The organism is Gordonia westfalica (assembly GCF_900105725.1).
In the GTDB taxonomy this organism is placed as follows: Bacteria; Actinomycetota; Actinomycetes; order Mycobacteriales; family Mycobacteriaceae; genus Gordonia; species Gordonia westfalica.
Genome location: NZ_FNLM01000034.1, coordinates 1,553,309 through 1,783,994, shown reverse-complemented (window position 1 = coordinate 1,783,994; position 230,686 = coordinate 1,553,309). Strand labels below are relative to the sequence as shown.

Annotated in this window: 172 protein-coding genes, 3 tRNA genes, 2 rRNA genes, 5 pseudogenes and 1 other annotated feature (2 of these 183 cut by a window edge); of the genes and pseudogenes, 121 read left to right on the top strand and 61 right to left on the bottom strand. The window is 68.1% G+C overall.

What is annotated here, in order from left to right:
- On the top strand, positions 1 to 703 hold the 3' portion of the coding sequence (locus BLU62_RS13515; RefSeq protein WP_074850040.1) for an IS256 family transposase. It extends 686 nt beyond the left edge of the window; only the last 703 of its 1,389 coding nucleotides appear in the window; its start codon lies beyond the left edge, outside the window; it ends in the stop codon at positions 701 to 703.
- Between the two features lie 604 nt (positions 704 to 1,307).
- Here BLU62_RS13515 and BLU62_RS13510 read toward each other — a convergent pair.
- The 3 genes from BLU62_RS13510 to BLU62_RS13500 form a co-directional block, all read right to left on the bottom strand.
- Positions 1,308 to 2,696 (bottom strand): IS1380 family transposase, encoded by a 1,389-nt coding sequence (locus tag BLU62_RS13510; protein ID WP_084811800.1) that lies wholly within the window; start codon positions 2,694 to 2,696, stop codon positions 1,308 to 1,310.
- Positions 2,697 to 2,937: 241 nt separating this feature from the next.
- Positions 2,938 to 3,288 carry a DUF3817 domain-containing protein gene (locus BLU62_RS13505; RefSeq protein WP_074850038.1) on the bottom strand — a complete coding sequence of 117 codons (351 nt, stop codon included), beginning with the start codon at positions 3,286 to 3,288 and terminating at the stop codon, positions 2,938 to 2,940.
- Positions 3,285 to 3,713 (bottom strand): transcriptional regulator, encoded by a 429-nt coding sequence (locus BLU62_RS13500; RefSeq protein WP_074850037.1) that lies wholly within the window; start codon positions 3,711 to 3,713, stop codon positions 3,285 to 3,287. The genes BLU62_RS13505 and BLU62_RS13500 overlap by 4 nt, the downstream gene beginning before the upstream one ends.
- Before the next feature lie 97 nt (positions 3,714 to 3,810).
- Between BLU62_RS13500 and BLU62_RS13495 the strand changes: the two genes are divergently transcribed.
- A tRNA-Leu gene (locus tag BLU62_RS13495) sits at positions 3,811 to 3,895 on the top strand.
- 59 nt (positions 3,896 to 3,954) lie between these two features.
- Here BLU62_RS13495 and BLU62_RS31880 read toward each other — a convergent pair.
- Both BLU62_RS31880 and BLU62_RS13485 read right to left on the bottom strand, forming a co-directional pair.
- On the bottom strand, positions 3,955 to 4,497 hold the full coding sequence (locus BLU62_RS31880) for a hypothetical protein (protein ID WP_099047852.1): 543 nt from the start codon (positions 4,495 to 4,497) through the stop codon (positions 3,955 to 3,957).
- Between the two features lie 146 nt (positions 4,498 to 4,643).
- The gene (locus BLU62_RS13485) at positions 4,644 to 6,350 is read right to left on the bottom strand and encodes a hypothetical protein (RefSeq protein WP_244278168.1); all 1,707 of its coding nucleotides are present in this window, start codon (positions 6,348 to 6,350) and stop codon (positions 4,644 to 4,646) included.
- A 171-nt stretch (positions 6,351 to 6,521) separates the two neighbouring features.
- On the opposite strand from BLU62_RS13485, the gene BLU62_RS13480 reads away from it, so the two are divergent.
- Together BLU62_RS13480 and BLU62_RS13475 are read left to right on the top strand one after the other, a co-directional pair.
- Entirely contained in the window at positions 6,522 to 7,271 is a 750-nt protein-coding gene (locus BLU62_RS13480; protein ID WP_167544019.1) for an HNH endonuclease family protein, read from the top strand.
- A gap of 69 nt (positions 7,272 to 7,340) precedes the next feature.
- Positions 7,341 to 8,854, top strand: a pseudogene (locus BLU62_RS13475) (DUF7782 domain-containing protein).
- 16 nt (positions 8,855 to 8,870) lie between these two features.
- Here BLU62_RS13475 and BLU62_RS13470 read toward each other — a convergent pair.
- The 4 genes from BLU62_RS13470 to BLU62_RS13455 form a co-directional block, all read right to left on the bottom strand.
- Entirely contained in the window at positions 8,871 to 9,689 is an 819-nt protein-coding gene (locus BLU62_RS13470; RefSeq protein ID WP_074852889.1) for a DUF1206 domain-containing protein, read from the bottom strand.
- A gap of 54 nt (positions 9,690 to 9,743) precedes the next feature.
- Entirely contained in the window at positions 9,744 to 10,907 is a 1,164-nt protein-coding gene (locus tag BLU62_RS13465; RefSeq protein WP_425284560.1) for a trans-sulfuration enzyme family protein, read from the bottom strand.
- 53 nt (positions 10,908 to 10,960) lie between these two features.
- Entirely contained in the window at positions 10,961 to 12,172 is a 1,212-nt protein-coding gene (gene opgC / locus BLU62_RS13460; protein WP_074850034.1) for an OpgC domain-containing protein, read from the bottom strand.
- Positions 12,173 to 12,278: 106 nt separating this feature from the next.
- Positions 12,279 to 14,066: an AMP-dependent synthetase/ligase gene (locus BLU62_RS13455; protein ID WP_074850033.1), complete on the bottom strand. Its 1,788-nt coding sequence runs from the start codon at positions 14,064 to 14,066 to the stop codon at positions 12,279 to 12,281.
- Between the two features lie 231 nt (positions 14,067 to 14,297).
- On the opposite strand from BLU62_RS13455, the gene BLU62_RS13450 reads away from it, so the two are divergent.
- The 3 genes from BLU62_RS13450 (at position 14,298) to BLU62_RS13440 (ending at position 20,846) form a co-directional block, all read left to right on the top strand.
- Positions 14,298 to 16,073, top strand: coding sequence for a DEAD/DEAH box helicase (locus tag BLU62_RS13450; RefSeq protein WP_074850032.1), 1,776 nt, complete (start codon positions 14,298 to 14,300; stop codon positions 16,071 to 16,073).
- A gap of 152 nt (positions 16,074 to 16,225) precedes the next feature.
- Entirely contained in the window at positions 16,226 to 16,582 is a 357-nt protein-coding gene (locus BLU62_RS13445) for a rhodanese-like domain-containing protein (RefSeq protein ID WP_074850031.1), read from the top strand.
- Between the two features lie 109 nt (positions 16,583 to 16,691).
- Positions 16,692 to 20,846 carry an AAA domain-containing protein gene (locus tag BLU62_RS13440; RefSeq protein ID WP_074850030.1) on the top strand — a complete coding sequence of 1,385 codons (4,155 nt, stop codon included), beginning with the start codon at positions 16,692 to 16,694 and terminating at the stop codon, positions 20,844 to 20,846.
- A 13-nt stretch (positions 20,847 to 20,859) separates the two neighbouring features.
- Here the strand turns inward: BLU62_RS13440 and BLU62_RS13435 are convergent, their stop codons facing one another.
- Entirely contained in the window at positions 20,860 to 21,636 is a 777-nt protein-coding gene (locus BLU62_RS13435) for an SIR2 family NAD-dependent protein deacylase (protein WP_074850029.1), read from the bottom strand.
- Positions 21,633 to 22,058, bottom strand: coding sequence for an HIT family protein (locus tag BLU62_RS13430; RefSeq protein ID WP_074850028.1), 426 nt, complete (start codon positions 22,056 to 22,058; stop codon positions 21,633 to 21,635). Before BLU62_RS13430 ends, BLU62_RS13435 begins: the two co-directional genes overlap by 4 nt.
- Positions 22,059 to 22,624: 566 nt before the next feature.
- Here BLU62_RS13430 and BLU62_RS13425 point away from each other — a divergent pair.
- Both BLU62_RS13425 and acpS read left to right on the top strand, forming a co-directional pair.
- The gene (locus BLU62_RS13425; protein WP_074850027.1) at positions 22,625 to 31,870 is read left to right on the top strand and encodes a type I polyketide synthase; all 9,246 of its coding nucleotides are present in this window, start codon (positions 22,625 to 22,627) and stop codon (positions 31,868 to 31,870) included.
- A 38-nt stretch (positions 31,871 to 31,908) separates the two neighbouring features.
- Entirely contained in the window at positions 31,909 to 32,301 is a 393-nt protein-coding gene (gene acpS, locus BLU62_RS13420) for a holo-ACP synthase AcpS (RefSeq protein ID WP_006868104.1), read from the top strand.
- A 19-nt stretch (positions 32,302 to 32,320) separates the two neighbouring features.
- Here the strand turns inward: acpS and BLU62_RS13415 are convergent, their stop codons facing one another.
- Both BLU62_RS13415 and bcp read right to left on the bottom strand, forming a co-directional pair.
- Complete coding sequence (locus BLU62_RS13415) at positions 32,321 to 32,947, bottom strand: TetR/AcrR family transcriptional regulator (RefSeq protein WP_074850026.1); 627 nt, start codon at positions 32,945 to 32,947, stop codon at positions 32,321 to 32,323.
- 11 nt (positions 32,948 to 32,958) lie between these two features.
- Positions 32,959 to 33,450: a thioredoxin-dependent thiol peroxidase gene (bcp, locus tag BLU62_RS13410; RefSeq protein ID WP_074850025.1), complete on the bottom strand. Its 492-nt coding sequence runs from the start codon at positions 33,448 to 33,450 to the stop codon at positions 32,959 to 32,961.
- 150 nt (positions 33,451 to 33,600) lie between these two features.
- Here bcp and BLU62_RS13405 point away from each other — a divergent pair, with 150 nt between their 5' ends.
- Both BLU62_RS13405 and BLU62_RS13400 read left to right on the top strand, forming a co-directional pair.
- Positions 33,601 to 33,822, top strand: coding sequence for a DUF3618 domain-containing protein (locus BLU62_RS13405; RefSeq protein WP_006357349.1), 222 nt, complete (start codon positions 33,601 to 33,603; stop codon positions 33,820 to 33,822).
- Between the two features lie 139 nt (positions 33,823 to 33,961).
- Positions 33,962 to 34,034 (top strand) — tRNA-Lys (locus BLU62_RS13400).
- On the opposite strand, the gene BLU62_RS34930 is transcribed toward BLU62_RS13400, so the two are convergent.
- Together BLU62_RS34930 and BLU62_RS13390 are read right to left on the bottom strand one after the other, a co-directional pair.
- Positions 33,996 to 34,244 (bottom strand): helix-turn-helix domain-containing protein, encoded by a 249-nt coding sequence (locus BLU62_RS34930; RefSeq protein ID WP_425284603.1) that lies wholly within the window; start codon positions 34,242 to 34,244, stop codon positions 33,996 to 33,998. The two genes, BLU62_RS13400 and BLU62_RS34930, sit on opposite strands and share 39 nt — an antisense overlap.
- A gap of 53 nt (positions 34,245 to 34,297) precedes the next feature.
- Positions 34,298 to 34,510 carry a hypothetical protein gene (locus tag BLU62_RS13390; protein WP_074850024.1) on the bottom strand — a complete coding sequence of 71 codons (213 nt, stop codon included), beginning with the start codon at positions 34,508 to 34,510 and terminating at the stop codon, positions 34,298 to 34,300.
- A 106-nt stretch (positions 34,511 to 34,616) separates the two neighbouring features.
- Between BLU62_RS13390 and BLU62_RS13385 the strand changes: the two genes are divergently transcribed.
- From BLU62_RS13385 to BLU62_RS34375, 21 genes are all read left to right on the top strand, one after another.
- On the top strand, positions 34,617 to 34,814 hold the full coding sequence (locus tag BLU62_RS13385) for a helix-turn-helix domain-containing protein (RefSeq protein WP_159441558.1): 198 nt from the start codon (positions 34,617 to 34,619) through the stop codon (positions 34,812 to 34,814).
- Positions 34,811 to 35,089 carry a hypothetical protein gene (locus BLU62_RS13380; protein WP_074850022.1) on the top strand — a complete coding sequence of 93 codons (279 nt, stop codon included), beginning with the start codon at positions 34,811 to 34,813 and terminating at the stop codon, positions 35,087 to 35,089. The genes BLU62_RS13385 and BLU62_RS13380 overlap by 4 nt, the downstream gene beginning before the upstream one ends.
- Positions 35,089 to 35,415 (top strand): hypothetical protein, encoded by a 327-nt coding sequence (locus tag BLU62_RS13375; RefSeq protein ID WP_074850021.1) that lies wholly within the window; start codon positions 35,089 to 35,091, stop codon positions 35,413 to 35,415. The genes BLU62_RS13380 and BLU62_RS13375 overlap by 1 nt, the downstream gene beginning before the upstream one ends.
- Positions 35,416 to 35,701: 286 nt before the next feature.
- Positions 35,702 to 36,154, top strand: a complete 453-nt coding sequence (locus BLU62_RS13370) for an HNH endonuclease (protein ID WP_342028629.1) — start codon at positions 35,702 to 35,704, stop codon at positions 36,152 to 36,154.
- Positions 36,141 to 36,533: a hypothetical protein gene (locus BLU62_RS13365; protein WP_084811799.1), complete on the top strand. Its 393-nt coding sequence runs from the start codon at positions 36,141 to 36,143 to the stop codon at positions 36,531 to 36,533. The genes BLU62_RS13370 and BLU62_RS13365 overlap by 14 nt, the downstream gene beginning before the upstream one ends.
- Before the next feature lie 669 nt (positions 36,534 to 37,202).
- On the top strand, positions 37,203 to 37,919 hold the full coding sequence (locus BLU62_RS31620; protein ID WP_084811797.1) for a hypothetical protein: 717 nt from the start codon (positions 37,203 to 37,205) through the stop codon (positions 37,917 to 37,919).
- On the top strand, positions 37,916 to 38,194 hold the full coding sequence (locus tag BLU62_RS13355; RefSeq protein ID WP_074850019.1) for a hypothetical protein: 279 nt from the start codon (positions 37,916 to 37,918) through the stop codon (positions 38,192 to 38,194). The genes BLU62_RS31620 and BLU62_RS13355 overlap by 4 nt, the downstream gene beginning before the upstream one ends.
- 13 nt (positions 38,195 to 38,207) lie before the next feature.
- On the top strand, positions 38,208 to 39,050 hold the full coding sequence (locus tag BLU62_RS13350; RefSeq protein WP_074850018.1) for a PE-PPE domain-containing protein: 843 nt from the start codon (positions 38,208 to 38,210) through the stop codon (positions 39,048 to 39,050).
- A 304-nt stretch (positions 39,051 to 39,354) separates the two neighbouring features.
- The gene (locus BLU62_RS13345; protein ID WP_074850017.1) at positions 39,355 to 40,476 is read left to right on the top strand and encodes a phage portal protein; all 1,122 of its coding nucleotides are present in this window, start codon (positions 39,355 to 39,357) and stop codon (positions 40,474 to 40,476) included.
- Positions 40,473 to 40,943, top strand: coding sequence for a peptidoglycan recognition protein family protein (locus BLU62_RS33835; RefSeq protein WP_074850016.1), 471 nt, complete (start codon positions 40,473 to 40,475; stop codon positions 40,941 to 40,943). The genes BLU62_RS13345 and BLU62_RS33835 overlap by 4 nt, the downstream gene beginning before the upstream one ends.
- 15 nt (positions 40,944 to 40,958) lie before the next feature.
- On the top strand, positions 40,959 to 41,477 hold the full coding sequence (locus BLU62_RS33830) for a hypothetical protein (RefSeq protein ID WP_244278166.1): 519 nt from the start codon (positions 40,959 to 40,961) through the stop codon (positions 41,475 to 41,477).
- Entirely contained in the window at positions 41,474 to 41,632 is a 159-nt protein-coding gene (locus BLU62_RS32885; protein ID WP_159441557.1) for a hypothetical protein, read from the top strand. Before BLU62_RS33830 ends, BLU62_RS32885 begins: the two co-directional genes overlap by 4 nt.
- A complete protein-coding gene (locus BLU62_RS13330; protein ID WP_074850014.1) occupies positions 41,619 to 43,478 on the top strand; it encodes a phage major capsid protein in 1,860 nt (619 codons plus the stop codon). The genes BLU62_RS32885 and BLU62_RS13330 overlap by 14 nt, the downstream gene beginning before the upstream one ends.
- Positions 43,475 to 43,804 (top strand): hypothetical protein, encoded by a 330-nt coding sequence (locus BLU62_RS13325; protein ID WP_074850013.1) that lies wholly within the window; start codon positions 43,475 to 43,477, stop codon positions 43,802 to 43,804. Before BLU62_RS13330 ends, BLU62_RS13325 begins: the two co-directional genes overlap by 4 nt.
- A gap of 11 nt (positions 43,805 to 43,815) precedes the next feature.
- Complete coding sequence (locus BLU62_RS13320) at positions 43,816 to 44,163, top strand: hypothetical protein (protein WP_084811796.1); 348 nt, start codon at positions 43,816 to 43,818, stop codon at positions 44,161 to 44,163.
- 9 nt (positions 44,164 to 44,172) lie between these two features.
- Entirely contained in the window at positions 44,173 to 44,613 is a 441-nt protein-coding gene (locus BLU62_RS13315; protein ID WP_074850012.1) for a hypothetical protein, read from the top strand.
- Positions 44,613 to 45,002, top strand: a complete 390-nt coding sequence (locus BLU62_RS13310; RefSeq protein ID WP_074850011.1) for a hypothetical protein — start codon at positions 44,613 to 44,615, stop codon at positions 45,000 to 45,002. The genes BLU62_RS13315 and BLU62_RS13310 overlap by 1 nt, the downstream gene beginning before the upstream one ends.
- Positions 44,999 to 45,289 carry a hypothetical protein gene (locus BLU62_RS13305; RefSeq protein ID WP_074850010.1) on the top strand — a complete coding sequence of 97 codons (291 nt, stop codon included), beginning with the start codon at positions 44,999 to 45,001 and terminating at the stop codon, positions 45,287 to 45,289. Before BLU62_RS13310 ends, BLU62_RS13305 begins: the two co-directional genes overlap by 4 nt.
- Positions 45,290 to 45,417: 128 nt before the next feature.
- Positions 45,418 to 47,001, top strand: coding sequence for a phage tail family protein (locus tag BLU62_RS13300; protein WP_074850009.1), 1,584 nt, complete (start codon positions 45,418 to 45,420; stop codon positions 46,999 to 47,001).
- On the top strand, positions 46,998 to 48,449 hold the full coding sequence (locus BLU62_RS13295) for a hypothetical protein (protein ID WP_074850008.1): 1,452 nt from the start codon (positions 46,998 to 47,000) through the stop codon (positions 48,447 to 48,449). The genes BLU62_RS13300 and BLU62_RS13295 overlap by 4 nt, the downstream gene beginning before the upstream one ends.
- Positions 48,450 to 48,456: 7 nt before the next feature.
- A complete protein-coding gene (locus tag BLU62_RS34375) occupies positions 48,457 to 49,572 on the top strand; it encodes a collagen-like domain-containing protein (protein WP_074850007.1) in 1,116 nt (371 codons plus the stop codon).
- Here BLU62_RS34375 and BLU62_RS13285 read toward each other — a convergent pair.
- Positions 49,569 to 50,369: a tyrosine-type recombinase/integrase gene (locus tag BLU62_RS13285; RefSeq protein WP_074850006.1), complete on the bottom strand. Its 801-nt coding sequence runs from the start codon at positions 50,367 to 50,369 to the stop codon at positions 49,569 to 49,571. The two genes, BLU62_RS34375 and BLU62_RS13285, sit on opposite strands and share 4 nt — an antisense overlap.
- Before the next feature lie 519 nt (positions 50,370 to 50,888).
- Between BLU62_RS13285 and BLU62_RS13280 the strand changes: the two genes are divergently transcribed.
- Together BLU62_RS13280 and BLU62_RS13275 are read left to right on the top strand one after the other, a co-directional pair.
- Complete coding sequence (locus tag BLU62_RS13280) at positions 50,889 to 52,106, top strand: L,D-transpeptidase (protein ID WP_074850005.1); 1,218 nt, start codon at positions 50,889 to 50,891, stop codon at positions 52,104 to 52,106.
- A gap of 42 nt (positions 52,107 to 52,148) precedes the next feature.
- Positions 52,149 to 53,663 (top strand): DUF4185 domain-containing protein, encoded by a 1,515-nt coding sequence (locus tag BLU62_RS13275; protein ID WP_074850004.1) that lies wholly within the window; start codon positions 52,149 to 52,151, stop codon positions 53,661 to 53,663.
- 259 nt (positions 53,664 to 53,922) lie between these two features.
- On the opposite strand, the gene BLU62_RS13270 is transcribed toward BLU62_RS13275, so the two are convergent.
- The 5 genes and pseudogenes from BLU62_RS13270 to BLU62_RS13250 all read right to left on the bottom strand — a co-directional run bounded on the left by BLU62_RS13270 (position 53,923) and on the right by BLU62_RS13250 (position 60,590).
- A complete protein-coding gene (locus tag BLU62_RS13270; protein ID WP_074850003.1) occupies positions 53,923 to 55,962 on the bottom strand; it encodes a neutral/alkaline ceramidase in 2,040 nt (679 codons plus the stop codon).
- Positions 55,963 to 55,976: 14 nt separating this feature from the next.
- On the bottom strand, positions 55,977 to 56,627 hold the full coding sequence (locus tag BLU62_RS13265; RefSeq protein WP_074850002.1) for a TetR/AcrR family transcriptional regulator: 651 nt from the start codon (positions 56,625 to 56,627) through the stop codon (positions 55,977 to 55,979).
- 23 nt (positions 56,628 to 56,650) lie between these two features.
- Entirely contained in the window at positions 56,651 to 58,126 is a 1,476-nt protein-coding gene (locus BLU62_RS13260; RefSeq protein ID WP_074850001.1) for a flavin monoamine oxidase family protein, read from the bottom strand.
- 488 nt (positions 58,127 to 58,614) lie between these two features.
- A pseudogene (locus tag BLU62_RS13255) lies at positions 58,615 to 59,911 on the bottom strand (dicarboxylate/amino acid:cation symporter).
- Between the two features lie 223 nt (positions 59,912 to 60,134).
- Positions 60,135 to 60,590: a hemerythrin domain-containing protein gene (locus BLU62_RS13250; protein ID WP_074850000.1), complete on the bottom strand. Its 456-nt coding sequence runs from the start codon at positions 60,588 to 60,590 to the stop codon at positions 60,135 to 60,137.
- A gap of 237 nt (positions 60,591 to 60,827) precedes the next feature.
- Between BLU62_RS13250 and hisD the strand changes: the two genes are divergently transcribed.
- From hisD to BLU62_RS13125, 25 genes are all read left to right on the top strand, one after another.
- Positions 60,828 to 62,171 (top strand): histidinol dehydrogenase, encoded by a 1,344-nt coding sequence (gene hisD / locus BLU62_RS13245; RefSeq protein WP_074849999.1) that lies wholly within the window; start codon positions 60,828 to 60,830, stop codon positions 62,169 to 62,171.
- The gene (locus BLU62_RS13240; protein ID WP_074849998.1) at positions 62,168 to 63,316 is read left to right on the top strand and encodes a histidinol-phosphate transaminase; all 1,149 of its coding nucleotides are present in this window, start codon (positions 62,168 to 62,170) and stop codon (positions 63,314 to 63,316) included. Before hisD ends, BLU62_RS13240 begins: the two co-directional genes overlap by 4 nt.
- Positions 63,313 to 63,936 carry an imidazoleglycerol-phosphate dehydratase HisB gene (gene hisB / locus BLU62_RS13235; protein WP_074849997.1) on the top strand — a complete coding sequence of 208 codons (624 nt, stop codon included), beginning with the start codon at positions 63,313 to 63,315 and terminating at the stop codon, positions 63,934 to 63,936. The genes BLU62_RS13240 and hisB overlap by 4 nt, the downstream gene beginning before the upstream one ends.
- The gene (gene hisH, locus BLU62_RS13230) at positions 63,933 to 64,574 is read left to right on the top strand and encodes an imidazole glycerol phosphate synthase subunit HisH (RefSeq protein ID WP_074849996.1); all 642 of its coding nucleotides are present in this window, start codon (positions 63,933 to 63,935) and stop codon (positions 64,572 to 64,574) included. Before hisB ends, hisH begins: the two co-directional genes overlap by 4 nt.
- The gene (locus BLU62_RS13225) at positions 64,571 to 64,870 is read left to right on the top strand and encodes a hypothetical protein (protein WP_074849995.1); all 300 of its coding nucleotides are present in this window, start codon (positions 64,571 to 64,573) and stop codon (positions 64,868 to 64,870) included. The genes hisH and BLU62_RS13225 overlap by 4 nt, the downstream gene beginning before the upstream one ends.
- 58 nt (positions 64,871 to 64,928) lie before the next feature.
- Entirely contained in the window at positions 64,929 to 65,672 is a 744-nt protein-coding gene (gene priA, locus BLU62_RS13220) for a bifunctional 1-(5-phosphoribosyl)-5-((5-phosphoribosylamino)methylideneamino)imidazole-4-carboxamide isomerase/phosphoribosylanthranilate isomerase PriA (RefSeq protein ID WP_074849994.1), read from the top strand.
- On the top strand, positions 65,672 to 66,493 hold the full coding sequence (locus BLU62_RS13215) for an inositol monophosphatase family protein (protein ID WP_074849993.1): 822 nt from the start codon (positions 65,672 to 65,674) through the stop codon (positions 66,491 to 66,493). The genes priA and BLU62_RS13215 overlap by 1 nt, the downstream gene beginning before the upstream one ends.
- A 68-nt stretch (positions 66,494 to 66,561) precedes the next feature.
- Complete coding sequence (gene hisF, locus BLU62_RS13210) at positions 66,562 to 67,335, top strand: imidazole glycerol phosphate synthase subunit HisF (RefSeq protein ID WP_074852884.1); 774 nt, start codon at positions 66,562 to 66,564, stop codon at positions 67,333 to 67,335.
- Positions 67,336 to 67,354: 19 nt separating this feature from the next.
- Complete coding sequence (hisI, locus tag BLU62_RS13205) at positions 67,355 to 67,726, top strand: phosphoribosyl-AMP cyclohydrolase (protein WP_074849992.1); 372 nt, start codon at positions 67,355 to 67,357, stop codon at positions 67,724 to 67,726.
- A 39-nt stretch (positions 67,727 to 67,765) separates the two neighbouring features.
- Positions 67,766 to 67,945: a tautomerase family protein gene (locus BLU62_RS13200; RefSeq protein WP_005196179.1), complete on the top strand. Its 180-nt coding sequence runs from the start codon at positions 67,766 to 67,768 to the stop codon at positions 67,943 to 67,945.
- Positions 67,942 to 69,519, top strand: a complete 1,578-nt coding sequence (locus tag BLU62_RS13195; RefSeq protein ID WP_074849991.1) for an anthranilate synthase component I — start codon at positions 67,942 to 67,944, stop codon at positions 69,517 to 69,519. The genes BLU62_RS13200 and BLU62_RS13195 overlap by 4 nt, the downstream gene beginning before the upstream one ends.
- Positions 69,516 to 70,289, top strand: coding sequence for a Trp biosynthesis-associated membrane protein (locus tag BLU62_RS13190; protein ID WP_074849990.1), 774 nt, complete (start codon positions 69,516 to 69,518; stop codon positions 70,287 to 70,289). Before BLU62_RS13195 ends, BLU62_RS13190 begins: the two co-directional genes overlap by 4 nt.
- A 182-nt stretch (positions 70,290 to 70,471) precedes the next feature.
- Entirely contained in the window at positions 70,472 to 71,290 is an 819-nt protein-coding gene (trpC, locus tag BLU62_RS13185; RefSeq protein WP_074849989.1) for an indole-3-glycerol phosphate synthase TrpC, read from the top strand.
- A gap of 61 nt (positions 71,291 to 71,351) precedes the next feature.
- The gene (trpB, locus tag BLU62_RS13180; RefSeq protein WP_074849988.1) at positions 71,352 to 72,686 is read left to right on the top strand and encodes a tryptophan synthase subunit beta; all 1,335 of its coding nucleotides are present in this window, start codon (positions 71,352 to 71,354) and stop codon (positions 72,684 to 72,686) included.
- Entirely contained in the window at positions 72,683 to 73,492 is an 810-nt protein-coding gene (gene trpA / locus BLU62_RS13175; RefSeq protein WP_074849987.1) for a tryptophan synthase subunit alpha, read from the top strand. The genes trpB and trpA overlap by 4 nt, the downstream gene beginning before the upstream one ends.
- 151 nt (positions 73,493 to 73,643) lie before the next feature.
- Entirely contained in the window at positions 73,644 to 75,074 is a 1,431-nt protein-coding gene (gene lgt, locus BLU62_RS13170; protein WP_084811793.1) for a prolipoprotein diacylglyceryl transferase, read from the top strand.
- Positions 75,075 to 75,550: 476 nt separating this feature from the next.
- Complete coding sequence (gltB, locus tag BLU62_RS13165; RefSeq protein WP_074849986.1) at positions 75,551 to 80,122, top strand: glutamate synthase large subunit; 4,572 nt, start codon at positions 75,551 to 75,553, stop codon at positions 80,120 to 80,122.
- A complete protein-coding gene (locus tag BLU62_RS13160; RefSeq protein WP_074849985.1) occupies positions 80,115 to 81,620 on the top strand; it encodes a glutamate synthase subunit beta in 1,506 nt (501 codons plus the stop codon). Before gltB ends, BLU62_RS13160 begins: the two co-directional genes overlap by 8 nt.
- A 199-nt stretch (positions 81,621 to 81,819) precedes the next feature.
- Positions 81,820 to 83,244, top strand: a complete 1,425-nt coding sequence (pyk, locus tag BLU62_RS13155) for a pyruvate kinase (RefSeq protein ID WP_074849984.1) — start codon at positions 81,820 to 81,822, stop codon at positions 83,242 to 83,244.
- 68 nt (positions 83,245 to 83,312) lie between these two features.
- Positions 83,313 to 84,191: an acyl-CoA thioesterase gene (locus BLU62_RS13150; RefSeq protein WP_074852883.1), complete on the top strand. Its 879-nt coding sequence runs from the start codon at positions 83,313 to 83,315 to the stop codon at positions 84,189 to 84,191.
- Positions 84,192 to 84,201: 10 nt separating this feature from the next.
- A complete protein-coding gene (locus BLU62_RS13145; protein WP_074849983.1) occupies positions 84,202 to 84,666 on the top strand; it encodes a hypothetical protein in 465 nt (154 codons plus the stop codon).
- Between the two features lie 199 nt (positions 84,667 to 84,865).
- Positions 84,866 to 86,848: an ABC transporter ATP-binding protein/permease gene (locus tag BLU62_RS13140; protein WP_074849982.1), complete on the top strand. Its 1,983-nt coding sequence runs from the start codon at positions 84,866 to 84,868 to the stop codon at positions 86,846 to 86,848.
- 110 nt (positions 86,849 to 86,958) lie between these two features.
- Positions 86,959 to 88,797 (top strand): AMP-dependent synthetase/ligase, encoded by a 1,839-nt coding sequence (locus tag BLU62_RS13135; protein WP_074849981.1) that lies wholly within the window; start codon positions 86,959 to 86,961, stop codon positions 88,795 to 88,797.
- The gene (locus BLU62_RS13130; protein WP_074849980.1) at positions 88,794 to 89,255 is read left to right on the top strand and encodes a DUF6325 family protein; all 462 of its coding nucleotides are present in this window, start codon (positions 88,794 to 88,796) and stop codon (positions 89,253 to 89,255) included. The genes BLU62_RS13135 and BLU62_RS13130 overlap by 4 nt, the downstream gene beginning before the upstream one ends.
- Before the next feature lie 13 nt (positions 89,256 to 89,268).
- Positions 89,269 to 89,583 carry an SHOCT domain-containing protein gene (locus tag BLU62_RS13125; protein WP_074849979.1) on the top strand — a complete coding sequence of 105 codons (315 nt, stop codon included), beginning with the start codon at positions 89,269 to 89,271 and terminating at the stop codon, positions 89,581 to 89,583.
- Between the two features lie 7 nt (positions 89,584 to 89,590).
- On the opposite strand, the gene eutC is transcribed toward BLU62_RS13125, so the two are convergent.
- Positions 89,591 to 90,388, bottom strand: a complete 798-nt coding sequence (gene eutC / locus BLU62_RS13120; protein WP_074849978.1) for an ethanolamine ammonia-lyase subunit EutC — start codon at positions 90,386 to 90,388, stop codon at positions 89,591 to 89,593.
- Positions 90,385 to 91,794: an ethanolamine ammonia-lyase subunit EutB gene (locus BLU62_RS13115; protein WP_074849977.1), complete on the bottom strand. Its 1,410-nt coding sequence runs from the start codon at positions 91,792 to 91,794 to the stop codon at positions 90,385 to 90,387. The genes eutC and BLU62_RS13115 overlap by 4 nt, the downstream gene beginning before the upstream one ends.
- 235 nt (positions 91,795 to 92,029) lie before the next feature.
- Here BLU62_RS13115 and BLU62_RS13110 point away from each other — a divergent pair, with 235 nt between their 5' ends.
- The 5 genes from BLU62_RS13110 (at position 92,030) to BLU62_RS13090 (ending at position 97,269) form a co-directional block, all read left to right on the top strand.
- On the top strand, positions 92,030 to 92,824 hold the full coding sequence (locus tag BLU62_RS13110; protein WP_074849976.1) for an enoyl-CoA hydratase-related protein: 795 nt from the start codon (positions 92,030 to 92,032) through the stop codon (positions 92,822 to 92,824).
- Positions 92,825 to 92,849: 25 nt separating this feature from the next.
- Entirely contained in the window at positions 92,850 to 93,599 is a 750-nt protein-coding gene (locus tag BLU62_RS13105; RefSeq protein ID WP_074849975.1) for an SDR family NAD(P)-dependent oxidoreductase, read from the top strand.
- Positions 93,600 to 93,648: 49 nt separating this feature from the next.
- A complete protein-coding gene (locus BLU62_RS13100) occupies positions 93,649 to 95,334 on the top strand; it encodes a class I adenylate-forming enzyme family protein (RefSeq protein ID WP_074849974.1) in 1,686 nt (561 codons plus the stop codon).
- 21 nt (positions 95,335 to 95,355) lie between these two features.
- Complete coding sequence (locus tag BLU62_RS13095; protein WP_074849973.1) at positions 95,356 to 96,501, top strand: acyl-CoA dehydrogenase family protein; 1,146 nt, start codon at positions 95,356 to 95,358, stop codon at positions 96,499 to 96,501.
- Positions 96,502 to 96,594: 93 nt separating this feature from the next.
- Positions 96,595 to 97,269: a TetR/AcrR family transcriptional regulator gene (locus BLU62_RS13090; protein ID WP_074849972.1), complete on the top strand. Its 675-nt coding sequence runs from the start codon at positions 96,595 to 96,597 to the stop codon at positions 97,267 to 97,269.
- Here the strand turns inward: BLU62_RS13090 and BLU62_RS13085 are convergent.
- Complete coding sequence (locus BLU62_RS13085; protein ID WP_074849971.1) at positions 97,243 to 97,863, bottom strand: TetR/AcrR family transcriptional regulator; 621 nt, start codon at positions 97,861 to 97,863, stop codon at positions 97,243 to 97,245. The two genes, BLU62_RS13090 and BLU62_RS13085, sit on opposite strands and share 27 nt — an antisense overlap.
- A 72-nt stretch (positions 97,864 to 97,935) precedes the next feature.
- Here BLU62_RS13085 and BLU62_RS13080 point away from each other — a divergent pair, with 72 nt between their 5' ends.
- Positions 97,936 to 98,823 (top strand): alpha/beta fold hydrolase, encoded by an 888-nt coding sequence (locus BLU62_RS13080; protein ID WP_074849970.1) that lies wholly within the window; start codon positions 97,936 to 97,938, stop codon positions 98,821 to 98,823.
- Between the two features lie 19 nt (positions 98,824 to 98,842).
- On the opposite strand, the gene BLU62_RS13075 is transcribed toward BLU62_RS13080, so the two are convergent.
- Positions 98,843 to 99,055: a dodecin gene (locus BLU62_RS13075; RefSeq protein ID WP_074852882.1), complete on the bottom strand. Its 213-nt coding sequence runs from the start codon at positions 99,053 to 99,055 to the stop codon at positions 98,843 to 98,845.
- A 96-nt stretch (positions 99,056 to 99,151) separates the two neighbouring features.
- Here BLU62_RS13075 and BLU62_RS13070 point away from each other — a divergent pair, with 96 nt between their 5' ends.
- The gene (locus tag BLU62_RS13070) at positions 99,152 to 99,559 is read left to right on the top strand and encodes a YchJ family protein (protein ID WP_074849969.1); all 408 of its coding nucleotides are present in this window, start codon (positions 99,152 to 99,154) and stop codon (positions 99,557 to 99,559) included.
- Positions 99,560 to 99,587: 28 nt separating this feature from the next.
- On the opposite strand, the gene BLU62_RS13065 is transcribed toward BLU62_RS13070, so the two are convergent.
- The 6 genes and pseudogenes from BLU62_RS13065 to BLU62_RS13040 form a co-directional block, all read right to left on the bottom strand.
- A complete protein-coding gene (locus BLU62_RS13065; protein ID WP_208863631.1) occupies positions 99,588 to 100,532 on the bottom strand; it encodes a putative antibiotic biosynthesis monooxygenase in 945 nt (314 codons plus the stop codon).
- A 30-nt stretch (positions 100,533 to 100,562) separates the two neighbouring features.
- On the bottom strand, positions 100,563 to 101,960 hold the full coding sequence (locus BLU62_RS13060) for an amidohydrolase family protein (RefSeq protein WP_074849968.1): 1,398 nt from the start codon (positions 101,958 to 101,960) through the stop codon (positions 100,563 to 100,565).
- 35 nt (positions 101,961 to 101,995) lie between these two features.
- Positions 101,996 to 102,673: pseudogene (locus BLU62_RS13055) on the bottom strand (FAD-binding protein); the annotation flags it as partial.
- Positions 102,674 to 102,820: 147 nt separating this feature from the next.
- Positions 102,821 to 103,453 carry a DUF2461 domain-containing protein gene (locus BLU62_RS13050; protein ID WP_074852880.1) on the bottom strand — a complete coding sequence of 211 codons (633 nt, stop codon included), beginning with the start codon at positions 103,451 to 103,453 and terminating at the stop codon, positions 102,821 to 102,823.
- 20 nt (positions 103,454 to 103,473) lie between these two features.
- On the bottom strand, positions 103,474 to 103,767 hold the full coding sequence (locus BLU62_RS33815) for a hypothetical protein (protein ID WP_244278162.1): 294 nt from the start codon (positions 103,765 to 103,767) through the stop codon (positions 103,474 to 103,476).
- A 618-nt stretch (positions 103,768 to 104,385) separates the two neighbouring features.
- A complete protein-coding gene (locus tag BLU62_RS13040) occupies positions 104,386 to 105,027 on the bottom strand; it encodes a CHAP domain-containing protein (RefSeq protein ID WP_074849966.1) in 642 nt (213 codons plus the stop codon).
- 104 nt (positions 105,028 to 105,131) lie between these two features.
- Between BLU62_RS13040 and BLU62_RS13035 the strand changes: the two genes are divergently transcribed.
- The gene (locus BLU62_RS13035) at positions 105,132 to 106,619 is read left to right on the top strand and encodes a phospholipase D-like domain-containing protein (protein ID WP_074852879.1); all 1,488 of its coding nucleotides are present in this window, start codon (positions 105,132 to 105,134) and stop codon (positions 106,617 to 106,619) included.
- Between the two features lie 9 nt (positions 106,620 to 106,628).
- On the opposite strand, the gene BLU62_RS13030 is transcribed toward BLU62_RS13035, so the two are convergent.
- The 6 genes from BLU62_RS13030 to BLU62_RS13005 form a co-directional block, all read right to left on the bottom strand.
- Positions 106,629 to 107,231 carry a TetR/AcrR family transcriptional regulator gene (locus tag BLU62_RS13030; RefSeq protein ID WP_074849965.1) on the bottom strand — a complete coding sequence of 201 codons (603 nt, stop codon included), beginning with the start codon at positions 107,229 to 107,231 and terminating at the stop codon, positions 106,629 to 106,631.
- Entirely contained in the window at positions 107,228 to 108,472 is a 1,245-nt protein-coding gene (locus BLU62_RS13025; RefSeq protein ID WP_074849964.1) for an NAD(P)/FAD-dependent oxidoreductase, read from the bottom strand. The genes BLU62_RS13030 and BLU62_RS13025 overlap by 4 nt, the downstream gene beginning before the upstream one ends.
- Complete coding sequence (locus tag BLU62_RS13020; protein ID WP_010842361.1) at positions 108,469 to 108,648, bottom strand: rubredoxin; 180 nt, start codon at positions 108,646 to 108,648, stop codon at positions 108,469 to 108,471. Before BLU62_RS13020 ends, BLU62_RS13025 begins: the two co-directional genes overlap by 4 nt.
- A 4-nt stretch (positions 108,649 to 108,652) precedes the next feature.
- On the bottom strand, positions 108,653 to 108,853 hold the full coding sequence (locus tag BLU62_RS13015; protein WP_074849963.1) for a rubredoxin: 201 nt from the start codon (positions 108,851 to 108,853) through the stop codon (positions 108,653 to 108,655).
- Positions 108,850 to 110,097, bottom strand: a complete 1,248-nt coding sequence (locus BLU62_RS13010; RefSeq protein ID WP_074849962.1) for a fatty acid desaturase — start codon at positions 110,095 to 110,097, stop codon at positions 108,850 to 108,852. Before BLU62_RS13010 ends, BLU62_RS13015 begins: the two co-directional genes overlap by 4 nt.
- 218 nt (positions 110,098 to 110,315) lie before the next feature.
- A complete protein-coding gene (locus BLU62_RS13005) occupies positions 110,316 to 110,915 on the bottom strand; it encodes a DUF8020 domain-containing protein (protein ID WP_074849961.1) in 600 nt (199 codons plus the stop codon).
- Between the two features lie 287 nt (positions 110,916 to 111,202).
- Between BLU62_RS13005 and BLU62_RS13000 the strand changes: the two are divergent.
- Positions 111,203 to 111,948: pseudogene (locus BLU62_RS13000) on the top strand (class I SAM-dependent methyltransferase).
- A 13-nt stretch (positions 111,949 to 111,961) separates the two neighbouring features.
- On the opposite strand, the gene BLU62_RS12995 reads toward BLU62_RS13000, so the two are convergent.
- Positions 111,962 to 112,516 carry a TetR/AcrR family transcriptional regulator gene (locus BLU62_RS12995; RefSeq protein ID WP_074852878.1) on the bottom strand — a complete coding sequence of 185 codons (555 nt, stop codon included), beginning with the start codon at positions 112,514 to 112,516 and terminating at the stop codon, positions 111,962 to 111,964.
- Positions 112,517 to 112,869: 353 nt separating this feature from the next.
- Here BLU62_RS12995 and BLU62_RS12990 point away from each other — a divergent pair, with 353 nt between their 5' ends.
- The 3 genes from BLU62_RS12990 to BLU62_RS12980 all read left to right on the top strand — a co-directional run bounded on the left by BLU62_RS12990 (position 112,870) and on the right by BLU62_RS12980 (position 115,707).
- Positions 112,870 to 113,499: a hypothetical protein gene (locus BLU62_RS12990; protein ID WP_244278160.1), complete on the top strand. Its 630-nt coding sequence runs from the start codon at positions 112,870 to 112,872 to the stop codon at positions 113,497 to 113,499.
- Between the two features lie 66 nt (positions 113,500 to 113,565).
- Positions 113,566 to 114,522 carry a DUF1214 domain-containing protein gene (locus BLU62_RS12985; RefSeq protein ID WP_074849960.1) on the top strand — a complete coding sequence of 319 codons (957 nt, stop codon included), beginning with the start codon at positions 113,566 to 113,568 and terminating at the stop codon, positions 114,520 to 114,522.
- 207 nt (positions 114,523 to 114,729) lie between these two features.
- Complete coding sequence (locus BLU62_RS12980) at positions 114,730 to 115,707, top strand: glycoside hydrolase family protein (RefSeq protein ID WP_074849959.1); 978 nt, start codon at positions 114,730 to 114,732, stop codon at positions 115,705 to 115,707.
- On the opposite strand, the gene BLU62_RS12975 is transcribed toward BLU62_RS12980, so the two are convergent.
- The 4 genes from BLU62_RS12975 to BLU62_RS12960 all read right to left on the bottom strand — a co-directional run bounded on the left by BLU62_RS12975 (position 115,704) and on the right by BLU62_RS12960 (position 120,023).
- The gene (locus BLU62_RS12975; RefSeq protein WP_074849958.1) at positions 115,704 to 116,384 is read right to left on the bottom strand and encodes a hypothetical protein; all 681 of its coding nucleotides are present in this window, start codon (positions 116,382 to 116,384) and stop codon (positions 115,704 to 115,706) included. The genes BLU62_RS12980 and BLU62_RS12975 overlap by 4 nt on opposite strands.
- A 96-nt stretch (positions 116,385 to 116,480) precedes the next feature.
- Positions 116,481 to 118,034 carry an AMP-binding protein gene (locus BLU62_RS12970; RefSeq protein ID WP_074849957.1) on the bottom strand — a complete coding sequence of 518 codons (1,554 nt, stop codon included), beginning with the start codon at positions 118,032 to 118,034 and terminating at the stop codon, positions 116,481 to 116,483.
- Between the two features lie 15 nt (positions 118,035 to 118,049).
- A complete protein-coding gene (locus tag BLU62_RS12965; RefSeq protein WP_074849956.1) occupies positions 118,050 to 119,177 on the bottom strand; it encodes a DUF5938 domain-containing protein in 1,128 nt (375 codons plus the stop codon).
- A gap of 54 nt (positions 119,178 to 119,231) precedes the next feature.
- Positions 119,232 to 120,023, bottom strand: a complete 792-nt coding sequence (locus BLU62_RS12960) for an SDR family NAD(P)-dependent oxidoreductase (protein WP_074849955.1) — start codon at positions 120,021 to 120,023, stop codon at positions 119,232 to 119,234.
- A 176-nt stretch (positions 120,024 to 120,199) separates the two neighbouring features.
- Here BLU62_RS12960 and BLU62_RS12955 point away from each other — a divergent pair, with 176 nt between their 5' ends.
- From BLU62_RS12955 to BLU62_RS12920, 8 genes are all read left to right on the top strand, one after another.
- On the top strand, positions 120,200 to 120,853 hold the full coding sequence (locus BLU62_RS12955) for a TetR/AcrR family transcriptional regulator (RefSeq protein ID WP_074852877.1): 654 nt from the start codon (positions 120,200 to 120,202) through the stop codon (positions 120,851 to 120,853).
- Between the two features lie 113 nt (positions 120,854 to 120,966).
- Positions 120,967 to 121,260: a hypothetical protein gene (locus BLU62_RS12950; RefSeq protein ID WP_074852876.1), complete on the top strand. Its 294-nt coding sequence runs from the start codon at positions 120,967 to 120,969 to the stop codon at positions 121,258 to 121,260.
- On the top strand, positions 121,257 to 122,081 hold the full coding sequence (locus BLU62_RS12945; protein WP_074849954.1) for a hypothetical protein: 825 nt from the start codon (positions 121,257 to 121,259) through the stop codon (positions 122,079 to 122,081). Before BLU62_RS12950 ends, BLU62_RS12945 begins: the two co-directional genes overlap by 4 nt.
- A 58-nt stretch (positions 122,082 to 122,139) precedes the next feature.
- Positions 122,140 to 124,083: a fumarate reductase/succinate dehydrogenase flavoprotein subunit gene (locus tag BLU62_RS12940; RefSeq protein WP_074849953.1), complete on the top strand. Its 1,944-nt coding sequence runs from the start codon at positions 122,140 to 122,142 to the stop codon at positions 124,081 to 124,083.
- A gap of 1 nt (position 124,084) precedes the next feature.
- Complete coding sequence (locus BLU62_RS12935; RefSeq protein WP_074849952.1) at positions 124,085 to 124,831, top strand: succinate dehydrogenase/fumarate reductase iron-sulfur subunit; 747 nt, start codon at positions 124,085 to 124,087, stop codon at positions 124,829 to 124,831.
- Positions 124,832 to 125,083: 252 nt separating this feature from the next.
- Positions 125,084 to 126,028, top strand: coding sequence for a WcbI family polysaccharide biosynthesis putative acetyltransferase (locus tag BLU62_RS12930; RefSeq protein WP_074849951.1), 945 nt, complete (start codon positions 125,084 to 125,086; stop codon positions 126,026 to 126,028).
- Positions 126,025 to 127,035: a glycosyltransferase family protein gene (locus tag BLU62_RS12925; RefSeq protein WP_074849950.1), complete on the top strand. Its 1,011-nt coding sequence runs from the start codon at positions 126,025 to 126,027 to the stop codon at positions 127,033 to 127,035. The genes BLU62_RS12930 and BLU62_RS12925 overlap by 4 nt, the downstream gene beginning before the upstream one ends.
- On the top strand, positions 127,032 to 128,405 hold the full coding sequence (locus BLU62_RS12920) for a glycosyltransferase (RefSeq protein WP_074849949.1): 1,374 nt from the start codon (positions 127,032 to 127,034) through the stop codon (positions 128,403 to 128,405). Before BLU62_RS12925 ends, BLU62_RS12920 begins: the two co-directional genes overlap by 4 nt.
- A gap of 125 nt (positions 128,406 to 128,530) precedes the next feature.
- Here the strand turns inward: BLU62_RS12920 and BLU62_RS12915 are convergent.
- Positions 128,531 to 128,607: transfer RNA gene (locus tag BLU62_RS12915), tRNA-Leu, on the bottom strand.
- Between the two features lie 99 nt (positions 128,608 to 128,706).
- Here BLU62_RS12915 and BLU62_RS12910 point away from each other — a divergent pair.
- A complete protein-coding gene (locus BLU62_RS12910; RefSeq protein ID WP_006360000.1) occupies positions 128,707 to 129,330 on the top strand; it encodes an ANTAR domain-containing response regulator in 624 nt (207 codons plus the stop codon).
- Between the two features lie 168 nt (positions 129,331 to 129,498).
- A complete protein-coding gene (locus tag BLU62_RS12905; RefSeq protein ID WP_035755383.1) occupies positions 129,499 to 130,863 on the top strand; it encodes an ABC transporter substrate-binding protein in 1,365 nt (454 codons plus the stop codon).
- 116 nt (positions 130,864 to 130,979) lie between these two features.
- On the opposite strand, the gene BLU62_RS12900 is transcribed toward BLU62_RS12905, so the two are convergent.
- From BLU62_RS12900 to BLU62_RS12885, 4 genes are read right to left on the bottom strand one after another with little or no spacing between them, the layout of a single operon-like run.
- Entirely contained in the window at positions 130,980 to 131,795 is an 816-nt protein-coding gene (locus BLU62_RS12900) for an ABC transporter ATP-binding protein (protein ID WP_006359997.1), read from the bottom strand.
- A complete protein-coding gene (locus BLU62_RS12895) occupies positions 131,792 to 132,928 on the bottom strand; it encodes an ABC transporter ATP-binding protein (protein WP_074849948.1) in 1,137 nt (378 codons plus the stop codon). Before BLU62_RS12895 ends, BLU62_RS12900 begins: the two co-directional genes overlap by 4 nt.
- Positions 132,921 to 133,910, bottom strand: coding sequence for a branched-chain amino acid ABC transporter permease (locus BLU62_RS12890; RefSeq protein ID WP_074849947.1), 990 nt, complete (start codon positions 133,908 to 133,910; stop codon positions 132,921 to 132,923). The genes BLU62_RS12895 and BLU62_RS12890 overlap by 8 nt, the downstream gene beginning before the upstream one ends.
- A gap of 3 nt (positions 133,911 to 133,913) precedes the next feature.
- Positions 133,914 to 135,329, bottom strand: a complete 1,416-nt coding sequence (locus BLU62_RS12885; protein ID WP_006359995.1) for an ABC transporter permease subunit — start codon at positions 135,327 to 135,329, stop codon at positions 133,914 to 133,916.
- 222 nt (positions 135,330 to 135,551) lie between these two features.
- Here BLU62_RS12885 and BLU62_RS12880 point away from each other — a divergent pair, with 222 nt between their 5' ends.
- The 6 genes from BLU62_RS12880 (at position 135,552) to BLU62_RS12855 (ending at position 142,834) form a co-directional block, all read left to right on the top strand.
- Positions 135,552 to 136,121 (top strand): GNAT family N-acetyltransferase, encoded by a 570-nt coding sequence (locus BLU62_RS12880; protein WP_006359994.1) that lies wholly within the window; start codon positions 135,552 to 135,554, stop codon positions 136,119 to 136,121.
- A gap of 78 nt (positions 136,122 to 136,199) precedes the next feature.
- Positions 136,200 to 138,947 (top strand): DNA polymerase I, encoded by a 2,748-nt coding sequence (gene polA, locus BLU62_RS12875; RefSeq protein ID WP_006359993.1) that lies wholly within the window; start codon positions 136,200 to 136,202, stop codon positions 138,945 to 138,947.
- Positions 138,947 to 140,035: an isocitrate/isopropylmalate dehydrogenase family protein gene (locus tag BLU62_RS12870; RefSeq protein ID WP_074849946.1), complete on the top strand. Its 1,089-nt coding sequence runs from the start codon at positions 138,947 to 138,949 to the stop codon at positions 140,033 to 140,035. The genes polA and BLU62_RS12870 overlap by 1 nt, the downstream gene beginning before the upstream one ends.
- Positions 140,036 to 140,143: 108 nt before the next feature.
- Positions 140,144 to 141,082, top strand: a complete 939-nt coding sequence (locus BLU62_RS12865) for an ABC transporter substrate-binding protein (RefSeq protein ID WP_035755388.1) — start codon at positions 140,144 to 140,146, stop codon at positions 141,080 to 141,082.
- Position 141,083: 1 nt separating this feature from the next.
- Entirely contained in the window at positions 141,084 to 142,064 is a 981-nt protein-coding gene (locus BLU62_RS12860) for an amino acid ABC transporter permease (RefSeq protein WP_035755389.1), read from the top strand.
- Entirely contained in the window at positions 142,061 to 142,834 is a 774-nt protein-coding gene (locus tag BLU62_RS12855) for an amino acid ABC transporter ATP-binding protein (RefSeq protein ID WP_280141531.1), read from the top strand. The genes BLU62_RS12860 and BLU62_RS12855 overlap by 4 nt, the downstream gene beginning before the upstream one ends.
- A gap of 20 nt (positions 142,835 to 142,854) precedes the next feature.
- On the opposite strand, the gene BLU62_RS12850 is transcribed toward BLU62_RS12855, so the two are convergent.
- The 3 genes from BLU62_RS12850 to BLU62_RS12840 all read right to left on the bottom strand — a co-directional run bounded on the left by BLU62_RS12850 (position 142,855) and on the right by BLU62_RS12840 (position 145,540).
- Positions 142,855 to 143,721 carry a class I SAM-dependent methyltransferase gene (locus BLU62_RS12850; RefSeq protein ID WP_074849945.1) on the bottom strand — a complete coding sequence of 289 codons (867 nt, stop codon included), beginning with the start codon at positions 143,719 to 143,721 and terminating at the stop codon, positions 142,855 to 142,857.
- Positions 143,722 to 143,755: 34 nt separating this feature from the next.
- Positions 143,756 to 144,889 (bottom strand): class I SAM-dependent methyltransferase, encoded by a 1,134-nt coding sequence (locus BLU62_RS12845; protein WP_074849944.1) that lies wholly within the window; start codon positions 144,887 to 144,889, stop codon positions 143,756 to 143,758.
- A gap of 75 nt (positions 144,890 to 144,964) precedes the next feature.
- A complete protein-coding gene (locus BLU62_RS12840) occupies positions 144,965 to 145,540 on the bottom strand; it encodes a 2'-5' RNA ligase family protein (RefSeq protein WP_006359827.1) in 576 nt (191 codons plus the stop codon).
- 522 nt (positions 145,541 to 146,062) lie between these two features.
- Between BLU62_RS12840 and rpsA the strand changes: the two genes are divergently transcribed.
- The 5 genes from rpsA (at position 146,063) to BLU62_RS12815 (ending at position 151,288) form a co-directional block, all read left to right on the top strand.
- Positions 146,063 to 147,532 (top strand): 30S ribosomal protein S1, encoded by a 1,470-nt coding sequence (rpsA, locus tag BLU62_RS12835; RefSeq protein ID WP_006359828.1) that lies wholly within the window; start codon positions 146,063 to 146,065, stop codon positions 147,530 to 147,532.
- A gap of 148 nt (positions 147,533 to 147,680) precedes the next feature.
- A complete protein-coding gene (locus BLU62_RS12830) occupies positions 147,681 to 148,430 on the top strand; it encodes a TetR/AcrR family transcriptional regulator (RefSeq protein WP_006359829.1) in 750 nt (249 codons plus the stop codon).
- A 67-nt stretch (positions 148,431 to 148,497) separates the two neighbouring features.
- Positions 148,498 to 149,727 carry a zinc metallochaperone AztD gene (gene aztD / locus BLU62_RS12825; protein ID WP_074849943.1) on the top strand — a complete coding sequence of 410 codons (1,230 nt, stop codon included), beginning with the start codon at positions 148,498 to 148,500 and terminating at the stop codon, positions 149,725 to 149,727.
- Between the two features lie 63 nt (positions 149,728 to 149,790).
- The gene (gene coaE, locus BLU62_RS12820) at positions 149,791 to 150,687 is read left to right on the top strand and encodes a dephospho-CoA kinase (protein ID WP_074849942.1); all 897 of its coding nucleotides are present in this window, start codon (positions 149,791 to 149,793) and stop codon (positions 150,685 to 150,687) included.
- 130 nt (positions 150,688 to 150,817) lie between these two features.
- Complete coding sequence (locus tag BLU62_RS12815; RefSeq protein WP_040004262.1) at positions 150,818 to 151,288, top strand: hypothetical protein; 471 nt, start codon at positions 150,818 to 150,820, stop codon at positions 151,286 to 151,288.
- A gap of 46 nt (positions 151,289 to 151,334) precedes the next feature.
- Here the strand turns inward: BLU62_RS12815 and BLU62_RS12810 are convergent, their stop codons facing one another.
- Complete coding sequence (locus BLU62_RS12810) at positions 151,335 to 151,919, bottom strand: ribonuclease FAU-1 family protein (protein ID WP_040004263.1); 585 nt, start codon at positions 151,917 to 151,919, stop codon at positions 151,335 to 151,337.
- 148 nt (positions 151,920 to 152,067) lie between these two features.
- On the opposite strand from BLU62_RS12810, the gene uvrB reads away from it, so the two are divergent.
- Together uvrB and BLU62_RS12800 are read left to right on the top strand one after the other, a co-directional pair.
- Positions 152,068 to 154,224, top strand: coding sequence for an excinuclease ABC subunit UvrB (gene uvrB / locus BLU62_RS12805; protein ID WP_074849941.1), 2,157 nt, complete (start codon positions 152,068 to 152,070; stop codon positions 154,222 to 154,224).
- Positions 154,225 to 154,401: 177 nt separating this feature from the next.
- Positions 154,402 to 154,848 (top strand): universal stress protein, encoded by a 447-nt coding sequence (locus BLU62_RS12800; protein ID WP_006358695.1) that lies wholly within the window; start codon positions 154,402 to 154,404, stop codon positions 154,846 to 154,848.
- 34 nt (positions 154,849 to 154,882) lie between these two features.
- On the opposite strand, the gene BLU62_RS12795 is transcribed toward BLU62_RS12800, so the two are convergent.
- Positions 154,883 to 155,785 carry a hydroxymethylglutaryl-CoA lyase gene (locus tag BLU62_RS12795; protein WP_074849940.1) on the bottom strand — a complete coding sequence of 301 codons (903 nt, stop codon included), beginning with the start codon at positions 155,783 to 155,785 and terminating at the stop codon, positions 154,883 to 154,885.
- Between the two features lie 456 nt (positions 155,786 to 156,241).
- Between BLU62_RS12795 and BLU62_RS12790 the strand changes: the two genes are divergently transcribed.
- The 3 genes from BLU62_RS12790 (at position 156,242) to BLU62_RS12765 (ending at position 180,311) form a co-directional block, all read left to right on the top strand.
- Positions 156,242 to 164,278, top strand: coding sequence for an amino acid adenylation domain-containing protein (locus tag BLU62_RS12790; RefSeq protein WP_244278158.1), 8,037 nt, complete (start codon positions 156,242 to 156,244; stop codon positions 164,276 to 164,278).
- Entirely contained in the window at positions 164,275 to 177,063 is a 12,789-nt protein-coding gene (locus BLU62_RS31610; protein WP_084811792.1) for a non-ribosomal peptide synthetase, read from the top strand. Before BLU62_RS12790 ends, BLU62_RS31610 begins: the two co-directional genes overlap by 4 nt.
- Positions 177,064 to 177,185: 122 nt before the next feature.
- The gene (locus tag BLU62_RS12765) at positions 177,186 to 180,311 is read left to right on the top strand and encodes a condensation domain-containing protein (protein ID WP_159441556.1); all 3,126 of its coding nucleotides are present in this window, start codon (positions 177,186 to 177,188) and stop codon (positions 180,309 to 180,311) included.
- Here the strand turns inward: BLU62_RS12765 and BLU62_RS12760 are convergent.
- A protein-coding gene (locus tag BLU62_RS12760) for an IS3 family transposase (protein ID WP_099047828.1) occupies positions 180,251 to 181,551 on the bottom strand; the annotation gives its coding sequence in 2 pieces (ribosomal slippage) (positions 180,251 to 181,278 and positions 181,278 to 181,551; 1,302 coding nt in all). The genes BLU62_RS12765 and BLU62_RS12760 overlap by 61 nt on opposite strands.
- Positions 181,148 to 181,279, bottom strand: a sequence feature (AL1L pseudoknot). (Overlaps the previous gene by 132 nt.)
- 55 nt (positions 181,552 to 181,606) lie before the next feature.
- Between BLU62_RS12760 and BLU62_RS12750 the strand changes: the two are divergent.
- Positions 181,607 to 191,743 (top strand): annotated as a pseudogene (locus tag BLU62_RS12750) (amino acid adenylation domain-containing protein); the annotation flags it as partial.
- Here BLU62_RS12750 and BLU62_RS12745 read toward each other — a convergent pair.
- From BLU62_RS12745 to BLU62_RS12730, 4 genes are all read right to left on the bottom strand, one after another.
- Positions 191,715 to 194,087 (bottom strand): HelD family protein, encoded by a 2,373-nt coding sequence (locus tag BLU62_RS12745; RefSeq protein ID WP_074849937.1) that lies wholly within the window; start codon positions 194,085 to 194,087, stop codon positions 191,715 to 191,717. The pseudogene BLU62_RS12750 and the gene BLU62_RS12745 sit on opposite strands and share 29 nt — an antisense overlap.
- A complete protein-coding gene (locus BLU62_RS12740) occupies positions 194,084 to 194,740 on the bottom strand; it encodes a hypothetical protein (RefSeq protein ID WP_074849936.1) in 657 nt (218 codons plus the stop codon). Before BLU62_RS12740 ends, BLU62_RS12745 begins: the two co-directional genes overlap by 4 nt.
- 98 nt (positions 194,741 to 194,838) lie before the next feature.
- Positions 194,839 to 195,957 (bottom strand): DoxX family protein, encoded by a 1,119-nt coding sequence (locus BLU62_RS12735; protein ID WP_074849935.1) that lies wholly within the window; start codon positions 195,955 to 195,957, stop codon positions 194,839 to 194,841.
- Positions 195,958 to 196,242: 285 nt separating this feature from the next.
- On the bottom strand, positions 196,243 to 196,923 hold the full coding sequence (locus BLU62_RS12730) for an MBL fold metallo-hydrolase (RefSeq protein ID WP_074849934.1): 681 nt from the start codon (positions 196,921 to 196,923) through the stop codon (positions 196,243 to 196,245).
- Positions 196,924 to 197,205: 282 nt separating this feature from the next.
- On the opposite strand from BLU62_RS12730, the gene uvrA reads away from it, so the two are divergent.
- On the top strand, positions 197,206 to 200,088 hold the full coding sequence (gene uvrA / locus BLU62_RS12725) for an excinuclease ABC subunit UvrA (RefSeq protein ID WP_074849933.1): 2,883 nt from the start codon (positions 197,206 to 197,208) through the stop codon (positions 200,086 to 200,088).
- Positions 200,089 to 200,165: 77 nt separating this feature from the next.
- Here the strand turns inward: uvrA and BLU62_RS12720 are convergent, their stop codons facing one another.
- Positions 200,166 to 200,870: a hypothetical protein gene (locus BLU62_RS12720; RefSeq protein ID WP_074849932.1), complete on the bottom strand. Its 705-nt coding sequence runs from the start codon at positions 200,868 to 200,870 to the stop codon at positions 200,166 to 200,168.
- A gap of 74 nt (positions 200,871 to 200,944) precedes the next feature.
- On the opposite strand from BLU62_RS12720, the gene BLU62_RS12715 reads away from it, so the two are divergent.
- On the top strand, positions 200,945 to 201,586 hold the full coding sequence (locus tag BLU62_RS12715) for a TetR/AcrR family transcriptional regulator (RefSeq protein WP_074849931.1): 642 nt from the start codon (positions 200,945 to 200,947) through the stop codon (positions 201,584 to 201,586).
- Positions 201,587 to 201,670: 84 nt separating this feature from the next.
- Here the strand turns inward: BLU62_RS12715 and BLU62_RS12710 are convergent, their stop codons facing one another.
- Both BLU62_RS12710 and BLU62_RS12705 read right to left on the bottom strand, forming a co-directional pair.
- Positions 201,671 to 201,958 (bottom strand): PspA domain-containing protein, encoded by a 288-nt coding sequence (locus BLU62_RS12710; RefSeq protein ID WP_074849930.1) that lies wholly within the window; start codon positions 201,956 to 201,958, stop codon positions 201,671 to 201,673.
- Between the two features lie 158 nt (positions 201,959 to 202,116).
- Positions 202,117 to 202,542 (bottom strand): DUF1844 domain-containing protein, encoded by a 426-nt coding sequence (locus BLU62_RS12705; RefSeq protein ID WP_074849929.1) that lies wholly within the window; start codon positions 202,540 to 202,542, stop codon positions 202,117 to 202,119.
- Between the two features lie 314 nt (positions 202,543 to 202,856).
- On the opposite strand from BLU62_RS12705, the gene infC reads away from it, so the two are divergent.
- The 5 genes from infC (at position 202,857) to BLU62_RS12680 (ending at position 207,586) form a co-directional block, all read left to right on the top strand.
- Positions 202,857 to 203,459 (top strand): translation initiation factor IF-3, encoded by a 603-nt coding sequence (gene infC, locus BLU62_RS12700; protein WP_085950459.1) that lies wholly within the window; start codon positions 202,857 to 202,859, stop codon positions 203,457 to 203,459.
- Between the two features lie 118 nt (positions 203,460 to 203,577).
- The gene (gene rpmI / locus BLU62_RS12695) at positions 203,578 to 203,772 is read left to right on the top strand and encodes a 50S ribosomal protein L35 (RefSeq protein ID WP_006360758.1); all 195 of its coding nucleotides are present in this window, start codon (positions 203,578 to 203,580) and stop codon (positions 203,770 to 203,772) included.
- A 43-nt stretch (positions 203,773 to 203,815) separates the two neighbouring features.
- A complete protein-coding gene (gene rplT, locus BLU62_RS12690) occupies positions 203,816 to 204,196 on the top strand; it encodes a 50S ribosomal protein L20 (RefSeq protein ID WP_005178731.1) in 381 nt (126 codons plus the stop codon).
- A gap of 47 nt (positions 204,197 to 204,243) precedes the next feature.
- On the top strand, positions 204,244 to 205,053 hold the full coding sequence (locus BLU62_RS12685; protein ID WP_074849928.1) for a TrmH family RNA methyltransferase: 810 nt from the start codon (positions 204,244 to 204,246) through the stop codon (positions 205,051 to 205,053).
- Positions 205,054 to 205,099: 46 nt separating this feature from the next.
- Positions 205,100 to 207,586 (top strand): Tex family protein, encoded by a 2,487-nt coding sequence (locus BLU62_RS12680; RefSeq protein WP_074849927.1) that lies wholly within the window; start codon positions 205,100 to 205,102, stop codon positions 207,584 to 207,586.
- A gap of 49 nt (positions 207,587 to 207,635) precedes the next feature.
- Here BLU62_RS12680 and BLU62_RS12675 read toward each other — a convergent pair whose 3' ends face one another.
- Positions 207,636 to 208,526 (bottom strand): alpha/beta fold hydrolase, encoded by an 891-nt coding sequence (locus BLU62_RS12675; protein ID WP_074849926.1) that lies wholly within the window; start codon positions 208,524 to 208,526, stop codon positions 207,636 to 207,638.
- Positions 208,527 to 208,651: 125 nt separating this feature from the next.
- Here BLU62_RS12675 and BLU62_RS12670 point away from each other — a divergent pair, with 125 nt between their 5' ends.
- The 16 genes from BLU62_RS12670 to BLU62_RS12595 all read left to right on the top strand — a co-directional run.
- A complete protein-coding gene (locus tag BLU62_RS12670) occupies positions 208,652 to 210,136 on the top strand; it encodes an acyltransferase family protein (RefSeq protein WP_074849925.1) in 1,485 nt (494 codons plus the stop codon).
- 48 nt (positions 210,137 to 210,184) lie between these two features.
- Positions 210,185 to 211,237 (top strand): phenylalanine--tRNA ligase subunit alpha, encoded by a 1,053-nt coding sequence (gene pheS / locus BLU62_RS12665; RefSeq protein ID WP_074849924.1) that lies wholly within the window; start codon positions 210,185 to 210,187, stop codon positions 211,235 to 211,237.
- A 55-nt stretch (positions 211,238 to 211,292) separates the two neighbouring features.
- Positions 211,293 to 213,764: a phenylalanine--tRNA ligase subunit beta gene (gene pheT / locus BLU62_RS12660; protein ID WP_074849923.1), complete on the top strand. Its 2,472-nt coding sequence runs from the start codon at positions 211,293 to 211,295 to the stop codon at positions 213,762 to 213,764.
- Positions 213,765 to 213,836: 72 nt separating this feature from the next.
- Positions 213,837 to 214,895 carry an N-acetyl-gamma-glutamyl-phosphate reductase gene (gene argC / locus BLU62_RS12655; protein ID WP_074849922.1) on the top strand — a complete coding sequence of 353 codons (1,059 nt, stop codon included), beginning with the start codon at positions 213,837 to 213,839 and terminating at the stop codon, positions 214,893 to 214,895.
- Positions 214,892 to 216,166, top strand: a complete 1,275-nt coding sequence (gene argJ / locus BLU62_RS12650) for a bifunctional glutamate N-acetyltransferase/amino-acid acetyltransferase ArgJ (protein WP_074849921.1) — start codon at positions 214,892 to 214,894, stop codon at positions 216,164 to 216,166. Before argC ends, argJ begins: the two co-directional genes overlap by 4 nt.
- On the top strand, positions 216,163 to 217,086 hold the full coding sequence (gene argB / locus BLU62_RS12645) for an acetylglutamate kinase (protein WP_074849920.1): 924 nt from the start codon (positions 216,163 to 216,165) through the stop codon (positions 217,084 to 217,086). The genes argJ and argB overlap by 4 nt, the downstream gene beginning before the upstream one ends.
- Positions 217,083 to 218,285 (top strand): acetylornithine transaminase, encoded by a 1,203-nt coding sequence (locus BLU62_RS12640; protein WP_074849919.1) that lies wholly within the window; start codon positions 217,083 to 217,085, stop codon positions 218,283 to 218,285. Before argB ends, BLU62_RS12640 begins: the two co-directional genes overlap by 4 nt.
- The gene (gene argF / locus BLU62_RS12635; RefSeq protein WP_074849918.1) at positions 218,282 to 219,205 is read left to right on the top strand and encodes an ornithine carbamoyltransferase; all 924 of its coding nucleotides are present in this window, start codon (positions 218,282 to 218,284) and stop codon (positions 219,203 to 219,205) included. The genes BLU62_RS12640 and argF overlap by 4 nt, the downstream gene beginning before the upstream one ends.
- A gap of 44 nt (positions 219,206 to 219,249) precedes the next feature.
- A complete protein-coding gene (locus BLU62_RS12630; RefSeq protein ID WP_074849917.1) occupies positions 219,250 to 219,756 on the top strand; it encodes an arginine repressor in 507 nt (168 codons plus the stop codon).
- Between the two features lie 160 nt (positions 219,757 to 219,916).
- The gene (locus BLU62_RS12625; RefSeq protein WP_074849916.1) at positions 219,917 to 221,116 is read left to right on the top strand and encodes an argininosuccinate synthase; all 1,200 of its coding nucleotides are present in this window, start codon (positions 219,917 to 219,919) and stop codon (positions 221,114 to 221,116) included.
- Complete coding sequence (gene argH, locus BLU62_RS12620; RefSeq protein WP_074849915.1) at positions 221,113 to 222,564, top strand: argininosuccinate lyase; 1,452 nt, start codon at positions 221,113 to 221,115, stop codon at positions 222,562 to 222,564. Before BLU62_RS12625 ends, argH begins: the two co-directional genes overlap by 4 nt.
- Positions 222,565 to 222,646: 82 nt before the next feature.
- Entirely contained in the window at positions 222,647 to 225,643 is a 2,997-nt protein-coding gene (locus tag BLU62_RS12615) for an AMP-binding protein (RefSeq protein WP_074849914.1), read from the top strand.
- Between the two features lie 5 nt (positions 225,644 to 225,648).
- Entirely contained in the window at positions 225,649 to 225,864 is a 216-nt protein-coding gene (locus tag BLU62_RS12610; protein WP_074849913.1) for a Trm112 family protein, read from the top strand.
- Between the two features lie 74 nt (positions 225,865 to 225,938).
- A complete protein-coding gene (tyrS, locus tag BLU62_RS12605; protein ID WP_074849912.1) occupies positions 225,939 to 227,285 on the top strand; it encodes a tyrosine--tRNA ligase in 1,347 nt (448 codons plus the stop codon).
- Between the two features lie 437 nt (positions 227,286 to 227,722).
- Positions 227,723 to 229,245: ribosomal RNA gene (locus BLU62_RS12600) — 16S ribosomal RNA — on the top strand.
- A gap of 490 nt (positions 229,246 to 229,735) precedes the next feature.
- A 23S ribosomal RNA gene (locus tag BLU62_RS12595) occupies positions 229,736 to 230,686 on the top strand; it runs 2,184 nt beyond the window's last position.
- Together the 16S and 23S rRNA genes form the textbook arrangement of a ribosomal RNA operon.

Genomic DNA, 230,686 nt, shown 5'->3' with positions numbered 1-230,686 from the left:
CAAGCATGTGCTGGGAATCTGGATACAGGCCGAAGAAGGCGCCAAGTTCTGGGCCGGGGTGTGTGCGAATCTGGCCAATCGCGGCGTCAAGGACGTGCTGATCGTGTGCTGTGACGGGCTCACCGGATTCCCCGAAGCGATCGAGGCGACCTGGCCGCTGGCCACCGTGCAAACCTGCGTGGTGCATCTGATCCGTAACTCGATGCGGTTCGTGAACTACAAAGACCGCAAGGACGTCGCCCGGGCGATCAAACCGATCTACACCGCCCCCGACGCCGAGACCGCGCGCCGCGAGTGGGAAGCCTTCCGCGACTCGGAACTAGGGGTCAAATATCCGAGTGCGGCCTTGGCTTTCGACCGCGCGTGGGATCGGTTCATCCCGTTCCTGGCGTTCCCGCCCGAGCTGCGCAAAGTCATCTACACCACCAACTCGATCGAGTCGCTGAACTACCAGCTGCGCAAGGTCATCAAGAACCGCGGGCATTTCCCCAACGACGTCGCGGTCCGCAAACTGCTGTGGCTGGCGATCTGCGACATCGAGGACAAACGAGCCAGACAACGTGAGAAGGAACGCGGCAAGCCAGCCGCTACGCGCAGAGCACCGGGACGGCTCGTCGAGGGACAGGTCGTCACCAACTGGAAGCAAGCCCTCGGCCAACTCGCCCTGGCATACCCCGACCGGATAGAACCCCACCTCGGCTAAACCCACGGACCACAAGAAAATCAGGAGTCACGTTCTTACACAGACATCTTGACAAGCTCGCGCAGCGGGGATGGAGGATGTCCATCGCCAACTCCTCTCAGCGATCGGAGTGGGGTGCGGACGGGGCTGGACCGCTCTCAGAGTCTGATCCGCGTGCTCGCAGCAACAATCCACGATTCCCGTGGCAGGCCCCGCGCCTCACACTGAGGTACTGGCTCACCGGCACAAAGGAGTATCCGAGGTCACCGCACTCCACCCCTCCACTATCACCCCAGCCCACCCGTGGTGACCAGCACGAACCTTCCTCAACCACGACGGCCGGCCCGCCGGCCGCGGGTACTGAGGTGCGAGGAGCGGCACGATTCCCGCTCCCTGAGGTGCGAGGAGCGTTAGCGACGAGCCACGAAGGGCTGGTGAGCCGACGTCGCCAGCCCTTCGTGGCTCGCTTCGCTCGCACCTCAGCCTGGATCCGTGGACGGGTTGTCGGGAGGTGTAGTTTGGGCTGCTTCTGTGGTTGATCAGGTTGTGGGCGTGGGGTATTCGCTGATCTTTGTCAGCTTTTTCACTGGGGTTCCTGGTGGTGGGTGGATGTGTTGGGGTGGGGTCAGGGGGTGTTCACCGCGGTCCACAGGGTGGTGAATGCGTGGTGCCAGGGCCAGTGTCGGGGTAGGTGCAGGATGGGTGTTCGTGCTGGTCGGGCCAGTCGGGCGGGTACGGCGACCAGGGTGCGTCGTAGTGTCGCTCCGCGCGCGGCGCGCAGTCTGGCCGAGCTGGTGAGCGCGGCGAGGGTGCGCATGAGGTTGTGGCTGATGGCGGTCAGGGCCAGCCAGGCGGCGTTGGCGCCGAAGACGCCGGAGGGTAGATGGGCCAGTGGTCCGTCGATGAGGTCGGCGAACACGGTCTCGATGACGGCGTGGGCGCGGTGATTGATGTCGGCGGTGATGGTGTCGTCGGTGGTGTTGGTGAAAAACGAGTGATACCGCCATGCCGGCATCAGGGTGTCGGTGTCGGCAGGGTGGTGTGCTTTGACTCGCCGCACGATGAGTCGGGCGGTGATCGGGTGTGACGAGAGTGGTCTGACCGTGTAGGTGGTTTCGGCGACTTCGGCATCAGAGATCAACGCGCCGGTGTCGGGGTCGGTGACCGCCCCGGGATAGACCACTGGGGTCCAGGCATCCTCGCCGATGGCTGAGATCGCGCGGGTGATCGCGGTGTTGGTCCGTAGGACCAGCGAGAACGTGGCTCCCAGGCGTTGGCAGGTAGCCATCACCTCAGCTGATCCGTAGGCCGCATCAGCGCGCACGGTGATCTCACCGGCGGCCCCGCAACGCCGGGCGGTGGCGATGGTTTGCGCGATCATCGTTGCGGCCCCGGCACCGGAGGCGGCGCGGCCGGCGCGCAGCCAGGCGTTAGCGATCACCGGTGGGTACTCGGGTGCGCTGAGGGTGGCGATCAGCGGCGACAGACCCCGACGCAGCAGTTCACGTCCGGCGATCTTGGCGTGTCCGTAGGAGGCGCCGGTCTTCTGATAGCCATAGACCGGACGCAGCAGGGAATCGATATCGACGAACACTCGGGCACCGTTAGTGGGCAACAACCCTGCCCGGGCGCACATCGCCGGCAGGGAGCGGGTCATCACGGCGTTGAGTTGTCGGGCATGCCCGGGAGTGAACTCACGAAGGGTTTGTCCGATCGTGGCCGGGGCGTACACGCGGTCGAACAAGCGTCGGTGCCCGCCGCTGCGGACGATGCCGAGGTCGTCGATACTGTCCGCGCCGCAACATAACCCGGCGATCACGGTCAGCAGTTTCGCTTCCAAGTTGGCTCCGGCTGAGGCGACCCGGGTGGTGCCCAGATCGACCCGTTTGGCCAGCAGCGCGGCCACCCCGGTCGAGCGCGCCAATTCCATCACCGGTACCAGCCCGGCATGCGACACGAGATTGTCGTCGTCAAAGAGTGCGGACGTGGCCGAGAAGCTGTGTGATACTTTCACTGAAAGTGCCTTCTGAGCTGGGATGTTTTGTGTCTCAACACCACCAATCATCCCAGCTCAGAGGGCACTTTTATGTCACCGACACCCCACACCCCTCCACGGATCCAGGCTCAGGGAGCGGGGGTGGGTCGGCCCGGGCGGGTGGACTCGTGAGGGAGCGAGGGGGTCGGCCCGGGCGGGTGGACTCGTCAGCGAGTGGTGGGTCGGCCAGGGCGGGTGGACTCGTCAGCGAGCGGGTGGCTCAGAGGTTGAACTGGGTCTTCACTTCCTGGGTGCGCTTGTGCTCGAACCAGAACGACAGGAACGGGATGGTGCCGGCGATCGCGGTGATGATCGTCTTGCCCGCGGGCCAGCGCACCTTGATGGCCAGGTCGACCGCCATGATCAGGTAGACGAAGTAGACCCAGCCGTGGACGATCGGCACGAAGTCGAGTGCCTTGTTGTCGAAGCCGTACGCCAGGATCAACTCGGCCACGAGCAGCAACAGCCAGACACCCGTGATCCAGGCCAGGACGCGGTACCTCAACAGGGCCCCACGGACCTTCTCCACCGGAGCGGTGGGAGCTGAAGCGGTGGATGCGGTGTCGGTCACTGCGGGCCTTTCGATGACGGGGCGTCGGGGGTGTCGGCCGACCTGAGCTCGGCCAGATAGCGGTTGTACTCGATGAGTGCGGCGTCCTTGACGGGATCAGGGTCGGTGACCAGAGACGAGGCACTCGGCGTCGTCGGACGCTCCGGGAGGATTCCCTCGGGTATCTGGGCCGCGGCGCGGGCGTCCGCGGCGGCCTGTCGGGCTTCTTCGGGTTCGCTCTCGAGGACCACGAAGCGGCGATAGGCGTAGATCACTGCCGCGGCGAAGGCGGGCCACTGCAGCGCGTAACCGAGGTTCTGGCCGGAGCCGGAGGACGACTCGAAACGCGACCACTGCCACCAGGCGAGGGCCAGACACGCCACCGCGGTGATCACGGTCAGCACCACGAGCGCCGGCCGATGCGTGCGACGAGAGGACGAGGACATACTTTTCAAGGTACCTGGCCTGGGATGATCAAAACGCGGCCGGTAGGGTGGTCGCGGTTACAGTGCGAAGCCCGGATTCACGCCGGGGACGCACCGGGCGCGAGTGGCGGAATTGGCAGACGCGCTGGATTTAGGTTCCAGTGTCTACGGACGTGGGGGTTCAAGTCCCCCCTCGCGCACCACAATTCGTAGAAATCGTGCGCACATGGCGCACATTTCGTCTATGAAATCCGGGGTCGGGTCAGACCGAGATCAGTTCGACGGCGTCGTCGTCGGCGAAGACGATGTCGTGGTCGTCGGTCGAGATCGCCCAGCGTCGCAGCCGAGCGATGTGATCATCGTCAATCCGCGCCTCGACGGTCTGGTCGCCCGGAGCGAGGTCGGCGAAGTCGTCGACGATCTCACCCTCACGGGTCGTGCCGTCCTCCAGCGTGACCCGCACGCGCGACGAGACGTGCAGACCCTCCAGGTCCGCGGCGTCGGCGATCTCTTCCTCTGCGGACTCCTCGGCGGTTGCCTCTTCGGCCGTAGCTTCTTCGGTTGCCGGGGCTTCCTCGACCGGAGCAGCCTCGTCTTCGGCGACGGCTTCCTCGGGAGCAACGTCTTCGACGTCGATCTCGGCGCTGGTCTCCCCGGGGGCGATCTCCACGGTTGCGTCCTCCTCCGTGGCCTCGACCTCGACCGTGACGTCCTCTTCGGCGGCCTGCAGATCTGCCTCGACGGCATCCTTCTCCAGGTCCACGGCGTCGCTGTCGCGATCGCCGCTGGTTTCCGGTGCGCTCATGGCGTTGCGGTCCTTCCGGTCAGGGAGAGTGCTCTCCGGGGCCGGACGTGCCGAAGTGGCACGTTTGACCCGGTCGTAGGGGTGATCATACTGAATTGAGGGGTTGTCATCCCGAACGGGACCGAATCGTTGTCAGATCTGAGTTGCTATCCCGGCAGTCCCGGAAGGGACAGGACGGGGAGGCCCGGGATCAGCGGGGCGGGCGGCGGCTTCGGAATCGCCCGTGACGTGCGCGGAACCGTCGGTGTCCGGTTGGTCGTCGGAGACGACGGTGTCCGGGTGGTCGTCGGGGTCGCTGCCGGTAGGCGATTCGCCTCCGCTCCCAGGCCGGTTCCGCTGGTGTCGTCGGCTCGGAGACACATCGAGCGGATGACGTGATGGGCGGTGATCAAGCCGTACGCCAGCGGGAGATCAAGGGTCGAGACCATCAGCCGCGTGAAGCTGAAGGGGCTGTCGCCGAGGAACGCAGGCTCGAACTGGCTGCCGACCAGCCCGGTGAAGTGCAGCGCCAGTTTGCTCGCGTAATACACGGCGGTGATCGGCTTGCTGACGGTCAGCTCGTCCGCCGACACGGTCTCCCAGGGATCGGCGCCGTGGCCCAGGTTGTGGGAGATGCCGAGCATGATGTCGAGAGGTGTTCCGCCGAAGATCGGGATCGCCGTGCCCATACGCGACATCACGCGCTCACCGACCGAGCGCTCTTCGTCGGGGTCGAGCGGGATCAGGTTGTGGTGGATGCGGATCCCGCGCATGGCACCGAGGAGCCGGGTGGTCTCCGCCTGAATCCTCCCGGCGCCGCGCGGATTCTGGGCCTGAGCCTGCTCGGAGACATATGTCACCAGACGACGGAGGGTGAGTTGCCCGATGGGAGTGCAGGTCTCGGTGTCGGCGAGCGCGAGGTGCCCGGCGACCTCGCGCACGATCGGGGCGATGGGGATGTCGAAGCGGACGGTCTCGCTCGGCGCGCCGGCCTGCGCGCGCTGCTCGTCGGTCACCCGTGCCACGCACTGGTGGAGCAATGCGCCGGCCGTGCGGTGGTAGAGCTCGTCCAGGCCGCGCTCGGTGTATCTCAGGGCGTACGACAGCAGTCCGTTGTAGGTGACGTACGGCGCGAAGGCGTCTGCGTTCGTCCCGGTCAGCGGACTACCCAGCGGGGGTACGTTGCCGATGACGAAGCGGGTCGGGATGAGAACCGTGGCGAAGAGGTAGAGCCACACCGTCTCGACGGCCTGCAGGACGGTGATGTTCCCGAGCGGGATCGCCTCCGACTCACGGCCGTCGCGGATCTTGAGGAGCCCGGACACGAGCAGCTGAGACAGGGGAGACCGGTACCGCAGCGCGGGGTCGTCGAACTCGGCTCCCAGCGTGAGCGGATTCTCCGAGACGGCCAGGGTCGAGATGTGCAACATCTGCATGTCGCGGTGCGCGGCGGCCTGCTGTGCAAGTGCAGGTCCCTGCAAGGCCGGCGGCAGGATCTCGTGGACAGATTCGAACAACGCGTCATAGACCACCGACAGTGTCGTGAAATCTCCACTGGCGCAACTGGTCTCCTCGTCGACGAGGGCCTTCGGGGTCGGTAGCCGCGGACGCTGGAGCTGCCCGACGAGCTCGAGGCGCTCGGGATACGTCTCCGTCGTCGGTTCGGCGGTGGGATTCACCTCGTGGACCGGTGTCGGTGCGGGAGCGAACGGGGCGGTCCGGCCGATCATCGCAGCCGACCCGTTCGATGTGGCGACGCTCGGAAGCAGCATCGTGAGGGTCAGGATCGCGGTGATCCGGATCATGTTGCCGCCGCGTGAGGATGCGCCCGTCCCCGAGGCGTGCAGCGATGACCTGTCCCCACCTGAACCCATGTCCCCACCATCTGACGAGCCGACGTGTCCGGCACGACGACGTGTCCGGTTGACACCCGCGGCGCCGGGCCAGGGGCCTGCCGAGGATTTCGGTTACCCTACCCTAAGTTTCCGCTCTGTCGGATTTCTGGGTGCGCGCCCGGTGTCGGGTACGCGTGCAACGATGCCGGGATGAGACGACGGACGGCGGTGTTGCCGGGAATCGGAGTGGTCTGCCTCGTCGCCGTGCTCGGTGGATTCGGCTTGCTGTCGTCCCCTGAGTCGTCCCCGGACACCGCATCGGTCCCGGATGCCGCGCCGGTCCCGTCTCGCTCGGTTCCGCTGCCGCCACCCACTCCGTCGTCCGTCACGCCGTCGGCGGTCGGCGCCCTGGCCGACCTCGACGCGCTGCCGGTCAAGGGCCGGGCACCCAAGACCGGATACTCACGCCCGCGATTCGGTGCGGCCTGGGACGACGCGGTCGACGTGCAGTACGGCCGCAACGGATGTCGGACCCGCGAGGACATCCTGCGCCGCGACCTCGTCGACATCACCGTGCACGCCGACGGCTGCCGCGTGCTGTCGGGGACCCTCGTCGACGCCTACTCGGGAAAGGCCCTGCCGTTCACCCGTGGCCAGGACACGTCGGCGCTCGTTCAGATCGACCATGTAGTCGCCCTCTCGGACGCCTGGCAGAAGGGCGCGGCCCAGTGGGACGCGGGTCGTCGTCTCGCGTTCGCCAACGACCCGCGGAACCTCCAGGCCGTGTCGGGAACGGTCAACCAGAGCAAGGGGGCCGGCGATGCCGCCACCTGGCTGCCCCCGAACAAGGCGTATCGATGCACCTACGTCAGCCGTCAGATCGAGGTGAAGAAGTCCTACGGCCTGTGGGTCACCGCGGCCGAGCGTCAGGCGATGAGCCGCGTGCTGTCCGGCTGCTGACGAGAAGGGTCTCCCGCGATTCGACCGTTGTGCGATGAGTAGCCTCAACGGGGTGACGGCGCGACATCCATCCCCCATCCGCTCGCCGACGACACGGTCGTCGACGCTCTGGGAGCCGACCTCCGCGCTGCGGGCTACACGACCGACGGCGTCACCGAACTCCTCGGTGAGGACGTCCACGCCGCGCTGCTCCGTGGCGTGTGGTGGCCTGCCCTCGCGACGACCGCCGAGACATCTGTCGACGACGACGAGGTGCCGCTCGCGACCGTCGTCCGGCTGTTCCTGCTCGGCTCGGACGAACCGGAAATCCGTGTCGCCCGGGCGTTCCCGTCCACCGGCGTCGACGCACTCGTCGCCCAGGGCGTCCTGACCCGGATCGACGACGGGATGCTGCGCGCGACCCTCGACATCCGCCCGCACGGCGACGAGACGCACGACTTCCTCGTCGTCGCCGATCAAGACGCCGCCATGCGACCCGGCCCCGTCGCCCGCGATCACGTGCTCGGCATCGGTGGGGCCTCGATGTCCTTGGCGCGGGCGATCATTCGTGAGCCGGCACGGCGCGCCCTCGACATCGGTACCGGCTGCGGTATCCAGGCGCTGCACCTGAACTCGCACTGCGAGGAGATCGTCGCCACCGACACCAACGAACGGGCACTCGCGCTGGCGCGGGCGACGGCCCGACTCAACGGCATGTCGTGGGATCTGCGCGCGGGCAGCATGTTCGAGCCGGTGAAGGGGGAGCGGTTCGACCTGATCGTCTCCAACCCGCCGTTCGTCGTCGGGACCGGAAACCAGGACTACATCTACCGCGACTCCGGCGTCGTCGGAGATGCGCTGTGCGAGCAGCTCATCCGCGAGTTGCCCGCGCACCTGAACCCGGGCGGCACCGCCCAGATCCTGGCCAACTGGATCATCCGCGACGGCGCGGACTGGCGCGAGCGGGTCGGCGGCTGGCTCGAGGGAACCGGCCTCGACGCCTGGGTCGTGCAACGCGAGGCCGCGGACCCGATCAGTTATGTGTCCCTGTGGCTCTCCGACGCCGGCGAGGACGACCAGGCCGCCGCCCGACGCGGGGAGCAGTGGCTGGACTGGTTCGACGACAACGACATCGTCGCGATCGGCATGGGCTCCATCACCGTTCGCGCGCCGGAAGCGGGGAGGACCGGGAACCCGACATTGTGATCGAGGAGATCACCGGCGCAGGCGAAGAGATCACCGGTCCGGAGGCGCAGGCCTTCCTGACCCGCCGACGCTACCTGCGGGAGACGTCCGACGCGGAACTCCTGGACAAGCGCCTGTCGGTGGCGCCGGTGATGCTCGAGGAACATTCGCTGCCCGGCGAGGAGGGATGGCAACAGGTCGGTTCCGCCGTGCGTCGCCCCGGCGGTCCCGCCGCTGTTCTCGGCGTCGACGAGGTGTCGCGCGCACTGCTCGCGGGATGTCGCGGACAGGTTCCCCTGCAGACGCTCATCGAGTTGCTCGCCGGGTTCCACGGCGTCGACCCCGACGCGTTGGCCACCGCGGCTCTGCCGGTGGTCCGCGAGGCGATCGGACGCGGCATTCTGTACGAGGCGAACTGAGAACGGTCGGCGTCGGTCACATCCGGGCGAACCGGGTGAGCCAGTAGCAGTACACGCCGTAGCTCGCGATACCCAGCGCGGCCAGGAGCATCAGGACCTGACCGGCGGGCAGGCCGGCGAGCGACTTGACCGTCCCGTCGATCCCGCTCGCCTTCGACGGGTCGGCGGTGGCCACCGCGACGAGCACGAGGATGCCGGTACCGACCAGCACCAGACCCTTCCCGCAGTAACCGGCCACCCCGGCGATCGTGGCCGCTCGGTCGTCGTGGATCTTGAGGTCGTCGAGGAACGAGCGGCTCGCGCCCTTGTACACGTGGTAGACACCGACGCCGATGATGACGAGCCCGGCGACCACCACGACGAACTTGCCGCCGCCGGACTGCATCAGGCGTGCGGTGAGCCCGGCGTTCTCCTTGCCGCTCGACTGGCCGCTGCCCATCGCGAATCGCACGGCCGTCCACGCGAACCCGACGTAGACAACGGCCAGCGACAGGGCCTTTCCACGGTCCAGCCAGTCCTGCGCGCCGTCGTTGTCCCGGCCGGGTTCGGTCGCATGCGGGCCGACGATGGCCTCGGCGAGACGCCACAGGGCGAGCGCGGCGAACGCGACGGCGGCAACCCAGAGAACCAGCCGGCCGCCGGCGTTGCCGGCGAAAATGCTCAGGGCCCCGGACTGGTCGGCGTTTCCGCTGTCGCCGAATGCGAGTCGCACGATGATGTAGGCGATGAGCAGGTGGAGGAGCCCGCTGACGGCATGCCCGGCGCGTGCCACACGCTCGAACCACGGGCTGTCGGTGGCGCGATCGACCGCGCCGGTCACCGGATTGCCTGACATCTTCGCCACCTTCCGCCGGCGATGAGGCACCGGCCGCTCGAACGATACGCGCGCTCAGCCGCCGTGCGGGAAGGTTGCGTCCAGCGCCCGGGAGATGTCTGCGATCAGGTCGTCGGCATCTTCCAGGCCGACGGAGAAGCGGAGGTGACCCCACTCGCGGAACGGCTCGGGGTAGGCGGCGACACGAGGCCCGTCGGGGCCGACGTGGACGATCAGCGACTCGTCGTGGCCGAGTGACACCGCGGAGGTGATCACCGTCAGGGCCCCGACGAAACGGTTCTGCGTCGCCGAGTCCCCGCGGACGGCGAACGCCATCATCGCGCCGAACCCACGTCCGCCGAACTGGCGCGCCGCGAGCTCGTGTTCGGGGTGCGAGGCGAGGCCGGGGTAGCGGACGTAGGCGATGCGCGGGTCGGCGTCGAGGAAGGCCGCGACGCGTTCGGCGGTGCGCTGGTGCTGGGCGAGCCGCAGCGGGAGGGTGATGGCACCGCGGGCGATCAGCCATGCGTTGAACGGCGAGATCACGCCGCCGACGTCGACCATCGCCTCCTCTTTGATCCGGCCGATCAGCTCGGACCGCCCCAGGACGGCACCGCCCATCGCGTCACCGTGGCCGTTGATGTACTTGGTCAGCGAGTGCACGACCAGGTCGGCGCCGTCGGCGAGCGGCCGGTACAGCGGCGGCGGCGTGAAGGTCGAGTCGACGAGCAGCAGAGCGTCGCCGGAATGCGCGATGTCGGCGAGCGCCTCGATGTCCCCGACCTTGGTCGTCGGGTTCGCGATCGTCTCGACCGCCACCAGTCGCGTGTCGGGGCGCAGCGCCGCCCGCACGTTCTCGGGGTCGGTGATGTCGACGAAGGTCGCCTCGATGCCGTACTTGTTCGGCAGCAGCTCCGCCCACAGCTTCCACGTCGCCTCGTAGGTCGTGTCCGAGACGACGACGTGGTCGCCCGTCGACAGGAAGGTGAAGAACACCGCGTGCAGTGCGGCGACGCCGGAGGCCAGGACGACCGCGTCCTCGGCTTCCTCGACTGCGGCGAGTTTGTCCTGGAGCGCGACCTGATTCGCGCCGGTGTTACGCGTGTAGAACAGCTGGTCGGTACCCGACCAGCTCATCCGTTCCGGTTCGGGCGGCAGGTGATACGAATTGGCCATCGTGATGGGCGTGCGGACCGACGGACCCGACGAGTCGTTCCCGGCGTGCACACTCCGTGTCATCGCTCCGGGTGTCATCGCTCCGGTTGTCATGGCTCCGGGTGTCGTGTCACCGGTCATGCATGGGCTCCCGTCGGTTGCGGCTGTTCGGGGGTCAGCACCCCGGGCTCCGGGCCCGGCGGCACGGACGCGACGACGCGGTCCGGCAGGATGCGCTGCGCCATCCGTCCCGGGACCTTGTGCAGCTTGTCGATGTGCGTGAAGTACCGGAACTCGGCCCAGGCCCAGCAGACGGCGAAGACCAGCAGGGCGACGGCCTGCATGGTGAGCGTGTCCCACGGCCGGTGCGCGATGTGGATCGGCACGACGACCAGGGCGATCGCCTGGATGACGTAGGAGTCGAGGCTCCGGGTGCCGGTCATCACCAGCGGACGCAGCCAGTCGTGATGCCACCACCGCAGCAGCAACCGGAACACCCCGTAGAGGGCGGGGATCACCAGGTAGGCGCCGATGGCGCGGGCCGGGCGGAAGTCCAGCTTGTCGGCGATGGCGGGCTCGAGGTGCGCCCACGGGCCCGCGTCGACTCCGAAATGGAAGAACAGTGCGACCGTCACCGCCACCGCGACGATGACGATGAGCCAGCGGTCGATGAACTCGGGGACACTCCACCGGGTCCAGTTCCAGCCGATGACCACCGACGGGATGAACATGATCTGCCAGCCGGCCACGTTCTGGATGTGCGGTGCCGCCTGGTAGGCGCTGAGGTAGAACCAGTCCGGGGACCAGACCAGCGACACCGCGTACAACGCGAGGGATGCAGCGACAATCCACGCCCACCAGCCCCGTTGCAGCAGCGGGAAGAGTGCGAACGCCGAGATCATCAACACCATGTAGAGCAGGAGGATGTTCCCGCCGCTCGGCAGGTACTGCATCGTCACCGACAGCCAGATGCCGTCGGCCCAGCCGTCGACGGGCAGCAGCAGCGTCAGCCAGCGGTGTCCCTCGAGTGCCGCCGCGACGGCCACCAATGCGATCAGCAGCTGACACAGGTAGAGGACCGCGATCCGTTTGGCCAGCCGCACGTAGGCGAATCGGAGGCCGTAACGGTTGACCCAGCGCTGGTATACGAGACCCAGCACGATGCCCGAGAGCATGACGAACGCCGACATGCCGTCGACGTAGGGAAAAGCGTGGGTGGGCGACGCCAGCGGGGCGTCGGTGGCGAAGTGTGCGGTGACCATGCTCCAGATCGCCACACCGCGGGTGGCGTCGATGGCGAGATCCCGGTTTCCGGTTCCCCGCTTCACAGACCCTCGGTTCGCAGACATTGATCTGAAGATAGAGCTCACCGCGGCCCGGAGTCATCCCGGGCCGCGGTGAGTCGTGATGGAAATCGCTCTCGCGCGGTCGCCAGTGTGTATCTGGCGCGGTCGCCTAGGTGTAGAGGTCCGCGATCGCCTGCTTGTGCGCGTCGTGGATGACGTTGCGCTTGAGCTTCAGCGTCGGCGTCAGCTCACCGGTCTCGATCGAGAAGTCGGTGTCGAGGATGGTGAACTTCTTGATCGCCTCTGCGTTGGAGACCTTGGAGTTGGCCTCCTTGACCGCCGCGTCGATCTCGGCCTTCAGATCCTCGTTCTCGATCAGCGTCGAGATCGGGGTGTCGGCGGGGAGGTTGTGGCGCTCGAGCCAGCCGGGGACGGCCTCCGGGTCGATGGTGATCAGGGCGGCGATGAACGGCTTGTTGTCGCCGACCACCAGGCACTGGCTGACCATCGGATGGGCCCGGATGGTGTCCTCGAGCTGTGCGGGGGAGACGTTCTTGCCGCCGGCGGTGACGATCAGTTCCTTCTTGCGGCCGGTGATGAAGAGGTAGCCGTCGTCGAGGGTGCCGATGTCACCGGTGTGGAACCAGCCGTCGCGGATCGCATCGGCTGTCGCGGCCTCGTTCTGCCAGTACCCGCCGAACACGACCGGCCCCTTGAGCAGGATCTCGCCGTCGTCGGCGATCGCGATCGTCACGCCGGGCACGGGACGGCCGACCGAACCGACCTTCTGGTGTTCTTCGTTGTTGGCCGTGACCGCGGCCGTGGTCTCCGACAGGCCGTAGCCCTCGTAGACGGGGATGCCGACGCCGCGGAAGAAGTGGCCGAGGCGGGCGCCGAGCGGGGCGCCGCCGGAGATCGCGCCCTCACACTGGCCGCCGAGGGCGGCGCGGAGCTTGCCGTAGACGAGCTTGTCGAAAAGCGCGTGGCGGAGCTTCAGGCCGAGGCCGACCTTGCCCTGCTCCATGGCCTTGCTGTACTCGATGGCGGTTTCGGTGGCCTTCTCGAAGATCGAGCCCTTGCCGCCGTCGTAGGCCTTCTGCTTGGCCGAGTTGTACACCTTCTCGAACACGCGCGGCACCGACAGCACGTAGTGCGGCTTGAAGACGGCGAAGTCGTTGACGAGGTTCGTGATGTCGTTGGTGTGGCCGAGGATGACCCCGTTCTCCACGCTGGCCACCGCGATGATGCGTGCGAAGACATGGGCGAGCGGCAGGAACAGAAGGGTGGTCTTGCCCTCGGCCAGGCCGGCGCCGACGGCGTCACGGGTCGCGGCACATTCGGCGATGAAGTTGGCGTGGGTGAGCAGGACACCCTTCGGGCGGCCGGTGGTGCCCGAGGTGTAGATCAGGGTCGCGGCATCCGTGGACAGCGAATTCGCATGGCGACGGTCGAGTTCGTCGTCGGCGACGGTCGCGCCGCGCTTGCTCAGCGTCGGGAGTGCGTGGTCGTCGATGACCAGGGTCTCCTTGAGCGTCGGCGTCTCGTCGATCACCCGGATGTGCTTGGTGTAGTGCTCGTGGTTCTCGACGACGAGGAGCTTGGCCGCCGAATCCTCGAGGATCCACTGCACCTGATCGGGCGCCGAGGTCTCGTAGATGGCGACGGTGCACGCCCCGGCGCGCCAGATTGCGTAGTCGAGGACGGTCCACTCGTATCGCGTCGACGACAGGATCGCCACGCGGTCGCCGGGCTCGACACCCGACGCGACGAGTCCCTTGGCAACCGCGTCGACCTCGTCCGCGAAGTGCTTCGCGGTGACGTTGATCCACTGGTTGTGGGAGCGCTTGCGGAAGAGCGGCATCGTGGGCCGCTCGGTCCGGTAACGGAGGATCGAGTCGACGAGATTCGCCTTGTCGTCGATCGTCAGATCGGACGGGGTGGCGTACTGCTGCTGCATGGCACTCCTGTGACGGGCATTATCTGGACATTTCCGACGTCAGCGCCCCGGTGACCGGGGACTACGCCGTTTGAGTGGCACTGACAGTACCAGTATCCGTGTGATGCATCACACGTGCTCGCCGTAGTGGGATATTCGGTGTTCATCCGCCGGATGTGACGAGGTCGTGGCACGATGCCGACATTCTGGGGTGGGGCGATTACAGTTGAGTGCGATGAATGAGACCCGCGCATGAGTACCTCCGAACAAGGCGAGCGCAGCGCACCGGCTGACACCTCCGTGAACGACGCCCCCGGCGGTTCGTTCGACGACCTCGACATCGAACCGCGGGTCCGCGCCGCGATCACCGATGTCGGCTACGAGACCCCCTCGCCGATCCAGGCGGCCACGATCCCGCCGCTGATGAGCGGCCGCGACGTCGTCGGTCTGGCGCAGACCGGCACCGGCAAGACCGCCGCCTTCGCGATCCCGATCCTGTCGCGACTCGACACCTCGGCCCGCACGCCCCAGGCGCTGATCCTCGCGCCGACCCGTGAGCTGGCCCTGCAGGTGTCCGAGGCGTTCGGCCGCTACTCCGCGCACATGCCCGAGGTGAAGGTCCTGCCGATCTACGGCGGACAGTCCTACGGTGTGCAGCTCGCGGGTCTGCGCCGCGGCGCCCAGGTGATCGTCGGCACGCCGGGTCGCGTGATCGATCACCTCGACAAGAAGACCCTCGACATCTCCGGACTCGAGTTCCTCGTGCTCGACGAGGCCGACGAGATGCTCACGATGGGCTTCGCCGAGGACGTCGAACGCATCCTCGCCGAGACCCCGGACACCAAGCAGGTCGCCCTGTTCTCGGCGACCATGCCCAGCGCCATTCGCCGGCTCGCCCAGCGCTACCTCAAGTCGCCGGAAGAGATCACGGTCAAGTCCAAGACGGCGACCGCGCAGAACATCACGCAGCGCTATCTGCAGGTGTCCCATCAGCGCAAACTCGACGCGCTGACCCGATTCCTCGAGGTCGAGGAATTCGACGCGATGATCGTGTTCGTCCGCACCAAGCAGGCGACCGAGGAACTGGCGGAGAAGCTCCGTTCGCGCGGGCTGTCCGCGGTGGCGATCAACGGCGACCTCGCACAGGCACAGCGTGAGCGCACGATCAACCAGCTCAAGAACGGTTCGATCGACATCCTCGTGGCCACCGATGTGGCCGCGCGCGGACTCGACGTCGACCGCATCTCGCACGTCGTGAACTACGACGTCCCGCACGACACCGAGTCGTACGTGCACCGGATCGGCCGCACCGGTCGCGCCGGGCGTTCGGGCAACGCGCTGCTGTTCGTCTCGCCGCGTGAGCGTCATCTGCTCCGTGCGATCGAGCGGGCCACGCGTCAGGAGCTGACCGAGATCGGCCTGCCCAGCGTCGACGACGTGAACGCCCAGCGCGTCACGAAGTTCGCCGAGTCGATCACCCAGAACCTGTCCTCGGACAACCTGGACCTGTTCCGCGGGCTCATCGAGAACTACGCCCGTGACAACGACGTGGCGATGGCCGACATCGCTGCCGCGCTCGCGCTCGAAACCCGCGACGGGGGTTTCCTGATGTCCCCCGATCCGCCGGAATCGGAGAAGCGTGGGAACCGAGACCGCGATCGTGAGCGCACGCCGCGGCGGCCCGGGTCGAGCTTCGCGACCTACCGGATCGCGGTCGGACGCAAGCACAAGGTGTCCCCGGGCGCGATCGTCGGCGCGATCGCGAACGAGGGCGGCCTGACTCGCGGAGACTTCGGCAACATCAGCATCCGCGACGACTTCAGCCTCGTCGAGCTGCCCGACGACCTCGACAACGAGACGCTGTCGTCGCTCCGCCACACCAAGATCGGCAAGAACCCGATCGACATCCGGAAGGACCTCGGTTCCCCGCGTGCCCGCGGCGGCAAGCGCGGCGGTCCGCAGGGCGGTCGCGACAACTGGGGCAAGCGGCCGTCGCCGCGGGTCGCGGGACGCGGACGCCGCTCCTGATCGCACCCGCCGCGACCTGGGGAGCTTGTCAATCCGAGATCATTCCGTAACCTTGTGGTCGGGGGTCTTCAGGGATGGTCTTCACGATCGTGCGAACACACAGGTCGCGTCGGCCACACAACAGTCGATGAAACAGGATTGGTGAGTCACCAGTGTCAGTGGTGAGTGCGATTTCAGCAGCAGAAGCAATGGACCACAGCATGGCGGGGAACGCGGTCATGGTGGATGCGCGCCCGCAGGTGGTCAGGCACCAGGGCAGCCTGCCCGGTGCCTGGGTGGTCGATCCCAGCGAGCTCTCCGGACGTCTGCGTCCGACTCCGACGGGGACCTTTCCGGTCATCCGCGACGCCGGCGCAAGCGCGCGCCGGGAGATCGCCAGCGACACCGAGATCGCCGTGGTGTCGGTGAGTTCGGAGGCGCCGCGCATCGCCGAGCAGATCGCCGACCTGGGATACACCAACGTCCGCTACGTCGCGGGTGGCTACCGCGCGCTTCGCTCCACGACCTGAACAGCCGCATCCCGACGCGGTCTTCGGCGACACCCGGCGCGGCCGTCCGCGTTCCTCTGACCAGCACCTTGGTAGCGTAGGAACGCCGGCGACGAGAGGAAACCATCGGATGCAGGATGACACTCGCGAGACACTGCGAGACCAGGTCACCCGGCTGATGGCGTTCCTGCGGGACGTGGTCCGGTCGCGATCCGGGGACGTTCGGGACATCGACGAACACGTGGGTCACGTGTGGGTGGGGGCGTCGACGCAGATCTCCGTCCGGTCCTCGGCCGCACCGGGACAGGTCGTCGTCGAGATCGATCCCGCCGACGCCGTCCACGCGGATGTCGCACGCCTCGTCGACGAACTGACCGAGAGTCCCGAGACCCTCGAACTCGTCCTGGCGAACGCCCTCGTCACCGTCCACGAGGACGCCGGCTCCGAACCTGTCGTCCGCGAGCATCTCCTCACCCAGGCGCTCGTCGCCGACCGTGACGAGTCGGGGACGATCCGCCTGTCCCTCGGTACGGGTTCCGCGCCGACCATGCACGACACGCATCTCCTCGCCGCGGTCGACGGCCTCGAACTCGCGGGTGCGGTCAAGACCCGGACCAGACTCGCCGAGCAGCCGTCGGTCGTCGCGAACAAGGTCACCGATCTCGTGGGTGAGTGGCTGGGCGAGATCGAGATCGACGCCGAACGCGCCACCCTCGCGCTCGACATGCGACCGGCGGTCGTCCTGCGGCGCCGCGGCGTCGAGAACTCGCTGGCCTTCTACGACGCGATCATCGACGACCTGCGCGACGAGGACTCGACCGTGCCCGTCGGGTTGGCTCAGCTCGTCAAGCCGATCGACGCCGCCGACCGGCTCGCCGCGCTGGACGCCCCCGACGTGCTCTCGCCGGACCAGCTCATCGCCGACGCTCTCTTCCCGCTGCCCTCGAACGTCGACCAGCGCGACGTGTTGGTGCGGCTGGGCAACGACAGCGGCGTCGTGGTCGAGGGACCGCCCGGGACGGGCAAGACACACACCATCGCCAATGTGGCCTCGGCGCTGCTGGCCAAGGGCCAGCGTGTGCTGGTGGTCAGCGAGAAGGCGCACGCGCTGCACGTGCTGCGGGACATGCTCCCGCCCGCGCTGCGCGAACTGACGGTGTCGATCGCCGACATCACCCAGGACCATGCCGAGACCATCGTGTCGGTGGTCGAGAATCTCGCGGCACGCAGAGCGGCGTTCTCCGCGTCCGTTGCCGACGCCGAGATCGCCGACCTCGAGTCCCGCCGCGACCACGCCCTGAGCCGGCGCGACCAGATCATGCGTGAGCTGTGGGATCTCCGGGCCGGTGAGACCGAGGTCCACGAGTGGGTGGCCGGCGACTACCGCGGCACCCCCGCGGAGATCGTGCGGCAGGTCAAGCGGGACGCCGAGCGCTACGACTGGATGCCGACCGGTCTCGAGGGGGCGGTCCCGCCGCTCGACTCCGCCGAGTTCGCGCGTCTCGTCGAACTGTTGCAGGTGACCGGCGGCGACACGGGCCGGCTCACCCAGCGGTTCCCCGACCTCGCCGACCACCTGCCCGAGCCCGGCGAGGTGGACGCGGTGTGCGCGCGGATCGCCGCACGCCCCCACGAGCCTCTGAGCGGTGCCGGGTCGTTGCTCCCGGCGCTGGACGGCGTCGACAGCGAACGACTCCTCGCCATCAAGGACCTCTGCGAACAGCTGGGTGTGTCCGCCGCCGAGGTGTCGTCGTTCCCCGCACCGATGGTCGACATGGCCGATCGGCTGCTGGCCGGAGATGCATCCCATCTGTGGTCACGGGTGACCACCCTGTCCCCGGTGATCGCCGAGGCCGCCCGCCGCGACCGCGACCTGGGCGCCCACACGGTCCTCGTCGAGGGCGACCGTCCGGGCGATGCGGCGTTGTTCGACGCGGCCGCGGACCACCTGGCGGACGGCGGTCAGTGGCGCGGACGCCTGCGCCGATCCGCTCAGCAGCGCGCGGTCGAGGAATCGCCGGTGCGGGCGACCGTCGACGGTCGGATCCCGGCCGACGAGGCGTCGCTGCGACGCGTGGCCGACCACCTGACGGTCGTCGACGCGGTACAGCAGGTCCACACCATCCTGGCCGATCTCCATGTGCCGGTCGACGCCTCCGGGCCCCGGTCCGCGCAGGTCGATCAGCTCGTCCGTCTCGACTCGCAGCTCGCCTGGATCTCGCGGTTGATCACCGGACGTGACCGTCTCGTCCACGAGCTCGAGGCCATCGGTCCCGGCGGTGCGCGACCCCGCAGCGTCGCCGAGATCGCGGAGGTCGCGAAACAGGCGGGGTCGATCGCCGCTGCCAACGACGCCGCCCTGGCCGAACGCGAGCTGGCCGACTGGACCTATGGACTGGCCGCCGAACTGGAGAAGGGCCCCTCGCCCGAGGGCGACGCCCTGCTCGCGGCGCTCGGCACCGCCGATGCCGCCGGGATCCGCTCGGCGCGCCGGGCTTTCGTCAAGGCCCGGGAACAGGCCCACGCCGAGACCTCGCTCGATCTCCTCGAACTGCGTCTGAAGAGCCGCGCCCCGGAGTTGGCCAGGACGATCTGGGCGACACCGTCCGATCCGGTCTGGTCCGACCGTGCACGCGAGATGAGTGCCGCCTGGGCGTGGCGGTACGCCCACACCTGGGTGTCCGAACGCAGCGACCCGCATTCCGAAGCCCGGATCCAGGCCGACCTCGACGCCCTCGAGGTCGACATCGCCCAGCTGACCACCCGCCTCGCCTCGGCACGTGCCTGGCGGGAGCTGCTGGTGCGCACCACGACCGGCGAGATACAGGCGCTGCAGTCCTACCGCGACCACATGATCAATCTCGGCAAGGGATCAGGTAAGCACGCCAACCGGTTCCGTCGTGCCGCACGCGAGGCGATGGCGGTGGCGCAGAACGCGATCCCGGCCTGGATCATGTCGATCAACCAGGTGGCGGAGACGCTTCCGCCACGGCGGCACTCCTTCGACGTCGTCATCGTCGACGAGGCGTCACAGGCCGACATCACCAGTTCCTTCCTGCTGTGGCTCGCCCCGCGGATCATCGTCGTCGGCGACGACAAGCAGTGTGCCCCGGTGGGACTCGCGGGTACCACGCTCGACGACGCCTTCGCCGAACTGGATGCGGCGCTCCCGGATCTGCCGACCTACCTCCGGGACGGGCTGACGCCGCGGTCGAGCCTGTTCTCGTTGCTCCGCAGCCGGTTCGGCAACGTCGTCGGGCTGCGGGAGCACTTCCGGTCGATGCCGGAGATCATCGAGTTCTCGTCGCAGCAGTTCTACGGTAAGGCGCCGCTGATCCCGGTGCGGCAGTACGGCTCCGACCGGCTCGAACCGTTGCGGACGGTCGCCGTCGACGGCGAGGCCACCGGCAGCGGATCGGGCCTCGTCAACGACGCCGAGGTCGAGGCGATCGTGAGTTCGCTGCGCACCTGCCTGGCCGATCCCGCCTACGACGGCCGGGATTTCGGCGTGATCGCGTTGCAGGGCACCAAACAGGCGGAGGCCCTCGAGCGAGCCCTGCGGAACGGACTCGACGCCGAGGCGTGGCGCACCCGCCGAATCCGGGTGGGGACACCGCCGGACTTCCAGGGCGATGAGCGTCGCGTCATCTTCCTGTCGATGGTGGTCTCCGACCCGACAGCCATCTCGGCCCTGACCCGCGCGGAGTCGCAGCGTCGGATCAACGTCGCGGCCACCCGTGCGATGGATCAGGTCTGGCTGTTTCACTCGATCGGTGTGGATGACCTGCGGCACAACGATCTCCGATACTCGTTGCTGTCCTACTTCACCGCCAACGAGGGGCTCACGATCAGTCCGATGCCGACCGACGTGCCCGACGACCGCCGCGTCGAGCCGTTCGACAACCTGCTCGAACAGCGGGTGTTCAACCGCCTCGCGGCACTCGGCTATCACGTCACCCCGAAGGTGACCGTGAACAACCGGGTCATCGACCTGGTGGTTCTCGGGGCCGACGCGCGGATGGCCGTCGAATGTGATCCCGATGCGTTCCCGGGGACCGGGCGCCAGGCCCGCTCGGATCTGGAGCGCGAGCGTGAATTGCGGCGCTGCGGCTGGGAATTCGCCCGGGTTCGGGAGTCGGAGTTCGAATTCGATCCGGATCGGGTGATCGACGCGGTCGCCGCGGCCCTCGAGGCGCGCGGGTGTAAGCCCGGGTCGCTCACCGCACGGCCGGCGGCCGAGGGCGCGCCCGCGTGGACCCCGATCGATCTGACCGCGGGGGAGTGACGCGCAGGGGCCCTCAGCCCAGCGCGCGTACCAGAGCCGGTAGCCCCTCGGCGGCCGGGACTCGCAGACTGTGGGTGGCGAACTCCGTCACCGACGACTCGGCGGGGTTGAACTCGATGACCGGGATGCCTTCGCGGACAGCACGTTCGGGCAGCGAGGCGGCCGGGTACACGATACCGCTGGTGCCGACGACGATGACCACCTCACCCGCCCGGAACGCCTGATCGGCGCGCTGCCAGTCGTCGGCCGGCAGCGCTTCACCGAACCAGACGACCCCCGGGCGGACATCGCCGCCGCAGTGCGGACAGATCGGCGGTGTCACCCGGGTTTCGGTGTGCTCGGTGTCGGGGTCGGTCGCGGAGGGATGCGCGTCCGGGCCGTCGTAGGGAGTGCCGCACACCGAGCAGCGCGGCGCGAAGAGGCTGCCGTGGAGGTGGCTCACCACATCGCTTCCGGCACGCTCGTGCAGGTCGTCGACGTTCTGGGTCACCACCATGACGGTGCGGGAGGCGCCGAGTTCGGCGAGCGCCCGGTGTCCCGCGTTCGGTTCGGCGGCGAGGACTTCGCGGGCGCGCCACCGGTACCAGCCCCAGACGAGGGCGGGGTCGCGTTCCCACGCCTCCGGGGTCGCGAGCTCGGCCGGATCGAAGGTCTCCCACAGTCCGGTCCGGGCGTCGCGGAAGGTCGCGATGCCGCTCTCGGCCGACATCCCGGCCCCGCTGAAAACGGTGATCCAGTCGGCGTCGCGGACGAGCTCGATCACGGCCTCGGGGATGGCCGCCCCCGTCACCCCGCGGCCTCGAGCGACGCGCGGACGAGGTCGGCCGTTTCGTCGGGGTTCGGGTCGCGGCGGACGACCAGGCCCTTCGCGAAGCTGAGCTTGTCGCCCTCGTGGCGGGGCACGACGTGGAGGTGGGTGTGGAAGACGGTCTGGAACGCGGCCCGGCCGTCGTTGAGGGCCAGGTTCACCCCGTCCGCGGCCATCGGCCCGGCCTTCAGCGCCGATGCGACCCGGTGGCCGGCGGCGAACAGCGCCGCCCCGACGGCCGGGTCGAGGTCGTCGAGGCCCGCCGAGTGGATGCGGGGGACGAGCAGGGTGTGCCCGCGGGTGACCGGTCGGATGTCGAGGAAACCGACGACGTCGTCGTCGGAGTAGACGATCCGGCCCGGAGCCGTGCCCGCGACGACGGCGCAGAAGATGCAACTGCTCATGGCCCGACTCTAGGGCACGGCCTCGGCGGCTCGGGGCAGCCGCCGGAGCCGGTGGACCCGCCGACCGGCAGGAGCGTGGTCCGGATCACATCACGGTTTCATAACGGTTGACCGAGCGCGCGCTCGGCGTCCTGCATACCCTCGGGTATGTTGCCTGGCCTGGCGGTTTCTCGACCCTTCGTACGGTCGTTGACATGGTGCTCCAAGTTACCCGCGGGGTTACTCATGGGTATACCGACAGGTCACCCGGAAACATGAGGAATCCCTCACTTTCGTGTGTCATCATGGGTGTCACGTTCACGTCGTAGACGACTTCTCCGCGAGCTGGGGATCGTCAATGTCCTTGTATGGCAGGCGTGTTCACCAGTTGTACCAGTTTGCACGTATCAGGCAGGGCCGCCCCGGTCGTTCACGCCTGCGATGCCGCCGGTGTCGTGGACGACCCTCCGTTCTCATCGACGAGGATTCGCCGGGCTCCCACCTGCACCCAGACACATCGCCGGCGCTCGCGCCGGCACATAGACACTCCGCCGACCACCGAGACCGACCACCACAGAGGAGTACTCGTGACCGTCGACCAGTTCCGCACCGGCTCGCAGGGCGCCGCCAACGCCGACCGCCCCACCACCACGCTCATCGACCGGCTGGCCCACGGGGAGCCCTACGCGATCAGTTTCGGCGGTCAGGGCGGTGCGTGGTTGCCGACGCTGGCCGAACTGGTCGTCGACGCCGATCTCGAACACCGGATCGCCGACATCGTGGAGGCCGCCGAGCGGCTCGTCGGGCCCGTCGCCGACGACCTCGTCGTCGCGCGCGCCGACGGCTTCCACCCGCTCGCATGGGTCCATGCGCACGACGCCGGTGAAGAGGTGCCGTCCGAGGCCGCGCTCGCCGACTTCACCCTCTCGGGTCCCGGTGTGCTGCTGACCCAGCTGGCCGCCGTCGAGGCGCTCCGCAAGCAGGGACTCGACACCGCCGCTCTTGCGCCCAACGCCGTCATCGGACACTCACAGGGCTCGCTGGCCACCGACGCCGTCGGAGCCGACGGGAGCGCCGCGGAGGCCGGGCAGGGCCTGCTGCTCGCCGTCGCCCATCTCATCGGTGCCGCCGGCTCGCTGATCGCACGCCGTCGCGGACTCGGTGTCACCACCGACGGCACCCCCATGCTCGCGGTCAACAACGTCACCCCGGCGCGCGTCGACGAGATCCTGGCCCGGTACCGCGCCGGCCTGCCCGAGAGCGACCTGGCCACCGCGCCCGTGGTGTCGATCAAGAACAGCCGCAACGCCCTCGTGCTCTCCGGCGCACCGCGCCACCTCGCCGGCTTCGTCGCCCTCTGCGAGCGCATCGCCGCCGAAGAGGCCGACGAGCGCAAGCGCAAGCTGACCGGCGGCGCTCCGTTCGCCCCGAAGTTCGACCAGCTGCAGGTGTCGGTCGCCTTCCATCACCCGAACATGGCCGAGGCCGTCGAACTCGTCGGTGAGTGGGCCGACCGCTGCGGCATCGACCGCGAGCTCGCCACCCGTCACGCCCACGACATCCTCGTCGCGCACGTCGACTGGGTCTCCTCGGTCGACGAGGTCGTCGCGGGCGGCGCCAAGTGGATCCTCGACTTCGGTCCCGGCGACATCGCGACCCGTCTCACCGCCTCGCTCGTCCGCGGCCAGGGCGTCGGACTCGTCCCCGCGGCCCTGCGCGTCGGCCAGCGCAACCTCTTCAGCCCGGGCGGCGTCCCCGAGGTCGCCGCACCGTGGTCGCAGTTCGCCCCGACCCTCGCCGAGCTGCCCGACGGCCGGACCGTCGTCGAGACCGCGTTCACCCGCCTCACCGGCCGGTCGCCGATGCTGCTCGCGGGCATGACCCCGACCACCGTCGACCCGGCGATCGTCGCCGCCGCCGCCAACGCCGGCCACTGGGCCGAGCTCGCCGGCGGTGGTCAGGTCACCGAGGAGATCTTCGCCCGCAACATCGCCACCCTCACCGACCTGCTCGAGCCGGGCCGTGAGGCGCAGTTCAACGCGCTGTTCCTCGACCCCTACCTGTGGAAGCTGCAGCTGGGCGGCAAGCGCATCGTGCAGAAGGCCCGCGCCCAGGGTGCGCCGCTCGACGGCGTGATCGTCTCGGCAGGCATCCCGGAACTCGAGGACGCGGTCGCACTGGTCGACGAGTTCGTCGAGGCTGGACTCCGTTTCGTCGCCTTCAAGCCGGGCACCGTCGAGCAGATCCGCTCGGTCGTGCGGATCGCCAACGAGGTTCCGCAGCACCCGATCATCGTGCAGATCGAGGGCGGCCGCGCCGGCGGCCACCACTCGTGGGAGGACCTCGACGACCTGCTGCTGGCCACCTACGGCGAGCTCCGTGCCCGCCCCAACGTCGTCATCTGCGTCGGCGGTGGCGTCGGCACCCCGGAGCGGGCGAGCGAATACCTGACCGGTGTCTGGTCGACCGCGTACGGCTACCCGCAGATGCCGCTCGACGGCATCCTCATCGGCACCGCGGCGATGGCCACCAAGGAGGCCACCACGACGCCCGAGGTCAAGCAGCTCCTCGTCGACACCGCCGGAATCGATGAGTGGATCGGGGCAGGCCACGCGACCGCCGGAATGGCCTCCGGCCGTTCGCAGCTCGGCGCCGACATCCACGAGGTCGACAACACCGCGTCCCGTTGCGGCCGTCTGCTCGACGAGGTCGCCGGTGACGCCGACGCCGTCGCCGCCCGCCGCGACGAGATCATCGCGGCGATGGCGAACACCGCCAAGCCGTACTTCGGCGACGTCGCCACGATGACCTACCGCGAATGGCTCGACCGTTACGCCACCCTCGCGGTCGGCGACGCCAACGGCGATCAGCACCCGTGGGCCGACATCACCTGGCAGCAGCGCTTCGTCGAGATGCTGCAGCGCACCGAGGCCCGCATGCACCCGCAGGACTCGGGACCCATCCCGACCATGTTCGCCGAGCTGTCCGCCACCGACGATCCGCATGCCGCGATCGACGCGCTGGGCAGCGTCTACCGCGAGATCGACACCGACATCCTGCATCCCGCGGATGTCGCGTTCTTCCTCGAGCTCTGCCGCACCCCGGGCAAGCCGGTCAACTTCGTGCCGGTCATCGACAAGGACGTGCGCCGCTGGTGGCGCAGTGACTCCCTGTGGCAGGCACACGACGCCCGCTACGGCGCCGACGCCGTGTGCGTCATCCCGGGCCCGGTGGCCGTCGCCGGCATCACGCGCGTCGACGAGCCGGTCGGCGAGCTGCTGGACCGCTTCGAGGCGCAGGTCGTCACCGATCTGCTGACCGCCGGTGTGCGTTCGGCGCAGGTCGCCTCGCGTCACCACGCGGGACTGGTCCCCGACGCCGGTGTCCTGACCGCCGTCCTCGAATCCGACGACGTGAGCTGGGCGGGGCGGATCGTCCCGAACCCGGTCGCACTTCTCGGTGAGCGCGAAGCCTGGTCGGTCGTCGCTCCCGAGCGCGCCGAGCACGAGCCCACGGGTGCCGTGATCGAGCAGGCCGATTCGGTGAACGGCGTCGTCCGTTTCGATCTCGTCGTCCCGATCTCCGGTGCCGCCGTGCGTATCCCGTTGCTCGCCGGTCACGGCCTGCGGGACGGCGGAGCGCCGGTCGTCGGACTCGACGAGGCGGCCGGTGCGATGACGGAGATCCTCACGGTCGCCGCGGGCGGCGACCTCGCCGAGGTGACCGACGGGACCGCATCCACGACCATCACCTGGCAGCCGGACTCGGTGGCCGACCACGCGTCGGTGACCGGCTTCTCCCTGCCCGCGCACCTGCGCCCGACCACCCCGACCGAACCCTTCGGCTTCGCCGTCCCCGACACCCTGGTCGGCGCCTGCTGGCCCAGCGTGTTCAGCGTCATCGGTGCCGCCCGTACCGAGACCGGTGCGCCGGTCGTCGAAGGTCTGCTCGACCTGGTCCACCTCGACCATGCGATCGAACTGACCGGCCAGATCCCCACGGAGACCGCCGAACTGACGGTGATCGCACGCACCGGAGCCGTCCGCGACTCCGACGTCGGACGCGTCGTCGAGGTCTCGGTCGAGATCTCGGGACCCGCCGGACCGATCGCCACGCTCGAGGAGCGATTCGCGATCCGCGGTCGCCTCGGCGCCGCCGAGCTCACCGACCCGCTGCGGGCCGGTGGTGCCGCGCGGACCGAACAGTCGGCCACCCGCAAGCTGCTCCGCTCGGCCACCATCACCGCGCCGAACCGCATGCACGGCTTCGCCGTCGTCTCCGGTGACCGCAACCCGATCCACACCGACGCCTCGGCCGCCAAGCTGGCCGGACTCGGTGACCCGATCGTGCACGGCATGTGGCTGTCGGCCGCCGCGCAGCAGGTCGTCACCGCGACCGACTCCAAGAATCCGACCCCGTCGGCCCGTCCGCTGATCGGCTGGACGGCACGCTATCTCGGCATGGTCCGCCTCGGCGACACCATCACCGTGCGCGTCGACCGCGTCGGCCTCGACAACGGCCGCGAGGTCGTGGAGGTCAGCGCGAAGGTCGGTGACAACCTCGTCATGAGCGCCACCGGTCTGCTGGCCGCGCCGCGCACCGTCTACGCGTTCCCGGGCCAGGGCATCCAGAGCAAGGGCATGGGCCTCGACGCGCGCTCGCGATCGAAGGCCGCGCGCAAGATCTGGGACCGCGCCGACAAGCACACCCGCAAGGCACTCGGGTTCTCGATCCTGGCCGTCGTGCGGGACAACCCGACGACCCTCGTCGCCAACGGCACCACCTACAACCACCCCGACGGCGTGCTGTACCTGACGCAGTTCACCCAGGTCGCCATGGCGACCCTCGGTGTCGCGCAGATCGCCGAACTCAAGGAGGCCGGCGGCTTCGTCGAGGGTGCCATCACCTGCGGCCATTCGGTCGGCGAGTACAACGCCCTCGCGGCCTGCGCCGGCGTCCTGCCGCTCGAGGCCGTCCTCGAGGTCGTGTTCCAGCGCGGCGAGGCCATGCACCACCTCGTCCCGCGAGATGAGCAGGGCCGCAGCGATTACCGCATGGCCGCGATCCGTCCGAGCCAGTTCGGGCTGGCCGACGCCGATGTGACCGGCTTCGTCTCCGGGCTCGGTGAACAGGTCGGGGAGTTCCTCGAGGTCGTCAATCTCAACCTGCTCGGCTCGCAGTACGCGATCGCCGGCACGGTCCGCGGCCTGGAGCACCTAGAAGCCGAGATCGACCGTCGCCGTGCCGAATTCGGTGGCAAGCGCGCCTTCATCCTGATCCCGGGTATCGACGTCCCGTTCCACTCGACCGTCCTGCGGGCCGGTGTGCCGGAGTTCCGCGGCAAGCTCGCCGAGCTGCTCCCGCAGGACATCGACATCGACATCCTGATCGGTCGCTACATCCCGAACCTGGTGCCGCGCCTGTTCAACCTCGGACGCGACTTCGTCGAGGAGATCGCGGCCCTCGTGCCGTCCGATCCGCTGAACGAGGTCCTGGCCGACTGGGACACCTGGTCCGCCAAGCCCACCGAGCTGGCCCGCGTCATCCTGATCGAGCTGCTCGCATGGCAGTTCGCGAGCCCGGTGCGCTGGATCGAAACCCAGGACCTGCTGTTCAGCGGTCCGGAGCGCAACGGTCTCGGTGTGCAGCGCTTCGTCGAGATCGGCCTGAAGGGTGCTCCGACCCTGACCGGTCTGGCGAACAACACCCTCAAGCTCGACGACTACGCCGCGGCCACCACCGAGGTCGTCAACGTCGAACGGGACTCCGACGTGATCCTGGCCAAGGACGCCGGTCACGAGCCCGACGACGACGAGATCGAGGCTCCGGCAGCGGCTCCCGCCGCCGAGACCGCTGCGGCACCGGCACCGGCCGCTCCCGCGGCTCCGGCAGCCCCCGCCGGCGGCCCGCGTCCCGACGACATCGCGTTCACCCCGTCTGATGCGGTGAAGTCCGTGATCGCGCTGTGGACCAAGATGCGCGTCGACCAGATCGGTGCGGCCGACACCATCGAGGCGCTGTGCGACGGTGTGTCCTCACGTCGCAACCAGCTGCTGCTCGACATCGGCGGCGAGCTCGGGCTCGGCGCGATCGACGGTGCGGCCGAGGCGGACATGGTGGCGCTGGCGTCGACCGTCGAGACGCTCGCCCGCGGCTACCGGCCGCTGGGTGCGGTCCTGACCGACGCCGTCAGCGACCAGATCCGCAAGGTCCTCGGCCCGGTGGGCAAGCGCCAGAACTACATCACCGACCGGGTCGCCAACGTGTGGCAGCTCGGACCGGGCTGGGGCCTGCACACGACCGTCGCACTCGCCCTGGGCACCCGGGACGGTGCCTCGGTCCGCGGTGAGGCGCTGGGCAACCTGCTCGACGGCCCGGTGGCCAACGCCGATGCCCTCGACGCGCTGATCGACAAGGCCGTCGCCGCCGTGGGTGCCGAGAAGGGCATCGCGGTGAGCAAGCCCGCCGGCGAATCCGCAGGTGGCGCAACGGTCGACGCGGCGGCTCTCGGTGAGTTCACCGAGCAGATCACCGGTCGTTCGGGTGCGCTCGCCTCGGCGGCGTACACGGTGCTGGAGAAGCTGGGACTCGCCGAGGTCGCCGACCTCGCCGAGGCCGCGGCCGACCCCAACGCCGAGCTCGCCGAGCTCGTCAGCGCCGAACTCGGATCGGACTGGGCGCGTACCGTCGCACCGGCGTTCGACGCCGCGAAGGTCGTCCTGATCGACGATCGGTGGGCGACCGCCCGTGAGGATCTCGTCCGTCTCTGGCTCACCGACGAGCACGACCTCGACGCCGACTTCGAGGAGGTCGTCGGCGGGTTCGCGGGAGCCGGTGACACCGTCGCCGAGCACGCGACCTGGTGGCAGGGCAAGGCCCTGGCGAACGGAAACGCCGTGCACGCCCGCGTCTTCGGTGCGATCGCACACGCCGCCGAGAACCCCGAGAAGGGGATCCACAGCCGCGAGATCGCCGTCGTCACCGGCGCCAGCAAGGGATCGATCGCCGCAGGCGTGGTGGCCGGTCTGCTCGCGGGTGGCGCGACCGTCATCGCGACGACGTCGCGACTGAACTCCGATCGCCTCGCCTTCTACAAGAAGCTCTACCGCGAGAACGCCCGCGCCGGCGCGGCGCTGTGGATCGCCCCGGCGAACATGGCCTCGTACAACGACGTCGACGACCTGGTCGAGTGGGTCGCCGCGGAACAGACCGAGAATCTCGGCGGCACGACCGCCGTGGTGAAGCCGGCCATGAAGCCGACGATGCTGTTCCCGTTCGCCGCCCCGCGGGTGGCCGGTGATCTCACCGACGCCGGCGCTCGCGCCGAACTCGAGATGAAGGTCCTGCTCTGGTCGGTCGAGCGGCTCATCGCCGGTCTGGCGGAGGTCCACTCCGACCACGACATCGCGGCCCGCCTCCACGTCGTCCTGCCGGGTTCCCCGAACCGCGGCATGTTCGGTGGCGACGGCGCCTACGGCGAGAGCAAGGCCGCCCTCGACGCGCTCGTCACCCGCTGGTCGGCGGAGGAGTCGTGGGGATCGAAGACCACCCTGGCGCACGCCCTCATCGGCTGGGTGCGGGGCACCGGTCTGATGGGCCACAACGACGGCATGGTCGACGCGGTCGAGGCCGCCGGAGTGCGCACCTGGAGCACCGACGAGATGGCCGCCAACCTGCTGACGCTGTGCACGCCCGAACAGCGTGCGTCCGCGGTGACCGCGCCGGTCCTGGCCGACTTCACCGGCGGGCTCGACGCCTCGACCGACCTCAAGGCGCTCGCGGCCACCGCCGCAGCGGCTGCCGAGGCCGACGAGGATGCCGACTCGGCACCGGCCAAGACCACCGTCGCAGCACTCCCGGCACCCGCCCGCGCACCGCGCAGCATGCGTCCGGAGTGGCCGTCGATCGACGCGCGTCCCGAGGACCTGGTTGTCATCGTGGGTGCCGGCGAGCTCGGCCCGTACGGTTCGGCGCGCACCCGTTTCGAGATGGAGGTCGACGAGAAGCTCTCGGCGGCAGGCGTTCTCGAGCTCGCGTGGAACACCGGTCTGATCCACTGGGATTCGGCTCCCAAGCCGGGCTGGTACGACACCGAGTCCGGTGATCCGGTGCCGGAGAGCGAGATCGCCGAGCGCTACCACGACGAGGTCGTGTCGCGGTGCGGTATCCGCCGCTACGCCGACGACGGCGCGATGGTCGACAACACCTCGCCGCTGCTGACCTCGGTGTTCATCGACGAGGACCTGACCTTCACGGTCAACTCCGAGGCCGAGGCCCGCGCGTTCGCGAGTGCCAACCCCGACAAGACGCGCGTCACGCAGAACCCCGACGGCGACTGGCAGGTCACCCGACTGGCCGGCACGGAGATCCGGGTGCCGCGCAGGTTCGCGCTGACCCGCACGGTCGGCGGTCAGATCCCGACCGGATTCGACCCGACCCGCTGGGGCGTCAGCCCGGACATGGTCGAGTCGATCGACCGGGTCGCGCTGTGGAACCTGGTCGCCACGGTCGACGCATTCCTCTCGTCCGGCTTCACGCCGAGCGAGCTGATGCGGTGGGTGCACCCCGGCCTCGTGGCCAACACCCAGGGCACCGGCATGGGCGGCATGGCCTCGATGCGAGACCTGTACGTCAACACGCTGCTCGGTGAGGCGAACGCCAACGACATCCTGCAGGAGGCGCTGCCGAACATCGTTGCCGCACACGTCGTCCAGTCGTACGTGGGCAGCTACGGCGCGATGATCCACCCGGTCGCGGCCTGCGCCACGGCGGCGGTGTCGGTCGAGGAGGGCGTCGACAAGATCCGCCTCGGCAAGGCGCTCTTCGCGGTGGCCGGCGGCTTCGACGACCTCGGCATCGAGGGCATCGTCGGCTTCGGTGCGATGTCGGCGACCGCCGATTCGGCGAAGATGACCGCTCGCGGCATCGACGACCGCCGGTTCTCGCGGGCCAACGACCGCCGACGCGGCGGGTTCGTCGAGTCGGCCGGCGGCGGCACGATCCTGCTCGCCCGCGGCGATGTCGCGGCGCAGATGGGTCTGCCCGTCCTCGGTGTGGTGGCCTGGGCGCAGAGCTTCGGCGACGGCGTTCACACCTCGATCCCGGCGCCGGGCCTCGGTGCACTGGGCGCAGCTCGCGGGGCGCTGTCCTCGCCGCTGGCCAACGCACTGAACGCGCTCGGGGTCACCGCCGACGACGTCGCGCTGGTCTCCAAGCACGACACGTCGACGAACGCCAACGATCCCAACGAGTCCGAGCTGCACGAGCGGCTCGCGTCGGCGATCGGACGCGGCACGGGTGCTCCGTTGTTCGTGGTGTCGCAGAAGTCGCTCACCGGCCATGCCAAGGGCGGTGCCGCCGCCTTCCAGCTGATCGGTCTGTGCCAGATGCTCCGCGACGGCGTCATCCCGCCGAACCGCAGCCTGGACTGCGTCGACGAGAAGATGAAGGAGTACCCGCACCTGGTCTGGCCGCGTGAGACCCTGCAGCTCGGCGAGCGGTTCCCGCTCAAGGCCGGTCTGCTGACCAGCCTCGGCTTCGGTCACGTGTCCGGGCTCATCGCGGTCGTCCATCCGGAGGCCTTCATCGCCTCACTGGCACCCGAGGAGCGGGAGATCTACCGTCAGCGCGCCGACGAGCGCGCGCGTCTGGGCAGCCAGCGCTTCCTGCAGTCGATCTGCGGTGGCGAGCCGGCCTACCAGCGCCCGCCGAACCGTCGCTTCGACGAGGCGGTCGACGAGCATGACGCCGAGGCCGGTATGCTCCTCGATCCGTCGGTGCGTCTCGACTCCGCGGATGTGTACGGCAGCGGTCCGGTCGCGGAAAGCCGGTGACGGCAAGGGATTCGGGCAGTGAGGCGAAGCCGGAAGAGATGAGCGTTCTCGGAGTGGGTATCGACATCGTGTCGATCCCGGAGTTCGCCGAGCAACTCCGGCAGCCGGGTACGACGTTCGCCGACCGGTTCACGGTCGGCGAGCGCCGGGACTCGGCTGCCGGCACCGGCGACGATGCACGGCATCTGGCCGCGCGCTGGGCGGCGAAGGAAGCGGTCGTGAAAGCGTGGTCGGTGAGCCGGTTCTCGCGTTCCCCGCTGCTGCCGCTGATCCGGCACAGCGACATCGAGGTGGTCACCGACAACTGGGGCCGGCCGGCCATCCGGCTGTCCGGCGAGATCGGCAATCACCTGCGCGACACCGTCGTCCATGTGTCCCTGACCCACGACGGGGACACCGCGGCCGCGGTCGCGATCCTCGAGGGCCGCTAGCGCCCCGGGAACCAGGCGCTCAGACCGTCGTCGACTCCTCGAGCAGCAGATAGCCCGCGAGCATGCGCTTGAGTTCGACGACGGTCTCGTCGTGGTCGTGCCCGTCCTGCACCGAGAAGCTCAGCAACGAGTACGCCGTGTGCACCAGCACCTGCGACATCATCTCGCGCCGTTCACGCTGAGAAGGCGTGAGCGGCGCGATCATTCGTGCGACCTGCTCGGCGAGGACCCGTTCGTTCTCCGACGCCGTCGCGCGCGTCGCCGGCGTCGACTGGACCGCCAGCCACACCGCACGCCGCGACGGATCGGTGCGCCACAGTGCCGCGAGGTGGTCGAGGAACTTCTCCAGCAGTTTGGGCCAGTCGAGCGACGGCACCTCGGTGGCGAACGCGGTCAGCTCCTCGCGCACGTCGACGGTGTCCTGACGGTCGAGCTCGCAGACGATGACGTACTTGTTCGCGAAGTACTGGTAGAGCGTCCCGATCGGGACCTCGGCGCGGGTCGCGATCTCCTCGCACGTCAGCGATTCGAAACCGACGTCGATCAGCAGTTCGCGCGCCGCATCGAGCATCGCCTGGAACTTGCGCTTGCTGCGTTCCTGCGTGGGCCGCTTGCGCGGCATCAGCGGTTCGGCGGACTCGGTCATCGGGCGAGGTCTCAGACAGACAGATCGCGGCGCAGCTTGGCCACGTGCCCGGTGGCCCGGACGTTGTACTGCGCGAGGGCGATGGTCCCGTCGGGGTCGACGACGAACGTGGAGCGGATGACGCCGGTGACGGTCTTGCCGTACATCTTCTTCTCGCCGAAAGCGCCCCACTCGGCGAGCACCTTCTTCTCGGGGTCGCTCAGCAGCGGGAAGGTCAGGCCCTCCGCCTCGACGAACTTGGCCAGTTTGGCCGGCTTGTCAGGGGAGATGCCGAGGACCGTGAGGCCGGCATCGTTCAGCTCGGCGAGATTGTCGCGAAAATCACACGCCTGCTTGGTGCAGCCGGGCGTCGACGCGGCCGGGTAGAAGTACACGATGACCTTCTGCCCGGCGTAATCCGACAACGACACGGGCTTCTCGTTCGCGTCGGGCAGGGTGAACGCGGGAGCGCGATCACCGACGGACAAACGCTGTGCCTCCGCTGGGGGAGTGACCTCTGCCATGAGAGCCAGGCTAGTGCATGGTCACATGGCACGGCGTGAGGATGTCGTAGCATCGAATCGCCGCCGTCCGGCGGCGATCTGGACAGTCAATGACAACGCGTGAGCAGTGACGACGCGTAACTACAGCGAGAAGCGCCGGAAGGATGCAACGTGGCCGGAGACACCGAACGTATCGAGCAGGAGATCGCCAAGGCCCGTGAGGACCTTGCCAGCACGCTCGACGCGCTCGCCGAACGTGCCAACCCGCAGCGCCTGGCCGACGACGCCAAGTCCAAGGCGCTGGCGACGCTGCAGAAGCCTGCGGTCATGTACTCGATCGCCGGTGTGGGTGCGCTGGTGCTCGTGCTCGTGGTCCGCAAGATCACGAGCTGATCCACGCGGCACCACCGGGGAACCGTGGGTCGGAGAACACGCGCAAACCCGCTCCGACCAGGCGATTTCACATCCGGGGATGGTGTCCTGTAATGTTCCTACTCGCCGCCGGGAGGTGCTCCGGAGGCGATAAAGACAAGCGCCATTAGCTCAATTGGCAGAGCAGCTGACTCTTAATCAGCGGGTTCGGGGTTCGAGTCCCTGATGGCGCACAACTCGCACGCCCCGTCACCGTCAGGTGGCGGGGCGTGACCCTTTTCCAGCCAATGCAGATCGACGCCGGTGGCCATCGACCACGCCATGTAAGTCGTTCGGCGAGGCTTGGTCTGTCCGCTCTCGGCGCGCTGCACGGTGGCTGTGGTGACCCCCAGGGCGTCGGCTAATTCGCCCTGGGTCAGGCCGACGTACTGCCGCGCGACCATGAGGCGCTGCCCGTCGTTCAACGACGGAATGACGCCCCGCGCTGCCATCCTGGTCATTGCTGCTCCCCATCCTCGACGATGAACCGCCGGCCCTTGGCGACAAGGCCCAGGCGTTGCCGGAACAACTCATCGCGACCCATATCGGTCTTGCCGGCGTACTTCTTGCTGGCCGCCATCCGCCGCGAGTAGCGCGCGCTGGTCGACTTCGCCGCGCCAACGGGGCCGTGATTCAAGAGATGGTCAGTCCCTCGGTTCTTATCGCTCATGAAAGCGCACTCTACCGGCGGAATGTCGTAACTACAACGCCCTGGACGCAATCCCGACGTGCGGCGGTGGTTGACGAAAGTGTGGAATTACTACATTATGGTTCGCATGACCGCAGAGGTTGCAATACCGCCCCTGTCTACAGCCGAGGTCGCCGCGCGCCTCGGTGTGACAACTGTCACCGTCATTCGCTGGGCGAGGGCCGGCACGCTGCCGGCGATGAAGATGCCCGGCCGCACCGGCGCCTACCTGTTCGACGCCGACACCGTCGCAAGGTTCGCCGCGAAACGTGAGGCGACCGCGTGAGCGCCCCAGCGTTCGACAACCTGGGGGAGTATGCCGCCGGCTGGGACGCGGCGGTGTGGAATGCCTCGGAGTTCGAGGGCCTGACCCTCGATCAGTTGGCCGGCGTATTCGCCGACCGCGCCGGCGAGTTCGAGCGCCTGGCCGCCGATGACGAGCTGCACTATCCCGAGTCCGCCGCCTACAAGGCCGGCGCCGCCTATGCGTACCGCATGGCCCACGCGGCCACCCTCGAAGTGATCGCCACGCGGCCGGTTCCGAGGTCGAGGCCGCAGTGATGGCCGGCGACGTGATCCGAGGCCCCTGGCCCGGTAGCGGCGAGCAACGCCCCGCTGGAAGTGAGAACCACCCGGCGGGGCGTAAACGTGCCCGCAGCGTCGCCCCTGGGGCCCGCCAGCGCGATATCGAGTTCCGTTGGCGGTCGGAGTTCCCCAGCACCACCGAGGAGCGCCGCGCGACCGTGCTGGCCGGCAAACCGCGCTGTCTGGACTGTGACCGCCCGTTCAACACCCGCCAGCGGCCACCGGCCGATCTGATCTGTCGCGACTGTCGCGAGACCCGCGAGCACGTCGCCGCCGAGTCGCAGGAGCCGCCCCTGTTCTAGCTGTCCTGCTCGACGTCGCTATGTGGGTGAGTCCGACGCTAACCGACCGCCAGGGGACTGGGATTCCTTACGAAGCCACGGCACACCCCACCGTGGGCACCGCCACCGACTGATCATCGGTGATCGGTGCTATACCGAAAAGCCTTGCGCCCCAACGGACGCGAGGCCATCGGCGTTGGTGTGACACGCGGGAATCGGAAATCTGGGAGGTCGCCCTGGGAGGTCACCAAGGCAAGGGCACACCTGTAGGTGTTCCGCTCGCAACCACCCACCCGACCGAATAGTTATGCAGCACTGGACGATCCACGATTGGAGGTATCCCACAATGACCGCACTGCCGGCCTGGGCTGGTGACTACTCCCGTCGTCTGACCGCACTGTGTCTGGCCACCTACGGCGACACCTGCCATCTGTGTGGTCGACCCGGTGCCACCACCGCCGATCACCTGATCCCTCGATCAGTCAGCTACGACGACAGCCTGGCCAACCTGCGCCCGGCCCACCAGCGATGCAACTCTGCGCGCGGCGCCATGCCCATCGAGACGTGGCGGGCCCGATTCACTGCGTCGACCGCGCCGCGATCGTCGCGATGGTCTCGGCCGTCGAGTTCTTTGACACCGCAGGTCAGCGCAGCCCTGCGCCCTGCTGCTTTTTTCTCCCCAAACGCCCAGAACAAGGGGTCGGTACACACCGAAAAGCCAAGCGAGACAACGAAAGGGCCCGACAATGCCACGACCTGATCCGCGCGCACCCGGCGAGGGCCAGGGCGCCATGTTCGACGCCGGCGATCCAGCACCAACACCGCGACACGGCCGGCACTCGGCGGCGACCGAGCGCGCACTGACCGCCGCCAAGGCCGCCGACCTGATCACCGACGTCGATGAGGCCCTGGCCGCCGTCGTGCGCGCCTCGGCCTGGGCCCTGGATCGCTTCGAGGCCGAGAACAAGCCCTACGGCCCGGCCAAGCTGATCGGCCCGACCGTCGAGGCGCTGCGCGAGCTGCACCTGACCCCGGACAGCCGCGTGGGCGGAAACGACGACGAGATCAGGAGCCTGCTCGATGCCCTCGGCACCCCCGCCGATGCCGAGACCTCGGTATCTGACACCCCGCAACCCTGACCGGCGCAGCTTCGGCCCGAACATCGCGCGGACCTCGGCGCTGCTGGGCCGGCCGTTCATGCCCTGGCAGCACGCCGCCGCCGGCGTGATCGGCGAGGTCGACGCCGAGGGCCGGTTCGCCTACCCGCTGGTGATCATGACCGTGCAGCGCCAGGCCGGTAAGACGGCGATGAACCTGGCCACCGCCGTCCAACGCTGCACCATGCCGCGCCGGCGCGTCTGGTACACCGCCCAGACCGGCACCGACGCCCGCGACAAGTTCCTCGAAATGGTCGACGAGGCCGAGGCCGCCCACGGCGGCATCCCGTCGCCGCTGTCCAAGCTCTGGGAATCCAAACGCGGTGCCGGCAATACGCGCATGGCCTTTCGCACCGGGAGCGAATTCCGGCCGCACCCACCGACCGTCGACAGCCTGCACGGCAAACAGTCCGACCTCAACATGATCGACGAGGCGTGGTCATTCACCGAGGCCGAGGGCGACGCGCTGTTACAGGCGATCGTCCCGACCCAGGCGACCCGGCCCGGCGCCCAGGTCATCATCCTCTCGACCGCCGGCGACGCCACCAGCACGTGGTTTCACAACCTGATCGACACCGCACCCGAGCGCCCCGGCGTCGCGCTGATCGACTTCGGTATCGGCCCCGACGTCGACCCACCGACCTCGACGCGGTGGCCGCTGCGCACCCGGCCTACGGCCACACCATCGACCACGCCGCACTCGAGGCCGCCCTGGCCCAGCTCGGCCCCGGCGGATTCGCCCGCGCCTACGGCAACCGCCGAACCTCGAGTCGAGAGCGCGTCATCCCGGCCGAGTGTGAGACCGCCGCCGAGACCACCATCGAGATCCCCGCCGGCGTCCCGGTCGGGTTCGGTGTCGCGGTCGCCGTCGACCGTTCGGCCACCGCCATCGCGGCCACCGCCATCATCGACGGCGTGCCGGTCGCCGAAATCGTCGAGCACCGCCCCGGCACAGCATGGGCCGCGCCCTACGTCGCCGATCTGGCCGGCACCAATCCCCACCACGGCGTGGCCATCGACCGATTCGGGCCCAGCTCGACGGTGGCCGACGAGTTGGACCTGGCCGGCGTCGAGCTGCTGCCGATCGGCACCCGCGACGTCACCACCGCCTCGGCCGACATCTACGACCGCATCACCCACCGCGACGAGGCCGGCGAGCTGGCTCCGCGCATCCTGCTCCGCCGCGACCCGGCCCTGGCCGCCGCGATCGCCGCCGCCGCCTGGCGCCAGGTCGGCGACGCACGCACCTGGGGCCGGCGCACCTCGGCCGGCTCGATCGCCCCGCTGGAAGCGGTCACGCTGTCGACCTATGCCGCCACCCACCTGCCGGCACCCGAGCCGGCCCCGATGATCTGGACGGGACAATGACCGAAATCGGAATCGACGCAACGCAATACAGCTATCTGGTGACCTGCTCGGACTGCGCCCATTGGCGGTCGCTGCGCTCGACGCGGGGCGGCGCCTGGCGAGTGGCCGCCGATCATCTGCGCCACGTGCACGCCGAGCTGGAAGCCGCCAAGGCCGCCGCGCGCGCAGCACGAAATTGCGAGCATCGCCAGCGGATCACCCGGCCCGACAATCAGCGGCGTCCGGCCAGCCGGTCGGATCAACGCCGCCCGCCGGCGCGACCTCGACACAAGTGAGTGATGACCCCTTATGGCCAAGAAAACGATCTACGCCGTCCCCGGTACCTGGGAAATCGGCCCCGGCAACTACCCGTCGACCCCGGTCGGAATGATCAAGGGCGTGACCGATCGACTCGATCGCAACATCTTCGACGTGCAGCACGTCAACTACCCGGCCCGGTTCGGCCCCATCGCCAACAACGGCGAGCCGCCGCTGTCCCAGCTCGGATCGCCCAGCTACGACGAGTCGGTGCAGATGGGCGTCGACGAGGTCGTGCGCCTGATCCTGGCCAAGCCGGGCAAGTTCGGCGTGATCGGCTATAGCCAGGGTGGCGCCATCGCTGCGCGCGTCGGCCGCGAGGTCATCCACGGCCGGCTCAAGTCCCGCCGCCAGGATGCCCTCTGGATTCACACATTCGGCGCGCCCCATCGGCGTCCCGGTTCGACGTTCCACCAGGGCAACAACCTGCCGTGGGGCGGCATCGTCAAGTCCGACCCGATCGGCGGATTCACCGCGCCGGGCATCGACCCGATCGACTGGTTCGACTACGCGCTGCCCAACGACATCTACGCCAACGCCAACCCCGACAGCTACCTCGAATCCGGCTACGACGCAGTCAAGGACATGAGCCTGGTCGACCCGCTCGGCTGGGGCGCGTCGGTCATCCAGTCGGTTATCGACGGCGCCCTGGCCGAGGTCGTCGCCGACTTCACCAACCCGCAGGCCCTGGCGCGCAAGACAGCCAACACCGTCGAGGCCGTGCAGCGATTCGGCGACAGCCACACCCGCTACGGCATCGACCAGATCAAGCCGGGTTGGACCGCGATCACCCACTCGGCCAACCACCTCAACTACTGGGGTTCGCGCCGCTGACCGGCCACAACACAAAAGGGCGGCCCCGCACATCCAAACGGTGTGCGGGGCCGCCCTTTACGTGTGTCGGGTGTGTCTTATCCGCCGATCGAGCGGAGGAACGCCACGAAGGCGTCGACGATCGGGGCCACGCCAGGGGACTGCAACCATAGCGAGAACTGAGCGATGGGATCGAGCATGTAAACCAACCTCCAACTTGTTCGCGAAACGAAACACCGTACTGATCGAACTTATCGCGCACGGATCACCCGGCGTTACGTTCCCCGCCGTGAGATTCGTGGATCAACTGAGGTCGGTGGCCTCAATGCCGTCTCGGCTGTCGGGCGTGTCGCTGGCCTCACCATTCGCCCCGCACCCGTCGCACCTGGCCACCGTCGCCTACGCCGACATCTTCGGCGGCCGGCCGCCGGCGGCGCTGACCCGCGCCGAGGCCATGAGCGTGCCGGCGGTGGCCCGCTCTCGCCACCTGATCGCCGGCACCATCGGGCGTCTGCCGCTGCGCGTGCTGCGCGGAGACACCGTCATCGAGACCCCGTCGTGGGTCGACCGCACCGACTCGGAGCTGTCGCCATTTCACCGCCTGCTCTGGACCGTTGACGACCTGATGTTCTACGGCTGGTCGCTGTGGCGTGTACGTCGCGGCGCCGAGGGTGCGGTGACCCACGCCGACCGCGTGCCGTTCGACGGCTGGGCGTTCGACACCAGCGCCGAGGGCGCCACGATCATCACCGTGGACGGCGACCCGGTGCCCGCCAACTCGGTGGCCCTGATCCCCGGCGCCCACGAGGGTCTGCTGGAATTCGCCGCCCGCGCCGTACGCCACGCCTCGATGCTGGTCGACGCCGCCGACCGCGCGGCCGAAACCCCCACGCCCAACGTCGAGCTGCACCAGACCACCGACGCCCCGCTGACCAAAACCGAGATCAGTGACCTGGTCGCCGAGTGGGCCAAGGCCCGGCGCGGGGTCAACGGCGGCGTGGCCTACACGAACAAGGCGATCGAGGCCAAGTTCCACGGCGAGGTCTCGGCGCAACTGCTGATCGAGGGCCGCAACGCCGCCGCCGTCGACATCGCCCGCGTGGTCGGCATCCCGGCCAGCATGATCGACGCCACCGGGCCCTCGGCGTCGCTGACCTACGAGACCAGCCAGGGCCGTAATGCCGAGTTCGTCGACTACGGTCTGGCGCCCTACATGGCCGCGATCACCGCGCGCCTGGGCATGGACGACCTGCTGCCGCGCGGCCAGCGCATCGAGTTCGACCTGGAACGCTTCACCAACGCCGCGCTGACCAGCCTGGGCACCCAGGACGACGACGCCGGCAACGGCCCCGAGACCGCCGGCGTTGAGTCCCCAGCGCCGGCCACCGAACCGGCCGGCGCGTCTTCCACCGCGCCGGCCGGCTCGACCCCGAGGGCCGTCGCATGAGCGCCCTGGGCGTGCCGTTCGGCAAGTACCGCGGATGGGTCGGCGACCCGATCTGGCTGGCCGAGGTCATCACCGCCGCCGGCCTACCGCTGATCGAGCACGAAGGTTGGCGCAACAACGGGCACGGCGACTTTCTGCGCCTGCTCGGCGTGCTGTGCCACCACACCGCCGGCGGTGGCTCGAACGATTGGCGCATCGTCGCCAACGGTCGACCCGACCTGGACGGCCCGCTGGCCCAGATCGTGCTCGAACGCGACGGCACCGTACGCCTGATCGCCGTCGGCGTCTGCTGGCACGCCGGCCGAGGCGACTGGCCCGGCTGGCCCACCAACAACGCCAACTATCACACCATCGGCATCGAGGCCGTCAGTCGCGGCGACGGCTCGGACTGGACGCCAATCCAGTTGCGCAACTACCGAATTCTGTGCGCCGCGATCCTCAACGCCCTCGGGCTGAGCGGAGTCTGACACATGCGAAATGTGGTGGGACACAAAGAATATTCGTCCGAGGGCAAGATCGACCCGGCCGGCATCGACATGGTCGCATTCGGCCGTGACGTGCAGGCATACATCAACGGAGACAAGGGGATCGAGGACATGGCACTGTCCAAGCTGCAAGACACCCGCCTGTATCAGGTGTGGGTGCAGACCGCCGAACACCACCCAGTGCGCCAGGTGTTTCAAAAGGTGTTCTACAACGTCAAAGACGGGAAGATGTTCACCCGCGCCGGCCTGGCCGACGTGTGGAACGAGACCGTGTGGGACGGGTTCGTCAACCCCGTCGACCTGATCGATGGCAAGGCCGACCCCGACGTGACCCCCAGCGCACCGACCCGCGCCCGACGCGGATCGCTGCTGTCCTACGTGCTGGCCACCTACCGAGAGGCCACCCTGGCCAACCGGCGCACCGCCGCGATCGTCTACGCCCTCGAACGCCAGGGCGTGTCGATCGACCGCACCGGCCTGCACCTGCCCACCGACGTCCCCGACGCCGCCCGATGATCGTCGCCGCGCTCATCGTCGCCGCGATCGCGCTGGCCGTGGCCACCGCCGCGCTGATCCTGGCCGGCCTGGCCATCGCCGCCGCCGCCGCGCTCGATGACCTGATCCCCAACCCCCTCGATGCCCAGGAAAGCACCGACCATGACCGAACGTAACCGCACCATCGCCCTGATCGGCGGGCTGGCCCTGATCCTGCTGATCGTGGCCGCCATCCTCTACGGCGTCGTGGCCCGCCGCCCGCTCGATTCGTTCGTGCCCACGCTGCTCGGGTTCGCCACCCCGACCATCGTCGCGCTGCTCACCGCCGCCGGCGTGCGCACCGAACTGGGCCAGGTCAAACAGACCGTCGCCCAGGTACACGAGCAAGTCAACGGCAACTATTCGTCGGTGGTCACCGAAAACCGCCGCCTGCACTCGGTGATCGAGGACCTAGCCGGCGACGCCGGCGCCACCGCCGCGATCGCCCCCGAAACCCCAGCCAAACACCGAAAGGACCCCACCATGCCCGCCACCCCGACCAGTGCCGATCTGCACGCCGCCGACACCACCGCCGTCGAGCTGATCGCCCAAAGCGCCCCCACCCAGGTCGGCGCCGACACCACCAGCCGCACGATCACCGGCCTGGCCGTGCCCTACAACGTGGCCGGCACCCCGTCGAGCGGACCGGCGACCATCGCCGCCGGCGCCATCGGCGTGCCCTCGGAGTTGAAGCGGGTCAAGCTGTTTCGCGATCACCGTCGACCCGACGGGTCGGGCCAGCCGGTCGGCTGGCTGACCGGCATCGAGAACACCGACGCCGGCCTGCGCTGCACCTTCAAGGTCGCCGACGGCCCCGAGGGCGACCAAGCCCTGGCCGACGCCGCCGGCGTGCGCGACGGGCTGTCGGTCGAACTGACCGACGTCACCCGCGACGGCATCACCGTCACCGCCGCCAGCCTGGCCGCCGTCGCCCTGGTGCCCACGCCGGCGTTCGCCGATGCCCGCGTGGAAACCATCAGCGCCTCGGCCGCACCCGGCCAGCCCATCCCGCCGGCCCCAGCCATCTCGCCGATGGTCATTCCGCCGGCCCCGGCGCCGGCGGCGACCGCGCCGGCCGGGCTGATCTACGCCACCGCGCGCCCGGCGCCGCTGACCTTCGAGCGCGTCGCCGAGGTCGTGACCGCCATCGCCCAGGGCCGCACCGACGCCGACCTGCACGCCGCGCTGGCCGACATCAAGCGATCCGAACACGCCTGGGTCAGTCAAGAGGGCTGGCTGGGCGAGCTGTGGTCGGGCGTGGACTACCAGCGCACCATCGTGCCGCTGCTGGGCACCAAGCCGCTGACGCACTGGCGCATCAACGGGTGGCGCTGGATCACCAAGCCCAAGGTGGCCGACTACGCCGGCGACAAGACCGAGATTCCGACCAACACCGTCGAGACCGAGACTGTCGACGCCGAGGCCAAGCGGATCGCCGGCGGGCACGACCTCGATCGCAAGTTCTTCGACTTCGGCGACACCGAGTTCGTGGCGTCCTACTTCCGCGCGATGGCCGAAAGCTATGCGTTGCAGACCGATCAGAAGGCCGCCAACGCCATCGTGGCCGCCGCGTTCGACGGTGGCAGCGCGCCCGATCTGCTGCGCGCGGTCGCCAAGGCCCGGTTCATCGTCAAGCGCGGCGCCCGGACCAATCCGACGTTCGTACTCATGGGCGACGACACGCTGCAAGGTCTGTTGGACTACGGCCAGTTCGACGTGCCGGCGTTCCTCACCCAGCTCGGCATCGAGCCGCGCAACTTCACCAGCTCGGAGATCATCCCCGAGGGCGCGGTCTACGTCGGCGCCAAACAGGCGCTCGACTTCTACGAGCTGCCCGGTAGCCCCATCCGCGTGCAGGCCGAGCACGTGGCCCACGGTGGCCGCGACGCGGCGCTGTTCGGCTACTGGGGCACGCTGCTGCACTCGACGGCCGGTGTCGTCAAGGTCAGCATCACCCCGCCGGCCGCCGGCGGTGGCGCGTGACCCAGCCGGCGCCGGCCACGCCGACCACCGAGCCCCAGGTGCGCGAGTACCTGGGCCTCGGTGAGCACGCCAACGACGGGCTGGGCGACGTCGTCGGGGCCGTCAACGCGCTGGTGGCGCGGTGGCGGCCCACCACGACCGGCACCTGGCCGGCCGACGTGACCACCGGCGCGACGATGCTGGCCGCGCGCGTGTGGCGCCGGCGCAACTCACCGGCCGGCGTCGAGACCTTCGGCGAGCTGGGCCCGCTCTATGTCCAGCGCAACGATCCCGATATCGCCATGCTGCTGGGCCTGGGCAACTACCTGGCGCCCCGAGTGGGATAGGAGCGCCGCCGGTGAACATCAACGACGCGGTGGCCGAGGTCGAGACCGCGCTACGCGGTGCCGGCCTGGCCGCCTCGGCCGATCCGCGCCAGCTCAACCCGCCGTGCGCCTGGGTCTCGGCCACCGGCCTGACCCACGAACTACTCAGCGGCGGCGGCACCGTTCGACTCGACGTCTATCTCATCGCCCCGGACCACGGCGTCACCGCCGCACTCGACGTGCTGTCGACGCTGCTCGACAAGGCCCTCGACGCCCTCGATCCGGCCACCGAAACCTCACTCAATGAGGCCGTAACCCTGCCCGCCGGCGGCGGCCCGCTACCCGCGTTCCGCCTCACTGTCGAGCGCGAAATCTGTTAGGAGACAACGATGCCCGCGAAAACCTACAAGCTCGGCCCCGGTGAGCTGATCCTAGGCGAGACCGGCGGCCAGCTCGATCTGTCGTGCCAGCTCACCAAGGCACAAGTGACCTGGGACAAAGACGCCGAGGACCCCAGTCACGTGCTGTGTGGCGACACCGTGCCCGGTGACGTGACCTACACCGCCAAGCTAGCCGGCACCGTGCTGCAAGACCTCTCGGCCGACGGCGTGGTCGACTTCACCTGGACGAACAAGGGCGAGGCCGTGGCGTTCCGATTCGTGCCCTCGACCACGGCCGGGCGCACAATCAGCGGCCTGGTGGTCATCGACCCGATCGACGTCGGCGGCGACGTCAAGACCAAACCCACCAGCGAATTCGAGTGGGACGTGGTCGGCGAGCCCACCCTGTCGGCGGCCGGTGAGGCCCGCCAGGCCAGCCTCACCACCTGATGGCTGACGCCCAGGTCCGCGTCGAGGGCGCCCGCGAGCTACGCCGCTCCATGCGCCAGGCCGAGATCGACCTGACCGAGATGAAAGAGACCCACGCGCGGGTGGCGTCTCTGGTGGCCGGCCGGGGCCGATCCGCGGCCCCGGTCGCCTCGGGCCGGCTGGCCGGCACCGTGCGCGCCGGCGCCACCCGCACCGCCGCCGTCGTGCGCGCCGGCCGCAAATCGGTGCCCTACGCCGGCCCCATTCACTGGGGCTGGCCGGCGCGCGGGATCACCGCCAACCCCTGGCTGGCCGGCGCCGCCGCCGAGAGCGAACCGGCCTGGCTGGCCCTCTACACCGACGCCGTCGATCAGATCATCGACCGCATAGAAGGGACACACACACCATGAAAATCACTGTCACACTGAGCAATTCCGAGCCGATCGAGGTCGAGACCACCAACCCCGACCGTGTGCGCTGGGACATGACCGCCGCCAAACACAATTGGCCCAAGTTCACCGACGCCCCGTTTCTGGGCCTGACGTTTCTGGCCTGGGCCGCCCTGCGCCGCACCGGCGGCTACGACGGCACCTGGGAACAATTCTCCGAGACCGACTGTCTCGACATCGAGGCCGACGACCCCGAGGCCGGTGAGGTCGAACCGGACCCTACCCAGTCGGGTCTACGGCTCGACTGATCGTCGGGCTGTCGATCGCCACGCACATCCCGTTCCACATCCTGGCCGAGTACGACGATACGACCATCGCCACCTACGTCGACATACTCAACGAGGCCGCCGAGCAAGCCGAAAGGTGAACCGCCGCAATGGCAAACCGTAGCGCCATCCTGGCCATTCGCATCATCGCCGACGCGGCCGGCGCCTCACGCGGGTTCGATCAGGCCCAGGGCCGCATGGCCCGATTCGAGGCCGGCGCCCGCCGCGCCGGCGTCGCGGCCACCGCCGTCGTCGGTGGCATGGCCGCGATCGGCGCCGCTGCGGTGTCCTCGGCCAGCCGCGCCCAGCAAGCCGCCGGCGCCGTCGAGTCGGTGTTCGGGCGCCAGGCCGCCGCCGTGCAAGGGCTGGCCGCCTCGGCCGCGACGTCGGTGGGCCTGGCCACCTCGGAGTATTCCGAGCTGGCCAGCGTGCTCGGCGCCCAGCTCAACAACCTCGGCGTGGCCCAATCACAGTTGGTGCCCACCACCGACAGTCTGATTAAGAAGGGCGCCGACCTGGCCGCGACGTTCGGCGGCACCACCGCCGAGGCCGTCGAGGCACTGTCGAGTCTGTTCCGTGGCGAAACCGACCCGATCGAGCGTTACGGCGTCTCGATCAAACAATCCGACATCAACGCCCGGCTGGCCGCCCAAGGCATGTCGGGGCTGACCGGGGAAGCGTTGCGCCAGGCCGAAACTCAGGCGCGACTCGCGATCCTGACCGAGCAAACCGCCAAGGCCACCGGACAGTTCGCGCGCGAGTCCGACACCACCGCCGGCGCCCAGCAACGCATGGCCGCCCAGTTCGAGAACGCCAAGGCGTCGCTGGGGGAGAGCCTGCTACCGATCGTGTCGCAGTTCGCCGAGAAGCTGGCCGGCGCCGCCGAGTGGGCCCAACGCAACACCACCACCGTGGGCATCCTGGCCGGCATCATCGGCGGGCTGGCCGTCGCGGTCCTGGCCGTCAACGCCGCACTGACCCTCTACCGCACGGCGGCGACGGTGGCCACCGCCGTGCAATGGGCGCTGAATTCGGCGTTTCTGGCCAACCCGCTGACCTGGATCGTCATAGCGATCATCGCCGTGATCGCCGCCGTCGTGCTGCTCTACACCAAGTGCGAGTGGTTCCGTAACGCCGTGCACGCGGTGATCCGCTGGGTCGCCTCGGCCTGGTCGTGGATCACCGACGCGGTCAGCACCGTGGCCGGCGCGATCGGCCGTATCCTCGGCGGCGCCCTCGACCGCATCCGATCAGTGTTCGATCGCGCATTCGGGTTCGCGCGCAGCATCATTCGCGCCGTGGGCGACGCCATCGACTGGGTCGTGGGTCTGGTCCGCGGACTCATCGACTGGATCGGCCGCCTGCGCTGGCCGTCACCGCCGAGCTGGCTGACGTCGATCTTCGGCGGCGGGCCGGCCGAGTTCATGGCCGTACCGACGATGGCCGCCGCGCCGTGGGAGAACTTCGCCGCCGCCGGCCCCGAGCTGAGCGCCGCGCGTGCGGATCCGCTCTCGATGCTCGCACGCATCGCCGCCCCGACGCGCGCCGGCGCGGCGACGATCATCAACGTGCGGGTGGACGGTTCCGGCATCGTCGATCCCGCGCGGGTGGCCGACGCGGTCACCTCGGCGCTGCGCTCGACCGCCGTCGCGCGCGGCACCAGCCCGGCCGGGCTGATCGGCGGCCGGCGGTGAGCACGACCGCCGCCGGCACCGTCCGCCCGCGTCCCCGGCTCTACATCGACGGCGTCGAGCTCGAATGTGGCCTCGACGCCGAGGACCCCACCGTGCCGGTGATCCTCGACGGCCTGGCCATCAACTGGGGCCGCGACGACATCTGGGACGAACCGAACACCACGACCCTGACGGTGGCCCTCTACGACCGCGCCGGCGCCTGGGCCCAGCGCATCGCCGCCGCCCAGGCCGTCGGCGCCCAGGTGATGCTCTACGCCACCGAGGCCGCCACATCGTTCTCGCACTTGGTGTTTCGCGGTCAGGTGTCAGCGGTCAAGGCGCGCCCACGCCGCCGCGATCGGCCCGACGGTGAATGGATGGTCACCCTGACCGTGGCCGACCCCACCGCCGGGCTGGGCAACGCCACCGTGCAGGCTGCCATCGGCAACACCAACACCTGGCCGCACGAAACCCTACGGGCGCGCGCGGTGCGCACCGCCGTGCAGGTGGCCGCCGCCTCGGGCATCCCCGACGCCTATTTCGACCCGGCGATGGTCAACTACCGGGTGGCGCCCTGGGAGGTCGAGGGCAACGTCCGCGACCTGGTCACCCGGCTCTACCAGTCCACCGGCGCGTCGTGGACCTACGTCCAGCACGAGAACGTGATCCGCTCGGTCGATCGCATCGTGCCACGCGCGCGGGGCCTGCTCACCCTGCGCCGCGTGCCGGCCGTCGGCGACGCCGGCCACATCGTCACCGTGGCTACCGCGCCCGGCCCGTATGACCCCGGTTCCTCGACGGCGCCCTGGCCCTCGGCGACCGTGCCGGCGTGCTGGGCTGTCGCCGAGGACGACGACATGGAACAAACCAAGACCCAGGCGATCACGCGCGTGGTGGTCAAGTGGCACAACTGGGCCAACGACACCGGCCGCGAGATTCACACCGTGCTCGACGACCCCACGCCGCCGATCGCCGGCCGCAACGAGCTGGTGCACGAGAGCTGGCTATCTGACGGCCTCGACGTCGACCCGATGATCTACCGACTACTGGCCCGCGCCACCGCCGAGGGCCGCCGACCGCTGCACCCGGTGATCACCTACGACACCGACCGCACCGCCGGCGGATTCCTCGACGCCACCGCCGCCCGCCGGCACCTGACGCCGGCCGAGACCAACGGGCTGGTGTCAGTGCCCGGTTCGCCATTCGCCGATTGGCTGGTCTACGTGCCCATCTTCCGGCCCTCGGGTGGGCGCATCGAGTACCGGCGCGGCCGCTGGCACATCACCTACACCCTGCAATGGCTCGACCTCGATTTCGACGGCGTGCCCGACATGTTCGGGTGGGGCCAGCTCGGCCACACCGACCGACTCACCTGGGCCGGGCCCGACACCGTACTCGATGAGTCGATCAGCTACGCATCCCTGGAAAACGTCGAGCTGCCCGCCACCTGGGCCTCGGACTGGACGTGAGGACACCATGACCGCGACCACCCCGAAACACGCCCTGCCGTACCCGACCGCCACCGACCCGGTCGCCAAGGGCCACGAGCAGATTCGCGACCTGGCGATGGCCGTCGATGCCAAGCTGGGCGCCGGCGGTGGCGCCGGCACCCAGGGCCCAAAGGGCGACCCCGGCCCCGCCGGCCCGGCCGGCCCCATCGGCCCCACCGGGCCCAAGGGCGACACCGGGGCCACCGGCCCCGCCGGCCCGAAAGGTGACACCGGCACCGCCGGCGCCGAGGGACCGGAGGGCCCGCGCGGCCCGGCCGGCGCCGCCGGTGAGCGCGGCCCGGCCGGCCCGAAAGGCGACAAGGGCGATCCCGGCGAGCGCGGCCCCCAGGGCCCACCCGGCCCCGCCGGCACCGGCGAGGGCGGCGAACCGATCCCCGGCCCCGAGGGCCCCGCCGGCCCGAAAGGCGACAAGGGCGATCCCGGCGAGACCGGACCCGCCGGCCCCACCGGACCCGAGGGCCCACGAGGCCCGGCCGGCGCCCAGGGCCCCAAGGGCGACACCGGCGCCACCGGGCCCGCCGGCCCGAAAGGCGACAAGGGCGACACCGGACCCGCCGGCGCCCAGGGCCCCAAGGGCGACACCGGCGCGGCCGGCGCCAAAGGCGACAAGGGCGACACCGGCCCCGCCGGGCCCGCCGGCGCGAGCGGCCTGGCGATCTTCTCCGCTGCCAGCGCCCAGAACGTCACCCACGACACCCAGACAGTCATCGCCCTGGGGACCACCGTCGTCGACACCCTGGGCCTGACCCGCCAGGGTGGCGCGTTTCGTATCGCGACCTCGGGCTACTACCGCCTGACCGGACAAATGTCGTTCGTCTGGAAGAACTCGACCGCCGAGAAGCGCCTGACCATCGTCATCACACGCGGCGGCATCGGCGGGATCACCCAGGAAGCCGCGACCCAGGCGAACATGGTCACCAACGGACTCAACAACGCCTCGACGGTGGTCTACCTCGGTGCCGGCGACCTGGTGCACCTGCAAGGGTTCCAATTCACCGGCGGGACGCTGGCCACCCTGTACTCGGTCAACAATCCGGTGCACCTGTCCCAACTAGCCATCGAGCGGATCGCCGCGGCCTAGGCCGCCCAGGTCGCTTCGGCGACCGCGCGTAGCCGATCGGGCTGAATCATCGTGTAGATCGCGGTGGTCTCGGGTTTGGCGTGGCCGAGTAGTTCCTGGACCGCGCGCAGGTCGTGGCTGACCGAGTAGGCCCGCGTGGCGAACCGATGCCGCAACGTGTGCGCCGTCCACCCGTCGGGCAACGCCTCGGCGACCAGCTCACCGACCCGGCGCGGGGACAGGTGGCCCTCGATCGCACCGGGGAACACCCACCCGGCCGCGTCGATGATCTGCCGGGCCAGGCGCGCCGGCACCGGCACAATGCGCACGTTGCCACCCTTGCCCTGGATACGCAGCGAGTAGCCGACCAGGTCGGGCACCACGTCGCGGCTGTGGATACGACACACCTCACCCCGGCGCAGCCCGCACGCGTCGATCAGTTCGAGCATCAACCGCACCCGCTCATCGGCGCCGGCCAGCCCGGCCGCGAGCACCACATCGGGCGTGGGACGCGGCAACGCGCGCGGTGGCCGGATCGCCGGCAACGTCGCGGCGGGATCGACAGCCACACGCCCACACGCGTGCGCCCAGGCAAAGAACCGGCGCAGCGAGGCCCGGTAGGACCGGCGCGTCTCGGCCGACCAGTCGTGGGCGGCCAGCCAGGCGATCAGATCGGTGCGCGTGATGGTGCCCAGCGGGCTCAACGGGTGGTCGGCGGCGAACCGGCGCAGGTGATACACCCGCAAGGCGCGCGTCTGCGCCGTGAGATTGCCCGCGATCAACTCCGATTCGTAATCCTGAATATCTGCCGACCACATGCGGGGCAACACTAGAACCTGTTGCACGACCGTGCCAAACCACCGTTCCTACGCTGCGCGTTTGCATCCCGTAGATCGAGCGCAGCGCACACCAGCGAACCGAACGCCCGACCCGCGATCGCGCCGGCCACTATGGCCAACATCACAATGAGTGCCATGCTCACGCCGCCACCGGGCGCAGCGGCACGAGATCGCACTGATACGATCCACGCGTCTGAGAGCTGGACTCCAAATCAGCGGGTTCGGGGTTCGAGTCCCTGATGGCGCACAGAGTCCCACAAGACGCCTCGCAGAAATCGCGGGGCGTCTTCTGGCATCTCGGGGTTGTGACTTGTCGGGTCTCGTGACGTCTGGGGATTCCCGGGGCAGCGTCGTCCGGGCCGGTGCGCAGGACACGCCGCCCCCGTTCGGATGACACACACGGAGCTCATAGACCGGGTTCTCGTACACTGGTGCGAGATTCGGGGATGCATTCGGCCGACTCGTCATCGGAGTCGGTCGGGAAGAGGCGGGAGAGACATGGGGACCGTTCGTTCTTCTCGACGGACACCGCTGATCATCAGCGGTGTTCTTCTTGCGATCATCGCGCTTGTCACGTCGTGCTCACAGGAGCCGTCGTACTCCGACAACGTGACGAGCTCGAGCCTGTTCGACGATCTGCTCAAGCCCGCCGTCGACATCACCGAGCTGAACGATCAGCCGCTGAGCGACAACACGGTCGGCGTGCAGCCGGGTGCCCCCATCAAGGTCACCACGAGCGAGGGCACGCTCAGCCGGGTCCTCATCACCAAGTCGGACGGGACCCCGCTGAAGGGCACCTTCACCGACAACGACACCGTCTGGGTCAGCAACGAGGCGCTCGGCTACAACCGCACCTACACGCTGGAGACCGACGCGGTCGGCATCGGCGGCGCGGTCACCAAGAAAGTCACCTTCACCACAAGCAGCCCCAACAACCTGACGCAGGCCTACCTGACCCCGAGCCCGGGTGAGACCGTCGGCGTCGGCCAGCCGGTCGCGGTGAAGTTCGACGAGCCGATCCCGAACCGTCGCGCCGCGCAGAAGGCCATCAAGGTCACCACCGACCCGCCGGTCGAGGGCGCGTTCTACTGGATCAGCGACAGCGAGGTCCGGTGGCGCCCGAAGGAGTACTGGAAGCCCGGCACCAAGGTGCGGGTCGCCGTCAACACCTACGGCATCGACCTCGGTGACGGTCTGTACGGCCAGGAGAACGTCCGCACCAACTTCACCGTCGGGCGCCGGATGGTCATCACCGCCGACGACAACACCAAGCAGGTGGTCTTCGAGCGTGACGGCAAGGTCATCAAGAGCATGCCGACGTCGATGGGCAAGCCCGGCGACGAGACCGACAACGGCATCTACCTGATCGCCGACAAGCACGACCACATCATCATGGACTCGTCGACCTACGGCGTGCCGGTCAACTCGTCCAACGGGTATCGCACTCCTGTCGACTACGCGACGCGGATGTCCTACAGCGGCATCTTCTTCCATTCGGCGCCGTGGTCGGTGTGGGCCCAGGGCAACACCAACACGAGCCACGGGTGCCTCAACCTGAGCCCGGAGAACGCGCTCTGGGTCATGAACAACACGCTGCGCGGCGACCCGGTGGTCGTCAAGAACACCACCGGCGGAACCCTCTCCGGCACCGACGGCCTCGGGGACTGGAACATCCCGTGGTCGGAGTGGCGCAAGGGCAACGCGGGCAACTCCTGACCCATGACTCGTCCGCACGGGACCCGCTCGGCGGGACCTCGTATGGACAGGCTGCACCGGAGCGAACTCCGGTGGATCATCCCGGCCTGCGCGGTCGTGGTCGCCGGCACCGCTATCGGCGGCCCGGCCGCGGTGGTGCACGCAGCACCGTCGATCGTCTTGCCGAGTTCGGGGTGTGCGGCGGATCTGCCACCGAAACCCGAGGAACGTCCCGCCGACCCGCGTGACCTGATCCCGCGTCTTCCCGACCGGTTCAGCATCCCGCTGCCGTATCCGAGGATCCTGCCGGTCCCCGAACCGGCACCGGAGAAGCCGGTGGTGCGCATCCCGTCGGAGCAGCCGCCGAAGGACCCGTGCTCCGATCCGTGCCCGGACATCACGGACCCGCCGAAGCCGAGGCCCGACGCCGGCGGGCCCGCGCTGAGCATCGAGTTCCCGAAGATCACCTTCGATCCGGCGCCCCGGAACATCCCGGTCCCGGTGCCCAACCCGAACCCGCCGCCGCTTCCGCCGCCACCTGCAGCTGTCGCCCCCGGCGTCGACGCCGGACCGGTGGCAGCCAGGCCGGCCCGCCCGCGGGTGTCGGACGTCGATCTCGTCAGCACGCTCACCGGCAAGGGCTCGACGAGCCGCACCGACAAGCGCTGGCAGATCAACGGCACCGACCTCGGGATCATGTGGGAGTCCGAACCGGGCAAGGTCGCGGTCGTCTTCGGCGACACCTTCGGCAAGGGCTTCCGCCCACCGGGAGCCAACGGTCGCGACTGGCGCTCCAACGTGCTCGGGTTCTCCGGCGACCGGAAACTGTCCGACGGGATGAGCATCGACACGATGATCCAGGACAGCCGATGCCACGCCGCCGAACTGCTCAGCGCGCGACGCATCGACCACTACGAGATGACCGTCATCCCGACCTCCGGTTTCGCAATCGGGGAGCGGCAGTTCATGACCTACATGTCGGTGCGCACCTGGGGCAGGATCCCCGGGACGTGGCTGACCAACCACGGTGGGCTGGCGTACTCCGACGACGGCGGGTCGACGTGGACGAAGGACCCGTACGCGCGGTGGGACAACATCTTCGGCGTCAGCCAGTTCCAGGTGTCGTCGATGGTGCCGCAGGGCGAATACGTGTACATGTTCGGCACGCCCAACTCGCGGATCGGTTCGGTGGGCCTCGCCCGGGTCCACCGCGACCACGTGCTGAACAAGACCGCCTACCAGTACTGGCGCAACGGCCGATGGGTCCCGGCGCGCGACGGCAACGTCGCATCGGTGATCTTCGCCGGACCGGCCGGTGAGGTGTCGGCCCGGTACGACGAGAAGTCGAAGCGCTGGCAGCTGACCTACCTCGACGCATTCCGCGGCGCGATCATGCTGCGCAAAGCCCGCGAGCCGCAAGGACTCTGGTCCGAACCCGCCGAGCTCGTCCACTCGTCGAAGTACGACCAGCTCTACGGCGGTTTCATGCACCCGTGGTCGAGCGGAGAGGACCTGTACTTCACCATGTCGACCTGGACCGACTACAACGTCTCACTGATGCGGGCGCGCGTTCGCTGAGGCTGCACCCCCTGCTGCCTGAGGTGCGTTGAGCTGGGCGGCTTTGCCCCTCCTGCTGCCTGAGGTGCGTTGAGCTGGGCGGCTTTGCCCCCTGCTGCTGCCTGAGGTGCGTTGAGCTGGGCGGCTTTGCCCCTCCTGCTGCCTGAGGTGCGAGGAGCGCAAGCGACGAGCCACGAAGGCCTCGTAACCGTCGGTCGCCACGCACCTCAGGGAGCGAAGGGTGGCTCGCTGCGCTCGCGCCTCAGGGTCAGTGGTGGCGTCATCTCACCTCGAACGTCCTCGACGTCCCGCTGATCGGACGGATGCGTCCGCTGCCGTCGCGGCTGTTCCCGAGGTACCTCACCCGGTATGTTCCCGACGTCCCCGCGCCAGGACGCCAACTGATCGTGATGCGGGAGGTGTCGAGGCTGCCCGGGGGACGCGCCCACCGGAACTCGGTGGACCAGTCGTTGTCGTCGGCGACCGTCCGCCACGTGCCTCCTTCTCGTCGCTGGACCTCCAGATATGTTCCGCCGTGACGGAAGTCGTTGTTGGGGTGGGCGCCGACGAACTCGACCCTCACGGCCTGCCCGACACCGTAGGAGTCGCGCGGCTGCCGGAGGACGTCTCCGTACGTGTGCCCGGCGACGGGGCGGTCGGCGGGCACCGGCGGGAGCAGATCGGGCTGTAGTCCGGATTTGTCGACCGGAGCCGGACCGCGACCCAGGCTGCGCCCGGAAGCCATCGCGCCGGCGAGCTTCGCGAACTCCTGCATGTACGCGGGCAGTGTGTAACGGCCGTACTGGGTTTCGCCGCCCTCGTACTGCTGCAGGTCGTATTCCTCCGGGGTGGTGACGTACTGGGTGTAACTGTTCGAATAGCCCTGCACCAGTACGTTGTCGATGTCGACGCGCAATTCGTCGGCGACCACCCGACGAAGTCGGAGTCCCGCGACGACGGTCACCTCGGCCGGTACCGCGACGAGCACGAGCTCGCCGATCCGCATGATCTGCAGCGGGACCATCGACGGAATCCACCCCGACGGCGGCAGGAGCCCGAGCGGGAAGAGGATCAGCTTGGGCGCCTGCATGTCCCGCATCCACGGGGCGATCGGCGGCTTCTTGTCGCCGCCGAGGGCGGCGAACAGCGGGTTGGTCATACCCTCGACGAGGAGGGGGAGCGGCTGTTCGTAGTTGTCCTCACTGCTGGTCGCCGCAGCGGCGGCACCCATCATCGCCGGCGTCGTCGACGCGGGTTTCCCATCGGGCGTGAAGGTTCCGGCCACCCGCACCGCGGACATGTCCACGTACCGCGTGACGGAGTCGACGCCACCGCGCGTCATCGGACGGGTGGCGTCGAAGGCGCGTCGCCCGGCGACATACTGGCGCTCACCGATGAGTTCACAGTTGCGCTTGTTGTCGGTGGTCGGACCACTCGGCTCGAACCACTTGAGGGAGAGGTTGGGGGTCATGTCGCCGGCGTTGGTCTGCGGGAAGGCGGCGACGAAGCCCGGTTGGGTGCGCTCCCAGAGATAGCTGGCGTACCCCTTGTTGTCACCGGCGATCAGCACGTTGTGGTCGGCGAGTGACGTCCCGTGGGTCGAGAACCAGGTGATGGCCCCGACATCCTTGCCGCCGGCGTGCCGTAGGCGGAGGACGGTGACCTGCGGATCGATCGCGTTGGGGAACAGCTTCTTCTCCGACGACGGGTTGGCGTCGAAGGCGACCCTGGAGCGGTTCGCGCTGGCGTTGTGCAGTTCCTCGCGGCCGATGGTGATCGTGCCGGGTGCCAGGTTCTCGTGCGCCCGCACGATGGCGGCGAACATGCCGTCGACCTCGGCGTCGTAGGAATTCTTCTTGAAGCCGAACGCGGCGAGCGAATACGCGTAGTCCCAGGCGGTTCCGCCGCAGGACGCGTGCGAGTGCTGCGCATTGAGGTTGACGTTCGACTCCGTGTACAGCGAGCCGAAACGCCTGCGCAGCTTCTCCATCAGCCCCATGTGGTGCGAGGAGAACAGGCACGCGATGTCGGCCGTCAAGAAGACCACGCGCTTGCCGGTCGCCCGGTCGACGATGATGTAGGCACGCGCCCAGCATCGTTGCAGCAATCCGGCCGCGACCTGCTCGGGGTTGGAGTAGCCCATCATGCCCTGTCCGGCAACGGCTCCCGTGACATCACCGATGCCGCAACCGACGAGGTAGTCGGTCGAGTCGCCGGGGGCGGCCGATGCCCGGCCGGCCTGGCTCGTGCCGAGCGCCAGCCCGGCACCTGCCGCGGTCACCGCCGCACCGGCGATCAGTTGTCTCCGTGTCACGTCCACGTGGTGTGTCCCTTTCAGGCTTTCTCTGGGGTGTTCTCGGGGCGATCGGTGTCCTCGGCGTCGATGATGTGCGTCGACAGGGTGGTCACCACGGCGTCGGCGATGAGGTCGCAGACGGCGCGGTCCCCGATGTTGAGGTACGACAGGGTGATTCCGTCGGTGGCCGCGAGGACGAGCGGTGCCAGTTCGGTGGTCGGTCGGTTCCAGCCGGTGCCGGTGGCCGCGGCGACACCGTCGAGCGCTTCGGCGATCGCCGCGTAGTAGCGGAGGTACATATGGGCGCCGAGGTCGCTGAGTCCGTCCGTCTGCCTTGCGTATTGGTTGAGCGAGATCATCGCCTGCTCGCGGTCGGGGTCGGCCTCGACCCCGTCGATGTAGGCGGAGAGCGCGGTCTGCAGGATCGTCACCACACCGGTTCGCCCGTGCGAGATGTTCTGGGTGCCCTCGCCGAGCGCGGCTCCCACCGCGGTCAGTTCCTTCTCGGTTCCGCGTTCGACGAGTGCGGCGAGGAGTTCGTCGCGGGTGGCGAACACGTAATGGAAGGTCGACAGGGTCACCCCGGCCTCCGCGCAGATCGCGCGCGTGGTCGCGCCGTCGACCCCGTGTCGGGCTATCACCCGAAATGCGGACTCCAACAACAGTTCTCGACGTTCTTCGACGGGCATCCTGGATCTCATGGTCGTGCCGCTCACCTCAGATCGCCGAGGATCTCGCCCGCGGCACGACGACCCGAGCGCACCGCGCCGTCCATGTAGCCGGTCCAGTGGTCCGAGGTCTCCGTGCCGGCCCAGTGGATGGGGCCGACGGGCTCGCGAAGGGCGGTGCCGTACCTGGTGAGAGTTCCCGGCCTGCTGACGGCGACGGGACCGCCGCGCGACCACGGTTCGAGGTCCCACTTGAACACGCCGTGGTCGACGAAGTCCCGCGCCTCGGGTCCGAAGTACTCGACGAAGTTGGCGATGCACTCCTTGACCAGCGTCGACTCGGGGGCGTGGTCGAGGCGGCGCATGGCGTCGGCGGAGATGAAGCCCATCAGGATGTGGTTGCCTTCCGCATAGCTCTCGAAGGTGACGTCGATGGGTCGTCCGGCGCCGTACACCTGCCCGGACAGACCCTTGTCGCGCCAGAACGGCCGCTTGTAGAGCGCTGCGAACTTGCTGACCGCACCCATGCGGTAGCCGCGATGGATGCCGGTGCGCGCGGCGGGAAGCCCTGGCCGGTAGTCGATCTGGCCGGCGATGGCGGGGGACATGGCGACGATGACGCGGCGTGCGCGGTGGGTCCCGGCGTCGCTGGTGACGGTGGCGATGCCGTCGGCGTACGAGATCGACCGGACAGGCGCGTTGTAGACCATGTCGGCGGAGAGCTCACGCGCCATCCGGAGTGGGATGAGTGCGGCGCCGCCCTCGAAGAGCCGCTCCTGCGCCCCGTCGTCGGTGCTCAGGAGGCGGATGAGGGTTCCGGGGTTCTGTTCGTCGCCCGACGCCGCGATGTAGTTGAGGTAGTAGAGGGCGGACACCTCGTCGGGGCGGACGGACAGCGGCGCCGACATCGCTATCTGGACGAGGTCGCGCGCAGTCGGGGAGTCGGCGATCTGGTGGGTGTACTGCCCCCACGTGATCGAGTCCAGGTAGGCGGCGTTGGGATGCTTCCACGGCTCGCCGACGGGGAAGCCCGCCAGGGCATCGGCTTGGGCACGTACCAGCGCGGCACCCGCCTGCCCGAGGTCGGCGACGGCGGGTATCGGCAGGGCCGCGGGTACGCGAGTGGTGCCGGTCCGGCCGACGAAGATGCTGTCGCCGGCGTTGTAGGTGCGCAGCGTCCGTACGTCGTACTCGCGGGCGAGCCCGGCGATGTGACCCTGTGTGGGACCGATGAATTCGGCTCCGGCGTCGAGTGTCGCGCCCAGCTTGGGCGAGGTGATGTTGTGGACGCGGCCACCCGCGCGCTCGCGGGCTTCGAGCACCGTCACCGATGCGCCCGCCGCCTTGAGTGCCTTCGCCGCCGCCAGCCCGGACAGTCCTCCGCCGACGATCACGACATCGACGATCCCCGACGGTGCGGCCGACGCCCGTCCTGCACCGATGAGCGAAGCCCCTGCAGCGGCTCCCGCCGCGGCAAGTGTCCCGCCCAGGAAATGCCTGCGTGAAAGGTGTGTGCCCATGTGATCCCCCGTTCTCGTGGTGACGCGAGGCTATCGACCACATGTTCAGGTCAGATGACCTGAAGTATCGAGAGAGTAACAGGGGAGTGTGAGGCGCAACACCCCCTCCGACGACGCGGATCGCCACCCGGGTACTCAAACGCCGGCTGGAAGTGGCGCTCGAGTGCCCGGGTGGCGATCCTGAGGAAGCTGGGAGCGCGGTAGAGAATCGCGGCTCGCACTCGGTGCGGCCGCGGTGGGTGGGACCGGAGATCAGTCCTTGTTGCCGGGGATACCGACGATGAACCCGATCCCGATGATGATGCACGAGATCAGCGCGACGACGAACATGACCCAATAGGCTGGCATGGGTGTCACGTTACTGCGGGAACCATACGCCCGCAGCCACTTCGGGATCATTGAGGTCCTTGGACCCGCAGGGCTTGAGGCCCAAGGAATTAGGCGCGGTGGGCGGTGGTTCCCGGGCCCACGCGGCGTCGGGAAACAGATCAGTCCGCGGCGTCGGCCTTGGCCATGGCGCCGGCGAATTCGGAGACGTCGATCTCCTCGGACATGACGGTCTTGGTGCCGTTGTAGACGTCGCGGTCGATGTCGTCGTCGGCGTTGGCGACGAGCATGGCGACGAAGGTGTCGCCGTTGACGTTCAGGAACGTGCGGAAGATGCCGGCGAACCAGTCGACGGCGATGAGCAGGCCGACGGCCTCGAGGGGGAGGTCGAGCGAGGTGGCGAGGAAGGTCGCGACCACCGGGAAGCCTCCGGGCACGGTGATGGTGCCCATGTTCAGCAGGATCGCGAGGGCCATGCCGAGTGCGATGTCGCCGAGTGTGAGATCCACTCCGCCCGCCTGGGCCAGGAACATCACGACGATCATGTAGTTGAGGACGGCCCCGTACGACCCCATCGTGAGGCCGATCGACAGCGTGAAGTTCGCGACTTTCTGACTGACGCCCACCTTCTCGACGGTGTTCTTGAGGACGGTGGGGAAGGTGACCGCGGAACTGGTGGTGGTGATCGCGATGGCGGTCTGTTCGACGAGTTTGCCGGGCAGCTTCCACGGGTTCAGGCGGGTGCGTGCCGTGACCACGACGACGAAGAGCGCGAACAGGATCGCGACACCGAGCGCCGTGGTGCCCAGATACTTCAGTGCGGTGGTGATGACGGAGAACCCGACGTCGCCGGCCAGCGGGGCCAGCAGGCAGAAGACGCCGATCGGCGCGATGTACATGACCAGCCGGATCATGGTGAGCACGATCTGCTGGATCTGATCGATAAAGGTGAGGACCCGGTCGTCGCCGGTCTTGTTGATCTGCATCCGCAGTGCGACGCGAACAGCAGGGCGAAGATGATGATCGGCACCATCGTGGCCGTCGACATCGCTTCGAAGACGTTCTTGGACACGAAGTTCAGGAGTGTGTTCTGCCAGCCGGTCGTGTCGGCGGCCTCCTCCTCGAGAGTGGGGTCGACGGCGCCGTCGAAGACCATTCCGTTGCCCGGTCCGATCAGCACGCTGAGTCCCCACGCGAGGACCGCGGCCACCACGGAGAACCCGATCATCCACTTGAACGTGCGGAACGCGATCTGCCGGTCCCGGCTCCCGACATCGACGCCGTCGCCACGATCACCGACGCGAGAACCAAAGGCACGATGGACATCTGGATGAGGCGGATGAACATGTCGCCGATGAACTTCAGGTTCGCGGACCATTCGCCGACGATGAGACCGAAGACCAGTCCGGCGATCGCGCCGATGCCGATCTGCAGTGCGGGATGCTTCAGCGCCTTCAAGGCATCCTCCTGGGGTCGGATACGCCGCGACCCTAGGCGGCGCGGACTACCCGCAGATGTCACAGATTTGACGTTGAGATTTCGTCGCAGGTGGCGCTGTCGATCCGTATGACGTGGTGCCCGGAATCCGGGCACAACGTCATACGCTCTCCTGCGCGTGGGTATGCCGCGGCGAGGACCATCGAGGCGGACACCCGAAGGCGGACGTCACCGACCGGCGAGGTCAGACCCCGGTTTCCAGCATCCGTTGACCGGGGTGGGTGCGTTGCCATGCGGCGATCGCGGCGTCCCACTGGTCGCCGTCGAGGGTGGTCACCGACGCCGGGAACAGGGCGTCCTCTTCCTTCGAGATGTGGCGGTGCAGGGCGAACACCTCGCGTCGAAAGCGGTCCTGGTCTTCCGGGGCCGACAGATCCATCGAATCCAGGAAGGCGCCGAGTACGAGATGCTCGTCGACGAGTGGGTCGATGTACTCGGCGAAGAGGTCGTGGTCGCAGTCGAGCAGTTGAGCGAACAGACCGTCCTCTTCGCCATGCCAGTGCGACCGTAGTTCGACGGTGAGTCGGCCGGCGAGATCACGGGCTCGGTCCACGTCACCCGCATCCAGCGCGCGGACCGCGTCGCCGCCCAGGTTCACGACCCGTTCGTGCTCGGCGGTGTAATCCCGTAGGAGGGGCATGTCGCGGCAACCGCAGTACTGACACACTCTGTCTGTCCACCCGCCCTCCGTCCCACGGTAGGAGGAATGACGGGGTCCTGCACCCGAGTCCGTCCACGGTGTCTCCTCACAGCCCGGGAAGGTCGGGAACGACGCGTACGCGGGACGTCGACACACCCTCACCACCCGCACCAGAAACCCGCTGGCCACCGACCCGTATCCTGGATGGGTAAATTCCCGCACCGACCAGGAGAGATCATGCTCGCCCGAATTGACCTGCGCGGTAGCACGCCGACGCTCGCCGAATTGCGTCGCGCGCTGCCCCGCGGGGGCACCGACGTCAATGCCGTACTCGACACGGTGACGCCGGTGGTGCATGCGGTGGCCGAGACCGGCACGCCCGCGGCGCTGGAATTCGGGGAGAAGTTCGACGGTGTGCGGCCGGCCTCGGTGCGGGTCCCCGCGCAGGTCATCGCCGACGCGCTCGCCGGTCTGGACGATCAGGTCGCCGATGCGCTGCGCGAGTCGATCGACCGCGCGCGCAAGGTCCACTCCGATCAGCGTCGCGAGACCACCCGCACCCAGGTCGTCGACGGTGGCATCGTCAGCGAGAAGTGGATCCCGGTCCGTCGCGTGGGCCTCTATGTGCCGGGTGGCAACGCGGTCTACCCGTCGTCGGTGATCATGAACGTCGTCCCCGCCCAGGAAGCCGGCGTCGGTTCGCTCGTCGTCGCGTCGCCTCCGCAGAAGGACTTCGGCGGCTGGCCGCACCCGACCATCCTCGCCGCCTGCGCGCTCCTAGGCGTCGACGAGGTGTGGGCCGTCGGCGGTGCGCAGGGCGTCGCGCTGCTGGCCTACGGCGGTACCGATACGGATGCGGCCGACGAGCCGAACGCGGTCCTCGATCCCGTCGACCTCATCACCGGCCCGGGCAACATCTACGTCACCGCCGCCAAGCGGCTGTGCCGCAGCGTCGTCGGGATCGACTCCGAGGCCGGTCCCACCGAGATCGCCATCCTCGCCGACGACTCGGCCGACGCGGGCATCCTCGCGTCCGACCTCATCAGCCAGGCCGAACACGACGTCCTCGCCGCGTCGGTGCTCGTCACCGACAGCGCCGAACTCGCCGACGCCGTCGACGCAGCACTCGAGCAGCAGGTCGCCGCGACCAAGCACCGCGAGCGCGTGACCACCGCGCTGTCGGGGCAGCAGTCCGGCGTCGTCCTCGTCGACGACGTCGAAGCCGGGCTTGCCGTGGTCGATGCCTATGCCGCCGAACACCTCGAGATCCAGACCTGCGACGCCGCCGCGGTCGCCGACCGCGTGCACAACGCGGGCGCGATCTTCGTCGGCCCGTACGCCCCGGTCAGCCTCGGCGACTACTGCGCCGGCTCCAATCACGTTCTGCCGACGTCGGGTTCGGCGCGCTTCGCGTCGGGCCTGTCGGTGCAGACCTTCCTGAAGGGCGTCCACGTCATCGATTACGACGAGGCCGCGCTGCGTGAGGTCGCCGACAAGGTCGTCACCCTCGCCGACGCCGAGGACCTGCCCGGTCACGGCGACGCGGTCAAGCAGCGTTTCGCCGGAAGCGCGCGCTCGTGACGGCGTCGGACGCGGCAACCAGCAATGTCCCGGGCTCGCGGATCACCGTCGACGACCTGCCGCTGCGCGAGAACCTGCGCGGCAAGTCCGCCTATGGCGCACCGCAACTCAAGGTGCCGGTGATCCTCAACACCAACGAGAACCCGCACCCGCCGTCGCAGGCCCTGATCGACGACGTCGCGGCGTCGGCGCGTGAGGCCGCCACGGAACTGCACCGATACCCGGATCGGGACGCGGTCGCGTTGCGCACCGACCTGGCCGCCTACCTGAGCCGCGCCACCGGCGTGCAGCTCGGTGCCGAGAACCTCTGGGCGGCAAACGGTTCCAACGAGATCCTGCAGCAGCTGCTGCAGGCCTTCGGCGGCCCCGGGCGGTCTGCGCTCGGCTTCGTGCCGTCGTACTCGATGCACCCGATCATCTCCGACGGCACGGACACCACCTGGCTGGTGGCGGCACGGTCGCCCGACTTCGGCCTCGACACCGACTACGCGGTCGCCGAGGTGACCAACCGCGAACCCGACGTGGTCTTCGTGACCTCACCCAACAACCCGACCGGCGGCTCGCTCCCGCTCGCCGATCTGCGGCGCATCATCGAGGCGGCACCCGGCATCGTGATCGTCGACGAGGCCTACGCCGAGTTCTCGGCCGCACCGAGTGCGACCGAGCTCATCGACGAGTTCCCGACCAAGGTCGTCGTCAGCCGCACCATGTCCAAGGCGTTCGCCTTCGCGGGCGGACGTCTGGGCTACCTCGCCGCCGCACCCGCCGTCGTCGATGCCATCGCGCTGGTCCGCCTGCCATACCACCTGTCGGTGCTGACGCAGGCCGCCGCGCGCGCCGCCCTGCGCCACAGTGACGACACCCTCGCCGGCGTCGCCGCGATCATCGCCGAACGCGAACGCGTGGAGGCCGCGCTCACCGGGTTCGGCTACCGAGTCGTCGACTCCGACGCCAACTTCGTGCTGTTCGGCGGTTTCCGGGATGCCCCGGCGTCGTGGCAGCGTTACCTCGATGCCGGTGTCCTCATCCGGGACGTCGGGATCACCGGCCACCTGCGGGTGACCATCGGACTCGCCCACGAGAACGATGCGTTCCTCGACGTCAGCCGCACGCTCGCAACAACAGATCTGGAGAACTCTCAGTGAGCACCCCCGCGCCTCGCATCGCGAAGGTCGAACGCACCACCAGGGAATCGTCGATCTCGGTCGAGCTCAACCTCGACGGGACCGGTATCACCGACATCTCCACCGGTATCGCGTTCTACGACCACATGCTGACGGCATTCGGTCAGCACGGCAGCTTCGACCTCACGGTCAAGGCCGAGGGCGACATCGAGGTCGAGGGGCACCACACCATCGAGGACACCGCCATCGTCCTCGGCCAGGCACTGGGCCGGGCCCTCGGCGACAAGAAGGGCATCCGCCGCTTCGGCGACGCCTGGATCCCGATGGACGAGACCCTCGCCCAGGCCGTCGTCGACGTGTCCGGCCGTCCGTACTGCGTGCACACCGGAGAACCCGAACACCTGCTCACCGCGGTGATCGGCGGATACCCGGGCGTGCCGTATTCGACGGTCATCAACCGGCACGTCTTCGAGTCGATCGCCCTCAACGCCCGCATCGCCCTGCACGTGCGGGTGCTCTACGGCCGCGACCAGCACCACATCACCGAGGCCGAGTTCAAGGCCGTCGCACGCGCCCTGCGCACCGCGACCGAGTACGACGCCCGTGTCACCGGTGTGCCGTCGACGAAGGGTGCCCTGTGAGCGCGGCCGACGTCACCATCCTCGACTACGGCTCGGGGAACCTGCGTTCGGCGCAGCGTGCGCTCGAACGCACGGGTGCCCAGGTGACCGTGACCTCCGATTTCAACACCGCACTCGAGGCGACCGGCCTGGTCGTGCCCGGTGTCGGGGCATTCGCCGCGTGCATGGAAGGTCTGCGCGCGGTGAAGGGCGACCGGATCATCGGCCGACGCCTCGCCGGCGGACGTCCGGTCCTGGGCATCTGCGTCGGCATGCAGATCCTCTTCGAACACGGCGTGGAGTTCGGGGTCGAGGCCGACGGCTGCGGTGAATGGCCCGGCAGCGTCACCCAGCTGCCCGCCCCGGTCCTGCCGCACATGGGCTGGAACACCGTGGAGGCCCCCGAGGACTCGGTGCTGTTCGCCGGCCTCGACCCCGACACCCGCTTCTACTTCGTGCACTCCTACGCCGCGCAGACCTGGGAGATGGACAACGTCGGTTCACCGCTCACGGCTCCGAAGCTGACCTGGGCCGAACACGGCGGACGCTTCCTCGCCGCGGTCGAGAACGGGCCGTTGTCGGCGACGCAGTTCCACCCGGAGAAGTCCGGGGACGCCGGCGCCCACCTCCTGGAGAACTGGGTGAAGGGCCTCTCATGACCGACGGCACGCCGGCCGGCGAAGCAGGCGGGAATGTCCCCGACACCCCGCAACCGGGGAGCGGTTTCTCGATCGCCAAGCTCGCGTTCTACGCTCTCGGCGCCGGCGTGCTGGTCCTGGCGATCTCCGTACCGATCATCGTCCTGCTGGCGAACTGGTCACCGATCGCCGGTCTCATCGCCGCACTGGCCGCGGTGGTCGCGATGATCGCGGCCATCGGTACCGTGGCAAACCGCATGGTCAACCGCGCGCGGGCCGACCTGCTCGCCGCTCGCGACGGTCATCCGTCGGCCTGACCGCCACCGCTCGAAGACACCACAGCCCGACCCGAGAACAGACAGGAAAACTCCACCCATGGGTAGCACCCTCGAACTCCTTCCCGCCGTCGACGTCGCCGACGGGCAGGCGGTCCGCCTCGTCCAGGGCGCGGCCGGTACCGAGACCTCCTACGGCTCGCCGCGCGACGCGGCGCTGGCGTGGCAGAACGACGGTGCGGAGTGGATTCACCTCGTCGACCTGGACGCCGCGTTCGGTCGCGGTGACAACCGCGACCTCCTCGCCGGTGTCGTCGGTGAACTGAACGTGAAGGTCGAGTTGTCCGGCGGCATCCGCGACGACGAGTCGCTCGCCGCCGCGCTGGCCACCGGATGCACGCGCGTCAACCTGGGCACGGCTGCTCTCGAGAACCCGGAATGGTGTGCCCGCGCGATCGCCGAACACGGCGACCGCATCGCCGTCGGCCTCGACGTCATCCGCGACGGTGAGTCCTACCGCCTGCGCGGCCGCGGCTGGGTCACCGACGGCGGCGACCTGTGGGAGGTCCTCGAGCGCCTCAACCGCGACGGCTGCTCGCGCTACGTCGTGACCGACGTGTCCAAGGACGGCACCCTCCAGGGCCCGAACCTCGAACTGCTCGCCCAGGTCGCCGCGGCCACCGACGCCCCGATCGTCGCCTCCGGCGGTGTCTCGGCCATCGACGACCTCGTCGCGATCGCCGGTCTCGTCGACCAGGGCGTCGAGGGCGCGATCGTCGGCAAGGCGCTCTACGCCGGCCGCTTCACCCTGCCCGAGGCGCTCACGGCCGTCGCCGGGGTCTGATGAGCGCAACCGAGAGCTCGCTCGACCTCCCGCGGTTGCTCGACACCGCGGGGTCCGTTCTCGACGCCGTCGTGGAGCCCTTCGTCGAAGGGCTGGGTGCGCCGAGCGCCGTGCACAAGGGCGGGACGGACTTCGCCACCCAGGTCGATCTCGACCTGGAACGGCGGATCTCGGCCGAACTCGCCGACCGCACCCAGATCCCGGTGCACGGGGAGGAGTTCGGCGGCGCCGACCCGATCGAGGGCCCGGTGTGGGTTCTCGACCCGATCGACGGCACGTTCAACTACTCCGCGGGCATGCCGCTCACCGGCATCCTCCTCGGTCTCGTCGTCGACGGCGAGGCGACTCTCGGTCTGACGTGGCTGCCGCTGCTGAACCGGAAGTACGCCGCCCACGCGGGTGGACCGCTGATGGTGAACGGTGTGGTCGCCGAACCGTTGCCGGACATGCCGCTGGAGGAGGCCGCGATCGCCTTCGGGCCCTTCAACGCCGCCGGGCGTGGCCGCTATGCGGGTGATCGTCGGGCAGACCTGTTGCGCGCGTTGAGTTCCCGCGTCGCCCGTATCCGGATGACGGGCAGTACCGGCGTCGACATGGCGTTCACCGCCTCGGGCGTGTTCAGCGGAGCCGTCGCGTTCGGCCGGCATCCGTGGGACAACGCGGCGGGCGCCGCGCTGGTCCGGGCCGCCGGCGGGGTCGCCTCCGACATCGCGGGTGAGCGCTGGACGGTCGCCTCCCCGTCACTGGTCGCGGGTACGCCGACCGTGCATGCGGGTCTGATGGAAGTGATCGAGGAAACGGTCGGGGAGTGGTCGGAATGAGCGCCCCGGCAACCGATGAGACAGGCACGAGAGCATCCCATGAAGAACGTGCACGCGAAGGAGACATGATGACGCTGGCGACCCGGGTCATCCCGTGCCTCGACGTCGACGACGGGCGAGTGGTCAAGGGCGTCAATTTCGAGAATCTCCGCGACGCCGGGGACCCCGTCGAGTTGGCCGAACGCTACGACCGCGAGGGCGCCGACGAACTGACCTTCCTCGACGTCACCGCGTCGAGCTCGGGACGTTCGACGATGATCGACGTCGTCAAGCGAACCGCCGACCAGGTGTTCATCCCGCTCACCGTCGGCGGCGGCATCCGCACGGTCGACGACGTCGACATCATGCTGCGCGCGGGCGCCGACAAGGTCAGCGTGAACACCGCCGCCATCGCCCGTCCCGAGGTGCTCGGCGAGATGAGCCGGCGTTTCGGCTCACAGTGCATCGTCCTGTCGGTCGACGCGCGGACCGTGCCGGAGGGTTCGGAGCCGACGCCGTCCGGCTGGGAGGTCACCACGCACGGCGGCCGCAAGGGCACCGGGATCGACGCGATCGAGTGGGCCCGTCGCGGCCAGGATCTGGGCGTCGGCGAGATCCTGCTCAACTCGATGGACGCCGACGGAACCAAGCAGGGATTCGATCTGCGCATGCTGAAGGCCGTCCGTGAGGCCGTGCAGGTTCCGGTCATCGCCAGCGGCGGTGCCGGACGGGTCGAGGACTTCGCGCCCGCCGTCCAGGCCGGTGCGGACGCGGTGCTGGCCGCCTCGGTCTTCCACTTCGGCGAACTCACCATCCACGAGGTGAAGGCGGCGATGGCCGACGCCGGGATCACCGTCCGATGACACCGGCAGGAGAACGCTGATGGCACTCGACCCTGCGCTCGCCGCACGTCTCAAGCGCAACTCCGACGGGCTGTTCAGCGCGGTCGCGCAGGAACGCTCCACCGGTGACGTCCTGATGGTCGCGTGGATGGACGACGCCGCCCTCGAGCGCACCCTCGCGACGCGCAAGGCGACCTACTACTCGCGCTCGCGCCAGGAATACTGGGTCAAGGGCGAGACCAGCGGCCACACCCAGTACGTGCACGACGCACGCCTCGACTGCGACGGCGACACCGTCCTGCTCGTCGTCGAACAGGTCGGGGCGGCCTGCCACACCGGCAACCACAGCTGTTTCGACACCGACTCGCTGCCGTTCGGAGCAGAAGCCCGTCCGGTCGATTCCGCACCGTAGATTTCCATCGTGATCACACCCGAAAGGCGGTGACGCTGCATGCCCCTCATCCAGATCTCGCAGACCCCCGGACTCTCCGACCGCGTCAAGCGCGAGACCATCGCGGCGGTGACCGAGGCGTACGCCAAGGCGACCGGCAAGAACCCGGACTCCGTCTGGGTGACGATCACCGAGGTACCGCGCACCCAGTGGGGCGTCGGCGGCGAGCCCCTCGGATGAGCGGCGTGAAATCCGCGGCCGAGGCCCACACGACGACCCTCGCGGACTTCCTCGACCTCGCCCGTGACCATCGCGTGGTGCCGGTGACCCGCAAGGTGCTCGCCGATTCCGAGACCCCGCTGTCGGCGTACCGCAAGCTCGCCGGCGACCGTCCCGGCACCTTCCTGCTGGAGTCGGCGGAGAACGGCCGATCCTGGTCGCGCTGGTCCTTCATCGGAGCCGGCGCACCGTCGGCGCTGACCGTCGTCGACGGCCAGGCGCACTGGTGGGGTTCGGTGCCGGTGGACGCCCCCGAGGGCGGCGACGCCCTCGAGGTGCTGGCCGAGTCGTTGCGCGTGCTCAAGACCGACCCGCTCCCGGGGATGCCGCCGCTGACCGGCGGCTTCGTCGGGTTCATGGCCTACGACATGGTCCGGCGCCTCGAACGCCTCCCGGAGACCACCGTCGACGACCTCGGTCTGCCGGACATGATGATGGTGCTGGCCACCGATCTCGCCGCCGTCGACCATCACGAGGGCACCATCACCCTGATCGCCAACGCGGTCAACTGGGACGGCTCCGACGAGCGCGTCGAGGAGGCCTACGCCGACGCCGTCGCGCGTCTGGACCGGATGACCGAGGCCCTCGCCGCGCCGGCGTCGTCGACCGTCTCCACCTTCGACCGGCCCAAGCCGGACTTCACCGCGCAGCGCTCCCTGGAGGAGTACAGCGAGATCGTCACGAGCCTCGTCGGCGAGATCGAGGCCGGCGAGGCCTTCCAGGTCGTGCCGTCGATGCGTTTCGAGATGGACACCGAGGCCGATCCGCTCGACGTCTATCGCGTCCTGCGCGCCTCCAACCCCAGCCCCTACATGTATCTGCTGCGGATGCCGGGTACCGAGGCGAACAGTGACACCGCCGCCCCCGACGCGATCGCCCGCAAGCCCTTCACGATCGTCGGCAGCAGCCCCGAGGCCCTGGTGACGGTCACCGATCGCATCGCGACCACGCACCCCATCGCGGGAACGCGCTGGCGCGGCGCCACCGAGGAAGAGGATCAACTGCTCGGCAAGGGCCTTCTCGAGGACGAGAAGGAGAACGCCGAACACCTCATGCTCGTCGATCTCGGCCGCAACGATCTCGGCCGCGTGTGCGTGCCCGGGACCGTGAAGGTCAGCGACTACCGCCACATCGAGCGGTACAGCCACGTCATGCACCTGGTGTCGACGGTGTCGGGAACCCTGCGGGAGGACAAGCACGCGCTCGACGCGGTCACCGCCTGCTTCCCGGCCGGCACGCTCACCGGTGCGCCCAAGGTGCGTGCGATGGAGCTCATCGACGAACACGAGAAGACGCGTCGCGGCCTCTACGGCGGCATCGTCGGCTACCTCGACTTCGCAGGCAACGCCGACACCGCGATCGCCATCCGTACCGCGCTCCTCGCGCGCGGACAGGCCTACGTGCAGGCCGGTGGCGGAGTGGTCGCCGACAGCGAGCCCGAGTACGAGTACAACGAGGCACGCAACAAGGCGACCGCCGTGCTCAACGCCGTCGCCGCCGCCTCGACCATGAGCAGGGTCGGGGAGACGCCGTGACCTCAGCAGAACAGCCGACGCCGGCACAGCCGAAGCCGTCCCGTCCGAAGTCCTCGCGCCGTCCGCAGATCCTCGCGGCGATCCTGATGCTGGCCACCGCGACCGCGTTCTGGGGTGCGAGCCGGCTGACGTGGGCGACCGTCGCCGCCGAGGACGGCCTCTCGCCCCAGCGGGCGTTCGACATCAAGGGATCGGACTGGAGCCCGTGGCTCACGCCGCTCGCCCTGGTCTACCTCGCCGGCATCGCCGCGGTGCTGTCGGTGCGGGGCTGGGGCCTGCGACTCGTCGCGCTGCTCGTCGCCGCAGGTGGCGTGCTCGCTGCCTTCCCGGCGATCTCCCTGATCACCGGCGGCGCCGACTCCGAGTACGCCGCCGACGCCGGCGATCTCCCCGACCGGTACGTCGTGCTCTTCACCGACACCAAGTGGCTACCGGCCGCACTGGTCCTGGTCGGCACGGTGTGTGCGGTCGCCGCCGCGATTGTGCTGCTGCGGGTCGCCAAAGGTGCGACGATGTCGTCCAAGTACAAGACTCCCGCCGCCCGGCGCGAGGAGCTCGAGACCGAGATCTTCGCCGACTACGAGCGACGGAAGAAGGCGGCCGCGGCCGACGCCACGAACACCGGGGACACCCCGGCCACCGGCGAGACCGAGACCGGCGGAAAGGGCGGGCGGGCCGGCGACGACCCCGACGCGAACGAGCGCATGATGTGGGACGCGCTCGACACGGGCATCGACCCGACTGATTCGTCCGACACGGACGAGCGCTGACCCTCCGGGCGAGCAGTGACCCGGGCCACGAGTCTCCGTGAGACGCGCACGACAGGCTGAGATGTGCGCAACAGTCCAGGAACGCTCCCGAAATGTGGGGAGTCTGCCAACCCGGCGACAGGCCGCCCGGGCGTCCGGTCTACCCTGAGACCACACGACGAGCGGAAGGGAGCGGAGTCGCTGTGAGCATGCCCAACGTTCTCGAGTCGATCATCGAGGGAGTCAAGGCCGACGTCGCCGCACGTGAAGCGGTGACCGACTTCTCAGCAGTCAAGGCAGCATCGGCGAAGGCTCCCGCTCCCCGGGACGTCATGGCCGCACTCCGGCAGCCCGGCATCGGGGTGATCGCCGAGGTGAAGCGCGCCAGCCCGTCCAAGGGTGAGCTCGCCTCGATCGGCGATCCGGCCGATCTGGCCAGGGCCTACGAGGACGGCGGCGCCCGCATCATCAGCGTGCTGACCGAGGAGCGTCGCTTCCACGGGTCGCTCGCCGACCTCGACGCCGTCCGCGCAGCAGTCGACATTCCCGTCCTGCGCAAGGACTTCATCGTCGGGCCGTATCAGATCCACGAGGCCCGCGCTCACGGCGCCGACGTCATCCTGCTGATCGTCGCCGCCCTCGAACAGAACGTCCTCGCCTCGCTGCTCGACCGCACCGAGAGCCTCGGCATGACCGCTCTCGTGGAGGTCCACACCGAGGAAGAGGCCGATCGCGCCCTCGAGGCCGGCGCATCGGTCGTCGGCGTGAACGCCCGCAACCTCAAGACCCTCCAGGTCGAGCGGGACACCTTCTCGCGGATCGCTCCCGGCCTGCCGACCGAGACCATCCGCATCGCGGAGTCGGGCGTGCGCGGAACCGCCGACCTGCTGGCCTATGCCGGCGCGGGCGCCGACGCCGTCCTGGTGGGTGAGGGACTCGTGACAAGCGGTGACCCCCGCGCCGCCGTGCGTGAGCTGGTCACCGCGGGTACCCACCCGTCGTGCCCGAAACCAGTTCGCTGACATACGTCTTCGGGCCGTGTTCGGCCCATGTCGTCGTCGGCCCGATCGACTGTGAGATGTAGTGACCGCCCATCCTGATTCGGCCCGTCCCGATTCTTCGGAATCCCTCGTGCTTCCTCCGGCCAGCGCCGGATTGACCACCCGTACGTCGATCGAGCCCGACGAGGGTGGCCACTTCGGCGTCTACGGCGGACGGCATGTGCCGGAAGCGTTGATGGCCGTCATCGACGAGGTCACCACGACCTTCTACAAGTTGCGCACCGACGACGACTTCCTCGCCGAACTCGACCGCTTGCAGCGCGATTACGCCGGACGCCCGTCGCCGCTGTACGAAGCGAAGCGCCTCGCCGAGTATGCCGGTGGAGCGCGTATCTTCCTCAAGCGCGAGGACCTCAACCACACCGGCTCGCACAAGATCAACAACGTTCTGGGACAAGCGCTTCTGGCTCAGCGGATGGGCAAGAACCGCATCATTGCCGAGACCGGTGCCGGCCAGCACGGCGTGGCCACCGCCACCGCGTGCGCGCTGCTCGGACTCGAGTGCGTGATCTACATGGGTCGCGTCGACACCGACCGCCAGGCGCTCAACGTCGCCCGGATGCGTCTGCTCGGCGCCGAGGTCATCGCCGTCGACAACGGTTCGGCGACCCTGAAGGACGCGATCAACGAGGCGATGCGCGACTGGGTCACCAACGCGCACAACACCTATTACTGCTTCGGCACCGCCGCGGGCCCGCACCCCTTCCCGGTCATGGTCCGCGACCTGCAGCGCGTCGTCGGACTCGAGGCGCGTGCCCAGATCCTGGCCAAGGCGGGACGCCTGCCCGACGCGGTGACCGCCTGTGTCGGTGGCGGTTCCAATGCCATCGGCATCTTCCATCCCTTCATCGACGACTCCGCCGTTCGTCTGGTCGGGTTCGAGGCGGCCGGTGACGGCGTCGAAACGGGCCGTCACGCAGCGACTTTCACCGGCGGCACGCCGGGTGCGTTCCAGGGCGCGTACTCGTACCTGCTGCAGGACGAGGACGGGCAGACGATCGAATCGCATTCGATCTCCGCGGGTCTCGACTATCCGGGTGTCGGCCCCGAGCACGCCTACCTCAAGGACACCGGCCGGGCCGAGTACCGCCCGATCACCGACACCGAGGCGATGGAGGCGCTGGCGCTGTTGAGTCGCCGCGAGGGGATCATCCCCGCCATCGAGTCCGCCCATGCGGTCGCCGGTGCGCTCGAGCTGGGCAAGGAACTCGGGGAGGGCGCGATCATCGTCGTGAGCCTGTCCGGTCGAGGTGACAAGGACGTCGACACCGCCGCGCGCTGGTTCGGGCTCTTCGATCCGCCACCGTCGCAGGACGAGGCGAACGCCACCAGTGGACAGCCGGGGGAAAAGGCATGAGCGCAGACACGATCTCGTCGAAGACCGGACCCGTCTTCGCCAAGTGCCGCGAGGAGAACCGAAGCGCACTCATCGGCTACCTTCCCGTCGGATATCCGACGGTGGAGGACTCCCTGACCTCGTTCCGGACGATGGTCGACGCCGGCTGCGACATCATCGAGGTGGGCGTGCCCTACTCGGATCCGGTGATGGACGGCCCGACGATCCAGGAGGCCGCCGACCTCGCCCTCACCAACGGGGTGCGGGTGCGCGACGTGTTCACCGCGGTCGAGGCGATCAGCGCGGCGGGCGGCAACGCGGTCGTGATGAGTTACTGGAACCCGGTGCTGCAGTACGGCGTCGAGAACTTCGCGCAGGACCTCGCGAACGCGGGTGGCTCCGGACTCATCACGCCGAACCTGATCCCCGAAGAAGGGGCCGAGTGGCACGCGGCGTCCGACAAGCACGGTCTCGACCGCATCTACCTGGTCGCGCCGTCGTCGACCACCGAACGCATCGCCCTGACCGTCGACGCATCTCGTGGATTCGTGTATGCCGCGTCCACGATGGGTGTCACCGGTGCGCGTGACGCGGTGTCGGACATGGCTCCCGATCTGTGCGCTCGCGTCCGCGAGTACTCCGACATCCCGATCGGCGTCGGCCTCGGTGTCCGCAACCGTGAACAGGCCGCGCAGATCGCGTCGTACTCCGACGGCGTCATCGTCGGCTCGGCTCTGGTGACCGCCGCCAAGGCCGGCCAGGATCGCCTGGCCTCGCTGGTGGGCGAGCTCGCCGAGGGTGTGCGGTCGCGGCACGCCGCCGTCTGACGCGGTTCTCCGACTGGTCGAGTAGCGCTGCTGCGGGTCGGGTAATGCTTTTGCTGGTCGAGTAGGGCCGAGGGGCTACCCGAGGGCCGTATCGAGACCGCGCGCGACCGGACCGCGCAGGCGCCACCATCCGGTCGGTTAGGGTTGCACCGTGAACGCGCCGACCACGACGATGCTCGCCTACATCCCCAGTCCGCCCCAGGGCGTCTGGGAACTCGGACCGTTCCCGCTGCGCGCGTATGCGCTGTGCATCATCGCGGGGATCGTCGTCGCGGTCTGGTGGGGCAACCGCCGGTGGATCGCGCGCGGCGGCCAGGACGGCGAGGTCCTCGACGTCGCGATCTGGGCGGTGCCGTTCGGTCTCCTGGGCGGTCGCGTCTATCACGTGATCACCGACTGGAAGACCTATTTCGGCGCCGACGCCCCCAAGGAGCCGCTAGATGCCCTGCGAATCTGGGACGGTGGTCTCGGAATCTGGGGCGCGGTCGCGCTCGGTGCGGTCGGCGCATGGATCGGCGCACGACGCCGCGGTATCAGGCTGCCCGCCTTCGGCGACGCGATCGCCCCGCCGATCCTGTTGGCCCAGGCCATCGGCCGACTCGGCAACTACTTCAACCAGGAACTGTACGGCCGCGAGACGACGCTGCCCTGGGGCCTGAAGATCTACGAGCGCGCCAACGAGGCCGGATACGCCGACCCCGGCCTGATCGACGGCAAGTCCAACGGCGTCGTCGTCGCCATCGTCCAGCCCACGTTCCTCTACGAACTCCTGTGGAACGTCCTCATCGTGGTGCTGCTCGTGGTCGTCGACCGCAGGTTCCGCATCGGCCATGGTCGCCTGTTCGCGCTGTACATCGCCGGCTACTGCCTCGGCCGGTTCTTCATCGAGATGCTGCGCGACGACCGTGCCGCCGTCGCCAACGACATCGCCGGCATCCGCCCGAACCTCTTCACCGCCGCGCTCGTGTTCGCGTGCGCCATCGTCTACTTCGTGACCGCGCCCAAGGGCCGCGAACAGGGGCTGGAGATGTACCACCCCGAACGTGCCGCCGAACTCGAGGAACAGGGCGTCGCCGGATACGTCGACGACTGGTACGACGAGGACTTCGAGGACGCGGATGCCGCCCAACGAGACACCGAACCGGTGGCCGACGCGGATACGCTCGACGCCCTCGACGCCGAGGCAGACGCGATGGCGACCCCGGAGTCGGACGCTGAGTCCGAACCGGGAGCCGAGGGCCAGACCGTCGTGGAGTCCGTCGACGAAGCCGCAGTCGAGGACACCGAGTCGAGCCCGGCGGGCGACTCGCAGGCTGAGTCCGCCGACGCCGACGACACCGAGGCTGTCGACGCCGAGGCTGTCGAGACCGAAGCATCCGAGCCGGAGGTCGAGGAAAGCGCTGCTGTCGAGACCGAGGCTGACGAGACCGAGACCGACGAGCCAGTTGTCGAGAGCGCCGCGGTCAACGAGCCGGAGGCGGAGGCGGCTGATGCCGAGCCCACCGACGTCGAGCCCGCCGACGTCGAGCCCACCGACGTCGAGCCCACCGACGCTGAAAACACCCCTGAAAAACGCCGCTGAAAAACACCCCTGATAAGGACCCTCCAGAAGGCAACCGGCGACACTCTCTATATGTCGCCGGCTCACCAGCTGAAGGTCCTTATCAGGGGCGATTTTCAGCCGCGGACGGCTGGCTGCCGACCATGCGGGTACAACGGCATCAAGACTCACGGCACCAAGGCTTTTCGCGACTCGGGTCTCGCCACCCGTTCTTCACGGCAGCCCCGGCGCCGACGTGAGTCACGTCTCCGGTCGCGAGGATCACAGCCTTTGAGCACACGCGTGCTCCGTGGTGTTCGGATACGATCGAACTTCACGACGCGCGATCTCCGACCGCCCGGCACCGACCACCACGACCCACCGGTCGCGACGGTTTCGACTCAGCCCGGTTCCGATCTCGGCACGGTCATTCGCTCGCCGCGCAATACTCCTCGGGCCAGTGCTGTCCCAGTGGACACTCAGCAGCGATCCGTGTGACGGATCGAGTGGAGGTAGTGATGCTGTTTTCTGCGCTCCCGGCCAAGCAGGGCCTGTACGACCCGGAGGCCGAGGTCGACTCGTGTGGCGTCGCGATGGTCACCGACATCCATGGCCGTCGTTCGCATTCGATCGTCGCCGACGGGCTCCTGGCACTCGAGAATCTCGAGCACCGCGGGGCCGCCGGAGCCGAGACCAACAGCGGCGACGGCGCAGGCATCCTGATCCAGCTGCCCGACGAATTGCTGCGCGCGACCGTCGACTTCGACCTTCCCGAACCGGCCGCGGATGGCTCCCACACCTATGCCGCGGGTACCTGCTTTCTGCCGATGGACCCGGAGCTGCGACGGCAGGCCATCGACCGGGTGAGCGCGCTCGCCGCCGACGAGGGCGTCACGATCCTCGGCTGGCGCGACGTACCCGTCGATCACGAACACGCCGACATCGGCGGGACAGCCGTCGCGTGCATGCCGTACATGATGCAGCTGTTCGTCACCGTCGATCCGGAACCCGGCGCCGAGCGCATCGGCGGACTCGCCCTCGACCGCCACATCTTCCCGTTCCGCAAGCAGGCCGAGCGGGTCACGCCGGAGATCGAGGAAGCGGGCACCGGCCTGTACTTCCCGTCGCTGTCGAGCCGCACCATGGTCTACAAGGGCATGCTCACCACGATGCAGTTGCCGCTGTACTACGCGGACCTGCGCGACGACCGGTGCCAGAGCGCCATCGCGATCGTCCATTCGCGGTTCTCCACCAACACCTTCCCGTCGTGGCCCCTCGCACACCCGTTCCGGTTCGTCGCGCACAACGGCGAGATCAACACGGTTCGCGGCAACCGCAATCGCATGCGCGCCCGCGAGGCCCTGCTCGAGACCGACCTCATCCCCGGCGACCTCAAGCGCGCGTTCCCGATCTGCACCCCCGAGGCCTCGGACTCCGCATCGCTCGACGAGGTGCTCGAACTGCTGCATCTGGGCGGACGCAGCGTGCCCCACGCGGTCATGATGATGGTTCCCGAGGCGTGGGAGAACGTTCCCGACATGGACCCCAGGCGTCGCGCGTTCCTGCAGTTCAACGCCTCGCTGATGGAGGCCTGGGACGGGCCGGCGTGTGTCACCTTCACCGACGGCACCGTCGTCGGCGCGGTCCTCGACCGCAACGGCCTGCGTCCCGGACGCTGGTGGCAGACCCGCGACGGCCGGATCATCCTCGCCTCGGAGGCGGGCGTCCTCGACGTCCCGGTCGACGACATCATCAGCAAGGGCCGCCTCGAGCCGGGCCGCATGTTCCTCGTCGACACGGTCCAGGGCCGCATCATCCCGGACGAGGAGATCAAGGGCGAGCTGATGACCGCCGAGGCGTACGACGAGTGGCTGCACGCCGGGCTCCTCGACATCGCCACGCTGCCCGAACGCCCGGTCTTCCAGCCGAACCACGACACCGTGGTCCGCCGGCAGCTGTCCTTCGGCTACACCGAGGAGGACCTGCGGGTGCTGCTCACCCCGATGGCGGCGTCGGGATACGAGCCCCTGGGCTCGATGGGCACCGACACCCCCGTCGCGGTCCTGTCGAAGCGTTCCCGGCTGCTGTACGACTACTTCGTCGAACTGTTCGCGCAGGTCACCAACCCGCCGCTGGACGCGATCCGCGAGGAGATCGTCACCTCGATGGGACGCGTGATGGGTCCCGAGCAGAACCTGCTGAATCCCACCGCCGCGTCGTGCCGCCAGATCATGCTGCACTGGCCGGTCCTCGACAACGCCGACCTCGCCAAGCTGGTCCACATCAACGACGACGGCGATCACCCCGGGTCGTCGGCCAAGGTGCTCCGCGCCCTGTACGAGGTGAACGAGGGCGGCGAAGGACTCCGCGTCGCCCTGGAGGACCTGCGCCGGCGGGCGAGCCAGGCGATCGCCGAGGGACACTCCACCCTCGTCATCTCGGACCGGCTCACCGACTCCGATCACGCACCGATCCCGTCGCTGCTGGCCACCTCGGCCGTTCACCACCACCTGGTGCGCACCAAGGAGCGCACGCGGGTCGCGCTGGTCGTCGAATCCGGCGACGCCCGCGAGGTCCACCACATCGCGACGCTCATCGGTTTCGGTGCGGCAGCGGTCAATCCGTATCTGGCACTGGAGACGATCGAGGATCTCATCGCCGAGGGCGAGCTGACCGGTGTCACCCCGTCGAAGGCGATCCGCAACTACCTGGAGGCGCTCGGCAAGGGGGTGCTCAAGGTGATGAGCAAGATGGGTATCTCCACCATCAGCTCCTACACCGCCGCACAGGCTTTCGAGGCTGTGGGCTTGTCCTCGGAGGTCGTGCGCGAGTACTTCACCCGAACGGTGTCGCGCATCGAGGGCGTCGGCCTCGACGAGCTGGCCGAGGAAGTGCGCATCCGGCATCACCGCGCGTTCCCCGAGAACCCGACCGAGCAGGTCTACCGGCGTCTCGAGGTCGGCGGCGAGTACCAGTACCGCCGGGAGGGCGAGCTGCACCTGTTCACGCCGGAGACGATCTTCCTGCTGCAGCACGCCACCAAGACCGGGCAGGCCGAGATCTTCCAGAAGTACTCCGACGAGGTCGACCGGCTGTCGCGCAAGGGCGGGACGCTGCGCGGCCTCTTCGACTTCGATCTCGAAGCGCGCGAACCGATCCCGCTCGAGGAGGTGGAACCGGTCGAGGAGATCATGAAGCGCTTCAACACCGGTGCCATGAGCTACGGCTCGATCTCCGCCGAGGCCCACGAAACCATCGCGATGGCGATGAACAAGATCGGCGGTCGGTCGAACTCGGGGGAGGGCGGCGAGGACGTCGACCGTCTCTACGACCCGGAACGACGCAGCGCCGTCAAGCAGGTCGCGTCCGGGCGGTTCGGTGTGACCAGCGACTACCTGATCAACGCCACCGACATCCAGATCAAGATGGCGCAGGGAGCGAAACCCGGTGAGGGAGGACAGCTTCCGGCGTACAAGGTGTATCCGTGGATCGCCAAGACCCGGCACTCGACGCCGGGCGTCGCGCTGATCTCGCCGCCGCCGCACCACGACATCTACTCGATCGAGGACCTCGCGCAGCTGATCCACGACCTGAAGAACGCCAACTCGGAGGCCCGCATCCATGTGAAGCTGGTCAGTGCGGTCGGCGTGGGCACGGTCGCGACCGGCGTCTCCAAGGCGCACGCCGACGTCGTGCTCATCTCCGGGCACGACGGCGGAACCGGTGCGTCGCCGCTGACCTCGCTGAAACACGCGGGCACACCGTGGGAGATCGGGCTGGCCGACGCCCAGCAGACCCTCATGCTCAACGGTCTGCGCGACCGCATCACCGTGCAGTGCGACGGGGCGCTGCGCACCGCCCGTGACGTCATCATGGCCGCCCTGCTCGGTGCCGAGGAGTACGGCTTCTCCACCGCACCGCTCATCGTGGCCGGCTGCATCATGATGCGCGTGTGTCACCTCGACACCTGCCCGGTCGGCGTCGCGACGCAGAACCCGCAGCTGCGTTCACGTTTCACCGGTCAGGTCGACCACATCGTCAACTTCTTCCGGTTCATCGCCGAGGACGTGCGGAAGTACCTCGCACAGTTGGGGTATCGCACCCTCGACGAGGCGATCGGACAGTCGCAGCGCCTGCACACCGACACCGCTGTCGCGCACTGGAAGTCGAAGGGACTCGATCTGTCGCCGATCTTCCGCAAGGTAGAGGGCAAGGGACCGAGCCGGCGCGTGCGCGGGCAGGAGCACGGTCTCGACCGTGCGCTCGACCAGACGCTCATCCAGCTCGCCGAGGGGGCCCTGGAGGACGCACATCCGGTCACTCTCGAACTGCCGGTGCGCAACGTCAACCGGACCGTCGGCACCCTGCTCGGGGCCGAGGTGACGCGTCGATACGGCGCCGAGGGCCTGGCCGAGGACACGATCGTGGTGAAGCTGGAGGGTTCGGCCGGTCAGTCGCTCGGCGCGTTCCTGCCGCCGGGCGTGACGATCCGGCTCAGCGGCGACACCAACGACTATGTCGGCAAGGGGCTGTGCGGCGGCAAGATCATCGTCGCCCCGCATCCCGACTCGTGGTTCGTCGCCGAGGACCAGGTCATCGCGGGCAACACCATCCTCTACGGGGCCACCTCCGGTGAGGTGTACCTGCGGGGTCGCGTCGGCGAACGCTTCTCGGTGCGCAACTCGGGTGCGACCGCGGTCGTCGAAGGCGTCGGCGACCATGCCTGCGAGTACATGACCGGCGGGCGCGTGGTGGTCCTCGGACCGACCGGACGCAACCTCGCGGCCGGCATGTCGGGTGGCATCGCCTTCGTGCACGACCTCGACCGGGACAAGGTGAACATGGCCATGGTCAAACTCATGCGCCCTGACCCCGACGACCTGGCCTGGCTCAAACAGACCATCGTCAATCACACCGAACTGACCGGTTCGGCGATCGGTGCGTCGATCCTCGCGGACTGGCCCCGACGCTGCCTGGCGTTCACGAAGGTCATGCCGACCGATTACAAGCGTGTCCTCGACGCGGCCCGGATGGCCGAGGCCGAGGGACGCGACGTCGATTCTGCGATCATGGAGGCGGCACGTGGCTGATCCGCGCGGGTTCCTGGAAGTCCCGAAGAAAGAAGCGAAGTACCGTCCGATCGCCGAGCGCGTCCAGGACTGGGACGACGTCTACGTGCACGCCGACAACCCGGTGAAGGTGCTCGAGGAGGTCAGTACCCAGGCTCGCCGCTGTATGGACTGCGGTATCCCGTTCTGTCACTCCGGAACCGCCGGCTGCCCCCTGGGCAACCTGATCCCGGAGTGGAACGACCTGGTCCGCCGCGGCCGCTGGGATGCGGCGAGTGCCCGGCTGCACGCCACCAACAATTTCCCGGAGTTCACCGGGATGGTGTGCCCGGCGCCGTGTGAGGCCGCCTGCGTCCTGTCCATCTCCGAACGCGCCACCGGTGGAAGCGTCACCATCAAACGCATCGAGAAGACCATCGCCTACGAGTCGTGGGCCGAGGGTGTGATCGGGCCGGAGCCGCCGGCGTCCAAGACCGGTAAGTCGGTGGGCGTGGTCGGTTCCGGGCCGGCCGGACTCGCTGCGGCACAACAGCTCACGCGTGCCGGTCACGACGTGACCGTCTACGAGCGCGACGACCGGCTCGGCGGCCTGCTGCGTTACGGCATCCCCGAGTACAAGCTGCAGAAGTCCGATATCGATCGCCGCATCGCCCAGATGCGCGCCGAGGGAACGGAGTTCGTCACCAGCTGCGACGTCGGCACCGACCTCTCGGTGGCCGACCTGCGGGCGCGGCACGACGCCGTCGTCCTGGCCATCGGCGCGATGGAGGCCCGGGACAACCCGGTGCCCGGGCGCGAGCTCAACGGTGTCCATCTGGCGATGGAGCATCTCGTGCCCGCCAACCGGGAGTGCGAGGGTGACGGCCCGTCGCCGATCACCGCGGCCGGCAAGCACGTCGTGATCATCGGCGGTGGCGACACCGGCGCGGACTGCCTGGGCACGGCTCATCGGCAGGGCGCGGCGTCGGTGGTCCAGCTCGACTACAACCCGGAACTGCCCGACGAACGCGACGACAACCGCTCGCCGTGGCCGACCTGGCCGCTGGTGATGCGGACGTCGAGCGCACACGCCGAGGGCGGTGAGCGCAGGTACCAGGTGGCCGTGCAGCGTTTCCTCGGCGACGACGAGGGCAACGTCACCACCATGATCCTCGCCGAGGTCGAGGTGCGCCGTGACGCCGACGGCCGACGCGAGATCACGCCCGTCGGGGAGGAGTTCGAGATCCCTTGCGAATTGGCACTTTTCGCGATCGGCTTCGCCGGCGTCGAGCGCGGCGACCTGCTGTCGGGACTGGCGATCGAACCCAACAAGCGCGGCGCCATCTCCTGCGGAAGTGACTGGCAGACCGACGCTCCGGGTGTCTTCGTGTGTGGTGACGCCCATCGCGGTGCGTCGCTGGTGGTGTGGGCGATCGCCGAGGGCCGGTCGACGGCGCGGGCCGTCGACGAGTTCCTCGTCGGCGAATCCGATCTGCCCTCACCGGTTCGCCCGGCCACCCTGCCGCTCTCCGTGCGCTGACGCCGCGCGCGGTCGCCCAGCCGCGGTCAGGGTGGCGAGGTCAGGCGTCGGGGACGGCAAACACGCGCGGGCGTCCTGTGTGACATGAAATCCGTACCGGAAAGTAGTGCGCTGTCACCAGCGCCAACACCGCGTGACCACTGGATGACGTCTCCGACGGCGCGTGGAGATGCTCCACCGACGGGACTAAGGTGATGTTGTGACTCGGCGAACCAAGATTGTCTGCACCATGGGTCCGGCCACTTCCAGCGACGAACGCCTCAAGGAACTCGTCGCCAGCGGTATGGATGTGGCCCGGATGAACTTCAGCCACGGCAAGCACGAGGACCATGCTGCCGTCTATGCGCGCGTCCGCAAGGCCTCCGATGCGGCGGAGAAGGCCGTCGGCATCCTGGCCGACCTGCAGGGACCCAAGATCCGGCTGGGTCGTTTCGACGGCTGCGACGGCGCCACCGTCTGGGAGACCGGTGAAGAGGTCCGGATCACGGTCGAGGATGTCGAGGGCACCCACGACCGCGTCTCCACCACCTACAAACAGCTGTCCGAGGATGCGAGCCCGGGCGACCGGCTCCTCGTCGACGACGGCAAGGTCGGACTCACCGTCGCGTCGATCGACGGCACCGACGTGGTCTGCACCGTCACCGAGGGCGGCCCGGTCAGCAACAACAAGGGTCTGTCGCTGCCCGGTATGAGTGTCTCGGTGCCCGCATTGTCCGAGAAGGACATCGCCGACCTCGAGTTCGCACTCAACCTGGGCGTCGACCTGGTCGCGCTGTCGTTCGTGCGCAGCCCGTCCGACATCGAACTCGTCCACGAGGTCATGGACCGGGTGGGCCGCCGGGTGCCGGTCATCGCGAAGCTGGAGAAGCCGGAGGCGATCGAGAACCTCGAGGCCATCGTCCTCGCCTTCGACGCGATCATGGTCGCCCGCGGCGACCTGGGTGTCGAGTTGCCGCTGGAGCAGGTGCCGCTGGTGCAGAAGCGGGCCATCCAGATGGCCCGCGAGAACGCCAAGCCGGTGATCGTCGCGACCCAGATGCTCGATTCGATGATCGAGAACTCGCGTCCCACCCGCGCCGAGGCGTCCGACGTCGCGAATGCCGTCCTCGACGGCGCGGACGCGGTCATGCTCTCCGGCGAGACGTCGGTCGGCAAGTTCCCGCTCGAGACCGTCCGCACGATGGACCGCATCTGCCGGGCCGTCGAGACCGGTCCGCGTGACGTGCCGCCGCTGTCGCACGTGCCCCGCACCAAGCGTGGCGTCATCTCGTACGCCGCCCGCGACATCGGCGAGCGGCTGGAGGTGAAGGCCCTCGTGGCGTTCACCCAGTCCGGCGACACCGTCCGACGCCTCGCCCGGCTGCATTCGCGTCTGCCGCTGCTGGCCTTCACGCCGACGCAGGAGGTGCGCAGCCAGCTCGCGCTGAGCTGGGGTACGGAGACCTTCATCGTCGATCACGTCGACACCACCGACCACATGATCGACCAGGTCGACCACCAGTTGCTGCGCATCGGCCGTCTGTCCGAAGGCGACGTGGTGGTCATCGTGGCCGGCGCCCCGCCCGGCACGGTCGGCTCGACCAACCTCATCCACGTCCACCGCATCGGTGAACAGGACCACTGACGCGTAGGACGCCTGACGAGTAGGACCACCGGCACCGGGATCCCCGGCCTGTCACTAGGGTGAAGGCCATGACCGTGGAACAGACCGGGGATCTCGGCAAGCTGCTCGCACTGCTCGACGTCGAACGCCGCGACGAGGACGTCTTCATCGGGCAGCACCCCGAGCAGGTCACCGCCCGCACCTTCGGCGGTCAGCTCCTCGGGCAGGGTGTGGTGGCGGCATCGCGCAGCCTCACCCGCGGCAACCCGCCGATCCACGCGCTGCACGCGCACTTCATCCGCGGTGGTGACGTCACCAAGCCGATGGAGTACCACGTCGACCGGTTCCGCGACGGCAAGTCCTTCGCGAACCGTCAGGTCACCGCGATGCAGGACGGCGAAGAGATCTTCACGATGCTGGTGGCGTTCCAGGACAACACGGCAGGCCTCGAGCATGCGGTGGAGATCCCGCAGGTGCCCTACCCGGAGGAGTTGCCCACTCTCGGTGAGCATTTCGAGGGCTACGAGGACCGCATCGCCACCTTCGTGAACGCCTTGCACCCCGTGGACATCCGGTTCGCGAACGACCCGAGCTGGAAAGCCAAGGAAGCCGGGCGCAAGCTCACCGACAACCGGGTCTGGATGAAGGCCGACGGCGTGATGCCCGACGACCCCGTGATGCACGTCGCCGCAATGTGTTACGCCTCCGACACCACGGTCCTCGACTCGATCATCACCACGCACGGACTCTCGTGGGGCATCGATCGCCTGTTCGCTGCGACCGTCAACCACTCGATGTGGTTCCACCGCGAGTTCCGGTTCGACGACTGGCTCCTGTACGCGACGCGTTCGCCGGTGGCGACCGGTTCGCGCGGCATGGGATCGGGACGATTCTGGATGCGCGACGGCACCCTCGCGACCTCGGTCGTCCAGGAAGCGTTGATCAAGTACTTCCCGCCCAAGAAGTGACGGGCCGGAAATGACCACAGGCCTCCAGATGTGGCTCGACCCGGGTCCGCAGCTACCGCGCCGGACCTGGCAGCGCAGGACGCGGGTTCCGGTCATCATCGGCACGACGATCGTGATGGTGCTGTTCGCCGTCGTCGCGATCGGCGCTCTGCTGTCGGGCGTGCTGCGGACCCCGACCTTCACCGCGAAGGGCGGGGTGGTCGCCGACTGCGCCACTGAGGTGACCGCGACGAGCGACGGCGGTCAGATCGCGCGCGGGGCACCGGTGGTCATCTACGACGCCGCGGGCGACGACGTGGCGAAGACGTCGCTGACCGGCTTCCTCCGCAGCGACACCGGCTGCCGGCTGACGTTCGAGGCCGACGGCGTGGAGTACACCGACGCCGGCTACGTGGTCCGCGTCGGCGATCGGTTCTCCCAGCCGGTCTCCACCGCCGCGCTCCAAGAGGGTGCGGTGCTCCGGCCCCTCGGCTGAGTTCGCGGGCTCCCACCGATCTCCCGCCGCGACATGGGCGGCGGTTGCCCGGACAGGCGGTGAACCGCGGGTTAAACTTCGCCGGATCATTGATGGGCCCGGACCCGTTGTGTCGATTGCTTCTTCGACGCTCCGCGTGCAGCCGGGCCGTGTCGTCGGCCGGTTTCCCGGCGGTGACGTCCGACCGTAGGGAGCGTGCGTGGAGTACAGCATCGACTGGGGCAACGAGGTGTGGGCGAGCCTCAAATGGCTGGCCATCGCGTTCGGGATCTCGGCGGCCGCGCTCCTCGTCGTCGGGTTCCTGCTCGCGCGTTTCAGCCGCTGGGGCAAACCGTTGTGGAGGGTCATCGGTGGGTTCTTCACCGATCCGGGCACCCGGCTCAAGGCGTGGGGTCTTGCCGCCCTCCTCACGGTGCTCGCGTTGCTCGGCGTGCGGCTCTCCGTGCTGTTCACCTACTTCGGCAACGACCTCTACACGGGTCTGCAGACAGCTGCCGAGGGACTGGCGACCGGTGGTCCGCAGGGGGATCAACTACTCCAGATGGGCAAGGACGCCTTCTGGCATTCCATGGCGGTGTTCGGCATCCTCGCCTCACTGCACGTGGTGCGCACGATGGTGGAGATCTACGTCGGTGCCGCCTTCGAGATCAACCTCCGCCAGTGGATGACGGGTGGGGCGGCCGCGGACTGGATGAAGGGTCTCGCCTTCTACCGCAACCGATTCGTCGACCTCAGCGCGGGTCCGATGCGACGCAGGCTGTTCCGGCGGACACCGGAACCGTCGCGCAAGGCCACCGACATCCATCCGGGCGTCGACAACCCCGACCAGCGCATCCAGGCCGACATCACCAACGTCGCGTCCGTCGGTTCCTCGCTGCTCTGGGGCGGCGGGGGTTCCTCAACCAACGGCGTACTGACGGCGCTCGCGTCCATCGTCTCCTTCACGAAGATCCTCTGGGACCTGTCGGGGCCGGTCACGCTCCTCGGCGTCGAGATCCCACGGATGATGATGTGGCTGGTGCTGGTGTATGTGCTCGTGACCAGCGTCGTGGCCTTCGGTATCGGTCGTCCCCTCATCCGGCTCAACTTCTGGCAGGAACGCCTCACCGCGAACTTCCGCTACGCACTCGTCCGGGTACGCGACGGCGCCGAGAACATCGCGTTCTACCGCGGAGAGCGAGTCGAGCACCAGGGTCTGATGGCGAGATTCGCGGAGGTCATCAAGAACTACTGGCGGATCGTCTACGTGAGGATCGCCTTCGTCGGCTGGAACTTCGTCGTCAGCCAGTTGGCGGTGGTCTTCCCGTACCTGGTGCAGATCCCGCGATTCTTCGAGGGTCAGATCAAACTCGGCGACATGCAGCAGACCGCGTCGGCCTTCGGCGAGATGCACGACGCCCTGTCGTTCTTCCGCAACGCGTACGACGACTTCACGGCACTCCGCGCCTCGATCATCCGTCTCGACGGTCTCGCCGATGCGGACACCAAATCACGTGCCCTGCCCGAGATCACGACCGTCGACCGGGACCGCGCGGTCCGTCTCGCCGACATCGACGTCAAGACCCCGAGCGGCGACGAGCTGATCCGCGCGCTCAACCTCTCGCTCGATCCCGGCGATGCGCTCGTCGTGAAGGGCCGTTCGGGAACGGGCAAGACGACCCTGCTGCGCGGCCTCGCCGGCCTGTGGCCGTTCATCGACGGCGAGTTCTCGCGTCCGCCGGGTTATCAATCGCTGTTCCTGTCCCAGATGCCCTACATCCCGCTCGGAGACCTGCGGACCGCCATCGCCTATCCGGCGCTGCCCGACGAGGTCGGCGACGAGGCGATCAAGCAGGCCCTGGAGACGGTCTTCCTGCCGCACCTCACGGGCCGACTGTACGACGAGGAGGACTGGGCGAAGGTCCTGTCGCCGGGTGAGCAGCAGCGGGTGGCCTTCGCCCGCATCCTGCTGACGAAGCCGCAGGCGGTGTTCATGGACGAGGCGACCTCCGCGGTCGACGAGGGTCTCGAGTATGCGCTGTACCGGCTGATCCGGACCGAGCTCCCGGAGACGATCCTGGTATCGGTCAGCCATCGCAGCACCACCGATCAGCACCACACCGAGGTGCTGGAACTGACCGGTGGCGGAGCCTGGACACTGTCGCCGATCGAGCAAGGTACTTCGCTCGACAAACGGTCTTGACCTGCAAATTCTCGATCGGGTCACCGTTTGACCTGAACTGAAACACGCGGCCTGCCGACTCGCTAGTGTGATGCCCACCACAACCATCGCACTGGCGAGTAGGGGCCCAGATGAGCGCATCAGACCTGATCACTTTTCCCCACGAGACCGGGGTCGATGTGTCGACGCTTCCGGCTGCGTTCCAGCAGACGGTCACCGTGCGTCCCGACGCCGTGGCGATCCGCACCGTCGGCGGTGCCCAGACGATCACCTGGTCGCAGTACGCCACCCGGGTCGAGGCGATCGCCGGCGGACTCGCGGCCCTCGGCATCGGACGCGGTGACACCGTCGGCATCATGCTGACCAACCGGCCGGAGTTCCATCTGGTCGACGCTGCCGCGCTGCATCTCGGCGCGGTGCCGTTCTCGATCTACAACACCAGCGCCCCCGACCAGATCGAGCACCTGTTCGGCAACGCCGAGAACACACTGGTGATCACCGAACAGGTGTTCCTGCCGGTGATCACCGCGGCGAACACCGGTGTCACCCGGATCGTGGTCGTCGACGGCACGGCCGACGGCACGACCTCACTCGACGAGGTCGAACACACCGCTCCGCCTACGGGTTTCGACTTCACCGCGACGTGGCAGGCGGTGACCCCCGATGACCTGGCGACCCTGATCTACACCTCCGGGACCACCGGGCCACCGAAGGGCGTCGAGATCACCCACCGCAACATCGTCGCCGAGATGGCCGCGCTGGCGGAGAAGGTCGACGTGGGGTTCGACGACCGCGCGATCTCCTATCTGCCGGCCGCCCACATCGCCGACCGGGTGTCGTCGCATGCCGCGAACATGATGCGCGGCATGCAGATCACCACGGTCCCGGACCCTCGCGAGATCGCCGCGGCTCTGCCCGAGGTGCACCCGACGTTCTTCTTCGGGGTTCCACGGGTGTGGCAGAAGATCCGGGCCGGCATCGAGGCGAAGCTCGCCGAGGAGTCCAGTCCGGTCAAGCGAACGCTCGCCGGTTGGGCCTTCGGCGCGGGAGCCGCCGTTGCCCGGGCACAGATCGAGGGCACCGGGGTGGGCGTCCTCGGCAGGGCCCAGCACGGCCTCGCCGACCGGCTGGTGCTGCACAAGGTGCGCGCCGCGCTCGGCCTGGACCAGGTGAAGTTCGCCGGCTCGGGAGCCGCGGCGATCCCGCCGGAGGTGCTGACGTTCTTCCTGGGCCTGGGAATCCCGATCCTCGAGGTGTGGGGGATGTCGGAGACCACCGGTGTGTCGACGATGACCACGCCCGACAACCTCAAGATAGGCACCGTCGGCCCACCGATACGTGGCATGGAGGTCAGGCTCGCCGAGGACGGAGAGCTGCTCGTCCGCGGCCCCGTGGTGATGCGCGGCTACCGCAAACAACCCGAGAAGACGGCCGAGACGATCGATGCCGATGGCTGGTTGTCGACCGGCGACATCGCGAAGATCGATGACGACGGCAACGTGACCATCGTCGACCGCAAGAAGGAACTCATCATCAACGAGTCCGGAAAGAACATGTCGCCCACCAACATCGAGAACGCGATGAAGGCGGCGTCGTCGTTGATCAGTCAGGTGGCCGCGATCGGCGACGCGAAGCCGTACGTCTCCGCTCTGGTGGTCCTCGACCCGGAGGTCGCGGCGGCGCGGGCCACCAAGTTGAATCTCCCGGGCGCAGAGCTCGCCGAGTTGTCCGTGCATCCCCAAGTCGTGGAGGAGGTCTCGACCGCGATCCGTACCGCCAACGGAAAGCTGTCCCGGGTGGAACAGGTCAAACGTTTCACCATCGTCCCCGCGGCCTGGGAGCCGGGCGGTGACGAGCTGACCCCGACGATGAAACTGCGCCGTACTCCGATCGCCACGAAGTACGCGACCGAGATCGGTGCTCTGTACGCAACGCAGCCCGGCGACACAGTGGTGGATCTGCGGTCATGACCGCCGGGAACCCGGACACCGGGAGCCGGGATGCGGCCGACGATCGTGAACTCGGTCCGGTCGACTACATCGTCGTGGAGTGGGCGGGCAAGCAGCCCACGGGTGAGGCGTTGCCCTACCTGATGGACCTGGTCGACCGGGGCATCGTGCGGATCATCGACATCGCCTTCGTCACCAAGGGGGCCGACGGAACGGTTGCCGAGATCGAGATCAGCGAACTGGGCGTGGAGTTCGCGATCTTCGACGGCGCGTCGACGTCGATCCTCGACCACGCCGACATCGCCGAAGCGGCGTCCGTGCTCGAACCCGGTTCCAGCGCAGCCGTTCTCGTGTGGGAGAACCTGTGGGCCGCGCCATTCGCCACGGCGGTGCGCAACAATGGTGGGCGTCTCGTCGCGTCGGGCCGGATCCCGGTCGAAGCGCTACTCGAAACCCTCGACGCGGTCGAGGAATCATGAAGGGACATACGTCATGCCAGGACTGATCCGCGGCGTCGCCCGCACGGCGGTCATCTCCGGTACCGCGACCGCGGTGAGCAACCGGGTGTCCCGACGCCAGGCGAGCCGATGGGCGCAACAGGGGACCGTGACCCAACAGGATCCGCGTGCGCAGCAGTATCCCGAACCCCAGTACGCGCCGACCCCGCAGCCTCAGGCGGCGCCGGCCGCCCCGCCGAGCGCGGTCGACACGATCTCGGCGCTCAAGGAACTCGGCGCGCTCTACCAGCAGGGCATCCTCACCGAGGCCGAGTTCGCCGCGCAGAAGGCCAAGATCCTCGGGAGCTGAGGAGCGGTCAGGACTCGATGGTGAGATCGTCTGCGCCGTAGAGGTTCTCGAGTTCGTCCTGACGCGAGGTGTCCTTGAGCGCCACGCCCGAGCGGCCGAGTTTGCGGGCGCCGTCGACGAGGGCTGCGGTGATCCGCGCGGCGACGTCGTACTGCAGTCCGTCCGGTGGGTGGATGTTGGAGATGCAGTTGCGGTCGGCGTCGGTGCGTCCCGGCCGGGGTAGATGGGTCAGGTAGATACCGAGGCTGTCGGCGACCGAGAGTCCGGGTCGCTCACCGATGATCACGATGAGCGTGGTGACGCCGAGCGCCTCGCCGATGTGGTCGCCGAGTGCAACGCGCGCCTGCGTGGCGATCACCGGCGGAGCGACCGAGTAACGGCCGTCGAACGCATCGAGTAGTGCGGCCACCAGCCCGTGGCCGTGGTCGACGACCGCGCGGGGGGACAGGCCGTCGGCGATGACGATCCCGATGTCGGCGCCGGATTCGGTGAGTTGGGAGAGGTCTTCGGGTATCCGGCCGAGGTCGGGTCGGCGTAGGTACTGGCCGCGATCGGCTGCCCGGCTCGTCACGGTGACCGGGGTGCCGACGCCGAGATCGGCGAGGGTGTCGGTGATCGCGGCTGGGTCGAGGGGCTGGTGTACGGCGTCCCGTGCGGCGGCGTGTGCCGCCTGGAACTCCAGCACGCGACGTGATGGCAGCGAGTTGCCCGCACGTCCCAGCCCGATGCGCGCCTGGGTGGTTCGGCGCATCGATGCCCAGGCGTCGGTGCCGGTGGGATCGGCGGAGTGTTCCGGTGTGCTCATCGGCCTGCCGCCAACGGCAGGAGCGGGGAGGTGGCCGGATCGACCGGAAGGATCCGGCCGTCGGTGTCGGAGATGCCGAGTCGGGTCAGCCACGCTTCGAATTCCGGGGCGGGGCGCAGCCGGAGTGCCTGGCGGACGTAGAGCGCGTCGTGGAAGGCCAGGCTCTGGTAGCCGAGCATCACGTCGTCGGCGCCGGGCACGGCGATGACGAAGGCGGCGCCGGCGGCGCCGAGCAGGGTGAGCAGAGTGTCCATGTCGTCCTGGTCGGCCTCGGCATGGTTGGTGTAGCAGACGTCGACGCCCATCGGGAGCCCGAGGAGCTTGCCGCAGAAGTGGTCTTCGAGTCCGGCGCGGATGATCTGCTTGCCGTCGTAGAGGTATTCGGGGCCGATGAATCCGACGACGGTGTTGATCAGGAACGGATCCAGTGCGCGGGCGACCGCGTAGGCCCTCGTTTCGAGGGTCTGCTGATCGACGGGTTTGCCGCCGGTGCCGAGGTGGGCGCCTGCGGACAACGCCGATCCCTGACCGGTTTCCAGGTACATGACGTTGTCGCCGACCGTGCCGCGGTGCAGGGACCGGCCGGCGTCGTTGGCCTCCTGCAGGATCGACAGGTTCACGCCGAATCCCGTGTTGGCTCCCTCGGTCCCGGCGATCGACTGGAACACCAGGTCCACGGGGACGCCCTGGCCGATGAGGTCGATGGTGGTGGTGACGTGGGAGAGCACGCAGGACTGCATGGGGATCTCGAACCGGCGGCGGATGTCGTCGAGCATGTGGAGCAGGTCGGCGGTTGCCTGTGGTGAGTCCGATGCCGGGTTGATCCCGATCACCGCATCGCCGCATCCCATCAGCAGTCCGTCGAGGGTGGCGGCGGCGATTCCGCGCGGATCGTCGGTGGGGTGGTTGGGTTGCAGGCGGGTGGCGATCCGGCCCGGGAGTCCGATCGTGGTGCGGAAGGCCGAGGTCACCCGGATGGCCGATGCCACCAGGATGAGGTCCTGGTTGCGCATGATCTTCGATGTGGCGGCGGCCATCTCGGGTGTGACGGCGGGGGAGATGCGGGCGATGCGTTCGGCGGCGTCGGGACGGGTGGAGATCTCGAGCAACCAGTCGCGGAACCCGCCGACGGTCAGGTGGGAGATCTCGGCGAAGGCCGCGCGATCGTGGGTGTCGATGATGAGGCGGGTGACCTCGTCCGATTCGTAGGGGACCAGCAGATCGTCGAGAAACGTCGACAGGGGCACGTCGGCCAATTGCCATGCCGCGGCGGCGCGTTCGGCGTCGGATATCGCGGCGCAGCCGGCCAGTTCGTCACCGGAGCGGCGGGGGGTGGCCTTCGCCATGAGTTCGACGAGGCCGTCGAACTCATGGGTCGTGCCGGAGATGGTCTGGGTGAATCTCATGGTCCGTAGAAGTCTAGGTTAGGCGGACCGGCCGCGCACGGCGAACGAACTGCCCGGACAGCCACCTGTCGGGGAGTGACCCTTGACACACTTCTTCCGATGAATGTACGTTCACTCATATCACCACAGCAGTTCACAGCATTGCTCTGGGAGATCGAGAAACAGCCGTTGACCACTGCAGACGCCCGCATACGGATGCACCCCGGGCGATTCCCCACCACAAGGAGTGAGCAGGATGGATTACGAAGACATCGACTACACGGTCGAGGGGCCCACCGCGATCATCACGATGAACCGGTCGCAGAGGTACAACGCCTTCCGGGCCAAGACCGTGGAGGAGATGATCAACGCCTTTCGTCGCGCCTGGGCCGACGCCGGCGTTCAGGTGGTGATCCTCACCGGAGCCGGTGAGAAGGCGTTCTGCACCGGTGGTGATGTCAAGCAGCGTGCGGAGACCGGCGACTACGGCCCCAGCGAGAGCGGCATGTTCGAGATCGGCAACCTGCACAAGACGATTCGCGACATCCCGAAACCGGTCATCGCCGCGGTCAACGGACTCGCCATCGGCGGCGGACATGTCCTGCACGTACTGTGCGACCTCACCATCGCCGCCGACACGGCGCGCTTCGGTCAGTCCGGACCCAAGGTCGGCTCCTTCGACGCCGGCTTCGGCTCGGCGTTCCTGGCCCGCGTCGTGGGGGAGAAACGGGCCCGCGAGATCTGGTACCTGTGCCGCCAATACGACGCCGAGACCGCCGAACGGTGGGGCCTGGTGAACTGGGTCGTCCCGGCCGCCGACCTGCTCGACGAAGCGAAGAAGATCGCCGCCGAGATCGCCGAGAAGTCGCCCACCACCCTGCGCTTCCTGAAGCAGAGCTTCAATGCGGACACCGATCATCAGGCCGGTCTCTCCAACCTCGCGATGAGTGCGCTGGACCTCTTCACCCATCACACCGAGGAGGGGGCCGAGGGGGCGCGGGCCTTCGCCGAGAAGCGCAGGCCCGAGTTCAACAAGTTCGCCGCCATCTGATCGGCGAGAGAGGACACCGAAACCGATGAGCTCCAACAGTATTGCCGTCGTCACCGGGGCCGGATCGGGTATCGGCAAGGCCATCGCCCTGGGCTTCGCGGCTCAGGGGATCACGGTGATCGCCGCCGATCTCGACCTCGACGCCGCCAAACGCACCGCCGAGGGCACCACGTCGATCGTGCCGATGGTCGTCGACGTGGCAGACCGTGCGATGGTCGACGAACTCCGGGACGCCGTCACCGGGGAGGTGGGCGTCCCCGACATCCTGGTCAACGCTGCCGGCTGGGACCGAACAGATCAGTTCCTCAACGCCACAACCGAATTCGCCGAGAAGGTGGTGGCGATCAATTACCTCGGTCCGGTTCACACGGCCAGCGCGTTCCTGCCCGGCATGGTCGAGGCGTCGAAAGCCGACGGCTGGCAGGGCGGCCGCGTCATCAACCTCGCTTCCGACGCAGGTCGGGTCGGGTCGGCCGGCGAGTCGATCTACGCCGGAGCGAAAGGTGGCGTCATCGCCCTCTCCAAGTCGCTCGCACGAGAGATGGCCCGATACCAGATCACCGTCAACGCGGTCTGCCCCGGACCCACCGACACCCCGTTGTTCCAGGCGCAGCCGGACAAACTGAAAGAGGCTCTCGTGAAGGCGATCCCGTTCCGTCGCCTCGCTCGCCCCGACGAGGTGGCCGCACCGGTCCTGTTCTTCGCCTCACCCGCGGCGTCGTTCATCACCGGTCAGGTGATCAGCGTCAGCGGCGGACTCACCATGGCCGGCTGACCGGCCCGCCACCCACACCCGGATCGACTCGACCACGCAGGGAACCGACATGGCATACGTCTACGACGCGCACGCGTACCGCAGTTTCTTCGAGAACGAGTTCACCTATCTGAACGGATTCCGCCGCAACGTCACCCGCTACGCCGGTGAGGTGGCGATGATCGACCCCCCGGCCGACCGGCAGTGGACCTACGCGGAACTCGGGTCGGCGGTGGATGCACTCGCGGCCGGTCTCGCCGGCCGCGGGGTGGCCGACGGTGATGTGGTGGGCTATCAGCTGCTGAACGGTCCGGAGTTCGCCCAGCTCTACCTGGCGACGCAGGCGGCGGGAGCGGTCGGTTCCCCGGTGAACTTCCGTCTCGCGGCGGGTGAGACCGCGGTCATCCTCGACATCAGCCGGCCGAAGGTCTATGTCTACGACACCGGCCTCGGTGCCATGGTCGGTGAGGCGATCTCGCGCGCCGATCACACACCGGAGCTGCTTGTCGGAGTCGGGGAGGGCGAACTCGTCAGCGGCGAAGCCGTTGCGGGCGCGGTGTCGATCCGCTTCGCCGACCTGCCCGTGGCCGGCGTTGTGCCGCCGACGGTTTCGCGGGGCGTCTTCGACGAGACCACCCGGCTGTACACCTCCGGGACGACCGGCATGCCCAAGGCGGTGCCGATGAACTCCGCCATCGAGATCTTCTCGGCGCACGACGTGATCATGCACTTCCCGCTGTCCCCGGACGACCGGACACTCAACATGACGCCGTGGTTCCACCGCGGCGGCCTCTACTGCGCAGGCCCCAATCCGTCGTTCTACCTGGGCTCCTCGGTCATCCCGATGCGCACTTTCGACGCGGAGCTGACCCTCGACTGGGTGGAGAGGTACCGGTTGACGTTCCTCATCGGTGCCCCGACCAACCTGGCGATGCTCGCCACCGCCCAGTCGGCCGACCCGCGCGACCTCTCGAGTCTGCGCGGCATCGTCACGATGGGCGCGCCGCTCGAACGGGAGGCCGCGCTGCGCTATCAGGAAGTGCTCACCCCGCGGATCTTCAACGGCTACGGCAGCACCGAGGGATTCTGGAACACCTTCCTCCGGCCCGACGACCTCCCCGAGCACGCCGGTACGGCCGGACGGGCCTGCATCGACGACGACGTCCGCGTCGTGCGGGTCCACGACGACGGACATCTGGCGAGCCCGGACGAGGTCGTCGCCCGCGACGGTGAGGAAGTCGGCGAGGTCATCATCCGATCGCCCAAATGCGCGGCCGCGTACTACGCCTCACCACAACAGGAGAAGGCCAAGTACAACGGCAGCTGGCTGCACATCGGCGATCTGGCCACCTGGGATGCCGGCGAGTTCGTCACCATCGTCGGCCGCAAGGACGACATGCTCCTGTCCGGCGGCGAGAACGTCCACCCGGTCCAGGTCGAGGAGGCGCTGAACGGGCATCCGGGCGTGGCGGATTCACTCGTGGTCGGGGTCCCAGACCAGCGGTGGGGAAGCCTCGTCGTCGCCTACATCCTGCCCGCCGACGGGGATGTGCCCACTCCGGAGGACCTGGACGCCTATTGCCGCGCGCATCCGATGCTGTCGAGTTTCAAACGTCCACGGGCCTACCGCATCGTCGAATCGCTACCCGTGTCGGCGACCGGGAAGAAGCTGCATTACAAGGCCACCGAATCCGCCGCGCGGGAGATGGCCGACGGCGAGTTCGTCGCGCCGGCCACCGACCGCGTCCACGGCTGACACACCCGAACGGAAGAAGCGATGTCCTCACTGACCCATGACCTCGAACACAAGCACTTCCGCGAGACGGTCAGACGCTTTGTGACCGAACAGATCACCCCCGCGCACGCCGACTGGGAGAACGCCGGGCAATGGGACCGCGGCCTCTTCGTCGACGCGGGTGAGAACGGACTGCTCGGCTTTCCCGTACCCGAACGGTTCGGCGGCCCCGGCGTCGACGACTTCCGGTACAACGCCATCCTGATCGACGAGGTGGCCCGCACCGGTGCAGCCGCCGAGGCCATCGCGTTCTCCCTGCAGAACGACGTGGTACTGCCGTACCTGACCGAGCTGACCACCGACGAGCAGAAGGCACGGTGGCTGCCCGGGGTCGTCGGCGGCGACACCGTGCTGGGTATCGCGATGACCGAACCCGGCGCGGGCAGTGACCTCACCGGCATTCGTACCTCCGCGGTCCGCGACGGCGACCACTACGTCGTCAACGGTGCGAAGACGTTCATCTCCAACGGACGCAACGGCGACCTCTTCGTCGTCGCTACCCGGACAGGCCCCGACAAGCACAAGGGGCTCACCCTTTTCGTCGTCGAGGCGGACACTCCCGGCTTCGTCCGAGGGCGCAAGCTCGACAAGATCGGCCTGCACGCACAGGACACCAGCGAGCTGTCCTTCGAAGACATGCGCGTTCCCGCGGCCAATCGGCTGGGTGAGGAGGGGCAGGGCTTCTATCAGCTCGTCCGCAACCTCCCGCAGGAGCGGTTGTCGCTGGCCATCGGTGCGGTCGCGGCCGCCGAGGGCACCTTCGCGCGCACGCTGGAGTACGTGCGGGAGCGCACCGCATTCGGATCGCCGATCTCGTCGTTCCAGAACACCCAGTTCGTCGCCGCCGAACTGGCGACCGAACTCGACATCGCCCGTACGTTCCTCGACGACTGCATCGCCGAACACGTCGCCGGTGAGTTGACGCCGGCGCGGGCCGCGAAACTCAAGTGGTGGGCCACCGAACTGCAGGTACGCACCGCCGACCGGTGCCTGCAACTGCACGGTGGTTATGGATACATGCGTGAGTATCCGGTGTCGCGGGCGTTCGTCGACGCCCGGATCCAGACCATCTACGGCGGCACCACCGAGATCATGAAGACGATCGTCGCCAAGGACCTCGGTCTGTAGGACTTGTACAGTGTGTGAACGCTGATTCAGCGGACCGGGTCATCCCGGTGGTCGGAATCGGTGGTCACGAGCGGATCAGAAGGAAGTACAGCGATGGCGAAACCCGCGACAGCGAGGTCGTCGGCCGACCTGGCCGTCGAGGAGGCGGTGCGCGCGGTGCGTATCTCCACCCGCCGCCGTCAGCTTCTCGACGCGGCCGTGAAGGTCATGGAGCGCACCGGCTTTCACCAGATGTCGATGCAGGCCCTGGCCGAGGAGGCTCAGGTCAGCGTCGGCTTGTTCTACAAGTACTTCGGTGGCAAGGAAGAGATCCTGCTGGCCGCGATCGTCGACATCCTCGAAGCCTTCCGCGATCAGCTGCAGCCGGCCATGGACCGCGCCGGTGACGACCCCGTCGAACAGCTGATCGCCGGTTTCCGTCAGTACGCGACGATCGTCGACGAGAACCGCGACGCCGTCGTGCTGACCTATCGGGAGAGTCGCACGCTCGACGCCGCGGGCCGGGAGCGGATCAAGGAGCTCGAGGTCGAGACCTCCGCGCCGATGCGGGCGGCGGTCACCGCCGGTGTCGAGGCCGGGCTCATCGCCGACGTCGACGCCGACCTGGTGGTCTTCGACCTCATGATGCTCGCGCACGGGTGGGCGCTCAAACACTGGCATTTCGCCCCCGGATACGACCTCGACGCGTACGTCTCGGCCCAGCTCCGGTTCGCACTGCAGTCCCTCGTCGTCGAGGACGCCCTACCGAAGTACCTCGCCCGACTCTGAGTTGGCTCCCGATCCCGCCTGTGCGCCGAGCGCCCGCGCATAGCTGCCCATCGCGCGACCCGCGGCGAGGAGGGGATCGGTGGAACGCTGGGTCCGGGCAACGATGAACGCGCCCTCGAGTGCCGAGACCACCGCGGACATCAACGAGCGGGCATCGGCAGGGGCGAGGCCGCGCGCGGCGAACAGTCCGGTGCCGGCGTCGATCCACGAGGATATGACCTCGGCGGCGACTTCTCGCAGGGCGGGTTCGGCATCGGCGATCTCGCCGGCGACGGTCCCGACGGGACACATGTTCAGCCAGCCGCCCTGCTCGATGGTCTCCGCCGCGGCGACGAACGCCGCCTCGATCCCCTCCGCGGGATCGTCGTAGGGGGCCAGGAGCATGCCGACCAGCTCGCCGTAGGCGGCGCCCGATTGTCGTAGAGCGGCGGCCGCGACGTCGCGCTTGCCGCCGGCGAAGTGGTGGTAGATCGATCCGATGGGGGCGTCGGCTGCTTCGACGACCTGTTTGATGCCGGTCGCCGCGTACCCCTGCCGGCGCAGGAGCTCGGCCATCGCCACGGCGATGCGTTCATCGGTCTTCACCCTGGCCATTCTAGAGCAACTATTCTAGAGTGATCGTTCTAGAGGCTGTCCGGTCTCGTGTCGAGGTGAGGAGCGAGTGGCATGACCGAGCTCAACCGGGTGGGGAGCGCCGAGGCGGGCGCCCTGAAACGAATCGAGACGCCGGCCGGCACTGTCGAGTATGCGGAGGACGGAGCGGGGCCGCCCGTGGTCCTCCTGCATGGACTGCTCATGGACCACACGGTGTGGGATGACGTGATCCCATTGCTGCCGAAGGGGTTTCGCTACATCCGGCCCGTGCTGCCGCTCGGGTCGCACCGCGTCCCGCTGCACGACGACGCGGATCTGTCGATGGACGGGATGGTGGGGCTGGTCGCCGACGTGCTCGACGCCCTCGATCTGCGTGACGTGACCCTCGTGCACTCCGATTGGGGCGGTTCACTGTTCCTGACCGCTCTCGGCCGTGACCAACGCGTCGCGCGGATGGTGATCCTCCCGTGCGAGGCCTTCGAGAACTTCCCGCCGGGCCTGCCCGGCAAGATGGCGACCCTGGCCGTACGGCTACCGGGAGGTATCACCCTCGCGGCCCGTCAACTGCGGATCGGCTGGTTGCGGCGACTGCCGATGCTCTGGGGGTGGATGATCAACCGGCCCGTCGACAACGAGCGGATGCGCCGGTGGACCGACCCGGTTCTCAACGATCCACGCATCCGGCGTGATGTCACCAAGTACGCCACCACGTCTTTCGATTCCGCCGAACTCATCCGAAAGACCGAGGCGCTCAGGGATTTCGATGGGGAGGTGCTCGTCCTGTGGTCGCCCGACAACAAGGTGATGCCGCCGGCCCACGGTCCTCGCCTCGCCGAGTTGACACCGCGTGGCCGTTACGCCGAGATCCCCGGCGCGGCGGTGCTGTCGATGCTCGACGAGCCTGCGGCCGTCGCCCGCGAGATCGGTGGGTTCCTCACTGCCGCAGCGTCCCGCGGGTAGTCATTCCGGCGGCGAGGGGTCAGGGACCTTCGATCTTGAAGCCCACCTTCAGCGTGACCTGGAAGTGTGCGATCTGGCCGTCCTCGATGTGGCCGCGGGTTTCGGTCACCTCGAACCAGTCGAGATGATTGACCGTCTGCGACGCACGGGCGATGGCGTTCCGGATCGCCTCGTCGGTGCCGGACTTGGCCGAACCGACCACTTCGATGACCCGATACACGTTGTCGGACAAGGCTGCTCCCTCCATTGGTGCCGGTCCGGTCGCCTCGTGGGTGGCCGGTCCGCCTCACGGGTGACCTCGTTTCTGTCTACCCCTAAGATGCGGGGAATGAACACCGAATCGGCAAACCGTGATCCCGACGCGCGGTGTCCATGTCTGTCCGGCCATCCGTTCGGCGAATGCTGCGGTCCCGTCCTCGCCGGTGAGCGCGCCGCACCGACCGCCGAAGCGCTGATGCGATCACGCTTCACCGCTTTCGCCCTCGGCGATCGCAACCACCTGCTGCTCAGCTGGCACCCCGACACCCGTCCCGACGATCTCGAACTCGACGAGGACATGCGCTGGTACCGCCTCGACGTCGAGTCGACGAACGGTGGATCGCCGTTCGACACCGACGGGGAGGTCACCTTCACCGCCTACTACCGGCACGGGTCCGAGAAGGGCTCGCTGCACGAGCGGAGCCGTTTCTCGCGCCACGACGGCCGGTGGGTCTACCTCGACGGGGTCGTGTCCTGATCCCGTCGGTGTCGGTACCGGTGCGGACTCAGGCGTCCGTGTAGTCCCAGAACTGAAGCCAGGTGACACTCGCGAAGAGTGCCAGGCAGGCCGCATAGATCGCCAGGATCGTCACGGCACCGGCGAGGTTGCTGCGCCAGCCACCCCCGTCGACCGGATCGAGCCAGCGGCGGAACGGCTTGGCGGCCCAGTGCATCAGCCACCACTGCATCAGCCCCACGCTGCACACCTGACTCAGCCACAACGCCAACCAGGGTTGGGCACCGAGCCGGTCGAGGACCGGACCGAGGAAACGGGACAGGATCATCACGGTCGGGTAGAGCACCAACAGGACCATCATCGCCGACTTCCAGTTCGGCGTCTGCCTGACCCGGCCGTGGTCGGTCCGCACGGTGGTGCCGAAAGCGGTTGTCGCCGACATCGTCTCGAAGTCGTGGGTGAGACTCGAGCGCAGTTCGGCGAGCGCCTCTCCGCGTTCACGCGACGACACCCACGCCGCAAGTTGTCGCTCGGTACGGAATCTCAGCACCGACATGGCGGTCCCCGCATGCTCGTCGACGAACAGCGTCGTGCCCTCGTAGCCGCTGAACCCGCTCGCCGCCTGCGTCAGCTCCTGCTCCGCGGCGATGAAATCGCCGGACTTGCCCGCGACGATGTCGTGACGGAAGGCGCCCACGCCGGGCGGAGGAGCCTGGCCGTCGACGAGCTCGACCGGCGGCGCCGACGGCAGATGCCCGAGATCGCGACCGGCCCGCATGATCTCGGCACACCGAGGGCCGTCGATCCAGGCATCGCAGGCCTCCTCGTCGACGAAGGTCACCGCGACCGCCGGTTCGAACCGGCCGTCGACGAGCGTCGAGATCTGGGCGTCGACGCACCCATCCGCGTCGGCCGCCGACGCGACGAGGGTCGAGGCCCAGTCGGCGAACCCCGCTGCGCTGACGGGATGGAACACCGACACGGTTGTGATCATGGTGTCTCCGACGGTGACGTGATCATGGCCTCAGACGACGATCCGTCGGCCCTGCACGTACACCTCGGCGATCGAGGACTCGCGTATCCCCATGAGCAGCGCGAACAGTGTCTGGTCGCGGGCGAGATCGGGATCCTCGGAGCGCACGGCGTTCTGGAGCACGGGTTCGAGCGCGTCGGCGGGTTCGATGACGAGGAAGTCGGCCTCCTTGCCCACGTCGAGGTTGCCGAACCGCTCCTCCATGTCGAGGGCGCGGGCGCCGCCCAGAGTTCCGATGAACAACATCTCGGCCGGGTGCATCGACACCCCGGCATCGCCCGGTTCGGTGATGTGCTGCTTGAACGCGTCGCCGAGCACCCGGGGGATGAGCCACTCGTCGCCGCCGCCGAAGTCGGTGCCCGCCGAGATGTTCACCCCTGCCTCGACCGTGCGCTTCCACGGCATCGTGCCCGAACCGAGGAACAACTGCGAGACCGGACAGTGCGAGATCGAGGTCCCGGTCTCGGCCATCCGGGCCAGCTCGGAGTCCTGGCAGTGCACCGCGTGCGCGAGGATGGTGCGCCGGCCGAGCAGGCTCGTGCCGCCGACCGACGAGCCGGGCAGGAATTTGCCGTCGTAGGTGTCGAGGTACGAGTCGACCTGGTAGACCTCTTTGGTCGTGTCGATCTCGCCGGTCCCGGGGCGGTTGTTCTCGTTGAGGTGGGTGTGCACATAGACGCCCCGGGACCGGTGTTCGTCGTAGAGCTCGCCGAGATTCCGCAGGGTCTCGGTGGTCACCGACAACGAGAATCGCGGCACGATCGCGACGTGGACGAGTGCGGTCGCGGGGTCGCCGGTGCCGGCGGCATGCCATTTCTCGATCTCGGCCTTCGTCAGGCGGATCGCCTCCTCCTCGGAGGTCAGCAGCGGCGTGGCCGAGTCACCGCCGACGGTTTGGATACCGCGACCGGACACGATGCGGAGTCCCGCCTTCAGTGTCTCGGCGAACAGCGAGTCCTGCGCGTGGGGAAAGGCGGAGCCGAACACCATCATCGCGGTCGTGCCGGCGGCGACGCGACGTCTCGTGAACTCGACGGCAGCGGCCTGGGCGAAGTCGGGATCGGCGAACCTCGCTTCCGACGGGAAGATGCACAGGTTCAGCCATTCCAGGAGTTGTCCGCCGCCATAGGAGTCACCGGCATATGTCTGGGGGAAGTGGATGTGGGTGTCGACGAAGCCGGGGAGCAGATAACCGCCCGGGTGTTCATGCGGTTCCGCCGTGGCGAACTCGTCGGGAAGCGCCGACCGCTCACCCGAGTATCTGATCGTCCCGTCACCCCCGATCACGAGGGCGCCGTCGGGGATCGACACCAGGGCATCGGCTGCGCCGGTGACCGCGGGGCTGCCGGTCAGGTGAAAGATGTGGCCGAAGTGGACGTGATCGGTCATCGGTGCTCCTCAGGACTGGGGGGGAGAACAGGGGTGGCGGTGTACACGAGAACCGCGGGCTCGGCTGCGCCTACGGCGTATCCGAGGACAGCACCCATGGTCGTGTGCCGGGGGAGAGTCGGCGCGACCGCGAAATAGTGTGGCAATGCGTCGAGTTCGACGACGGCACGGTCGACGTGGACGGGCCCCTGCTCGTGTGTCCGCATGACCGCCTCGGTGACGACTCCGAATGACGGCGCACATCCACGGACCGCCCACCAGAGGTCGGCGTCGTCGCCGGTGCTGTCCTCGTACAGCCGCACGATCTCGCCGTCGGGGAGGATCAGCTCGACCTCCACGAGATGGTCGAGGGTCAGTCCGACGCTCCGCGTGAGATATCCGACGCCTCCGCGGGTGACCAGGCCGAGTCCGGCGAGTCCGACTATCCCCACCGGGATCACGCGTCCGCTGTCTGCGAGCGAGTCGAGGATCGAGCCCACGGTGGCGCCGCCCTGGGTCTCGACGAGGGTTCCACACGGCCGAGCGTGCGAGAGGTGGGAGGAGAGGTCGAGGAGGACGGCGCCGTCGTCGACGCGCGGGGGTCGTCTACGCGAGGCGTCGGGAAAGAAGATGCGGGCCAACGAGTCCCGGTAACCGGCGGAGTCCGGACGATGGACCCGGTGGGGCAACGCGGCCTCGAGCGCAGCGGCGATACCGTGGTCAAGCGTTGTCATCGGTTGTCCCGGTTGCTCGAGGTCGTCGTTGGCGTGGACGTCGAACAAGTATTAACACGACAAATCGGCATTGACGATGAATGGTCGGAAGTCGACCTCGATTCATCTCTGGAGACCACACCGGGGCCTCGAGGGCGCGCCGGCAGTTCAGGTGGCCGAGTGCGCCGCGATCCATTCGACGAGCGGCTTGGTGGCCCGCCAGTCCTTGCGGACGCGGTCTACGAGATCAGCGGTGTGGATGACCTCGTCGAAACCGTAGTCCTTGCCGACGAACAGCGACTTGTGCCGGAGCCATTCGATGCGTGGGTGGTCGGCGTCGTAGCCGCGGGGAGCGGTCTTCAGGCGTTGCCCGTCGACCTCCCAGCCCGCCTTGGTGAGCTTGCGGACGGTACGAACCAGCTCGGGGCCGTGCCGGTCGTGGTCGATGGCCTTGCGGATCTCGGCGAGGCGCGCGGGTGTCGCCTCGTAGAAACCGGCGCCGACCCGGACCCCGGGCGCGCCGATCTGGATGTAGTAGCCGGTCGCGGCCGACACTGCGACAAAAGCGCCCTGATGGGTCTTGTACGGCGTCTTGTCCTTGGAGAACCGGACGTCCCGGTACGGCCGGAACAGTTTGGCCGCGCCGAACTCGTCGGCCAGCGCATCGGTGAGTGCCGCCATCGGTTCGGCCACCGCCGTCTTGTAGGTCTCTTTGTGCTGCTCCCAGAAGTACTTCGAGTTGTCGATCTCGAGATCGTCGTAGAAGTCCAGCGCAGCCTCGGGGAAACCGGTGAAGCTCATGCCCTTCACCGTATCGCCGGTCATGGATTCGGGCGGCGGGGGTGTCGTTCGTCGATGTGCTCGGAGTACCCGCGCGTGGTGAACTCCTCACCATCCATCCGTACGCGGGCTCGGTAGCCGGAGATGTAGCCGCGGCCGATGGCGAAGCGCTGCGGGCAGTCGTAGGTGCCGACGACGGAGATCCCCTCGCAACCGAATTCGAAGATGCGTGGCAGCAGCCGTTCGTTGCCGTACGCGTCGACCGTGGGCGAGGTGTCCGTCTCGAGGATCCGGTGATAGCCCTCGTGGATCTTGTGGTCGGGTGTGCCGTCCATGGATCTGACGATCACGTTGGTCTCGACGATCGGTCGTCCCGCGGTACGTCACCTCGCCCTCGTAATGACCGACATGTCCGATGTGCTGGTAGACAGGCGATTTGACGAACCAGGTCGTCTCCGAGCGGCACGTCATCGACACCCGCGCCTCCAGCTCGTCCGCATGAATCCGGATCTCGAAATCCGGGTGTGTGCCGGTGATGGACGCCAGAGTGCCGAATTCGGCGCGGTCGGAGGCGAATCGGCCGTCGTGTCGTGCTGACAGCACCTGGCGTGCGTAGGCGTTCTCGGCGCCGCTCGACGCCGACGCGACGACGATGTCCTGCGGGCCGTCGGGCGTGGATTCGCGGGCGGAGTCGAAGACCCGGAGTCCGGTCTTGCCGCTCATCACCATCAGACTCAGGTAGTTGTGCGGCGCCGGCAACGAGGGCAGCATCAGCCCGTGGTGACTCCACGCGAAGCGCGCCGGCAGCTCGGTGTGGTGGAGCAGGTTCAGGTCGTGGTCGAACGGCTTCACCGACGCACGGTGCCCGGCGTCGGTGAAACGGCGGGCAACCGCCAGGGCCGGCCGGAAAACGGCCGGAGGCCGCGAGCGGTACACGTGACGAGAGGCGCCGGTCACCGGTCCGCGGTCCGCGCGTGGTCGACGCGTCCGAACCCGACGACGCCTCCGTCGGACTTCCAGTCCAGGTCGTGTATTCGGATCTTCCGCATCTCGTTGCCCCCGACCGTCGTCGCCTCGTCACCGTCGACCCCGACCACGATGTTGGTGTGCTGGCCCAGCGCCGACGACCGGTCGTAGATCACGACGTCGCCCACGCGGGGCGTGTAATCGCCGCCGGGCTCGAAGCGGCCGGCGTCCTGGAAGTACTCCTGCAAGGTGAACACTCCCGGGATCCGCCAGTGACCCGAGTGGGGGTTGGCGAACGGGGTCCCGGCCTCGCGCATGATCCAGCTGACGAAGTTCGCGCACCACGGCTCGTCGACGCCTTCGGAGTAGAACGTGCCGGGGCGCTGCGCGGCGTGCTCGGCGCGCAGCAGATCGACGATCCGGTTCTGCGCCGGCGACAGTTGTGAGGCGTCGACCTGCGGAAACTCCGCGGTGTCCCAGGGCAGCCACCGCTCCGGAACGGCGCGCCACGCGACGATCCCGGTGCCCACGAGCAGGACCACGACGATCACGGTGGCCGCGACGAGCGTCGGGCGCCGTCGACTGCGGGTCGGCCGTTGTTCGAGGTCGTTCGCGGTTTCGGGTGTCATCCCGACGAGTGTAAGGACCGCGACGCCGGACGGGTGTCACGGTGATCGGCAGGGGTTGGCAGAATGACGGGGCTGACGGGCTCACCAACGGGTTGGAGGACGACATGGCGGACGATCCGGGGCGCGAGCCGATATTGCGTGCGGGGGACACCTGCCGGGAGATCGCGACCGCCGACCGTGTCGCCTGCATCGTCGACGCGGCGGACTACTTCCTGCATGCCAAGTCGGCATTGCTGCAGGCACGACGCCGGGTCGTCCTGATCGGCTGGGACGTGGACACACGGATCAGCCTCGACCCGCGGTCCGCCGACGGCGAGATCCCCGACCGACTCGGCGAGTTCCTCAAATGGCTCATCGCGAACCGGCCGGGCCTCGAGATCCACGTCCTGCGCTGGAGCACCGGCGCGTTCACCGGGATGTTGCGCGGCGTGGCGCCGCCGTTCGTCCAGGACCTCCTCACCGGCCGTCGCCTGCACTACCGCATCGACGCCGCGCACCCGGTGTCGGCCGCGCACCACCAGAAGATCGCGGTCATCGACGACCAGTTCGCGTTCTGCGGCGGTATCGACATGACGGTCGACCGCTGGGACACCTCGGAGCATCTGTCGCACAACGAGTACCGCCGCGATCCCGACGGCGAACCACACGGTCCGTGGCATGACGTGACGGTCGCGCTGGACGGGGATGCCGCTCGCGTCGTCGCCGGTGTCGCGGTGGACCGGTGGGAGGCGGCGACCGGTGAGCGACTGGCCCCCCTCGTCGACAACGAGGGCCCCGACATCTGGCCGGAGGATCTCGGGGTGATGTTCACCGACTGCGAGGTCGGGGTCGCCCGAACCATCCCGCACTACAACGACATCCCGGAGGTCGACGAGATCCGCCGCCTGTACCTGGCGGCGTTCGCGGCCGCCCGGCGCACGATCTACATCGAGAGCCAGTATCTGGCGGCCCGCGAGATCGCGGAGGCCCTCGCCGAGCGACTCGCCGAACCCGACGGCCCGGAGATCGTCGTGGTCCTCCCACGTCACGCCGACAGCCCGGTGGAGCGCCTCGCCATGGACGGCGCCCGCCACAAGCTGCTCAGGATGTTGTGGCGCGCCGACGTCCACGACCGCTTCCGTGCCTACCATCCGGTGACCGCGGAGGGCGACGAGATCTACGTGCATGCCAAGGTGCTCGTCGTCGACGACGTGCTGCTGCGCATCGGCTCATCCAATCTCAACAACCGGTCCCTCGGTTTCGACAGCGAATGCGACGTGGCGATCGAGGCGCGATGGGACGATCCCGACGACGCGGGAATCCGCGACACCATCTCGTCGATGCGGACCCGGCTGCTGTCCGAACACCTCGGTGTCGACGCGGAGGTGTTCGACGACGCTGTGCGGGAAGAGAATTCGCTGATCGGCGCGATCGGGTCGCTCACCTCGCCGGGGCGCACGCTCGAACTGTTCGACCGCGAGTCGACCGAGGACGAGGCGTCGATCATCGCCGAGAACGAACTGGTGGACCCGGAGGATGCGCGTACCCCGTTGGTGGAGAGGGTCTACCGCGGAGTGCTCCGGCGTGGGGTCGGAAAGAGGTTGCTGCGCTGAGATTCCGCCTCAGCTCCGCGACCGTGCCGCCTCGATGGCCGGTGCGATGATGTCGGCGAGGTCGGCGGCGACGTCGCGGTCGCCTTCCGGTGGCATCGCGACGTAGCTCAGCGCCATGCGGGTGATCGTGAGGGCGATGCGTTCGATGTCGGAGTCGGGCATCGACAGCCACGTCGACTCGCGGAACGCCTGGGACAGGCGGTCGCTCGCCGTCGCGATGATCGGCGCCACATCGGTGGTGATGAGCTTCATCAGATCCGGTTTCGCCTCACCGGAGAGCAGCGACGCGATGAGGGGGTCGGTGGCGACGCCGGTGAAGTACTCGCTGAACGCGGTGCGCAGTGCACCGGTGACGTCGTCGACGTGCTCGGCGAGCGAGTCGGCGACGTGACCGGCGAACCGGCTGGCCAGCCGGACGGCATAGCCCTGCGCGAGTCCGTACCGCGAGCCGAACTCGTTGTAGACCGTCTGCCGGCTGACACCGGTGGCGGAGGCGACATCCGACATCCGCACCGCCGACCAGTCCCGCTCCATCAGCAGGTCGTGCAATCCGTCGAGCAGGGAGTTCCGCAGCAGCGCCTTGCTGTCCTGGGCGTAGTTCCGCGTCGTCATCCCGCGGCGCCGACCGGCTCCAGGGTGTCCTCGATCTCGGTGCGGAGCGCACGTCCGGCGCCGCCGCGTCCCATGCAGACCGCGCCGACGAGACGATCGTCGTCGAAACAGCGGACGGTGGCGGCGAATCCGTCGGCGCAGGTGCCCGAGCCGGTTCTGGCGTCGACGTCCATGTCGAACCGGTTCGCCATCGCCGGCCATCCGACCATCTGGATGTTGCTGCTGTACTGCATCGACCACGCGAGCGGGACGCGCGGGATCGGGGTCGAGGGGCCCGTGGCGAGGCCGAGGTCGGCGGCGATGGTCATGGCCACCAGTTTGCCGTGCTCGGTCGCGGTCAGCCACTGCTCGGCCCGCATCGGCTCACCCGTCAGCGGATGAGGCCGCGCCGCTACGTCGCCGGCGGCATAGATCCCGGGTGTGGAGGTGCGCAGAGCTTCGTCGACGACGATGCCCGCAGGGCTCACCCGGAGTCCTGCCCCATCGGCGAGCGCGGTGTCGGGTTGCATCCCGATGGCGCCGATCACGGTCCCGGTCACACGGGTGCCGTCGGACAGCGTCACCGCGCCGGCGTCGGCGGCGGTGATCCGGGCGTCGGTGACGATCTGCACGCCGCGATCGCGGTGAAGTGTGGCGACGGCTTCCGCGACGGTGTCCGGGACGACGCGGGACAGCAACGAGCCTGCGGCCTCGAGGACGGTGATCTGCCCGGTGGAGCCCGCACGCTGCTCGGATGACGCCACTGCGGCGGCGATCTCCAGGCCGATCAGTCCGCCGCCGACGATGACCACCGGACCCGAGTCGATCCGGGCACGGGCACGGTCGATGTCGTGGCGGGTGCGCAGGGACAACAGATCCGACGATGCGCCGGGCAGGTGACGCGCCGTGCCGCCGGTCGCGAGGACGAGCGCGTCATAGCCGACCACCGAACCGTCGGCGAGCTCAACGGTTCTGGATGCGGCGTCGACGCCGGTGACCCGGACGGACGACACGATCCGGATGCCGCGCTCGTCCCAGTATCCCGGTGGCCGCAGTGTGATCTTGGCGTCGGACAGGTCGCCGTCGAGGATGCCCTTGCTGAGCGCGGTACGGCGGTAGGGGAGGTGGGGTTCCTCGCCGAAGACGGTGATGCTGCCGTCGAAGCCGTTGGCGCGCAGCGTTTCCGCGGCAGTGATACCAGCGACCCCCGTCCCGACGATCACCACCGATGACCCGGGCCGACCGTCGGGAACGGAATTCACGGGCGGGCCACCTCGATCATCTCGAAGTCGGCCTTGGCGGCACCGCAGTCGGGGCAGCTCCAGTCGTCGGGGATGTCGGCCCAGCGGGTGCCGGGCTCGATGCCGTCCTCCGGCCAACCGAGCTCTTCGTCGTACTCGAATCCGCAGACCTCGCAGCGGAACAGCTTGAAATTCATGGTCTTACGCTCCTCGAGTGGATGTGGGCCCGCCCGCTTCGCTCCCGGCGCGCTCGAAATCGATCTTCTCGCGGACGCCGCAGTCGGGGCATGCCCAGTCATCGGGGATGTCGGCCCAGGCGGTGCCGGCCGGGAAGCCTTCGCGGGGTGCGCCGGTCGCCTCGTCGTAGACGAAATCGCAGACCGGACAACGGTAGGCGCTCATCGGTTGTCGTCCTTCCCGGCGACGCCGTGCGCAGCGAGGATGCGTTCACGACGATGCGGCGCGACGTTGACGAGTTCGATGTCGCCGTCGTAGTGGTCCAGAACCCTCTTGTCCATGACCGCACGCCAGATGGGCGGGAAGTACGCGAGCGTGATCATGCTGGCATATCCGCTCGGCAGGTTCGGCGCGCCGTCGAAGCTACGCAGGGTCTGATAGCGCCGAGTGGGGTTGGCGTGGTGATCACTGTGTCGCTGAAGGTGATACAGGAAGATGTTCGTGCAGATGTGATCGGAGTTCCAGCTGTGCTCCGGGGTGCAGCGCTCGTAGCGTCCGGTCTTGGTCTTCTGGCGCATCAGGCCGTAGTGCTCGAGGTAGTTGACGGTCTCGAGCAGCGAGAACCCGTAGACGGCCTGGATGACGAGGAACGGCAGGACCTGCCAGCCGAACACGGCGGCGAGCACACCCCACAACGCGATCGACATCGCCCACGCGTTGAGGACGTCGTTGCTCGGGTGCCAGAACGGCTTGCCCGCACGGTCGAGGCGCTTGCGCTCCAACTCGATCGACGACTTCAGGCTGCCCCACACGCTGCGCGGCAGGAATCGCCAGAAGGTCTCACCGAAGCGCGAGCTCGCCGGGTCCTCGGGGGTGGCGACGCGGACGTGATGCCCGCGGTTGTGCTCGATGTAGAAGTGCCCGTAGAAGGTCTGCGCGAGCGTGATCTTCGAGAGCCAGCGCTCGAGATCGTCCTTCTTGTGACCGAGTTCGTGAGCGGTGTTGATGCCGATTCCGCCCATGACGCCGATGGACAGTGCGAGACCGATCTTGGAGACGAGGCCCAGACCGCCGTCGATGCCGAGCCAGCTGAGGTCGTCGGCGGTCCAGAGGTAGCAGGCCACCACGAGGCTGGCGATCTGGAACGGGATGTAGATGTAGGTGCAGTAGCGGTAGTACTTGTCGTTCTCCAGCTGCTCCATCAGCTCCTCGGGCGGATTCGAGCCGTCGGGTCCGAAGAAGACATCGAGGATCGGCAGCAGGACATAGACCAGCATCGGGCCGATCCACCACCAGGCCGGCGACACTGCGTCGAGACCGTGGCCGATCGCGTTGAAGGCGGCGACGAGCGCCATCGCCAGAAAGACCGACGTCGGCGGGATGAGGCCGAGCAGCCAGAGATGGCGCTTCTTGTCGCGCCATTCCAGCGGCGGGGTATCAGGGGCGGATTCGAGCGGTGCGGTACTCATGCACGCTCCTCTCACGAGGGGGACTGTGACTTGCCGCACTCGACACTAACCGAGACAATGTACGTTGTCTAGACAAATCGGGTGGTTTGTAAAGTAAATTTCGGCAAAGAAGATCCCTCGCGCGTTTCTGTCGGGGGAGGGCGCGAGGGATCTTCTTGGGGAACTCCGGCGCGGCTGGGGGAGGGCCACATCCGGAATCGAGGGGTTCTACCCCTCTGTCATGGGGTGTTGATCCAGTTCAGGATCGCCTGGGCGGTAGCCGGATCGCCGTTGCCGATACCGATCACCGCACCGATGGCGGCGCCGACGCCGGCGCCCCAGATGCATCCGACGATGACCAGGCAGCCGATGATCAGGCCGGCGAGCGCGCCGATCGCCGTGGTCACGTTGCCGCCGCGGTTCCAACCGTTGTTGATGTGCCAGACCATCTTCTGGAACGCCTGATCCTTCTTCGCCGACACGGGGCGGACTCCGGCAGCGATCGCGGCCCGGACTTCCGGCGTGAGGATCGGGGTGAAGGTTGCCGAGGTGCGATCTGCGCCGACCTGTGCGCGCATCGGCACGATCGCCCCGCTGAGAGGCAGGGTCAGCGCGACGCGCTCGAGGATTCGGCCGTTGCGATCGACCACGTGGAGTCCGTCGTCGGCGGAGACGAAGGTGGCGTTCCTCAGGGTGGAGGTGATCGACGCGCCGTCGGCAGACGCCACCGACAGATGCGACGGTGTCGCCGGGGCGGGCGCTCCGTGGGCGGTACCGAAGGAGATCGCGAGCATCGCGATGGCCGATGCGGTGATGCTGAGGATGCGGAAGCGCTTCATCGGTGGGTCTCCACTTCGTCTGCTTAGGTGTCGCGCCGTCGTCACGCCGTCGTCTGTCGTGTCGGGGGCTTTGTCGGGTTCAAGCGGTGCGATTGTTGCATCGGCCCGAGCGCTCGTGTGTCGTGTCCGAATTCATTGGTATGAACGGATGACACTCGGCTCCGAGGGATCTCCCATGCGGAGTGCTGTGGGAACTGCTGGATTCGCAGCTCCGGGCCCGGGTCGGCGGTCGATCGGGATCGGCTGACTCGAGTTCATCGCTGGTAGCCGCGTCGTACGATGGGCGAGTGGGTTTCGTCGTCCCGCCCGAGGCGTACGGACGCTTCATGGGCCGTTACGCCGACCCTCTCGCCCGAGTCTTCGCGACTTTCGCGGGGGTCGGTGCGGACGCGGATGTCCTCGACGTCGGGTGCGGGCCCGGGGCGCTGGCCGCTGACGTGCTGCAATCGGGTGCTGCCGTCACCGCGATCGACCCGTGCCGCCGTTCGTCGACGCATTCCGTGAACGATTCCCGGACGTCGACGTCAGTCGCGGGACGGCTGAGGAATTGCCCTATGAGGCAGACCGATTCACGCATGCACTCGCGCAACTGGTCGTCCACTTCATGACCGACCCCGTCCGCGGACTCACGCAGATGGCGCGGGTGACCCGGCCGGGCGGGACCGTCGCGGCCTGCGTGTGGGACGGTCCCACCGGTGCGCTCGCCCCGTTCTGGGATGCCGTGCACGTTCTCGACCCCGACGCCCAGGATGAGGCGCTGCTCTCCGGTGCGCATCGCGGTCATCTCACCCAGCTGTTCGGGGCGGCCGGACTGCGCGGCGTCGTCGAGGAGCCCATCGCCGTCGACGTCGTGCATCCGACCTTCGAGGAGTGGTGGGAGCCTTACACTTTCGGCGTCGGTCCGGCGGGTGAGTACGTCGGGGCGCTCGACGCCGCTTCGCGGGACGAACTCGAGAGGGTCGCGCAGGGGCGTCTGGGCGACGGACCGTTCACCGTCTCGGCAACCGCGTGGGCGGCGCGTGGTGCGGTGTGAGCTCGGGCTGGGGTCAGTCCACGACCGGCGGCCGCATTCCCGCCAACAGTATGGACACCAGCCTCGGCACGAGGTTCGGAGTCGCGGCCCGGACGACGTCGGGCTGAGGACGTGTGATGAGTCCGATCCCGACGATCAACTCGAGTGCGTCCAGGTCATCGCGGACCAGGCCTGCCCTCTTGGCTGTGTCGAGCAATTCTTCGACGCGGGTCAGGGTCTGGGACTGTTTGTCCCTGACCGCGGCGGTCACGTAGTCGGCCAACGCGGCCGAAAGGGCGCCGAGGTTCAGTTCGACGAGCCGATTCACAAATGTCGTCCACGCGTCGTCGGGTGACGTGGTGATCGCGTCGAGGCCGTCGTCGGCGGCTCTTCCGATGTCGCCGAGGATCGTGAGCGCCACCTCGTCGGCGAGCGCGTGCCGTGAGTCGAAGTTCCGGTACAGGGTGGCGATTCCCACGCCGGCACCCTCGGCGACCGTCTCGAGTGCGACGCCACCGCCTTGCGCCGCGAACAGGCGACTGGCTTCCCTGACGATCGCCTGACGGCGTCGCGCTGCATCTGCTCGCATCTCCACATCCTCTCGACCGGGTGACTCGTGCGTCACACCCGGCTTGACACATCGATCTTAACCGGAGGGTTATCATCCACTATACCCGGAGGAAATTCATCCGGTTGGATTCGGAGGAAGCACGATGGCAGTGGGAGATGCGGGAAGCGCCGTCTCGCAGAAGAGGGCGAACGGAAAGAAGATGCCGCCGCCCGTGGTGATGCCGGCCGGGTTGACCCTGGGTCTCGGTGCGATCCTCATCCTGTTGCTGATGGTCTTCATCCTCCCGTCGCTCAAAAGCGGGGCCCACGATCTCCGAGTCGGCGTCGATCAGCGGAAGTCTCACCGGAACCGCGCAGGCCCTGGGGCCGGCGATGGGGGAGACGGTGACGGTCGAGGACGTCGTTCCGCTGCCCGAGAGTGACCCCACCGGCATCGGCATCGGCGGCCTGGCGTTCCCGCTCGTGTTCGGCGGCATCGTGCCGGTCGTCGCGTTCCGGAAGATCTTCCCGCGCAGCAACGGCTGGTACCTGACCGGCCTGGTCACGTTCTCGGTCGTCGGTGGACTCGTGGTGGCGTGCATGCTCGCCTTCGGGTTCGGCAGCATCGAGGCAGGACTGTGGTCGGGGGCGTTCTGGTCGGTCGCCGGATCGATCGCCTTGGGTATCGCGGCCTTGGCCATCCCGCTGGCGGGTCTGCAGAATGCGTTCGGCGCCAAAGGTTTCACCATCGGAGCAATGGTCATGATGTTCCTCGGCAACCCGCTGGCCGGTATCGCCGGGTCGGCTGCCTGGCTGCCGTCCGGGCTGGGCGCTTTCGGTCAGATCCTGCCGCCGGGTGCCGCCGGGACACTGGTTCGCTCGGCCGCCTACTTCAGCGGCTCCGGCGGTCTGACCGCGGCGCTGACGCTGACCACCTGGGTCGTCGTCGGACTCGTGCTGTTCGTCACCGGTGTGCGACGTGCAGCCGTGTCGTCCGGCGAGGCGGTCGAAGTCGCCGGCTAGGCTTCGATATCGCCTACCGTGGCGTCGGACACCGGGCGTCGGGTACTGATCCGAGGGAGACAACGCATGTCGGGCCATGTCAACGTGGACAACTTCGTTCGGGCGGAGACGCACCGGATGTTCGCCGACATCCAGCTGGCCGCCGGCGGGGTGGGGAAGTTCCGGCACAACCGGGAACCCGCCTCGATCGACGAGCAGACGGTGATCCGGCTCAACCGCGACACGCTCTACAGCTTCGCGGTCGTCGATCTCGCCGAGCCGGCCGTCCTGACACTGCCCGACGCGGGCGAGCGTTACGTGTCCGCGATGATCGTGAACGAGAACCACTACGTCGGTGGTGTTCTCCACGCGGCGGGTGAGCACACGCTGACTCAGGAGCAGTACGGATCGCGGTATGTCCTCGTCGCCGTACGGATACTGGTCGACCCGACCGACGCCGACGACGTCGCGACGGTCGGTGTGCTGCAGGACCAGACGACGGTCACGTCCGGGTCGTCGGAATCGTTCGTCTCTCCCGACTACGACACCGCAAGCCTCGACGCGACTCGCAACGCTTTGCTGGAGCTGGCGAAGGGTCTCGACTCCTTCGACCGCACCTTCGGCACCCGCGAGGAGGTCGACCCGGTGCGCCACCTCATCGGATGCGCCGCGGGCTGGGGTGGACTCCCGACATCGGAGGCGACGTACGTCGGCGTCGACCCCGCCACCGGCCCCGGGCACTACGAACTCGTCTTCGCCGATGTCCCGGTCGACGCCTTCTGGTCGGTGTCGGTCTACAACGCGGCCGGGTTCTTCGAGCCGAACGAGAAGAACCTCTACACGGTCAACAGCGTCACCGGTGTACGCAACGACGACGGTTCGATCACCGTGCGGTTCATCCCCGACGCCGGTGGTGACGTCCCGCCCAACGCGATCGTGACCCCTGAGGGCTGGAACTACCTCATCCGCCTCTACCGCCCGCGTCCCGAGATCCTCGACGGCACCTGGGCTCCGCCGAAGCTGCAGGCGGTTGCCCAGTCCTGAACCCGCGGAGCTTCGGGTTTGATGTCGCGTGCGACATCGCTGCGGTCAGACGACCTCGATCGAGTTCGAAGGAACCCGTGGTGCCCCCTGGTTTCTTGGAGGCAGTGATCCTTTGACCGGACCGAAGTGCCTCAACTCTCGGTGGACACACGGGTCGACGATGTGAAAGTCGCCCGGAACCCGGCCGGCGTCACGGATACTGCTCCAATGTTGCTGCCCCAGCGAATCCTCGCGCGCCGGACCCGCTTCGGTGCGTTGACGGTCGCGGTCCTCGCGCTCTCGGCGCTGGTGGCCGCGACACCCGGTACCGCCGACGCGGCGAACTGGCGCTACACCATGGTGGCGTTCTCCAACACCAGCGCCCGTCACATGGACGTGTACCAATCCTCGGATGCGACCCGGTTCACACCGCTCCGCTTCGGGGCCTATCGGCCGCCGTCGGGCCTGGTGCGCGATCCGAGCATCTTCCGCAATTCGGACGGGTGGTACTACGTCACGTACACCACCGGCTCGACGACGATCGGTTTCGCACGCAGTCGTGACCGGGTGAACTGGACGTTCATGCACAACTATCCGGTGCCCCTGTGCTGCGCCTTCCTGCCCGGCACGGGGGATGGGTCCGGGTCGTCGGCGGGTTCACTGAGCTTCGGATCGGCGGGCTCCAGCGACGGACCGTCGTTGTCGCCGTTCACGACCAAGGCCTGGGCGCCGGAATGGTTCGTCGAAGGTGGCCGGATCAACGTGATCCTGTCGATGTCGACCGGTGGCGGCTTTGTGCCGTACCTGATGACCGCGCTCGAGCCGGGGCTCCGGCTGTGGAGTCCGCCTGTTCCGATCCTCGGCCTCCGGGCGGACCGCATCGACACCACCATCGTGAAGGTCGGCGCGACGTATCACGCGTTCACCAAGAACGAGACCAAGAAGGTCATCGAACATGCGGTCTCAGGGTCGTTGGGAGGCCCTTACCGATTTGTTGCGCCGGGTCCGTGGGGTCGGCTTGTGGAAGGACCACAGGTGGTCAGACTGCCCAACGGGAACTGGCGTCTCTATCTCGACTCCTACCGGGACCGGCGGTACTTCTACTCCGACAGCAGTGACGGGCTGCGGACCTGGACGCCGCTGAAGGAGCTACCCGGACTCTCCGGATCGGCCCGCCACTTCGGCGTGATCCGGGAACCGGTCTAGGTCTGTCCGAGTAGATTCACCGCGTTCGCGACGACCAGGCTGAGGATCACGATCGACAGCATGGACTGCACGGCCATGGCCAGTTTCATCCAGCGCGCGAGCGGCATGACGTCGGTGGGGCTGAACGCGGTCGCGTTCGTCAGCGCCAGATACAGATGGTCGACGAAGACCGGTCGCCAACCGGGCGGCGCGATGTCGGGGTCGAGTTGCTGGGGGAACGCGAGATCGGGATGGCGCCGGGGATGAAGGTGCCGGTTGACCGGCCCGCCACTGTCGAGTTCCCAGTACAGGAATCCGAAGGCCAGCACGGTCTGCGACCACACCAGCGCGCCCGATATCAGGAGTTCATCGGCGTTGGTCGTCTGTGGGTTGCCGTGCAACAGATCCCAGACGAGCCGTCCCGACCCCCACGCGGCACTCGCCGCGATGGCGATGACCAGCGCGATCGACAATGCGCGTACCCACCGGCCGGGTCGGTCGATGCGGCCGGGGTCGACGATGATGAGCGTCAACAGAACCGCTCCCTCGACGGCCGGGAGGAGCCAGTCGGTGCCGGCCGAGTAGCGGGCCGGCAGCAGAAACGGCACGGCCATCGCGGCGAGGACGAAAGCCGATGCGGTCCAGCGTTGTTCGGCGCGCGGCCGATCGGCCGGTGGAGCGGTGTCGTCGTCGCTCATGTTCTCGGGTCGCTTCCTGGCACCGACGTACGTGGGTGAGACGGTTCCAGGATCCCACCTCATGCCGATCGCGTCAGGAGTTCGTGGTCGCGACGATCAGGCCGGTGCAGACAGCTGCGACTTCACCTCGGGTTTGAGCACCTTCCCGACCTTCGACCTCGGGAGATCCGGCCAGACGTGCACCACCTTCGGCGTCTTGACGCTTCCGATGCGGGCCTTGACGAAGGCGATCACTGCTTGGGGATCGACGGACTGCCCGGCCCGGGGTTGGACGACCGCCTCGACCCGTTCGCCCCACTTGTCGTCGGGGCGGCCGATCACCGCGCAGTCCTGGATGTCGGGGTGCGCCAGGAGTGCCTGCTCGACCTCCACCGAATAGACGTTGAAGCCGCCGGTGATGATCATGTCCTTGGCGCGGTCGACGATGAACAGAAAGCCGTCGTCGTCGACGTAGCCGATGTCGCCGGTGTGGTGCCAACCGAACTTCGACGCCTCGGCGGTGGCCTCCGCATTCCGGTAGTAGCCCGGCGTGACCAGCGACGACCGGATGACGATCTCGCCACGTTCGCCGCGTGGCATGTGGTTGCCCTTGGCGTCCATGATGGCGAGGGTGACCAGCGGCGTCGGTCGGCCTGCAGAGGAGAGTCGTTCGGTTGCCACCGAACCGTCGGGCCGGAAGTGGTCCGCGGGCGACATGGTCGACACCATCATCGGCGCCTCGGTCTGTCCGAACAGTTGCGCCATCACCGGACCGATGCGGGTGAGTGCCTCTTCCAGCCGGGCCGGTGACATGGGTGCGGCGCCGTACCAGAAACATTGCAGTGCAGAGCAATCCGTTCGCTCCAGGGACGGCGAGGCGAGCACCATGTACAGCAGTGTCGGAGGCAGGAAGGTGTGGGTGACCCGATGCCGCTCCACCAGCGTCAGGAAGTCCTCGACATCGGGCTTCCGCATGATGACGATCTCGCCACCCAGGCACAGGATCGGGAAACAGAGCACGCCGGCGGCGTGGGTGAGGGGCGCCAGCGCCAGGTAGACGGGGCGGCCGTCGAACGGATAGCTCATCAACGTCAGCGACGTCATCGTCTCCAGGTTGAACCCCGTGAGCATCACGCCTTTGGGCGTTCCCGTTGTGCCTCCGGTACCCGCGATCATCGCCAGATCGTCGACGGCGGATACCGGGACACTGCCCTCACCTACGGGTTCGGTTGCCGGGCCGATGAATTCCGGCCAGGACAAGGTGTCCGGCGCCGGCGCGTCGTCGTCGAGGCAGACCCACGTGTGAATCCGGGGGAGTGAATCGCGGATCGAGTCGACGAGCGGTGTGAACGACTTCTGATACAGGAGTGTCACACAGTCGAATCTGTCGAGGAGCGTTCGGTTCTCGCTCGCTTCGTTGCGCGGATTGATCGGGCACCAGACGGCACCGGCACGGCTGATCCCGAACACGGCGCCGAAGGCCGTCGGGTCGTTCGCGGACAGGACGGCGACCTTGTCTCCCGGACCGACGCCGCGTCGTACCAGTGCAGCGGCCACCACCCGAGTCAGGTCGACGACCTCCGCATAGGTCAACGAGGCCCCGTCGGTCGTGAAGCAGGGCGCGGACGGGTCGAGTGACGCGCCCTTGTCGAGGAAGTCTGCGATCTGCATGCCGGACCCGGGTGCCTACGCGTTGACGGTCGTGATCGGATCCTGCACGAAGCCGAAGGCCTTGAGCACCCCGAAGAGTTCGCGGTGGCCGAACGCCTGGCAGCCGGATGCGAGGCCGGTCTGCAAGGGGGCCTTCTGGATCAGCGAATATGCCGCATACGCCTGCAGCAGACCGGTCTGCTTGTAGTTGCAGTTGCCGTAGATGACGGTGTGCGCACGCCCGAGCGGACCGGTGGCGTGCACGGAATCCACCGACCGGTTGATGCGCGTGTACTCGCGCGGCGGCATCTCGCTCATCACCGACGCAGCGACCTCCTGCAGCGCGACCAGGCGTTCGTCGGGCGCCATGTCCTTGGTGGCTTCCAGTGCGCCGGCGACGATCTGCGGGACACCCTCCATCAGCGGCTTGTTGAAGACACCGCCGAGCGCACGGACGTTCGCGACCCGCGGATCGCGTTTGAACCACACCGGGTGGGAGGTACCGCCCCACGGAAGGGCCAGCGCGAGTTCGTGTTGCCCGGGAATCGCCAGGGTGTACAGACCCGCGTCCGGATCCCACTCGGCGTAATTGTTCTGCTCGAGGTAGTACGCCTTCGCCATCGCCGCGTTGACGAGAATCGTCTGCGTCGACGCGATCGTCGGGCTGCCACCCCAGAACACCGCGATGTCGAGGGTGTCCAGACCCGGTGTCTCCAAACAGATCTGCGCGGCGATCTCACCGGTCGTGTACATATGGGCCAGACCCGGACACAACAGCAGGCCGGCGGCGGCGAAGTCCGCGCCGTACTTCTCGTCCAGGCTGATGAGCCAGTCCTGCTCCCCGGTGGTGTCCAGGTAGTGGACACCGGCCGCGAGGCAGGCCTGCACGACCTCGTGGCCGTGGGTCGAGAACGGTCCGACGGTGTTGCACACCACCGCAGCACCCCGGAACAGCTCGGTCAGCGCCTCCACCGAGTGCTCGACCTCGGCGATCTCGAAATCGGCGGTCTCGATGCCCGGTACGTGCGCAGCCATCGCGTCGTCGAGCTTGGTCTTGTTGCGCCCGGCCGCGAGAAACGGAACCTTGTACTCGCGCAGGTATTCACAGATGAGGCGGCCGGTGTATCCGGAGGCGCCGTAGACGATGGCGGGTTTGGCGGGCATGGGCGAGACCTTTCTGAGGGAAGTGGTTGCGTGGCCGGACCGGCTCGGGGCGGGCTACATCCCCATTCCGCCGTCCACCGGAAGTCCGGCTCCGGTGATGAACTTCGCGGCGTCGGAGGCGAGGAAGACCACGGCGTCGGCCATGTCGTCGACCTGCCCGAGCCGTCCGCTCGGGGTGAGTTCGACGACCCCGGCGACCGCGGCCTCGGGGGATTCGAACAGGCCCAGTTCGGCGACGTCGCTGGCCAGTCCGGCACCCATCGCGGTCGGTACGAGCCCCGGGTAGATGCAGTTCACGCGTACGCCGTAGCCGAGCTTGCCCGACTCCATCGCGGCGACGCGGGTGAGCCGATCCACCGCGGACTTGGTCGCCGAGTAGACCGCGATACCGGGGAAGGCGATGGTCGCCGCCACCGACGCGACGTTGATGATCGCGCCGCCCTGTCCCGCGGGCCCGTCGGGACGCATTGCGCGCAGCCCGTGCTTGATCCCGAGGGTGGTGCCGAGGACGTTGACGTCGCGCATCTTCCGGATCGCGTCGGGCTCGACGTCGACGAGGAGACTGGTGATCTCGATGCCCGCGTTGTTCACGAGGAGGTCCAGGCCGCCGATCGTGGAGACGGTCGACTCGATCGCCGACGCCCAGTTGGCGTCGTCGGTGACATCGAGTCGGGTGAAGCCGTGGTCGGCGCCGAGTGACGCGGCGACATCTTTTCCGGCGTCGGAGATGTCCGCGATCATCACGGTCGCGCCGGCGTCCGCCAGGGCGCGGGCCATCCCTTCGCCGAGTCCCTGGGCGCCGCCCGTGACGAGGGCTTTCCGGCCGGAGAGGTCGATCGAGGTCATGACGGGCTCCTTAGCGTGGGGTCAGCCGGCGGGTGTGATGTGTATCACTCGACGAGCTCAGCGTCCCGCGGGTCTTGACACTTGTCAAGAGAAATTTGGACACTTGTCAAAAGGTCGTGGCGACCTCCACGTCCTCCGAACTCCGCGCGAGATCGACCCGAGGAGGAGGTGTGCTGATGGCCGACGCTGCTGTCCCCGATGGGGTGGCGAAGTCGCGGGAGCGGGTGCGCCACGTCGACAAATTCGCGAAACGTCGTGGCGAACTCGCCGACGCAACCCTCGTCACCCTCGGCGAACTGGGTTACGCCCGCACGAGCCTCCGCGAGATCGCCCAGAAGACCGAGTTCACCCACGGCTTGCTGCACTACTACTTCCGGGACAAGGTCGAGCTCATCACCTTCGGGGTACGCCGATACAAGGAGAAGTGCGTTCGCCGGTACGACGACGCGATCGCTCCTGCGACATCGCCCGAGGAACTCGCGGAGGCGTTCGCCGACGCCATGGTGGCGACCCTTGTCGACGAAGCGCCCATGCATCGGCTCTGGTACGACCTCCGCACCCAGTCGATGTTCGAGGAAGCGTTGCGCGACACCGTGATCGACCTCGATAGTCAACTCGAGGCGATGATCTGGCGAGTCGTTCTCGCCTACTCGGAACTGGTCGGTCGTGGCCCGGCGGTCAGCGAATTCGGCGCCTACTCGCGGTTCGACGGGCTGTTCGAGAACTGCCTGGTCAGGTACTGCGCGGGCGACGACGCGATCCCTGAGGTCCTGCGCCGGCAGGCGAGAGAACTGCTGGCCGCGACGGTCGGGCGCGCCGACGAGGACTGAGCGGATCCCGGGTTTCGGTTCCCCGCCGGTGCGACACGTTCGCCGAAAACCGTTGACGATCCATACTCTGCCGGTACTGTGTGGAACATCACATAGTGGCCGGAGGGATCGCCATGATAAATGCCGAGATCAACGCAATCCATCACAGCATCCAGGCGCTGCGCCATCAGCTGGTGACTCTGAAGGCGCGCTACGGGGACGCCGACAGCGTTCGCCGGATGGTCAATGACCTCGACCGTCTCGACATCGATCTGCACGACTTCGAGCAGAATCCGCCGAAGTTGAGGCAACAGGCGAAGCCGGGCCAGGACCGTGTCTACGTACCGGACAGCAAGTCCGACGAGGCGGCGTGGCTCGGCGCCCAGGACGAAGGGCTCGGGTTCCATTCGCGTGAGCGCACGAAGTGAGCGCGCCCGCGGCTGAGCGGGAATCACTCGGGGTCTTCTCCCCGAGACGGGCGCGCCTGGCGGCGCGCACCCTCCGAACGGACAGATGGTGGCTGTCGCCGTTGCTTACGGTGATCGGTCTCGGGGCATTCGTCATCTACGCGACCGTGCGGTCGTTCGTCCGGAGCGCCTACTACGTCGCGGACTATCACTACCTGACGCCGTTCTATTCGCCGTGTCTGAGCGAGTCGTGCGTCCCCGGGTCGAGTCATTTCGGCACGCCGTTCCCGGAACTCCCGATGTGGATTCCGCTGGCGTTCCTGTCGTTGCCGTTCCTCCTCGGGTTCCGGTTGACCTGCTACTACTACCGCAAGGCCTATTACCGGTCGATCTGGTTGTCGCCGCCCGCGTGTGCGGTCGCCGAACCACACACCAAGTACACGGGCGAGACCCGGTTGCCGCTGATCATCCAGAACTCGCACCGGTACTTCTTCTATGCAGCCGTGATCATCTCGGTGATCAACAGCTACGACGCCGTCGTCGCGTTCCACGGCAAGGACGGCGGATTCGGTTTCGGGCTGGGCAACGTGATCCTGGTGGTCAACGTGGTCTTGCTGTGGATCTACACGGTGTCGTGTCATTCGTGTCGTCACGTGACCGGCGGCCGGCTCAAGCATTTCTCGAAACATCCTGTCCGATACCGGATCTGGACCCAGGTGTCCAAGCTCAACACCCGGCACATGCAGTTCGCCTGGATAACGCTCGGCACGTTGGTGCTCACGGATTTCTACATCATGCTGGTGGCCAGCGACACCATCTCGGATCTGAGGTTCGTGGGTTGATCGATCGAGGTCGCAACGCCTGTTGTGCAACCGTTCTCAACGTTGGGAGTCCCGCTAGATGACCGAACCGGAACGCTACCAGTACGACGTCGTGGTGATCGGTGCGGGTGGTGCCGGTCTGCGGGCGGTCATCGAGGCCCGGGAGAAGGGCTATTCGGTGGCGGTGGTGTGCAAGTCCCTGTTCGGAAAGGCGCACACCGTGATGGCCGAAGGTGGCTGCGCGGCGTCGATGGGTAACGCGAACGAGAAGGACAACTGGGCGACCCACTTCCAGGACACGATGCGTGGCGGAAAGTTCCTCAACAACTGGCGCATGGCCGAACTCCACGCCAAGGAAGCGCCCGACCGGGTGTGGGAGCTGGAAACCTATGGGGCCCTGTTCGATCGCACCGCCGATGGTCGAATCGCCCAGCGCAACTTCGGCGGTCACACCTATCCGCGACTGGCCCACGTCGGCGACCGGACCGGGCTGGAACTCATCCGGACGATGCAGCAGAAGATCGTGTCTCTGCAGCAGGAGGACTTCGCGGCCACCGGCGACTACGAGTCCCGCATCAAGGTCTTCGCCGAATGCACCATCACCGAGTTGCTGAAGGACGGCGACGCCATCAGCGGTGCGTTCGGATACTGGCGCGAGTCCGGCAGATTCGTCCTGTTCGAGGCGCCGGCGGTCGTGGTCGCGACCGGAGGGATCGGCAAATCGTTCAAGGTGACGTCGAATTCCTGGGAGTACACCGGTGACGGGCACGCGCTGGCGCTTCGTGCCGGCGCCAGCTTGATCAACATGGAGTTCGTCCAGTTCCACCCGACCGGAATGGTGTGGCCGCCCAGCGTCAAGGGCATCCTCGTGACCGAGGGGGTCCGCGGCGACGGCGGTGTCCTCAAGAACACAGACGGCAAGCGGTTCATGTTCGACTACATCCCGCCGGTGTTCAAAGGACAGTACGCCGAGACCGAGGACGAAGCCGACAAGTGGCTGGCCGACAACGACTCCGCCCGTCGCACACCCGACCTGCTCCCGCGCGACGAGGTCGCTCGTGCGATCAACGAGGAGGTCAAGGCCGGACGTGGCACCGAACACGGCGGCGTCTACCTCGACATCGCCTCCCGCATGCCGGCCGAGGAGATCATCCGACGACTGCCGTCGATGCATCATCAGTTCAAAGAGCTTGCCGACGTGGACATCACGGCCGAGCCGATGGAGGTCGGACCCACCTGCCACTACGTGATGGGCGGCATCGAGGTCGATCCGGACACCGGTGCCTCCCGGGTGCCGGGTCTGTTCGCGGCCGGCGAGTGCTCCGGTGGGATGCACGGGTCGAACCGGTTGGGCGGCAATTCCCTGTCGGACCTCCTCGTCTTCGGTCGACGAGCCGGGCTCGGCGCGGCGTCGTACGTCGAGTCGCTCGACCACCGGCCGAAGGTCGCCCAGGACGACATCGACCGCGCGGCGAAGTATGCGCTCTCCCCGTTCGACCCGCCCGCCGACGGCAAGCCGGAGAACCCGTACACGCTGCACATGGACCTGCAGCAGGCGATGAACGATCTGGTCGGCATCATCCGGAAGGAAGCGGAGATGCAGGAGGCGCTCCGGGTGCTCGCCGACCTGCGGAACCGGCTCGGCAGCATGCAGGTCGAGGGCCACCGCCAATTCAACCCGGGCTGGCACCTGGCGATCGACCTCCGGAACATGTTGCTGGTCAGTGAATGTGTCGCCAAGGCGGCGCTGATGCGTACCGAGAGTCGTGGCGGACACACCCGCGACGACCATCCGTCGATGGATCCGGCCTGGCGCAACACGCTGCTGGTCTGTACCGCCGACACGAGCACGGACTCACCGGTGCCAGAGGTCGAGGTCGTCGAGGAAGAGCAGGAGCCGATGCGGCCGGACCTGATGGAGCTCTTCGAGTTCGAGGAGATCGAAAAGTACTACACCGCAGCCGAGATCGCCGGTCATCCCGGCGCCGGAGGCGAGCGAGCCGAGGGACAGTCGGAGGACTGACATGGGATACGACGCGAAGTTCCGAATCTGGCGCGGAGACACCGAAGGGGGTGGGCTCCAGGATTACACGGTGCTCGCCAACGACGGTGAGGTGGTGCTCGACATCATCCATCGCCTGCAGGCGACCCAGGCGCCCGATCTGGCCGTGCGCTGGAACTGCAAGGCGGGCAAATGTGGTTCGTGTTCGGCGGAGGTGAACGGTTACCCGAAGCTGCTCTGTATGACCCGGATGTCGACGTTCACCGAGGACGAGGTCATCACGGTGACCCCGATGCGCACTTTCCCGGTGATCCGTGATCTGGTCACCGATGTCTCGTTCAACTATGAGAAGGCGCGTGAGATCCAGTCGTTCACGCCGCCGCCCGGGTTGGGGCCGGGGGAGTATCGGATGAAGCAGGTCGACGTGCAGCGGTCGCAAGAGTTCCGCAAGTGCATCGAGTGTTTCCTGTGTCAGAACACATGTCATGTGGTGCGTGATCACGAGGAGAACAAGCAGGCCTTCGCCGGACCCCGGTATCTGATGCGCATTGCCGAGCTGGACATGCACCCGCTCGACGTCGCCGAGCGCCGTGACACTGCGCAGAACAAGCATGGCCTGGGGTTCTGCAACATCACCAAATGCTGCTCCGACGTATGTCCTGAGGACATCAAGATCACCGACAACGCGCTGATCCCCATGAAAGAACGGGTTGTGGATCAGAAGTACGACCCGCTGGTGTGGCTGGGGAACAAGCTCTTCCGACGCTAGGGCCGTTTCTCGGACACACCCGGGCCCCCGGGGGGTGTCACGTCGCCGGCGCCGATCGATTGACACCGCCGGCACACACTCGACGAGTTCGTCGCCGTCGGCTTGCCTCTGTGTGACCTGGTCGATGATTCGGCAACGGGCGAAACGGATACACGAGCGGTGCAGGGGTACCGACCAGGGGCCCATCAGGAGGGGAGTCGGTACTTCGATGACAGGGACCCATCGCGTCGTCAGACGTACTCCGGAGCTCGTATGAGGACGAGTGACGAAGAGCTGGTCGACGGTCGGACCCGGCACTACGGCGAGTTCTACGGCGTCGTCGAGGCTCCGCGGAACGATGACCGGAAGATACTCGTCGTCTGGGGAAACTGCCAGGCCGAGGCCTTGCGGATTGTCGTGTCCAGCTCTCCCGACCTCCCGTTCCGTACCGTTCGCGTCCCGCCGGTCCACGAACTCGAGTCCGCCGACATGGCGCGGGTCGAGGACCTCATGAGCAGAGCAGCGATCATCGTCTCCCAACCGGTGCGTACCGGGTACCGGGGATTTCAGATCGGAACCTCGGACCTGGCCGACCTGGCGCCATCGGCGTCCGTCATCGTCTGGCCGGTCATCCGCTACGGCGGATTGTTTCCGTTCCAGGTCATCGCCCGACACCCAGCGCAGCCGTCCGCAGTACCCGCGGCGGTTCCGTACCACGATCTGCGAACGGTCCTCGCCGTGGTGGCCGGTCGCGACCGCTTCGACGAATGGGACGTCGACGTCGCCGCCGAACGCATCCGGGAAGCAGCGCAATGGAGTGTGGATCAGCTCGCCGTCCGCGAGCGGCGGCACTGTGACGTCGGGATCTCCGACATCCTGCTCGACCTCGGGGCCGATGCCGCCCACACGATCAACCACCCTGGAAATCGAGTGTTGCTCGCCCTCGGCGGCCGGATCCTCGACTCGCTCGGGGCGTCGGCGCCGGTCCCACCCTCACGCGACCTGCTCGGCAACATCCGAGCCCCCTTGGAGCGACGGGTGATCGACGCGCTGGGGATCGACGCGTGCCCGCGGACGTCGTGGGACGTCGACGGTGTGGCACTGACCGAGGACGACGTTCGCCGTCGCCAGATGCACTGGTACGCAGACCATCCCGAGTTCATCGGAGCAGTGTTGGACCGTTACACCGACCTCATCGAGATCCTGGGCCTGTCGTGACGGGGCCGATCGGACATCTCCTGGTCGGACCCCGCTCACACGGTGTGGTCCGATATGCGCAGTCGGTCTTCGATGCGGTACGCGCCGAGAGCGCGGATCATCGTTTGGCGCACGTGCTCACGCTCGGCGCCGGTGTCGTATCAGGACTGGACGAGTGTGCGCTCGTGCACGTCCACGTGACCGATCGCCTGTTCGGACGTACGCCACGGCAAGCCCGGGACAGCGTGCTCGCCCTGTTCGCGGCACTGGACCGGCCGGTCTCGGTGACCCTGCATGATCTGCCCCAGCCCTCGGACGGACCGGCGATGCAGGCACGTGCCGATTTCTATCGCGCGGTGGCGCGGGCCGCGACAGGAGTGATCGTGTCGAGTCACCACGAGGCGTCGCTCTTCGCCGAGTACGTCGACGCGACGATCGGCGTCGAGGTCATACCGCTGATGTTCGACACCGTCCGCGTCGACAAGCCCTCGGAATCAGCGGAACTGACGGTCGGTGTCCTCGGCTACCTGTACCCCGGGAAGGGGCACCTGGAGACACTGCAGGCTATGTCCGGCCTCGACCCGTCCATCGGTTTCGTCGCGCTCGGCACCCCGTCACCCGGCCACGAAGACCTGGCCGATGAACTCGCCAAGGTCGCCGCGGAGATGGGACGGCGGTGCACGGTCACGGGGTTCCTGACCGACGACGAACTGATCCGGGCGTCGGCCGAGGTCACGGTTCCGGCCGCCTATCACCGGCACATGTCGGCCTCCGGGTCGATCAACTCCTGGATCTCCGCCGGGCGCCGACCGCTGGTCCCGAGCACCGCCTACACCGATGAACTCGCCGCTCGTTCCCCGGGCGTCCTGACGATGCACGCCAACAACGATGCTGCTCTGCGGACCGCTCTCGAGAGCGCGTTCGCGAATCCCGCGAGCACCTGGATCGATCCGGCGGTGACGCCGTCGCCCACCGCCGCCGACGTCGGCCGGGCTCACGAGCGACTGGTCCGGCGGTGGAGTGCATGACCGTCATGAGGCTCGGCGACGGCCGAACCGTGGTGGCCGACAATCGCTGGGACCTGGTCGGTGAGGCTTCGACGACGCCGCTGGTGAGTGTCGTGATCCCGTACTACAACCAACCCCACCAACTCGCGTTGGTCCTCGAGGCGTTGTCGGCCCAGACCCACCCGCCGGATCGTCTCGAAGTGGTCGTCGCCGACGATGGCTCGACGTGTTCGCCGGACGTGAGAGCGTGGACATCGCGACTCGACATCACCGTGGTGACGCAGGAGGACAACGGCTTCCGAGCGGCAGCCGCCCGCAATCTGGGTGTCGCGGCGTCGAGCGGTACGGTCCTGTGTTTCCTCGACGCGGACACGGTGCCGACACCCGACTACATCCGGCAGTCGATCAGATTGCCCGCCGCGGCGCCCGACGCACTCGTGGTCGGGCGGCGTAAGCACGCCGACCTGAGCCGGGTCGCCCCGGACTCGGTGGTGGGGTGGTTGTCCGAACAACGGCCGCTCGAATCCTCGCACGACTGCGAACCCGGATGGCTGGTCGATGCGTACGACCGCACGTCCAACCTCCTGAACCCGGGCTGGGACGGTTACAAGTATCTGATCAGTGCGGTGATGACCTGCAGCCGTCAATTGTTCGACGACGTCGGAGGCTTCGACCCGTCGTTCGTCCACTACGGCGGTGAGGACTGGGAATTCGCGAACCGGGCCTTCATGATGGGCGCGGTGTTCGCGCACGAACCCGACGCACTGGCCTGGCACGATGGTCCAGACTGGGCGGAACGTTCGGTGCCCGAGCGGATCTCGGAGAAGAACGCCGAAGCCCTCGCGCTCGCCCCGCTCATCACCGATCCGGCGGCCCGTACTGCCGGCCTGCTGTACGCGATCCCGGACATCGTGGTGCTCGTGTCGACGGCGGGGCACACCGCGGCATCGCTGATGCGTACTGTCGCCGGCGCGTTGCGAGGGATGGATGCTGCTGTCTGGCTTGTCGGCGAACATGCCGACGCTTTGCTCATCCAACTGGGCGTGGACGATTCGCGAATCCGGGTCGGTGGTCCGGACGCATCGACGCTGTCGCGGTGCAGGTTCGTCGTCGAGGTCGCCGGTACCGTGGTCTTCTCCGTTGATTCGCTCGCGCTGCTCACGGCCCAGGTCGGGCCGGGGGAATGCGGCCAGGTGACGGTGGACTTCGACGGATCACCGGCCTCGGTAACGGTCACGTCGTCGCGCGCACGGCACCGTGTCCGACGCTGGGCAGCGCACACCGACGTGGGCCCTGGCGAGCTTCTCGACCGGTTGTTCGGGGTCCGAACAGTGCATCACAGCGAGGTCGAGATCGTCCTCGGCGACGAGGAACCGGCGTTGTCCTGGTGAGTGTGGTCCGCAGGTGATCGGCACTCCCGAACCTCACCTCGACCGGCAGACTTCGATCGAGTTCTGCGTGTCAGGGATGACGTCGACCGGTCACCGGAGTGGAACTCCACAGACCTGCGATTTGTTGGTGCCCCCGGTGAGACTCGAACTCACACTGGACGGGTTTTGAATCCGTTGCCTCTGCCAATTGGGCTACGGGGGCCAGTGCGCGGGTTGCCCCGTGCAGGAGCCAACTCTAGATGATCGGCCGACCGGCCCGGCAACCGGTACTCTTCTGTTCGACTATGGCGTGGAGGAGGGGATGGTGACAGTGACCGACAGTGCGACCACGACAACTGGTGAGACGACGAAGACGCATCGTGTGCTGGTGGCCGAGGACGACTCGCTGATCCGTATGGATCTGATCGAGATGCTCCGCGAAGAGGGCTATGACGTCGTGGGGGAGGCTCCCAACGGTCAGGTCGCCGTCGAGCTCACGGAGTCCCTGAAACCCGACCTGGTCATCATGGACATCAAGATGCCCATCCGCGACGGCATCGACGCGGCGACGGAGATCGCGGAGAAGCGGCTGGCGCCGGTCGTCATGCTCACCGCGTTCAGCCAGCGGGACTTCATCGAGAAGGCGCGCGACGCCGGCGCGATGGCTTACCTGGTCAAACCGTTCACCAAGGCCGATCTGGTGCCGGCCATCGAGGTGGCCGTCAGTCGCTATCACGAGCTCAAACTGCTGGAGCGCGAGGTCGCGACGATGAACGAGCGGCTCGAGACCCGCAAGCTCGTCGAACGCGCCAAAGGTCTGCTCATGCAGAAACAGGGCCTTTCCGAGCCCGAGGCGTTCAAGTGGATTCAGCGTGCCGCGATGGACCGTCGGACAACGATGAAAGCCGTGGCCCAGGTCGTCGTGGAGACCCTCGGGACGAACTGACGAAGGACAGGTCGATTTGACGCAATGCGTCTGCGCGCAAGTCAGTTTCACTGTCTTTACGCAGGGGCAACAAGATCGCGCTAGCTTTTCCCCAGCGAGGCGCGGTTGGATGCGTCGATCTCGATGCACCGCTCTCGTGTGACAACTCCAATCGCAAGGAGAGCATTGATGTCCTTTCGTTCTTTGACGAGCGGGGCAGTGGTCATGACTGCGGCGGCAGCGCTCGTCGTCGCCGGCTGCAGCAGCTCTGACTCTGGTTCCGACGAAGGCTCCGGAGGCTCGGCCAGCGCGGCCGTAGAGTCCACTCCCGCACCCCCCGGCATGGGCCTCGCGCAGAAGCTGGCCTGTAACCCGCCGAAGGCCACGCCGGGCCCCGAGAGCACCGCTCCGCTGAAGATCGGCACGCTGCTCCCCGAGACCGGCTCCCTCGCCTTCCTGGGGCCGCCCATGGTGGCCGGTGTCAACCTGGCCATCAAGGACATCAACGCCGCCGGCGGTGTGCTCGACAAGCCCGTCGAGCTGGTCACCGGTGACTCCGGCGACACCACCACCGACACCGCCAACGCCACCGTCGACCGCGAGCTCAGCGCCGGCACCCAGGTGATCATCGGTGCGGCGTCGTCGTCGGTGTCGCTGAAGGTCATCGACAAGATCGCCAACGCGGGCGCCGTCATGTTCTCGCCGGCCAACACCTCCGACGAGTTCACCTGCTACCAGGACAAGGGACAGTACTTCCGTACCGCTCCCGCGGATGTCCTGCAGGCCCAGGCACTCTCGCAGACGATGGCGGAGGACGGCGTCCAGCGTGTGTCCATCCTCGCCCTCAACGACCCGTACGGAACGGGCTTGGCCGACAACACCGTTCGCGACCTCGAGGCCGCCGGTGTGCCCGCCGACCAGATCCAGAAGATCATCTACGACCCGAATGCCCAGTCGTTCAACGCCGAGGTCGACCAGGTGAAGAACTTCAACCCGGACGGCGTTGCGCTCATCGGGTTCGAGGAGAGCGCCAAGATCCTCACCCGTATGCACGAGGTGGGCATCGGACCGAGCGACGGCAAGCTCGTCTACGGCGTCGACGGCAACATGGGTAACGCACTCGGCGAGTCGGTCGGTTCCGGCCTGCTCAAGGGTATGAAGGGCACGACTCCGCTCACCCAGACCAGCGGTGAGTTCCAGTCCGCGCTCAAGGATCTCGATCCGAAGCTGATCGACTTCAACTACTCGGGCGAGAGCTACGACGCCGCGGTGCTGAGTGCGCTCGCCGCGACCGCAGCCAAGTCGACCGACGGCCGCACGATCGCCGCCAACATCATCGGCGTCACCAACGGCGACGAGAACTGCGACTCGTACCAGGCGTGCCTGGATGCGCTGAAGAGCGGCAAGACGATCGCCTACGTCGGCAAGACCGGGAACCTGGCGTTCAACGCCGCCGGTGAGCCCAGCGTCGGCTCCTACGGCGTCCTCGAGTTCGACGGGGACAACAAGCTGCTGACCCCGACCCGCAAGTACGTGTCGGTGGCCGCGCAGTAGTCACACAAGACCAGAGACCCTCGGCTCACGAGCCGAGGGTCTCTGTGTGTCCGCGCACGAAATCCGTTGCCGCTCACCGTCCCCGCGTGAGCGGCAACGGATCCCGTGAGCGAAGCCTACGTCTTCTTCTCCGAGCTGCCCGCCAGCGTGCCCAGGTAGAGCTCGATGATCTTGGGATCCTTGGCGAGGTTGCTGCCGGTGTCGGTGTAGGCGTTGCGACCCTGGTCGAGAACGTAACCGCGGTCGCAGATCTGGAGGCAGCGGCGGGCGTTCTGCTCGACCATGATGATCGAGACGCCGGTTGCGTTGATCGCCTTGCAGCGGATGAACACCTCGTCCTGGAACATGGGGGACAGGCCTGCCGACGGCTCGTCGAGCAGCAAGACCGCCGGGTCCATCATCAGGGCCCGGCCCATCGCGACCATCTGCCGTTCGCCGCCGGACAGCGCGCCCGCCTTGATCTTCCGACGCTCCGACAGGAGCGGGAACAGCTCGGAGACGAACTCGAACCGCTTGGCGAACGTCTTCGGCCGCAGGTAGACGCCCATCTCGAGGTTCTCCTCGATCGTCAGCGCGGGGAACACATTCTGTGTCTGCGGGACGTATCCGACACCCTTGTCGACGAGGACGTGTGCTTTGGCCGAGGTGATGTCGTCGCCGCGCAGGGTGACCGAACCCTTACGGACCGGGATCAGCCCGAACAGGGTCTTGAGCAGCGTCGACTTGCCGGCGCCGTTCGGACCGATGATGCCCACGATCTCCCCGTCGTTCAGGAAGAAGTTGCACTCCTCGAGGATGTTGATCCCCGGCAGATAGCCGGCGGTGATGTCGTCGGCGCGCAGCAACGCATTCGTCGCGAGCTTGCGGTGCTCGTCGGGGGTGGCCGCGCGCTGTGCCGGTGTCAGCGACCCGCCGTCCGATCCCAGGCTCATCGCTCGGTCTCCTTCTTGTCCGTATCGACGCCGGCCGGATCGGCGGGCGGCAACTCGACCGGCTCGGAGAGGTCGCCGCCTTCTTCGAGGGTGGCCTCGATGGCTGCCTCGACCTGCTCGGCGAGCACCGCGGTCGCACCGACGGGCTGACCCTGGTCGTCGAACTCCAGTGCCTGGTCGTGGTGACCGCCGAGATAGGCGTCGACGACGGCCTCGTTGTCGCCCAGGCGATCCGGCAGGGATTCGGCGATGATCTGGCCCTGGGCCATCACCACCACCCAGTCACTGATGTCGCGGATGACGTCCATGTCGTGTTCGACGAAGACCACCGTCACGCCCTCGTCGCGCAGCGACTTGATGTGTTCGAGCAAGCTCTGCGTGAGGGCCGGGTTCACGCCGGCCATCGGCTCGTCGAGCATCACGATCTCGGGATCGGTCATCAGCGCGCGTGCCATCTCCAGCAACTTGCGCTGACCACCGGACAGCGAGCCGGCGAAGTCGTCGGCCTTGGCGTCGAGCTTGAACCGCCGCAGCAGTTCGTGTGCGCGCTCGGTGATCTCGGCTTCCTGTTTGCGCCAGGTCCACGGGGCGAGGGCGGCGAGGAAGTGTTCGCCGCGCTGGCCGGTGGCACCGAGCTTGACGTTGTCGAGCACCGACATCTTCGACAGCGCCTTGGTCAGCTGGAAGGTGCGCACCATGCCGCGGCGTGCGACCTGGTGCGGGACCATCCGGCCGAGGGATTCGCCGTTGAGCGACCACGTACCCGAATCCGGTTTGTCGAAACCGGTGATCAGGTTGAAGAACGTGGTCTTGCCGGCACCGTTGGGTCCGATGAGGCCGGTGATCGCGCCGCGTTGCACCTCGAGGTGGTCGACCTGGACCGCCCTGATGCCGCCGAAGGTGCGGGAGATGTTGTCCACCACGATGATCGGGTCGGGCTTTGCCGATCCCGGTTCGGGTGACACCTCCGCGAACAGTCGCGAGCGCTCGGGCGCCGACAGGGTCGTCAGATCGCGGCGCGTCGCCCGCGTACCGGCGATGTCGGGACCGGTCTCGTCGACGACGATCCCGGTGTCGCCCACCGGCGTCGAGGGCTCGTCGTCGTGTGCCGAATGGCGTCCGTCATCAGGCATCGAGCTGCACCTCCCTCTTGTTGCCGAGGAGTCCCTGTGGTCGGAACACCATCATCAGGATGATCGCCAGACCCAGCAGCACGTAGCGGATCGCGCCGACCTGCTGCGCCGAGAGGTCCAGCATCGGGTTGTCGCCGGACGTGGCCTGGCGCAACAGCGCGTCGGGGATGGCCAGCAGGAACCAGAACAGCATCGCGCCCACGACCGGTCCGAACACCGTCGCCGCACCGCCGAGAATGAGTGCGCCGTAGGCGAAGAAGGTCTGGGCGGTGGAGTAGAAGTCCGGGTTGATCGACTGCGTCGCGAGTGCGTTGAACACGCCTGCGAGGCCGCCGATACAGCCACCGAGGATGAGTGCCTGCATCTTGAAGGAATAGGCGTTCTTGCCGAGCGATCGGGCGGCGTCCTCGTCCTCGCGCACCGCCTTCAGCACGCGACCCCAGGGGGAGTGGACGAGCAGGTAGACCATGAGGCACAGGAGCAGGACGACGGACCAGCCCACCACCATCGACCACAGGTCGCCGCCGAGGAACTTGACCCCGAAGAACGAGTACTGCTTGCCGTTGTCGAACGGGCTGATCGAGAAAAAACCGCTCGCGTAGCCGTAGATCCCGTTGGTGGAGTGGGTGAAATCGTCCGACGACGTCGACCGGAACACCAGTCGGAGGATCTCCGACGCGGCGATGGTGACGATCGCCAGATAGTCCGCTCGCAGACGAAGTGTCGGGATGCCGAGGACCACCGCGAGCATGCCGGCTGCGGCGATACCCACGATGGCGCCGAGCCAGAGCGGCTGGTCGTAGTTGACGGCCATGATGCCCACGCCGTATCCGCCGAGGAGGGCGAAGGCGATCTGGCCGAAGTTGAGCAGCCCGGCATAGCCGAAGTGCAGGTTGAGGCCGATGGCCAGTAGAGCGTAGAAGATCGCCGACGGGCCGATGAGCTGTGCGAACGCAATCTGTAGCGCTGAGATGATGTCCATGGGTCAGCCGATCCTCGCTCGCGATCCGAGAATGCCCTGGGGCCGGATGGTCAGGATGATGATCAGGATCAACAGGCCGCCGATGTACTTCAGGTCGGGGCTGAGGATGTAGGTCGACAGCTGGACGAGCAATCCGACGATGAGGCAGCCGAGGAGGGCGCCGTAGGCGGTGCCGAGTCCGCCGAGCGTGATGCCCGCGAACATCAGCAGCAGGAGCTTGAATCCCATCTCCCATTGCACGCGGCCGCCGAGTTCGGAGAGCGCGAACATCACGCCGCCGAGTGTCGCCAGGCCGCCGGCGAGCGCCCACACGAACAGGATGACGCGGTCGACGTCGATCCCCGACGACTCGGCGAGGTCCCTGTTGTCGGCGACGGCACGCATGGCCTTGCCGATCCTGGTCCGCTGCAACAACAGAGCGACGCCGAGGAGCACCACGACACAGATGACGATGCAGGCCAGATTCACCGGCGTGATCGCGAACGGACCCGAGCCGATCTGCGTCTGTGCCTGGTAGTCGTTGAACGGTTCGGCCCGGTCGGAGAAGAAGATCAGGATCAGATACCGCATCACCAGGGCGAGGCCGATCGACACGACGAGCATGGCGATCAGCCCGGTTCGTCGCCGTCTCAGCGGTCTCCAGAGACCGAGCTCGTTCAGGATGCCGATGCCGACGCCGACGATGACCGCGAGGATCGTCGCCGGTATCAGCTGTAGCCCGACCTTCACGTTGAACACCCACGCGACCACCGCTCCCAGGGTCACCAGCTCGCCGTGCGAGAAGTTGGTGAGGCCGGTCGTCCCGAAGATCAGGCTGAGGCCGACGCCGGTGATGGCGATGATGAGACCGAAACGGATGCCGTCGATGGCCAGACGGGTGAGTTCGGCGACCGCCGAGACCTCCGTGCCGGTCCGTACCTCACCGAACGAGAAGATGACCGGCCGCGCCGTTCCGCCGCTGACATCGACCGGTAGCTCGGGCTTCTGGACCTCCACATCGTCTGGGAGAGAGTCGGTGTCGACGACGACGGTGTACCTCCCGGGCGGCACCATGATCGACCAGGCTCCGGTCGCCGACGACGTGGCCGTCCCGACGACGGTGCCTGACGCGTCCTTCGCCTCGAGTTTCACCCCCTCGACCTTCTCGGCGCCGTTCCGCAGGACACCGAACACCCGCACCTCGTCGGGGGCGGCGTCGGCGGACGGGGTCCCGAAGAGCCCGCACAGCATCGACGCCGCGACGAACAGCAGGACGGCCAGCGCGGTGCGCCGCGTCGACGCCGATGGGCGCCGACGGGATGGCGGGCGGCAGGACGGTGATCGGGTCTGGCGGGCGGGCCGACACTCGGGGCGATGCGCGTGAGTCCGTTCGGTGTGGTCGTCGGGCACGAGTGCGGCCTGCCGGTCAGGCTCTGTCATCGAGGGTGGTACCTCCCTTGCGGACCTGTACGCCAGTGACATCCATCGGCCATGACCTGGCCGATCACTGCGCGGCCGGTCACCCTGCGGGACATTAGCCGCAGCTTCGTCGCCACGTGACGACAACGACGTTTCCCGGAAGTTACATCTGCGGCGACGCAGGGTGGGCTCGATCGATGCGATGTGGTGCTGGCGTACCCATCAGGGCCGTACCCTGGTCGGATGCTGCCGGTGACCATCACACAGACCAGAGACGTCGAACTCGCGAGTGCGCTGCTCGCGCAGGCGTTCGCCGACGACCCGGTGACGCTGTGGATGGACCCGGACACCGCTCGTCACCGCGCGGTGTTCCGGACTCTGCTCGTCCACATCCACGGGAAGGGATCGACGATCGATCTCGCGATGCGCGACGGGCAGCCGGTCGGCGCGGCCGCCTGGGATCCGCCCGGGCACAAGATCTCGACGAGGGCACAGCTGGTGTCGTCCTGGGAGTTCCTTCGGACTCTCGGGCCCCGGATCGGCCGCGGGATCAAGCTGGAGGCCGAGTTCGCCAAGCATCGTCCGAAAGAGCCGCATTGGTATCTGGGACAGATCGGCGCCCCGGTCAAGGGGGCCGGCGTCGGCACGGCGCTGTTGCAGCACCGGCTCGAGCAGATCGACGGACCGGCCTACCTCGAGAGCTCGAACGCTCTCAATGTCCCGCTGTACGAGCGGTTCGGTTTCCAGGTCACCGCGGAATTCGAACTTCCGCTCGACGGCCCCAGGGTCTGGGCCATGTACCGGCCGATGTGACCCCTGACCGTCCACCCGTCCGACCGCCCCGGGCGGGGCGGGTCCGGGTGTCGGGACGGATCACTAGACTCAGCGACTGTGAGTCCAGCGCAGAGTTCCCCGGCAGCTACCCGTACCGGCAGCAAGGGCAAGACCAAGCAACCGGTCCTCATGCTCCTCGACGGGCATTCCCTGGCATATCGGGCGTTCTTCGCGCTCCCGGCCGAGAACTTCAAGACGGCCACCGGACAGACCACCAACGCGGTCTACGGCTTCACCTCGATGCTGATCAATCTGCTGCGCGACGAGGAACCCACCCACATCGCCGCCGCCTTCGACGTCTCGCGGAAGACGTTCCGCTCGGAGATGTTCCCGGAGTACAAGGCGCAGCGCTCCAAGTCGCCCGACGAGTTCAACGGGCAGGTCGACCTCACCAAGGAGGTCCTCGACGCGCTGGGTGTCACGGTCATGGCGATCGAGGGCTTCGAGGCCGACGACATCATCGCGACCCTCGCGACCCAGGCGCGCGAACAGGACTTCAAGGTCCTGATCGTCACCGGCGACCGCGACTCGCTGCAGCTGGTCGACCCGTCGACCACCGTGCTCTACCCGCGCAAGGGTGTCTCGGACCTCACCCGCTTCACCCCCGAAGAGGTTGAGAAGAAGTACGGTCTGACCCCCGCCCAGTACCCCGACTACGCCGCCCTGCGCGGCGACCCCAGCGACAATCTCCCAGGCATTCCGGGTGTGGGGGAGAAGACCGCGTCGAAGTGGATTCGCGAGTACGGATCGCTGGCCTCGCTCGTCGATCACGTCGACGAGGTGAAGGGCAAGGTCGGCGATGCGCTGCGCGCCAATCTCGCCTCGGTGCAGACCAACCGTCAGCTCACCGAACTCATCCGCGACATGCAGCTGCCCGCGGGCCCCGAAGATCTCGCGATGGTCGGCTGGGATCGCGACCGCATCCACCAGCTCTTCGACGACCTCGAGTTCCGCGTCCTGCGCGACCGCCTGTTCTCCACCCTCAGCTCGGTCGAGCCCGAGGCCGAGGCGGGCTTCGATCTCGACGGCTCGGTCCTCGGCGCCGGCGAGGTCGCGGGATGGCTCACCGAACACGCCCGTACGGGCCGGACCGGTCTCGCGGTGACCGCGCCGCACGTCGTCGTGGGCTCCGACCCGACCGGACTGGCGATCGCGGCCGCCGACGGTTCGTCGGCGTATGTCGACGTGACCACCCTGACGCCGGAAGACGATGCGGCCCTGGCCAACTGGCTCGCCGACCCGCAGGCGCTCAAGGCTGTGCACGAGGCCAAGTGGGCGGTACACGCGCTGCGTTCGCGCGGGTGGAAGCTCGACGGCGTCACCAGCGACACCTCGCTGGCCGCGTACCTCGTCCGCCCCGGGCAGCGGACCTTCAATCTCGACGACCTCGCCCTGCGGTACCTGCGCCGTGAGCTACGCGCCGACACCGGGGCGGGCGACGGCCAGATGTCGCTGCTCGACGACGACACCGAGGGCAAGGTCGCCGAACAGCACATGCTCGAGGCGCGTGCAGTGCAGGAGCTCGCCGACACCCTCGACACCGAACTCGACCGCATCGACTCCAAGCCGCTGCTGACCGAGATGGAGTTGCCGCTGTCGTTCGTCCTCGCCGACCTCGAGGCCGCCGGCATAGCTGTCGACGTCGATCACTTCAATGCGCTGGCACAGATGTTCAACGACCGGATCCGAGCGGCCGCCGAGTCGGCCTACGAGGTCATCGGTGAACAGATCAACCTCGGTTCGCCGAAGCAGCTGCAGACCGTGCTCTTCGACAAGCTCGACATGCCGAAGACCAAGAAGACCAAGACCGGCTACACCACCGACGCAGACGCGCTGCAGTCGTTGTACGAGAAGACCGAACATCCTTTCCTCGCACACCTTCTCGAGCATCGCGACGCCACGCGGTTGAAGGTCACCGTCGACGGTCTGCTGAAGTCGGTGGCCGACGACGGGCGCATCCACACGACGTTCAACCAGACCATCGCCGCGACCGGCCGCCTGTCGTCGACCGAACCGAACCTGCAGAACATCCCGGTCCGCACCGAGGCCGGACGCGAGATCCGTCGCGGCTTCATCGTGGGCACGGATCAGGATTCGGGCGTGAACTACGACTGCCTGATGACCGCCGACTACAGCCAGATCGAGATGCGGATCATGGCGCACCTGTCGGAGGACGAAGGGCTGATCGAGGCCTTCAACACCGGGGAGGACCTGCACAACTTCGTCGGATCGCGCGCCTTCGGGGTGCCGATCGACGAGGTGACCACCGAGATGCGCCACCGCGTGAAGGCGATGTCGTACGGACTCGCCTACGGCCTCAGTGCCTTCGGGCTCGCGGCCCAGCTGAAGATCAGCCGTGAGGAGGCCAAGGACCAGATGGAGGCGTACTTCGCGCGGTTCGGCGGTGTGCGGGACTACCTGCACGACGTGGTCGCCGAAGCCCGGCGCAACGAGTACACGGCGACCCTGTTCGGCCGCCGGCGTTACCTGCCCGACCTGAACAGCGACAACTGGCAACGACGCCAGTCCGCGGAGCGGATGGCGCTCAACGCACCCATCCAGGGCACCGCCGCCGACATCATCAAGGTCGCGATGATCAACGTGCACAAGCGTTTCCTCGCCGAGAAGCTGACGTCGCGGGTGCTGCTGCAGGTCCACGACGAACTCGTGGTCGAGGTGGCCGCCGGCGAGCGCGACGCGGTCGAAGCCGCGGTGCGCGAGGAGATGGGCAACGCCATCACGCTGTCGGTCCCGCTCGAGGTGTCGGTCGGGTTCGGTCGGTCCTGGGACGACGCGGCCCACTGATGGTCTCCTCGCCCAGGCGGGTCGGCGTTCTCACCGGCGACGGCATCGGTCTGGAAGTCGTGCCCGCCGCCATCACGGTCGCCGACGCGGCTGCGGCGGCGGAGGACTTGCGGTTCGACTGGGACGAACTCCCGTTCGGCGCCGCCGCCATCGCGTCCCACGGCGAACCGGTGCCGGACGCGACATTGTCGGCGCTCGACGATCTGGGACTCTGGATCGTCGGACCGCACGATTCCGCGTCGTATCCGCCCGAGCACAGCAGCCGCACCCCGGGCGCGGTTTTGCGCACCCGGTACGGGCTGTTCGCCAATCTCCGTCCCGCCAAGGCCTTTTCGGGGGTACCCGCCACCGCACCCGACATCGATGTGCTGATCGTCCGCGAGAACTCCGAGGGCCTGTACGCCGACCGCAACATGGCGGTCGGGAGCGGTGAGTTCATGCCGACTCCCGACGTCGCGCTGGCAGTGGGGCTCGTGACCCGCGCGGCCAGTGAGCGCATCGCGCGGGTCGCCTTCGAAGCCGCCCGCGACCGCGCGGTCTCGGGACGCCCGGCCCGGGTGACCATCGTGCACAAGGCGAACGTGCTGCGCCTGACGACCGGCCTGTTCCGCGACGTATGCCGGGAGGTCGGCGAGGAGTTCCCCGACGTGGAGGTCACCGAACAGCACGTCGACGCCATGGCGGCGCTGCTCGTCCGACGCCCCGCCGACTTCGACGTCGTCGTCACCGAGAACCTCTTCGGCGACATCCTGTCGGACCTCGCCGGGGAACTCGCCGGCTCGCTCGGCATCGCGGGTTCGGTGAACTGCTCGGCGACCCAGGTGATGGCGCAGGCAACTCATGGAGCAGCTCCCGACATCGCCGGGCGGGGCGTCGCGAACCCGGTCGCGATGATCGCGTCGGTGTCGATGGGGTTCCGGCGGTACGGGCTGATGACCGACGATCCGGCGCTCGTCGCGGCGGCCGACCGGATGGATTCCGCCGTCGCCGACACCCTCGCGGTCTCCATCGCGACCGCTGACCTGGGTGGGACGTCATCGACCAGCGAGTTCGCCGACGAGGTGGCGCGGCGAACCGTGGCTGCATGACGCGCGCGAAGACGTGCGTGAACATCCGGTAGCCAGCCGGCGAGGCGGGCGCAAACTACAGTGAGTTGGTCTGATCAGGTGATCTGTTCGTCATCGAAGGGATGTGTTGTGGAACGGGCCTCGACGCGGGTTGACCGACGCCGTGTCCGGTCGCGCGTGGCCCGGCTGCTCGGCGTGTTCCTTGCGCTCGCGGTCGTGCTCACCGGGTGCGTGAACAACGAGGAACGGGAACGCGCCAACCAGGTGACCCCGATCAACGTGGACGTGGAGAAGGTCCCGGAGATCGCGGCACTCGTCCCGCCCGAGATCGCACGAACCGGACGCCTGGTGGTCGGAGTCAACGTGCCCTACCAGCCCAACGAGTTCAAGGGGCCGGACGGCAAGATCATCGGCTACGACGTCGACCTCATGAATGCGGTCGGCAAGGTCCTCGGCCTGACTCCGGTGTACAAGGAATCGCAGTTCGACACCATCATCCCGTCGGTGCAGGCCGGGACGTACAACGTCGGGATGTCGTCGTTCACCGACACCCTCGAACGCGAGAAGCAGGTCGACTTCGTGACCTATTACAGCGCCGGCGTGCAATGGGCGCAGGCCGCCGACTCCGACGAGGACATCGACCCGTCGAACGCCTGCGGTAAGCGGGTCGCGGTACAGACCACCACCTACGAGGACACCGACGAGATCCCGGCCAAGAGCGCGGAATGCGTCGCGAGGGGTCTCCCACCGATCGACAAGGTGAAGTTCGACAGCCAGGACGAGGCGGTCAACGCCCTGATCCTCGGCCGGGTCGAGGCGATGTCGGCCGACTCGCCGGTCACCGCGTACGCCATCAAACGCACCAACGGAAAGCTGAAGGCCGCCGGCGAATTGTTCGACTCGGCGCCGTACGGATGGGCGGTGCGCAAGGGCTCACCGCTGGGACCCGCGATGCAGAAGGCGGTCCAGTACCTGATGGACAACGGGCAGTACGAAGAGATCGCGGCCAACTGGGGCCTGCAGGAGGGCATGATCGATGTCTCCGTCATCAACGGGGCGGTGAGTTGAGATGACCTCACCGCAGACCGACACCACCACCACGGCCGGCGAGCCCGAACCGATCAAGGCAGTACCGCTCCGCAGACCGGGCCAGTGGATCGCCGCGGTCATCATCCTCGTGCTGGCGGGGCTCTTCGTCTACGGAGCCGCCACCAACAAGGCCTACGCGTGGGGCACCTACGCCGATTACCTGTTCGACCAGCGCGTGCTGTCCGGCGTCGGATACACCCTGGCGCTGACGGTGCTGGCGATGACCATCGCGATCGTCCTCGGCGTCGCGCTCGCCATCATGCGGCTCTCACCGAACCCGGTGTTGCGCGGCACCGCCTGGGTGTACCTGTGGATCTTCCGCGGGACGCCGGTCTACGTGCAGCTCGTTTTCTGGGGACTGTTCCCGGCGATCTACAAGCAGATCGACGTCGGCATCCCATTCGTCCACCAGTTCGCGTCCTTCGACATCCAAACCCTCAATGCCGCATTCCTGTTCGCGGTCATCGGCCTCGGGCTCAACGAGGCCGCCTACATGGCCGAGATCGTGCGCGCAGGCGTGTCGTCGGTCGGTGAGGGTCAGTCCGAGGCGTCGATCGCTCTGGGCATGTCGTGGTCGCAGACCATGCGTCGCACCGTGCTGCCGCAGGCGATGCGGGTGATCATCCCGCCCACCGGCAACGAGCTGATCTCCATGCTCAAGACGACGAGTCTGGTGGCGGCGGTGCCGCTGACCCTCGATCTCTACGGTCGCGTGCGCGACATCTCGGGCGTCAACTTCGAACCGATCCCGCTGCTGCTCGTCGCCTCGACCTGGTACCTCGCCGTCACCAGCATCCTGATGGTCGGCCAGTACTACGTGGAGCGTCATTACTCGCGGGGCGCCACCAGGGCGTTGACCGCACGCCAGCTCAAGGCGATGGCCGACGGACAGACCGCCGCGGCCGACGACATCCCGGACGGACCGGGAGCCGGCCGCACGACCGGGGGAGAGAACGCATGAGTTCCGCCGAGACGCCGATGGTCCTCGCCGACCGGGTGTGCAAGAGCTTCGGATCGGTCCCGGTCCTCAAGGGGATCTCGCTCGAGGTCGCGCGAGGCGAGGTGACCTGCCTCATCGGCCCGTCCGGTTCGGGTAAGTCGACGTTCCTCCGGTGCGTCAACCACCTCGACGTGGTCAACGCCGGCCGCCTCTACGTCGACGGCGACCTCATCGGCTACCGCGAACGCAACGGCAAGCTCTACGAGATGAGTGCCAAAGACGCTGCGACGCAACGCCGTGACATCGGCATGGTGTTCCAGCACTTCAATCTGTTCCCGCACCGCACCGCTCTCGAGAACGTGATCGAGGCGCCCATCCAGGTGAAGAAGCAGCAGCGGGCCGCCGCCGTCGAACGTGCCGAATACCTGCTCGAGCGGGTAGGCCTGTCCGACCGGGCCGACGCCTACCCGGCGCAGCTGTCCGGCGGTCAGCAGCAGCGCGTCGCCATCGCGCGCGCCCTCGCGATGGAACCGAAGCTCATGCTGTTCGACGAGCCGACGTCGGCACTCGATCCCGAACTCGTCGGCGACGTCCTCAAGGTGATGCGTGAACTCGCCGCATCCGGCATGACCATGATGGTCGTGACCCACGAGATGGGCTTCGCGCGCGAGGTCGCCGACCAGTTGGTCTTCATGGACGGTGGCGTCGTCGTGGAGAAGGGCGACCCACGCGAACTCCTCGCCAATCCGCAGGAGGAGCGGACACGGGAGTTCCTGTCGAAGTTGCTCTGAGACGTCGGGTGTACCCGCGGCTACTCGGGCTTGTGGCTGCAGAAGATCGCGGTGCCGGGGAAGTAGCGTCCGCGGAAAGGGCTCCACTGGCCCCACTCACGGTCGTGGTCGTCGGGCCACTCGGGTTCGATGATGTCGTCGAGGATGAACCCGGCGGCACGTAGCTCGCGAACCCGGTCGCCGATGGTCCGGTGGTGCTCGACGTAGGTGATCTGCCCGCCCGGGTCGGTCTCGGTGTACGGCGTGCGGTTGAAGTAGGGGATTCGTACGGTCAGGCCCTCGGGCCCCGGATCGTCGAGGAACATCCAGCGCATCGGATGGTTGACCGCGAAAACCCAACGGCCGCCGGGCTTCAGGACACGAGCAACCTCGGCCATGACGCCGGCGGAGTCCGCGACGAAGGGGATCGCGCCGAACGCCGAGCACACGGTGTCGAAGGACTCGTCGGCGAAGGGCAGGGTCTCCGCGGTCGCCTGGATCAGCGGCACGCGCACCTCGTCGGCCTCCATGGCGTCGAGACCGATCCCGAGCATGCGCCGGGACAGGTCGACACCGACGGCGTGTGCACCGTGAGCAGCGAGCCAGCGGGCGCAGGGCGCTGAGCCGCAACCGATTTCAAGGATCGTGCGATCCTCGATCTCGCCGAGGAGCCCGGCCTCGGATTCGCGGACGCCCTCTGGGCACCAGACAAAGTCGCCGCCTCCGGTGTACGTGCCGAGGAAGGCGCCGTGTTCGTCGTGGTAGTTCTCTGCGTCGTGGTCCCACCACCAGCGACTCGCCCGGTCACTCGTCGCGGAGTCGACGTCGCCCAGGACGCGTGGAGGCCGCACAGAGGGCTCCTGCTCGGTGGTCTCCGAGTTCTCGCGGTCGTCGTCCTTCGTGGGCATCTTGTGATGATATTGCCCGGCGTCGGCCGACTCTTCAGCCGGTGCGGAGCTCGTAGAACCGGAAGAAGGCGAAGTCCTCGATCGGCAGCACCTCGACGCTCCGGAAACCGGCTTGCTCGGCGTAGGACCGTAGGGTGGCGGGTCGCATCACCGTGCCGGTGGCGACCGAGGGCGGCGAACTCATCGAGTCGGGCAGACACACGAACAGTGAGAACCCGTACATGAGTTTGTCGAGTTCGTCTGCCGGGCCGGAGAATTCATCGGATACCGCTTCGTCCATGACGATCATCGGCGCCCCGGGTGCGAGGGCCTGCCGCGTCGCGGCGAGAACCTCGACGGGCCGGGGCATGTCGTGGAGGCATTCGAATGCGAAGGCGGCGTCGAACGGTCCGTGTGCCACGGCCTCTTCTCCGCCGGCGAGATGGAACTGCACCCGGTCGCCGAGACCTTCGGCCTCGGCGTTGTCCCGCGCCATCTGCACCGATGCGGCGTCGACGTCGAGACCGACGAATGTCGCCTCCGGGTAGGCGTGGGCGAGGGCGATCGTCGAATGCCCGGCGCCGAAACCGATGTCGGCGATCTTCGCGCCCGGTCGGGACAGTCGTTGATGGAGATGGTCGATGGCGGCGAGAGCGGGTGCGAGATCGGCGTCGAACCACGGCTTGTTGAGTGCGGCCTGGCATTCGCGCGCGTCGGCCCCGAGCTGTTCCCAGCTGACACCACCGCCGGTGCGGTAGGCGTCGAGTAGTTCGGATAGCCGGCCGAACGAGGCGGCGAACATCCGGGGGAGCGCGCCGAGGTAGGACCGGCTGGAGGTGTCGGTCAGGACCTCGGCGACGCCGGGTGGGATACCGAATGTCGTTGCTTTGCTGGACAGATCGGCGTCGAGAATGCCGAAGGCCGCCTGCATCTCGAGCCATTCCCGGGCGTACCGTGCATCGGTGGACGTGCGGGAAGCGAGGTCGTCGGCGGTCAGCGGACCGTGATCGACGAGACACCGGTACCAGCCGAGTCGCTCCCCGAGATAGACGCTCATGGTCTCTGCGGTGGCCAGTGTGGAGTCGAGGAATCGCTCGGCGAACTCGTCGGCGCTCGGTGCAGTGGATGCGGCGGACGTGTTGGTCGAACTCTGACCGGGTGGCTCGGTGCTGTCGGATGTGATCGTCATGGTGTGACGATGGCAGCGTTGGCTCTCGAGCCGGTCACGGAGCGGTTTCGACTCGACTCACAGCTCCGGTGCAGCTCAGCACGCCCGTCCGGCCACAACGTGTTCGGTCCGGGCATCGGGGTCCCAGCGTCGCAACGCGGTGAAGGTGCACATCCGATCCGGTTTGCCGAGCGATTCGAGCGCGACGAGCGCTTCGCCGACCTGCGCGGACGTCAGGCGCCGGGCGAGGGTGATGTGCGGGGTCCAGGCGCCGGGATCGACGTGCGCGAAGGTGCTCGGATTCTCCGCGCCCGCCTCGGTGTCGTCAGGGTCGACGGTGTGGCCGCGAACCGTGCGGGCCACCTGGGCGTGGAGCGACAGCAACTCGGTGCTGGGTACGACGAGCAGTGCAAGGGTGTGACGGGAGCCGTGACCGAACACGACGGGCGCCCCGATGATGCACTTCATCGGTAGACGTTGGCCGGCGGGACCGAGGGCGGCGTCGGCGGCGGACGCGATGTGGCGCGCCGCCAACAGGGTGACGTGCGGACGGTTGGTGTCCGACCGCACGCGCTGCGCACTGGGAAGACCGACGTCGGCGAGCGCTGACCAGCGGCGCCGCACCCAGGCGTCGGTGTCGTTGTCGGGTAACAACTCGATCGAATGTGCCACGGATGCAGTCAACCAGAGCACGCGTGCAGCACCCGGTGGTTCAGCCCACGATCGCCAACAGGTGAATGACGAGTCTGCCCTCCGCGTCGGTGGTGCTTTCGGCTGTCGCTTCGTTTGCGCAGTTCAGGCTTACAGTGATTTCTTCCAGTTTCACCGCACGGTTTCCCTGGGTTCATTCGATGAAGTGGGCGAGTCGTCCGAACGGGTAGATCCACGGCGGCCGTGCCGGCCACCGACAGGCTGTCGGCCGGCGACCGGGACGACGCCGTCGAATCGCTGCGGTCGTGGATCGCGAAGCGCGCCGCGGCACGGCGGAGGGGCAACGCAGGGGACTCTCGGAGGGCCGTCTCAAGGGCATTTGCCCAGCACAATGCCGCTGGAGTAGGCTTTGAGAACGCGCGTGCGCTTGATGACGCGCGACAGGCACACGCCCCGGTCGAAATGCTTCTGATCAGGGGTTTTGTGCCGCGCATTACGTCCAGAACTGTACCTACTACACACCTGTCCGGAGCAACTCAACATATGTCGTCCCCCACGATCACCTCGCCGCAAGTAGCCATCAATGACATTGGCACTGCCGAGGACTTTCTCGCCGCCATCGACTCCACGATCAAGTACTTCAACGATGGTGACATCGTGGAAGGAACCATCGTCAAGGTCGATCGGGACGAGGTTCTGCTCGACATCGGTTACAAGACCGAAGGCGTCATTCCCTCTCGCGAACTGTCGATCAAGCACGATGTTGACCCCAACGAGGTCGTCAACGTCGGTGACGAGGTCGAGGCCCTGGTCCTCACCAAAGAGGACAAAGAAGGCCGCCTGATCCTCTCCAAGAAGCGTGCGCAGTACGAGCGGGCTTGGGGCACCATCGAGGAGCTCAAGGAGAAGGACGAGGCCGTCAAGGGCACCGTCATCGAGGTCGTCAAGGGCGGCCTGATCCTGGACATCGGCCTGCGCGGCTTCCTCCCGGCATCGCTCGTGGAGATGCGTCGCGTCCGCGACCTCCAGCCGTACATCGGCAAGGAGATCGAGGCCAAGATCATCGAGCTCGACAAGAACCGCAACAACGTGGTCCTGTCGCGTCGCGCGTGGCTCGAGCAGACCCAGTCCGAGGTCCGCAGCGAGTTCCTGCACCAGCTGCAGAAGGGCCAGGTCCGCAAGGGCGTCGTGTCCTCGATCGTCAACTTCGGTGCGTTCGTCGATCTCGGCGGCGTCGACGGTCTGGTCCACGTCTCCGAGCTGTCCTGGAAGCACATCGATCACCCGTCCGAGGTCGTCGCCGTGGGCGACGAGGTCACCGTCGAGGTCCTCGACGTCGATCTGGACCGCGAGCGTGTTTCGCTGTCGCTCAAGGCCACTCAGGAAGACCCGTGGCGTCAGTTCGCCCGTACCCATGCGATCGGTCAGATCGTCCCGGGCAAGGTCACCAAGCTGGTGCCGTTCGGTGCGTTCGTCCGCGTCGACGAGGGCATCGAGGGCCTGGTCCACATCTCCGAGCTGGCCGAGCGCCACGTCGAGGTGCCGGATCAGGTTGTCGCCGTCAACGACGATGCGATGGTCAAGGTCATCGACATCGACCTCGAGCGTCGTCGTATCTCGCTGAGCCTCAAGCAGGCCAACGAGGACTACACCGAGGAGTTCGACCCCTCGAAGTACGGTATGGCCGACAGCTACGACGAGCAGGGCAACTACATCTTCCCCGAGGGCTTCGACGCCGAGACCAACGAATGGCTCGAAGGCTTCGAGAAGCAGCGTGAGGCATGGGAGGCCCGGTACGCCGAGGCCGAGCGTCGCCACAAGATGCACACCGCCCAGATGGAGAAGTTCGCCGCTGCCGCAGCCGAGGCCGCCAACGCCCCGACCGACTACTCGTCGGCTTCGGAGAGCCGTGGTGGCTCGGCGAACACCAGTGGTGCTTCGTCCACCGGTGGTTCGCTGGCCAGCGACGAGCAGCTCGCCGCTCTGCGCGAGAAGCTCTCGGGCAACGCCTGATAGCTCTGCTCCCGCAGTAGATCTGCACTGAGCACACGAAAAGCCCTCCCGGGAAACTGCCCGGGAGGGCTTTTCGTGTCCCTGCCACATCAGCCGCGATCCCGTGGGTACGGTATTGATCTCGTACGCTGTACGGAAAGGGTGCAACGTGTCGACCGCTGATGATGCCCGAACCCTCGTTCGGCTGCTATGGCGTGGACGTGGGGAGCCGGAGACACCCAGACGCGGTCCGCGACAACGGGTCACCGTCGACGAGATCGTCGGCAAGGCGGTCACCCTCGCCGACGAGCGTGGACTGACCGCGGTGTCGATGCGGGCACTCGCCGCCGAGCTCGGCGTCGGTCCGATGACTCTCTACACCTACGTGCCCACCCGAGACGTCCTGGTCGCGCTCATGGTGGACCATGTCGCCGGCGACCCGGTGCCGGAGCCGGGATCGACGGTCCGGGAGTCGCTCGCGCAGGTCGCACGTCATCTGCGCGCGGAGTACCTGGCGCATCCCTGGTTGATCGACGCCAATCCGTGGCGGCAGGTTCTCGGTCCGCGTCGTCTAGCCCGCTACGAACGGCAGCTCGAATTGCTCGAGCCGCTTGACATCTCGGACCTCGACCGTGACCACATCCTCGGTCTCCTGTCCGCCTTCGTGACCGGCAACGCCCGGGAGGCCCTGGCTGCCGACGCCGCGGTGACCGACAGCGGCATGACCGACGTCGAGTGGTGGGAGGTCGTCGCACCCGAGCTCGACGCGGTGATCCCCAAAGGCGGGTTCCCTCTCGCGGATCGCGTGGGAACCGTTGCAGGCGAACATCATCAGGCGCCAGGGTCCCCTGACGAGGTGTTCGATTTCGGCCTGACGCGACTGCTCGACGGGTTGGTGCCGCTCATCGGGGACGTCTGAACTCACCCGCGAGCTCGACAACCATGCGTTGTTGACAATCATTTTCATTAGACGGTTGACTGTCCGAGTGCTATCACCACGGACAACTCTGACCCGTTCCCTCGCGCTGCTCGCTGCCTCCTCCATCGCGCTCGTCGCGTGCGGCGACCCCGAGCAGGCGACCCCGCCCGCCGAATCGTCGCGCGGACCCGCGGAACAGCAAAGCGCGACACCACGACTCGCACTCAGCTACGACGGCGGAATCCTCGTGCTCGACGCGAAGACGCTCGATCAGGTCGCCGACCTTCCCCTCGACGGATTCGTCCGGCTGAACAGTGCGGGCAACGGGCGGCACGTCTTCGTCTCCGAGGCCGACGGGTTCCGGGTCCTCGACGCCGGGACCTGGACGAAGGCGCACGGCGACCACGGGCATCACTACACGACCAAGCCCTCGCTCACCGAGATGCGTTTCGGTGGAGCGGAACCCGGGCATGTCGTGGTCCACGACTCACGCATCAGCCTGTTCAGCGACGGCACCGGACAGGTCGACATCGTCGAACCCGCCGAACTGCTCCGCGGCAATCCGGTGGCCACCACGTTCACCGTCCCGCAACCCCATCACGGTGTGGCGGTGTTCCGCGGCGACGGTTCGGTTGTCGTCACACGCGGCGACGAGGAATCGCGGAGCGGCATTGCGATCCTGGACAAGCAGCGGAACGAGATCGCCCGCAATGACGAGTGTCCCGGCGTCCACGGCGAGGCCGCCGCGTCCGACGGTCGCCTGACCTTCGGCTGCGAAGACGGCATCCTGATCGTCGACGGCAACAACATCCGCAAGGTGGCCAGCCCGGATCCATACGGCCGCATCGGGAACCAGGCCGGCGACCACGGTTCCCCGGTTGTGCTGGGGGATTACAAGAGCGACGAGGGCGCCGAACTCGAACGGCCGACACGCTTCTCGCTCACCGACACCCGAACGGGCGACCTCCGACTGGTCGACCTCGGCGCCTCCTACAGCTTCCGGTCGCTCGAACGTGGCCCCGGCGGGTCCGCGGTGATCCTCGGGACCGACGGCGCGCTACACGTCTTCGACGCGCGATCCGGGAACCGCACCGCCCGCATCCCGGTGATCGGGGAGTGGGCCGAACCCGACGAATGGCAGTCGCCGATGCCCAATGTCGTGGTGCAGGACCGCATCGCGTATGTCAGTGAACCCGCGTCGAAGAAGATCGTCGCGGTCGATCTGAACATGGGCGAGAAGGTCGGCGAGGCCACCCTGCCGCACGAGACCGTCGAACTCGTCGCGGTCACCGGCTGAGCCGGCACGACACACGGGGCGCCGGTGTGCACCGGGCAGGAGCCTGTTTGCCAGACTGGTGGCGTGATCAGGCTTGGACTCACCGGTGGCATCGGCGCCGGCAAATCGACCGTGGCGAAGACCTTCGTCGAACGAGGCGCGTACATCATCGACGCGGACAAGATCGCCCGCGAGGTGGTGGAACCCGGTTCGGAAGGTCTCGCCGGGCTCGTCGAGGCCTTCGGCTCGGACATCCTGGCCGCCGACGGCAGCCTCGACCGTCCGGCTCTCGCGGCAAAGGCCTTCGTCGACGAGGGGTCGCGGAAGGCGCTCAACGGGATCACCCACCCGTTGATCGGCGCGCGCACCCAGGAACTGCTCGCGGCGGCGCCGGACGACGCCGTCGTCGTCCAGGACATCCCGCTGCTGGTGGAGAACCACACCGCGCCGTTCTTCCACCTCGTGGTGATCGTGTTCGCCGACGCCGACGTCCGACTGCATCGCCTCACGACGATGCGCGGGGTCGACGAAGCAGACGCGCGTGCTCGAATCGCGGCGCAGGCCACCGACGAGCAGCGCCGTGCGGTCGCCGACGTCTGGCTCGACAACTCCGGATCGGCCGATGACCTCGCCGCTGCCGCCGCGCGGGTCTGGGACGATCGGCTCGTACCGTTCGAGGCCAACGTCCGGGCGCGTCGGGTCGCCGATCCGGTCCCCGAACTCGTTGCCGCGGAACCGAATCCGGATGGTCCCGCGACACGTCTGGTCAACCGGCTGTGGGCGATCGCGGGTGAGCGCGCGGCCGCCGTCGAGATCACCGATCCGGCAAACGTCGAGCTGCGGATCGCCGCCCGCGACGAGACCGCGTCCGCAGAACTCGTCGACCTCCTCGCCGACGGTGGGTTCGCGCCCGTCGGCCCCGGCGTTCACGGTTCCTGCGATCCTGGGCGACCCGCGACCGTGCGGATCGAGATCGCCTGAGGGGCTCGACAAACTGACTACGAATGTTGCCTGAATTGGCCACATCGTGTGCTCCGCGCTGTTAGCTTTGCGACGACGCACCGATGCCGGTGCGGACCACCAAGTCGGCAAAGCGTTGTGAGGAGCACATATGTGGGGTCCTGGTAGTTCGAAACGCGTGCGTGCGGTCGTCGGCGGTATCGCCGTCGGGGCGGCACTCACGGCCGCCGCGGTGAGTGCCGCCCCGGCGAACGCGGCCCTGCAGGGGATCGCCGTCGACACGCTGCCCGGTTACGGCTCCTCGGCGAACGGCTCGTCGAATTACGGCCTCTACGGTGCGGGATGCGCCTACAAGTTGTCCGTGATCGTCGGCGATCCGAAGTCGGCCAAGTCGACACTCAAGGTCACGTCCACCCGGGCGGGCCGCACCGTGACGATCCACAACGCCAAGCCCACCGCTGTCGAGGTCACGCCGACCTGGCGACCGTCCGCCCCCGGACGCTACGTGCTCGCCGCGAACCTCGATGGGGTGGTCAAGACGCGGACCGTCAACGTGGGCACGGGAGTGCAACTGCCGCAGTTCATCCGGAACGGCGCGTGCTTCGTGCTGCCCACCTATTGAGTCCGACGTCGGGCCGGCCGGCACATCGGCGCGCGGTCGTGCCGGGTCACCACCCGTGATCGGGGCGGTGGTCTCGGAAGAACACCACGCCGCCGACCGCGTCGTCGAGCCAGGCCTGTACGTCGTTGCCGTGCGCGGCTGCCCCGACGAGCGCGCGGGTCGCGATCTCGACGGCCTGCACGCACTGGTCGCTGTCGAGGAGTCCGCACCGGTGCGCTTCGAAGACCTCGTCGACGTCGATGAGTTCCAGCGGTGATCCCGGAACGTCGACGAGGTCGAGATACCAGTCCTCGGCGTACCACCGGCCGCGCTCGTCGGGGCCGGAGAACCGCCCGATGTCGAGGTAGAGGCGCTGATTCGCCCGAAAGCCGCCCTGGTAGTGGAAAATGTTGGCGCGCAACCCCAATGAGGGGAGAAGCCATGATTCGAGATGGTCGAACCTCGGATGCCCGGGCGCGGGGCGCGACATGTAGAGGCCGTAGTCGGTGACTCGGTATTCCTCGACCTCCCGGACGAATCCCTTGTTGTCGGTGTTCGTCATCGCGGGCACATCGAAGACCTCCCGCTTGGGCGGGTGCATCGAGTGGGGTGCGGCCGGCGCGGTCGTCACGGGACCGCTGTTGCTCGTCATCCCCCGAATGTAGTTCGGCCGGCACCCGATCTCTGGGTGAACATCGGAGATGTTCCCGATGTGCGGGACGTCTGCCGCGCATGGTCGGGCGGCGGGCCGCAGACCGCGCGGGAACACTCGTGTCGTAGTGCGCGTTTACCCTGGCACTATGGCTTTTGCAGCAGAACGCCCGGTGCTCGCGCACTCCGAGTTCCGTCCGATCGGCGAGATCGAGCGCACCGAAGCCCGCTTGGAGGTGGTCAGCGAGTACGAGCCCGCCGGTGACCAGCCCGCCGCGATCAAAGATCTGACCGAACGGATCCAGGCCGGGGAGAAGGACATCGTGCTCCTCGGTGCCACCGGTACCGGTAAGTCGGCCACCACCGCGTGGCTCATCGAGCAGGTCCAGCGCCCCACGCTGGTGATGGCCCCCAACAAGACGCTCGCCGCGCAGCTCGCGAACGAACTCCGCGAGATGCTGCCCAACAACGCGGTCGAGTACTTCGTGTCGTACTACGACTACTACCAACCCGAGGCGTACATCGCGCAGACCGACACCTACATCGAGAAGGACTCGTCGATCAACGACGACGTCGAACGACTCCGCCACTCGGCGACGTCGAGCCTGCTCTCCCGGCGTGACGTGGTGGTGGTGGCGTCGGTGTCGTGCATCTACGGCCTCGGCACGCCGCAGTCCTACCTCGACCGCTCGGTCGAGCTCGAGGTGGGCCAGGAGATCGACCGCGACGCCCTGCTGAGGCTTCTCGTCGACGTGCAGTACAGCCGCAACGACACGGCGTTCACCCGCGGCAGCTTCCGCGTCCGCGGCGACACCGTCGAGATCATCCCGTCGTACGAGGAACTCGCGGTGCGCATCGAGTTCTTCGGCGACGAGGTCGAGTCGCTCTACTATCTGCATCCGCTCACCGGTGACGTCGTCCGCCAGGTCGACTCGCTACGCATCTTCCCGGCCACCCACTACGTCGCCGGTCCGGAGCGGATGGAACGCGCGATGGCCTCGATCGAACAGGAACTCGAGGAGCGGCTCGCCGATCTCGAGGGAAAGGGCAAGCTCCTCGAGGCCCAGCGCCTGCGGATGCGGACCACCTACGACCTCGAGATGATGCGGCAGGTCGGATTCTGCTCGGGTATCGAGAACTACTCCCGGCACATCGACGGTCGCGCGGCGGGAACCGCGCCCGCGACGCTGATCGACTACTTCCCGGACGACTTCCTCCTGGTCATCGACGAGTCGCATGTGACCGTGCCGCAGATCGGCGGCATGTACGAGGGCGACATGTCCCGCAAGCGCAACCTCGTCGAGTACGGCTTCCGTCTCCCGTCGGCCGTCGACAACCGGCCGCTGACCTGGGACGAGTTCGTCGACCGCATCGGCCAGACCGTCTACCTCTCGGCGACACCGGGACCGTATGAACTCGGACAGTCCAACGGTGAGTTCGTCGAGCAGGTCATCCGCCCGACGGGTCTGGTCGACCCGCAGGTGGTGGTCAAACCGACCAAGGGGCAGATCGACGACCTGGTCCACGAGATCCGCCAGCGCACCGAGCGCGACGAGCGCGTCCTCGTCACGACGCTCACCAAGAAGATGGCCGAGGATCTCACCGACTACCTGCTGGAACTCGGAATCCGGGTGCGGTACCTGCACTCCGAGGTCGACACGTTGCGTCGCGTCGAGCTGCTGCGCCAGCTGCGTTCGGGTGACTACGACGTCCTCGTCGGCATCAACCTCCTCCGCGAGGGCCTCGACCTCCCGGAGGTGTCGCTCGTCGCGATCCTCGACGCAGACAAGGAGGGGTTCCTGCGCAGCACCACCTCGCTGATCCAGACCATCGGCCGTGCGGCCCGCAACGTGTCGGGTGAGGTGCACATGTACGCCGACAAGATCACCGACTCGATGCGCAACGCGATCGACGAGACGGAGCGCCGCCGCGAGAAGCAGATCGCCTACAACAAGGAACGCGGCATCGACCCGAAGCCGTTGCGCAAGAAGATCGCCGACATCCTCGACCAGGTGTACCGCGAGGCCGAGGACGAGGCCGTCGCGGTGGGCGGTTCGGGACGCAACGCGAGCCGCGGCCGCCGGGCGCAGGGTGAGGTGTCGAAGGCCGGCAGTGCGGGCGTGATCGAGAAGCGCGATGTCTCGGCGATGCCGCGCGCCGAGCTGGCCGACCTGGTGTCGCAGCTGACCGATCAGATGATGAGCGCGGCCCGGGACCTGCAGTTCGAGCTGGCGGGCCGCCTGCGCGACGAGATCGCCGACCTGAAGAAGGAGCTCCGCGGAATGGACGCGGCGGGCATCAAATAGGGCTGTGACCTGCAATCCCGCCGAAGACACAACAGCGCGACCATGTGCCGATCACCACGATCGGCGGACAGACACGCCGCGGCAAACTAATGTCCCGGTGAAAGAACCCTGCAATATGGGGGATGTAGGTGACGCCTCGCTGATGGGCAGCGAGGCGAATTCATGTCGGAGGTTGGGATGAGCGCATACGAGACCATCGTCGTCGGGACCGACGGCTCGGAGTCGTCGATGAAGGCGGTGGAACGTGCGGGGGCACTCGCGGGCGAAGGCGCGCAGTTGGTGATCGCGTGCGCATACTTCCCCAACGAGCGTGGCGCAGGGGAGGCTGCCGACATCCTCAAGGACGAGGCCTACCAGGTCACCGGCTCGACGCCGACCGAGGAGATCCTGCGGACCGCGAAGGAACGTGCGTCCAAGGCCGGAGCCGCCACCGTCGTGCAGCGCCCCGTCAAGGGTGCTCCGGTCGACGCGCTGCTCCAGCTCGTGAGCGACGTCAAGGCCGACCTCCTCGTCGTCGGTAACCGCGGCCTGAACTCGATCGCCGGGCGCCTGCTCGGATCGGTTCCGGCCGACGTGGCACGCAAGTCGGCATGTGACGTGCTGATCGTGCACACCACGGGTTAGTCACCCGCACACGAACGCAACGAGCGTCCCCGCCTCAGCGGGCGTCCGGGAAACCTCCGGCGCGCCCGAGGAGAGCGGGGACACTCTTTTCCAGGGACCTGCCCAGCCATTCCGCGGCCTCGATCAGGCCGTACATGTCGACGCCGGTCGTGACGTTCGACCGGTCCAGCGCATAGAGCAGGTCCTCCGACGCGATGTTGCCCGTCGCGGCCGGGGCGAACGGGCAACCGCCGAAACCGCCGATGGACGCGTCCAGAGCGCCGGCCCCGCATTCCAGGGCCGTCAGCGCATTGGCGTAGCCGGTGTTGCGGGTGTTGTGGAAATGCCAGCGCTGAGGGATGCCCGGTGCGTGTGCGGCCGCCAGGTCGGCGAGTGTGCGCACCTGTGCCGGGACGCCGACGCCGATGGTGTCGGCGAGGGCGATCTCGTCCGGTGCCGCGCCGTCGGTCAGGCGCGCGATGATCTCGCCGATCCACTCGGGGGCGACCTCCCCGGAGAACGGGCAGCCGAACGACACCGCGATGGTCACCGTCGTCCGTAGTCCGGCCTCGCGGGCATCATGTACGACGTCGATCGCCGCGGCGATGCCCTCGTCGACGCTGCAGCCCTGATTCCGCCGGCTGAACTCCTCGGTCGCGACAACCACCGCGTTGACCTCGTCGACGGCGGCGGTGAGGGCACGGTCGAGACCCCGGCGATTGAGTACCAGGCCGATGTAGGAGACGCCGTCGGCGCGCGGAACCTGTGCCATGACCTCCTCGGCACCGGCCATCTGTGGGACACGCTTCGGGTTGACGAAGCTGACCGCCTCGATGCGTCGGACGCCGGCGTCGACACTGCGCGAGATCAACTCGACCTTGTCGTCGATCGACAGGAGGGTCTGCTCGTTCTGAAGCCCGTCGCGGGGGCCGACCTCGACCAGTTGCACGCTCGTCATGCCCCCAATCTTGCCCCGTCGCGGACACCTGGTGTGACGAGATTCCTTCCCTCGGGCAGATGTCGGTCGAACGACCGAATCCAAACCGCAACCCGACGTCTTCGGTGTGACGTGAGTTGCTCGTGTGTCTCTAAGGGACTGATGAGGTCCCACCTGCCACACCTGTGCGGCGCCGGATGTGACGAGGCTCTCAGACGCGAGATGCGCTGTATCACTTTCGATCTCAAAAGGGATGTAAAGCGTATGATTCGTGGCTGTTCGGCGAACGCCTCGGGGGACGGGTCAGCGGCGCCGTCGAACGACCAAATCGCCGACGACTGGTTCGGACGTGGAATGGATGAAGAATCACCCCTCGGTGAGGGGATCCCACAAGTTGGGTACGGGGAGGGGCGCCGGGAAGGGCGCAGCGAAGCTAGGGGGGTCGACCTGCTGGATCTCACCGCGGCTCAACGTGCCATGTGGTTCGCCGAGAACCTCGACGACGACCACTCGATCACCATCGCGCATTACCTGGACATCGTCGACGACGGACGTCCATTAGACCGAGAGCTGTTCCGCCGCGGCGTCATCGAGGGTTCGCGGGAACTCCAGACCGCCTACACCCGGATCGCCGAGGTCGACGGCACGCCGATGCAGTACATCGACGAGTCGCTGCCGTTCGACGTGGTGGAACTGGACCTGCGTGACCGGCCCGACCCGCTCGCCGCGGCCGAGGAGTGGATGCGTGCGGACCACGAGCGCCCGGTCGACCTGCTGAACGACCCGGTCGGTTTCGCCGCCTTCATCCGCGTGGCGGACGACCGTACCTACTGGTACATGCGCGGTCACCACATCGCGTTCGACGGTTATGGCGCGCTCGTCTGCCTGCACGAAGCGGTGGCGCGCTACAACGCAGCGGTCGCGGCCGAGACCCGCGTCCCACCGCGGCGGGCGACCCTTGCCGAGGTGGTCGCCGACGATGCCGCCTACCGCCAGAGCACGCGTCACGAGAAGGACCATGCGTTCTGGGCGGAACGCGCCGCCGGACTGCCCGAACGTGTGTCACTGGCCACCCATCCGGCCACCACCGGCATCCGAAACGAGACCGTGGTGGTCGCGGGGATGCTCGACGCCGACCTCGACAGCCGTCTGCGGCGCCGCGCCCGAGAGCTGGACGCTTCCGTCGCGGCGGTTCTCACCGCGGCGTTCGCCGCATTCCTGGCACGGATGTCCGGTGCCGACGACATCGTGCTGAGTCTGCCCGTCACGGCTCGCACCACCGCCCGGATCAAACAGTCGATGGGCATGGTCTCCAACATGCTGCCGTTGCGCGTCGACGGTGTGGGCGCGGCGACCTGTGCCGATGTCGTCGCCGCGGTCACCTCGGAGATCACCGCGGTTCTCCGCCATCAGCGGTACCGCTCCGAGGACATCCGTGCCGCAGCCGGATTCGGCGATGCGACCGGTACGTCCTTCGGTCCGCTGGTGAACCTCCTGCTCTTCGACAAGCCGATCGAGATCGACGGGGCCCACGTCAGCTATCACATGCTGTCCGCGGGCATGGTCGAGGACCTCGTGATGAACGTCTTCGCCGCAGGTCCCGACGCGCCGCTCGAGGTGGGTCTCCACGCCAACCCGGCCCTGTACGACCCCGAAGAGTTGCGCACCCATCGGGCGCGGCTGCTTCACGTTCTCGAGCAGTTCATCGAGGCCCCGGATCGTCCGGTGGCGGCACTGGACCTGCTCATCCCGGGTGAGCCGGCGGCGGTCGAGCGGCTCGGTGACGGCGGTCCGGCGGTCGGCGTCGCCGGCGAGCACATCCTGGCTCCCTTCGCACGACAGGTCGCCGCGACGCCGGATTCGACCGCGCTCGTCTTCAGGGACTCGCGCCTCACCTACCGCGAGATGTCGCTGGCGGTCGACGGATTCGCGCGTGTCCTCGCGGACGAGGGGGTCGTCGCGGGGGACCGGGTGATCGTCGCGCTCGATCGCTGCCTGGAACAGGTGTGCGCGATCTACGCGATCATCGGCGTCGGGGCGGTGTACGTACCCGTCGATCCGGCCGAGCCGGAGGAACGACGCCACGCCATTGCCACGATCGTCCGGCCTGCGCTCACCGTGGACGCACAGTTCCTCGCCGACCGTGGGATCGATGCGATCGACGCCGGGGCGGGTCCGGAGGACGAGGTACCACCGCGTCGCTCCCGTCCGTTGCCGCATCAGCCCGCGTACGTGATCTTCACGTCCGGCTCGACCGGTGTACCGAAGGGGGTCGAGGTCGACCACGCGGCGCTCGAGCACCGCCTCGCATGGATGCAGCGAGATCATCCGATCGGCCCCGACGATGCGGTGCTCTACAAGACCCCGGCGACCTTCGACGTGTCGGTGTGGGAGCTGTTGTGGCCCCTGCAGACCGGTGCGCAGATGGTCATCGCCGAACCGGACGGCCACCGGGACCCCGAGTACCTGCGGAGCCTCATCGACGAGGCCGCGGTCACCGTGCTGCACTTCGTCCCGTCCATGCTCGACGCCTATCTCGACGTCGTGGGTCAGACCGAGAACGGGTCGGGTACGCCGACGTCGCTGCCCGACCGGGCCCGCTGGGTCTTCACCTCCGGGGAGGCGCTGTCGGCGCAGCTGGCTCGCCGCCTCCGCCGGACCTCGTCGGCCGGCCTGGTCAACCTCTACGGTCCCACCGAGGCGGCCATCGACGTCACGTCCCATCGGGTGACTTCCGACGACACCGTCGTGCCCATCGGGCGACCGGTGGCGGGCACCGTCGTGCGCGTTCTGGATCGCCGCCTGCGGCCGGTCCCGGTCGGCGTCGCCGGTGAGCTGTGCCTGGTGGGCCCGCAGCTGGCCAACGGCTACCTCGGCGCGATGGCGCAGACCGCCTCCCGGTTCGTGGCCGACCCGTTGGGTGAGCCGGGTGCCCGGATGTACCGGACCGGCGACCTGGTGCGGTGGACGCAGAACGGAGAACTCGAGTACCTGGGTCGCAGCGACCATCAGGTGAAGATCCGCGGGCAACGGGTGGAGCTCGGCGAGGTCGAATCGGTGGTCGCGACGATGCCCGGTGTCGACGCGGTGGTCGTCGTGGCTCGGCGAGATCTCGGACCGGCGCCGGTACTCGTGGCGTACGTCCGCGGGACCTCCGGGGTCCCCGACTCGGACGCCGTCCGCGCCTTCTGCCGCCGGCGGCTGCCCGGCCACATGGTGCCGCTCGCCGTGGTGTTCCTCGACACCTTCCCGACGAACCGCTCCGGAAAGCTCGACCAGTCGGCGTTGCCCGCCCCGGACCTCACGGACAAGACCACGGAGTTCCGTGAGGCCCGGACACCGGCGGAGAAGGCGATCGTCTCGATGGTCGCCGAGGCCCTGGGCCGGGAACGGGTCAGCCTGTCGGACAATCTCTTCGCCCTCGGCGCCGACTCACTCCTCGCAGCCCGCATGGTGTCCCGTGCCCGGATCGGACACGGTCTGACGATCGCCCTGACCGACGTCTTCGACAGTGACGACCTCGCCGACCTTGCTTCTCGCGCCGTCGTTGCGGACACCGTGCCGGAACCGCCGGAGCGTCGCCTTCCACCGCGCCCGGCGCGGATTCCGTTGTCCCAGGCGCAGACCCGGCTGTGGTTCATCAACCGGATGTCACCGACCGAGTCGACCTACAACATGTCCGGCGCACTGCGGCTCACCCACGAGGTGGATCCCGAGGTGCTGCGACGGGCCGCGCTCGACGTCCTCGACCGGCACGAGATCCTGCGCACCGTGTTCCCCAGCGTCGCCGGGGAACCCGAGCAGCGGATCCTCGACACCACGACCGCCGGGGCCGTACTCGATCACGAGCCGATCCAGGTGATCGACGGCGGACTCGACACCGCTGTCTCCGCGATCACCGATGTGGGATTCGATCTGGCAGAGGAGATCCCGTTCCGCTGTCGGCTGATCACCGGGGATCGACGCGGCGACGTCGTGGTTCTGGTCCTGCACCACATCGCCGCCGACGGTCATTCGTTGCGACCGCTGCTCCGGGATCTGATGACGGCCTACGAGAGCAGGCGTGCCGGGGAGCTCCCCGAATTCACCCCGTTGCCGATGCAGTACGCCGATGTCGCCGTCGAACGCGCCGAGATCCTGGGCACCCCCGAGAACCCGTCACCGGCACTCGTCGAAGGCCTCGAGTTCTGGCGCACCGAACTACACGACGCGCCCGATCTGCTCCAGCTGCCGACCGACCGCCCGCGCCCCCGGGTGATGTCCAGTGCGGGTGACCACCTCGACGTCACCCTGGACGCGGAGCTGTCCGCCGGGCTCCGGCGCCTGGCGACCGCGCTGGCCGTCACACCGTTCGCGGTCTTCCAGTCCGCGTTGGCCCTGACCCTGGGCAGGCTCGCCGCGGTGGACGACGTGAGCATCGGCACCGCGGTTGCCGGTCGTGACGATCCCGCGGTCGGCGAACTGGTCGGCATGTTCGTCAACACCGTGGTCCTGCGCACCTCGCTGCGACCCGGCGACACGGTGCGCGAACTGGTCACCGCGGCACATCGTCGTTGTGCCCGGGCCATGAGCCACGCCGAAGTGCCCTTCGAGCGCGTCGTCGACGCCATCGCGCCGCAGCGATCACCGTCCCATTCGCCGCTGTTCCAGGTCGCCCTGTCCGTGCAGGCCGACCAACTGGCCGACCTGTCGCACTGGACGGGGTCGGCCGAGCTGCTCGACGCGCGGGTGCCGTCGGCGAAGTACGACGTCACCGTCTCGGTGACCGAGCGTCCGGACGACTACGCCGTCGAATTCGCCTACGCCACCGATCTGTTCGACGAGAGCACGGTCCGTGACATGGCGTCGCGGCTGAGCCGGGTGATCAGCCAGATGGTGTCCGGACCCGATCGTGTCCTCGCCTCGATCGACCTGCTCGAACCAGATGCGCTCCGTGCGCTCGCCGTGCCCCGCGAGGGGGCCCAGCGGGAGATGACCCTCCCGGCGCTCATCGCGCGTGGATTCGCCCTCGCCGACCCTGCCGCGGTCGCCCTGACCGGGGAGTCCGAGAGCGAGACGGGAACCCTCACCTGGGCAGAGGTGGCCACCGCGACCCATCAGGTGGCCCGCCTCCTCGCCGATCGCGGGCTGGGGCCGGGAGATGTCGTGGCCGTCAGCATTCCGCGGTCTCCCCGGATGGTGCTCACGATGCTCGGGGTCGCGATGAGCGGGGCGGCCTTCGTCGTCATCGATGCGCGGTTGCCGGTTCGGCGGCGCGCGGCGATGCTCGCCGACAGTGACGCCTCGCTGGTGATCACCGTCGACTCGGTGGTCACCGCGGATCGGGATGCCGCACCGCAACAGGGTTCCCCGCGTGTCCGAGATCTGGGTGTCGAGGAGTGGCTGCTCGACGACCTCGAGGTGGAACTGAACATCGCCGGGCGCCGCGACCATCCGGTCACCGACGCGGACCGGACCCGTCGCGTCCACGTCGACGATCTCGCGTACCTCCTGTTCACCTCCGGCTCGACGGGACGCCCGAAGGCCGCCGCGGTCACCCACGCGGGACTCGCGGAGATGGTCGCCGAACAGCAGGCCCGTCTCGGGGTGACGCCGGCATCCCGCGTACTCCAGCTCGCCGCACCGGGTTTCGACGTGGCGGTCTGGGAGATCATCCTCGCGATCTGCGCGGGTGCGAAGCTGGTGATCAGTCCGCCGGACGTGTTCGCCGGACCCGAACTCGCCGACGTAATCACCCGTCATCGGGTCACGCACGCCTGCGCCACGCCGACGGCCCTGTCGACCATCGATCCCGAGTCGATCCCGGACGTCGAGACGATGATGGTGGCGGGGGAGGAGTGCCCGCCGGAACTCGTCGCGCGGTGGGATGCCGACGGACGGCCGTTGCTGAATCTGTACGGTCCCACGGAGACCACGATCTGGGTGACCCTGTCCCCGCCGCTGCGCGTGACGGCGCCGGTGACCATCGGACGCCCGATCTCCGGCGTCGCGGCTCGAGTTCTCGACCCCGGACTGCGACCGGTGCCGCCCGGGGTCGTGGGCGAGCTCTATCTCGCCGGGCGTGCGCTCGGACGCGGCTACCACGGCCGCCCGGGATTGTCCGCGGGCAGATTCGTGGCCGACCCGTTCGGTGCCGGCACCCGGATGTACCGAACCGGTGACCTCGTCTCGTGGACAGCCGACGGCAAGCTGATCTATCACGGTCGCAACGACTTCCAGATCAAGATCCGCGGCATGCGGGTCGAGCCGGGGGAGGTCGACGCGGTTCTCGTCACTCACCCCGACGTCGAACACTCGGTGAGTGTGGGGATGTCCACGCCGGCCGGCGACACGGTCCTGGTGTCCTATGTGACCGGGGAGCCGGGGCGCAGCCCCGCGCCCGAGCAGGTCGTCGACCACGCGGTCGCCCATCTGCCGGCGCATCTCGTCCCGCACACCGTTCAGGTCCTCGAGGAGTTCCCGGTCACCCGCACCGGCAAGGTCGACCGCCGTGCGCTGCCGGCCGTGGAGATCTCACCCGCACGCGAATACGTAGCTCCCCGAAGCCGTCTCGAGGCGGCCGTGGCGCAGATCTTCGCCGACGTCCTGGGACTGCAGTCGGTGAGTGTGCACGACGGATTCTTCGAGCTGGGCGGTAGTTCGCTGTCGGCGACCAAGGTGACCTACCGGGTCGAACAACACATCGACCGGCGCGTCCCGCTGGCCCTCCTGTTCGAGAACCCGACGGTCGCGAGTTTCGTCGTGGCACTGAACACCGTCGAGTCCGGTAACGCCGGACGTGTCCTGACTCCCCGGGAGCGGCCGCACATGGTCGACCTGACGGGTGTGCAGCGCGGACTGTGGTCGCTCAACCAGATCGATCCGTCGTCGTCGGCGTACAACGTCGGGCTCACCCTCGAACTCGACGGGCCGCTCGACATCCCGGCCCTGACCGGGGCGCTCGGGGACGTCATCGCACGCCACGAGTCGCTGCGGACGCGGTACCCGCTGCACGAGGGGCACCCGGTGCAGGTCATCATTCCGGCCGTCGACGCGCTCCGTGGATTCCGCGTGGCCCTCGTCGACACCACCCCGGACCGCGTCGACGAGGAGATCGCCGGTGTCGTCGAACCCGGCTTCGACCTGACCGGCCCCAATGCGGTGCGGGCCGCGATCCTGCGACTGGCGTCCGACCGCCATCTCCTCGTGTTCGTGGTGCACCACATCAACGCCGACGGTGGATCGTTGCGGCCGTTGGCCCGTGACCTCACCACGGCCTACCGTGCCCGGATCAGCGGGCAGGCGGGCCCGTGGCCGGCGGTGGTCGGCCCGACTCGGGTGCAGTACGCCGACTACGCGATCTGGCATGCGGAGCGGTTGTCGGCCGAGGCGCCCGGGGGCCGCACCGAGGAGGAGGCTCAACTCGACTACTGGGAACGACGCCTCGGGACGGTCCGGGAGCCGGCGGTGATCCCGACGGACCGGCCGCGGCCCGCCGAACCCCGGCACCTCGGCGGCGTCGTCGACCTGAGTGTCCCGCCCGAGACCGCAACGGTCCTCAAGCATCTCGCGCGCGTGAACAACACGACGCAGTTCGTGGTGATGCATGCGGCGCTCGCCGTGCTGATCGGCCGTCTGTCGGGAACCGAGGACATCGTGATCGGGACCCCTTTCGCGGGCCGGGACGATCCCGCCCTGGCCGACATGGTCGGGATGCTCGCGACCACGGTTCCGCTCCGCACCGGTCTGCGGCTCGACGAACCGTTCGACGAGCTGTTGCGACGTGTCCGGACGGAGGACGTCACCGACCTCGCCCACGCCGACGTCGCCTTCGACCAGATCGTCGACCAGCTCAACCGCGCGGAGAAGGGGCCGGCCCGACGCGGCCGTCACAACCCGCTGTTCTCGGTCATGCTGTCGTATCAGAACCTCGACTTCCCCGAGGTGAGCCTCGACGGTCTGTCCGTCCGGTTGCGGCCGTCGGCGTCGTTCGCGGCCAAGGTCGACCTGGAGGTCATGGTGTACCCCGACGACCTCGACGGGGTGGATCGCGAAGGTGCGCTGGGTGGTCAGATCGCCTACGACACCGACCTTTTCGACCGCACCGGCGCGGAGCGGATCGCCGAGCGATACCAGAACCTGCTCATCGACATCGCCGCCCGGCCCGGGACCCCGGTGGGTGACCTGTCCATCTGGGCCGACGGGCGGTCGTCGGATGTGGAGGACGAGCAGCCGCTCCACGAGGTCGTGTCCGCGGTCGCCGCGGCGGCGCCGAACGCGGTGATCGGCATCCCCGGGGCGCCGTCGGTGACCTTCGCCGACCTCGAGGCCACCTCGGTCGCCATGGCCTTCGCCGTGCCGGACGAGGATCCGGCCGAGGCGCTCACGGTCGCGGTCACCACGCTCCTGGCCGACGCGGGGCGGACCATCGACGAGGTGTTCGCGTGTATCCGCACCGCGGCATCGGCAGCTCTGCACGGAGGTGCCGACGCGGCGACCGGTGAACCCACGAGGAACCGGGTGGAACCCGCGTGACGTCGGACACCTCGGTTTCGCGCGGCGTCGGGGCGCGCACATCCGCGGGGTCGACACATCAGCCGACCGCGCTGCGCAGGCTCACCTTCGCGGCCGCTCATGCCGCCGACGCCGAGGCGATGGTCGGTGCGGCGGGCCCGGTGACCTTCCGCGAACTGCACCGGCGGGTGACGGTCGCGGCGACCACCCTCGTCGCCCGCGGCGTCGACCCGACCCCGGCGATACGAGCGACCGTCACGGCTCTGCTGCCCCGGGCGGGAAGCACCCCGGCGCAGTTGGCGGCGGCTGCCGGTGAGGTACTCGCCGACCTCGAACGGCGGATCGACGACGTTCTCGGTTCGGGTGACGCGGAGTCCCTACCGGGGCTCTTCCGGGTGTCGGCACACCGACGCGGCGACGCCGTCGCGCTCACCGATCTGGCCGGCGCGGCGATCACCTACCGCGAACTGGACGAACGGACCGACCGCCTCGCCCGTGCGCTGGCGGCTGCCGGCGCCGGACCGGAAACCCTGGTGGGTGTGGCGATGCCGCGGTCGGCAGACCTCGTCGTCGCGCTCCTCGCGGTCCTCAAGACCGGCGCGGCCTACCTGCCGCTGGACCGTACCCATCCCATCGCGCGACTGCGAACCATCGTCGACGACGCCGCGCCGGTGCTCATCCTCGCCGACCCGGCCACGACCGCGGCCTGGACCGACATGCCCGCCCGGGTGACGACCCCCGACGATCTGACCGCGTCGGCGGAACCCGACACGATGCCGGGGCTTCCGGCTCGCGTCGGTGCCCATTCGAGCGCGTACGTCATGTACACCTCGGGGTCGACCGGCGTGCCCAAGGGCGTTGTGGTCACACACGACAACGTGATCTCCCTGATCGTCGCTCTCGACGCGCTGGTCGAGAGCACACCCGACGACGTGTGGGCGATGTTCCACTCCTATGCCTTCGACGTGTCGGTGGGGGAGATCTGGGCGGCGATGCTCGCCGGGGGACGTCTCGTCGTGCTCGATCACGCCACCACTCGTGCGCCCGACGACGTGGTCGAGGTGTTCGACCGCGAGGGCGTCACGATCGTCAACTTCACGCCGTCGTCGTTCTACCAGTTCGCCGCCGCGGTACGACCGCCGCACGGTTCCGCGCTGCCGGATTCGGTTCGGCGACTCCACTTCTCGGGCGAGCTCCTCGACTACGAACATGTGCGCAAATGGCAGGCGGACCGCGCCGCCGACGGTTCGCCGACCGGACCGGGAGCCGACGTCCCGGGGCCGCAGCTCAACAACATGTACGGACCGACGGAGACGACGGTGTACATGACGCGGCGTGAGCTGACGCGCGGATTCGTCGAGGCCGCCACGGCGTCGGACATCGGCACACCGCTCCTCGGGTCGCGAGTGCACGTCCTCGACGGCCGGCTCGCCCCGCTGCCCGACGGTGTGCCCGGCGAACTGTACGTCTCGGGTGTCCAGGTGACCCGGGGTTTCCTCCGGCGCCACGGTCTGACGGCGACGCGCTACGTCGCGAACCCGTTCGGTCCGCCGGGCAGCCGGATGTACCGGACCGGGGACGTCGGCGTCGCCCGTGACGGATCGATCGAATTCGTCGGCCGGCGGGACGGGCAGGTGAAGCTGCGTGGCTTCCGCATCGAACTCGGCGAGGTCGAATCGGCGATGTCCGCCGTCGACGGCATCGACGCGGCCGGCGCCGACATCCGAAAGCGAGGGGACACCGAACATCTCGTCGGATACCTGGTACCCACGGCCGGGAACGCACCCGACGAGCCGACCGTCCGGGCCCGGCTCGCGGCCGCGTTGCCGGAGTACATGGTGCCGACGCTGTTCGTGTGGCTCGACGCACTGCCGCTCACCGTCAACGGCAAGCTCGACCGTGCGCTCCTGCCCGAACCGGATGCCGCCGACGACCCGGGCGCCGACGAACCGCCGGCGACGCCCACCGAGGAGAGGCTGGCCGCCCTCGTCGCAGAGATTCTGGGCGAGACCGAGATCGGTGTCACCGCATCGCTGTTCGACCTGGGCGGCAACTCGCTCACCGCGACGCGCGTCGCGGCGCGGGCCGCCGAGGACTTCGGGACCACGGTGGCCGCGCGCGACCTGTTCGCGACTCCCACCGTCCGCGGACTCGCCGAGGTGATCGACCGGAGACTCGCGGACACCGCCTCGGCAGGGCCGGCAATCCCGCGGCCCCCGTTGCGTCCGGCGGACAGGACAGGCCCACTGCCGTTGTCGCCGGCGCAGCGTCGGATCTGGTTCCTGGAGACGATGAACCCGGGTGGTCCGGCCTACCTGATCCCGGCGGTGCTGCGCCTGAGTGGAGATCCGGACGCGGACGGGGTCGGCACACGGCTGGATCCCGCGGCCGTCGCCGCGGCGCTCGACGACCTCATCATCCGCCACGAGACCTTGCGGACGCGGTTCGTCGCCACCGACGGGGTGCCCGAGCAGATCATCGACGACCCCGGCACCGCCCGGCACGACATCCGGGTGGACCCGCCGATCGACATGCGCGGCGCCGGCTCGCCCGGGGTGACCGCCATTGTCGCCGACATCGTGACGCGCGGTTTCGATCTCGAGCACGAAGCACCCGTCCGGTCACGGCTGATCCGGGTCGCCGACGACGACTGGGTACTCGTGCTCGTCGTCCACCACATCATCGGTGACGGTGGATCGATGGCGCCGCTCGTGGCCGACTTCGTCGAGGCATATCAGGCGCGGCTGGCCGGTCGTGCCCCCGGATGGTCGCCGCTACCGGTCCAGTACGCCGACTACGCGGTGTGGCACCACGAGATCCTCGGGGACAGCACCGATCCCGACTCGCTCGCGGCACGTCAGCTCGCCTACTGGAAGGCGCAGCTAGCCGGCGTCCCCGAACTCACCGACCTTCCGCTGGACCGCCCACGCGCGGCGGTGCGCGACGAGGACGGCGCGGAACTCTCCGCGGTGATCGACGCCGCGACCTGGTCCCGCCTCCGCGAACTGGCCGACCGGCACGACGCGACGATGTTCATGTGCGTGCACGCGCTTCTCGCGGTCACGTTGCTGCGGTCGGGGAGCGGCTCGGATCTGGTGATCGGCACACCGGTGGAAGGTCGCGGCGATCGCCGGCTCGACGGCCTCATCGGGATGTTCGTGAACACGCTCGCGCTGCGCACCCCGCTCCGTCGCGACGCCGACTTCGCCGCGGTCCTCGCCGCGTGCCGCGAGACCGACATCGCGGCACTCGATCACACCGACCTGCCCTTCGAGACGGTCGTGGAGCAGGTGACGACCGCGCGCGGCACCGCGCACCCGCCGTTGTTCCAAGTGGCCCTCGCGTTCCAGAACATCGAGCGGCCGACCATCGAGCTCCCCGGGCTGGTCGTCTCCGAACTCGAGGCGCCGGTCACCACCGCGAAGGTCGACCTGCAGGTGACCGTCGTCGACCCGCCGGGGCGCCCACGCGACGAGGACACGTCCGTCGTGATCACTTATGCGACAGCGCTGTTCGACGCCACCACCGTCGAGGGCCTGGTGCGCCGGCTGCAGTCCGTCGCACGTGCGGTCGTCGACTCGCCGGAGACCCCGGTCGGGGACCTGCCGACCGGTGAGCCGGACGACGTCCCGGCGATCGTGAGTTCGCCGGCCCTCGCGCCGTCGCCGGTCGCGTTGCGCGGGCTGCTCGAGGACGCGATCGCCCGCCATCCGGAGGGGGTCGCCGTCACCGACGGGAAACTCGCTCTGACCTATGCCGAACTAGATGCGTCGTCGCGGCTGCTCGCCGCGGAACTCCGTTCCCGGGGCGCACGACCGGGAACGGTCGTGGCGCTGGCCGTGCCGCGTTCGCCGGTCGGCACGGTGGCCTTCTGGGCGATCGCCCGGACCGGGGCGGCGGTCGGCGTGATCGACCCGTCCCAACCCGCCGAGCGCATCCGGTACATGACCGGGACACTGGCCGCGACGCTCGGCGTCACCGGCGCGGGGTCGGGTGTCCCGGGCGTTGCCGACGCGGCGGCCGAGCCCGGCGACGGGACGACGTGGCTCGTCGTCGAGGATCTGATCGATCTGGCGGACCGGACCCGATGGGCGGCAGAATCGGTCGCTCGGGACGATCCGGCACCGGAAGCCCGGGTCGACGACACGGCCTACATCATCTTCACGTCGGGCTCGACCGGTCGGCCCAAGGGCGTCGCGGTCACGCACCGCGGGCTCGCCGACCTCGTCGCCGATGCCCGATCGCGTTTCGAGCTGAGCCCGGAGTCACGGGTACTGCGCTTCGCCGCACCGGGATTCGACGCCTCCGTGTTCGAGACCCTCGTCGCGGTGGCCTCGGCCTCGACCATGGTCGTGGTGCCGCCGGGCATCACCGGTGGACGAGAACTGGCAGCAGTCCTCACCGACGAGTCCGTGTCGCACATGACGATCACGCCGAGTGCGCTGGCCACCGTCCCCGTCGGGGCGTTCCCCGATCTGCGCGTGGTGAACGTGGCCGGCGACGCCTGCTCACCCGAACTCGTCCGCGCCTGGTCGGACGGCCGCGCGATGTACAACCTCTACGGACCGACCGAGGCCACGATCTGGTCGACCGCTTCCACCGCGATGCGCCCCGGCGCACCCGTTTCGATCGGCGGACCCATCGCGGGAGTCGGCGTGCTGGTCCTCGACGCTCGTCTGCATCCGGTGCCACCCGGCGTCGCGGGCGAGCTGTACCTCGTCGGTCCGGCGCTGGCCGCCGGCTACCTGCGCCACACCGCGCTGACCGCGGAGAGATTCGTCGCCGCGCCGTTCGGGCCGCCGGGTGAACGGATGTACCGGACCGGTGACCTGGTCCGCGGACGTCACCGAGACGGCCGATGGGAACTGGACTTCCTCGGTCGCAGCGACTTCCAGGTGAAGATCCGCGGGTTCCGGATCGAGACGGGCGAGATCGACGCCGTACTGGAAAGCCATGCGACGGTCGACTTCTCGATCACCGCCGGCATCGCTCACCCGACGTCGGGCGAAACCGTGCTGGTGTCGTGGGTGCACGGCACCGACGGCGTGGCCCTCGACGTGTCGGCGGTGAGCTCCCACGCGGCGAGGCATCTGCCCGCACACATGGTGCCGACCGCCATCGTTCCGCTCGACGAGATCCCTCTCGCGGCCACCGGGAAGCTCGACCGCGCGGCACTGCCGGCGCCCGAATTCGCCCGCGGCGTCCACGTCGAACCGCGCACCGGGACCGAACGCGCGGTCGCCGCGGTCTTCGCCGAGGTCCTCGGAATGGACGCCCCGGACGACGCCGGCGAGGGACGGGGCGTCTCCGCGCTCGACTCCTTCTTCGACCTCGGCGGTACCTCGCTGTCCGCCACGCGCGTCGTCGCCCGGCTGAGTGCGGAGTTCGGTGTCGAGCTCGGTGTGCGGGTGATCTTCGACGCCCCGACTGTCGAGGCGCTCGCGTCGTCGATCGACGCCGGCGAACTCGACAGCCGGGCAACGGGTCCCGCGCCCGGCGTGCTGATGCGGCCCGAGCCGGTCCCGCTGTCCTACGCCCAGCGGCGGATGTGGTTCCTCAACCAGTTCGACCCGGGTTCCGCCGCATACGTGATCCCCATCGTCGTACGGCTGCACGGCGAACTCGACGTGGCCGCCATGCACGGCGCGATCAACGACGTCGCCGAGCGGCACGAGGTGCTCCGTACGATCTACCCCGCCGGTTCCGATTCGGGCGACGCGGCCGAACCCGTGCAGGTCGTGCTCGAGTTCCACGCGGATCTGGTGCCGGTCGGCCACACCGTCGTCCCCGGGTCCGCGGCGCAGGACAGCGTGGTGTCCGCCGAGATCGCCGCGACGATCTCGCAACCGTTCGACGTGACGCGCGAGCTGCCCCTTCGTGCCCGGATTCTCAGTTCCCCGGTTCCCGGTTCTCCCGGTGTCACCGATGAGCACGTGCTCGTGATCGCGCTCCACCACATCGCCGCCGACGGTGAGTCGGCACCGATCCTCGCCCGCGAGGTGACCGAGGCCTACGACGCGCGCCGCGCCGACCGTGAACCACGGTGGATGCCGCTGACCTTGCAGTACGCGGATTACGCGGTGTGGCAACGTCATCGCCTCGGTGATCCGGACGACCCGGGTTCGGAGATGTCCCGTCAGCTGTCCTACTGGACCCGGCAACTCCGCGGTCTGCCGGACGTGCTGCCGTTGCCCGTGGACCGCCCGCGGACCCTCACACCCGACACACGCGCGGCGACCGTGCGATGGTCGTTGCCGGCGCCGGTGGTCGCGGGACTTCGACGACGCGCGTCCGAACAGCGCGCGACGCTGTTCATGGTCATCCACGCCGCGGTGGCCGCGGTGCTCGCACGCCTGACGTCGACCATCGAGATCGCGGTCGCGACACCTGTTGCCGGACGCGGACACCGGGCCCTCGACGAACTCATCGGCATGTTCGTCAACACCGTCGTGCTGCGCGTCGACGTCGACCCGCATCTCACCGGTGGGGCACTCCTGGATCGGGCCAGACTCGCCGCTCTGACCGCCCTCGATCACGCCGAGGTGCCGTTCGAGCGCGTCGTCGACGCCGTCGACCCGCCCCGCACCGAGAACGTCGAGCCGCTGGCACAGGTGATGATGGTGCACACGGCGGGTGCCGAGCCGGTGATGGCCGGCGTGAGGATGGGGGACCTGTCCGCCGAGTTCGTCGAGATCGACGACACCACAGTGAAGTTCGACCTCTCGATCGGTACCCGGGAGGCCGTCGACAGGTCGTTGGCCGGGGCGCTCACCTATGCCGCGGCCCTGTTCGACGCGGGCACCGCGGAGATGATCGCCGCTGCGCTCGAGACCACCCTCACGGTCCTGGCCGATGACCTCGATGTGCCGGTCGCGGACATCCCGATCCTCACCGAGCCGCAGAAACGGTCCCAGTACGAGCTGGCGACCGGCCGCACGGTCACTCTGCCGCCCGAAACGCTCGTGGACGCGGTGGTCAGCGGGACGCGGATCTCGCCGGATGCGGTCGCCCTGCGTTCCGCGGGCCGGTCGGTCACCCACCGGGAGTTCGGGGCGCGGGTGGCGGTACTCGCCCGTGAGCTGATGTCCTTCGGTGTCGGGCCGGAAGACAGCGTCGTCGTGTGCATTCCACGGTCGATCGAGCTCGTCATCGCGATCCACGCCGTCCTCGCCGCCGGCGGCCAGTACGTCCCGGTGGCAACCGACGCACCGGAGGACCGGGTGCGCTACATGATCGACACCGCGGGAGCGGGAGTCGGACTCGTCGGGCCCGGCGCGGGCGCCGGTCTCGTCACAGCCGGCGACACCTCGGCCGGCGGCCTCGTGGACCGGGTGATCGTGGTCGACGCCACCAATCCGGTGGATCTCGACACCGCATCGGTCACCGATGCCGAGCGCCGGGCGCCGCTTCTACCGGACCACGCCGCCTACACCTTGTTCACGTCCGGATCGACGGGACGCCCCAAGGGGGTGACGGTGACGCACCGCGCGGTGCTGAACCGGTTGCGCTGGGGTATCGAGGAATTCGGTATCGGTCCGGACGATACCGTCCTGCTGAAGACGCCTGCGACCTTCGACGTGTCGGTGCCGGAGCTGTTCGCGCCGCCGATGACCGGGGCACGGATGGTCATCGCGCCGGATGACGCGCATCTCGACCCGCATGCGATCGCGCGGTTGATCGACGACGAACACATCACGACGGTGCACTTCGTCCCGTCCCTGCTGGCGGTGTTCGTCGAGGTCCTCGACCACACTGCGGGCGGCGTACTGCCGAGTCTGCGGCACCTCTACTGTTCGGGTGAGGCGCTCGCACCGGCCACCCTCGGTGAGGTCCGTGCCGTCCTGCCTCGGGTACGGATCCACAACCTGTTCGGTCCCACGGAGGCTGCCGTCGAGGTCACCGCCGCGACACTCGGCGATCACCGCGAGGTGGTCCCGATGGGCCGGCCGATCTGGAACACACAGACCTTCGTCCTCGATCCGCGGCTTCGTCCCGTCCCGGCCGGTGTCGCCGGCGAGCTGTACCTCGGCGGCGTCCAACTCGCACGCGGATACACCGCACGCGCCGACCTGACCGCCGATCGCTTCGTCGCCGATCCGTTCGGACGGGGGAGCAGGCTCTACCGCACCGGCGACCTCGTCCGCCGTAACCGGTCCGGTGATCTGGAATACCTGGGGCGCAGTGACTTCCAGGTCAAACTCCGCGGCCAGCGGATCGAGCTGGGCGAGATCGAGGTGGTGCTCGCGACCGTCTCCGGAGTACGGCAGGCCGCGGTGACCCTGACTCGGGTCCCGGGCGGCGCCGAACACCTCGTCGGCTACCTCATCGGACCGGAGAGCGAAGTCAGCCTCGGCCGTGCGCGGGAGGCAGTCGCGGCGTCCTTGCCCGCCTACATGCGTCCGACGCTGTGGGTGACGCTGGCCGAGGCGCCGCTCAGCAGCGCCGGGAAGCTCGATCGGAAGGCGCTTCCCGCTCCGCAGTTCGACATGCTGACGCATGCCGACACCGATGCGGCGCCGGCGACCGACTCCGAACGGGTCGTGGCGGGGATCGTCGCCGCCGTCCTCGGCGTCGAGCGGATCCCGATGACCAGTTCGTTCTTCGCGCTCGGCGGCGATTCGATCGCGTCGATCCGACTGACGTCCATGCTGCGAGCCGCGGGCTTCACCCTCACCCCGCGCGACGTGTTCGGTGCCACCACGGTCCGCGACCTCGCTCAGCTCTCCCGGCACGAGCCCCACGCGGTCCTCGACGAACTGCCCGGCGGTGGGGTCGGTCCCGTCGCGCCGACACCCGGCACTGCCTGGATGCTCGACCTCGCCGACGATCTCGCGGACGTCGCGGACTTCTCGCAGAGCACCGTCCTGACCCTGCCGGCCGACATCGACGAACACGCACTGCGTGCGGTGATCGGCGCGGTCGTCGCGGCTCATCCGATGCTCACCGCGTCGTTGCAGATCGACGCGAACGGTGAGCCCGCCGTGATCGCCGGAGCGGGCGGTGCCGACGACATCGTGGTCGAGATCGTCGACCATTCGCGGCGGTCGAACACCGGCCCGACGCCGACGATCGACGAAGCGGTACACGCGGCCCATCGCCGCGCCCTCGAGACACTCGCACCGACGCAGGGACGTCTCGTCTCGGCCATCGGGGTGCGGGTCGGCGACGGCCGGGAGCTGGTCGGCCGGTTGGTGATCGCCATCCATCACCTCGGAGTCGATGCGGTGTCGTGGCCGACGATCGTGTCCGGTGTGGCCCGTGCCTGGTGGCAGTACCGCAACGGCGACGACCCGCACATCACCACTCGCGGGACGTCGTTCCGCAGGTGGGCGGACGTGCTGTCCGACCTCGCCGACCGCGACGACGAGATCGACTGGTGGCGAGACCAGCTGCCGGAGGGGACCGCACCCGTACTCGACCCGGTCCGTGATCGATTGCGGACCACCGTCTCCGCGGCCCACATCGTGGACACCGACCGCACCGAGACCGTGCTGGGTCGCGTGGCCGATGCGTTCGGCGCCCGCACCGACACCGTGCTCGCCGCGGCCCTCGCCTACGCCCTCACCACCACGACGGCCGCGGGCCGGCTCGGATACGACGCCCCCTCGGTGTCGATGCTCCTGGAGAACCACGGCCGCGAGGAGTCCGTGGCCCCGGGCGCCGACCTGAGCGAGACCGTCGGCTGGTTCACCTCGTTCGTGCCGGTCAGCGTCGACATCCCCAGCCACGGGGCATCACCCGGACACGACCTGGCGACGGTCCTCAAGTCCCTCAAGGACCGGCAGAAACGCATGCCGGACAACGGTATGGCCTTCGGTGCCCTCCGCTGGTTGCGCGCCGGGTCGCCTCTGCGCGACCGCCCGCTGCCGCCGGTGACCGTCAACTACCTCGGAACGTTGGCCGGCACGGACGACGACGTGACCACGGCTTCGACGGAGTTCCTCCCGGCCGGCGACGCACCGGTCCTCGCGCCGTCGGTGCGCGGGGACATGACCGCACTCGCTGCGCTCACCGCGACCATGGGGACGGTGACGTCTCCGCAGGGGCGGCGGCTGCGACTGGACCTCACCGCGCCCGAGGCGGTCCTCGGTCGCGACGACCTCGATGACCTGGCCGCCCGATGGGATGCGGCGTTGTCCTCGCTCGTCGCGTACGTGGGGTCCGTCGGTGACCCCGGACCGAGTGAGACCGACATCATCGGCGGTGGCCTCACCCAGACCGAGATCGACGATCTCGTCGGCCGGTACTCCGTCGGACGGTCGCGCACCGCGCCGGCGATCTGGCCGCCGACCCCGCTGCAGCAGGGGCTGTTCTACGAGGCCGAGCGTCTCGCCGCGTCACAGGCCGACGAATCGTCGTTCTCCACCGATCCCTATGTCACACAGTCGATCATCGAGTTCGCCGGACACCACTCGCCGACGGCGCTGCTGCCGGCGATCCGCGAACTACTGGCCCGGCAACGGGTGCTGCGGTCGGCGTTCGGCCGGACCGCGTCCGGACGCCCGGTGGTGGTGATCCCGCCGCCGGATCATCCCGTGGTGACCGACCCCGACTTCCGGGGCGTCGACCTGACGAACGAAGACTTCGCGGTGGCGGCGGCACGCATCGTCGAACTCGCCGAGGACGATCGCACCAGGCCGTTCCACCTCGACTCGCCGCCGCTGATCCGGTTCACCGCCGTCTCGCACAGCGGCGTCACCGGTCCCGCGCACACCGTGGTGATCACCGCCCACCACATCATCCTCGACGGGTGGTCGGGGCCGATCCTCGTCGCCGATCTTCTCGCCGCGCATCTCGGACGTCCCCCGGTCACGCCGTCTGCCGACATGGAGTCCTACCTCGAATGGCTCGACCGTCGCGACCGGGCCGCCGCCCTCACCGCCTGGCTCGACGTCCTCGACGGTGCCACGCCGACACTCGTCGCACCCCACCACGCCGCCCGCGCCCGCCAGGAAGAGCGCCGCCCGTATGAGATCGACGCGCGTCTGGATGCGGCCACACGCGCCCGGGTCGAGGAGCGCGTCCGCCAACTGGGCAGCACGATGAGCACGGCGCTCCACGCAGCGTGGTCGATTCTGTTGTCGCGCCTGACCGGCGAACAACGCGTCGTCTTCGGTGAGACGGTGTCGGGCAGGCCGGCCGATCTCGACGACGCCGACGCGATGATCGGTCTGTTCATCAACACGGTCCCGGTCGTCGCGGATGTCGACCCGGACCGGACGATCGCCGACCTCGTCACCGCACTCCACGAGTCCCGCACCGGACTGGTGGACCACCAGTTCCTCGGCCTGGGCGAGATCACCCGCGCCGCCGGACATCCCGCGCTGTTCGACACCCTGGTCGTCTACGAGTCCTATCCCGTCGACACCGGGACGGTGCTCGAGGGATCGCGCACCTCGGGACTCGAGATCCGTGACGTCACCACGTCCGATGCGACCCACTATCCGCTGGCGCTCATCGCGGCCCCGGACCCCGACGGGTTGTCGCTGACCGTGAAGGCGGATCTGGCGGCCGTCGACGCCGAGGTCGCCGAGGTGATCGCGTCGTGCCTGGTCGATCTCCTCGAGGCACTCGCCGACGATCCCGCCACGTCGGTCGCCGCGCTCGACCCGATGCCCGTGGAGATGCGCGGCACGGTCGAGACGTGGTCGCGTGGTGCGGTGGTGGGGTTGGGGTGGGGTGGTCGTTCGGTGGGTTCGGTGGTGGCTGAGCGGGTGGGGTTGTCGGGGTCGCAGGTGGCGGTGTGGTGTGGGGATCGGGTGGTGTCGTATGGGGAGTTCGGTGGGTTGGTGGCGGGGGTTGCGCGGGGGTTGTTGGGTTTGGGGGTGGGGGTGGATTCGGCTGTGGGTGTGGTGATGTCGCGGTCGTTGGAGTTGTTGGTGGCGGTGCATGCGGTGGTGGTTGTGGGTGGTCGTTATGTGCCGGTGGAGGTGGATGCGCCGGTTGAGCGGGTGGGGTACATGTTGTCGACGGCGGGTGTGGGTGTGGTGTTGACGCGTGTGGGGGAGGGGGTGGTGGTTCCTGCTGGGGTGGAGCGGGTGGTGGTGGATTGTGGTGTGGGGTCTGGTGTTTCGGCTGATGTGGGTGCTGTGGAGTTGGGTGGGGTGGTGGATGAGGTGGGGGTGTTGTCGCCGTTGGTGGGTGTGTACACGTTGTTCACGTCGGGGTCGACGGGTCGGCCGAAGGGTGTGACGGTGTCGCAGGGGGCGGTGGTGAATCGGTTGGGGTGGATGCAGTCGTTGTTCCCGATTGCTGGTGATGATGTGGTGTTGTGGAAGACGCCGGTGTCGTTTGATGTGTCGGTGTGGGAGTTGTTCTGGCCGTTGATGGTTGGTGCTTCGGTGGTGGTGGCGGAGCCGGGTGGTCATCGGGATCCGTGGTATGTGGCGTCGGTGGTGGAGCGGTTCGGGGTGTCGGTGTGCCATTTTGTGCCGTCGATGTTGTCGGTGTTTGTGGATGCGCTGGGTGGTTCGGGTGGGGGTGGTTCTGTTGGTGGTGGGTTGGGGTCGTTGCGGCAGGTGTTTTGTTCGGGTGAGGCGTTGGGTGTGGCGGGTGTGGAGGGGTTGCGGGGGTTGGTGCCGGGTGTGCGGGTGGTGAATTTGTATGGGCCGACTGAGGCGGCGGTGGATGTGACGTGGTATGTGGTCTCGGGTGGTGAGGTGGTGGTGCCGATTGGTCGTGCGGTGCCGAATGTGTCGGTGTGGGTGTTGGATTCGCGGTTGCGGCCGGTGCCGGTGGGTGTGGTGGGTGAGTTGTATCTGGGTGGGGTGCAGGTGGCTCGGGGTATGCGTCGCGGGTGGGGTTGACCGCGGAGCGGTTTGTGGCGGATCCGTTTGGTGGGCCGGGGTCGCGGTTGTATCGGACGGGTGATCGGGTGCGGTGGTCTGGTGTGGGTGAGTTGGAGTATTTGGGGCGTAGTGATTTTCAGGTGAAGTTGCGGGGGCAGCGGATCGAGTTGGGGGAGATCGAGTCGGTGTTGCACACCGCACCCGGCGTCGTCGCCGCGGCGGTGATGGTGCGCGACGACCGGCTCGTCGCCTACGTATCCGGCCTCGCGGACGCAGACGTGTCGCAGGTGCGCGAGTACGCCGGGCGCCGCCTCGCGCCGTACATGGTCCCGGACACCTTCGTCGTGCTCGACGACATGCCGCGCGGCACGTCCGGCAAGATCGACCGGAAAGCGCTGCCTGCGCCGGATCTCGGTACCCGTGAGGTCGTTGTGCCCGCGTCGGACACCGAACATCTGATCGTGGAGATCGTGGCCGACGTCCTCGACCAGCCCGCCGATCGGGTGTCGGTCACCGACAGCTTCTTCGAGATCGGTGGACACTCACTCTCGGCGACGCGGGTCGCCGCACGGATCTCGCATACGTTCTCGGTGTCGTTCACCGTTCGCGAGCTGTTCGATGCCCCGTCTGTACGTGCCATGGCCGGATGGGTCGGCGAGCGACTCGAAGGCCATCCGGTCGCCGTCCTTCCGGACCCGGGGTCGATCCCGCGTCCGTCGCGGCTGCCCCTGTCGGCGGCGCAACAGCGGATGTGGTTCATCAACCAGTTCGATCCGTCCTCGCCCGCCTACAACAACCCGTTCGCGATGCGGCTGCACGGCCGGCTCGACACCGTCGCCCTGCGCGCCGCCCTCGCCGACGTCATCACCCGTCACGAGGTGCTGCGCACCCGCTACCCGCAGGATCTCGACGGCCGTCCCTGGCAGGACATCGTGCCCGCGGACGAGGTGACCGTCGACCAGTGGTGGCGCGCCGACGACGTCGAAACCCTCACCGCCACCGGCTTCGATGTGACGCGCGATCTGCCCATCCGTGCCGCGATCGGCACCGAGTCCGACGATCACGTGCTGGTGGTCGTCCTCCACCACATCGCGGCGGACGGCGAATCACTCCGGCCACTCGTCGACGACCTGCTCCATGCGTATGCCGCGCGCTCCGCGGGATGTGCACCGGAACGGCCACCCCTCGGCGTGCAGTACGCCGACATCGCCCTGTGGCAGGAGCGCGTCCTCGGGTCCGTGGAGGATCCGGATTCCGAACTCGGCCGGCGGGCCCGGTGGTGGCGGGAGCAGCTCGCCGACCTGCCCGACGTGCTCGAACTGCCGACCGATCGGCCCCGCCCGCCCGTGGCGTCCCATCGAGGTGCCGTTGCGGAGTTCGACGTGCCGGAGGAGTTGGCATCGGCGATCGACGGATTCGCCCGCCGGCACGGGGTGACCGTCTTCATGGTGCTGCACGCCGCGGTGGCCGTCGTGCTGTCCCGACTGGCCGGCTCCACCGACATCGCGTTGGCCACCCCGGTCGCCGGTCGAGGCCGCGCCGAACTCGACGCCCTGGTCGGGATGTTCGTCAACACCGTCGTCCTGCGCACACAGGTCGATCCGGGCGCCGCGTTCGCCGACGTGATCGGACAGGTCCGGGACACCGACCTCGATGCGTTCGCGGCGGCCGACGTGCCCTTCGAGCATCTCGTCGACGTACTCGCCCCGACGCGTAGCGAAGCGTTCGCGCCCCTGGCCCAGGTGATGCTGACTCTGGAACAGTCTGCGGTCGGAGCGATCTCGGTGCCCGGACTGACGGTCACACCCGTCGACGCCGGTGTTCCGGCGGCACGTTTCGACCTCATGATCGGGATGACCGCCATGCGGGACACGGCCGGCGACCTGTCGGGGCTGTCCGGGCGGATCGTCTACGCCACCGATCTCTTCGAGGATCGCACCGTGCGCCGCCTCGGCGCGCGGATCGTCGACGTCCTGACCACCGGTCTCGCCGACGACACCGTGGTGGTCGGCGACATCGACCTCACCGACGCGACCGAGCGCGCCGCCATCGCGGACTGGTCGCGTGGTGCGGTGGTGGGGTTGGGGTGGGGTGGTCGTTCGGTGGGTTCGGTGGTGGCTGAGCGGGTGGGGTTGTCGGGGTCGCAGGTGGCGGTGTGGTGTGGGGATCGGGTGGTGTCGTATGGGGAGTTCGGTGGGTTGGTGGCGGGGGTTGCGCGGGGGTTGTTGGGTTTGGGGGTGGGGGTGGATTCGGCTGTGGGTGTGGTGATGTCGCGGTCGTTGGAGTTGTTGGTGGCGGTGCATGCGGTGGTGGTTGTGGGTGGTCGTTATGTGCCGGTGGAGGTGGATGCGCCGGTTGAGCGGGTGGGGTACATGTTGTCGACGGCGGGTGTGGGTGTGGTGTTGACGCGTGTGGGGGAGGGGGTGGTGGTTCCTGCTGGGGTGGAGCGGGTGGTGGTGGATTGTGGTGTGGGGTCTGGTGTTTCGGCTGATGTGGGTGCTGTGGAGTTGGGTGGGGTGGTGGATGAGGTGGGGGTGTTGTCGCCGTTGGTGGGTGTGTACACGTTGTTCACGTCGGGGTCGACGGGTCGGCCGAAGGGTGTGACGGTGTCGCAGGGGGCGGTGGTGAATCGGTTGGGGTGGATGCAGTCGTTGTTCCCGATTGCTGGTGATGATGTGGTGTTGTGGAAGACGCCGGTGTCGTTTGATGTTTCGGTGTGGGAGTTGTTCTGGCCGTTGATGGTTGGTGCTTCTGTGGTGGTGGCGGAGCCGGGTGGTCATCGGGATCCGTGGTATGTGGCGTCGGTGGTGGAGCGGTTCGGGGTGTCGGTGTGTCATTTTGTGCCGTCGATGTTGTCGGTGTTTGTGGATGCGCTGGGTGGTTCGGGTGGGGGTGGTTCTGTTGGTGGTGGGTTGGGGTCGTTGCGGCAGGTGTTTTGTTCGGGTGAGGCGTTGGGTGTGGCGGGTGTGGAGGGGTTGCGGGGGTTGGTGCCGGGTGTGCGGGTGGTGAATTTGTATGGGCCGACTGAGGCGGCGGTGGATGTGACGTGGTATGTGGTCTCGGGTGGTGAGGTGGTGGTGCCGATTGGTCGTGCGGTGCCGAATGTGTCGGTGTGGGTGTTGGATTCGCGGTTGCGGCCGGTGCCGGTGGGTGTGGTGGGTGAGTTGTATCTGGGTGGGGTGCAGGTGGCTCGGGGGTATGTGAATCACCCTAGGTTTTGTGCCGCCTCCAATGTGGGCTGGTCCTCGGGGCCGAGGCCAGCGTAGTGGAGCGTTTCGAACTCGGTCGGGGGAATCTGGCCAATACTCGAGTGCAACCTGCTGTTGTTGTACCAGTCGACCCAACCAGCGGTCGCGAACTCGACGTCGGAGATCGTCCGGTACGGGCCGGAGTGGAAGATCGTGGTCCGGATGCACTCGGTCTTGTACAAGCCGTTCACCGACTCGGCCAGCGCGTTGTCGTAGGCGTCCCCGACCGATCCGATCGACGCTGCGATGTCTTCGAGTCGCAGACGCTCAGTCAGTGTAACCGATGTGTACTGACTTCCGGCATCCGAATGATGAATAAGCTCAGCAGCTTTCACCGGATGCCCTTCCCGATTGCGCTGCCACAGTGCCATCCGAAGCGGGACTGTCACCAACTCCACCGACTTCGATGTCGAGGCATGCCATGCCACGATTCGACGGGAGAACACGTCGATGATGAACACCACATACACCCACCCAGCCCAGGTCCGGCAGTAGGTGAAATCGGTCACCCAAACCCGGTTCGGTTCGGCAGCACTGAACTGTCGGTTCAACAGATCCTCCGCGCGGACACCATCAGCGGATCTGACGGTCGTTCGGACTCCCTTCGACCGTCGAATTCCTTGGTGGCCTAACACTTTCATCGCTCGATCAACGGCGCCATAGGACACCCCAGGCAGAGTTGTGCGATGCAGATGGGCGCGCATCTTCACCCGCCCGTAGAGGCCCTCGGGAGTCATCTTCCGCCGGCCGTCGTCACCGGTGCGCCAGACGACAGTGCGCACCGCATCGACGACGTGGGCATCAGAGACCGTCCGTGCGGCAGGCGTGCGTGATCGCCATGCCCGGTAGGTTCGTGCGGCAATCTGGCAGCCCTGCCCACGCAGGACCCGGCAGATCGACTCGACCGCAAACCCGTTGGCGCGCATTTGATCTATGAACGCCACGATCATCGGTTGCGGGGGTCGAGTTCCCCCGCGAAGAAAGTTGTCGCTGCTTTCAGAATGGCAACGTCTTCTCGTAACTGCTTGTTCTCGGCCTTGAGGCGCTTGATCTCGGCGGACTCCTTCGTAGTGGTCCCGGAGCGGGCGCCGGCATCGATCTGGGCTTGTACGGCCCATCGACGTACCGTCTCCCCGCCGACACCGACCTGCTTGGCGATCGCTTCGGCCGCGGCAGTCAACGACGTGTACTCGCCGCCGTGGGTCTCCAGCAACCGCAAGGCCCTCGAACGGACCTCCGGGTCGATTTTCTTAGGCATGTGCTCATCCTTCCTGACTCAGAAGGAAGCGGTATCAAACCTGGGGTGATTCAATGCGTCGCGGGTGGGGTTGACCGCGGAGCGGTTTGTGGCGGATCCGTTTGGTGGGCCGGGGTCGCGGTTGTATCGGACGGGTGATCGGGTGCGGTGGTCTGGTGTGGGTGAGTTGGAGTATTTGGGGCGTAGTGATTTTCAGGTGAAGTTGCGGGGGCAGCGGATCGAGTTGGGGGAGATCGAGTCGGTGTTGCACACCGCACCCGGGGTGGCCCAGGTCGTGGTATCCGTGATGGACCTGCCCGCGGGTCAGCAACTCGTCGCACATCTCACCGGATCAGATGTCGACCTCGACGCGGTCCGGACCGTCGCCGAGAAGCTGCCCGGTTACATGCGTCCGACGTCGTGGGTGATCCTCGACGAGATGCCGTCGAACACCGCGGGCAAGATCGACCGCAGGGCACTCCCGCTTCCCGACTACGCGGCCGAGACGTACGTCGCCCCGGCGACGCCCGTCGAGATCGCCGTCGCCGAGATCTTCGCCGAGGTTCTCGGCGCGGGGGAGATCTCGGCCGGCACGAGTTTCTTCGACGCCGGAGGGAACTCGCTCGCCGCAACCCGTCTCGCGTCGCGACTGGGACGAAGCCTCGGTGTCGCGGTGACCGTTCGCGACGTCTTCGACGACCCGACGGTCCGCGGCCTAGCCGATCGCATCGAGAAATCCGGCGATGTCGACGCTGCGTCGGCCGGTTCCATGGTGGGCAGCCCGTCATCCGGCCCGTCGTCCCGGCCAGATGTTCTGCCGCTCTCCAGTGCGCAGCGACGCATGTGGTTCCTCAACCAGTACGAGCCCGAGGTGGCGTCGTACGTCATCCCGTTCGGGTTCCGGATTCGTGGAGACGTCCGCGCCGAGGACGTGCGGTCGGCGATCGAAGACGTGGTCGCGAGGCACGAGATCCTCCGGACCACTTACCCGATCGGACCGGATGGCAGGCCGCATCAACTCATCGCCGAGGACGCCGGATTCGACTGGCGGGTCGTCGATTCAGATGCCGAGGCGTTGGCCGTCACCGCGGTGCCGTACGACCTCACCCGTGACCGGCCGCTGCGGGCACGACTCCACGCCGACGAGGCCGACGGTGCGCTGCTCGCCATCGCGGTCCACCACATCGCCGCGGACGGCGCGTCGGGTCCGGTCCTCGCTCGAGACCTACTCACCGCGTACGTCGCCCGGCGAGATGGCCGCACGCCGGACTGGTCGCCGTTGCGTCGGCAGTACGCCGACCACGTGCTGGAACTCCGTGAGGGCGACGCCACCGCGGCCTCGCGACGACAGTGGTGGGCCGACCGTCTCGCGGGCGCGCCGACGCTCCTCGACCTCCCGACGACGTATCCCCGCCCGGCGGCCCGGGAGACACGTGGTGCCACTGTCGACTTCACGATCCCCGGCCGGACCGCCCTGGCCGCCGCAGACCTCGCTCGTGCCACCGGCACCAGTGCGTTCATGGTGCTCCATGCCGCCCTCGCGGCACTGCTGGGCCGTCTCTCCGGTGGTGGCGACGTCGTCATCGGCACCGCCACGGCGGGACGTGACGGTGAGACCGATGACCTGATCGGCATGTTCGTCAACACCGTCGCCCTGCGTAGTCGGGTCGCGGCGGAAGACGGATTCGCCGACCTGCTCGGCGAGGTCCGCGACGGGGACCTCGATGCCCTTGCCCACGCCGACGTTCCCTTCGACGAGGTGATCGACGCGCTGGGCGTCACCCGCGCCGCATCGTACGCACCGCTCGTCCAGGTCCTCCTCACGACCTCCGACGCCACCGACACCGCGACCCTGCCCGAGAACCTCACGGGGCACGCCCGCATCGGCGAACTCACCGGCCTGGACATCACGCCGGTGTCCGTCACCGACGACTCCGCCAAGTTCGACCTCACCGTCGCGGTCCGGACCGATGGGGTGGCGGGCGCACCGTGGCGGGGCGTCCTCACCTACGCCACCGACCTGTACGACGAGTTCGACGCCCGGCGTCTGGCCGACCGGTTCGTCGGGCTCCTGACCGAGGCGGTCGCCGACACGACGACGCCCATCGGTGACCTGGACCTGCTCGCCGATGACGAGAAGACGGGCCCGCTGGTCTCCGGCGACCCGGACCCGGCGGTCGTGGTGCTTCCCGATCTGTTCGCTGCCGCCGTCCGGGCGCGGGGTGCCCACCCGGCGGTCATCGATGATCTCGGCACCTGGACGTATGACGAGTTAGACAATGCCAGTTCGCATCTCGCCGCCGAACTGATCGACCAGGGCGTCGGACCGGACGACGTGGTGGTGTGTGCGTTCGGACGGTCGGCTCGGGCACAGCTCGCACTGTGGGCGGTCGCGAAGACCGGGGCGGTGTACTGCCCGGTCGATCCCCGGTATCCGGCTGATCGCATCACCCGCGTGGTGACCGCTGCACGCGCGAGGGTGGGGCTCACCGACGGTTCGGTCCGGACTCCCGTCGAGGACCTGCGCTGGTTGCGTCTCGACGCCGGCCGCGCCGCCGAACTGCGGTCCCGCGAACACCGACGGCGGCCCGAGATCCGGCGCCCGGTGCACCCGGACAACGGCGCGTACATGATCTTCACGTCGGGCTCGACCGGTGTGCCCAAGGGCGTACTGGTCACCCATCGGGGCCTCGCGGGAGTGGCGGCGGTGCTCCGCGACCGTCACGGCTCGGGACCGGCATCCCGGTGGCTGGGCATCAGTTCGCCGGCGTTCGACGCGGCGATCCTCGAGGTCCTCGGCGCCTATGGCAGCGCCGCCACCCTCGTCGTCGTACCCCCGGATGTGTACGGCGGGCGTGAACTCGCCGACGTCATCGCGAAGCACGGCGCCACGCACGCCTTCCTGGTGACCTCGGTGGCCGCCTCACTGCCCGATCCGGCGTCGCTCCCGTTCACGAACGTGCTGGTCGGCGGCGAAGCCGTCCCGGACTCCGAAAAAGACCGATGGGCGGGGCACACCGCCTTCCACAACGGATACGGACCCACCGAGACCACCATCATCAGCGTCACGTCGCCCGCCATCGGCGTCGACGAACCGGTCCGACTGGGTCGTCCCGTGCCCGGAGCCGCCGCACACGTCCTCGACACTCGACTCCATCCGGTGCCACCGGGCGTCGTCGGCGAGCTGTATCTCGCCGGCGGTGAACTCGCCCGCGGTTACCACGATCGGCCGGCGCTCACGGCCGAGCGTTTCGTCCCGGCACCGTTCGGACCTGCCGGTACCCGCATGTATCGCACCGGCGATCTCGTCCGCCGTTCGCCCACCGGCGAACTGACCTACGTCGGACGCAGCGACTTCCAGGTGAAGCTGCGCGGTCAGCGTCTGGAACTCGGCGAGGTCGAGGCGACCCTGACGGCTCACCCGGCCGTCCGCAACGCGGTCGTCATCGGCGTGGGTGACCCGGTGACCGAACTGGCGGGTTATGTCGAACCCCTCGATCCGGGCGCCGGCCTCGAGATCGGGGATCTCCGTGAGCATCTCGCCGCTCAACTGCCTCCGTACATGGTGCCGGCGGCCCTCTGCGTCCTCGACGACCTCCCGCGCAATCCCGTCGGGAAGATCGACCGGGGGCGGCTGCCGGAGATCGACACCGATGACGCGGCCGGCGCGTACACGCCGCCGTCAGGTCACACCGAACGGATCCTGGCGGCGATCATCGCCGACCTCCTCGACGTCGAGAAGGTCTCGGCCACTGCGGATTTCTTCGCCATCGGCGGGAACTCCCTGTCGGCGACACGGCTCAGTGCACGTGCCGGCGACCGATTCGGTGTCCGGTTGGGTGTCCGTGACATCTTCGAGTCGACGACGCTGCGCCGGCTCGCCCGCCGCATCGAGACCGCGTACGACTCCGAACCTCCACACGCGCCGCTGGTCCGCGTGGTCGATCGCCCGGATCACATCCCGTTGTCGTTTGCGCAGCAACGCATCTGGTTCCTCAATCGTTTCGAACCGGATTCGGCCGCCTACACGATCCCGCTGGCCGTGCGGCTGCGCGGAGTGCTCGATCAAACGGCGCTGCTCGATGCGGTCGGCGATGTGCTCGCGCGGCACGAGATCCTGCGGACAGTGTTCCCCGCCGACGCCGGCGAACCCTACCAACGCGTCCTGAGCATCGACGAGGCCCGAGCGGCACTGCGGTGGGACACCGACACCCTGACCCCCGACACCCTCACCGGCGAATCGATCTCCGTCGACGACGTGTCCGCGATCCTCGGGCCGACCGGATTCGACATCACCACCGAGATCCCGCTCCGGGTGCGGCTTCTGGACGTGGCGGGACGCGGTGTGACGGACAGCGCCGAACACATCGCGGTGATCCTGGTCCACCACATCGCGGCAGACGGCGAGTCGATGCGGCCGCTGCTCTCCGACCTGTGGTCCGCCTACCTGGCTCGTGCCGAGGGACGTCCGCCGGAGTTCGCGGAACTCCCGATCCAGTTCGCCGATCATGCACTGTGGCAACGTCAGACGTTGGGCGACATCGATGCACCGGACTCGGTTCTCGGGAGACAGGTCGGGTACTGGGTGAACCGGTTGTCGGGCCTGCCAGATCTTCTCCCGCTGCCGACGGATCGTCCGCGGCCACCGGTGGCCTCGCAGCGCGGGGGCCGCGTCACCGCGGAGATCCCGGCCGACCTCGCTGCTCGCGTCGCGGCGTCGTCCCGGGATCGCGGGATCACGGACTTCATGACGATCCATGCGGCGCTGGCGATCCTGCTCGCCCGGCTGTCGGCGAGCCGCGACATCGCGATCAGCACGCCGGTGGCGGGTCGTGGCCATGCGCACCTCGACGACCTGGTCGGCATGTTCGTCAACACACTGGTCCTGCGCAGTGAGGTCGACCCGGCTCTCGACGTGCGGGACTTCCTGGACCGCGTCCGCGTCGACGACGTCAACGCGCTCGCCCGCGCGGACGTCCCGTTCGACTACCTCGTGGACCGGCTGTCTCCGGCGCGATCGGAGGCGTTCGCCCCGCTGAGCCAGGTGATGTTGTCGGTGCTGCAAACGTCTTCGGGGTTACAAACGACTTCGGGGCTGCACGCGACTTCGGGCACCCCGGCGGCCGGCGGCGGCAACGGACTGCGTCCGGAGCCGATCGCGGTGTCCACCGGGACCACGCAGCTCGACATGACGGTCGCGGTCACCGTCGACGCGGGACGGGCGTGGCCGATCGAGATCGTCTATGCGACCGACCTGTTCGACGCGGCGACCATCGAGGCGATGATCACGCGGCTGCTCCGGGTGCTCGACGCCGTCACCGCATCCGACGACGGCCGGCCGGTCGGCGCGATCGAGATCGCCGACGACGCCGAACGCACGCGGATCGCCGAGTTGGTCTCCGGTCCGGATCTGTCCGTGCCCTGGTCGACCGTCTCCGACGCCGTCGACGCCGCGGCCCGGCGCGCACCCGATGCGGTCGCACTGGTGGCAGGCGAGCGGACCCTCACCTACGCGGAGTTCACCGCCCGGGTGTCCGACCTGGCCCAGAGGCTCGCCGACCACGGCGCGGGACCGGATGTCGCGGTGGGCGTGTGTATCCCGCGGTCCGTGGAGCTGGTCCTCGCGATCCACGCCGTGGTGGCCGCCGGCGGCGGTTACGTGGCCATCGACCCGGCAACGCCACCGGAACGCCTCGGGGCGATGATCGACGCGGCGTCGATCTCGGTGATCCTCGCCGCCGATCCGCGGCCCGAGGTGCTCGACGACGTCGAGCCGCCGGTGCTGATCGTCGACTCGGCCACCCGGCTCGCCGAGGACCGGGTCGCCGCGGTGGCCCACAACGCATTCCGTCGGGCGGTCAATCCGGACAACGCTCTCTACACGCTGTTCACCTCGGGATCGACGGGAACGCCGAAGGGCGTCACGGTGAGCCACCGCTCGGTGCTGAACAGGCTCGCCTGGATGTACATCCGGGAACCGCTGGGGGCCGACGACGTGGTGATGCTGAAGACCCCGGTCACCTTCGACGTCTCGGTGCCGGAGTTGTTCGCGCCCCTCATGGCCGGTGCCCGGCTCGTCATCGCCGACGACGGCCGGCACATCGACCCCGCCTACGTCCTGGACGAGGTTCGGCGCCGGCGGGTCACGTCGATCCACTTCGTACCGTCGATGATGGCGGCTTTCGTCGAGTACGTCGGCGACGACCCGCAGCGGCGCGAGGCGCTGACCTCGTTGCGGCGCATCCATGCCTCGGGAGAAGCCCTGTCCGCGGCCACCGCGCACGCGATGGGAGCCCTCGCCCCCGGCGCGGACATGGACAACCTGTACGGGCCGACCGAGGCCGCGGTCGAGGTCACCGTGCACCGCCTCCGGCCCGATGACGCGACCGTGCCGATCGGCCGGCCGATCGCGAACACCACGACCTGGGTTCTCGACGACCGGTTGCAGCCCGCCCCGGTCGGCGTCGTCGGCGAACTCTACGTCGGCGGTGGACAACTCGCTCGCGGGTACGCCTCCCGGCCGGACCTGACCGCGGAACGCTTCGTCGCCGATCCCACCGGCGGGCACGGTGCGCGCCTGTACCGAACCGGTGACCTGGTCCGGTGGAACGCCGACGGAGAGCTCGAGTACCTCGGGCGCGCCGACTTCCAGGTGAAGCTCCGCGGGCAACGCATCGAGCTGGGGGAGATCGAGTCGATCCTCGCCCGTGTCGACGGCATCACCCACGCCGCGGCGGCCGTGCACCACGGGGCGTCGGGTGAGGTCCTCGTCGGATACCTCGCCGGCGACGTCGACCTCGACGCCGTGCGTGCCCGCGTGGCGCAGACACTGCCGCAGTACATGCGGCCCACGCAGTGGGTGGTGCTGGACGAGGTGCCGCTCACCTCCACCGGCAAGCTCGATCGTCGTGCCCTGCCTGCGCCGACCGCGGTCTCGACCGAGTTCGCCCCGCCCGCAGACGGGATCGAACGCGCCCTCGCGGCAGTCTTCGCCGACGTCCTGGCGCTCGACGAGGTCTCGGTGACGGTGCCGTTCTTCGACCTCGGTGGGCACTCGCTGGCCGCGATGCGCGTCGTGGCAGGCGTCGCCGAACGTCTCGGCATCGACATCGACATCCGCGACATCTTCCGTGCACCGACCGTGCGAGAGCTCGCCGGGACGTTGACCCGGCGACGACTCTCGGCTCAACCGCTGGGCAGCCGGCAACGTCCGCAGCGGATTCCGCTCTCGTACGCGCAGCAGCGGATCTGGTTCATCAACCAGTTCGACGTGTCGTCGCCGGTGTACAACATGCCCGTCGCCTTCGATGTGCTCGGCGAACCGGACCTCGCGGCCCTGCACCAGGCCTTGCTCGACGTCGTGGGCCGACACGAGCCGCTGCGAACCGTCCACCCGCTGGCGGCGGACGGGGCGCCGGAGCAACTCGTACTCGACGCGGCGGATGCCGCGGCCCGACTGCGCTGGGACGAGGCGACCGACGTCGACGCCGTGATGGCCCTCTGTGCAGAGGGATTCGACGTCACCACCGATCTGCCGATCCGGGTCGCGATCGCCCCCATCGAGGGCGGATGCCGCGTCGTCGTGGTCGTCCACCACATCGCCGGGGACGCCGCGTCCCTGCAGATCCTGACCGAGGAACTGCTCACGGCGTACCAGTTGCGAACCGCAGGAGCGGATCTCCCGACGCCGGAACCGTCACCGGTCGGTTACGCCGACCACACCCTGTGGCAGCGTGAGACACTCGGCGACCTCGACGACCCGACCTCGCTGATGGCAGCCCAGTACGAGTTCTGGTCCACGGTTCTCGACGGCATCCCCGCGGCCATCGACCTGCCCGGCGACCGTCCGCGGCCACCGGTCGTCGACCATCGGGGTGGCCGCCTGCCCGTCGAACTCGGTCCGGAACGCAGCGCCGCGGTCACGAACACGGCCCGAGCGACCGGCGTCACTCCGTTCATGGTGTGCCATGCCGCATTTGCCGCGACTCTCGCCCGGATCGCCGACGTCGACGACGTCAGTATCGGTGCCGCGGTGTCGGGCCGTGGGCAGGCCGCGACCGCGCGCATGATCGGCATGTTCATCAACACCGTCGTCCTGCGCACGAAGGTCCGTGCCGACGACACCGTCGCCGATCTGCTCGCGCAGGTGCGTGAGACAAATACGGCAGCCTTCGCCCACGCGGACATCCCCTTCGAGACCCTGGTCGAGCGACTCGCACCGGTACGGTCCACCGCCCATGCGCCCCTGGTCCAGGTGATGATCAACTACCTGTCCGACGCCTCCGACGGGCACGCCGACCTTCCGTCCGCGCCGGCCGATGGCGCTGGTGGGCTTCGCGTGCAACCGGTCGACCCCGGACCGCCGCCGGCGAAAGTCGACCTGACACTCGGACTCGCCGAGACGAACACGGCCGCCGGGTTCACCATCACCGGTGAGATCGACTACGCGGCAGCGCTCTTCGATCCGGAGACGATCGCCGTGTTCCGCGATGTCTTCCTACGGATGATCGACGCGATCACCGCGGGTGCCCAGACCGCCACCGCCACGGTTCTGGGTGACATCGATCTGGTGTCCGCGGAAGACCGTCGTCGGCTCCGCGCCGCCGACTCCCCGGATTCGGTCGTCGTCGATTCGGCCGGGCGAGTTCTCCCGCCGCGGATCCCCGGTGAACTGCGCACGACCGCCGAGTCATCCGACGACTCCGCGACCGGAATGCTGGCGCGCTGGTTGGATGACGATGAGGTGCCGCGGCTCGAGATCATCGGTCGCCTCGACCGTCAGGTCCGGATCGGGGGGCTGCGTGTGGATCTCGACGAGGTCGAGGAGGTGCTCGCCGGGCTCGACGGTGTGCGGTCGAGCGGCGTCGTCGCGACACCGACCGCGGACGGTGTCGAGATCCACGGATGGGTCAGTGTCGAGGCCGACGATGTCAGCGTCGACGATCTCCGCCGGACTGCCGTCGAAAGGATTGCTCCGCACTGTGTTCCGGCGACACTGACCGTCGTCGACGCGGTGCCGGTGGGGGAGGGGGGAGGTCCCGATCATGCGCGGCTGTCGGCGATGATCGGTGGTGCCTCACACGACGCACATGTCCCGGAGCAGCCCGTGGCGCCGGCCGGAGAGTGGGAGGTGCTCGTCGCCGAGTGCATGTCCGAGGTCACCGGCGTCCCGGTCACGAGCGCGGTCCAGGGATTCTTCGACGTCGGCGGCACGTCGCTGTCCGCGGTCCGGCTCGTCGCCGAACTCCGCCGCCGCACGGGCATCCCGGTCGAGGTCGCGTGGGTTTTCGCCGGGCCCACGGCCCGTGACCTCGGTGCGCGCCTCGCCGCACACCTGGAACCGCGAGCCTCTGATGCAGGAAACGGCGACGTCGTCGTCCCGCTGCGCCGGGAGGGGTCGCGGAACCCGGTGTTCTGTGTCCATCCCGCGGACGGCCTGGCGTGGTTGTTCGGTGGCCTCGCGCCGTACCTCGACGACCGGCCGGTGTACGGACTCCAAGATCCGTACGTGGTGGCCGGCGACCTCCCCGACGCCACGGTGCACGACCTCGCCGTGCGCTACGTCGACGAGATCCGGCGTATCGCACCCGACGGCCCGTACCACCTGTTGGGCTGGTCGATCGGCGGCCTCATCGCACAGGAGATGGCCGTCGAACTGCGTGTGCGCGGCGAGGAAGTCGGTTTCCTCGGACTGCTCGACAGCTTCCCGGCCGACGATGTCGAGCCGGCGTCGACCTGGACCGACGACGGAGATATGTCGGTGGACATCGACGCCCGTGCACTGGCAGCCGAGCTGCTGGGCGGCTGGCGGGAGGTCATCGATCCGGACGAGCTCGCCGACCCCGACGATCCGGCATCCGTTGCGCCCGAAGCCATCGCCGCCGCGATCCGGGACAAGGTCACCGGGCTCGGGTTGCTGGATGCGGAGTCCTTCGATCGGATGCTGCAGCGGATGACCAGTTCCGGGGAACGGACCGTCGCACACCGGCCTCGACGGTACGACGGCGACACCATGCTCATCGTCGCCGCCGACAGCGAGGCCGACGGCCCGGTCGACGTCGCCCCGGATCGTTGGGCGCCCTACCTGGGCGGCGACATCACTCGCATCGACGTCGACACCGACCACCTGGGGATCGTCGGCAGCGAGGCGCTGTCGGAGTTCGGTCCGCGGATCGACGCGGCGCTCAGCGACGCGGAGTCGCGGCGTCGGTGACCGCGGGCATGTCCGCGAGCATCTCGGGTAGTGCCTCGTCGTGCACGACGACGAGCCGCTGGGTGGCGCGGGTCAATGCGACGTACAGATCGCTGAGACCTCGCGGTGACTGCGCGACGATCGCGGCCGGTTCGACGACGACCGTGGTGTCGAACTCGAGACCCTTGCACGTCCGGACCGTGTAGACCTTCGGGGTCTCGACGTCTTTCGCGTCGAATGCGTCCGGGTCCAGAGCGGCGTTCACCGCGTCGAGGAGGGTGTCGGGGACGATGACCGCCGTCAGTCCCTGCGGTTCGGCGAGGTCGACGGCGCGCATGACCGCGGCCGCGATGCTCTCGGCGTCACCGGCTCCCTCCACCGGGATCGCCACCGGCTCTATACCGTTGCTGCGCAACGATGTCGGCGCGGTCTCGCCGTTGCCGATCTCATCGAGGACCCGGGCGGCGTAGGTCATGATCTCGCTCGGCGTGCGGTAGTTCACCGACAGTTCCTTGAACTGCCAGCGTTTCGCGACGTACGGCTCGAGGACGGCACCCCACGAACGCGTGCCCGCCTCGTCCGAGGTCTGTGCGGTGTCGCCGATGATCGTCATCCATCGATTCGGGATGCGGCGCATCACCATTCGCCACGCCATCGGCGAGAGTTCCTGCGCCTCGTCGACGATCACGTGGCCGAAAGTCCAGGTGCGATCCCCGTAGGCTCGTTCGGCGGTGGTGGCGCGGCGGGTCTCGGTCTGGCGTGAGGCCAACTGCTCGGCGTCGATCAGGTCGTAGGCCATCAGGATCTCGGGGTCGAGCTCGTCCTCGAGATCCTGTGGGGCCGAACCGGTCAGGATGTCCAGTGCGTCCTGTGCCTCGGCGAGCTGACGACGCCAACGGGCACGCTCGGCTCGTTCGGCCTCGTCGGTGCCGTAGCCGATGAGTTCGGCCAGCTCGTCGAGCAGCGGCACGTCGGCGGGGGAGAAGTCTTCGCCGGTGTTCGAGTACGTGCGCGGCTCGCGCAGCAGGGCGGCCCGATCCGCGTCGGACCATCCGGGGGTCGCCTTGCGGATGGCGCGCTCGTCGGTGAACAGGTCGCGCAGCATGGCCTGGGGGGTGAGCGTGGGCCAGAACTTCAGCAGGGCCGCGCGGATGTCGGGGTCGTGGCTCATGTCGTCGCGGATGTCGGCGATGTCGGCTGGGCTCAGGAGCTGAGAACCGTCGAGCAGGCTGGAGCCGATGGTCGAGGCGTGGCGCCGCGCGAGCTCGGCGAGACCGGCCTTCAGGAAGGCGTTCTGGGACTGGTTGTGTGCGCGACGGGTCGAGCGTGCCCTGGCGCGCGCCGCTTTGATCAGCTCGGAGTCGATCTCGACCCGATAGCTGTCGAAGTCCACGGTCTCCGGGCGCGACGGCAACGACTGTTGTGCGCGCACAGCACGTTTGAGAACGTCGACCATCCGGAGGTCGCCCTTGACGCCGACGGTGACCCGCGGATCCTCGGCCCGTGCGCGCACCCCGGGGAACAGGTCGCCGATCGTCGAGAGCAGGACGCCGGACTCGCCGAGCGATGGCAGGACCTGTCCGATGTAGCTGAGGAAGTCGTCGTTCGGGCCGATGATGAGAATGCCGCTGCGCGAGAGGATCTCTCGGTGCGTGTAGAGCAGATAGGCGGCACGGTGCAGCGCGACGGCCGTCTTGCCCGTGCCCGGACCGCCCTGGATGACCGTCACACCGCGGTGCGTCGACCGGATGATGAGATCCTGCTCGCGCTGGATGGTCTCGACGATGTCGGTCATCTCGCCGGTACGGGCCGCGTTGAGCGCCGCGACGAGCGCGGACTCGTTGACGACGTCGCCGTGTCCGAAGTCGTCGAGCAGTGCGTCGCCGGTCAGTGATTCGTCACTGACCCCGCGGACCTTGCGACTGCGGGTCCGCACGTGACGGCGACGGGAGACCCCCTCGGGAGCGGCCGGCGTGGCAAGGTAGAAGGGCCGTGCGAGCGGTGCCCGCCAGTCCAGCAGGAGGGTGGCGTCGGTGGCCGTGTGGTCGAGCGAACCGTCGTCGACCAGACCGTCGTCGAGAACACCGATACGGCCGATCCGACGGATCTCGCCGTCGTCGAGGTCGAGGCGCCCGAAGTACAGATTGTGCTCGGCGGCATCGAATTTCGCGAGGTCCTCGTTGTACATGCGCTCGTAGGACTCGCGTTCCGACAGCGCCTGCGGCGTGCCGCCGCGTTCACTCAGCGTCGACGAGAGGCGGCGCTGAGTGGTCTGCCGCATCCGGTCGAGGCGACCGTACACCCGGTCGAGGTGTTCCTGCTCCTCGCTGATCCGCGGATCGGTGTCGGGGGACAGTGCGGTCACGCCACGCCTCCTCGCGCGCCGGCGGGCCAGGCCGACCGGGCCAGCCCGGTTGTCTTCATCAATCCTGTGATCCGTGAGGCGTGGTCCGCGGTCGCCAGTCGGGTGCAGACCTCCGACGCCGAGCCCCGGAGTGCGGCGTCCTGCAGGCGCTGCTCCAGCCAGGCGACGACGCGTGACTGGCTGCCGAACGGCAGCGGCGTACCGGTTGCGGGGTCGGCGAGGACTCCGTGACGCGACACGTAGATGTCGAACTCGTCCGGAGTGGCGGGACCGTCGTGGGGATGCATGGGGTCACCGAGAATCAGGGGATGGTCGTGCGTGTTCACTGTTCGTCGATCGTAGTTGGGTTCGGTGAGATCCAGCGCCTCGGTCTGGAGCGGTGAGAGCCAGGCGGCCACCGTCTCCAAGGTGTCGTGACCTGTGTGAACGGGTGCTGCGGGAACGTATCCGCGCACCGCGACGTGAGCGGAATGGCCGACTGTGATGTTCGCGACCCGCACTCGCCGGAGGTGGATGACGCCGGACGGTTCGAGGTGGCCGAGCTTGCGGCGGAGGACGTTCGGCGCCGCGTTCGAGCCGACCGCGACCACCAGACGAGTGCCCGGCGCGGGCGCGAGCAGCGGGTCTCGCCCGACCACAACGGACGCGGACACCCAGGGATAGTCCTCTGGAGGGTGTGCCGCGTCCGTGTGGTGATCGATGGTGGTCAGCGTCGTACTCGCATCCGGCTACCGTGCGCGACGGTCAGGCGTCAGCCGCGCGCCTTGCGCCACCGCTTACGACCCTCGTCCGCACTGTGCGCCGCGGACTCCTCGGCGACAGCGGCGAGATGACGGGCGGACTCGGCGAGTTCGGCCGACCGTTCACGGGCGAGTTCGGCGAACTCGGCCGAGCGATCCCGAGCGATCTCGGCGAATTCCGCCGACCGCTCGCGGGCGGCGTCGGCGATCTTCGGAGCGTTCTTCTTGGCCTGCTTCCGGGCCTTCTCAGCGCGCTTCTGTGCTTCCTTGGCCAGTTTCGGTCCCCGCTTGCGGGCGGTCTCGGCCAGTTCCGACGACCGATCGCGTGCAGCGTCGGCCAATGTCGCCGAGCGCACCACAGCGGCGTCGGCGATGACCGGCGCACGGTCGCGGAGACGGTCGGCGACGTCGGCTGCGGTGTCGGCGGCCCTCTCCGCGATCTCGAGCGAACGCTTCTGCGCGGCCTCGGCGAGCTCGGGAGCGTGCTCGCGGAACTTGGCGGCCGCCTCGGCCGACCACTCCGCGGAACGCTCCGACAGCGCGTGGGCACCCTTGCTCAGCAGGTCACCGGCCTCGGCCGACCGTTCGCCGACGACCTCGGCACCCTCATGGGTGCGCTCGACCAGTGTGTCCCAGGTCGAGTGTCCGGCGGCCGCGCCGATCGGGAGCGCCGCGGCGACCGCGCTGGCCTTCTGCCGACCACGCCATGCGAGCGACGGCTTGCCCTCGGTGTCGACCGCGGCCAGCAGGACGCCGCCGAGCAGGCCGACGTTCTTGATGAACGCGTTGCGCTGGGCCTCCTTGCGGACCGGGTCGGCCTCGTTCCAGAAGTCCGTGCCGGCGGCGGTGGTCGGGATCAGCGTGCCGGCCAGTACGACCGATGCGAGACGCGGGAACTTGCCTGTCGCCAGCAGGATTCCGCCGCCGATCTGTGCAGCCGCGTTGATCTGGACCAGGGTCTCGGTGTTCTCCGGGACCTTGTCCGCGACCTCCGGCGGCAGGGCGGTGCGTGCCTTGTCGACAAGCGGCGCGGCAGACTGCGCGATCGGTTTCGGGCTCCGGATGGCTTCGACTCCACTGGCGACGAAAGCCGAGGCGAGGAGCGGGCGGGCGATACGGCGGAGAATCATCGGTCACAACCTTCTTCGATCGAGTGCGTTTCGAGATCCGTCGGGGTACAGCGTGATTCTGGCTCGTTCAACGCTACCCGCCCTTCGGATACATGCAGGTGAATCGACTCTTCGTGATCGGTTCGGGAACTCCGGGAGTTCCGAGGTCACGATCGGTAGAGCGTTTCGGATGTCAGATATCCGGTGAGGCCCACGCCCAAACCTTCCGCAAATCCACCCCTTTTCCGTGAACCCACCCCTATGCGAGGGGGCGGGTTTACGGAAAAGGGGTGGGTTTGCGGATCGTCACCAGCGGCGTTCGCGCCACTCCGGCACCGAGGCGCGTTCGGCGCCGAGCGTGGTGTCCTTTCCGTGGCCCGGGTAGACGACGGTCGAGTCGCCGAAGCGGTCGAACAGCTTGGTGGCGACGTCGTCGATGAGGGTGTCGAAGTCCTCGGGCTTCCAGGTCTTGCCGATGCCGCCGGGGAAGAGGCAGTCGCCGGTGAACAGGTGGACCGTGTCGCCGTCGGTCAGGGCGAGCGCGATGGAACCCGGGGTGTGCCCCACGAGGTGGATGGCCTCGAAGCGGAGGTCGCCGATCTCGATCACGTCGCCGTCGTCGACGAGACGATCCGGGGTGACCGGGAGTTCCGGTGCGTCATACCGGCCGGCGGCGGTGGGGACGCCGGTGTGTTCGGCCACCGCGGCCAGTGCCTGCACATGGTCGTGGTGCTGGTGGGTTGTGAAGATCAGCGCGGGCTTTCCACCGATCGCATCGAGTACGCCGATGATCGTGTCGGCGTCGTTCGCGGCGTCGATGATCAGCTGGTCGCCGGTGGCCTTCGAGGTCACGACGTACACGTTGTTGTCCATCGGGCCGACGGACAGCTTGACGATGCTGGCGGAGTCGAGGGTGCGGCGCTGCGGGGTCTTGGACCCGGAGAGATCGCCGGTGTAGGAATCGCTGATCGGTGTCGCAGAGGTCATGCGGCAAGGCTATGACACCGCGCGGCCGATGTGTGACGCTCGCGACCGTCGGACCCGGCCTGCGCGCGGGTATCGTGGACTATCGGTCCGATGGTGTATGGCCCCGATGTCGTATGACCCCCGGATGGCGAGACCGATCGTCCGGCCCTCGGGCCACGAATCCCGTCCGGGCCGACACTCACGGAACAGTTTTGTCGGTGCCTGTCGTTATGGTGCCCATGCGCCGCGCGTGCGCCCAGAGTCTGCGAGGACTCTGACTCGAGAAGAAATGTTAGGACTGCAGTGGTTGATCGTCTGATCGTCCGAGGTGCCCGCGAACACAATTTGCGGGGCATCGATGTCGACCTCCCTCGGGACAGCCTCATCGTGTTCACCGGACTGTCCGGATCGGGCAAGTCATCGCTCGCGTTCGACACGATCTTCGCCGAGGGGCAGCGCCGCTACGTCGAGTCGCTGTCGGCGTACGCCCGGCAGTTCCTCGGCCAGATGGACAAGCCCGACGTGGACTTCATCGAAGGCCTCTCGCCTGCGGTGTCCATCGACCAGAAGTCGACCAACCGCAACCCGCGGTCGACGGTCGGCACCATCACCGAGGTCTACGACTACCTCCGCCTCCTCTATGCCCGCGCCGGCAAGGCGCACTGTCCGATCTGTGGCGAGGCGATCGCCAAGCAGACCCCGCAGCAGATCGTCGACCAGGTGCTCGCGATGGACGAGGGCACCCGCTTCCAGGTCCTCGCGCCGGTCGTCCGCACCCGCAAGGGCGAGTTCGTCGACCTCTTCGCGGAACTCCAGACACAGGGCTTCTCGCGCGCCCGGATCGACGGCGTCGTCCACCAGTTGACCGATCCGCCGAAGCTGAAGAAGCAGGAGAAGCACGACATCGAGGTCGTCGTCGACCGCCTCGTCGTGAAGGCGAGCGCCAAGCAGCGTCTCACCGATTCGGTCGAGACCGGTCTGCGTCTCGCCGACGGCATCATCGTGCTCGACTTCGTCGACCTCGAGGAAGACGACCCGAACCGCGAGCGCCGGTTCTCCGAGAAGATGGCGTGCCCGAACGCCCACCCCATCGCGATCGACGACCTCGAACCCCGCTCCTTCTCGTTCAACTCCCCGTACGGCGCCTGCCCCGAATGTGATGGCCTGGGCGTGCGCAAGGAGGTCGACGAAGAACTCGTCGTGCCCGACCCCGAGATGACCCTCTCCGAGGGTGCGATCGCGCCGTGGTCGACCGGCCACAACGCCGACTACTTCCTGCGCCTGATGTCGGGTCTCGCCGACCAGATGGGTTTCGACGTCGACACCCCGTGGAAGAAGCTCCCGGTCAAGGCGCGTCGCGCGCTGCTCAACGGCAGCGACCACCAGGTGCACGTGAAGTTCCGCAACCGCTACGGACGCACCCGCTCGTACTACACCGAGTTCGAGGGCGTCATGTCGTTCCTCGCCCGGCGCATGGACCAGACCGAGTCCGAGCAGATGAAGGAACGCTACGAGGGGTACATGCGCGACGTGCCGTGCCCCGCCTGCCAGGGTGCACGCCTGCGTCCGGAGATCCTCGCGGTCACCCTCGACCATCCCGAGTACGGCCCGAAGTCGATCGCCGAGGTCTGTGCGCTGTCGGTCGCCGAATGCGCCGACTTCCTCGACAACCTCCACCTCGACGACCGGCAGGCGGCGATCGCCGGCCGGGTGCTGAAGGAAGTCCAGGCCCGCATCCGCTTCCTGCTCGACGTCGGACTGGAATACCTGTCGCTGTCCCGTGCGGCCGGATCGCTGTCCGGAGGCGAGGCGCAGCGCATCCGTCTCGCGACACAGATCGGCTCCGGACTCGCCGGCGTCCTGTACGTGCTCGACGAGCCGTCGATCGGTCTGCACCAGCGTGACAACCGCCGATTGATCGAGACCCTCACCCGCCTCCGCGACCTCGGCAACACGCTGATCGTCGTCGAACACGACGAGGACACCATCCGGGCCGCCGACTGGATCGTCGACATCGGTCCGCGTGCCGGTGAACACGGCGGTCACGTCGTGCACAGCGGCAGCTACAAGGACCTGCTGAAGAACCGCAAGTCGCTGACCGGTGCGTACCTGTCCGGGCGGGATTCGCTGCCCGTCCCGGAGATCCGCCGGCCCATCGACCGCAAGCGACAGCTCACCGTCGTCGGCGCCCGCGAGCACAACCTGCGTGGCATCGAGGTGTCGTTCCCGCTCGGCGTGATGACCGCGGTGACCGGTGTGTCCGGCTCGGGTAAGTCGACGCTCGTCAACGACATCCTCGCTACGGTCCTGGCGAACAAGCTCAACGGCGCACGCCACGTCCCCGGCCGGCACACCCGGATCAAGGGACTCGACAACCTCGACAAACTCGTCCAGGTCGACCAGTCACCGATCGGTCGCACCCCGCGCTCCAACCCGGCGACCTACACCGGCGTCTTCGACAAGATCCGGACCCTGTTCGCGGCGACGACCGAGGCCAAGGTGCGCGGCTACCAGCCGGGCCGGTTCTCGTTCAACGTCAAGGGCGGCCGCTGTGAGGCCTGCACCGGCGAGGGCACGATCAAGATCGAGATGAACTTCCTGCCGGACGTGTACGTGCCGTGCGAGGTGTGCCACGGGGCCCGCTACAACCGGGAGACTCTCGAGGTCCACTACAAGGGCAAGACGATCGCCGAGGTCCTCGACATGCCGATCGAGGAGGCCGCCGACTTCTTCGAACCGGTCACCTCGATCCACCGCTACCTCAAGACCCTCAACGACGTCGGTCTCGGATACGTCCGTCTCGGACAGCCGGCACCGACGCTGTCGGGTGGCGAGGCGCAGCGCGTGAAGCTGGCCGCCGAGCTGCAGAAGCGGTCGATGGGCCGGACGGTCTACATCCTCGACGAGCCGACCACCGGCCTGCACTTCGAGGACATCAAGAAGCTCCTCGCAGTCATCAACGGACTCGTCGACAAGGGCAACACGGTCATCACCATCGAGCACAACCTCGACGTCATCAAGACCGCCGACTGGGTCATCGACATGGGCCCCGAAGGCGGTAGCGGAGGCGGCACGGTCGTCGCCGAGGGCACACCCGAGGACATCGCGGTCGCGCCCGGAAGCCACACCGGCAAGTTCCTCGGCGAGATCCTCGAGGTCGACGCGACGGTCGCCTCGGCGGGCTGATCCCAGCAGAATCGCCACTTCCGTTGCAGCGGCGCTACTTACAGCTAGCGCTCCTGCTCGGAAGTGGCGATTCTGCGTCAGGCGGGTGCGGCCACGGGCGACCCGGTGGGTGTGGGGAGATCCTCGGTCCGCGCTTCGTCGGGTTCCGGTGTGCTGAGCGCCGCGCCCCTCGCAACGCCGATGCCCAACAGGATGTAGAAGACCGCGACGCCCGCGACGCCGGGGAACAGGAGAGTCATCTGAACATCCCGGGTGACGAGGAGCAGGGGCACTGCGAGGCCTCCGGCGACTCCGCCGACCACACCCGGGATCGCGACGAGCGCCCACAGCGACCGGCGTCGGGTGGCGGTGATCGCGACGACGAGCGCCAGCAGCGCCGATCCGAATCCGAACACCGGACCCGAGTATGCCGCCAGGACCTCGTGTGTACGGGTGATCGGCGCAGGCTCGCCGGCTTTCAGTGCGTCGAGTTCGAGCTTCGCGGCGATGTGCGGGATGTACTCGATGGTGGTGAGTGCTGCGCCGACCGCCGCGACGATCAGGAACGGCGCGACCTGTGCCGGGCGGACCCCCGACCGCACCAAACCGATCAACGACGCCGCGATGAGTGCGGTGCCCAGCATCGCGATCGAGTGCGTGGGAACCCAGGTGGGGTCTTCCAGCATGCCGATCACATGCCCTTCGACGGAGTCCATCGGACCGTGCGGGTGCGAGGCGCCGCCGACACATACGAGCGACCCGCCGAGTGCGAGGCCATATCCGGTGAGATTGGATTTCTTCATCAGGAGTCCTAAATTGGATGAGTCACGCACTGTTGATTGAGTCCGACTCAACGAATATAGGGGAGGCGGTCCCGATGGGACAAGGGAAACGCGCATATTCGTCGCCGCGCCGGGAGGCCCAGGCGCGCGAGACCCGTGCGCGACTCGCGGCTGAGGCTCGTCGGCTGTTCGCGGAAAAGGGTTGGGCCAAGACCACTCTCAAGGAAGTTGCGAAGGCCGCGGGGGTGGCCGAGCCGACCGTCTACGCGGTCTTCGGAAACAAGGCCGGTCTGGCGACGGCCCTGGTCGATCTCGTCGACGAGGAGGCCGATGTGCCGACCCTGGTGGCAGAACTGCAGGCGTCGAACGTCTCTCCGCGGCAGCAGATCGAGGCGATGGCCAGACATCGGCGACGCATGTTCGACGGTCCGGGCGACATCGTGGGGCTGCTCTACGAGGGGAGTCTCACCAACGACATGCTCGCCGGCGCCTATCGCGATGGAGAGCAGCGCGGCGACGACGGGCGTCGGCGGATCTTCTCGAGTTGGCCCGCCGGGACGCTGCGGGAGGGCATCGACGTCGACGCGGCGTGCGACGTGTGTTCGCTCGCATTCGGCCACGAGACCTGGTTGCACCTCGCGAACAGGGGGTGGAGCTCGGAGCGGATCGCGCAGTGGGTCGTCGACCTGCTGTGCCGAGAGTTGGTGAACGATGAGGTCGGCGCCGCCGAGTCCTGACCGAATCGCCACTTTCGTTGCAGCGGCGCTACTCACAGCTAGCGCGCCTGCACGGAAGTGGCGATTCTGCGATGTCTGGAGGACCTAGGAGCCCATCGACTTGCGGATCTCCTCGAGACGCTTCTTCGCGGCCTCGTCGCGCTTGCGAATCATCTCGTCGACGTTCTGACCCTCGGCACTCGCCTCGGCGAGTTCTTGGGAGCCGATCGCGGTGGTGATGCGGTTCTCGATCTTGTCGCGGACGAAGTCGAAACTCGGAACGCCGCTGTCGGAGTAGTCGGGGTCGGGGAGAGTCCCCGGTACCGGACCGGTGTGCACGATCTCGGCGTCGACGATGTCGTCGTGCTCGGCAGCCTTGTCCTGATCCGTCATGTGACCAGGGTACGACGTGGGGGCTTCGACGCGGTGCCTCGCTGCGCTCGGTACCGGCTCAGCCGGCGGGGGTGAGGTGGGGGCTTCGACGCGGTGCCTCGCTGCGCTCGGTACCGGCTCAGCCGGCAGACAACCGGTACCGGCTCAGCCGGCGGGCGCTACTTCTTCGGCGCGCGCACCGGGCCGGTGTACTTCTCGCCGGGACCCTCGCCGGGCTCGTCGGGGTAGGCGCTGGCCTCGCGGAAGGCGAGCTGCAGGCTCTTGAGGCCGTCGCGGATCGGTGCGGCATGGATGCCGAGGTCGGCCTTCGACGCGTCGACGAGGCCGGCCAGTGCGGTGATGAGCGTGCGGGCCTCGGGCAGGTCGATCCGCTCCTCGGACGCGCCCTCGGCCAGGCCGAGTTTCTCGGCGGCGGCACTCATCAGCATCACGATCGACCTGGTGATCACCTCGATCGCCGGAATATCTCCCAGGTCACGAACGTTGTCGAATTCAGTGTGTGCCGCATCATCGGTGTCGGCGCCACTGCCCGTCGCACCCTCCTGGGGTATCGGTGCTGGTGACGAATTGGGGTTCTCGGCCATGGCTGTTAGACTCCCATAGCACGACCGCCCTGGTATGCGCCGGGGTCGTAAGTGGAGTTCCGCTCCCACCGTTCGACGCGAGTTCTCGCCACGCGAGATCACCGCAGTTGAACGGTCCGGTTCACGCCGATCGTCGCAGATCGCATCCTCGTCGATGCGACCGCAGATCGGCTGTGCTGTGCCCCTGAGGTGCGGTAGATGAATCGGTCGGTATCGGAGCCCCGCGGACATCTGTCCCGGGGCTCGTTTGCTGAGGTTTGCGCTGGTTCTCCTGCACACGACCCTCGCCACGACGCGACGGTTACCACTGCAGGATTGAACAAGGAGGCCCCATCAGCACTGAGACCCGCATCAACGAGCGCATCCGCGTCCCTGAGGTCCGACTCGTCGGACCCAACTCGGAGCAGGTGGGCATCGTGCGTGTTGAAGATGCGCTTCGCTTGGCCTACGAGGCCGACCTCGACCTGGTCGAGGTGGCTCCGGACGCCCGTCCGCCGGTCTGCAAGATCATGGACTACGGCAAGTTCAAGTACGAAGCGGCCCAGAAGCAGCGCGAATCGCGTCGCAATCAGCAGATGACCGTCATCAAGGAGCAGAAGCTCCGCCCCAAGATCGACGACCACGACTACGAGACCAAGAAGGGTCACGTCGTCCGGTTCCTCGAGGCGGGGTCAAAGGTGAAGGTGACCATCATGTTCCGCGGCCGCGAGCAGTCCCGTCCTGAGCTCGGCTACCGCCTGTTGCAGCGCCTGGGCAACGATGTCGCCGATTACGGCTTCGTCGAGACCTCGGCCAAGCAGGACGGTCGCAACATGACGATGGTCCTCGCCCCGCACAAGGGTGCGAAGACCCGCCAGAAGGCGCAAGAGAGCCGCGAACGTTCCGGCGGCCCGAAGAACGCGCCGGACGAGAGCTGAGCCGATCGGCCGCGGGGGTACCGCCCCCGTCCCGGCCGAGATCACGAGACGTGAACCCGGATTCCAGCCGGACCTGGTCAGGTTCGGCTGCCCGAGTTCGCCCGACAGAAGGAAAGACATGCCTAAGAGCAAGACCCACAAGGGCACCGCGAAGCGATTCAAGGTGACCGGCAGCGGCAAGATCGTCCGCCAGAAGGCCAACCGTCGCCACCTGCTGGAGCACAAGCCCTCCAAGCGGACCCGTCGTCTCGACGGCACCACCGTCGTCAGCGAGAACGACGCTCCCCGCATCAAGCGTCTGCTGAACATCTGACGCGCGCGAACCCGGACACCTGACAAGCAAAAGGATTTAACACATGGCACGCGTGAAAAGGGCAGTGAACGCCCAGAAGAAGCGTCGGTCCACCCTCGAGGCCTCGAAGGGCTACCGCGGACAGCGGTCGCGCCTCTACCGCAAGGCCAAGGAGCAGCAGCTCCACTCGATGACCTACGCCTACCGGGACCGTCGCGCCCGCAAGGGTGAGTTCCGGAAGCTGTGGATCGCGCGTATCAACGCTGCGGCCCGCGCCAACGACATCACCTACAACCGCTTCATCCAGGGCCTGAAGGCCGCTGGTGTCGAGGTTGACCGCAAGGTGCTCGCCGACATCGCGGTGACCGATCCCGAGGCCTTCACCGGCCTGGTCGAGGTCGCCCGCAAGGCCCTGCCGGCTGACGTCAACGCCCCGGCTGCCTGATTGCGCCACACCACACACGACCCGCGAGTCGCACGAAGGATGATCCGATGACGGAGATCCTGTCCGAGCGATCCTCGCGGGTCGTGTCGTATGCGAAGCTCCATCGCGCCGCCGAACGACGCGAACAGGGGCGCTTCCTCGCCGAGGGGGCCAACTCGGTGTCCTCGGCACTCGCGGTCGAGCGCGCCGAGGTCGTGCTCGTGGCCGACGAGGACCGTCTCCGGCATCAGGAGATCACCGACGCCGCCGAGGCCGCGGGCGTGCCGGTCCTGGTGATCACCGCACGTGCGGCGTCGAAGCTCGCCGAGACGTCGACGCCGCCGGGGATCTTCGCGGTCTGTCCGCTGCTCGACGTGCCGCTGCAGACCGTCCTCGCCGACGAACCACGACTCCTCGCGATCGCCGTCGAACCCCGGGAGCCGGGCAACGCCGGCACGCTGATCCGGTGCGCCGACGCGATGGGCGCCGACGCCGTGGTCTTGCTCGGCGACGCCGTCGACCCGCACAACGGCAAATGCGTCCGCGCGAGCGCCGGGTCCGTGTTCACCGTGCCGGTGGTGCGTCAGCGCGAGCTGACCGACGGTCTCGACGCCCTCGCCGCTGCCGGCGTCACACTGCTCGCCACGGCCGCCGACGGCGAGGTGAACCTCGACCACGCCGCCGAGGTGCTGTCCGGGCGTATCGGCTGGCTCTTCGGCAACGAGGCCCACGGGCTGTCCGCCGACGTCCAGGCCGCCGCCGACCATCGGGTGTCCATCCCCATCCGCGGCCGCGCGGAGAGCCTCAACGTGGCGGCCGCCGCGGCGATCTGCCTGTACGAGAGTGCGCGTGTCCACAATGCGGTGGGTCGCGGCTGACAGCTGTCCGAGGCGGCCGGTAGGGTCGGCGATCGTGTCAGAAACCGTGTCACCCGCGTCCGTGCCCCAACCCGAGTCCGCTGCCGCTGCTCCCGCCTCTCCGGAGGCCGCGACCCCGCAGACCGTGCCGGCTCCCGACCCCGCGGTCGTGAACGCCCGCATCGCGTCGGCGATCGCCGACGAGCTCGGAGTCGGCGTCGGACAGGTCCGGTCCGCGATCGAGCTGCTCGACGGCGGGTCGACCGTCCCGTTCGTCGCGCGCTACCGCAAAGAGGCCACCGGCGGACTCGACGACACCCAGCTGCGCACGCTCGACGAGCGTCTCGGCTACCTGCGCGACCTCGAGGCCCGGCGCCAGGCCGTGCGCGAGTCGATCGCCGCGCAGGGCAAGCTCGACGCCGAACTCGACGCACGGATCCTGGCTGCCGACACCAAGGCCCGCCTCGAGGACATCTACCTGCCCTACAAGCCCAAGCGCCGCACCAAAGCCCAGATCGCGCGCGAGGCCGGGCACGAGCCGGTGGCCGACGCCCTGCTGTCGGACCCGACCACCGATCCGTCGACCTTCACCGCCGAGCAGCTCGACGGTGCCCGTGCGATCGCCGTCGAACGCTTCGCCGAGGACGCCGACCTCGTCGGTGAACTCCGTGAACTGATGTGGCAGACCGGCGTCCTGCGGACCGCCGTCCGCGAGGGCAAGGAATCGGCCGGCGCGAAGTTCGCCGACTACTTCGAGTTCTCCGAGCCGTTCACCTCGCTGCCGTCGCACCGCGTGCTCGCCGTGCTGCGCGGTGAACGTGAGGAGATCCTGACGGTGACCCTCGACGCCGACCCGGACGCCGCCGACCGCCCCGCCGGACCCGGCCCCTACGAGCAGCGGATCGCCGCGCGCTTCGGGATCTCCGATCAGGGGCGTCCCGCCGACCGCTGGCTCGCCGACACCGTCCGCTGGGCGTGGCGCACCAAGCTGTTCGTCGGACTGTCCCTCGACGTCCGCATGCGTCTGCGCCAGGCCGCCGAGGCCGACGCGGTGGCCGTCTTCGCCACCAACCTCAAGGACCTGCTGCTGGCCGCCCCCGCCGGCGCCCGCACCACCATGGGCCTCGATCCCGGCCTGCGCACCGGTGTGAAGGTCGCCGTGGTCAACGAGACCGGCAAGGTCGTCGACACCGCCACCATCTACCCGCACGAGCCGCGTCGCGACAAGGCCGGTTCGCTGGCGGTGCTGGGTGCGCTCGTGCAGAAGCACGGCGTCGACCTGATCGCGATCGGCAACGGCACCGCGTCGCGCGAGACCGACGCCCTGGCCGCCGAACTGATCGCGGCCATCAAGGACTCCGGCAAGAAGCCGCCGACCAGCGTCGTGGTGTCGGAGGCCGGCGCATCGGTGTACTCGGCCTCGGCATACGCCTCGAAGGAACTGCCCGACCTGGACGTGTCGATCCGTGGCGCGGTGTCGATCGCCCGGCGCCTGCAGGACCCGCTCGCCGAGCTGGTGAAGATCGACCCGAAGTCGATCGGCGTCGGTCAGTACCAGCACGACGTCTCCGAGACGCTGCTCGCCCGGTCGCTCGGCGCCGTGGTCGAGGACGCGGTGAACGCCGTCGGCGTCGACGTGAACACCGCATCGGTACCGCTGCTGTCCCGTGTCTCCGGCATCACCGCCGGGCTCGCCGAATCGATTGTTGCGCATCGTGATTCGAACGGCGCGTTCCGCAGTCGCAAGCAGATCACCGATGTTCCGCGACTCGGCCCCAAGGCGTTCGAGCAGTGTGCGGGCTTCCTCCGCATCACCGACGGCGACAACCCGCTCGACGCGTCGAGCGTGCACCCGGAGGCCTACCCGGTCGTCACCCGAATCCTGGACAAGGTGGGCTCCGACGTCCGGTCGCTGATCGGCGACACCGCCACCCTCACCAAGCTGCGTCCCGACGACTTCGTCGACGAGACCTTCGGCCGGCCGACCGTCATCGACATCATCGCCGAGCTCGACAAGCCGGGTCGTGACCCGCGTCCCGAGTTCAAGACCGCGACCTTCGCCGCGGGCATCGAGAAGGTGTCCGACCTGACGCCGGGAATGGTCCTGGAAGGTCAGGTCACCAACGTGGCCGCATTCGGCGCGTTCGTCGACGTCGGCGTCCACCAGGACGGCCTGGTCCACGTCTCGGCGATGGCCCACCGGTTCGTCTCCGATCCGCACGAGGTCGTGAAGTCCGGCGACATCGTCAAGGTGAAGGTCATGGACGTCGACGTCGAACGCAAGCGCATCGGACTGTCGCTGCGCCTCGACGACGAGCCCGGCGCCGGCAACACCGGCGGCAAGGGCGGCACCCGACCGCCGCGCGGCGACACCGATCGCGGCGGTCGTGGTGGCGGTCAGCCCCGCCGTGACGACCAGCGCGGCGGCCGGGGCGGCCAGGGTGGTCGCGGCAACCAGGGCAACCGCGGTGGCGGCAACAACCGCAACGACCGCAGGCCCGCACCGACCGGCGCGATGGCGGACGCGCTCAAGCGCGCCGGTTTCGGCAAGTAGTTCGTACTCCTTCGGTCCCGGCACGGCCACGTGCCGGGACCGAGGCGTTTCAGCGTCGTGTCGTGCTCGCGACGTCGCCGAGAAAGTCGACGAGCCCGCTGCTGAGCACGTCGTTGTCGTCGCCGCTGACCATGTGGCCCGCACCGGTGACGTCGATGTAGCGGGCGTCGGGAATGAGCTCGAGGAGCTCCCGCGCGCCTTCGTCGCTCACGACGTCGGATTGCTTGCCGCGGATGAGCAGGGTCGGGACCCGCACCCCGCGAGCAGCCTCCCTTGCGCGTTCCTCACGGTCGGCGGCCGTGTGCTCCAGGTGATCGTGCGACGCGAGCATCCTCGGATCCCAATGCCAGTACCAGCGCCCGTCACGCTCGCGGAGATTCTTGCGCAGACCCTCGATCCGCGGCGGACGGCTCCGGTGCGGGTTGTAGGCGACGACGGCGTCGAGCGCGTCCTGGAGACTGTCGAAGCCGTCGAGCCCGTCGCGCATGAACCCGGTGATCTTGGCGATCCCGGCCGGTTCGGCGGTGGGCGTGATGTCGACGAGGACCAGCCCCCGCGCGATCGTCGGGTCGGCACCCACGGCGTGCAGCGAGGCCAGCCCGCCCATCGAGGCCCCGACCAGCACCGGTGGCTCACCCAGATCGTCGACGATGCACCGCAGGTCACGCGCGTGCGCGTCGTGGCTGTAGTCGCCGTCGTCGGACCAGTCGCTGTCACCGTGGCCGCGGGCGTCGATTGTCAGAGCCCGCCAGCCGTGCTCGGCGAGGCGGGCACCGGTGCGCTGCCAGGAGTGGCGGGTCTGTCCACCGCCGTGTAGCAGCAGGGCGATGCCGATCGGCGGGTCGGAGGGTTCCCAGACGTCGGCGGCGAGCTGTATACCGTCGCCGCGCAACCGGGTGGTGCTGGAAGTCTTCACCTTTCCGTCTCTACTCGTGCGCATGGGCGGCCGGGTAGCTTTTCGACGGCCCGTGACATGTGCCACACGCGAGTCGTTGCGGGGATTGCCGACGCCGACCGGGTAATTCTGCTCAGGCCCGACGGGGCGCGCCTGGTGAGACTCGGTGAATGCTCACGACCTCACCTCGCCGGACCGACGGAAAGTCGCCGGGAAGCCTGCCGACGCCGCACGAATTGGCGGCGCTCACCGGTGACCGCGACCGGGTCATCGACCTCATCCGCATCTGCTCGCTGCTGGTGGTGGTCGCCGGGCACTCGATCATGCTCACCGTCGACACGTCCGACGGCGCCATCCGCCTCGGCAACACGCTCGGCGACGTGCCGATCCTCCAACCGGCCACCTGGCTGCTCCAGGTGCTCCCGCTGTTCTTCTTCGCCGGGGCCGCGGCGTCGACGCGCGGGTGGATGTCGCGTGGTGACGCCACTCCGGCGGTCGGACACTGGCTGTTCACCCGCACACAGCGGCTGCTGCGCCCGCTCGGCTGGTACCTGGGTGCCGTCTTGGTCGTGCTGACCGGACTGACGACTGTCGGCCTCGGCGCCGCGGCCGACGTCATCGCGCGACTCGGAGTGCAACTGCTGTGGTTCCTCGGCGCGTATCTCCTGGTGCTGGCCGTCGTTCCGCTGCTGCAGCGGATCCGCACGCCCCAGCACCTCGTCGTCGCGCTCGGAACATGCTGGGGGAGTACCGCCGTCATCGACGCGATCAGACTCACCGACGGTCCGTCGTGGCTCGCCTACCTGAACTTCCTCACCGTCTGGACGATCCCGGCCGTGCTCGGCGTCGCCTACGCGAAGCGCATCCTGCGTCCGGCGACGGCCGCGGCCGTATCGATCGTGTTCCTGATCCTCGACGTCGGGCTCGTGCACTGGGGCCCGTACGAGGTCTCGCTCGTCACTGTTCCGGGACAGCAGCTGTCGAACATGAGCCCGCCCAGCCTGCTCCTCGCCGGTCACGCGATCGTGCTGTGCGCGGGCGCCATCGCCGTGCGCCGGGTGCCGGCCCGGATCGCCGACCGTCCGCGGATCTGGTGGTGGGTCGTGCTCGGCAACCGTGGCGCGATGACGCTGTACCTCTGGCATCTACCCGTGCTCGCCGCGATCATCGTGGGCGGTGCGGTCGCGGGTCTGGATCGCGCCGACGTGCACTCCGCGTCGTTCCCGGTCGTAGTCGGTGTCCAGACGATGCTGCTCCTCGCGCTCATGGTGCCCGTCGTCGCCATGCTGTCGCCGCTGGAGAACCGACCGCTGCGATGGTGGGACGATCCCGTCGCCCGGCGTTCCGGACTGGTGCGGGATGCGGTGCTGCTGGCGGTGCTGGTGTGCCTCGGCGTCGCGGTGTTGATGGTGTCGCGGTACGGCCTGCTCGGCGACGGCATCGGTTGGCTGATCGCCGCGATCGCGTGCGCAGTCGTGGCTCGTTGCCTGGCCGTTCGGCCCGCCCGGCGGGAGCGGCCGGAACCGCTCACCGGAGACGACGCCTCCCTGCAGGTCAGCGCGTCGCGGCGGTCGACTACCCTCGATGGGAGTCATCGCCGCCGTCGACGGTCGACCTCGAGCCGGTTTTCCGCGCCCGAGCAGCCCTCCGCGTGACGACGACACCGTCCATCCACCGACCCACGCATGAGGAGCTCGCCGACCGTGGCCACTTCCGCCGACGAAACGGTATTCCCCGGACCCGACGACCTCGAGGCGGCCGCGGCGTCGGCCGTGGAGGCCTTCGAGGCGGCGGCCGACCTCGACCAGTTGTCCGCGGCGAAGTCCGCGCACCTCGGCGACCGCTCACCGATCGCGCTGGCCCGACGCGCACTCGGCAGCCTCCCCAAGGAAGAGCGGTCGGAGGCCGGAAAGCTCGTCAACCAGGTTCGTGGCCGCGTCACCGCAGCGCTCGAGAAGCGCACCGTGGTCCTCGAGGCCGAGCGTGACGCCGCGGTGCTCGTCGCCGAGTCGGTCGACGTGACCCTCCCCAGCGGTCGCCGCCCGGTCGGTGCACGCCATCCCATCACCGTGATCGCCGAGCAGGTCGCCGACGTCTTCGTCGGCATGGGCTGGGAGATCGCCGAGGGGCCCGAGGTCGAGACCGAGCACCACAACTTCGACGCCCTCAACTTCCTGCCCGATCACCCGGCGCGGTCGATGCAGGACACGTTCTACATCGCGCCGGAGGGTTCGCGTCAGGTGCTGCGTACGCACACCTCGCCGGTGCAGGTGCGCTCGATGCTCAACCGCGACCTGCCGATCTACGTGGCCTGCCCCGGCCGCACGTTCCGCACCGACGAGCTCGACGCCACCCACACCCCGGTCTTCCACCAGATCGAGGGCCTCGCCGTCGACAAGGGTCTGACCCTGGCGAACCTGCGCGGCACCCTCGAGACCTTCGCGCGGGCACTCTTCGGGCCGGAGACCACCACCCGGATGCGTGCCTCGTACTTCCCGTTCACCGAACCGTCGGCCGAGGTCGACGTGTGGTTCCCCGCCAAGAAGGGCGGTCCGGGCTGGGTCGAGTGGGGCGGCTGCGGCATGGTCAACCCGAACGTGCTGCGCGCCAGCGGAATCGACCCGGATGTCTACTCCGGCTTCGCCTTCGGCATGGGACTCGAACGCACCCTGCAGTTCCGCAACGACATCTCCGACATGCGCGACATGGTCGAGGGTGACATCCGGTTCACCCTCCCATTCGGTCCGGCCGCCTGATCTCCGGCGAGCCTCCTCAAGACTTCCACGACGCGACGAAAGTAGTTGATACACAGTGCGTGCACCACAATCCTGGTACACCGAGGTCCTGCGCTCGGGCGACCCGAAGTGGTCGGCCACCACGGAGGAGATCGACGCGGGATTCGTCCGCGTCGGTTTCGAGATCGAGGACATCGAGAAGTTCCCGGAGATCACCGGCCCACTGGTGATCGGTCGCGTCGAGACGATCGAGGAACTCACCGAGTTCAAGAAGCCGATCCGCTTCTGCACCGTCGAGGTCGGTGAGGCCGAACCGCGAGGCATCGTCTGCGGCGCCCGCAACTTCGCCGTGGGTGACCTCATCGTCGCCGCACTGCCCGGCGTCGTGCTGCCCGGCCCGTTCGAGATCGCCTCGCGCAAGACCTACGGCCGCGTCTCCGACGGCATGATCTGCTCGGTGTCGGAACTCGGCATCGGCCACGACCACAGCGGCATCCTGGTGCTCGCACCCGGCACGGCAGAGCCCGGCGCCGACGCCCGCGAGGTGCTCGGACTCGACGACGCCGCGATCGACGTCAACGTCACCCCGGACCGCGGTTACGCCTTCTCGATCCGCGGTCTCGGCCGCGAGCTGGCGAGCAGCTTCGAGGTGCCCTTCGTCGATCCGGGTGTGGTCGAAGCCGATGTGACCGCCGAGGGCACACCGTGGCCCGTCGCCATCGAGGACGGCTCCGGTGCCACCCGCTACACTGCCCGCGTGATCAGCGGCGTCGACCCGTCGGCCATCTCACCGTGGTGGATGCAGAAGCGACTCATGGTCGCCGGCATCCGGCCGATCTCGGCGATCGTCGACGTCACCAACTACGTGATGATCGAACTCGGTCAGCCGCTGCACGCCTTCGACGCCGATCGCATCACCGGCACCGTCACCGTCCGCTCGGCGAAGCCGGGGGAGAAGCTGCGGACCCTGGACGAGGTCGACCGGGTGCTCGACCCCGAGGACGTCGTCATCGCCGACGAGACCGGACCGATCGCGCTGGCCGGCGTGATGGGCGGCGGCGCCACCGAGGTGGGAGATCAGACCACCACCGTGCTGCTCGAGTCGGCGACCTTCGACCCCGTCCGCGTCTTCCGCACCGGCAAGCGCCACAAGCTGACCTCCGAGGCGAGCAAGCGCTTCGAGCGCATCGTCGATCCGGAGATCACCGCGGTGGCCTCCGATCGCGCAGCCCGGCTGATCGTGGAGATCGCCGGCGGCACCATCTCCTCGCCGCTGTCCGAGGCACGCGTCGTGACCCCGCTCCCGTCGGCGATCAGCATCGCCGCCGACGAGCCCGACCGCGTCGCGGGCATCGGCTACCCGGCGGGCACCACCGCCGCGCGCCTCACCGAGGTGGGCTGCGTGGTCACCGGCACCGACACCCTCGACGTCGTCGCGCCGTCGTGGCGTCCCGACCTCAAGCAGCGCGCCGACCTCGTCGAGGAGGTGCTGCGTCTCGAAGGTCTCGAGGGCATCCCGGCCGTCGTGCCGCGTGCACCCGGCGGCACGGGTCTGAGCCCTAAGCAGCGTCGCCGACGCAGCGTCGGACGCACTCTCGCGCTCGACGGATACGTCGAGGTGCTCCCTTACCCGTTCATGCCCGCCGGGGTCTTCGACCTGTGGGATCTGCCCGCCGACGACGAGCGCCGGCGCGTCGTCAAGGTCCTCAACCCTCTCGAGTCGGACCGCCCCGAGCTCAACACGACGCTGCTGCCGGGTCTGCTCGAGATGGCCGCGCGCAACATCGCCCGCGGCCAGCGCGACCTGTCGCTGTTCACCATCGGCCAGGTCGTCATCGCCGGTGACCATGTCACCCCGGTCCCCGCGCTGGACGTGACCCGACGACCGAGCGACGAGGACATCGCAGCGCTCGACGCCTCGCTGCCGCATCAGCCACTACACGTCGGCGTCGTCCTGACCGGTCTCCGCGACCCCGCGGGGCCGTGGGGTCCGGGACGTGCCGCCGACTACCTCGACGCCTTCGAGGCGGCCCGGACGATCGCTCGCGCCGCCGGCGTGGAGGTCGAGCTCGTCGCGGCCGATCATCGGCCGTGGCATCCGGGTCGTTGCGCCCGGCTCACCGTCGACGGCCGTACCGTCGGATACGCCGGTGAGCTCCACCCGGCGGTTCTCGAACGCGCCCACCTGCCCAAGCGGGCGTGCGCCGTCGAGATCGACATCGACGCGCTGCCGCTTCGTGAGGTGCTGCCCGCTCCGACGGTGTCGGTGTTCCCGGCCGTCCTGCAGGACGTGAACGTCGTCGTCGCGGGTGAGGTGCCGGCCGCCGAGGTCCAGGCGGCCCTGCGCGAGGGTGCGGGTGAGCTCCTCGAGGACATCGCCCTGTTCGACGTCTTCACCGGCGAACAGGTCGGCGAGGGCAACAAGTCGCTGACCTTCTCGCTGCGTTTCCGTGCGAGTGACAGGACGCTCACGGAGGAAGAGGCCAACACCGCCAAGCTGGCTGCGGTCGACGCCGCGGCCGAACGGGTGGGCGCCCGCCTCCGCTGACACCGTGAAGGGGACGACCACCGACACCACCCCGTCGATGTATTGATTTGCATGCCGGTGCATAATGATTGCATGGCTTCGACAAGCTCAACCAACAAGGTGAAGGTCGCGGTGGCCGGCGCGAGCGGCTATGCGGGCGGTGAGATCCTGCGACTTCTCTGTGGGCATCCCCGTCTCCGATCGGGAGAGCTCGAGATCGGCGCGCTGACGGCCGGCGGCAACGCCGGCACCACGCTCGGGGCCCACCATCCGCACCTGTTGCCGCTGGCAGACCGGGTTCTCGAGGAGACCACCCCCGAGATCCTCGGCGGCCACGATGTCGTGTTCCTGGGATTGCCGCACGGTGCATCGGCGGTCATCGCCGACGCCCTGCCGCCGACGACCCTGATCATCGACTGCGGTGCCGACTTCCGGCTGAGCGACCCGGGTGACTGGACCGCGTACTACGGCGGCGACCATGCGGGCACCTGGCCGTATGGACTACCCGAGCTCCCGGGTAACCGGGAGGTCCTCAAGGACGCGAATCGGATCGCGGTACCGGGTTGCTACCCGACGGTGTCGATCCTGTCGCTCCTTCCGGCCATCGCCGCCGGCCTGACCGAGCCGCACGTGACCGTGGTCGCGGTCAGCGGCGCGTCGGGCGCCGGTCGGTCGCCGAAGGTCGACCTGCTCGCCTCCGAGGTCATCGGATCGGCCCGCGCCTACGGCGTCGGCGGGGTCCACCGGCACACCCCGGAGATCTCGCAGGCGCTGTCGGAGGCGGCGCAACAGCCCGTCACCGTCTCGTTCACCCCGATCCTCGCGCCGATGGCCCGGGGCATCCTCGCGACGTGCACCGCACGGACCACCGCGACCGGTGACGAGGCGCGTGAGGTCTACGAAAAGGCTTACGCCGACGAGGAATTCATTCACGTACTGCCGGAGGGGCGTCTGCCGGCCACCGGTTCGGTCATCGGGTCGAACGCGGTGCAGCTGGGCGTGACCGTCGACGAGCGCGCCCAGACCCTGGTGGTCGTCGGCGCCGTGGACAACCTGACCAAGGGGACCGGTGGCGCGGCGGTCCAGTCGATGAATCTGGCGCTGGGCTGGACAGAGAACGAGGGACTGAGCACCGTGGGAGTGGCACCATGACAGGCGTTGAGGGGACCGGAATTCAGAACGGACAACCGGATCCGGACCGGATCGAGGGCGGCGCCCCCGGCGATCACCCGCGGCTCGTCCGTGAGCAGGGTGTCACCGCGCCACTCGGATTCCGCGCGGCGGGAATCGCGGCCGGCATCAAGGCATCCGGTGCCGCCGACCTCGCGCTCGTGTTCAACGAGGGGCCGGATCACTCGGCCGCCGGTGTCTTCACCAGCAACCAGGTCAAGGCAGCTCCCGTGCTGTGGTCCCAGCAGGTCCTCACCACCGGCGCGTTGCGCGCCGTGATCCTCAATTCCGGCGGCGCCAACGCCTGCACCGGACCCGGCGGATTCCAGGACACCCACAAGACCGCCGAAGCCGTCGCCGAAGCGCTGAGCAACTGGGGGACCAGTACCGGCGCCGTCGAGGTCGCGGTGTGCTCGACCGGCCTCATCGGCGATCGACTGCCGATGGACAAGGTCCTCGCCGGCGTCACCGACATCGTCCAGGAGATGGGCGGCGGACTCACCGGCGGCACCGACGCCGCGCACGCGATCATGACCACCGACACCGTGCCGAAACAGGCTGCGCTGCACCATCCCCAGGGGTGGAACGTCGGCGGCATGGGCAAGGGTGCCGGGATGATGGCGCCGTCGCTCGCGACGATGCTCGTGGTGCTCACCACCGACGCCGCGGCGACCCCCGAACAGCTCGACACCGCGCTGCGCCGCGCGACGCAGCGGACCTTCGATCGGCTCGACATCGACGGCTCCATGTCCACCAACGACACGGTGCTGCTGCTGAGCTCGGGTGCCAGCCAGATCCCGGTCGAGCAGGCCGATCTCGACGAGGCCGTGTTCGCGGTCTGCGACGATCTGGCCGCCCAGATGCAGGGCGACGCCGAGGGCGTCACCAAGCGGGTCACCATCACGGTCACGGGTGCACAGACCGAGGACGACGCGGTGACCGTCGCCCGGTTCGTGGCACGCGATTCCCTGGTCAAGACGGCGATGTTCGGCTCCGACCCCAACTGGGGCCGGGTGCTGGCCACCGTCGGCGCGTCGCCGGTCCGGATCGACCCGGATGTGATCGCCGTGTCGTTCAACGGATCCCCGGTGTGCGAGAACGGTTGTGGGGTGCCGGGTGCACGTGACGTCGACCTGTCCGGGCCCGACATCGACGTGCTCGTCGATCTGAAGCTCGGCGACGCCTCTGCGTCGATCCGGACCACCGACCTCTCGCACGCGTACGTCGAAGAGAACTCGGCGTACTCGTCATGAGCGGCACCACACCGGAATCGGCTCCGAAGATCGATCCGTCCGCTGGTCTGCACAAGGCGACGATCCTCGCCGAAGCGCTTCCCGCACTGCAGGAACTCGCCGGCGCGACCATCGTCGTCAAGTACGGCGGCAACGCCATGGTCGACGACGAGCTGAAGAAGGCGTTCGCCGCCGACATGGTGTTCCTGCGGGCCTGCGGCATGCACCCCGTCGTCGTGCACGGTGGCGGACCGCAGATCTCGGCGATGCTGAAGAAGCTCGGCCTGGAGGGCGAGTTCAAGGGTGGCTTCCGGGTCACCACACCCGAGGTGATGGACGTCGCGCGGATGGTTCTCTTCGGCCAGGTCGGCCGTGAACTCGTGGGGCTCATCAACCGTCACGGACCATATGCGGTCGGCATCACCGGTGAGGACGCCCACCTGTTCACCGCGGCGCGCCGGAAGGTCATGGTCGACGGCGTCGCCACCGACATCGGACTCGTCGGTGACATCTCCTCGGTGAACACCTCGGCGGTGCTCGATCTCGTTGCCGCGGGTCGTATCCCGGTGGTCTCGACCATCGCCCCCGATCGCGACGGCGTCGTCCACAACATCAACGCAGACACCGCGGCCGGCGCGCTCGCCGAGGCGCTCGGTGCGTCGAGACTGGTCATGCTGACCGATGTCGAAGGGCTGTACACCGATTGGCCCGACCGTGGGTGTCTGGTGTCCCAGATCGACACCGACGCCCTGGCCGGTCTGCTCCCGTCGCTGGATTCGGGCATGGTCCCGAAGATGGAGGCCTGCCTGCGTGCAGTGAACGGGGGAGTCGAACGCGCCCACGTGATCGACGGCCGCGTCGCCCATTCCGTGCTCGCCCAGCTACTGACCGAGAGCTCCACCGGCACCACCGTCGTCGACCCGCATGAGGAGGAACAGTGACCGCACCGCTGCAGCAGCGCTGGGGCCAGTCGCTGATGAAGAACTACGGCACCCCGCCGATCGCCCTGGTCGGCGGTTCGGGGGCGTACGTCACCGATGCCGACGGCAAGCGTTACCTCGACCTGCTCGGCGGGATCGCGGTGAACTCCCTCGGTCACGCGCATCCGGCGATCGTCGAGGCCGTCACGACCCAGTTGCAGACGCTCGGGCACGTGTCGAACCTGTACATCTCGCCGCCGGTCGTCGAACTCGCGGAGAAGCTGCTCGATCGCTTCGGTCATCCCGGCCGTGCGTTCTTCTGCAACTCCGGCACCGAGGCCAACGAGGCCGCCTTCAAGATCGCGCGCCGCACCGGCCGGCCGGAGATCGTGGCCGCCGAGAAGGCATTCCACGGTCGCACGATGGGCGCCCTCGCCATGACCGGGCAGCCGTCGAAGCGTGCGCCGTTCGAGCCGATGCCGCCCGGTGTCCGCTTCGTGCCCTACGGCGACATCGAGGCGCTCGACGCCGCGGTCACCGATCAGACCGCCGCGGTGATCCTCGAACCGATCCTCGGTGAGGCCGGAGTGATCGTGCCGCCCGCCGACTATCTCGCAGCGGCCCGGCGCATCACCAGCGAGCGCGGCGCGTTGCTGATCCTCGACGAGGTGCAGACCGGCGTCGCGCGGACCGGTACCTTCTTCGCCCACCAGCAGGCGGGGGTGGTGCCCGACGTGATGACGCTCGCCAAGGGCCTCGGCGGCGGACTGCCTATCGGTGCGTGTATCGCCACCGGTGCGGCCGCCGAGCTCTTCGAACCCGGCCAGCACGGCACGACCTTCGGCGGCAATCCCGTCGCCGCGGCCGCCGCACTCGCGGTGCTCGGGGTCATCGAATCCGAAGGCCTCACCGATCACGTTGCCGCCGTGGGCAAGACGATCGCCACCGGGATCGAGGACCTCCATCACCCGCTGATCTCGCACGTGCGGGGCGCCGGTCTGCTGCTCGGCATCGTGCTCACCGAGCCGCTGTCGGGTCGCGTCGAGGCCGCGGCCCGCGACGCGGGATTCCTCATCAACGCACCGGCTCCCGACGTGGTGCGGCTCGCACCGCCGCTGATCATCACCGAGGAACAGGGACAGACTTTCGTCGACGCCCTGCCGGGACTACTCGACACCGCCGCTGCGGCGGCCCAGAACGACAAGGGAGACAGGGCATGACGCGTCACTTCCTGCGCGACGACGACCTCACCCCCGCGGAACAGGCCGAGGTCCTCGCCCTCGCCGCCGAGGTGAAGGCGAAGCCGTTCGCCTTCCGTCCGCTCGAGGGGCCTCGCGGCGTCGGGGTGATCTTCGACAAGAACTCCACGCGCACCCGGTTCTCCTTCGAGGTGGGCATCGCCCAGCTCGGCGGTCACGCGGTGGTCGTCGACGGTCGTACCACCCAGCTCGGCCGCGAGGAGACCCTCGAGGACACCGGCCTGGTGCTGTCCCGTTTCGTCGACGCGATCGTGTGGCGCACCTTCGGCCAGGACCGGCTCGAGGCGCTGTCGTCGACGGCCACCATCCCGGTCGTCAACGCGCTGTCCGACGAGTTCCACCCGTGCCAAATACTCGCCGATCTCCAGACGATCATCGAGCACAAGGGGTCGCCCAAGGGCCTCAAGATGACCTATCTGGGCGACGGCGCCAACAACATGGCCCACTCGCTCGGACTGGGCGGCGTCACCGCCGGCATGCACGTCACGATCTCCGCGCCCGAGGGTTTCCAGCCCGACCCGGCGATCATCGCCGACACCGAGCGTCGTGCCGCCGAGACCGGGGGATCGGTGCAACTCGTGACCGACCCGGTCGCCGCCGCCACGGGCGCCGACGTCCTGGTCACCGACACCTGGGTGTCGATGGGTCAGGAGGAGGACGGCAAGGACCGCACCGCGCCCTTCCGGCCCTACCAGATCAACGACGAGCTCCTCGCCCACGCCGCCGACGACGCGATCGTGCTGCACTGCCTGCCGGCGCATCGTGGCGACGAGATCACCGGCTCGGTGATCGACGGCCCGCGCAGCGTCGTCTTCGACGAGGCCGAGAACCGTCTGCACGCCCAGAAGGCCCTGCTGATCTGGCTTCTGGAGCACCAGTGAGATGACATCGGCAATGCAGGACGAGCAGTGACACAGGACGAACAGTGACAGCAGGCGCCGAACCCTCGGAGAATCGCCTCGCCGCGACCCGCGCGGGGCGTCATGCGCGGATCATCGACATCCTGTCGACCAACCAGGTGCGCAGCCAGTCCGAGCTGCAGCGGCTGTTGGCGCAGCAGGGGATCGAGGCCACGCAGGCCACTCTGTCGCGCGATCTCGACGAGCTCGGTGCGGTGAAGCTGCGGGCGGCCGACGGCGGTGCAGGCGTCTACGTGGTGCCGGAGGACGGCTCGCCGGTTCGCGGGGTGTCCGGTGGTACCGACCGGCTGTCCCGCCTGGTGTCGGAGCTGCTGGTGTCCACCGACAGCAGCGGTAACCTCGCTGTCCTGCGCACCCCACCGGGCGCCGCGCACTACCTGGCAGCCGCTCTCGACCGCGCCCGGCTACCCGACGTGGTGGGCACGATCGCCGGCGACGACACGATCTTCGTGGTCGCCCGCGAGCCGCTCGACGGCGCCGAACTCGCCAAACGGATCGAGGGCCTCGTGTAGCCCCCGCCCTGCCGCCACCACCACCGGCCGCGCACCCCGCCGGCCGGAAACGACAAGAACCGAAACCGATCGCACCGCCAACCGAGACCCGGACGGTGTGGTCGGAACCCCGGGGCCGATGATGGACTCGGGTCATCGCTTAGAACAGGAGCTTCACCTCATGGCAGAACGTGTCGTACTCGCATACTCGGGCGGCCTGGACACCTCGGTCGCGATCAGCTGGATCCAGAAGGAGACCGGCAAGGAGGTCGTCGCCGTGGCTCTCGACCTCGGGCAGGGCGGCGAGGACATGGACGTCATCCGTCAGCGCGCCCTCGACTGCGGCGCGGTCGAGGCCGTCGTCGTCGATGCCCGTGACGAATTCGCCGACGAGTACTGCCTCCCGGCGATCACCTCGAACGCCCTCTACATGGACCGCTACCCGCTGGTCTCGGCGCTGTCGCGTCCGCTGATCGCCAAGCACCTGGTCACCGCCGCCCGTGACCACGGCGGCACCGTCGTCGCCCACGGCTGCACCGGCAAGGGCAACGACCAGGTCCGCTTCGAGGTCGGCTTCGCCACGCTCGCACCCGATCTGGAGGTCATCGCACCGGTCCGCGACTACGCGTGGACCCGCGAGAAGGCCATCGCCTTCGCCGAGGAGAACGACATCCCGATCAACGTGACCAAGAAGTCGCCGTTCTCGATCGACCAGAACGTGTGGGGCCGCGCCGTGGAGACCGGCTTCCTCGAGGACCTGTGGAACGCGCCGACCAAAGACGTCTACAGCTACACCGAGGATCCGACGGTCAACTGGAACACCCCCGACGAGGTCATCATCGGCTTCGACAAGGGTCGCCCCGTCAGCATCGACGGCCGGCCGGTCTCCGTGCTGCAGGCCATCGAGGAGCTGAACCGCCGCGCCGGTGCACAGGGTGTCGGACGCCTCGACGTCGTCGAGGACCGCCTCGTCGGCATCAAGAGCCGCGAGGTCTACGAGGCACCGGGCGCGATGGTGCTGATCCGCGCTCACGAGGAGCTCGAGCACGTCACCATCGAGCGCGAGCTGGGCCGCTACAAGCGCGGCACCGACCGCAAGTGGGCCGAGCTGGTCTACGACGGTCTCTGGTTCTCGCCGCTCAAGCGTTCGCTCGACGCCTTCGTGGACTCGACGCAGCAGCACGTCTCCGGTGAGATCCGACTGGTCCTGCACGGCGGCCACATCGCGGCCACCGGACGTCGCAGCCCCGAGTCGCTCTACGACTTCAACCTGGCGACCTACGACGAGGGCGACAGCTTCGACCAGTCGGCCGCCCGCGGCTTCGTCGAGTTGCACGGTCTGTCCTCCAAGATCTCGGCGAAGCGGGACCTGAATCTGTGAGTGACGAGCAGACCTGCGGGACGACCAACGAGGGTTCGCTCTGGGGCGGCCGTTTCGCCGGTGGTCCGGCCGCGGCGATGGCCGCCCTGAGCAAGTCGACGCATTTCGACTGGGCCCTGGCACCGTTCGACGTCCAGGCGTCCAAAGCGCATGCCCGCGTGCTGAACAAGGCGGGCCTGCTCACCGATGACGACCTGACCGGCATGCTCGACGGTCTCGACCGTCTGGCGGCCGACGTCGCCGACGGGAGCTTCGGCCCCGCGGAGTCCGACGAGGACGTCCACGGTGCGCTCGAGCGTGGGCTCATCGAACGCGTCGGGCCCGAGCTGGGTGGGCGGCTGCGTGCCGGCCGGTCGCGCAACGACCAGGTCGCCACGCTGTTCCGGATGTGGCTGCGCGCCGCCATGCGGCGGGTCGCGCTCGGGCTGCTCGACGTCGTCGATGCGCTGACCGCCCAGGCCGCCGCGCATCCCGACGCGATCATGCCCGGCAAGACGCACCTGCAGGCGGCCCAGCCGGTCCTGCTCGGCCACCACCTGCTGGCGCATGCGCAGCCGCTGCTGCGCGACATCGACCGGCTCGCCGACGCCGATCGCCGGACCGCGGTCTCGCCGTACGGTTCCGGCGCCCTGGCGGGCTCGTCGCTGGGTCTCGACCCGGCAGCCATCGCAGCCGACCTCGGGTTCGACGCCCCGGCCGAGAACTCCATCGATGCCACCTCGTCCCGCGACTTCGCGGCCGAGGCGGCGTTCGTGTTCGCGATGATCGCGGTCGACCTCTCCCGGTTGTCCGAAGAGGTGATCATCTGGAGCACACCGGAATTCGGGTACGTGACGCTGGCCGACGCCTGGTCGACGGGCAGCTCGATCATGCCGCAGAAGAAGAACCCGGACGTCGCCGAGTTGATGCGCGGCAAGGCCGGCCGGCTGATCGGCGACCTGACCGGTCTGCTCGCGACGCTCAAAGCGCAGCCGCTGGCGTACAACCGGGACCTCCAGGAGGACAAGGAACCGGTCTTCGACGCGGTGGCTCAGCTCGAACTGCTGCTGCCGGCCGTGACCGGTCTGGTCGCGACGCTCGAGTTCCACACCGACCGGATGGCGGAACTGGCCCCGGCCGGGTTCACCCTCGCCACCGACATCGCCGAGTGGATGGTCCGGCAGGGCATGCCCTTCCGTGTCGCCCACGAGGTCGCCGGAGCCTGTGTCCGCGAGGCCGAGTCGCGGGGCATCGGCCTCGACGAACTCGACGACGAGACGCTGACCGGCATCAACCCGTCGCTCACCCCCGCGGTGCGCGAGGTGCTGACGGTGCGCGGATCGGTGGAGTCGCGCAACGCGCATGGCGGGACCGCGCCGGATCAGGTACGACGGCAGATAGACGTGGTGTCGGCGCAGTCGGCGGACCTGCGGACACGCTGGGACGCCGGTCCCGGAGGACGACGCTGAACCACTTCTGAGTGGGTAGAGTGACGTGTGTCACCGAAGTCGGTGGTGCACGTCTCGCTGACGACGGGGAGGAATCGACGCGATGGTGGGTTTGGACGGGATCCCGGACCTGGGCGGTGTGGTCAGCCGAGTGGTGGCGACCGCCCAGAACGGACTCGAGGTGCTCCGCTTCGGCGGACTCGAGACCGGGACCGAACCGGCCCCCTTCGCGATCGTCGAGACGCAGAAGATGTTCCGGTTGCGCCGGTACTTCCCGAACGAGCCGTCCACCGGCCCGAACATCGTCCTCGTACCGCCGATGATGGTGTCCGCCAACGTCTACGACGTGACCGAACACAACGGCGCGGTGTCCATCCTGCATCGCCACGGCATCACGCCGTGGGTGATCGACTTCGGGTCTCCCGACGCCGAAGAGGGCGGGATGGAGCGCAACCTCGCCGACCACGTGGTGGCCATCAGCCACGCGATCGACCTGATCATCGAGGCGACCGGACGCGACATCCACCTGGCCGGGTACTCGCAGGGCGGAATGTTTGCCTATCAGGCCGCGGCGTACCGACGGTCGAAGGGGATCGCGAGCCTCATCACCTTCGGCAGCCCGGTCGACGTCCTCGCGGCGCTGCCCCTCGGGCTGCCTGCGGGGCTGGTGGCACCGGCCGCGGAGTTCCTCGCCGACAGCGCGTTGGTGAAGAACCTGTGGGTGCGGGATTGGATGGCGCGCACCGGCTTCCAGCTACTCGATCCGGTCAAGACCGTACGTAGCCGCATCGACTTCCTCCGCCGTCTCCACGATCGGGAGGCCCTCCTGCCGCGGGAGGACCAGCGCCGGTTCCTCGAGGCCGACGGGTGGGTCGCCTGGTCCGGGCCGGCCATCGCCGAACTGCTGCGGCAGTTCGTCGCGCACAACCGCATGGTGTCCGGTGGCTTCGTGATCAACGGTGACCTCGTGTCCCTCACCGAGATCACCTGCCCGGTGCTGGCGTTCGTCGGCGAGGCCGACGACATCGGTCAGCCGGCCGCGGTGCGCGGCATCGTTCGCGCCGCACCCGACGCCGAGGTCTACGAGTCCACGCTGCCGGTCGGGCATTTCGGGCTGGTGGTGGGTTCCACGGCCGGCCAGCACACCTGGCCCACCACGGCCGACTGGGTGAACTGGTTGTCGGCCAACGCGACCCGACCGGAGCTCATCGGTGAGATGGCGCTCGTCGAGCCGGGGCAGGGCGGCGGCATCAGCTTGTCATCGCGCATCACCCACGGCATGGGATCGGTCGCCGACGCCGGGACCGCGGCCTCCCGGGAACTGCTCGCACTGGTCAACTCGCTGCAGCGGACATCGCGGGCCGTCGCCTCGGAGTCGGTGCGCACCGTGCCGCGACTCCTGCGCCTCGGCCAGATCCAGAGCGGCACCCGGATCTCGCTGTCCAAGCTGATGGCGGAGAACACGAAGAAACACGGCGACAACGAGCTGTTCTTGTTCGAGAACCGGGTGCTGACCCACGCCCAGGTCGACGCCCGCATCAACAACGTCGTCGCCGGTCTCATCGAGTGCGGTGTGCGGCCGGGGCAGCACATCGGCGTTCTGATGGACACCCGCCCGAGCGCGCTGGTCGTGGTCGCGGCACTGGCCCGTCTCGGCGCTGTGTCGGTGCTGCTCGCCGCCGACGCCGATGTGCGGGAGATGATGCGTCTCGCCGACAGCTCGGTGATCGTCACCGACCCGACCAACCTGGACCTCGCGACCGCGGCGTCGGACCGGGTCCTGGTCCTCGGCGGCGGCAGCGGCCAGTCCCGCGCCATCGACGGTGTCGACGGCGCCACGATCATCGACATGGAGCAGATCGACCCGGCGGAGGTCGTCCTGCCCACCTGGTACCGGCCGGACCCCGGACTCGCGGGCGACCTCGCGTTCATCCTGTTCAGCCGTTCCCGCGGCAAGCTCGTCCCCTGGCCGGTCACCAACCACCGGTTCGCGATGTCGGCGTTCGGCGCGGCATCGGCGGCGGCCCTCTCCGATCGGGACACCGTCTACTGCCTGCCGCCCCTGCATCACGCGTCCGGCCTGCTGACGACTCTCGGCGCCACGGTGGTCGGCAGGTCTCGGATAGCGCTGTCGAACGGCATCGATCCGGAGACCTTTTCGACCGAGGTGCAGCGTTACGGCGTGACCGTCGTGTCCTACACCTGGTCGATGCTGAGCCCGGTCGTACGCGATCCCGGTTTCCGTATCAACCAGCACAACCCGATCCGGCTCTTCATGGGTTCGGGGATGTCGGCCGGCTTGTGGGAGGACGTGTGCAGCAGCTTCCCGCGTGCCCGCATCCTCGAGTTCTTCGCCACCGCCGACGGTTCGGCGATCCTGGCCAACGTCTCCGGCGACAAACTCTCCTCCGTCGGCCGGCCGCTGCCGGAGACCAACCCGGTCGAGGTCGCGGCCTACGACATCGAGGCCGATCGCCTGCTGATCGACGAGTCCGGTTTCGTCCGTCGGGCCGAGACCGGTGAGGTCGGGTTGCTGCTGGCCAAGGCCAAGCACAAGTTCGACACCAACGGCACGGTGCTCCGCGATGTGTTCACCAGCCGGGACCGGTGGGAGGTGTCGGGACATCTGTTCGTCCGTGATGCCGACGGCGATCTGTACTTCCTCGGTGCCACCGACCGCGTCGTCCGCACCGAGGCGGGCCCGGCGTTCATCCCGCCGATCACTCACGCGCTGTCGCGCATGCAGGGCGTCGACCGGGTTGTCGCCTACGGGGTGGGGGAGCCCGGCCACCAGGTGCTCGTGGCCGCGCTGACGCTGTGTCCGGACGCGAAGCCCGATTCGCTCACCGTCACCCAACTGCGCATCGCGCTGGGGGAGTTCCCCGCCGAACTGCGGCCGCACCTGATCCGGGTGGTCGACGAGATCCCGCACTCGGCGTCGTTCCGCCCGCTGAGCACCGCCTTCGCCGCCGAAGGGCTTCCGAAGCCGGGCCCGCGCACCTGGTATCGCGATGAGGAAGGCCGATACCGGCGGTACACCAGGACAATCGCCGAGAAGCTGGACTGGGGCGGATCGTCCGTCGGCGATGCCCTAGGCTGAGCCGCGTGACGACACGCGCTGAGGCCATCGACCCGATCGTGCGCGAGCGGCTGGCCTGCCCGCAGGACCACGGCCCGCTGATCAACGCCGGCGACGAGCTCTACAACCCGCGCCTGCACGTCGCGTACCGGATCGACGCCGACGGAATCCCCGTCATGCTCATCGACGAGGCGCGCAAGGTCGACGACGCCGAGCACGAGCGGCTCATCGCCGGGCAGTAGCGGCGCACCTGGTCCGGCGCACACAGGCGTCACCTCGTCCGAACCCCGATCTCGATGGATGACAAGATCGAGGGGTGAGTGCTGAGACTGAGGGAACCACCAACTCGACCGAAGAGATCGCCCGGACCGGGACCGCAGCTGGCGGGAGCGCGCCCGTCGACATCCTCGACGAACTCGAGTGGCGGGGCCTGATCGCGCAGTCCACCGACCTCGATGCACTGCGCGAGGCCCTGGCAGACGGGCCGCTCACGCTGTATGCCGGTTTCGACCCGACCGCGTCGAGCCTGCACGCGGGTCATCTCGTACCGCTGCTGACCCTCAAGCGTTTCCAGCTCGCCGGTCACCGGCCGATCGTCCTCGCCGGTGGAGCGACCGGACTCATCGGTGATCCCCGTGAGGTGGGGGAGCGCACCATGAACGCTCCCGACACGGTGGCCGAGTGGGCCGGCCGGATCGACGCCCAACTGCGTCGCTTCGTCGACATCGACGAGTCCCCGACGGGCGCGCTCGTCGTCAACAACCTCGACTGGACCGGACAGCTCTCGGCCATCGAGTTCCTGCGCGACCTCGGCAAACACTTCTCTGTGAACGTCATGCTCGCCCGGGACACCGTGAAGCGGCGCCTCGAGGGTGACGGCATCAGCTACGCCGAGTTCAGCTACCTCCTCCTGCAGTCCAACGACTTCGTCGAGCTCAACCGCCGGTACGGCTGCCTGCTGCAGATCGGCGGCTCGGATCAGTGGGGGAACATCGTCGGCGGCGTCGACCTGGGACGTCGACTCGACGGTCTGTCCCTGCACGCTCTGACCGTGCCGCTCGTGACGTCGTCGGACGGCAAGAAGTTCGGCAAGTCCACCGGCGGCGGCAGTCTGTGGCTCGACCCGGAGCTCACCACCCCGTACGCCTGGTACCAGTACTTCATGAACACCGCCGACGCCGACGTGATGCGCTACCTGCGGTGGTTCACCTTCCTCGGACGTGAGGAGATCGCCGAGCTCGAGCAGGCGACGGAGGAGAAGCCCCACCTGCGTCTGGCGCAGAAGAAGCTCGCCGCCGAGATGACCACGCTGATCCACGGGGAGGACAACACCCGCGCGGTCGAGCTCGCCAGCCAGGCACTGTTCGGACGTGCGGAGCTCGGCGAACTCGACGAGGCCACCCTCGCCGCGGCCGTGGGGGAGACCGTCATCGCGGAGTACCAGGAGGAGCGACCGACGATCATCCAGCTGCTCGTCGACACGAAGCTGTCCGAGAGCAACAAGGCTGCGCGTCGTGCGGTGTCCGAGGGTGGCGCCTACGTCAACAACACCAAGATCACCGATCCGGACTGGCAGCCGGCCGACTCTGACCTGCTCCATGGACGCTGGATGGTGGTCCGACGCGGCAAGAAGAGTTTTGCCGGCGCCAGACTAACCCTCTGACCAGGCGATTTGACGCGTTGTTCGCACCTGTGTAACTTAATCGACGCACCGCAGAGAGCAACTCCCCCGGAGCCGCAAGCACCGGGGAGGTCGAAGTGCCCGAACCACTGGTTCGGGCCGCCTGTGCGGGGCCACTCCCAAGAACAAGATCGTGAGAATTTCTCGCGCTCTGGGAGGGCTCATCGGAGCCGGACTCGTGACGAGGACGTCTGGTGGGTGTGTGTTCTTTGAGAACTCGATAGTGTGATGATGAATTGTCTGATGCCATATTGTGGCATCGAGCATCTTTTGTGGATGTAGATGTTTATTTTGTGTGTGGCGCTCGGCCCCGTCTGGGTGTCACACGAAAAGCTAGTTTTGGATTGGTCAGGTTTTGCTTTCCTGATTGTGTTGAAACGCCGGCGCCTTTTGGGGGGTTGGTTTTGTTTCGCTATTTTTTCATGGAGAGTTTGATCCTGGCTCAGGACGAACGCTGGCGGCGTGCTTAACACATGCAAGTCGAACGGAAAGGCCCAGCTTGCTGGGTACTCGAGTGGCGAACGGGTGAGTAACACGTGGGTGATCTGCCCTGAACTCTGGGATAAGCCTGGGAAACTGGGTCTAATACCGGATATGACCTTGGAGTGCATGCTCTGGGGTGGAAAGCTTTTGCGGTTCAGGATGGGCCCGCGGCCTATCAGCTTGTTGGTGGGGTAATGGCCTACCAAGGCGACGACGGGTAGCCGACCTGAGAGGGTGATCGGCCACACTGGGACTGAGACACGGCCCAGACTCCTACGGGAGGCAGCAGTGGGGAATATTGCACAATGGGCGCAAGCCTGATGCAGCGACGCCGCGTGAGGGATGACGGCCTTCGGGTTGTAAACCTCTTTCACCAGGGACGAAGCGTGAGTGACGGTACCTGGAGAAGAAGCACCGGCCAACTACGTGCCAGCAGCCGCGGTAATACGTAGGGTGCGAGCGTTGTCCGGAATTACTGGGCGTAAAGAGCTCGTAGGCGGTTTGTCGCGTCGTCTGTGAAATTCTGCAACTCAATTGTAGGCGTGCAGGCGATACGGGCAGACTTGAGTACTACAGGGGAGACTGGAATTCCTGGTGTAGCGGTGAAATGCGCAGATATCAGGAGGAACACCGGTGGCGAAGGCGGGTCTCTGGGTAGTAACTGACGCTGAGGAGCGAAAGCGTGGGTAGCGAACAGGATTAGATACCCTGGTAGTCCACGCCGTAAACGGTGGGTACTAGGTGTGGGGCTCATTTCACGAGTTCCGTGCCGTAGCTAACGCATTAAGTACCCCGCCTGGGGAGTACGGCCGCAAGGCTAAAACTCAAAGGAATTGACGGGGGCCCGCACAAGCGGCGGAGCATGTGGATTAATTCGATGCAACGCGAAGAACCTTACCTGGGTTTGACATACACCAGACGCATGTAGAGATACATGTTCCCTTGTGGTTGGTGTACAGGTGGTGCATGGCTGTCGTCAGCTCGTGTCGTGAGATGTTGGGTTAAGTCCCGCAACGAGCGCAACCCTTGTCCTGTATTGCCAGCGGGTTATGCCGGGGACTTGCAGGAGACTGCCGGGGTCAACTCGGAGGAAGGTGGGGATGACGTCAAGTCATCATGCCCCTTATGTCCAGGGCTTCACACATGCTACAATGGCTGGTACAGAGGGCTGCGATACCGTGAGGTGGAGCGAATCCCTTAAAGCCAGTCTCAGTTCGGATTGGGGTCTGCAACTCGACCCCATGAAGTCGGAGTCGCTAGTAATCGCAGATCAGCAACGCTGCGGTGAATACGTTCCCGGGCCTTGTACACACCGCCCGTCACGTCATGAAAGTCGGTAACACCCGAAGCCGGTGGCCTAACCCCTTGTGGGAGGGAGCTGTCGAAGGTGGGATCGGCGATTGGGACGAAGTCGTAACAAGGTAGCCGTACCGGAAGGTGCGGCTGGATCACCTCCTTTCTAAGGAGCACAACGCACGGGGGCTTGGCCCCGTGGACCCCCGCTTCTGTGGCCGAATGAGTCACGGCGGGTGTGTTCGAGGGTGAAACATCAGACAAACCGATGACTGTTGCCGCTACATGGTGGTGGCAGTTGGGTTGCTGCCAGGTCGTGAGGCCGGTGGGTTCATTGTCACGCTATCGGGGTTCTGAGAGAACACGCGGCATGCTTTCGGGTGTGTGTGGGTTGTCTTTGACCTAGCTGTTCGGCCAATCATGCTGGTGAGGTGTCCTGTGATGGGGCGCGGAGGTGTGGGCGGTGGGATGGTGTGTGTTGTTTGAGAAGTGCATAGTGGATGCGAGCATCTTTATTTCAAATCAACAATTTTTTGTTGGTCTGTGATTTAGCAGAAATGTTTTTGTGATGTCTACACTGGTGGGGGATTGTGTCTCTTGGTGGGCCCTGGTTTTTGGGGGTTCACGGGGCGGAGCCCCTGTGGGTGTAGGTGTTGTTGTAAGTGTGTAAGGGCGTTCGGTGGATGCCTTGGTACCAGGAGCCGATGAAGGACGTGGTAGGCCGCGATAGTCCTCGGGGAGTTGTCAAACGAGCTGTGATCCGAGGGTGTCCGAATGGGGAAACCCAGCACGAGTGATGTCGTGTTACCCACCTCTGAATGTATAGGGGGTGTGGAGGGAACGTGGGGAAGTGAAACATCTCAGTACCCATAGGAAGAGAAAACAATATGTGATTCCGTGAGTAGTGGCGAGCGAAAGCGGATGAGGCTAAACCATGCGCATGTGATACCGGGTAGGGGTTGTGTGTGTGGTGTTGTGGGGTTCGTCTTCTTCCATCTGCCTGTGGAAGCGTGAGTCAGAAAATCGTGTGTTAGGTGAAGTGGCCTGGAATGGTCTGCCGTAGACGGTGAGAGTCCGGTAGCTGAAAACACATGGTCTTGCGTGATGGATGCCCAAGTAGCAGCGGGCTCGTGGAATCTGCTGTGAATCTGCCGGGACCACCCGGTAAGCCTGAATACTTCCTGGTGACCGATAGCGGACAAGTACCGTGAGGGAAAGGTGAAAAGTACCCCGGGAGGGGAGTGAAATAGTACCTGAAACCGGACGCTTACAATCCGTCAGAGCCTGTGCAGTCCTTGTGGCTGTGGGTGATGGCGTGCCTTTTGAAGAATGAGCCTGCGAGTTAGTGCTCGGTGGCGAGGTTAACCCGTGTGGGGTAGCCGTAGCGAAAGCGAGTCTGAATAGGGCGTAAGAGTCGCCGGGTCTAGACCCGAAGCGGAGTGATCTACCCATGGCCAGGGTGAAGCGACGGTAAGACGTCGTGGAGGCCCGAACCCACTTCAGTTGAAAATGGAGGGGATGAGCTGTGGGTAGGGGTGAAAGGCCAATCAAACTCCGTGATAGCTGGTTCTCCCCGAAATGCATTTAGGTGCAGCGTCACATGTTTC

Coding starts and splice junctions, on each gene's coding strand:
- BLU62_RS13470 (WP_074852889.1), bottom strand. CDS start 9,689: ATGTCAGGCAATCCGGTGACCGGCGCGGTCGATCGCGCCACCGACAGC.
- BLU62_RS13330 (WP_074850014.1), top strand. CDS start 41,619: ATGACCGAACGTAACCGCACCATCGCCCTGATCGGCGGGCTGGCCCTG.
- BLU62_RS13275 (WP_074850004.1), top strand. CDS start 52,149: ATGGACAGGCTGCACCGGAGCGAACTCCGGTGGATCATCCCGGCCTGC.
- argJ (WP_074849921.1), top strand. CDS start 214,892: ATGACAGGCGTTGAGGGGACCGGAATTCAGAACGGACAACCGGATCCG.
- BLU62_RS12855 (WP_280141531.1), top strand. CDS start 142,061: ATGAGTTCCGCCGAGACGCCGATGGTCCTCGCCGACCGGGTGTGCAAG.
- gltB (WP_074849986.1), top strand. CDS start 75,551: ATGCTGTTTTCTGCGCTCCCGGCCAAGCAGGGCCTGTACGACCCGGAG.
- BLU62_RS13040 (WP_074849966.1), bottom strand. CDS start 105,027: ATGACACCCGAAACCGCGAACGACCTCGAACAACGGCCGACCCGCAGT.
- BLU62_RS13280 (WP_074850005.1), top strand. CDS start 50,889: ATGGGGACCGTTCGTTCTTCTCGACGGACACCGCTGATCATCAGCGGT.
- BLU62_RS12895 (WP_074849948.1), bottom strand. CDS start 132,928: ATGCCTGATGACGGACGCCATTCGGCACACGACGACGAGCCCTCGACG.
- BLU62_RS13465 (WP_425284560.1), bottom strand. CDS start 10,907: ATGACACGGAGTGTGCACGCCGGGAACGACTCGTCGGGTCCGTCGGTC.
- BLU62_RS12975 (WP_074849958.1), bottom strand. CDS start 116,384: ATGAGCGACGACGACACCGCTCCACCGGCCGATCGGCCGCGCGCCGAA.
- BLU62_RS12800 (WP_006358695.1), top strand. CDS start 154,402: ATGAGCGCATACGAGACCATCGTCGTCGGGACCGACGGCTCGGAGTCG.
- BLU62_RS13115 (WP_074849977.1), bottom strand. CDS start 91,794: ATGAGATTCACCCAGACCATCTCCGGCACGACCCATGAGTTCGACGGC.
- BLU62_RS12955 (WP_074852877.1), top strand. CDS start 120,200: ATGGCCGACGCTGCTGTCCCCGATGGGGTGGCGAAGTCGCGGGAGCGG.
- BLU62_RS13080 (WP_074849970.1), top strand. CDS start 97,936: ATGACCGAGCTCAACCGGGTGGGGAGCGCCGAGGCGGGCGCCCTGAAA.
- argF (WP_074849918.1), top strand. CDS start 218,282: ATGACGCGTCACTTCCTGCGCGACGACGACCTCACCCCCGCGGAACAG.
- BLU62_RS12815 (WP_040004262.1), top strand. CDS start 150,818: ATGTGGGGTCCTGGTAGTTCGAAACGCGTGCGTGCGGTCGTCGGCGGT.
- BLU62_RS12890 (WP_074849947.1), bottom strand. CDS start 133,910: ATGGACATCATCTCAGCGCTACAGATTGCGTTCGCACAGCTCATCGGC.
- argC (WP_074849922.1), top strand. CDS start 213,837: ATGGCTTCGACAAGCTCAACCAACAAGGTGAAGGTCGCGGTGGCCGGC.
- BLU62_RS13305 (WP_074850010.1), top strand. CDS start 44,999: ATGAAAATCACTGTCACACTGAGCAATTCCGAGCCGATCGAGGTCGAG.
- BLU62_RS13035 (WP_074852879.1), top strand. CDS start 105,132: ATGGCGGACGATCCGGGGCGCGAGCCGATATTGCGTGCGGGGGACACC.
- eutC (WP_074849978.1), bottom strand. CDS start 90,388: ATGAGCACACCGGAACACTCCGCCGATCCCACCGGCACCGACGCCTGG.
- rplT (WP_005178731.1), top strand. CDS start 203,816: ATGGCACGCGTGAAAAGGGCAGTGAACGCCCAGAAGAAGCGTCGGTCC.
- BLU62_RS31880 (WP_099047852.1), bottom strand. CDS start 4,497: ATGAGCGCACCGGAAACCAGCGGCGATCGCGACAGCGACGCCGTGGAC.
- BLU62_RS12910 (WP_006360000.1), top strand. CDS start 128,707: ATGGTGACAGTGACCGACAGTGCGACCACGACAACTGGTGAGACGACG.
- BLU62_RS12685 (WP_074849928.1), top strand. CDS start 204,244: ATGACGGAGATCCTGTCCGAGCGATCCTCGCGGGTCGTGTCGTATGCG.
- BLU62_RS13500 (WP_074850037.1), bottom strand. CDS start 3,713: ATGTCCTCGTCCTCTCGTCGCACGCATCGGCCGGCGCTCGTGGTGCTG.
- BLU62_RS33815 (WP_244278162.1), bottom strand. CDS start 103,767: ATGGACGGCACACCCGACCACAAGATCCACGAGGGCTATCACCGGATC.
- BLU62_RS13085 (WP_074849971.1), bottom strand. CDS start 97,863: ATGGCCAGGGTGAAGACCGATGAACGCATCGCCGTGGCGATGGCCGAG.
- BLU62_RS13135 (WP_074849981.1), top strand. CDS start 86,959: ATGAGCGCATCAGACCTGATCACTTTTCCCCACGAGACCGGGGTCGAT.
- BLU62_RS13265 (WP_074850002.1), bottom strand. CDS start 56,627: ATGCCCGTCGAAGAACGTCGAGAACTGTTGTTGGAGTCCGCATTTCGG.
- BLU62_RS13050 (WP_074852880.1), bottom strand. CDS start 103,453: ATGAGCTTCACCGGTTTCCCCGAGGCTGCGCTGGACTTCTACGACGAT.
- BLU62_RS13195 (WP_074849991.1), top strand. CDS start 67,942: ATGAGCGGCGTGAAATCCGCGGCCGAGGCCCACACGACGACCCTCGCG.
- BLU62_RS12905 (WP_035755383.1), top strand. CDS start 129,499: ATGTCCTTTCGTTCTTTGACGAGCGGGGCAGTGGTCATGACTGCGGCG.
- BLU62_RS13480 (WP_167544019.1), top strand. CDS start 6,522: ATGAGACGACGGACGGCGGTGTTGCCGGGAATCGGAGTGGTCTGCCTC.
- BLU62_RS12705 (WP_074849929.1), bottom strand. CDS start 202,542: ATGGCCGAGAACCCCAATTCGTCACCAGCACCGATACCCCAGGAGGGT.
- BLU62_RS13450 (WP_074850032.1), top strand. CDS start 14,298: ATGAGTACCTCCGAACAAGGCGAGCGCAGCGCACCGGCTGACACCTCC.
- BLU62_RS12990 (WP_244278160.1), top strand. CDS start 112,870: ATGGGGGAGACGGTGACGGTCGAGGACGTCGTTCCGCTGCCCGAGAGT.
- rpmI (WP_006360758.1), top strand. CDS start 203,578: ATGCCTAAGAGCAAGACCCACAAGGGCACCGCGAAGCGATTCAAGGTG.
- BLU62_RS12950 (WP_074852876.1), top strand. CDS start 120,967: ATGATAAATGCCGAGATCAACGCAATCCATCACAGCATCCAGGCGCTG.
- BLU62_RS13370 (WP_342028629.1), top strand. CDS start 35,702: ATGCAGCACTGGACGATCCACGATTGGAGGTATCCCACAATGACCGCA.
- BLU62_RS13485 (WP_244278168.1), bottom strand. CDS start 6,350: ATGGGTTCAGGTGGGGACAGGTCATCGCTGCACGCCTCGGGGACGGGC.
- BLU62_RS12900 (WP_006359997.1), bottom strand. CDS start 131,795: ATGAGCCTGGGATCGGACGGCGGGTCGCTGACACCGGCACAGCGCGCG.
- BLU62_RS12715 (WP_074849931.1), top strand. CDS start 200,945: ATGGGACAAGGGAAACGCGCATATTCGTCGCCGCGCCGGGAGGCCCAG.
- BLU62_RS13110 (WP_074849976.1), top strand. CDS start 92,030: ATGGATTACGAAGACATCGACTACACGGTCGAGGGGCCCACCGCGATC.
- BLU62_RS12850 (WP_074849945.1), bottom strand. CDS start 143,721: ATGCCCACGAAGGACGACGACCGCGAGAACTCGGAGACCACCGAGCAG.
- BLU62_RS12670 (WP_074849925.1), top strand. CDS start 208,652: ATGCTCACGACCTCACCTCGCCGGACCGACGGAAAGTCGCCGGGAAGC.
- BLU62_RS13365 (WP_084811799.1), top strand. CDS start 36,141: ATGCCACGACCTGATCCGCGCGCACCCGGCGAGGGCCAGGGCGCCATG.
- BLU62_RS13215 (WP_074849993.1), top strand. CDS start 65,672: ATGAGCGCAACCGAGAGCTCGCTCGACCTCCCGCGGTTGCTCGACACC.
- BLU62_RS12980 (WP_074849959.1), top strand. CDS start 114,730: ATGTTGCTGCCCCAGCGAATCCTCGCGCGCCGGACCCGCTTCGGTGCG.
- BLU62_RS13225 (WP_074849995.1), top strand. CDS start 64,571: ATGACCGACGGCACGCCGGCCGGCGAAGCAGGCGGGAATGTCCCCGAC.
- BLU62_RS13390 (WP_074850024.1), bottom strand. CDS start 34,510: ATGAGCGATAAGAACCGAGGGACTGACCATCTCTTGAATCACGGCCCC.
- bcp (WP_074850025.1), bottom strand. CDS start 33,450: ATGGCAGAGGTCACTCCCCCAGCGGAGGCACAGCGTTTGTCCGTCGGT.
- BLU62_RS12985 (WP_074849960.1), top strand. CDS start 113,566: ATGTCGGGCCATGTCAACGTGGACAACTTCGTTCGGGCGGAGACGCAC.
- BLU62_RS13015 (WP_074849963.1), bottom strand. CDS start 108,853: ATGAGCGCCTACCGTTGTCCGGTCTGCGATTTCGTCTACGACGAGGCG.
- uvrB (WP_074849941.1), top strand. CDS start 152,068: ATGGCTTTTGCAGCAGAACGCCCGGTGCTCGCGCACTCCGAGTTCCGT.
- BLU62_RS12710 (WP_074849930.1), bottom strand. CDS start 201,958: ATGACGGATCAGGACAAGGCTGCCGAGCACGACGACATCGTCGACGCC.
- hisD (WP_074849999.1), top strand. CDS start 60,828: ATGCTCGCCCGAATTGACCTGCGCGGTAGCACGCCGACGCTCGCCGAA.
- BLU62_RS12625 (WP_074849916.1), top strand. CDS start 219,917: ATGGCAGAACGTGTCGTACTCGCATACTCGGGCGGCCTGGACACCTCG.
- BLU62_RS13020 (WP_010842361.1), bottom strand. CDS start 108,648: ATGAATTTCAAGCTGTTCCGCTGCGAGGTCTGCGGATTCGAGTACGAC.
- BLU62_RS13090 (WP_074849972.1), top strand. CDS start 96,595: ATGGCGAAACCCGCGACAGCGAGGTCGTCGGCCGACCTGGCCGTCGAG.
- BLU62_RS13105 (WP_074849975.1), top strand. CDS start 92,850: ATGAGCTCCAACAGTATTGCCGTCGTCACCGGGGCCGGATCGGGTATC.
- BLU62_RS13285 (WP_074850006.1), bottom strand. CDS start 50,369: ATGTGGTCGGCAGATATTCAGGATTACGAATCGGAGTTGATCGCGGGC.
- BLU62_RS13100 (WP_074849974.1), top strand. CDS start 93,649: ATGGCATACGTCTACGACGCGCACGCGTACCGCAGTTTCTTCGAGAAC.
- BLU62_RS12935 (WP_074849952.1), top strand. CDS start 124,085: ATGGGATACGACGCGAAGTTCCGAATCTGGCGCGGAGACACCGAAGGG.
- BLU62_RS13430 (WP_074850028.1), bottom strand. CDS start 22,058: ATGAGCAGTTGCATCTTCTGCGCCGTCGTCGCGGGCACGGCTCCGGGC.
- BLU62_RS13150 (WP_074852883.1), top strand. CDS start 83,313: ATGACCGTGGAACAGACCGGGGATCTCGGCAAGCTGCTCGCACTGCTC.
- BLU62_RS12790 (WP_244278158.1), top strand. CDS start 156,242: ATGTGGTTCGCCGAGAACCTCGACGACGACCACTCGATCACCATCGCG.
- BLU62_RS13130 (WP_074849980.1), top strand. CDS start 88,794: ATGACCGCCGGGAACCCGGACACCGGGAGCCGGGATGCGGCCGACGAT.
- BLU62_RS13355 (WP_074850019.1), top strand. CDS start 37,916: ATGACCGAAATCGGAATCGACGCAACGCAATACAGCTATCTGGTGACC.
- BLU62_RS12860 (WP_035755389.1), top strand. CDS start 141,084: ATGACCTCACCGCAGACCGACACCACCACCACGGCCGGCGAGCCCGAA.
- BLU62_RS13095 (WP_074849973.1), top strand. CDS start 95,356: ATGTCCTCACTGACCCATGACCTCGAACACAAGCACTTCCGCGAGACG.
- BLU62_RS13350 (WP_074850018.1), top strand. CDS start 38,208: ATGGCCAAGAAAACGATCTACGCCGTCCCCGGTACCTGGGAAATCGGC.
- hisI (WP_074849992.1), top strand. CDS start 67,355: ATGGCACTCGACCCTGCGCTCGCCGCACGTCTCAAGCGCAACTCCGAC.
- BLU62_RS12970 (WP_074849957.1), bottom strand. CDS start 118,034: ATGCAGATCGCAGACTTCCTCGACAAGGGCGCGTCACTCGACCCGTCC.
- BLU62_RS13125 (WP_074849979.1), top strand. CDS start 89,269: ATGCCAGGACTGATCCGCGGCGTCGCCCGCACGGCGGTCATCTCCGGT.
- BLU62_RS12960 (WP_074849955.1), bottom strand. CDS start 120,023: ATGACCTCGATCGACCTCTCCGGCCGGAAAGCCCTCGTCACGGGCGGC.
- BLU62_RS13250 (WP_074850000.1), bottom strand. CDS start 60,590: ATGCCCCTCCTACGGGATTACACCGCCGAGCACGAACGGGTCGTGAAC.
- BLU62_RS12735 (WP_074849935.1), bottom strand. CDS start 195,957: ATGATTCTCCGCCGTATCGCCCGCCCGCTCCTCGCCTCGGCTTTCGTC.
- BLU62_RS12810 (WP_040004263.1), bottom strand. CDS start 151,919: ATGACGAGCAACAGCGGTCCCGTGACGACCGCGCCGGCCGCACCCCAC.
- BLU62_RS13345 (WP_074850017.1), top strand. CDS start 39,355: ATGCCGTCTCGGCTGTCGGGCGTGTCGCTGGCCTCACCATTCGCCCCG.
- BLU62_RS12870 (WP_074849946.1), top strand. CDS start 138,947: ATGGTCTCCTCGCCCAGGCGGGTCGGCGTTCTCACCGGCGACGGCATC.
- BLU62_RS34930 (WP_425284603.1), bottom strand. CDS start 34,244: ATGGTCGCGCGGCAGTACGTCGGCCTGACCCAGGGCGAATTAGCCGAC.
- BLU62_RS12940 (WP_074849953.1), top strand. CDS start 122,140: ATGACCGAACCGGAACGCTACCAGTACGACGTCGTGGTGATCGGTGCG.
- BLU62_RS12880 (WP_006359994.1), top strand. CDS start 135,552: ATGCTGCCGGTGACCATCACACAGACCAGAGACGTCGAACTCGCGAGT.
- BLU62_RS12930 (WP_074849951.1), top strand. CDS start 125,084: ATGAGGACGAGTGACGAAGAGCTGGTCGACGGTCGGACCCGGCACTAC.
- BLU62_RS13060 (WP_074849968.1), bottom strand. CDS start 101,960: ATGACCGATCACGTCCACTTCGGCCACATCTTTCACCTGACCGGCAGC.
- BLU62_RS12675 (WP_074849926.1), bottom strand. CDS start 208,526: ATGCGCACGAGTAGAGACGGAAAGGTGAAGACTTCCAGCACCACCCGG.
- BLU62_RS12995 (WP_074852878.1), bottom strand. CDS start 112,516: ATGCGAGCAGATGCAGCGCGACGCCGTCAGGCGATCGTCAGGGAAGCC.
- priA (WP_074849994.1), top strand. CDS start 64,929: ATGGGTAGCACCCTCGAACTCCTTCCCGCCGTCGACGTCGCCGACGGG.
- BLU62_RS13005 (WP_074849961.1), bottom strand. CDS start 110,915: ATGAAGCGCTTCCGCATCCTCAGCATCACCGCATCGGCCATCGCGATG.
- BLU62_RS34375 (WP_074850007.1), top strand. CDS start 48,457: ATGACCGCGACCACCCCGAAACACGCCCTGCCGTACCCGACCGCCACC.
- BLU62_RS12845 (WP_074849944.1), bottom strand. CDS start 144,889: ATGACGATCACATCCGACAGCACCGAGCCACCCGGTCAGAGTTCGACC.
- BLU62_RS13315 (WP_074850012.1), top strand. CDS start 44,173: ATGCCCGCGAAAACCTACAAGCTCGGCCCCGGTGAGCTGATCCTAGGC.
- BLU62_RS12615 (WP_074849914.1), top strand. CDS start 222,647: ATGGTGGGTTTGGACGGGATCCCGGACCTGGGCGGTGTGGTCAGCCGA.
- hisF (WP_074852884.1), top strand. CDS start 66,562: ATGACGCTGGCGACCCGGGTCATCCCGTGCCTCGACGTCGACGACGGG.
- BLU62_RS12965 (WP_074849956.1), bottom strand. CDS start 119,177: ATGCCCGCCAAACCCGCCATCGTCTACGGCGCCTCCGGATACACCGGC.
- BLU62_RS13440 (WP_074850030.1), top strand. CDS start 16,692: ATGCAGGATGACACTCGCGAGACACTGCGAGACCAGGTCACCCGGCTG.
- acpS (WP_006868104.1), top strand. CDS start 31,909: ATGAGCGTTCTCGGAGTGGGTATCGACATCGTGTCGATCCCGGAGTTC.
- BLU62_RS13010 (WP_074849962.1), bottom strand. CDS start 110,097: ATGAGTACCGCACCGCTCGAATCCGCCCCTGATACCCCGCCGCTGGAA.
- BLU62_RS12795 (WP_074849940.1), bottom strand. CDS start 155,785: ATGACGAGCGTGCAACTGGTCGAGGTCGGCCCCCGCGACGGGCTTCAG.
- BLU62_RS12730 (WP_074849934.1), bottom strand. CDS start 196,923: ATGACCTCTGCGACACCGATCAGCGATTCCTACACCGGCGATCTCTCC.
- BLU62_RS13455 (WP_074850033.1), bottom strand. CDS start 14,066: ATGCAGCAGCAGTACGCCACCCCGTCCGATCTGACGATCGACGACAAG.
- BLU62_RS13070 (WP_074849969.1), top strand. CDS start 99,152: ATGAACACCGAATCGGCAAACCGTGATCCCGACGCGCGGTGTCCATGT.
- BLU62_RS12720 (WP_074849932.1), bottom strand. CDS start 200,870: ATGAAGAAATCCAATCTCACCGGATATGGCCTCGCACTCGGCGGGTCG.
- BLU62_RS13200 (WP_005196179.1), top strand. CDS start 67,766: ATGCCCCTCATCCAGATCTCGCAGACCCCCGGACTCTCCGACCGCGTC.
- BLU62_RS13260 (WP_074850001.1), bottom strand. CDS start 58,126: ATGGGCACACACCTTTCACGCAGGCATTTCCTGGGCGGGACACTTGCC.
- rpsA (WP_006359828.1), top strand. CDS start 146,063: ATGTCGTCCCCCACGATCACCTCGCCGCAAGTAGCCATCAATGACATT.
- BLU62_RS33835 (WP_074850016.1), top strand. CDS start 40,473: ATGAGCGCCCTGGGCGTGCCGTTCGGCAAGTACCGCGGATGGGTCGGC.
- argB (WP_074849920.1), top strand. CDS start 216,163: ATGAGCGGCACCACACCGGAATCGGCTCCGAAGATCGATCCGTCCGCT.
- BLU62_RS13300 (WP_074850009.1), top strand. CDS start 45,418: ATGGCAAACCGTAGCGCCATCCTGGCCATTCGCATCATCGCCGACGCG.
- BLU62_RS12885 (WP_006359995.1), bottom strand. CDS start 135,329: ATGACAGAGCCTGACCGGCAGGCCGCACTCGTGCCCGACGACCACACC.
- BLU62_RS13065 (WP_208863631.1), bottom strand. CDS start 100,532: ATGATCACAACCGTGTCGGTGTTCCATCCCGTCAGCGCAGCGGGGTTC.
- BLU62_RS12920 (WP_074849949.1), top strand. CDS start 127,032: ATGACCGTCATGAGGCTCGGCGACGGCCGAACCGTGGTGGCCGACAAT.
- BLU62_RS13145 (WP_074849983.1), top strand. CDS start 84,202: ATGACCACAGGCCTCCAGATGTGGCTCGACCCGGGTCCGCAGCTACCG.
- opgC (WP_074850034.1), bottom strand. CDS start 12,172: ATGTCTGCGAACCGAGGGTCTGTGAAGCGGGGAACCGGAAACCGGGAT.
- BLU62_RS13030 (WP_074849965.1), bottom strand. CDS start 107,231: ATGACGACGCGGAACTACGCCCAGGACAGCAAGGCGCTGCTGCGGAAC.
- BLU62_RS13385 (WP_159441558.1), top strand. CDS start 34,617: ATGACCGCAGAGGTTGCAATACCGCCCCTGTCTACAGCCGAGGTCGCC.
- BLU62_RS13310 (WP_074850011.1), top strand. CDS start 44,613: ATGGCTGACGCCCAGGTCCGCGTCGAGGGCGCCCGCGAGCTACGCCGC.
- BLU62_RS13415 (WP_074850026.1), bottom strand. CDS start 32,947: ATGACCGAGTCCGCCGAACCGCTGATGCCGCGCAAGCGGCCCACGCAG.
- trpA (WP_074849987.1), top strand. CDS start 72,683: ATGAGCGCAGACACGATCTCGTCGAAGACCGGACCCGTCTTCGCCAAG.
- BLU62_RS32885 (WP_159441557.1), top strand. CDS start 41,474: ATGATCGTCGCCGCGCTCATCGTCGCCGCGATCGCGCTGGCCGTGGCC.
- BLU62_RS13375 (WP_074850021.1), top strand. CDS start 35,089: ATGGCCGGCGACGTGATCCGAGGCCCCTGGCCCGGTAGCGGCGAGCAA.